This is a genomic window from Paractinoplanes polyasparticus (assembly GCF_019710575.1).
In the GTDB taxonomy this organism is placed as follows: domain Bacteria; phylum Actinomycetota; class Actinomycetes; order Mycobacteriales; family Micromonosporaceae; genus Actinoplanes; species Actinoplanes polyasparticus.
In genome coordinates, this window is record NZ_JAHWFK010000034.1 from 57,014 (window position 1) to 284,562 (window position 227,549).

The 227,549-nt window shown below is 70.4% G+C and carries 219 protein-coding genes, 2 tRNA genes, 1 pseudogene and 3 riboswitches (2 of these 225 running past the window's edge); of the genes and pseudogenes, 79 read left to right on the top strand and 143 right to left on the bottom strand.

Going from position 1 to position 227,549, the window contains the following annotated elements; all coding sequences use genetic code 11:
* Window positions 1-442 carry the 3' portion of a PseG/SpsG family protein gene (locus KXC43_RS30760; RefSeq protein WP_221379691.1) on the top strand. The gene continues 572 nt to the left of window position 1, outside the view, so the window shows 442 of its 1,014 coding nt (coding positions 573-1,014); the start codon falls outside the window, past its left edge; the stop codon is at window positions 440-442.
* On the opposite strand, the gene KXC43_RS30765 is transcribed toward KXC43_RS30760, so the two are convergent.
* Window positions 420-1,433 carry an NADPH:quinone reductase gene (locus KXC43_RS30765; RefSeq protein ID WP_221379922.1) on the bottom strand — a complete coding sequence of 338 codons (1,014 nt, stop codon included), beginning with the start codon at window positions 1,431-1,433 and terminating at the stop codon, window positions 420-422. The genes KXC43_RS30760 and KXC43_RS30765 overlap by 23 nt on opposite strands.
* A 163-nt stretch (window positions 1,434-1,596) precedes the next feature.
* On the opposite strand from KXC43_RS30765, the gene KXC43_RS30770 reads away from it, so the two are divergent.
* On the top strand, window positions 1,597-3,078 hold the full coding sequence (locus tag KXC43_RS30770; RefSeq protein ID WP_221379692.1) for a DHA2 family efflux MFS transporter permease subunit: 1,482 nt from the start codon (window positions 1,597-1,599) through the stop codon (window positions 3,076-3,078).
* Here KXC43_RS30770 and KXC43_RS30775 read toward each other — a convergent pair whose 3' ends face one another.
* Together KXC43_RS30775 and KXC43_RS30780 are read right to left on the bottom strand one after the other, a co-directional pair.
* The gene (locus KXC43_RS30775; RefSeq protein WP_221379693.1) at window positions 3,079-4,113 is read right to left on the bottom strand and encodes a S66 family peptidase; all 1,035 of its coding nucleotides are present in this window, start codon (window positions 4,111-4,113) and stop codon (window positions 3,079-3,081) included.
* A 15-nt stretch (window positions 4,114-4,128) separates the two neighbouring features.
* Window positions 4,129-4,752 (bottom strand): helix-turn-helix transcriptional regulator, encoded by a 624-nt coding sequence (locus tag KXC43_RS30780; RefSeq protein ID WP_221379694.1) that lies wholly within the window; start codon window positions 4,750-4,752, stop codon window positions 4,129-4,131.
* 221 nt (window positions 4,753-4,973) lie between these two features.
* On the opposite strand from KXC43_RS30780, the gene KXC43_RS30785 reads away from it, so the two are divergent.
* From KXC43_RS30785 to KXC43_RS30810, 6 genes are all read left to right on the top strand, one after another.
* A complete protein-coding gene (locus tag KXC43_RS30785; protein ID WP_308129331.1) occupies window positions 4,974-8,288 on the top strand; it encodes an ATP-binding protein in 3,315 nt (1,104 codons plus the stop codon).
* Between the two features lie 149 nt (window positions 8,289-8,437).
* On the top strand, window positions 8,438-9,517 hold the full coding sequence (locus tag KXC43_RS30790) for an ABC transporter substrate-binding protein (RefSeq protein WP_221379695.1): 1,080 nt from the start codon (window positions 8,438-8,440) through the stop codon (window positions 9,515-9,517).
* Window positions 9,518-9,667: 150 nt separating this feature from the next.
* The gene (locus tag KXC43_RS30795; RefSeq protein ID WP_221379696.1) at window positions 9,668-12,406 is read left to right on the top strand and encodes an AbfB domain-containing protein; all 2,739 of its coding nucleotides are present in this window, start codon (window positions 9,668-9,670) and stop codon (window positions 12,404-12,406) included.
* A 67-nt stretch (window positions 12,407-12,473) separates the two neighbouring features.
* Window positions 12,474-13,997: a sugar ABC transporter ATP-binding protein gene (locus KXC43_RS30800; RefSeq protein ID WP_221379697.1), complete on the top strand. Its 1,524-nt coding sequence runs from the start codon at window positions 12,474-12,476 to the stop codon at window positions 13,995-13,997.
* A complete protein-coding gene (locus tag KXC43_RS30805) occupies window positions 13,987-14,955 on the top strand; it encodes an ABC transporter permease (protein WP_221379698.1) in 969 nt (322 codons plus the stop codon). The genes KXC43_RS30800 and KXC43_RS30805 overlap by 11 nt, the downstream gene beginning before the upstream one ends.
* Window positions 14,952-15,965, top strand: a complete 1,014-nt coding sequence (locus tag KXC43_RS30810; RefSeq protein ID WP_255645116.1) for an ABC transporter permease — start codon at window positions 14,952-14,954, stop codon at window positions 15,963-15,965. Before KXC43_RS30805 ends, KXC43_RS30810 begins: the two co-directional genes overlap by 4 nt.
* On the opposite strand, the gene KXC43_RS30815 is transcribed toward KXC43_RS30810, so the two are convergent.
* The 3 genes from KXC43_RS30815 to KXC43_RS30825 form a co-directional block, all read right to left on the bottom strand.
* Complete coding sequence (locus KXC43_RS30815) at window positions 15,962-16,672, bottom strand: anti-sigma factor family protein (RefSeq protein ID WP_221379699.1); 711 nt, start codon at window positions 16,670-16,672, stop codon at window positions 15,962-15,964. The genes KXC43_RS30810 and KXC43_RS30815 overlap by 4 nt on opposite strands.
* Window positions 16,669-17,190 (bottom strand): sigma-70 family RNA polymerase sigma factor, encoded by a 522-nt coding sequence (locus KXC43_RS30820; RefSeq protein WP_221379700.1) that lies wholly within the window; start codon window positions 17,188-17,190, stop codon window positions 16,669-16,671. Before KXC43_RS30820 ends, KXC43_RS30815 begins: the two co-directional genes overlap by 4 nt.
* A 153-nt stretch (window positions 17,191-17,343) precedes the next feature.
* Window positions 17,344-18,453: a neprosin family prolyl endopeptidase gene (locus KXC43_RS30825; protein ID WP_308129332.1), complete on the bottom strand. Its 1,110-nt coding sequence runs from the start codon at window positions 18,451-18,453 to the stop codon at window positions 17,344-17,346.
* Window positions 18,454-19,360: 907 nt separating this feature from the next.
* On the opposite strand from KXC43_RS30825, the gene KXC43_RS30830 reads away from it, so the two are divergent.
* The 3 genes from KXC43_RS30830 to KXC43_RS30840 all read left to right on the top strand — a co-directional run bounded on the left by KXC43_RS30830 (window position 19,361) and on the right by KXC43_RS30840 (window position 21,883).
* A complete protein-coding gene (locus tag KXC43_RS30830) occupies window positions 19,361-19,834 on the top strand; it encodes a cysteine dioxygenase (RefSeq protein ID WP_308129333.1) in 474 nt (157 codons plus the stop codon).
* Complete coding sequence (locus KXC43_RS30835) at window positions 19,831-20,238, top strand: rhodanese-like domain-containing protein (RefSeq protein ID WP_438870923.1); 408 nt, start codon at window positions 19,831-19,833, stop codon at window positions 20,236-20,238. Before KXC43_RS30830 ends, KXC43_RS30835 begins: the two co-directional genes overlap by 4 nt.
* 88 nt (window positions 20,239-20,326) lie before the next feature.
* A complete protein-coding gene (locus tag KXC43_RS30840; protein WP_221379704.1) occupies window positions 20,327-21,883 on the top strand; it encodes a GGDEF domain-containing protein in 1,557 nt (518 codons plus the stop codon).
* Window position 21,884: 1 nt separating this feature from the next.
* On the opposite strand, the gene KXC43_RS30845 is transcribed toward KXC43_RS30840, so the two are convergent.
* A complete protein-coding gene (locus KXC43_RS30845; protein WP_221379705.1) occupies window positions 21,885-22,433 on the bottom strand; it encodes a hypothetical protein in 549 nt (182 codons plus the stop codon).
* A gap of 42 nt (window positions 22,434-22,475) precedes the next feature.
* A complete protein-coding gene (locus KXC43_RS30850) occupies window positions 22,476-23,597 on the bottom strand; it encodes a LacI family DNA-binding transcriptional regulator (RefSeq protein WP_221379706.1) in 1,122 nt (373 codons plus the stop codon).
* Window positions 23,598-23,748: 151 nt separating this feature from the next.
* Here KXC43_RS30850 and KXC43_RS30855 point away from each other — a divergent pair, with 151 nt between their 5' ends.
* The gene (locus KXC43_RS30855) at window positions 23,749-24,987 is read left to right on the top strand and encodes an MFS transporter (RefSeq protein ID WP_221379707.1); all 1,239 of its coding nucleotides are present in this window, start codon (window positions 23,749-23,751) and stop codon (window positions 24,985-24,987) included.
* Between the two features lie 65 nt (window positions 24,988-25,052).
* Here KXC43_RS30855 and KXC43_RS30860 read toward each other — a convergent pair whose 3' ends face one another.
* Window positions 25,053-25,427, bottom strand: coding sequence for an Atu4866 domain-containing protein (locus tag KXC43_RS30860; RefSeq protein WP_255645117.1), 375 nt, complete (start codon window positions 25,425-25,427; stop codon window positions 25,053-25,055).
* Between the two features lie 96 nt (window positions 25,428-25,523).
* Window positions 25,524-26,126, bottom strand: a complete 603-nt coding sequence (locus KXC43_RS30865) for a TetR/AcrR family transcriptional regulator (RefSeq protein ID WP_308129334.1) — start codon at window positions 26,124-26,126, stop codon at window positions 25,524-25,526.
* 178 nt (window positions 26,127-26,304) lie between these two features.
* On the opposite strand from KXC43_RS30865, the gene KXC43_RS30870 reads away from it, so the two are divergent.
* Window positions 26,305-27,201, top strand: coding sequence for an ABC transporter permease (locus KXC43_RS30870; protein WP_221379708.1), 897 nt, complete (start codon window positions 26,305-26,307; stop codon window positions 27,199-27,201).
* Window positions 27,194-27,967, top strand: a complete 774-nt coding sequence (locus KXC43_RS30875; RefSeq protein ID WP_221379709.1) for an ABC transporter ATP-binding protein — start codon at window positions 27,194-27,196, stop codon at window positions 27,965-27,967. Before KXC43_RS30870 ends, KXC43_RS30875 begins: the two co-directional genes overlap by 8 nt.
* 150 nt (window positions 27,968-28,117) lie before the next feature.
* Here KXC43_RS30875 and KXC43_RS30880 read toward each other — a convergent pair whose 3' ends face one another.
* Window positions 28,118-29,158: a VldE C-terminal domain-containing protein gene (locus KXC43_RS30880; RefSeq protein ID WP_221379710.1), complete on the bottom strand. Its 1,041-nt coding sequence runs from the start codon at window positions 29,156-29,158 to the stop codon at window positions 28,118-28,120.
* A gap of 3 nt (window positions 29,159-29,161) precedes the next feature.
* Window positions 29,162-29,295, bottom strand: a riboswitch (cyclic di-AMP (ydaO/yuaA leader).
* Between the two features lie 210 nt (window positions 29,296-29,505).
* Window positions 29,506-29,638, top strand: a riboswitch (cyclic di-AMP (ydaO/yuaA leader).
* Between the two features lie 3 nt (window positions 29,639-29,641).
* Between KXC43_RS30880 and KXC43_RS30885 the strand changes: the two genes are divergently transcribed.
* Window positions 29,642-30,670 carry a coiled-coil domain-containing protein gene (locus KXC43_RS30885; RefSeq protein ID WP_221379711.1) on the top strand — a complete coding sequence of 343 codons (1,029 nt, stop codon included), beginning with the start codon at window positions 29,642-29,644 and terminating at the stop codon, window positions 30,668-30,670.
* 75 nt (window positions 30,671-30,745) lie between these two features.
* Here the strand turns inward: KXC43_RS30885 and KXC43_RS30890 are convergent, their stop codons facing one another.
* The 7 genes from KXC43_RS30890 to KXC43_RS30920 form a co-directional block, all read right to left on the bottom strand.
* The gene (locus KXC43_RS30890; protein ID WP_221379712.1) at window positions 30,746-33,109 is read right to left on the bottom strand and encodes a glycoside hydrolase family 65 protein; all 2,364 of its coding nucleotides are present in this window, start codon (window positions 33,107-33,109) and stop codon (window positions 30,746-30,748) included.
* A gap of 58 nt (window positions 33,110-33,167) precedes the next feature.
* Complete coding sequence (locus KXC43_RS30895; RefSeq protein ID WP_221379713.1) at window positions 33,168-33,908, bottom strand: HAD family hydrolase; 741 nt, start codon at window positions 33,906-33,908, stop codon at window positions 33,168-33,170.
* Between the two features lie 87 nt (window positions 33,909-33,995).
* On the bottom strand, window positions 33,996-34,484 hold the full coding sequence (locus KXC43_RS30900; protein ID WP_221379714.1) for an ATP-binding protein: 489 nt from the start codon (window positions 34,482-34,484) through the stop codon (window positions 33,996-33,998).
* 95 nt (window positions 34,485-34,579) lie between these two features.
* Window positions 34,580-35,473, bottom strand: a complete 894-nt coding sequence (locus tag KXC43_RS30905) for a hypothetical protein (RefSeq protein WP_221379715.1) — start codon at window positions 35,471-35,473, stop codon at window positions 34,580-34,582.
* Between the two features lie 99 nt (window positions 35,474-35,572).
* Window positions 35,573-36,877, bottom strand: coding sequence for an ABC transporter ATP-binding protein (locus KXC43_RS30910; protein WP_221379716.1), 1,305 nt, complete (start codon window positions 36,875-36,877; stop codon window positions 35,573-35,575).
* Window positions 36,878-37,010: 133 nt separating this feature from the next.
* Window positions 37,011-39,164, bottom strand: coding sequence for a bifunctional glycosyltransferase/CDP-glycerol:glycerophosphate glycerophosphotransferase (locus tag KXC43_RS30915; RefSeq protein WP_221379717.1), 2,154 nt, complete (start codon window positions 39,162-39,164; stop codon window positions 37,011-37,013).
* Window positions 39,161-41,011 (bottom strand): DUF5941 domain-containing protein, encoded by a 1,851-nt coding sequence (locus tag KXC43_RS30920; RefSeq protein ID WP_221379718.1) that lies wholly within the window; start codon window positions 41,009-41,011, stop codon window positions 39,161-39,163. Before KXC43_RS30920 ends, KXC43_RS30915 begins: the two co-directional genes overlap by 4 nt.
* A gap of 232 nt (window positions 41,012-41,243) precedes the next feature.
* Here KXC43_RS30920 and KXC43_RS30925 point away from each other — a divergent pair, with 232 nt between their 5' ends.
* Complete coding sequence (locus KXC43_RS30925; protein WP_438870924.1) at window positions 41,244-41,426, top strand: PspC domain-containing protein; 183 nt, start codon at window positions 41,244-41,246, stop codon at window positions 41,424-41,426.
* Between the two features lie 166 nt (window positions 41,427-41,592).
* On the opposite strand, the gene KXC43_RS30930 is transcribed toward KXC43_RS30925, so the two are convergent.
* The 7 genes from KXC43_RS30930 to pdxH form a co-directional block, all read right to left on the bottom strand.
* Window positions 41,593-42,393, bottom strand: coding sequence for a DUF4230 domain-containing protein (locus KXC43_RS30930; protein ID WP_221379720.1), 801 nt, complete (start codon window positions 42,391-42,393; stop codon window positions 41,593-41,595).
* A 77-nt stretch (window positions 42,394-42,470) separates the two neighbouring features.
* Complete coding sequence (locus KXC43_RS30935) at window positions 42,471-43,637, bottom strand: acyl-CoA dehydrogenase family protein (protein ID WP_221379721.1); 1,167 nt, start codon at window positions 43,635-43,637, stop codon at window positions 42,471-42,473.
* Complete coding sequence (locus KXC43_RS30940) at window positions 43,637-43,930, bottom strand: type II toxin-antitoxin system VapB family antitoxin (protein ID WP_221379722.1); 294 nt, start codon at window positions 43,928-43,930, stop codon at window positions 43,637-43,639. Before KXC43_RS30940 ends, KXC43_RS30935 begins: the two co-directional genes overlap by 1 nt.
* A gap of 58 nt (window positions 43,931-43,988) precedes the next feature.
* Entirely contained in the window at window positions 43,989-44,636 is a 648-nt protein-coding gene (locus tag KXC43_RS30945; RefSeq protein ID WP_221379723.1) for a nitroreductase family protein, read from the bottom strand.
* Window positions 44,636-45,556: an aldose 1-epimerase family protein gene (locus KXC43_RS30950; RefSeq protein ID WP_221379724.1), complete on the bottom strand. Its 921-nt coding sequence runs from the start codon at window positions 45,554-45,556 to the stop codon at window positions 44,636-44,638. The genes KXC43_RS30945 and KXC43_RS30950 overlap by 1 nt, the downstream gene beginning before the upstream one ends.
* Window positions 45,557-45,566: 10 nt before the next feature.
* Entirely contained in the window at window positions 45,567-46,898 is a 1,332-nt protein-coding gene (locus KXC43_RS30955) for an MFS transporter (RefSeq protein ID WP_221379725.1), read from the bottom strand.
* The gene (gene pdxH / locus KXC43_RS30960) at window positions 46,895-47,521 is read right to left on the bottom strand and encodes a pyridoxamine 5'-phosphate oxidase (protein ID WP_221379927.1); all 627 of its coding nucleotides are present in this window, start codon (window positions 47,519-47,521) and stop codon (window positions 46,895-46,897) included. Before pdxH ends, KXC43_RS30955 begins: the two co-directional genes overlap by 4 nt.
* 210 nt (window positions 47,522-47,731) lie before the next feature.
* Here pdxH and KXC43_RS30965 point away from each other — a divergent pair, with 210 nt between their 5' ends.
* From KXC43_RS30965 to thpR, 4 genes are all read left to right on the top strand, one after another.
* Window positions 47,732-48,832, top strand: a complete 1,101-nt coding sequence (locus KXC43_RS30965; RefSeq protein WP_221379726.1) for a citrate synthase 2 — start codon at window positions 47,732-47,734, stop codon at window positions 48,830-48,832.
* Window positions 48,833-48,841: 9 nt separating this feature from the next.
* A complete protein-coding gene (gene serC, locus KXC43_RS30970; RefSeq protein ID WP_221379727.1) occupies window positions 48,842-49,957 on the top strand; it encodes a phosphoserine transaminase in 1,116 nt (371 codons plus the stop codon).
* A gap of 234 nt (window positions 49,958-50,191) precedes the next feature.
* Window positions 50,192-51,274: a septation protein SepH gene (gene sepH / locus KXC43_RS30975; protein WP_221379728.1), complete on the top strand. Its 1,083-nt coding sequence runs from the start codon at window positions 50,192-50,194 to the stop codon at window positions 51,272-51,274.
* Window positions 51,271-51,750: an RNA 2',3'-cyclic phosphodiesterase gene (gene thpR, locus KXC43_RS30980; RefSeq protein ID WP_255645165.1), complete on the top strand. Its 480-nt coding sequence runs from the start codon at window positions 51,271-51,273 to the stop codon at window positions 51,748-51,750. Before sepH ends, thpR begins: the two co-directional genes overlap by 4 nt.
* A 29-nt stretch (window positions 51,751-51,779) precedes the next feature.
* Here the strand turns inward: thpR and KXC43_RS30985 are convergent, their stop codons facing one another.
* Complete coding sequence (locus KXC43_RS30985; protein WP_221379729.1) at window positions 51,780-52,373, bottom strand: TetR/AcrR family transcriptional regulator; 594 nt, start codon at window positions 52,371-52,373, stop codon at window positions 51,780-51,782.
* A 60-nt stretch (window positions 52,374-52,433) separates the two neighbouring features.
* Here KXC43_RS30985 and KXC43_RS30990 point away from each other — a divergent pair, with 60 nt between their 5' ends.
* Window positions 52,434-52,805 carry a hypothetical protein gene (locus KXC43_RS30990; RefSeq protein WP_221379730.1) on the top strand — a complete coding sequence of 124 codons (372 nt, stop codon included), beginning with the start codon at window positions 52,434-52,436 and terminating at the stop codon, window positions 52,803-52,805.
* 17 nt (window positions 52,806-52,822) lie between these two features.
* Here KXC43_RS30990 and KXC43_RS30995 read toward each other — a convergent pair whose 3' ends face one another.
* The 4 genes from KXC43_RS30995 to KXC43_RS31010 all read right to left on the bottom strand — a co-directional run bounded on the left by KXC43_RS30995 (window position 52,823) and on the right by KXC43_RS31010 (window position 56,663).
* On the bottom strand, window positions 52,823-53,272 hold the full coding sequence (locus KXC43_RS30995; protein WP_221379731.1) for a hypothetical protein: 450 nt from the start codon (window positions 53,270-53,272) through the stop codon (window positions 52,823-52,825).
* Window positions 53,273-53,331: 59 nt separating this feature from the next.
* On the bottom strand, window positions 53,332-54,663 hold the full coding sequence (locus tag KXC43_RS31000; protein WP_221379732.1) for an MFS transporter: 1,332 nt from the start codon (window positions 54,661-54,663) through the stop codon (window positions 53,332-53,334).
* Window positions 54,664-54,730: 67 nt separating this feature from the next.
* Window positions 54,731-55,177 (bottom strand): MarR family winged helix-turn-helix transcriptional regulator, encoded by a 447-nt coding sequence (locus KXC43_RS31005; RefSeq protein WP_221379929.1) that lies wholly within the window; start codon window positions 55,175-55,177, stop codon window positions 54,731-54,733.
* A gap of 61 nt (window positions 55,178-55,238) precedes the next feature.
* On the bottom strand, window positions 55,239-56,663 hold the full coding sequence (locus KXC43_RS31010) for an NCS2 family permease (RefSeq protein ID WP_221379733.1): 1,425 nt from the start codon (window positions 56,661-56,663) through the stop codon (window positions 55,239-55,241).
* A 173-nt stretch (window positions 56,664-56,836) separates the two neighbouring features.
* Between KXC43_RS31010 and KXC43_RS31015 the strand changes: the two genes are divergently transcribed.
* The gene (locus KXC43_RS31015; protein ID WP_221379930.1) at window positions 56,837-57,049 is read left to right on the top strand and encodes a DUF2530 domain-containing protein; all 213 of its coding nucleotides are present in this window, start codon (window positions 56,837-56,839) and stop codon (window positions 57,047-57,049) included.
* Here KXC43_RS31015 and KXC43_RS31020 read toward each other — a convergent pair.
* The gene (locus KXC43_RS31020) at window positions 57,040-57,879 is read right to left on the bottom strand and encodes a DUF3027 domain-containing protein (RefSeq protein ID WP_438870925.1); all 840 of its coding nucleotides are present in this window, start codon (window positions 57,877-57,879) and stop codon (window positions 57,040-57,042) included. The genes KXC43_RS31015 and KXC43_RS31020 overlap by 10 nt on opposite strands.
* 87 nt (window positions 57,880-57,966) lie before the next feature.
* Between KXC43_RS31020 and KXC43_RS31025 the strand changes: the two genes are divergently transcribed.
* The 3 genes from KXC43_RS31025 (at window position 57,967) to KXC43_RS31035 (ending at window position 61,777) form a co-directional block, all read left to right on the top strand.
* Window positions 57,967-59,979, top strand: coding sequence for an MFS transporter (locus tag KXC43_RS31025; protein ID WP_221379735.1), 2,013 nt, complete (start codon window positions 57,967-57,969; stop codon window positions 59,977-59,979).
* Between the two features lie 287 nt (window positions 59,980-60,266).
* Complete coding sequence (locus KXC43_RS31030; RefSeq protein WP_221379736.1) at window positions 60,267-60,893, top strand: futalosine hydrolase; 627 nt, start codon at window positions 60,267-60,269, stop codon at window positions 60,891-60,893.
* A 71-nt stretch (window positions 60,894-60,964) separates the two neighbouring features.
* Entirely contained in the window at window positions 60,965-61,777 is an 813-nt protein-coding gene (locus tag KXC43_RS31035; protein WP_221379737.1) for a 1,4-dihydroxy-6-naphtoate synthase, read from the top strand.
* Here the strand turns inward: KXC43_RS31035 and KXC43_RS31040 are convergent.
* From KXC43_RS31040 to KXC43_RS31050, 3 genes are all read right to left on the bottom strand, one after another.
* Window positions 61,774-62,160 (bottom strand): cold-shock protein, encoded by a 387-nt coding sequence (locus KXC43_RS31040; protein ID WP_221379738.1) that lies wholly within the window; start codon window positions 62,158-62,160, stop codon window positions 61,774-61,776. The genes KXC43_RS31035 and KXC43_RS31040 overlap by 4 nt on opposite strands.
* Window positions 62,161-62,291: 131 nt before the next feature.
* A complete protein-coding gene (locus tag KXC43_RS31045; RefSeq protein ID WP_221379739.1) occupies window positions 62,292-62,915 on the bottom strand; it encodes an HAD family hydrolase in 624 nt (207 codons plus the stop codon).
* A gap of 87 nt (window positions 62,916-63,002) precedes the next feature.
* On the bottom strand, window positions 63,003-63,206 hold the full coding sequence (locus KXC43_RS31050; RefSeq protein WP_221379944.1) for a hypothetical protein: 204 nt from the start codon (window positions 63,204-63,206) through the stop codon (window positions 63,003-63,005).
* Between the two features lie 92 nt (window positions 63,207-63,298).
* Between KXC43_RS31050 and KXC43_RS31055 the strand changes: the two genes are divergently transcribed.
* Both KXC43_RS31055 and KXC43_RS31060 read left to right on the top strand, forming a co-directional pair.
* Window positions 63,299-65,728, top strand: a complete 2,430-nt coding sequence (locus KXC43_RS31055; RefSeq protein ID WP_221379740.1) for a helicase-associated domain-containing protein — start codon at window positions 63,299-63,301, stop codon at window positions 65,726-65,728.
* A 137-nt stretch (window positions 65,729-65,865) separates the two neighbouring features.
* Window positions 65,866-67,527: a DNA repair helicase XPB gene (locus tag KXC43_RS31060; protein ID WP_221379741.1), complete on the top strand. Its 1,662-nt coding sequence runs from the start codon at window positions 65,866-65,868 to the stop codon at window positions 67,525-67,527.
* 7 nt (window positions 67,528-67,534) lie between these two features.
* On the opposite strand, the gene KXC43_RS31065 is transcribed toward KXC43_RS31060, so the two are convergent.
* The 5 genes from KXC43_RS31065 to ligD (KXC43_RS31085) form a co-directional block, all read right to left on the bottom strand.
* Window positions 67,535-67,945, bottom strand: coding sequence for an HAAS signaling domain-containing protein (locus KXC43_RS31065; protein WP_221379742.1), 411 nt, complete (start codon window positions 67,943-67,945; stop codon window positions 67,535-67,537).
* Complete coding sequence (locus KXC43_RS31070; protein ID WP_221379743.1) at window positions 67,942-68,286, bottom strand: PadR family transcriptional regulator; 345 nt, start codon at window positions 68,284-68,286, stop codon at window positions 67,942-67,944. Before KXC43_RS31070 ends, KXC43_RS31065 begins: the two co-directional genes overlap by 4 nt.
* Before the next feature lie 77 nt (window positions 68,287-68,363).
* A complete protein-coding gene (locus tag KXC43_RS31075; RefSeq protein ID WP_221379744.1) occupies window positions 68,364-69,497 on the bottom strand; it encodes an Ig-like domain-containing protein in 1,134 nt (377 codons plus the stop codon).
* A gap of 41 nt (window positions 69,498-69,538) precedes the next feature.
* Entirely contained in the window at window positions 69,539-70,447 is a 909-nt protein-coding gene (ligD, locus tag KXC43_RS31080; RefSeq protein WP_221379745.1) for a non-homologous end-joining DNA ligase, read from the bottom strand.
* Window positions 70,437-71,387 (bottom strand): non-homologous end-joining DNA ligase, encoded by a 951-nt coding sequence (ligD, locus tag KXC43_RS31085; RefSeq protein ID WP_221379746.1) that lies wholly within the window; start codon window positions 71,385-71,387, stop codon window positions 70,437-70,439. The genes ligD (KXC43_RS31080) and ligD (KXC43_RS31085) overlap by 11 nt, the downstream gene beginning before the upstream one ends.
* A 92-nt stretch (window positions 71,388-71,479) precedes the next feature.
* Here ligD (KXC43_RS31085) and ku point away from each other — a divergent pair, with 92 nt between their 5' ends.
* From ku to KXC43_RS31100, 3 genes are read left to right on the top strand one after another with little or no spacing between them, the layout of a single operon-like run.
* Window positions 71,480-72,379, top strand: coding sequence for a non-homologous end joining protein Ku (gene ku, locus KXC43_RS31090; protein ID WP_221379747.1), 900 nt, complete (start codon window positions 71,480-71,482; stop codon window positions 72,377-72,379).
* A 13-nt stretch (window positions 72,380-72,392) separates the two neighbouring features.
* Window positions 72,393-72,881 carry an NUDIX domain-containing protein gene (locus tag KXC43_RS31095; protein WP_221379748.1) on the top strand — a complete coding sequence of 163 codons (489 nt, stop codon included), beginning with the start codon at window positions 72,393-72,395 and terminating at the stop codon, window positions 72,879-72,881.
* Between the two features lie 40 nt (window positions 72,882-72,921).
* The gene (locus KXC43_RS31100; RefSeq protein ID WP_221379749.1) at window positions 72,922-74,202 is read left to right on the top strand and encodes an MFS transporter; all 1,281 of its coding nucleotides are present in this window, start codon (window positions 72,922-72,924) and stop codon (window positions 74,200-74,202) included.
* Here KXC43_RS31100 and KXC43_RS31105 read toward each other — a convergent pair.
* The 6 genes from KXC43_RS31105 to KXC43_RS31130 are packed head-to-tail and all read right to left on the bottom strand — an operon-like array spanning window position 74,168 to window position 77,930.
* The gene (locus tag KXC43_RS31105; protein WP_221379750.1) at window positions 74,168-74,692 is read right to left on the bottom strand and encodes a GNAT family N-acetyltransferase; all 525 of its coding nucleotides are present in this window, start codon (window positions 74,690-74,692) and stop codon (window positions 74,168-74,170) included. The two genes, KXC43_RS31100 and KXC43_RS31105, sit on opposite strands and share 35 nt — an antisense overlap.
* A 6-nt stretch (window positions 74,693-74,698) precedes the next feature.
* Window positions 74,699-74,962 (bottom strand): hypothetical protein, encoded by a 264-nt coding sequence (locus KXC43_RS31110; protein WP_221379751.1) that lies wholly within the window; start codon window positions 74,960-74,962, stop codon window positions 74,699-74,701.
* 19 nt (window positions 74,963-74,981) lie between these two features.
* A complete protein-coding gene (locus KXC43_RS31115; RefSeq protein WP_221379752.1) occupies window positions 74,982-75,548 on the bottom strand; it encodes a hypothetical protein in 567 nt (188 codons plus the stop codon).
* 17 nt (window positions 75,549-75,565) lie between these two features.
* Window positions 75,566-76,777 (bottom strand): MFS transporter, encoded by a 1,212-nt coding sequence (locus tag KXC43_RS31120; RefSeq protein ID WP_221379753.1) that lies wholly within the window; start codon window positions 76,775-76,777, stop codon window positions 75,566-75,568.
* A gap of 26 nt (window positions 76,778-76,803) precedes the next feature.
* Entirely contained in the window at window positions 76,804-77,373 is a 570-nt protein-coding gene (locus tag KXC43_RS52865) for a TetR/AcrR family transcriptional regulator (RefSeq protein ID WP_221379754.1), read from the bottom strand.
* Entirely contained in the window at window positions 77,370-77,930 is a 561-nt protein-coding gene (locus KXC43_RS31130) for a sugar O-acetyltransferase (RefSeq protein WP_221379755.1), read from the bottom strand. The genes KXC43_RS52865 and KXC43_RS31130 overlap by 4 nt, the downstream gene beginning before the upstream one ends.
* Window positions 77,931-77,973: 43 nt before the next feature.
* On the opposite strand from KXC43_RS31130, the gene KXC43_RS31135 reads away from it, so the two are divergent.
* On the top strand, window positions 77,974-79,083 hold the full coding sequence (locus tag KXC43_RS31135) for a geranylgeranyl reductase family protein (RefSeq protein ID WP_308129336.1): 1,110 nt from the start codon (window positions 77,974-77,976) through the stop codon (window positions 79,081-79,083).
* Here KXC43_RS31135 and KXC43_RS31140 read toward each other — a convergent pair.
* The 5 genes from KXC43_RS31140 to KXC43_RS31160 form a co-directional block, all read right to left on the bottom strand.
* Entirely contained in the window at window positions 79,063-79,605 is a 543-nt protein-coding gene (locus KXC43_RS31140; RefSeq protein ID WP_221379757.1) for a DUF6226 family protein, read from the bottom strand. The two genes, KXC43_RS31135 and KXC43_RS31140, sit on opposite strands and share 21 nt — an antisense overlap.
* A 60-nt stretch (window positions 79,606-79,665) precedes the next feature.
* Complete coding sequence (locus KXC43_RS31145; protein WP_221379758.1) at window positions 79,666-79,860, bottom strand: DUF397 domain-containing protein; 195 nt, start codon at window positions 79,858-79,860, stop codon at window positions 79,666-79,668.
* 313 nt (window positions 79,861-80,173) lie between these two features.
* The gene (locus KXC43_RS31150; protein WP_221379759.1) at window positions 80,174-80,368 is read right to left on the bottom strand and encodes a DUF397 domain-containing protein; all 195 of its coding nucleotides are present in this window, start codon (window positions 80,366-80,368) and stop codon (window positions 80,174-80,176) included.
* Between the two features lie 43 nt (window positions 80,369-80,411).
* Window positions 80,412-81,335, bottom strand: a complete 924-nt coding sequence (locus KXC43_RS31155; RefSeq protein ID WP_221379760.1) for a helix-turn-helix domain-containing protein — start codon at window positions 81,333-81,335, stop codon at window positions 80,412-80,414.
* 149 nt (window positions 81,336-81,484) lie between these two features.
* Complete coding sequence (locus KXC43_RS31160) at window positions 81,485-81,934, bottom strand: DUF6232 family protein (protein WP_221379761.1); 450 nt, start codon at window positions 81,932-81,934, stop codon at window positions 81,485-81,487.
* A 387-nt stretch (window positions 81,935-82,321) separates the two neighbouring features.
* Between KXC43_RS31160 and KXC43_RS31165 the strand changes: the two genes are divergently transcribed.
* Window positions 82,322-82,780 carry a DUF2231 domain-containing protein gene (locus tag KXC43_RS31165; protein WP_221379762.1) on the top strand — a complete coding sequence of 153 codons (459 nt, stop codon included), beginning with the start codon at window positions 82,322-82,324 and terminating at the stop codon, window positions 82,778-82,780.
* 77 nt (window positions 82,781-82,857) lie between these two features.
* Here KXC43_RS31165 and KXC43_RS31170 read toward each other — a convergent pair.
* A tRNA-Thr gene (locus KXC43_RS31170) sits at window positions 82,858-82,934 on the bottom strand.
* A gap of 173 nt (window positions 82,935-83,107) precedes the next feature.
* On the opposite strand from KXC43_RS31170, the gene KXC43_RS31175 reads away from it, so the two are divergent.
* Window positions 83,108-84,769 (top strand): metallophosphoesterase, encoded by a 1,662-nt coding sequence (locus tag KXC43_RS31175; RefSeq protein ID WP_255645177.1) that lies wholly within the window; start codon window positions 83,108-83,110, stop codon window positions 84,767-84,769.
* A 42-nt stretch (window positions 84,770-84,811) separates the two neighbouring features.
* Here KXC43_RS31175 and KXC43_RS31180 read toward each other — a convergent pair whose 3' ends face one another.
* On the bottom strand, window positions 84,812-85,648 hold the full coding sequence (locus KXC43_RS31180) for a PSP1 domain-containing protein (protein WP_221379764.1): 837 nt from the start codon (window positions 85,646-85,648) through the stop codon (window positions 84,812-84,814).
* Between the two features lie 158 nt (window positions 85,649-85,806).
* Here KXC43_RS31180 and KXC43_RS31185 point away from each other — a divergent pair, with 158 nt between their 5' ends.
* Window positions 85,807-87,606, top strand: coding sequence for a hypothetical protein (locus tag KXC43_RS31185; protein WP_221379765.1), 1,800 nt, complete (start codon window positions 85,807-85,809; stop codon window positions 87,604-87,606).
* A gap of 495 nt (window positions 87,607-88,101) precedes the next feature.
* Here the strand turns inward: KXC43_RS31185 and KXC43_RS31190 are convergent, their stop codons facing one another.
* From KXC43_RS31190 to KXC43_RS31200, 3 genes are read right to left on the bottom strand one after another with little or no spacing between them, the layout of a single operon-like run.
* A complete protein-coding gene (locus KXC43_RS31190; protein WP_221379766.1) occupies window positions 88,102-88,713 on the bottom strand; it encodes a hypothetical protein in 612 nt (203 codons plus the stop codon).
* Complete coding sequence (locus KXC43_RS31195) at window positions 88,713-89,051, bottom strand: hypothetical protein (RefSeq protein ID WP_221379767.1); 339 nt, start codon at window positions 89,049-89,051, stop codon at window positions 88,713-88,715. The genes KXC43_RS31190 and KXC43_RS31195 overlap by 1 nt, the downstream gene beginning before the upstream one ends.
* 1 nt (window position 89,052) lies before the next feature.
* Entirely contained in the window at window positions 89,053-89,379 is a 327-nt protein-coding gene (locus KXC43_RS31200) for a YbaB/EbfC family nucleoid-associated protein (RefSeq protein WP_221379768.1), read from the bottom strand.
* Window positions 89,380-89,543: 164 nt separating this feature from the next.
* Between KXC43_RS31200 and KXC43_RS31205 the strand changes: the two genes are divergently transcribed.
* Window positions 89,544-90,737 (top strand): DNA polymerase III subunit delta', encoded by a 1,194-nt coding sequence (locus tag KXC43_RS31205; RefSeq protein ID WP_221379769.1) that lies wholly within the window; start codon window positions 89,544-89,546, stop codon window positions 90,735-90,737.
* 51 nt (window positions 90,738-90,788) lie between these two features.
* Here the strand turns inward: KXC43_RS31205 and tmk are convergent, their stop codons facing one another.
* The gene (gene tmk, locus KXC43_RS31210; RefSeq protein ID WP_308129337.1) at window positions 90,789-93,527 is read right to left on the bottom strand and encodes a dTMP kinase; all 2,739 of its coding nucleotides are present in this window, start codon (window positions 93,525-93,527) and stop codon (window positions 90,789-90,791) included.
* A 190-nt stretch (window positions 93,528-93,717) separates the two neighbouring features.
* Between tmk and KXC43_RS31215 the strand changes: the two genes are divergently transcribed.
* Entirely contained in the window at window positions 93,718-94,923 is a 1,206-nt protein-coding gene (locus KXC43_RS31215) for an amino acid deaminase/aldolase (protein ID WP_221379770.1), read from the top strand.
* A 1-nt stretch (window position 94,924) separates the two neighbouring features.
* Here KXC43_RS31215 and KXC43_RS31220 read toward each other — a convergent pair whose 3' ends face one another.
* On the bottom strand, window positions 94,925-95,554 hold the full coding sequence (locus KXC43_RS31220) for a TetR/AcrR family transcriptional regulator (RefSeq protein WP_221379771.1): 630 nt from the start codon (window positions 95,552-95,554) through the stop codon (window positions 94,925-94,927).
* 115 nt (window positions 95,555-95,669) lie between these two features.
* Here KXC43_RS31220 and KXC43_RS31225 point away from each other — a divergent pair, with 115 nt between their 5' ends.
* On the top strand, window positions 95,670-96,971 hold the full coding sequence (locus KXC43_RS31225) for a D-arabinono-1,4-lactone oxidase (RefSeq protein WP_221379772.1): 1,302 nt from the start codon (window positions 95,670-95,672) through the stop codon (window positions 96,969-96,971).
* Window position 96,972: 1 nt separating this feature from the next.
* Here KXC43_RS31225 and topA read toward each other — a convergent pair whose 3' ends face one another.
* The 6 genes from topA to KXC43_RS31255 all read right to left on the bottom strand — a co-directional run bounded on the left by topA (window position 96,973) and on the right by KXC43_RS31255 (window position 104,942).
* Window positions 96,973-99,804 (bottom strand): type I DNA topoisomerase, encoded by a 2,832-nt coding sequence (topA, locus tag KXC43_RS31230; RefSeq protein WP_221379773.1) that lies wholly within the window; start codon window positions 99,802-99,804, stop codon window positions 96,973-96,975.
* A gap of 216 nt (window positions 99,805-100,020) precedes the next feature.
* Window positions 100,021-100,896 (bottom strand): hypothetical protein, encoded by an 876-nt coding sequence (locus KXC43_RS31235; protein WP_221379774.1) that lies wholly within the window; start codon window positions 100,894-100,896, stop codon window positions 100,021-100,023.
* A gap of 1 nt (window position 100,897) precedes the next feature.
* Window positions 100,898-101,428: a hypothetical protein gene (locus tag KXC43_RS31240; protein WP_221379775.1), complete on the bottom strand. Its 531-nt coding sequence runs from the start codon at window positions 101,426-101,428 to the stop codon at window positions 100,898-100,900.
* 114 nt (window positions 101,429-101,542) lie between these two features.
* Entirely contained in the window at window positions 101,543-103,876 is a 2,334-nt protein-coding gene (locus KXC43_RS31245) for a sodium-translocating pyrophosphatase (RefSeq protein ID WP_221379776.1), read from the bottom strand.
* 272 nt (window positions 103,877-104,148) lie between these two features.
* Complete coding sequence (locus KXC43_RS31250) at window positions 104,149-104,589, bottom strand: ATP-binding protein (protein ID WP_221379777.1); 441 nt, start codon at window positions 104,587-104,589, stop codon at window positions 104,149-104,151.
* Window positions 104,586-104,942, bottom strand: coding sequence for an STAS domain-containing protein (locus KXC43_RS31255; protein ID WP_221379778.1), 357 nt, complete (start codon window positions 104,940-104,942; stop codon window positions 104,586-104,588). The genes KXC43_RS31250 and KXC43_RS31255 overlap by 4 nt, the downstream gene beginning before the upstream one ends.
* A 133-nt stretch (window positions 104,943-105,075) precedes the next feature.
* Here KXC43_RS31255 and KXC43_RS31260 point away from each other — a divergent pair, with 133 nt between their 5' ends.
* Window positions 105,076-107,403 carry a DEAD/DEAH box helicase gene (locus KXC43_RS31260; protein ID WP_221379779.1) on the top strand — a complete coding sequence of 776 codons (2,328 nt, stop codon included), beginning with the start codon at window positions 105,076-105,078 and terminating at the stop codon, window positions 107,401-107,403.
* Between the two features lie 62 nt (window positions 107,404-107,465).
* On the opposite strand, the pseudogene KXC43_RS31265 reads toward KXC43_RS31260, so the two are convergent.
* The 7 genes and pseudogenes from KXC43_RS31265 to ssd form a co-directional block, all read right to left on the bottom strand.
* Window positions 107,466-107,819 (bottom strand): annotated as a pseudogene (locus KXC43_RS31265) (Rv3654c family TadE-like protein); the annotation flags it as partial.
* Window positions 107,816-108,175 carry a TadE family type IV pilus minor pilin gene (locus KXC43_RS31270; protein WP_221379780.1) on the bottom strand — a complete coding sequence of 120 codons (360 nt, stop codon included), beginning with the start codon at window positions 108,173-108,175 and terminating at the stop codon, window positions 107,816-107,818. The pseudogene KXC43_RS31265 and the gene KXC43_RS31270, both read right to left, overlap by 4 nt.
* Window positions 108,172-108,300 (bottom strand): DUF4244 domain-containing protein, encoded by a 129-nt coding sequence (locus tag KXC43_RS31275; protein WP_250002493.1) that lies wholly within the window; start codon window positions 108,298-108,300, stop codon window positions 108,172-108,174. The genes KXC43_RS31270 and KXC43_RS31275 overlap by 4 nt, the downstream gene beginning before the upstream one ends.
* Before the next feature lie 117 nt (window positions 108,301-108,417).
* On the bottom strand, window positions 108,418-109,143 hold the full coding sequence (locus KXC43_RS31280) for a type II secretion system F family protein (RefSeq protein WP_221379782.1): 726 nt from the start codon (window positions 109,141-109,143) through the stop codon (window positions 108,418-108,420).
* A 172-nt stretch (window positions 109,144-109,315) separates the two neighbouring features.
* A complete protein-coding gene (locus tag KXC43_RS31285; RefSeq protein ID WP_308129338.1) occupies window positions 109,316-110,023 on the bottom strand; it encodes a hypothetical protein in 708 nt (235 codons plus the stop codon).
* Window positions 110,020-111,243, bottom strand: a complete 1,224-nt coding sequence (locus KXC43_RS31290; RefSeq protein ID WP_221379783.1) for a TadA family conjugal transfer-associated ATPase — start codon at window positions 111,241-111,243, stop codon at window positions 110,020-110,022. Before KXC43_RS31290 ends, KXC43_RS31285 begins: the two co-directional genes overlap by 4 nt.
* A complete protein-coding gene (ssd, locus tag KXC43_RS31295) occupies window positions 111,240-112,313 on the bottom strand; it encodes a septum site-determining protein Ssd (RefSeq protein ID WP_221379784.1) in 1,074 nt (357 codons plus the stop codon). Before ssd ends, KXC43_RS31290 begins: the two co-directional genes overlap by 4 nt.
* A gap of 218 nt (window positions 112,314-112,531) precedes the next feature.
* On the opposite strand from ssd, the gene KXC43_RS31300 reads away from it, so the two are divergent.
* Both KXC43_RS31300 and KXC43_RS31305 read left to right on the top strand, forming a co-directional pair.
* The gene (locus KXC43_RS31300; protein ID WP_221379785.1) at window positions 112,532-112,885 is read left to right on the top strand and encodes an STAS domain-containing protein; all 354 of its coding nucleotides are present in this window, start codon (window positions 112,532-112,534) and stop codon (window positions 112,883-112,885) included.
* 340 nt (window positions 112,886-113,225) lie between these two features.
* Window positions 113,226-114,026, top strand: a complete 801-nt coding sequence (locus KXC43_RS31305; protein WP_221379786.1) for an HAD family hydrolase — start codon at window positions 113,226-113,228, stop codon at window positions 114,024-114,026.
* Between the two features lie 356 nt (window positions 114,027-114,382).
* On the opposite strand, the gene KXC43_RS31310 is transcribed toward KXC43_RS31305, so the two are convergent.
* Window positions 114,383-114,871 carry a PH domain-containing protein gene (locus tag KXC43_RS31310; RefSeq protein WP_221379787.1) on the bottom strand — a complete coding sequence of 163 codons (489 nt, stop codon included), beginning with the start codon at window positions 114,869-114,871 and terminating at the stop codon, window positions 114,383-114,385.
* 68 nt (window positions 114,872-114,939) lie between these two features.
* Window positions 114,940-115,671 (bottom strand): Fic family protein, encoded by a 732-nt coding sequence (locus tag KXC43_RS31315; RefSeq protein ID WP_308129339.1) that lies wholly within the window; start codon window positions 115,669-115,671, stop codon window positions 114,940-114,942.
* 214 nt (window positions 115,672-115,885) lie between these two features.
* Here KXC43_RS31315 and acs point away from each other — a divergent pair, with 214 nt between their 5' ends.
* On the top strand, window positions 115,886-117,871 hold the full coding sequence (gene acs, locus KXC43_RS31320) for an acetate--CoA ligase (protein ID WP_221379789.1): 1,986 nt from the start codon (window positions 115,886-115,888) through the stop codon (window positions 117,869-117,871).
* A gap of 138 nt (window positions 117,872-118,009) precedes the next feature.
* A complete protein-coding gene (locus tag KXC43_RS31325; protein WP_221379790.1) occupies window positions 118,010-118,933 on the top strand; it encodes an alpha/beta fold hydrolase in 924 nt (307 codons plus the stop codon).
* 35 nt (window positions 118,934-118,968) lie between these two features.
* Here KXC43_RS31325 and KXC43_RS31330 read toward each other — a convergent pair whose 3' ends face one another.
* The 4 genes from KXC43_RS31330 to KXC43_RS31350 all read right to left on the bottom strand — a co-directional run bounded on the left by KXC43_RS31330 (window position 118,969) and on the right by KXC43_RS31350 (window position 123,685).
* Window positions 118,969-119,334 (bottom strand): UCP033725 family protein, encoded by a 366-nt coding sequence (locus tag KXC43_RS31330; protein ID WP_221379791.1) that lies wholly within the window; start codon window positions 119,332-119,334, stop codon window positions 118,969-118,971.
* Window positions 119,331-122,705, bottom strand: coding sequence for an SseB family protein (locus tag KXC43_RS51460; RefSeq protein ID WP_308129340.1), 3,375 nt, complete (start codon window positions 122,703-122,705; stop codon window positions 119,331-119,333). Before KXC43_RS51460 ends, KXC43_RS31330 begins: the two co-directional genes overlap by 4 nt.
* 338 nt (window positions 122,706-123,043) lie before the next feature.
* Window positions 123,044-123,340 carry a WXG100 family type VII secretion target gene (locus KXC43_RS31345; protein ID WP_221379792.1) on the bottom strand — a complete coding sequence of 99 codons (297 nt, stop codon included), beginning with the start codon at window positions 123,338-123,340 and terminating at the stop codon, window positions 123,044-123,046.
* A gap of 15 nt (window positions 123,341-123,355) precedes the next feature.
* Window positions 123,356-123,685, bottom strand: coding sequence for a WXG100 family type VII secretion target (locus KXC43_RS31350; protein ID WP_308129341.1), 330 nt, complete (start codon window positions 123,683-123,685; stop codon window positions 123,356-123,358).
* 306 nt (window positions 123,686-123,991) lie between these two features.
* Between KXC43_RS31350 and eccE the strand changes: the two genes are divergently transcribed.
* The 4 genes from eccE to rarD all read left to right on the top strand — a co-directional run bounded on the left by eccE (window position 123,992) and on the right by rarD (window position 128,047).
* Window positions 123,992-125,845: a type VII secretion protein EccE gene (eccE, locus tag KXC43_RS31355; RefSeq protein WP_221379793.1), complete on the top strand. Its 1,854-nt coding sequence runs from the start codon at window positions 123,992-123,994 to the stop codon at window positions 125,843-125,845.
* Between the two features lie 70 nt (window positions 125,846-125,915).
* Entirely contained in the window at window positions 125,916-126,296 is a 381-nt protein-coding gene (locus KXC43_RS31360) for a phage holin family protein (protein ID WP_221379794.1), read from the top strand.
* 206 nt (window positions 126,297-126,502) lie between these two features.
* The gene (locus tag KXC43_RS31365) at window positions 126,503-127,054 is read left to right on the top strand and encodes a GNAT family N-acetyltransferase (protein WP_221379795.1); all 552 of its coding nucleotides are present in this window, start codon (window positions 126,503-126,505) and stop codon (window positions 127,052-127,054) included.
* A 51-nt stretch (window positions 127,055-127,105) separates the two neighbouring features.
* A complete protein-coding gene (rarD, locus tag KXC43_RS31370; RefSeq protein ID WP_221379796.1) occupies window positions 127,106-128,047 on the top strand; it encodes an EamA family transporter RarD in 942 nt (313 codons plus the stop codon).
* A gap of 15 nt (window positions 128,048-128,062) precedes the next feature.
* On the opposite strand, the gene KXC43_RS31375 is transcribed toward rarD, so the two are convergent.
* Both KXC43_RS31375 and KXC43_RS31380 read right to left on the bottom strand, forming a co-directional pair.
* Window positions 128,063-128,749: an anti-sigma factor family protein gene (locus KXC43_RS31375; RefSeq protein ID WP_308129342.1), complete on the bottom strand. Its 687-nt coding sequence runs from the start codon at window positions 128,747-128,749 to the stop codon at window positions 128,063-128,065.
* Window positions 128,750-128,895: 146 nt separating this feature from the next.
* The gene (locus KXC43_RS31380; protein ID WP_221379798.1) at window positions 128,896-129,690 is read right to left on the bottom strand and encodes an IclR family transcriptional regulator; all 795 of its coding nucleotides are present in this window, start codon (window positions 129,688-129,690) and stop codon (window positions 128,896-128,898) included.
* Window positions 129,691-129,842: 152 nt separating this feature from the next.
* On the opposite strand from KXC43_RS31380, the gene KXC43_RS31385 reads away from it, so the two are divergent.
* Both KXC43_RS31385 and KXC43_RS31390 read left to right on the top strand, forming a co-directional pair.
* Complete coding sequence (locus KXC43_RS31385; protein WP_221379799.1) at window positions 129,843-131,018, top strand: MFS transporter; 1,176 nt, start codon at window positions 129,843-129,845, stop codon at window positions 131,016-131,018.
* Between the two features lie 106 nt (window positions 131,019-131,124).
* The gene (locus KXC43_RS31390) at window positions 131,125-132,159 is read left to right on the top strand and encodes a polyprenyl synthetase family protein (protein WP_221379800.1); all 1,035 of its coding nucleotides are present in this window, start codon (window positions 131,125-131,127) and stop codon (window positions 132,157-132,159) included.
* Window positions 132,160-132,470: 311 nt separating this feature from the next.
* Here KXC43_RS31390 and nuoN read toward each other — a convergent pair whose 3' ends face one another.
* The 18 genes from nuoN to mqnC all read right to left on the bottom strand — a co-directional run bounded on the left by nuoN (window position 132,471) and on the right by mqnC (window position 152,761).
* Complete coding sequence (gene nuoN, locus KXC43_RS31395; RefSeq protein ID WP_221379801.1) at window positions 132,471-134,003, bottom strand: NADH-quinone oxidoreductase subunit NuoN; 1,533 nt, start codon at window positions 134,001-134,003, stop codon at window positions 132,471-132,473.
* 2 nt (window positions 134,004-134,005) lie between these two features.
* Window positions 134,006-135,547, bottom strand: a complete 1,542-nt coding sequence (locus tag KXC43_RS31400) for an NADH-quinone oxidoreductase subunit M (RefSeq protein WP_221379802.1) — start codon at window positions 135,545-135,547, stop codon at window positions 134,006-134,008.
* A complete protein-coding gene (gene nuoL / locus KXC43_RS31405) occupies window positions 135,544-137,469 on the bottom strand; it encodes an NADH-quinone oxidoreductase subunit L (RefSeq protein ID WP_221379803.1) in 1,926 nt (641 codons plus the stop codon). Before nuoL ends, KXC43_RS31400 begins: the two co-directional genes overlap by 4 nt.
* Before the next feature lie 12 nt (window positions 137,470-137,481).
* Window positions 137,482-137,781, bottom strand: a complete 300-nt coding sequence (gene nuoK / locus KXC43_RS31410) for an NADH-quinone oxidoreductase subunit NuoK (RefSeq protein WP_023357573.1) — start codon at window positions 137,779-137,781, stop codon at window positions 137,482-137,484.
* Window positions 137,778-138,521 carry an NADH-quinone oxidoreductase subunit J gene (locus KXC43_RS31415; protein WP_221379804.1) on the bottom strand — a complete coding sequence of 248 codons (744 nt, stop codon included), beginning with the start codon at window positions 138,519-138,521 and terminating at the stop codon, window positions 137,778-137,780. Before KXC43_RS31415 ends, nuoK begins: the two co-directional genes overlap by 4 nt.
* Entirely contained in the window at window positions 138,521-139,168 is a 648-nt protein-coding gene (gene nuoI, locus KXC43_RS31420; protein ID WP_221379805.1) for an NADH-quinone oxidoreductase subunit NuoI, read from the bottom strand. Before nuoI ends, KXC43_RS31415 begins: the two co-directional genes overlap by 1 nt.
* 1 nt (window position 139,169) lies before the next feature.
* Complete coding sequence (nuoH, locus tag KXC43_RS31425) at window positions 139,170-140,552, bottom strand: NADH-quinone oxidoreductase subunit NuoH (protein ID WP_221379806.1); 1,383 nt, start codon at window positions 140,550-140,552, stop codon at window positions 139,170-139,172.
* Window positions 140,549-143,071, bottom strand: coding sequence for an NADH-quinone oxidoreductase subunit G (locus KXC43_RS31430; protein ID WP_221379807.1), 2,523 nt, complete (start codon window positions 143,069-143,071; stop codon window positions 140,549-140,551). Before KXC43_RS31430 ends, nuoH begins: the two co-directional genes overlap by 4 nt.
* Before the next feature lies 1 nt (window position 143,072).
* On the bottom strand, window positions 143,073-144,389 hold the full coding sequence (nuoF, locus tag KXC43_RS31435) for an NADH-quinone oxidoreductase subunit NuoF (protein ID WP_221379808.1): 1,317 nt from the start codon (window positions 144,387-144,389) through the stop codon (window positions 143,073-143,075).
* Window positions 144,386-145,498, bottom strand: a complete 1,113-nt coding sequence (gene nuoE / locus KXC43_RS31440; RefSeq protein WP_221379809.1) for an NADH-quinone oxidoreductase subunit NuoE — start codon at window positions 145,496-145,498, stop codon at window positions 144,386-144,388. Before nuoE ends, nuoF begins: the two co-directional genes overlap by 4 nt.
* Complete coding sequence (locus KXC43_RS31445; RefSeq protein ID WP_221379810.1) at window positions 145,499-146,824, bottom strand: NADH-quinone oxidoreductase subunit D; 1,326 nt, start codon at window positions 146,822-146,824, stop codon at window positions 145,499-145,501.
* Window positions 146,821-147,549, bottom strand: a complete 729-nt coding sequence (locus KXC43_RS31450) for an NADH-quinone oxidoreductase subunit C (RefSeq protein WP_438870926.1) — start codon at window positions 147,547-147,549, stop codon at window positions 146,821-146,823. The genes KXC43_RS31445 and KXC43_RS31450 overlap by 4 nt, the downstream gene beginning before the upstream one ends.
* Entirely contained in the window at window positions 147,546-148,214 is a 669-nt protein-coding gene (locus KXC43_RS31455; protein ID WP_221379812.1) for a NuoB/complex I 20 kDa subunit family protein, read from the bottom strand. The genes KXC43_RS31450 and KXC43_RS31455 overlap by 4 nt, the downstream gene beginning before the upstream one ends.
* 6 nt (window positions 148,215-148,220) lie before the next feature.
* Window positions 148,221-148,586 carry an NADH-quinone oxidoreductase subunit A gene (locus KXC43_RS31460; RefSeq protein ID WP_221379813.1) on the bottom strand — a complete coding sequence of 122 codons (366 nt, stop codon included), beginning with the start codon at window positions 148,584-148,586 and terminating at the stop codon, window positions 148,221-148,223.
* Window positions 148,587-148,695: 109 nt separating this feature from the next.
* The gene (locus KXC43_RS31465; protein WP_221379814.1) at window positions 148,696-149,991 is read right to left on the bottom strand and encodes a geranylgeranyl reductase family protein; all 1,296 of its coding nucleotides are present in this window, start codon (window positions 149,989-149,991) and stop codon (window positions 148,696-148,698) included.
* 97 nt (window positions 149,992-150,088) lie between these two features.
* Window positions 150,089-150,358, bottom strand: a complete 270-nt coding sequence (locus KXC43_RS31470; protein WP_221379815.1) for a death domain-containing protein — start codon at window positions 150,356-150,358, stop codon at window positions 150,089-150,091.
* Window positions 150,359-150,505: 147 nt separating this feature from the next.
* Window positions 150,506-151,201, bottom strand: a complete 696-nt coding sequence (locus KXC43_RS31475; RefSeq protein WP_308129343.1) for a demethylmenaquinone methyltransferase — start codon at window positions 151,199-151,201, stop codon at window positions 150,506-150,508.
* Window positions 151,202-151,519: 318 nt separating this feature from the next.
* Window positions 151,520-152,761 (bottom strand): cyclic dehypoxanthinyl futalosine synthase, encoded by a 1,242-nt coding sequence (mqnC, locus tag KXC43_RS31480; protein ID WP_221379817.1) that lies wholly within the window; start codon window positions 152,759-152,761, stop codon window positions 151,520-151,522.
* An 88-nt stretch (window positions 152,762-152,849) separates the two neighbouring features.
* Between mqnC and KXC43_RS31485 the strand changes: the two genes are divergently transcribed.
* Window positions 152,850-155,948 carry a DEAD/DEAH box helicase gene (locus KXC43_RS31485; protein ID WP_255645123.1) on the top strand — a complete coding sequence of 1,033 codons (3,099 nt, stop codon included), beginning with the start codon at window positions 152,850-152,852 and terminating at the stop codon, window positions 155,946-155,948.
* 1 nt (window position 155,949) lies between these two features.
* A complete protein-coding gene (locus KXC43_RS31490; protein ID WP_221379818.1) occupies window positions 155,950-156,780 on the top strand; it encodes an SWIM zinc finger family protein in 831 nt (276 codons plus the stop codon).
* A gap of 3 nt (window positions 156,781-156,783) precedes the next feature.
* On the opposite strand, the gene KXC43_RS31495 is transcribed toward KXC43_RS31490, so the two are convergent.
* Both KXC43_RS31495 and KXC43_RS31500 read right to left on the bottom strand, forming a co-directional pair.
* Window positions 156,784-157,413 carry a Type 1 glutamine amidotransferase-like domain-containing protein gene (locus tag KXC43_RS31495; protein ID WP_221379819.1) on the bottom strand — a complete coding sequence of 210 codons (630 nt, stop codon included), beginning with the start codon at window positions 157,411-157,413 and terminating at the stop codon, window positions 156,784-156,786.
* A 61-nt stretch (window positions 157,414-157,474) separates the two neighbouring features.
* Window positions 157,475-159,028, bottom strand: coding sequence for a beta-1,3-glucanase family protein (locus tag KXC43_RS31500; protein ID WP_221379935.1), 1,554 nt, complete (start codon window positions 159,026-159,028; stop codon window positions 157,475-157,477).
* Window positions 159,029-159,207: 179 nt separating this feature from the next.
* On the opposite strand from KXC43_RS31500, the gene KXC43_RS31505 reads away from it, so the two are divergent.
* The gene (locus KXC43_RS31505; protein WP_221379820.1) at window positions 159,208-160,164 is read left to right on the top strand and encodes an aldo/keto reductase; all 957 of its coding nucleotides are present in this window, start codon (window positions 159,208-159,210) and stop codon (window positions 160,162-160,164) included.
* Here KXC43_RS31505 and KXC43_RS31510 read toward each other — a convergent pair.
* The gene (locus KXC43_RS31510; RefSeq protein WP_221379821.1) at window positions 160,161-160,934 is read right to left on the bottom strand and encodes an SDR family NAD(P)-dependent oxidoreductase; all 774 of its coding nucleotides are present in this window, start codon (window positions 160,932-160,934) and stop codon (window positions 160,161-160,163) included. The genes KXC43_RS31505 and KXC43_RS31510 overlap by 4 nt on opposite strands.
* 111 nt (window positions 160,935-161,045) lie before the next feature.
* Between KXC43_RS31510 and KXC43_RS31515 the strand changes: the two genes are divergently transcribed.
* A complete protein-coding gene (locus KXC43_RS31515) occupies window positions 161,046-161,936 on the top strand; it encodes an AraC family transcriptional regulator (RefSeq protein WP_221379822.1) in 891 nt (296 codons plus the stop codon).
* Here the strand turns inward: KXC43_RS31515 and KXC43_RS31520 are convergent.
* From KXC43_RS31520 to KXC43_RS31550, 7 genes are all read right to left on the bottom strand, one after another.
* Window positions 161,925-162,740, bottom strand: coding sequence for a class I SAM-dependent methyltransferase (locus KXC43_RS31520; protein WP_221379823.1), 816 nt, complete (start codon window positions 162,738-162,740; stop codon window positions 161,925-161,927). The genes KXC43_RS31515 and KXC43_RS31520 overlap by 12 nt on opposite strands.
* Window positions 162,741-162,838: 98 nt before the next feature.
* A complete protein-coding gene (locus tag KXC43_RS31525) occupies window positions 162,839-164,317 on the bottom strand; it encodes a COG1361 family protein (RefSeq protein WP_221379824.1) in 1,479 nt (492 codons plus the stop codon).
* A gap of 64 nt (window positions 164,318-164,381) precedes the next feature.
* Window positions 164,382-165,233, bottom strand: coding sequence for a menaquinone biosynthetic enzyme MqnA/MqnD family protein (locus tag KXC43_RS31530; protein ID WP_221379825.1), 852 nt, complete (start codon window positions 165,231-165,233; stop codon window positions 164,382-164,384).
* Window positions 165,230-166,462 carry an MFS transporter gene (locus KXC43_RS31535; protein ID WP_221379826.1) on the bottom strand — a complete coding sequence of 411 codons (1,233 nt, stop codon included), beginning with the start codon at window positions 166,460-166,462 and terminating at the stop codon, window positions 165,230-165,232. The genes KXC43_RS31530 and KXC43_RS31535 overlap by 4 nt, the downstream gene beginning before the upstream one ends.
* A gap of 44 nt (window positions 166,463-166,506) precedes the next feature.
* The gene (locus KXC43_RS31540) at window positions 166,507-167,109 is read right to left on the bottom strand and encodes an ArsR/SmtB family transcription factor (protein WP_255645124.1); all 603 of its coding nucleotides are present in this window, start codon (window positions 167,107-167,109) and stop codon (window positions 166,507-166,509) included.
* A 7-nt stretch (window positions 167,110-167,116) separates the two neighbouring features.
* Window positions 167,117-167,437 carry a helix-turn-helix domain-containing protein gene (locus KXC43_RS31545; RefSeq protein WP_221379937.1) on the bottom strand — a complete coding sequence of 107 codons (321 nt, stop codon included), beginning with the start codon at window positions 167,435-167,437 and terminating at the stop codon, window positions 167,117-167,119.
* Entirely contained in the window at window positions 167,424-167,807 is a 384-nt protein-coding gene (locus KXC43_RS31550) for a type II toxin-antitoxin system RelE/ParE family toxin (RefSeq protein WP_221379827.1), read from the bottom strand. Before KXC43_RS31550 ends, KXC43_RS31545 begins: the two co-directional genes overlap by 14 nt.
* Window positions 167,808-168,023: 216 nt before the next feature.
* Between KXC43_RS31550 and KXC43_RS31555 the strand changes: the two genes are divergently transcribed.
* The 6 genes from KXC43_RS31555 (at window position 168,024) to KXC43_RS31580 (ending at window position 173,513) form a co-directional block, all read left to right on the top strand.
* A complete protein-coding gene (locus tag KXC43_RS31555; RefSeq protein ID WP_221379828.1) occupies window positions 168,024-170,018 on the top strand; it encodes a HelD family protein in 1,995 nt (664 codons plus the stop codon).
* Window positions 170,019-170,090: 72 nt separating this feature from the next.
* On the top strand, window positions 170,091-170,723 hold the full coding sequence (locus KXC43_RS31560; protein WP_221379829.1) for a transporter: 633 nt from the start codon (window positions 170,091-170,093) through the stop codon (window positions 170,721-170,723).
* The gene (locus KXC43_RS31565; protein WP_221379830.1) at window positions 170,720-171,040 is read left to right on the top strand and encodes a winged helix-turn-helix domain-containing protein; all 321 of its coding nucleotides are present in this window, start codon (window positions 170,720-170,722) and stop codon (window positions 171,038-171,040) included. Before KXC43_RS31560 ends, KXC43_RS31565 begins: the two co-directional genes overlap by 4 nt.
* A gap of 10 nt (window positions 171,041-171,050) precedes the next feature.
* The gene (locus tag KXC43_RS31570; protein ID WP_221379831.1) at window positions 171,051-171,929 is read left to right on the top strand and encodes an ABC transporter ATP-binding protein; all 879 of its coding nucleotides are present in this window, start codon (window positions 171,051-171,053) and stop codon (window positions 171,927-171,929) included.
* A 43-nt stretch (window positions 171,930-171,972) separates the two neighbouring features.
* Window positions 171,973-172,713 (top strand): ABC transporter permease, encoded by a 741-nt coding sequence (locus KXC43_RS31575; RefSeq protein WP_221379832.1) that lies wholly within the window; start codon window positions 171,973-171,975, stop codon window positions 172,711-172,713.
* A 50-nt stretch (window positions 172,714-172,763) separates the two neighbouring features.
* Window positions 172,764-173,513, top strand: a complete 750-nt coding sequence (locus KXC43_RS31580; RefSeq protein WP_221379833.1) for a VOC family protein — start codon at window positions 172,764-172,766, stop codon at window positions 173,511-173,513.
* On the opposite strand, the gene KXC43_RS31585 is transcribed toward KXC43_RS31580, so the two are convergent.
* The 8 genes from KXC43_RS31585 to KXC43_RS31620 form a co-directional block, all read right to left on the bottom strand.
* Entirely contained in the window at window positions 173,510-173,926 is a 417-nt protein-coding gene (locus tag KXC43_RS31585) for a zinc-binding dehydrogenase (protein ID WP_308129344.1), read from the bottom strand. The two genes, KXC43_RS31580 and KXC43_RS31585, sit on opposite strands and share 4 nt — an antisense overlap.
* A gap of 216 nt (window positions 173,927-174,142) precedes the next feature.
* Complete coding sequence (locus KXC43_RS31590) at window positions 174,143-174,415, bottom strand: alcohol dehydrogenase catalytic domain-containing protein (protein ID WP_221379835.1); 273 nt, start codon at window positions 174,413-174,415, stop codon at window positions 174,143-174,145.
* 130 nt (window positions 174,416-174,545) lie between these two features.
* Window positions 174,546-175,322 (bottom strand): ABC transporter ATP-binding protein, encoded by a 777-nt coding sequence (locus tag KXC43_RS31595; protein ID WP_221379836.1) that lies wholly within the window; start codon window positions 175,320-175,322, stop codon window positions 174,546-174,548.
* Entirely contained in the window at window positions 175,319-176,398 is a 1,080-nt protein-coding gene (locus tag KXC43_RS31600) for a FecCD family ABC transporter permease (RefSeq protein ID WP_221379837.1), read from the bottom strand. Before KXC43_RS31600 ends, KXC43_RS31595 begins: the two co-directional genes overlap by 4 nt.
* A 16-nt stretch (window positions 176,399-176,414) precedes the next feature.
* On the bottom strand, window positions 176,415-177,350 hold the full coding sequence (locus KXC43_RS31605; RefSeq protein ID WP_221379838.1) for an ABC transporter substrate-binding protein: 936 nt from the start codon (window positions 177,348-177,350) through the stop codon (window positions 176,415-176,417).
* A 109-nt stretch (window positions 177,351-177,459) separates the two neighbouring features.
* Window positions 177,460-177,600, bottom strand: a riboswitch (cobalamin riboswitch).
* Entirely contained in the window at window positions 177,585-177,896 is a 312-nt protein-coding gene (locus KXC43_RS31610; protein WP_221379839.1) for a DUF4229 domain-containing protein, read from the bottom strand. It overlaps the preceding riboswitch by 16 nt.
* A gap of 12 nt (window positions 177,897-177,908) precedes the next feature.
* The gene (locus tag KXC43_RS31615; RefSeq protein ID WP_221379840.1) at window positions 177,909-178,337 is read right to left on the bottom strand and encodes a hypothetical protein; all 429 of its coding nucleotides are present in this window, start codon (window positions 178,335-178,337) and stop codon (window positions 177,909-177,911) included.
* Between the two features lie 26 nt (window positions 178,338-178,363).
* Window positions 178,364-178,993: a hypothetical protein gene (locus KXC43_RS31620; RefSeq protein WP_221379841.1), complete on the bottom strand. Its 630-nt coding sequence runs from the start codon at window positions 178,991-178,993 to the stop codon at window positions 178,364-178,366.
* Window positions 178,994-179,280: 287 nt separating this feature from the next.
* On the opposite strand from KXC43_RS31620, the gene KXC43_RS31625 reads away from it, so the two are divergent.
* From KXC43_RS31625 to KXC43_RS31640, 4 genes are all read left to right on the top strand, one after another.
* The gene (locus tag KXC43_RS31625; protein ID WP_308129345.1) at window positions 179,281-180,942 is read left to right on the top strand and encodes a C40 family peptidase; all 1,662 of its coding nucleotides are present in this window, start codon (window positions 179,281-179,283) and stop codon (window positions 180,940-180,942) included.
* A 200-nt stretch (window positions 180,943-181,142) separates the two neighbouring features.
* Complete coding sequence (locus tag KXC43_RS31630) at window positions 181,143-183,461, top strand: hypothetical protein (RefSeq protein WP_221379843.1); 2,319 nt, start codon at window positions 181,143-181,145, stop codon at window positions 183,459-183,461.
* 304 nt (window positions 183,462-183,765) lie between these two features.
* Complete coding sequence (locus KXC43_RS31635) at window positions 183,766-185,751, top strand: DEAD/DEAH box helicase (protein WP_255645125.1); 1,986 nt, start codon at window positions 183,766-183,768, stop codon at window positions 185,749-185,751.
* A gap of 92 nt (window positions 185,752-185,843) precedes the next feature.
* Entirely contained in the window at window positions 185,844-186,500 is a 657-nt protein-coding gene (locus KXC43_RS31640; protein ID WP_221379844.1) for a putative glycolipid-binding domain-containing protein, read from the top strand.
* 38 nt (window positions 186,501-186,538) lie between these two features.
* On the opposite strand, the gene KXC43_RS31645 is transcribed toward KXC43_RS31640, so the two are convergent.
* The gene (locus KXC43_RS31645; RefSeq protein WP_221379845.1) at window positions 186,539-186,988 is read right to left on the bottom strand and encodes an Lrp/AsnC family transcriptional regulator; all 450 of its coding nucleotides are present in this window, start codon (window positions 186,986-186,988) and stop codon (window positions 186,539-186,541) included.
* A 213-nt stretch (window positions 186,989-187,201) separates the two neighbouring features.
* On the opposite strand from KXC43_RS31645, the gene KXC43_RS31650 reads away from it, so the two are divergent.
* Window positions 187,202-187,477: a BldC family transcriptional regulator gene (locus KXC43_RS31650; RefSeq protein WP_221379846.1), complete on the top strand. Its 276-nt coding sequence runs from the start codon at window positions 187,202-187,204 to the stop codon at window positions 187,475-187,477.
* Here KXC43_RS31650 and KXC43_RS31655 read toward each other — a convergent pair.
* The 5 genes from KXC43_RS31655 to KXC43_RS31675 all read right to left on the bottom strand — a co-directional run bounded on the left by KXC43_RS31655 (window position 187,450) and on the right by KXC43_RS31675 (window position 192,190).
* Window positions 187,450-188,088 (bottom strand): UbiX family flavin prenyltransferase, encoded by a 639-nt coding sequence (locus KXC43_RS31655; protein ID WP_221379847.1) that lies wholly within the window; start codon window positions 188,086-188,088, stop codon window positions 187,450-187,452. The two genes, KXC43_RS31650 and KXC43_RS31655, sit on opposite strands and share 28 nt — an antisense overlap.
* Before the next feature lie 75 nt (window positions 188,089-188,163).
* Complete coding sequence (locus KXC43_RS31660; RefSeq protein ID WP_221379848.1) at window positions 188,164-189,294, bottom strand: hypothetical protein; 1,131 nt, start codon at window positions 189,292-189,294, stop codon at window positions 188,164-188,166.
* On the bottom strand, window positions 189,281-189,805 hold the full coding sequence (locus KXC43_RS31665) for a SigE family RNA polymerase sigma factor (RefSeq protein ID WP_221379849.1): 525 nt from the start codon (window positions 189,803-189,805) through the stop codon (window positions 189,281-189,283). Before KXC43_RS31665 ends, KXC43_RS31660 begins: the two co-directional genes overlap by 14 nt.
* A 31-nt stretch (window positions 189,806-189,836) precedes the next feature.
* Window positions 189,837-190,733 (bottom strand): menaquinone biosynthesis prenyltransferase MqnP, encoded by an 897-nt coding sequence (gene mqnP, locus KXC43_RS31670; protein ID WP_221379850.1) that lies wholly within the window; start codon window positions 190,731-190,733, stop codon window positions 189,837-189,839.
* On the bottom strand, window positions 190,730-192,190 hold the full coding sequence (locus KXC43_RS31675; RefSeq protein WP_221379851.1) for a menaquinone biosynthesis decarboxylase: 1,461 nt from the start codon (window positions 192,188-192,190) through the stop codon (window positions 190,730-190,732). Before KXC43_RS31675 ends, mqnP begins: the two co-directional genes overlap by 4 nt.
* Before the next feature lie 115 nt (window positions 192,191-192,305).
* Here KXC43_RS31675 and KXC43_RS31680 point away from each other — a divergent pair, with 115 nt between their 5' ends.
* Window positions 192,306-193,211, top strand: coding sequence for a hypothetical protein (locus tag KXC43_RS31680; RefSeq protein WP_308129346.1), 906 nt, complete (start codon window positions 192,306-192,308; stop codon window positions 193,209-193,211).
* Between the two features lie 3 nt (window positions 193,212-193,214).
* On the opposite strand, the gene ccsB is transcribed toward KXC43_RS31680, so the two are convergent.
* From ccsB to hemL, 6 genes are read right to left on the bottom strand one after another with little or no spacing between them, the layout of a single operon-like run.
* The gene (ccsB, locus tag KXC43_RS31685) at window positions 193,215-194,198 is read right to left on the bottom strand and encodes a c-type cytochrome biogenesis protein CcsB (RefSeq protein WP_221379852.1); all 984 of its coding nucleotides are present in this window, start codon (window positions 194,196-194,198) and stop codon (window positions 193,215-193,217) included.
* Complete coding sequence (resB, locus tag KXC43_RS31690) at window positions 194,198-195,820, bottom strand: cytochrome c biogenesis protein ResB (RefSeq protein ID WP_221379853.1); 1,623 nt, start codon at window positions 195,818-195,820, stop codon at window positions 194,198-194,200. Before resB ends, ccsB begins: the two co-directional genes overlap by 1 nt.
* Window positions 195,817-196,632 (bottom strand): cytochrome c biogenesis CcdA family protein, encoded by an 816-nt coding sequence (locus KXC43_RS31695; RefSeq protein WP_221379854.1) that lies wholly within the window; start codon window positions 196,630-196,632, stop codon window positions 195,817-195,819. Before KXC43_RS31695 ends, resB begins: the two co-directional genes overlap by 4 nt.
* Window positions 196,632-197,192 (bottom strand): TlpA disulfide reductase family protein, encoded by a 561-nt coding sequence (locus KXC43_RS31700; RefSeq protein ID WP_221379855.1) that lies wholly within the window; start codon window positions 197,190-197,192, stop codon window positions 196,632-196,634. The genes KXC43_RS31695 and KXC43_RS31700 overlap by 1 nt, the downstream gene beginning before the upstream one ends.
* Window positions 197,193-197,194: 2 nt before the next feature.
* A complete protein-coding gene (locus KXC43_RS31705; protein WP_221379856.1) occupies window positions 197,195-197,818 on the bottom strand; it encodes a histidine phosphatase family protein in 624 nt (207 codons plus the stop codon).
* Window positions 197,819-197,847: 29 nt separating this feature from the next.
* Entirely contained in the window at window positions 197,848-199,194 is a 1,347-nt protein-coding gene (gene hemL, locus KXC43_RS31710) for a glutamate-1-semialdehyde 2,1-aminomutase (protein ID WP_221379857.1), read from the bottom strand.
* 146 nt (window positions 199,195-199,340) lie between these two features.
* Here hemL and KXC43_RS31715 point away from each other — a divergent pair, with 146 nt between their 5' ends.
* From KXC43_RS31715 to KXC43_RS31725, 3 genes are read left to right on the top strand one after another with little or no spacing between them, the layout of a single operon-like run.
* Window positions 199,341-199,667 (top strand): STAS domain-containing protein, encoded by a 327-nt coding sequence (locus KXC43_RS31715; RefSeq protein ID WP_221379858.1) that lies wholly within the window; start codon window positions 199,341-199,343, stop codon window positions 199,665-199,667.
* A 60-nt stretch (window positions 199,668-199,727) separates the two neighbouring features.
* A complete protein-coding gene (locus KXC43_RS31720) occupies window positions 199,728-200,117 on the top strand; it encodes a MerR family transcriptional regulator (RefSeq protein ID WP_221379859.1) in 390 nt (129 codons plus the stop codon).
* Entirely contained in the window at window positions 200,090-200,437 is a 348-nt protein-coding gene (locus KXC43_RS31725) for a thioredoxin family protein (RefSeq protein ID WP_221379860.1), read from the top strand. The genes KXC43_RS31720 and KXC43_RS31725 overlap by 28 nt, the downstream gene beginning before the upstream one ends.
* Here the strand turns inward: KXC43_RS31725 and KXC43_RS31730 are convergent.
* Both KXC43_RS31730 and KXC43_RS31735 read right to left on the bottom strand, forming a co-directional pair.
* Window positions 200,434-200,982, bottom strand: coding sequence for a response regulator (locus tag KXC43_RS31730; RefSeq protein WP_221379861.1), 549 nt, complete (start codon window positions 200,980-200,982; stop codon window positions 200,434-200,436). The two genes, KXC43_RS31725 and KXC43_RS31730, sit on opposite strands and share 4 nt — an antisense overlap.
* A 25-nt stretch (window positions 200,983-201,007) precedes the next feature.
* Window positions 201,008-205,414 carry a HAMP domain-containing protein gene (locus KXC43_RS31735; RefSeq protein ID WP_221379862.1) on the bottom strand — a complete coding sequence of 1,469 codons (4,407 nt, stop codon included), beginning with the start codon at window positions 205,412-205,414 and terminating at the stop codon, window positions 201,008-201,010.
* A 62-nt stretch (window positions 205,415-205,476) separates the two neighbouring features.
* On the opposite strand from KXC43_RS31735, the gene KXC43_RS31740 reads away from it, so the two are divergent.
* Entirely contained in the window at window positions 205,477-207,561 is a 2,085-nt protein-coding gene (locus KXC43_RS31740; protein WP_221379863.1) for a SpoIIE family protein phosphatase, read from the top strand.
* Window positions 207,562-207,625: 64 nt separating this feature from the next.
* Complete coding sequence (locus KXC43_RS31745; RefSeq protein WP_221379864.1) at window positions 207,626-208,231, top strand: dihydrofolate reductase family protein; 606 nt, start codon at window positions 207,626-207,628, stop codon at window positions 208,229-208,231.
* Between the two features lie 111 nt (window positions 208,232-208,342).
* On the opposite strand, the gene KXC43_RS31750 is transcribed toward KXC43_RS31745, so the two are convergent.
* A complete protein-coding gene (locus tag KXC43_RS31750; RefSeq protein ID WP_308129348.1) occupies window positions 208,343-209,485 on the bottom strand; it encodes an FAD-binding oxidoreductase in 1,143 nt (380 codons plus the stop codon).
* A 144-nt stretch (window positions 209,486-209,629) separates the two neighbouring features.
* On the opposite strand from KXC43_RS31750, the gene KXC43_RS31755 reads away from it, so the two are divergent.
* A complete protein-coding gene (locus KXC43_RS31755; RefSeq protein WP_221379865.1) occupies window positions 209,630-211,714 on the top strand; it encodes a S9 family peptidase in 2,085 nt (694 codons plus the stop codon).
* Window positions 211,715-211,721: 7 nt separating this feature from the next.
* On the opposite strand, the gene KXC43_RS31760 is transcribed toward KXC43_RS31755, so the two are convergent.
* The 6 genes from KXC43_RS31760 to KXC43_RS31785 are packed head-to-tail and all read right to left on the bottom strand — an operon-like array spanning window position 211,722 to window position 217,292.
* Window positions 211,722-213,251, bottom strand: a complete 1,530-nt coding sequence (locus KXC43_RS31760; RefSeq protein ID WP_221379866.1) for a SpoIIE family protein phosphatase — start codon at window positions 213,249-213,251, stop codon at window positions 211,722-211,724.
* Window positions 213,248-214,597 carry a sensor histidine kinase gene (locus KXC43_RS31765; protein ID WP_221379867.1) on the bottom strand — a complete coding sequence of 450 codons (1,350 nt, stop codon included), beginning with the start codon at window positions 214,595-214,597 and terminating at the stop codon, window positions 213,248-213,250. Before KXC43_RS31765 ends, KXC43_RS31760 begins: the two co-directional genes overlap by 4 nt.
* Window positions 214,594-215,625, bottom strand: coding sequence for a SpoIIE family protein phosphatase (locus KXC43_RS31770; protein ID WP_221379868.1), 1,032 nt, complete (start codon window positions 215,623-215,625; stop codon window positions 214,594-214,596). Before KXC43_RS31770 ends, KXC43_RS31765 begins: the two co-directional genes overlap by 4 nt.
* Window positions 215,622-216,026, bottom strand: a complete 405-nt coding sequence (locus KXC43_RS31775; protein ID WP_221379869.1) for an anti-sigma regulatory factor — start codon at window positions 216,024-216,026, stop codon at window positions 215,622-215,624. The genes KXC43_RS31770 and KXC43_RS31775 overlap by 4 nt, the downstream gene beginning before the upstream one ends.
* Window positions 216,023-216,448, bottom strand: a complete 426-nt coding sequence (locus KXC43_RS31780) for an STAS domain-containing protein (RefSeq protein ID WP_221379870.1) — start codon at window positions 216,446-216,448, stop codon at window positions 216,023-216,025. The genes KXC43_RS31775 and KXC43_RS31780 overlap by 4 nt, the downstream gene beginning before the upstream one ends.
* 1 nt (window position 216,449) lies before the next feature.
* Entirely contained in the window at window positions 216,450-217,292 is an 843-nt protein-coding gene (locus tag KXC43_RS31785; RefSeq protein WP_221379871.1) for an STAS domain-containing protein, read from the bottom strand.
* A 143-nt stretch (window positions 217,293-217,435) separates the two neighbouring features.
* On the opposite strand from KXC43_RS31785, the gene KXC43_RS31790 reads away from it, so the two are divergent.
* From KXC43_RS31790 to KXC43_RS31800, 3 genes are all read left to right on the top strand, one after another.
* Entirely contained in the window at window positions 217,436-217,789 is a 354-nt protein-coding gene (locus tag KXC43_RS31790) for an STAS domain-containing protein (protein ID WP_127500198.1), read from the top strand.
* A gap of 111 nt (window positions 217,790-217,900) precedes the next feature.
* Window positions 217,901-218,341 (top strand): large conductance mechanosensitive channel protein MscL, encoded by a 441-nt coding sequence (gene mscL / locus KXC43_RS31795; RefSeq protein ID WP_221379941.1) that lies wholly within the window; start codon window positions 217,901-217,903, stop codon window positions 218,339-218,341.
* A gap of 63 nt (window positions 218,342-218,404) precedes the next feature.
* On the top strand, window positions 218,405-218,638 hold the full coding sequence (locus KXC43_RS31800) for a hypothetical protein (RefSeq protein ID WP_221379872.1): 234 nt from the start codon (window positions 218,405-218,407) through the stop codon (window positions 218,636-218,638).
* A 79-nt stretch (window positions 218,639-218,717) separates the two neighbouring features.
* Here the strand turns inward: KXC43_RS31800 and KXC43_RS31805 are convergent, their stop codons facing one another.
* Window positions 218,718-219,545, bottom strand: coding sequence for a zf-HC2 domain-containing protein (locus KXC43_RS31805; RefSeq protein WP_438870927.1), 828 nt, complete (start codon window positions 219,543-219,545; stop codon window positions 218,718-218,720).
* 99 nt (window positions 219,546-219,644) lie between these two features.
* Window positions 219,645-219,770 (bottom strand): hypothetical protein, encoded by a 126-nt coding sequence (locus tag KXC43_RS51465; protein WP_255645126.1) that lies wholly within the window; start codon window positions 219,768-219,770, stop codon window positions 219,645-219,647.
* Window positions 219,771-220,445: 675 nt separating this feature from the next.
* Here KXC43_RS51465 and KXC43_RS51470 point away from each other — a divergent pair.
* Window positions 220,446-220,625, top strand: coding sequence for a helix-turn-helix domain-containing protein (locus KXC43_RS51470; protein ID WP_255645127.1), 180 nt, complete (start codon window positions 220,446-220,448; stop codon window positions 220,623-220,625).
* A 31-nt stretch (window positions 220,626-220,656) separates the two neighbouring features.
* Here KXC43_RS51470 and KXC43_RS31815 read toward each other — a convergent pair whose 3' ends face one another.
* From KXC43_RS31815 to KXC43_RS31825, 3 genes are all read right to left on the bottom strand, one after another.
* The gene (locus KXC43_RS31815; protein ID WP_255645128.1) at window positions 220,657-221,295 is read right to left on the bottom strand and encodes a CGNR zinc finger domain-containing protein; all 639 of its coding nucleotides are present in this window, start codon (window positions 221,293-221,295) and stop codon (window positions 220,657-220,659) included.
* Window positions 221,296-221,460: 165 nt separating this feature from the next.
* Window positions 221,461-222,864, bottom strand: coding sequence for a Si-specific NAD(P)(+) transhydrogenase (sthA, locus tag KXC43_RS31820; protein WP_221379874.1), 1,404 nt, complete (start codon window positions 222,862-222,864; stop codon window positions 221,461-221,463).
* Window positions 222,865-222,925: 61 nt separating this feature from the next.
* Complete coding sequence (locus KXC43_RS31825) at window positions 222,926-223,384, bottom strand: hypothetical protein (protein WP_221379875.1); 459 nt, start codon at window positions 223,382-223,384, stop codon at window positions 222,926-222,928.
* 343 nt (window positions 223,385-223,727) lie between these two features.
* Here KXC43_RS31825 and KXC43_RS31830 point away from each other — a divergent pair, with 343 nt between their 5' ends.
* The 5 genes from KXC43_RS31830 to KXC43_RS31850 all read left to right on the top strand — a co-directional run bounded on the left by KXC43_RS31830 (window position 223,728) and on the right by KXC43_RS31850 (window position 226,120).
* On the top strand, window positions 223,728-223,982 hold the full coding sequence (locus tag KXC43_RS31830) for a hypothetical protein (RefSeq protein WP_221379876.1): 255 nt from the start codon (window positions 223,728-223,730) through the stop codon (window positions 223,980-223,982).
* The gene (locus KXC43_RS31835; RefSeq protein ID WP_221379877.1) at window positions 223,982-225,127 is read left to right on the top strand and encodes a sensor histidine kinase; all 1,146 of its coding nucleotides are present in this window, start codon (window positions 223,982-223,984) and stop codon (window positions 225,125-225,127) included. The genes KXC43_RS31830 and KXC43_RS31835 overlap by 1 nt, the downstream gene beginning before the upstream one ends.
* Window positions 225,124-225,789: a response regulator transcription factor gene (locus KXC43_RS31840; protein ID WP_221379878.1), complete on the top strand. Its 666-nt coding sequence runs from the start codon at window positions 225,124-225,126 to the stop codon at window positions 225,787-225,789. Before KXC43_RS31835 ends, KXC43_RS31840 begins: the two co-directional genes overlap by 4 nt.
* Before the next feature lie 5 nt (window positions 225,790-225,794).
* Entirely contained in the window at window positions 225,795-225,932 is a 138-nt protein-coding gene (locus KXC43_RS31845; RefSeq protein ID WP_221379879.1) for a hypothetical protein, read from the top strand.
* Between the two features lie 83 nt (window positions 225,933-226,015).
* Window positions 226,016-226,120: transfer RNA gene (locus KXC43_RS31850), tRNA-Lys, on the top strand.
* Between the two features lie 67 nt (window positions 226,121-226,187).
* Here the strand turns inward: KXC43_RS31850 and KXC43_RS31855 are convergent.
* From KXC43_RS31855 to KXC43_RS31865, 3 genes are all read right to left on the bottom strand, one after another.
* Window positions 226,188-226,337, bottom strand: a complete 150-nt coding sequence (locus KXC43_RS31855) for a hypothetical protein (protein WP_221379880.1) — start codon at window positions 226,335-226,337, stop codon at window positions 226,188-226,190.
* A gap of 577 nt (window positions 226,338-226,914) precedes the next feature.
* The gene (locus KXC43_RS31860; protein WP_308129349.1) at window positions 226,915-227,247 is read right to left on the bottom strand and encodes an alcohol dehydrogenase catalytic domain-containing protein; all 333 of its coding nucleotides are present in this window, start codon (window positions 227,245-227,247) and stop codon (window positions 226,915-226,917) included.
* A 181-nt stretch (window positions 227,248-227,428) separates the two neighbouring features.
* Window positions 227,429-227,549 carry the 3' end of an alpha/beta hydrolase gene (locus KXC43_RS31865; RefSeq protein WP_221379881.1) on the bottom strand. Its footprint extends 1,352 nt past the window's final position, so 121 of the gene's 1,473 nt are visible here — the last part of the coding sequence; the start codon falls outside the window, past its right edge; the stop codon is at window positions 227,429-227,431.

Consider the following 227,549-nt stretch of genomic DNA (forward strand, 5'->3'; position numbering starts at 1 on the left):
GGCGCCGTTCGAGGCGACGATCATCGGCGCCAACCCGAGCCTGCGCGACGAGCTGCACGCGGTCGTGCCCACCGAGGGGCAGCGGTTCGACATCATCGCGCCCACCGACGACCTGCCCAAGCTGCTGTCCGAGGCCGACCTCGCGGTGAGCGCCAGCGGCACGTCGACCTGGGAGCTGCTCTGCCTCGGCCTGCCGGCGGCCCTGGTCTGGGTCGTCGACAATCAGATCCTGGGGTACGACCGGACGATCGCCCGCGGGTACGGCGCGGGGCTCGGCCGGCTCGGCCACCTGGGCGCCGACGCCGTCGACACGCTCCGCCACCTGCTGACCGACGCCGCCGCCCGCACCGACCTGGCCCAGCGGGCCTGGTCGGCGGTGGACGGCCGCGGCGTGGAAAGAGTCGCCGAGGCGCTGCTGGTCAGGGCTGAGTCACCTCGATGACGACCTTGCCCACGGCGTTGTTCTCGACGGCCTCGTGGGCCTGGACGACCTGCTCGAAGGGGTAGCGGAGGATCGGCAGACCGGCCTGCTCCCCCACCCGGAAGGCGCCGCTGTTGACGGCCTCGCCCACCGCGGCGACCGCGTTGTCCTTCTCCTGCTCCGAGGTCGTGTAGGTCAGCACGAAGTCGAGGCTGACATTCTTGAGCATCGCCTTGAAGCTCGGCACCGTGACCTTGCCGCCGACGTAGATCGCGATGTTGCCGCCGGGCGCGATCACGTCGAGGTCGGACGCCAGGTTGTCGGTGTTGACCTCGACGATCACGTTGGGGCCGGTCTCGCTCAGCTCGCGGACCCGGGCGGTCACGTCCTCCTCGCGATAGTTGATCACCGCGTCGGCCCCGGCGGCCGCGGCCAGATCGGCCTTCTCCTTCGACGAGACGGTGGTCAGCACGGTCGCGCCCGCCCACTTCGCGAGCTGGACGGCGGCGTTGCCGACCGCACCGGCCCCGCCGGCCACCAGCACCGTCCGGCCCTCGAGCGCGCCCGGCGCGAGCCGGTCGGGACCGTCACTGGCCAGGGTGAGGCAGCGGTGGGCGGTGAGCGCGGGAATGCCCAGCGCCGCACCGACCTCGAACGGGACATCCTCGTTCATCCGCACGACCTGGCGGCGCGGCAGTACGACGTACTCCTGCGCGGTGCCGTTCTCGCGGGCGTACGAGGCGTCCCACACCCAGACGTGATCGCCCGGCTCGAGCCCGCTCACCCCGTCACCGATCGCATCCACCACGCCGGCCCCGTCCTGGTTCGGCACACGCGGCGGCGACACCCCGTCGGGCACACCCCGCCCGGCCCGGGTGCCGGTGTCGGTCGGGTTGACCGCGGACAACACAATCCGCACCCGCACCTCACCCGGCCCCGGCGGCAACAGATCCCGCTCGACGATCTGAAGAACGGACGCGGGACCTGGCTCAGTGAACACGGCTGCACGCATCATGCATCCCACCCTATGTTCACCCCGCGTCCGGCGACGGAGGGCGCTCAGCTTCGACCGGGCTCCGCCGCTGGCTGTGACGGATCGGAAAGGTAGCGAGACACACACCCTGGGCAGTCATTTGACCCATCCCTCTCGGCCTGCTCAGGGTTACTGTCGCCCCATGGATCTCACCACCGGTCAACCCGTCCGGTACAGCTCGGCGGCCGGCCGGTGGGTGCTGCTCGCGACCGTTCTCGGTTCGAGCCTCGCGTTCATCGACTCGACAGTCGTCAACATCGCGCTGCCCGAGATCGGCCGCGACCTCGGCGCCGACGCCGCCGGGCTGCAGTGGACAGTCAACGGCTACTCGCTCAGTCTGGCCGCGCTGGTGCTCCTGGGTGGCTCGCTCGGGGACCGTTACGGCCGTCGGCGCGTCTTCCTGATCGGCGTCGCCTGGTTCGCCATCGCGTCGCTGCTGTGCGGCCTGTCGCCGAACATCGAGACGCTGATCTTCGCCCGGGTGCTTCAAGGCATCGGCGGCGCGCTGCTCACGCCGGGCGCGCTGGCCATCCTCGAAGCGTCGTTCACCAGCGAGGACAGGGGCAAGGCGATCGGCGCCTGGTCCGGGCTGGGCGGCATCGGCGGCGCGCTCGGGCCGTTCCTCGGCGGCTGGCTGGTCGACATCGGCGACTGGCGCTACATCTTCCTGATCAACGTGCCGCTGGCCGCACTCGTGCTCTGGGTCGGCATCAAGCACGTGCCGGAATCGCGCAACCCGGCGGCGGCCCGCAAGCTCGACTACGTCGGCGTGGTCACCGGGGCGGTGGGGCTGGCCGGTCTCACGTACGGCTTCACGGCCTGGCCCATGGACGGGCCGGGCGACCCGGTCGTGCTCGCGTCGCTCGCCGTCGGCATCGGGGCCCTGGCCGCCTTCGTGCTGTGGGAGCGGCGCTCGGCGCATCCGATGCTCCCGGTCCGGATCTTCCGGAACAAAACCTTCAGCGGCGCGAACCTGGTCACCTTCGTCGTCTACGCGGCGAACGGCGGGGTCTTCTTCCTGTTCGTGATCAATTTGCAGGTCGTGTCCGGCTATTCGCCGCTGGCGAGCGGCATCGCGCTGCTGCCGACGACCGCTCTGATGCTGGTGCTCTCCGCCCGCGCGGGCGGGCTGTCGCAACGCATCGGCCCACGCATCCCGATGACTGTGGGCCCGCTGATCTGCGCCGTCGCCCTGGTGCTGATGTCGCGGATCGGGCCGGGCGCGAACTACTGGACGGACGTCCTGCCGGCCGTGGTGATCTTCGGGCTGGGATTGTCGGCGCTGGTGGCGCCACTGACCGCGACGGCCCTGGGCGCACTGGAGGATTCGTACGCCGGGATCGCCTCGGGGGTGAACAACGCGGTCGCCCGGGCCGCCGGTCTGCTCTCGGTGGCCGTGTTGCCGCTGGCGGCCGGCCTGGGCGGCGGCAGCCTGACCGACGCCGCCCAGCTTCAGCCGGTCTACCGGAACACGATGATGATCTGCGCCGGCCTGATGGTGGTCGGCGCCGCGCTGGCCTTCCTGCTGGTGCCGAACAGGCTGGCCGCGCACCCGCCGGCCCGTACGTTCTGCGACCCCGGCTCCACGCCCGCGCAGTCCCCGGTGGCCGAGCGGGTCGCCTGATCAGAAGTGCGCGACGATGCGGCGTCCGGGGCCGTCAACGGTCATCCGGCCGCCGTAGGGCAGCACCCACTGCGGTGACGTGTGTCCGAAATCGATCCCGAACACGGCCATCGCGGCGGGGTTGTAGGCGGCCAGCGCCTTGAGCGTCGCCTCCCGCTGCTCGTCGCGGAAGCGGGCGCGTTCGTCGTGCGGCGGGCGGTGGTCGAGGTTGCTCGCCTTGGCCGTGGCGACGAGCACCGCCGGAAACTGTTCGAGCAGCCCGCGTTCGCCGGCGTTGCGCAGCATGCGGAAGACCTCCTCGGCCTGCGGCAGCTCTTCGGAGGTCTCGAGGAGCAGGATCGAGCCCGCGTAGCGCTCCGGCGGCAGGATCCAGCGCGAGGCGGCCAGGTTCCAGTGCAGGATCTCGAGGTTGCCGCCCCACGTCGGCGCGGTGACGACCGTCCCGGGCTGGTGCCAGTGCCACCCCGGACTGGGCACCTTCGGCCCCGAGGTGGTCAGCGAGGCCGGGTCCTCCCAGCTCACCTCCTCGTCGCCGAACTCGGCCACGGGCAGGATCGGCAGGTCGACCGTCTCGAAGAGGGCGGCCCGCAGTGACAAGGCGTGTTCGGCCTCGATACCGCCGCCGCGGGCGAGATGCACCATTGTGGAGCCGCCGTGATAGCCGGCCACACCGTGGCTCCACAGCCAGTTGAGCAGGTTGGTGTTGTCGGAGTAGCCGAAGAACGGCTTCGGGTCGGCCACGAACGGCGCCGGGTCGAGATGCGGCAGCACGGTGATCTGGTCGTCGCCGCCGATGCTGGCGAACACGGCCCGGATCGACGGGTCGGCGTAGGCGGCCATCAGGTCGGCGGCCCGGTCGGCGGCCGGTGAGCCCAGCCGGCGGGTGGTGGGGAACTCCACCGGCTCGAGGCCGAGTTCGTCGCGGATGCGCCGCAGGGCCTGCTCGTGCTGGGCCGGGAAGACGCCGGGGCCGGCCCATGAGGGCGAGACGATGGCAACGCGGTCGCCGGGCTTGAGTTTGGGCGGGGCTTCCATCCCCCCAGCAAACGCCTAGATCATGCCCGCGCGAAGCGCATATGCCACAGCGTGGGATCGGTTGCGGAGTTTCAGGCGATGGGTGACGCCGTAGATGACGTTCTTCACGGTCCGCTCCGAGTAGCAGAGCTTGCCGGCGATCTCGTTGGTGTCGAAGCCGTCGGCCATCAGCCGCAGCACATCGATCTCGCGCGGGGTCAGCCCCGAGGCGTTCAGCCCGTTCGGGGTGAGCACGTCACGCTGCATGCGCTCGACGTGTTTGAGCAGCTCACCGACCAGGTTCGGGGGCAGCACACCGCCGCCCGAGGCGGCCGCCTTGACGCTGTGAGCCAACCGGTCGGCCGACACGGCGCCGCGCGGCAGGATGGCGACCACGCGGCATTCGACCGCGGTCAGCAGGTCGCCCTCGTCGATCTCGGCGACCACCAGCACAACCGGAGCGCCGGTCTCCGCGCCCGCCCGCCGCAGCGTCGCCACGACCTCTGTGCTGAGCCTCTCCGCGGCCACGACCAGCACGTCCGCTTCCGCTCGCTGGGCGTTGCGCACTACGGTGAGGTCGCCACGGAACTGGAGCAACGCGGCGAGGCCGGCGTGGCTGAGCGGGTCGGTCGCCTGCACGGCGACGCGGATCTGTTCCATGGCTGCCTCCCCATAAGGTCAGGGAGGTCAGTCTGCGAAAAGCGCCTTCAGGGAACCTTCACGGATCCTTCATCGCGAACGGAAGGCCGATGAACCAGTTGAGCAGAGGGCGACGGCGGCGCGGAAGGGCGACCGCCGAGGAGTGCCCCTCCGTGCGCTTTCTGTTATCCGTTGGCACCCCGCACCGTCTCCCTTGACCATCATCGACGCGGGAGGACCACGTGACGAACGTCTTGCGCGTCAGCCTGCTCGGGCCGGTGCGGGCCTGGCTGGGCGACAGAGAGCTCGATCTGGGCCCGGCCCGGCAACGCGCGGTGTTCGCCGTGCTCGCCGCGCACGCCGACCGGGTGGTCGGGCGCGACGAGCTGATCACGGCCATCTGGGGCGATTCGCCGCCGGTCACGGCGGTGGGCAGCATCTACACGTACATCTCGGGGCTGCGGCGCGTCCTTGAGCCGGAGAACCTGAGCACGGGTTCGGGCGGCTACCAGCTGCGCGTCGACCCGGGCGACCTGGACTCGGCCCGTTTCCAGCGGCTGCGGACGGCCGCGGCCGAATTGCTCGCCGCGGGCGACGCCACGGCCGCCGTCGCCCGGCTGGACGAGGCTCTGGGCCTTTGGCACGGGGACGCGTACGCCACCCTGGCCGGCCCGTTCCTCGAGCTCGACCGGCAGCGACTGGCGGAGCTGCAACTGGCCGCAGCCGAGCAGCGGGCCCGGCTGATGCTCGAGGCGGGCGGCGACGACGGGCTGATCGCCGAGCTGACCGCCCTGGTCCGCGACCACCCGCTGCACGAGCCGCTGCACGAGTTGCTGATGCGCGCTCTGCACCGGGTCGGCCGGCACGGCGAGGCGCTCGAGGTCTTCCGTACGGCCCGCCGCACGCTCGTCGCCGAGCTGGGCATCGAGCCCGGCCCGGCGTTGCGTTCGCTGCACCGGCAGCTGCTCGCGGGATCGGCCGAACGCGGCGCCCCGCGGCCCGGCCCCGACTCCCTCCGCACGGTGGTGCCGACGCCGATCGCCAAGGCCCTGCGAGACGGGCTTGGCGGCCGCTCCTGGGTCGGTCGGGTGGCCGAGATTGATCATCTGCGAGGGCTGGTGCGCGCGGTCGCGGCGGGCACCGGGGGCGCGGTCTGGATCTCCGGCGAACCCGGCATCGGCAAGACCGAGTTGCTCACCCACGCCTTCGCCGACGCTGCCCGCTTCGGTTGCCGGGTGGCCTGGGGCGCGGCCGACCAGCTGGGTTCCCGCGTACCCCTGCAGGTGTTGTCGCGGGCGCTGGGGCTGGAAACCGCGTCCCGGCGTCCACAAGAGACCGAGGGCCCGGCCGAGGACCAGATCGTCGCCGCGGTGCGATCGGCTTGCGCCGCGTCGCCGCTGGTGCTCGTCGTCGACGACATGCAGTGGGCCGACAGCGCGACCGTGCGGGTGTGGGAGAGGCTGCTCAGCCTGGTCGGCCAGCTTCCGCTGCTGCTGGTCGCGGCGGCCCGGCCCGACGCGCACCAGGCTCGCCTGCGCCGCCGGATCCGGGCCGGTCAGCAGATGCCGCTCGACCTCGGCCCGCTGGTTCCGGCCGACCTCGACCGGCTGGTGACGGCGTTGGTCGGCGCCCCGCCCGGGCCCAACCTGCGCGAGGTGGCGGCCCGCTCCGGCGGCAACCCGTTGTTCGCCCGCGAGCTCGTCGCGGCGCTGCGGCAGCGGGACGCCGTCGAGATCAGCGGCGGCCGCGCCGACATCGGCCCCGAGGTGACCGTCGATCCGCCCCAGACCCTGCTCGATGCCGTGCACGCCGCTCTCGACGTGCTCTCCGCCGAGACCCGCGAGGTGCTGCGGCTGGCGGCCCTGCTCGGATCGGAGTTCTCGGTCAGCGAGGTCGTGGCGGTCACCGGACGGTCGGCGCTCGACCTGGTCGGCGCGCTGGAGGAGGCGCTGGCGGCCGCGGTGCTGGTCGATAGCGGCACCGACCTGGCGTTCCGGCACCCGTTCCTGCGCCAGGCGCTGATCGCGAGCGTGCCGCCGGCGCTGCGCGCAGGGCTGCACCGGCACGCGGCCGAGGTGCTGGCGGCCGGCGGCAGCCCGCTCACCCGGGTCGCCGAGCAGCTCAACGCCTCGGCCCCGCTGGCCGACTCGTGGGTGCTCAACTGGCTGGTCACCCATCACGCGGCGGTGGTGCGCCGGGCCCCGCAGATCGCCGGCGACCTGATCCGGCGCACGCTCGCCACCGACCTGCCCTCGGCTGAGGAGAGGGCCGTCCTGCTGGTCGCGCTGGTGCGGCTCGAATACCGGCGCGGACGCGTCCCGCTGGACCAGGCGGAAGAGGCGATGAGCCTGGCCACCGATCCCGGTGACCGGGCCGAGATGCGCCAGCTGCTCGCCACCATGCGCCACCACCGGGGTGAGACGGCCGAGGCCGAGGCGATGCTGCACGAGGCGGTCGACGACGACCGGGTGCCGGGCATCTGGCGTTCCCGGCACCGGGTGCTGCTGGCCAACTTCCGCCGCGGCGACCTCGAGGATCTCGACGCGGCCGAACGCCGGGCGACGGCCGTCTACAACGAGGCGGTGGCGGCTGGTCAGCCCTACGAGACCGCGTTCGCCCTGCAGACGATCTGGCTGACCAGCTCGATCCGCCGCGACCACGAGCGCGCCCTGGAGCATGTGGACCGCGCGCTGAGCGTGGTGCGCGGCCGCCCGGGGCTGGCCGGCACCTACTTCGACCTGCTCGACAACCGCCTTTTCTCGCTGCAGAACCTCGACCGGCTCGACGAGGCGCAACTGACCCTGCAGACCGCGGCCGCCTTCGCCGCCGAGGAACGCCTGCCCGCCGGGCTGCAGGTCGCGACCGCGGTGCAGGACTACTGGCTCGGCCGGTGGGACGAGGCGCTGGCCGAGGTCGGCGCGGTCACCGAGGACGGCCCGGGCATCACGTTCCACGGCCAGCGCGAGCCGGGAGCGGTGACCATGCTGCTGCACGGGGTGGCCGCGCTGATCGCCCTGCACCGCGGCGCGCGTGACCTCGCGGCGGCTCACCTGGGCGCGGCCGACGCGGTGCCGGCCAGCGAGGCCGAGCGCGAGAACTGCGACTTCCTGCTGGTGGCGCGGGCGCTGGCGGCCGAGCAGCGGAACCGGCCGGACGAGGCGCTCGACCTGCTCGGGCCGCTGCTGCAACCGGCGTACGCGCCGATGATGCTGCGCCACCAGTGGCTGCCCGACGTGCTGCGGCTCGCCCGCCGGCACAACCGGCCGGAGGTCGCCGATCAGGCGGCCGCGATCTGTGCGACCGAGGCCGCCCGCGAGGTGCGACCGGCCCGGGCGTACGCGGCGAACTTGCGTTGCCAGGCTCTGCTGCTCGGCGATCCGGCCCCGGCGCTGGCCGCGGCGGCCCACTACCGCAAGGTCGGCCGCGCCCTGGAACTGGCCGCGGCGCTCGAGGACGCGGCGGTGCTCAGCGGCGAGCGACCCGAGGAGGCCCGCCGTCTGTACGCCTCGATGTCAGCGCGCTGGGACGTCGCGCGGACATCGACTCTCATGGTTTGATCAAGCCGAAGCTGCAAAGACGATCTTGGATCGCGTGCATTCATGCGCGCCTATGGTGCGGAGTCTTGACAGAAAAAGTTCGATAGTGCGTGAATGTGTTTCGAGGTGGTTACTCCCCGATGTCACATCCACCGCTAAGGAGTTCTGTCATGAGCGTTTCCCCCGGCCGCTGGCGGCCGGCGGCCGCGATCCTAGGTGCGGCCCTTCTCTTCACCAGCGCCTGCGCCAAGTCCGAGGACGACGGCACGACCGCGGGCAACACGCCCGCGTCGGCCGGTGCCCAGGTCGCGCAATCGGCTGATCCCGGCGCCGCGACCTGCACACTCGAACAGTTCGGCGGCACCAAGTTCGACCTCAAGACCGCGAAGGTCGGCTTCTCGCAGTCGGAGAAGGAGGCGAACCCGTTCCGCATCGCCGAGACCGACTCCATCGAGGACGAGGCGGCCAAGCAGGGCATCACGAACCTCACCACAACGAACGCGAACTCCCAGTTCAACAAGCAGATCAGCGACGTCGAGCAGATGATCGACTCCGGCGTTCAGCTGCTGGTGATCGCGCCGCTCAACTCCGACGGCTGGGACTCCGTCTTCGCCAAGGCCTCGGCCAAGAAGGTCCCGATCATCACGATCGACCGCAAGATCAACGCAACTCCCTGCAAGGACTACCTGACCTTCATCGGGTCGGACTTCGCCGAGCAGGGCAAACGTGCGGCCGACGAGATGGCCAAGGCGATGGGCAACAAGGGCAAGGTCGCGATCCTGCTGGGGGCGCCCGGAAACAACGTGACAACGCTGCGGACCAGTGGCTTCAAGGACCAGATCGCCAAGGTCGCGCCGGACATCCAGGTCGTCTTCGAACAGACGGGCAACTTCGCGCGCGAGGAAGGGCAGAAAGTCACCGAGCAGCTACTCCAGTCCAATCCGGACATCAACGGGATCTACGGCGAGAACGACGAGATGGCCCTCGGCGCCATCACCGCCCTGAAGGGCGCGGGCAAGAAGGCCGGCGACGTCAAGGTGGTGTCGATCGACGGCACCAAGGGCGCTGTGCAGGCCATCGTGGACGGCTGGGCCTCCGCGGTGATCGAGTCGAACCCGCGGTTCGGCCCGCTCGCGTTCGAGACGGCGACGAAGTTCCTGAACGGCGAGCCGGTCGGTCAGGACATCATCATCGAGGACCGGCAATACGGCACGGATAACGCCAAGACGGACATCAGTAGCGCGTACTGAGCGGGCACCCCGGGCGGCGCGCCTAGGAACGCGCCGCCCGGGCCTGTTTCCCAAAAGGCTTTACATCGAAGTTCATCTATTGCTGACTGTGTGCGTTCACGTCAGTATGTGTGCATCCCCGCACGGCTCACTCTTAGAAGGAGAGAGAACGTGAACGCACATCCCCGAAGACTGCTGGCCATCGCCGCGGCGGCGTTGACGGCCACCGCCGGCACGCTGGTCGCCACCACCGGACCCGCCGCCGCGTTCGTTCCCAAGACGCCGCCGATGACCACCCCGTGGACCGGCCAGGTCAGCACGACCAATCCCCTCCCCGAATACCCCCGTCCCCAGCTCACCCGCGCCGACTGGCAGAGCCTGAACGGCATCTGGCAGTTCACGGGCGCCTCGAACATCAACACCCCGCCGACCGGGCAGACCCTGGGCGAGGAGATCCTCGTGCCGTACCCGATCGAGAGCGCGCTCTCGGGGATCATGCGGCGGCAGGACTTCTCGTACTACCGGCGCACGTTCACAATTCCGGCCGGTTGGTCGGGCCGCAATGTGCAGCTCAACTTCGGCGCCGTCGACTGGCAGTCGAAGGTCTGGGTGAACGGCACGCTGCTCGGCACGCACGAGGGCGGCTACGACAAGTTCTCGTACGACATCACCAGCGCGCTGCGCGCCGGCAGCAACGAGATCATCGTCGGCGTCTGGGACCCGACCGACAGCCAGGACATCCCCGTCGGCAAGCAGCGGATCAACCGGGGCGGCATCTTCTACACGCCGTCCTCGGGCATCTGGCAGACGGTCTGGCTGGAACCGACCAACCCGGCTCGGATCACCCGGCTCGACACCACCCCCAACGTGTCGGCGGGCGGCCTCGATCTCATCGTGCAGGCGGCCAACGCAGGCGGCCAGGCGGTCACCGCGCAGGTTCTCTCCGGCGGAACGGTCGTCGGCTCGGCCACCGGCACGGTCGGCTCGTCCTTCCGCATCCCGGTCCCGAACGCCCGCCTCTGGACCCCCGACGACCCCTTCCTGTACGACCTGCGAGTCACGCTGGGCAGCGGTGATGCCGTCGGCGGCTACTTCGGCATGCGCTCGCTCGGCAAGGCGATGCTCGGTGGGGTGCTGCGGCCGACGCTGAACGGCAAGTTCGTCTTCCAGCTCGGCACACTCGATCAGGGCTACTGGCCGGACGGCATCTCGACCGCGCCCACCGACGCGGCCCTGCGCTTCGATCTGGAACAGCAGAAGTCGCTCGGCTTCAACATGGTGCGCAAGCACATCAAGGTCGAGAACGACCGCTGGTTCTACCACGCCGACCGGCTCGGCCTGATGGTCTGGCAGGACATGCCCGCGCTGGCCAGCGGCCGTGAGCCGTCGACGGCAGGTCGCACCCGCTTCGAGAAGGAACTGAAGGAGATGGTCGACGAGCACAAGGGCATCACGTCGATCATGCAATGGGTGCCGTTCAACGAGGGCTGGGGTGAATATGACGCCGGCCGGATCGCGGACCTGGTCAAGAGCTGGGACCCGACCCGGATGGTCAACCACAACTCCGGCTCCAACTGCTGCGACTCCGACCCCGACCCGGGCAACGGCGATGTCATCGACGATCACCTGTACGTCGGCCCGGGCATCTCCCGGCCACCGACCGCGACCCGATTCGTGGTCAACGGCGAGTACGGCGGCCTGGGCCTGCGGACCAGCCGTGAGTGGCCGACGGCCGGCAAGTTCGCCTACGAGTGGCTGCCCGACTCAAACGCGCTGACCAGCCGTTACGTGCAGATCACGAGCCGGATGACCGACCTGATCAACGCCAACGGACTGTCCGGCTCCGTCTACACCGAACCGACCGACGTGGAGGAGGAGCTCAACGGCTTCTTCACCTACGACCGGCAGCAACAGAAGATGGACTTCGCCCGGGTCCGCGCGGTGCACCAGCAGGTGCTCGGTGCGGCCAACGGCAGCACCATCTCGACCGGCAAGCTGGTGTCGCTGCGGGTCACCACGCCCGGCTACACCAACCGCTACCTGCGGCACGCCGCCGGCGCCGCCCGCACCGACGTGGTCAGCACGAGCAGCTCCACCACCGACCGGCAGGACGCGACGTTCTGGGTGCGGCCCGGCCTGTCCAACGCGGCCTGCTACTCGTTCGAGTCGCGCAACTTCCCCGGCCAGTACCTGCGGCACCGCAACAACCGGGTCTACCGCGAGGCCAACAACGGCGGCACGTTCGCGGCGGACGCCACGTTCTGCGGCCGGGCCGGCCTCTCGGGTGGCGGCACCTCGCTCGAGTCGGCCAACCTACCGGGTTCCTACCTCCGGCACCGCGCCGAGGAGGTCTGGGTCGAGCAGAACAACGGCGGCTCCTTCGCCGACGACGCGACCTGGACGGTCGCCGCGCCGCTGTGGCGCAGCGGCGCCGACCTGACCGTGGGGCAGAACCGCTCGTTCCGGGTCACCACGGCCGGCTACGACACCCGCTACCTGCGACACCGGGACAGCCTGGCCCGGACCGACGTGATCACCACCGGTAGCCCGGCCGCCGACCGGCAGGACGCCACCTTCACGGTCCGCGCCGGCCTGGCCGACAACAGTTGCTACACGTTCGAATCGGTCAACTATCCCGGCCGGTACCTGCGGCACGCCGGCTACCGCCTGCAGACGGCGGCCAACGACGGAACGGCGACGTTCCAGCAGGACGCCACGTTCTGCGGCCGGCCCGGCCTGAACGGCGGGGCGGGCACCGTCTCGCTCGAATCGATCAACTACCCCGGCTACTACTGGCGGCACTACGCCGAGGCCGTCTACATCGCCACCAACGGCGGCGGCAACACGTGGGACGGCACCGGCAGCTACAACGCCGATGCCACCTGGAACAACGCTTCCCCACTGGGGTAGCGCGAGAGCAGCCGGGCCGGGTGGTGCCCTGATCACCCGGCCCGGCACCCGTACGGAGGAGAACTGAATGGCGTTGCTGGAAGTCAACGACGTCTCGAAGATATTTCCGGGCGTGCGCGCCCTCGACCAGGTCTCCTTCACGCTGCAACCGGGCGAGGTGCACGCGCTCGTCGGTGAGAACGGCGCCGGCAAGTCCACGCTGATCAAGGTGCTGACCGGGGTCTATCAGCCCGACGGGGGCGAGCTGAGCTATCGGGACGCGCCCGCGCAGTTCGGCACCCCGATGGACGCTCAGCAGGCCGGCATCTCGACCATCTATCAAGAGGTCAACCTCGTCCCGCTGATGAGCGTGGCGCAGAACCTCTTCCTCGGCCGCGAACCGCGCACCGGCCTCGGCCTCATCGACCGCAAGCGGATGGACCGCGAGGCCCGCGAGATCCTCACCGGCTACGGCGTCACCACGGACGTCCGGCGGCAGCTGGGCACCCTGGCCCTCGGCGCGCAGCAGATGGTCGCCCTGGCCCGGGCCGTGATGGTCGACGCCAAGGTCGTCATCATGGACGAGCCCACCTCGTCGCTCGAGCCGCGCGAGGTGCAGACCCTGTTCGGCGTCATCCGCGATCTGCACGCCCGCGGCATCGGCATCGTCTACGTCAGCCACCGCCTCGACGAGCTCTACCAGATCTGTGACACGGTGACGATCCTGCGCGACGGCAAGCTGGTGCACACCGGCAAGCTGGCCGACCTCGAGCGGATCAAGCTGGTCTCGCTCATGCTCGGGCGGGACATGGCCGAGGTACGCCGGGAGGGCGCGACCGCGTTCTCCGGTGCGGCCACCGGCGACACCGACGCCCCGCCCGTGCTGCGGGTGCGCAAGCTGAACAGCCGGCACAAGCTGCACGACGTGAGCTTCGACGTGCGGCCGGGCGAGGTCGTCGGCCTGGGCGGGCTGCTCGGCGCCGGGCGCAGCGAGACGATCAAGGCGATCGGCGGCGCGTACCACCTGGACAGCGGCGACATCCAGGTCGACGGCAAAGACCTGAAGAAGCCCACTCCCGTACGCGCGGTGGAATTCGGCATCGCGGTGCAGCCCGAGGACCGCAAGGCCGAGGGAATCGTCCCCGGTCTGTCGGTGCGCGAGAACATCGCCCTCGCCGTGCTCCCCCGCGTCTCCCGGTTCGGGTTCGTCTCGGACAGCAAGGTGAACGAGATCGTCGACCGGTACATCAAGCGCCTGCGCATCAAGGCGTCCAGCCCCGACCAGGCGGTCGGCGACCTGTCCGGCGGCAATCAGCAGAAGGTGCTGCTGGCCCGGCTGCTCGCCACCGATCCCAAGGTGCTGCTGCTCGACGAGCCGACCCGCGGCATCGACGTCGGCGCCAAGGCCGAGGTCCAGTCGCTGATCGACGAGCTGGCGGCCGAGGGGCTCGGCGTCGTGCTGGTCTCGTCGGACGCCGAGGAGCTGGTCGAGGGCTCGGGCCGGGTGGTGGTGCTGCGCGACGGCGTCGTGGTCGGCACCCTGACCGGCGACCAGGTGACCACCGAGGACCTGATGGCAACGATCGCGACGGAGGCCACCCGTGAGCACTGAGACGGTGGCCGCCCGGCCCCTCGTCGACGCAGCGAAGATCAAAGCCTGGCTGCCGAAGTACGGCGTCTACGCCGCCATCGTGCTGCTGGTCGTCTACAACATCTTCTTCACCCCGTACTTCGCGACCTGGAGCAACCTGCGCATCCAGCTGATCCAGGTGGCGCCGATCGTGATCGTGGCGCTCGGCATGGCGCTGGTGATCGGCACCGAGGGCATCGACCTCTCGGTCGGCTCGGTCATGGCCTTGGCGGCCGCCTTCATCCCGCTCTATCTCGGGTACGGCGTGGTGGCCGCGATCCTGGTCGCGCTGCTCGCCGGGGTCGCGGTCGGCCTGATCAACGGGATCCTGGTGGCCAGGGTCGGCCTGCAACCGATCGTCGCCACGCTGGCCTTGTTCGTCGGCGGCCGCGGTCTCGCCGTGGTCATCAGCGAGGGCAAGCTCGTCGACATCCGCAACCAGGACTTCCTCTACCTGGGCGCGGGCGACCTGCTCGGCATCCCGGTGCTGGTCTGGATCGCGGCGCTGCTGGTGCTGGTCGTGGGGTTCGTCGTCCGCCGCACGGTCTTCGGCCGGCGGCTGCTCGCGATCGGCGGCAACCGGCCCGCCGCCGAGCTGGCCGGCCTGCCGGTCAAGCGGGTGCTGATCACCGTGTACGTGGTGTGCGCTGTGCTCGCCTCGATCGCCGGCCTGCTCTCGGTGGCCCGCATCCAGTCCAGCGACGCGTCCTCGGTGGGGCTGCTCATCGAGTTGTCGGCGATCACCGCCGTGGTGGTCGGCGGCACGCCGCTCACCGGCGGCAAGGTGCGGGTCCTGGGCACGGTGGCCGGCGCCCTGCTCATGCAGCTGGTCATCGCCACGATGATCAAGCACAACCTGCAGCCCTCGACGACCGAGATGGTGCAGGCCGTGATCATCCTGATCGCGGTCTACGTGGCCCGAGAGAGGAAGACCCGATGACCATGGGACTCGCATCGGAGCCTTCGGCAATTGTGGTGGAGGACGTCCGCAAGGCGGAGCGCACCGACCGGGTCGTCGGCACGATCCAGCGGCAGGGCGCGCTCGCCGTCCTGATCGTCGTGGTGCTGATCGCGCTGGCCACCTTCCCCAACTTCCGCAGCCTCGACAACGCGGCCACCATCCTGGTCGCGGCCGCGCCGCCGATGCTCATCGCCCTCGGCATGACCTTTGTGATCATCACGGGCGGCATCGACCTGTCAGTCGGGTCGCTCTACGTGCTCGGGGGCGTGCTCGCCGCCTGGGCGTCGCAGTACGGCATTCTGGCCGCATTCCTGCTGCCCCTGGCCGTGTGCGGGGCGATCGGCGTGGCGAACGGGCTCCTCATCGCGTACACCCGGATGGCGCCCTTCATCGTGACCCTGGCCGCGCTTCTGGGCGCCCGGGGCCTCATGCGGGCGATCAGCTCGGAGGGCTCCGACACCTATCTGGTGCAGAACGACGCCTTCCGCAAGCTCGGCAACGGCTCGTTCCTCGACATCGGCTACCAGGTGTGGCTGGTCGCGGCGCTGGTCGTGATCGGCATGGTGGTGCTGGCCCGCAGCCGGTTCGGCTCGTCGGTCTATGCGGTGGGCGGCAGCGAGGACGCGGCCAGCCTGATGGGTGTGCCGGTACGCCGCACCAAGGTCTGGGTCTACGTGCTCTCGGGTCTGCTGGCCGGCCTGGCCGGTGCGATCAACGCGGCCAAGCTCGGCTCGGGCGTGACGGTGCTGGGCACAGGCATGGAGCTGGACGCGATCGCCGCCGTGGTCATCGGCGGGACGCTGCTGACCGGCGGGGCCGGCACGATCGCCGGGACGATCGCCGGTGTGCTGCTGCTGGGCGTGATCCAGAACCTGATCAACCAGGTCGGCAACGTCAACAGCAACTGGCAGCAGGTGATCAGCGGCACGTTCCTCGCCCTGGTCGTGGTGGCGCAGACCTATCTCGTACGGCTGAGACGCGTCACTTAATCAACCTCGGCGGTGCCCAGGACGTGGCCGTCGTGGTCCTGCACCTCGATCCGGCTGACGTTGCGCAGCTGGATCGAGCTGGCCCCGATCACCTTGGCGTTGCCGCTCGGCGTCGGCCCCCACACCATCGCCTGCTCCACCTGGCCCGACGACCCGCGCACCTGGCAGTGGAACGGACCGTCGCCGCTGAGCTTGCTGACGTCGAGCGACACCGAGACCCCCCACGTCTTCGGCGTCAGCACCGCCTGACCGGCGAGGCCACTGCCCTGGGCCGGCTGGAACTGCGCCGTCACCAGTTGAGGGCTCGGCAGCACCTGGGGCTGCCGGCTCTCGCGGCTGCCCCGCAGCACCCCGATGCCGATCGCCACCGCGACCAGCACCACGGCTGCGGCGGCCAGCCAGCGGACACCAGCCATGCGGCTCTGCCGGGAACGCTCGGCCCGCAGGCGGCGCAGCAGGCCCTCGATGTTCTCCGGGCTGGGCCGGGCCGACATGCTGACCGGCGCGGTCGCGACATCGTCGTCGGCCCGCTCAGCCTCGGGCAGGCGGCGCAGCAGCTCGGGCACGGCAGCGAGACGGTCGAGCTCGTCCCGGCAGCGGTCGCAGTCGCGCAGATGGGCGTCGAGCCGCTCGGTGTCCGCCTCGTCGAGGCCGCCGAGCAGGTAACCGCCGAGCAGGCGGTGCAGCTCATCGTGGTCGGTGCTCACCGCAGCACCCCCATCTCTTCGAACACTGTGCGTAAGGCCCGCACCGCGTAATAGGCGCGGGACTTGACCGTGCCCTCCGGAACCGAGAGCTGGCGGGCGGCGTCAGCCACGCTCTGGCCCTCGTAGTACATGGCCCGGACCACTGCCTGGTGGTCGGCCGACAGCCGCTCGATCGCCTCGGCCACCAGCCAGCCCTCGACCATCCGGTCGACGTTGTCGGCCGACGGCATCGCGTTGACCGCGGCCTCGTCGGCGACCAGGTGCGGGCGGCGCTGCTCGGCCCGCCACGCGTTGGTGACCACGTTGCGGGCGATGGTCAGCAGGTAGGAGCGGGTGCGGCCGGGATCGGGGTCGAGGTGGTCGATGTGCTTCCAGGCGCGTAGCAGGGTCTCCTGCACGAGGTCTTCCGCCCGGTGCCGGTCGTGCACGTAGCGCAGAATGAAGCTGAGCAGCACCGCGTAGTGCTCGGTGTAGAGCGCGGTCATCAGCTCCTCGTCGGGGCTCACCCGTCGCCTCATCCGCGCCCGCCTTCTCGACCTTCGCTCCGCCACCACGTTGTACACCGTGACGGTGAACTCGGTTCGACCGGGCTTTTGCCGACGTGGCGTACACCGAAAGAACGATGCCCGGTCCCCCTCGCCGGGACCGGGCATCGCGTCACATGTCGGACGTCACGGTTTGTCTTTGCAGAAGGTTCCGGGCTTGGCCGGCCCGCCGTAGCGGAACGACCGCTTCGAGGGCACGGCCGGTTCGACCGATTCATCGAGGATGGGCTTCACCTTGTAGAACGGGATCACGTCCTCGCCGACCCGCAGCCCGGTCGGGAAGCTGCGCATGTAGAGATCGACGGCCGGGCCGTCGACGAAGCCGACGCTCGAGAACCGGGCCGAAGTGTCTTTCTCGGGACCCGTGCCGTTGCCCATCGCGGTGCCACAGGGCTGCTCGCGGCTGGCGGCCACCTCGCCGAAGACCTGCAGGTAACCGGAGCGGTTGAACTCCACGCCCCTCTCGGTCCAGTTCGTCTCGGGGAAGTAGCCGATCCACTCGGTGTCGTAGGCGACCCACCAGGCGTCCTTGAAGTACTGGATGCCGAACTTCTTGGTGATGCCGTAGGTAAGGGTCGCGCCCGGCTTCACGGTCGGGCTCACCTGCACGAAGCCGCATTTGTTGTAACAGGTCGGCTCGCCGTTGACCCAGTGGAAGACGAACAGGTGCGGGTCGTCGTCGCCGTTGACCAGGCGGTCGACCGTCCAGCCGATCTCGACGATCTGCTTGCCATCGGCCGACTGGAGCGCGACCTCGGCCAGCGAGTGGTAGTCGGTCTTGTCGAGGTCGGGCTTGCCGATGGTGACGTTGGCGAAGAGACCCGAGGTGTCGGCGGCCTGCGAGCCGACGTTGTACAGGTAGCTGACGTCGTTTGCGGCGGCCTTCACACCGAGGGGCTTCGGCGGCACGGCGTCGGTCCGCTCGGTGCGGATCACGCCGGCTCGGCCGCCGCTGCGGCCCTTCGGCCCGTACCGGGCCCGCGGCACCAGCGAGCCGGTCGCGTCGGGTGCGGCGGCGGAGAGACCCTCGGCCCGCAGCGTCTTACTGGTGACGCCGTCGCGGCCCTTCTTGATCCGCTTGGGACGATCGCCCCACGGCAGGACGGGCGGCGGCGGCAGCACCTGATCCGCGCCCGCCACTACGGCGTCGGCGTCGGCGTCGGGCGAGTCGTCGGCAACCCCCGCAGCCGCGCTCGCCTCGGGTGGGGTAGCGATCTGGTCGGCCCCTGCGCTCACGGTGGATACCACACCGATGGCGCCGACCACGGCAACCGCTAGGCCGGCGGCTAGGAGACCGCGGCGTGACTTCAACACGTGTCCGTCCTCGTTGATCGGGGGGTCGGAGGAGGGTGCGAGGCTGCCTCCGGCACCGGTTCTCGGCGGCGACGTCACCATATAGCTTTCTCGATTGCCGAGGCCCTGCTCAGCTTGATTTCCGCCTTAACGGTTGAGGCGGTGAGCCGATCCGGTGATACATCGGCGCATTTCCCTGACAGAGCGTGTCGGCATGACTCCGGAGAGCCTGATTCGTGCTTTGTTGAGAAAGAGGCTAACTCCGGTGAGCTTCTTTCAGCTCCCGCGAGTCGCGCCGCCCGCACGGTCCGCCCCGAAGGCACAGAACCCCTTGTCCCGGCAGGGTTCCGTGCCGTCCGGCCGGCTTCCAGGGAGCCGAACTGCCAACTCTCGGCAGCCGTCACTGTGCGCAATGGAATGTCTCGCAATCTGTCCGGATATATCCGGATCGTTAATTGCCGATCTTGATTCGTCCGGCTCGGAACGTTTCGGGCATGCCTGCTATCGGCGACTCGATCAAATGATCGGTAATGAGTAAGACCGGCATTCGGCCCGGCCGGCCCGCCGCACCGGTCGCTCTCAGACTGTGGACGGCGTTTGACGGAGGCGTCCCAGCCGCGCCAGCATGTTGACCATGCAGCGGAAGGGCATCCCTCTCATCGCCGACCTGGCGATCGATCTGGCGCGGTGCGCCAGCGCCTGCTGTCCCAGCTGACCAGCGCTTTCCGCGTCGTGGCCGACACCACGCGATCCTGATCGGCTGACTTCCCGCCATCCTGGCCGCCCGGGCGGTAGTGTGGCCCTAAACCTATAGGACTGATAGGCAATGTATAAAAAGCGAGGAGCTCCCGTGACTGTCGTCGACGCCCGTCCCGACCATCTCGCCGTCGCCGCCCGTTTCGCCATCGCCCCCGAGCAGTGGCCGGTCGCCCCGCGGTTCAATCCGGTCGACCGGTGGTACCACCGGCTGCACGTCGCCGACGACCACGAGGTCTGGCTGCTGACCTGGCTGCCCGGTCAGGGCACCGAATGGCACGACCACGGCGGCTCGGCGGGCGCGTTCCACGTCTTCGGCGGCACCCTCACCGAGGACACGGTGGCGGTGGCCGACGGCCACCCGCCCCGCGTCACCTCCCGTGAACTGGGCGAGGGGGCAGGCCGCCGGTTCGGCCGCCACCACGTCCACCGCATGACCAACCGCTCGCGCCGGCCCGCGGTCAGCGTCCATGTCTACGGCCCCGCCCTGACCACGATGACCAAGTACCGCCTCGGCGCCGGGAGCCTCGAAGTGCTCGCGGTGGAACGGGCCGGCGCCCAGTGGTGACCGCAGCTCCGGCCGGCTCCCTGAGCATCGACCAGATCCTCGCCAACGCGCGGACCCGCCTGACCCGGGTCGGCCCGCTGCAGACGGCGGCCGCGCTGGGCCGCGGCGCGGTCCTGGTCGACATCCGCCCGGCCGCCCAGCGGGCCCAGTTCGGCGAGATCCCGGGCGCCGTGGTGATCGAGCGCAACGTGCTCGAGTGGCGGCTCGACCCGCGCAGCGACGCCCGGCTGCCCTTCGCCGACAGCTACGACCTCGAGGTCATCGTCACCTGCCAGGAGGGCTACACCAGCAGCCTGGCCGCGGCTGCCCTGCAGGATCTGGGGCTGCACCGGGCCACCGACCTGGACGGTGGTTTCGCCGCCTGGCGCGACGCCGGCCTGGCGACGATCCCGGGTGGCTCCTAGGGTCCCCGTCTGTTCTCCCAGAGATCACCGCGAGATAAGTCGATGTACCCGGTAGTTGATCGCACCGTCCAGTGTTGATACTGGGACCATGGACGGCGAGATCGATCCGGGTAGACGGCTGCCGGTGCCGGTCACCGTGCTCGGTCCGCTGCACCTGCTGGCGCAGCGCGTGCACCGCCTGGCCAACACCGGTCACGGCCACGAGGCGCTGGCGGCGGCCGATGCCTATCTGGCCATCGCGCACGCCGTCGGCGACGACCGCACCGTCCTGTTCCTCGTGCAGGGGCAGATGTACGCCAACCTCTATATGGGACGCCTGATCGAGGCGGCCGACCTGGGCGAGCGGCTGCTGCGGTTGCACCAGGCGGCCGGCTCGACGCTCGGCGAGGCCAAGTGCCTCTGCGACCTGGCCCAGGTCGACGTCCTTCGTGGACGCTACTTCGTCGCCATGCGGAATCTGGCCCGGGCGGCCGTGCTGCTCGACCTGCCCTACACCGACTTCGGCCGGCGCATCTCGGCCCTGTGCTCGTTCGCCGAGGCGGCGACGGCGGCCGAGATGTACGAGATCGCCGCCGCCACCTACGAGAAACTCAGCATCACCCACGCGAACTTCAGCCTCGTGCACGCGGCGACCCTGCTCCACTGGGGTCTGCGGCTCAGCCACGTCGGCCGGCACGACGAGGGTGCGACCCGGCTGCGGCGCAGCGCCGAGATCACCCGCCGTCAGGTCGAGCAGCGCCCCGACGACATGGTGGCGGCCGCCATGCTCGCCCTCGCGCTGGCCAAGCTGGGCGACGTGGTTCCGGCCGAGAAACTGGCCCGGGAGGCGGTGATGCCGCTGCGCCAGTCGGAGAATTTCCGGTACGCCCGGATGGCGCACCTGGCCCTCGGCATCAGCCTGCGCGCGCAGGGAGCGCTGGCCGAGGCACGCACCGAGTTCGTGGCCGCCCGCGAGTTGTGCGCGTTCGGCCCCCGCCCCGACGAGAAGCCGGTGATCCGCTTCGAGATGGCGCTGACCGCGCTGGCCATCGAGGACGGCCAGGCCGGGCGGGACCTGTTCGAGGCGGTCGAGGGCCAGACCCGCGAGTTGTGGCGACTGCGCATGCAGCGACTCGCCATGCTGCGCCAGGCCCGCCAACGTGAGGAGTCCGAGGCGGCCCTCGAGCGGGCGGAACGCGAGGTGCTGCGCGACCCGCTCACCGGCCTGGACAACCGCCGCCGCTTCGACCTGCTGATGGACCGCATCGACCGGGGGCTGGCGGCGACCCCGATGGTGCTGCTGATCGTCGACGTCGACCATTTCAAGGCGATCAACGACGCGTACTCGCACGCCACCGGCGACCGCGCGCTGCGCGAGGTGGCCCGGATCCTGCGCGCGCACTGCCGCACCGAGGACGTGCCGGTCCGGTACGCCGGCGACGAGTTCACCGTCTTCCTCCAGGGTGACCTGGCCGTCGGGCGCGAGGTGGCCGAGCGCATCCGCGCCGCCGTCGCCCGCACCGACATCGTTCCCGGCGTCCGCCTCACCGTGAGCGTCGGCCTGGCCGTCCTGGGCGAGGGCATGTCCGGCGAGACCCTGTTCCGCGAGGCCGACGACCGCCTCTACGCGGCCAAGTGGAGTGGCCGCAACACCATCTCGTCCTGACTCAGTTCGGCTTCACGACCCCCGAGCGGCCGCTGTAGAGGCTGCGCGAGTTGTCGAGGCCGCGCGGGGTGCCCGGGGCGTCGAGCCAGACGATGTACGGCGCCCCCGGCTTCAGCCCGCTGATGGTGGCGCTGCCGGTGCACCCATCGCCGGTGGTCACCGTCTGCCACTTCGGCTCCGGCTGGGCCCCGCTGACGATCTCCTGCGGTACGGCGGCCACCCGGTAGACCTTGCCGTAGCGGGCGGGCCACTGCACCTTCAGCGAGCCCGCGCCCGGCGTCACGGTCATCGGGATGAGAACCTGTTCGACGTCCTCGTTCCAGGCGATCGCGCAGGCCGAGCTGGTGGGCAGGAACGAGACCGGCGGCAGTGCGGGCGGGAACGTGCCGCTGCGCCGGGTCACCGCACTGGGTGTCGCCCGGCCCGGCACGACGTTCACCCAGGCCTCACCCGGCGGGACCGTCGGGCTCGCGCTCGCCGACGGGCTCGAGCCGCTGCCACAGGCCCCCAGCAGGAACGGCAGCACCGCGAGCACGGAAACTCGGCGCATCTCTCCCCCTCCCCCTTCCGTTCGGCGCGGAGGGGCCGGGGCTTAGGGCCGGCCCCGCCCCGGGTCGTCCCCTGTATGTCCGGAGGGCGGGCCGGTCGTTCCCTTTATGTCCGGGGGCGGGACGGTCGTTCCCTTTGTGTCCGGGGGCGGGACGGTCGTTCCCTTTGTGTCCGAGGGCGGGACGGTCGTCCCCCGCACGACGAGGCGCGGCGGGATCACCACCTCGCGGTGGGCGATCTGTGCGCCGTCGATCCGTTCGACCGCGCGGGCCACGGCCAGCGTCGCCATGGTCCCGATGTCCTGGGCGACCGTGGTCAGGTCGATATGCGCGAGCCGGCTGAAGCTGCTGTCGTCGTAGCCCACGACGCTGATGTCGCCGGGAACCGAGAGCCCGTGGCGCCGCAGCACGTCGAGCAGGCCGGTGGCGCTGAGGTCGTTGAAGACGGTCACCGCGGTCGGCGGCTCGTCGAGCAGTTCCCGGGCCGCCCGCGCGCCGTCCTCCTCGCCGAAACCGCCGTTCACCACCCTTTCGTACGCCTGAAGTCCGTGCCGTCGCATGGCGTCGCGGTAGCCCTGGCGACGTTCCGCCGACGACAACCACCGTCCGCCGTCGACGTGAGCGATGTTCCGGTGCCCGAGCGCGACGAGGTGGTCGACGGCGAGGTGCAGCCCACGCCCGTCGTCGGTGCGCACCACGTCGACCTGGCGCTGCCGCACGGCACGCATCATGGCTACGACCGGCAGCCGTCCGGCGAGGGTGGCCAGTTCGGCCGTGGGGATCTGGGGCCCCAGCAGCACGAGGGCGGCACACCTGTCCTGCAGAAGGCTCGCGATCGCCGTACGCTCGTCGCGTCTGGGGGTGACGGCGCTGAGCGTCAGCTCGTACCCGATCTTCTCGGCCGCGTCGTAGAGGCCGGTCAGCAGGTCGTCGTGGAAGGGGTGCATCACCCCGAAGACCACTCCGAGCAACCGGCTCTGCCCGCTGCGCAGCAGCCGGGCCCGGCTGTCGGGCTGGTAGTCGAGCCGCCGCGCCACCTCGAGCACCCGCTCCCGGGTGGCCGCGCTGGCCCCCGGCGCGTCCCGCATCACGATCGACACCAGCGCCACCGAGACGCCGGCCGCCGCCGCCACGTCGGCGAGGGTCACCCGCCGCTCACCGCTCACCGCTCACCGCCTGGTCGCCGCGCACGCGCTCGCCGCCCTGGCCGCCACTCATGCGCCTGCCGCCCGGTTGCCGCTCATGACCGGAGAATTTACCTGTGATCACTAGAACGTTCTAACCCCGACACGACTAGAACGTTCTAGAGTCGGATCCGTGGAGAATCTCACCGCCGGCCGCCGCTGGGCGGCACTGCTCGCCCTCGCTCTGGGCGGTTTCGGCCTCGGCCTCACCGAGTTCGTGGCCATGGGCCTGCTGCCCGACCTGGCACGGGATCTGCTGCCCGAGGCATACGCCCGCTCGGCGCCCGACGCCGTCGCCACGGCCGGCTGGATGATCACGATCTACGCGCTGGGCGTGGTCGTCGGCGCCCCCACCATCGCGGCCCTGACCGCCCGCCTGCCCCGCCGGCGCCTGGTGCTGGTGCTGCTCTCGCTCTTCGTTATCGGCACCGTCGCCTCGGCCCTCGCCCCGACGTTCGCGCTGGTGCTGGCCGGCCGCTTCGTGGCCGCGCTGGCCCACGGCGCCTACTTCGGCGCGGCCGGCCTGCTGGCCGCGACGATGCTCGGCTCCGGCAGTCAGGGCAAGGGCTTCGCGATCGTGCTGGGCGGCCTGACCGCCGCCAACGTCTTCGGCGTCCCTCTGATCACGGCCCTGGGCCAGGCCGCGGGCTGGCGCATCGCCTACCTCGCGGTCGCCGCCGTCTTCGCCTTCACGCTGCTGTTCGTGTTGTTCACAGTGCCCGAGGTGGCCGCTGCCCCGGGCGGCTCGCCCCGTTCCGAGCTGGCCGCCTTCAAGTCCCCGCACGTCTGGCTGGCCGCGGCGGTGGCCGCGATCGGCTTCGGCGGCTTCTTCGCCGTCAACAGCTACATCGCCCCCGTCACGACGCACGTCACCGGGCTGTCCGAGTCGTACGTGCCGTGGGTCCTGGCCGTCATGGGCATCGGCATGACCGCCGGCAATGCGCTGGGCGGGTTCGCGGCCGACCACAACCTGCGGCGCAGCGTCCTGCTCGGCTTCGTCGCCATGATCGCCACCATCATGCTGTTCGGCCTGGTGGCGTACCACCCGGTCGGCCTCTTCGCCGGTGCCTTCCTGGTCGGCGTGGCCGCCCTCTTCATCGGCCCCGCCCTGCAGGCACGCCTGATCGCCGTAGCACCCACCGCCCAGCTCATGGGCGCCGCCGTCAACCAGTCCGCGTCGAACGTCGCCAACAGCGCCGGAGCAGCCCTGGGCGGTGTCGTCATCGCGGCCGGCTGGGGTTATCTCTCCTCGGTCTGGATCGGTGTCGCCCTGGCCGCCGCCGGCCTGGCCCTGGCCGTCCTGAGCTTCCGCCTCGATCCCGGCCCCAGCCCGGCCGAGGTCACGCGTCACCCGGAGCCCGCGGCAGCCTGACCACCGCACAGATCAGCCGGGGCCACGCGTCACCCGGAGCCCGCGGCGGCTTGACCACCCGCAGGTCAGACGGCTCGGCCGAGGCGGTAGCCGGCCATCTCGAGCACCTCGTGACCCACGGCCACGGGCGTCCGCAGGCCGGAATCATCGCTGAGGGTCAAAATGCGACCGGCGAGGTCGTACGTGCCCTGAGGGCGACGCTTGCGCCCCGCCACCTTCCCCGCGTACGTTCCGTCCGTCCTGATGTCGAGACGAACCGTGCCGTCCGCGCTGAGCCAGATACCGACCGGCGCCGAGACCGCGACCCTGGCGGTCTTCCGCCCCGAGGCGCCGGGTTGCTCGGCCGCCTGCCCACCCATGGCAATCGCGGACAGGGCGGCAGCGTCCAGAACGGCGGTGTCCACGTGCTGGTGCATGATGGCTCCGAGGGCAGGGGGCATGGAGCCCTCACCTTCGGCAGCCCCAGGGCCGTCTCGCAGCAACCGGCCGGTGCAACCGGGTTGCGTCCGTCGGGCAGCTCGGCACGTGGCCGGGCGTCAGTTCGCCGTGCTGCGCAGGGCGGCCGTCACCGCCGCCATGAGCTTCTCGAGGTAGGCGCCGTCGGGCTTGGTGCGCGAGACGGCCAGACGCCAGTACAGTGGCCCGAGGATCAGGTCGACCGCCAGGTCCGGATCGGTGCCTTCGGGCAGCTCTCCGCGGGTCACGGCCGAGCCGACCAGCTTTTCGCCGACGGCCTGTTGGTGGGTGCGCAGCGCCTTCTGCAGGGTCTCGGCGATCTGCGGGTTGCGGGCCGCCTCGGCCATCAGGTCGGGAATGATCTGGGACGCGATCCGGTGTTGCAGGGCACGGCTCACGATCATCATGATCAGTTGGAGGTCGCCGGCAAAGCTACCGGTGTCGGGGAGCGGCACGCTGCGGCCGGCCACGTCCGACACGATCTCGAGCACCATCTCGAGCTTGTTGCTCCAACGCCGGTAGATCGCCGTTTTGCCGACGCCGGCCCGGCGGGCCACGGCCTCGATGGAGAGCCGGCCGTAACCCACTTCGGCCAGCTCGTGCATCACGGCGTCGCGGATGGCGACAGTGATGTCGCTCCGCAGCACGGCCGCCCCGGCAGGTGCTCGCTTTCCAGTCGCCACGCGGTCACTATACGCCAGGACGTAACGGTTGCGTTCCGCCGTTTGGTCGGATAGCCTCTCCGGACGTCGATACGAAGCCGTTCCGTCGGCGACGACTTGACATGCTGCTTAAGTGTTCTCGCCTAAGGAACCAGGGCCCGGTACCCCTCACGGGCCGACGAGATCGGAGCACCACCCCATGGCTCAGACGGCGGTTGCCGATTCCGACACCGGGCCATCGCTCACCGAGCTGGCCCGCAGTCACGGCCTGACGAAGGCGGGGCGCCTGCCTCGCCTGCCGGAATACACCCGGCAGCTGTGGTCGTACCGTCACTTCATAGCCGCCTTCGCCAACGCGAAGGTGAGCGCTTCGCTGGGCAGCACCAAGCTGGGCGTGGTCTGGCAGCTCCTCACGCCGCTGATCAACGCCGGTGTCTACTACCTGATCTTCGGCGTCCTGATCAACACCAAGCAGAACGTCGACAACTTCATCGCGTACCTCTGCGCCGGTGTTTTCATCTTCGGCTTCACCCAGTCGGTGGTTCAGGCCGGCTCGCAGTCGATCACCGCCAACATCGCGATGATCCGGGCGCTGCACTTCCCGCGGGCCAGCCTGCCCATCGCGGTCAGCCTGGTCGAGGTGCGCAACATGATCGCCTCGATGATCGTGCTGGTCGCGATCGTGCTGCTCACCGGCGAGCCGGTCACGTTCCAGTGGCTGCTGCTGATCCCCGCCCTGGCGCTCCAGACGATCTTCAACACCGGCCTGGCGCTGTTCGTGTCCCGCCTGATCTCCAAGGTCACCGACATCCGCCAGCTCATCCCCTACATCCTGCGCATCTGGATGTACGGCTCGGCCGTGCTCTACCCGGTCACGTTCTTCGCCGAGCGGATCGACGGCTGGCAGCTCGCGCTGGTCGAGTCCAACCCGATGCTGATCTACATCGAGCTCGTCCGGCACGCGCTGATGGAAAACGTCGAGCTCGCCACGTCGGCGCCGCTGCTGTGGCTGCAGGCCGCGATCTGGACAGTGCTTGTCGGATTCGGCGGTTACGTCTACTTCTGGCGCGGAGAGAAGGGTTACGGCCGTGGCTGACCAGCGGCAACCAACCGTCATCGCGGACAACGCGAACATCGTCTACCGCATCTACGGCTCGGTGGCGCCGGGCGCGAACAGCCCGCTGGCCAGCCTCAAGCGGATCATGACGGGCAAGAAGAGCGCGGCCGTGCGCGAGGTGCACGCGGTCAAGGGCGTCAGCTTCGTGGCCTACAAGGGCGAGGCGATCGGCCTGATCGGCACCAACGGCTCCGGCAAGTCGACGCTGCTGCGGGCGATCGCCGGGCTGCTGCCGGTGGAGCGCGGCGGCGGCATCTACGCGGCCGGCCAGCCGTCCCTCCTGGGGGTGAACGCGGCACTGATGAACGACCTGTCCGGCGAGCGCAACGTCGAGCTGGGCTGTCTGGCCATGGGCATGTCGCCGGCCGAGGTCAAGGAGCAGGCGCCCGGCATCATCGAGTTCTCCGGCATCAACGACCGGGGCGACTTCAGCTCGCTGCCGATGAAGACGTACTCGTCCGGCATGGCGGCCCGGCTGCGGTTCTCGATCGCGGCGGCCAAGAAGCACGACGTGCTGCTGATCGACGAGGCCCTGGCCACCGGTGACGCCAAGTTTCGCAAGCGCAGCGAGCAACGGGTCCGCGACCTGCGCAAGGAGGCCGGCACGGTCTTCCTGGTGAGCCACAGCGAGCAGTCGATCCGCGACACGTGCGAGCGCTCCATCTGGCTGGAATCCGGCGTCATCCGGGCCGACGGCCCGACCGACGCCGTGCTGAAGGAGTACGAGACCTACGTCAACAAGTAAGTAGGTCGCTGAGCCTGCTGGCTCCGCTGCGCTCCGCGGGCGATCGCCTCTTCAGCTGGTGAGATGGGGCGCGGTTTTCCGCCATCCGCAAACCCGGCGGCTGTGGAAAACCGAGCCCCATCTCACCAGCGGCGCTCGCACTCCCAGCAGTTACCGCACCGAGAGGTGCACGTGGTTCGTGTGGTCGCTGGAAGGGTCTCCGTTTCCTCGGGAGTACGACTTCCAGCCACTGCTCGGCAGCCAGATGCGTTTGAACCAGATGACGTAGAGCACGCCCAGCCGGCTCGAGTTGCTGATGAAGTAGTTGGCCAGCCGGGTGCCGTACGTCTTGTCACCGCCCGACGCGACCCCGCCGAAGCCGTTCTTCTCGGCCGCGAAGTCGCACGCCTGGCCCTTGGGGTGCTCGCCGCTGTTCTGCTCACGGAAGCACGCCACGTAGCGGGTGAATCCGTCGGCCTGAGCCTGCTTGAGCGCGTGCAGCGTGCGCGGCGTCAGGCAGCCGCTGGTGGTGGGGTCTTTCTGGGTGCAGCCCTCTTCGGACAGCGAACCGTCCCGGTTGCGCGGGGCCGGGCTGGCCTTGTTGCTCGAACTGGCCTGGCTGTCCGACGGCTCGTCGGCGTCCTCACCGGCATTGGCGGCCTTCAGCGCGTTCTCCGCCTGCACCTTGCGCTTGGCCATGAGGTTGACCTGCTTCTGCTGGTTGCGCACCTCGGCGTCGATGGCCAGCTTGGCCCGCTGCTGCGCGTCCCGGTTGGCCTTGAGATCGGCCACGACGGCGTTCTCCTTGACCGCCACGGTCTCGAGCGTCTCGGCCCGATCGAGGAAGCTGCCGGACGAGTTCGCCGTGAGCAGCGCGGTCATCGGCCCGAGGCGGCCGGTGCGGTACGACTGCTGGACGATCTCGTCGATCGCGGCCTGGCGCGGGCCGAGTTCGGCGTCGAGCTGCTTGACCTTCGCGGCCAGCTGGGTCTGCCGCTTGCGGGAGTTGGCCAGCGCCTCCTGGGCCTCGAGGAAGCCCTTGGAGGCGGCCTGGAGCTGCTGGATCAGGGACTTGGGAGCGCCCTCGCCGTCGTCGCCGTTGTCGCCGGGGGCCGCGCCGGCCGGACCGGCCACCGCGACCGCGAGGCCGGAGATCGCGATGAGCAACGCCAATGACGATGCCAATCTTCGCCGGACAGTCTTGTGCCGCACACCTGTTCCTTCCGTCGGCCGCCGACCGAGTTAGCTGACGGGCTCGGGACGGAAGTGATCCCTACCGCTTGCGCGGATTCACCCCGGAAAGATTGGTTCCCCGGCTCGCCGTGAAGGCGATTAGGCGGCGGCCCTCTGGGGGTGAGAGCCGCCACCGACCATACCCAACTCATCGAACGATCGACAGTTATCGCACGCAGGGCAATTCGACCACGACCAACAGTCACGGGAATTACGGAATGTGTTTGAACGACTACGAAATAGCCATTCCGCAGCGCTGAAGCGAAGCGAACTCTCGGGTAAACTAGCCGCCGGTTCTGCCACCGAGGCACCGCCCCCGAGGTGCCGGCAGGCCACCGCCCAATCGCCGCGAGGCGAGCCGGGGAACCAGGTCAGTGGGGTGTATCCGCGCAAGCGGTAGGGATCGCTTCCGTCCCGAACCCGTCAGCTAACCCGGTCGGCGGTTTACCGGAAGGAACTGCATTGACCGTACGACCCCGCCGGTGGCTGATGCTTGCCCTGGCGCCGATCGTGGCCCTGTCTTTCCTGGCCGCACCCGCCTCCCCGGCGAGCGCCGAGCCTGATGGCTCCTCGGCCGCGCCCGACGAGGCGGGCGGCTCAGTCGGCAAGAACGTCACTCTGGACGACGTCATCGAGTCCTCGAACCGCAAGTTCGTCGCCGCCAAGGCCGCGGTGGCGAGGTCGACGACGGCGCAGAAGCGGCTGGCCGCCGAGATCAAGGTGGCCCAGGGCCGGCGCCTCGCCCTGTTGCCCGAGGTCAACGCAATCGCCGCGCAGCAGTACCGCACCGGCCACCTCGGCACGGCCGGCTTCCTGCTGGGCAGCCAGGGCTCGAGCGACTTCCTGCAGAAGGCCGTCTCGCTCGAAGAGATCAACACGATTCAGGACCGCAAGCTGGCCGAGCTCAACAAGGCGATCGACCAGGTCAACTCGAAGAAGGCCGCGCTCGACGCCGAGGTCAAGAAGCAGCAGAACAGCCTGGTTGTGATGCGCAAGCAGAAGGAGGCCGCGGACAAGGCCCTCGCCCTGGTCGGCGGTGAAAGCCTGACCCAGGGCGTCGTGCTCGCCGAGTCACCGACCGCGGCGCCGGCGCCGCGCGACTCGAACGGCGGCTTCCCGAGCCTGCCCTGCAACGTCGACGACCCGACGACCGGCGGCTGCATCACCGCGCGCACGCTGCACATGTTGAAGGAAACGCAGAAGGCCGGCTTCGACCGATTCGTGGGCTGCCATCGCAACGGCGGGCCGTTCGAACACCCGAAGGGCCGGGCCTGCGACTGGTCGTTGCAGGATCGGGGCTTCGCGGTCGCGCACAACGCGGACATGAAGACCTACGGCAACAACCTGATGGCATTCCTCGTGCGTAATGCCGACCGCCTCGGCATCTATTACGTCATCTGGTACAAGCAGATCTGGTTCCCGACCAGGGGCTGGAGCTCCTACAGCGGACCGAGCGCGCACACCGACCACGTGCACGTGTCGATGCTCTGATAACGAGTAGGCGAGAAGCCTCGAGTACGCGAAAAAGGGGCCCCGGAGAAATCCGGGGCCCCTTTTGCTGTCCGTTTACGAGGTGGCGCGCCGAACCGGAGCACGCCCCGCCGGCTGGACCGGCGCCGGGCCGACCGGGTGCGCCGGCGGAATGGGCACCGTCACCGGCTTGACCTGGGTGACCTCGACGTCCTTGCCGTGGTGCTGGAGCACCAGGCGAGCCGACCCGCCGCCGTTGCGCAGCGAGTACGTGGCGTCCTCCGCGGTGACGTTCACCCGCAGCCGCAGCCCACGCCAGAGCAGCGAGAACTCCAGGTTGTTGATCCGGCTGGGCAGGCGCGGCGCGAACGACAGCTGACCGTTGAAGTCGCGCATGCCGCCCAGACCGGCCACCAGCGAGATCCAGGTGCCGGCCAGCGACGCGATGTGCAGGCCGTCCCGCGAGTTCTGGTGCAGGTCGTGCAGGTCCATCAGGGCGGCCTCGCCCAGATAGTCGTGGGCCAGCTCGAGGTGGCCCACCTCGGCTGCCATCACGGCCTGGACGCAGGCCGACAGCGACGAGTCGCGCACCGTACGGGCGTCGTAGTAGGCGAAGTTGCGGGCCTTCTCCTCCGGGGTGAAGGCATCACCGCGGATGTACATCGCCATGACCAGGTCGGCCTGCTTGACCACCTGCTTGCGGTACAGGTCGAAGTACGGGTAGTTGAGCAGCAGCGGGTACGCCTCGGGCGGGGTGTTCTCGAAGTCCCACTCCTGCAGCCGCGTGAAGCCCTCGGACTGCTGGTGGACGCCCAGCTCCTTGTCGAACGGGATGTGCACCGAGGCCGCCGCGTCCCGCCAGCTCGCCGTCTCCTCGTCGTCCACGCCCAGCTTGCGGGCGAGGTCGGGGTGCCGCTTGGCCGCGTCGGCCGCAGCCAGCATGTTCTGCTGCGCCAGCAGGTTGGTGTAGATGTTGTCGTCGACCACGGCCGTGTACTCGTCCGGGCCGGTGACGCCGTCGATGTGGAAGCGGCCGTGCCGGTCGTGGTGCCCCAGTGAGCGCCACAGCCGGGCGGTTTCGATCAGCAGCTCGAGGCCGACCTCACGCTCGAAGTCGTAGTCGCCGGTGGCCTGCACGTAGCGGCGGACCGCGTCGGCGATGTCGGCGCCGATGTGGAAGCCCGCCGTGCCGGCCGGCCAGTAGGCCGAGCACTCCTGCCCGCGGATCGTGCGCCACGGGAAGGCCGCGCCCTGCAGTCCGAGCGTCTGAGCCCGCTCCCGGGCCAGGTCGAGCGTCGAGTGGCGCCAGCGCAGCACGTCGGCCGCCGCGGACGGCTGGGTGTACGTGAGGGCGGGCAGCACGAAGGTCTCGGCGTCCCAGAACGTGTGCCCGTCGTAGCCGGGCCCGGAGAGGCCCTTGGAGCCGATCGGCCGCTGCTCGGCCCGGGCGCCGGCCTGGAGCGTGTGGAACAGACCGAAGCGGACCGCCTGCTGCACCTCGGGGTCGCCCTCGACCTTGACGTCGGAGTGGTCCCAGAAGGCGTCCAGGTAGTCGCGCTGAGCCTCGACCAGGCCCTCCCAGCCGTCCAGCCGGGCGCTGGCGAGTGCCGCGCCGACCTGGTCACGCACGGCCGGCAGCGAGCGGTGGCTGGACCAGCCGTACGCGGCCAGCTTGACCACCCGCAGCTTCTGCCCCGGCTCGAGCTTGCAGGCGACGGTCGTGCGCAGCCAGTCGGGGTGGCCCTCGGTGGTCACCGCGTGCTTGCCGGGCGTCTCGACCAGGTGCTCCATGGCGGCCGCCATGCGCAGGTCGCTCGCCTTGGTGCGGTGCACCAGCAGACCGCCGGTGCGCTGCTCCAGCATCTCCTCGGCCTGCAGCGGGTGGTCGAGCACGGCGGCGACCCGCGGGTCCTTGCTCATCGGCGGGAGCTGCTCGTTGGCCACCAGCTCGGACTGCAGGATGAGCCGGGACGGGCCGTCGAGCGGCTCCACCTCGTACAGGAAGGCCACCACGGCACGCTGGGTGAAGGAGACCATCCGTACGGTGCGGACCCGGATCGCCTGTCCGGAAGGAGACACCCATTCCACGGTGCGCTCGAGGGTTCCGGCCCGCAGGTCGAGCACGCGCTCGTGCGACCGCAGCTCGCCGTAGCGCACGTCGAACGGCTCGTCGTCGACCAGCAGCCGCATGAGCTTGGCGTTGGTGACGTTGACCATCGTCTGGCCGGACTCGGGGAAGCCGTAGCCGGCCTCCGCGTACGGCAGCGGGCGGAGCTCGTAGAACGAGTTCAGGTACGTGCCGGGCAAGCCGTGCGGCTCACCCTCGTCCAGGTTCCCGCGTATCCCGATGTGACCGTTGGCCAGTGCGAACACCGACTCGGACTGGGCCAGCAGGTCCAGGTCGAGTCTCGTCTCCCGGATGTGCCAGGGATCGACGGGATAAGCCCGTTCACGGATCACGGTGGTGCCTCTCGAAAATGAAAGAGAAAGTCTTGAAGATATAAACGCTGATACGCGTTCAGCGCGTCAGGAGTTCGGACAGGTCCGTGACGACGATGTCGGCACCGTTGTCCAGAAGGGCCTGAGTCTGGCCCACGCGGTCAACCCCGATCGTGATCCCGAACTTGCCCGCGCGACCCGCGGCGACTCCGGCCAGAGCGTCCTCGTACACAGCGCAGTTCTCGGGCGGAATGCCGAGCTGCCTGGCGGCGTAGAGGAACGAGTCGGGCGCGGGCTTGCCGGGCAAGCTTTGCTCACGGGCGGTGACGCCGTCCACGCGTACCTCTATGAGGTCCGCGATACCGGCTGCCTCCAGGACGTCCTTGCAGTTGGCGCTCGCGGACACGACGGCCCGCCGCAGGCCGGCGTCGCGCGCGGCCTTCAGGTAGGCGACCGATCCGTCGTAGACCTGGACGGCGCCCTCCTTGATCTTCTGCAGGACGAGGAGGTTCTTGCGGTTGCCGATGCCGTTCACGGTCTGCAGGTCGGGACCGTCGTCCGGGCTGCCCTCGGGAAGGGTGATCTGCCGAGAGGCCAGGAAGGTGCGAACACCGTCGGCACGCTGCCGGCCGTCGACATATTTGTGATAGTCGGGGCCGGGGTCGAAGGGCACGAACTCTTGCCCGTGCTGCGCCGACCACTTCTCGAGGAACTCGTCGAAGGTCAGCTTCCAGGCAGCATTGTGCACAAGGGCGGTCTGGGTGAGCACGCCGTCAAGATCGAAGAGGCAGGCGGTCACGTGAGGAGGTAGTCCGAGCACGCGCCCAATGTAGTCGCACCTGGGCACCCATGAGTCCGGAAGGGCTGCTTCACGTTTTGCCGGCGGCTTTACGCCCAGTTCAAAGTGCTATTGCGAGCTGGTGTCAACCGGCGTGGCGATCGAGATCCGCAACCCGATCGTGGTACCGATCGGGCCGGTCGCGACGGTGACCTCGTCGCACAGCTGATAGGCGAGCCAGATGCCCCGGCCGCCGACCTCGAACGCCTCGGGAACCTCGGGAGACGCCAGGAACCGCGTCGGGATGCCGGGGCCGGAGTCGGTGACCGAGCACCACGCCGAGCCGCCGGAGACCCAGAGCAGCAATCGCCCGGCGCCCCCGGCGTGCAGCACGACGTTGGTGACGACCTCGTTGACGGCGAGGATGAAGCCGTGCAGGCGGTCACCGGCGAGACCGGCCTCACGCAGACGGGCGGAAACCTCGTGACGCACCAGGGCGATGTCCTCGCGGCCGAAGCGGCAGTCGGCCAGCCGGCCGGAGTCCCGCGACAACGGCTCGGCAAGGACCGCCTCCGTCACCGGAGCCGGCCGCACACCCTGCTTCACTGTGTCCTCCACCGTGGTGCAGCCTACGCGGTGTGCCACCTTGGTGGCACCACGCGTCCACGTTTCAGTTTTCAGTCCGTTCCGGGTGGGATGGGCTCGGAAGTGAATCAGAACAGGTCGGCGATCGTCCGGAAGATCTCCGCGTAGAAGTTGCCGTCGATGTCCCGGTACAGGCTGAAGTCCTTGTCCGGGCTGCCGAAGAACGGCCGCAACGTCCACGCCAGCTGGGTGCCGACGAAGCCGAAGAGCAGGATCCAGATGTAGAGCAGGGTCATGCTCGGCGGCGTCTGCGCGCCGACCGGCTGGCGCGGGTGCTGCTGCGCGAAGCCGGGCGGCGGGATCTGCACCACCGGGGGCTGAACCGGCATGGGGACCGGAGCCGCCGGGCCGGCGGCCGGTGCCGCCCCGTTGGCGGCGCCCTCGGCGGCCGGAGCGCCGGCCGGAACCAGTTCCCTGACCGGCTCCGGAGCCGGCGCCACGGCCGGTGCGGCAACCTTCGGGGTGAGCAGCCCGTGTTCGTTGAGCACCCGCATGCCACCGGTCAGGAACCGCAGGCCGACCAGCGCCGACAGCCCCAGGATGGCCACGTTGAGCAGCTTGAAGAACGCGTAGTCGGGCGCCGTGATCAGAAAGAACAGGCTGATCGGAGCGAACGCCAGCGCCAGCATGGCGGTCACCGTGAGGGCCACCGTCACCAGCGAGAGCGACTGCCGGATCGACAGCTGGGCGCCGAACACCAGGTTGAACAGGTACAGGGTCGGCAGACAGATCGCGAGCGTGACCAGGAACAGCAGCGGCAGCTTGACCGCCGAGGTCAGGGCCATCAGCACGCCGTGGAAGGAGCCGAGCACCGCCCCGTAGACGGCCAGGGCGACCACCGAGCTGACCAGCATCTGGCCGGTCAGCCGGGGCAGGTCGCGGTCCTCCACGATCTGCTGCCAGATGCCCTGCTTGTCGCGCAGGATGCGCTCGATAACCAAGAGTCCGGACGCGTTCGCCACGTGCCTACCCCCAAGGTCGGGTCCGTATCGTCGATACGCCATCGCACCGACGTGTGGGCGGAACGGTACGCCACGGGTGCAACCGAGGGGAAGAGGAAGTCAGCGCCAGCCGACGTCGATGCGGTCTCCGCGCTCGTCGAAGAAGTGCAGGGCGTCCATCCGTACGGCGACCGAGAGCGGATGCCCGGCCGTGACCGGCGGATAGGGCGCCAGCCGCACGCCCAGCTCGGCCGGGCGCCGGTGGTGCCGCCCGGGGTCGTTGAGCACGCTCTCCGGCCCGGACTCGCGGGCCGGGGCCCCGGACGAGCCGTTGGAGCGCCCGGCCAGCCGCTGAAGGGCGCCGCCGATCCGCTTGAGCGGGCCGCCGGGCGGAAGCTCGTCGTCGCGCGCCCGAGTGCCCGGGTCGTCGAGGACGATCGCGGTCGCGCCGATGTCGAGGAAGGCCAGCGACTCGTGCCCGTGGTGCTCCAGGTAACGGATCCGGCCGCGCAGCACGTCACCCGGCACGTCGGGCGCGACCGGGGTCAGCGCCTCGGCCCGCATCCCGACCACGATCCGTTCACCGTGGTAGTGCGCCACCGCACGCGCCCGGATGTCGTTCCAGGGCAGGTAGAGCGCCTGCTCGCCGAAGTTGAGCTCGATGTAGCGCTCGAGGTGCACGTAGACGGCCGCCTCGAGCAGGTTCATCCGCGGAGCGCCGAGGAAGGCCGCCACATAGAGGGTCGCCGGCCGCCCGTAGACCTCAGTGGGCGTGCCGATGTCCTGCAGGACGCCCTTGCGCATGATCGCCACCCGGTCGGCCATGGTCAGCGCCTCGGCCTGGTCGTGGGTCACATACATGGTGGTGACGCCCAGCTCCCGGGTCAGCCCGGTGATCTCGGCCCGCAGCTCCGCGCGCAGCCCGCTGTCGAGGTTGGAGAGCGGCTCGTCCATCAGGAACAGGCCGGGGCGGCGCACGATCGCGCGGCCCATCGCGACCCGCTGCCGCTGCCCGCCGGAGAGCTGGCTCGGCTTGCGCCGCAGCACGTCCCCGATGCCCAGCGCGGAGGCCACGTCGCCCACCCGCTCGACCCGCGGGGCGGGGTCGATGCCGGAGAGCTTGAGCGGGAAGCCGATGTTGTCGCCCACCGTCATGTGCGGATAGAGCGCGAAGTCCTGGAAGACCATGGCGATGCTGCGGTCGCGGGGCGCCAGCTCGAGCACCGGGTCGCCGTTGAGCAGGATGTCGCCCTCGGTCGGGTCCTCGAGCCCGGCGATCATCCGCAGGATCGTGGACTTTCCGCAGCCCGACGGCCCGAGGAGAACCAGGAACTCACCGTCGTCGACGTCCAGGCTGACGTGGTTGACGGCTACCGTGCCGTCCGGCCAGACCTTCGTGACGTCCTTGAGCGAGACGGTCGACACCGCCTACCTCCCCTGCCGGGCAACATCAATGTGATCCCGGTCCCACGACGGCCGGCGATCGGCCTAATTTGACGAGGAGTATCGATGTCACACCATCGGGTAAAGGTGCCATTTGCGCTGAGTGACCGCCTAGTTACTGGTTCGTGGGGAAGAAAACACGGCGCACGACACGCTCCGCGGCATGCCCGTCGTCGAGCGAACAGAAGCGCCTCCGGAAGCTCGCCCGCACCGCTGCGGCCGATTCGTCAGCGTACGACCCGTTCTGGAAGAGGCCGACCAGCGCCGCGTACTCGGTGGCGACTGCACCCGGCGGCTCGGCGAGTAGATCGAAGTACACGCCACGCACGTCGCGGTACACCGGCCAGTCGGGCGCGAAAATCACGATCGGCCGGTCCAGCACGGCGAAATCGAACATCGCCGACGAGTAGTCGGTGAGCAAAACGTCCGCCGCTAAGTAGAGATCCTCGACCACCGGGTGGTCCGAGACATCGACGACCGCCGCCCCCGAGGCGGGCTCGGCCGGGGTCGTGAAGTAGTGCTCGCGGACCAGCAGCGTCGAATCCGGCCCGAGCTCCTCGGCGAACCGTTCGGTGTCGAGCACCCGGCGCCCGCCCGGCAGCCACTCGCGGTGGGTGGGCATGTAGAGGACGACCCGCCGGCCGGCCGGGATGCCCAGCCGCTCCCGCGCCGCGGCGCTGTCCGCGGCCGTCGCGGTGGCCAGCCGGTCGTTGCGCGGATAGCCGACCTCGAGGGTCTCGTGGGAGCACGGATAGGCCGACTCCCACGCGACCGTGGTGAACGGGTTGGCGGTGACGCTGTAATCCCAGCGGTCCGCCCGCCGCATCTGCGCCTGGAAGTCCGGGTCCTTCACTCCGGCCGGATGGTCGGCCTGGTCGGCGCCCATCCTCTTGAGCGGGGTGCCGTGATGGGTCATGACGTGCGTGGTGCCGCGCCGCTTGACCATCCGGTTCGGCCAGTTCACGTTGTTGACCAGGTAGCGGGCCCGGGCGATGGCGCGGTAGTAGGGCAGCGTGCCTGCCACCACGTGGTCGACGCCGGCCGGCATCGCCTTCGCGTACGGCTCGGCCACCACCCACACCGGTCGCAGGTGCGGCGCGAGCTCGGCCGCCTTGGCTGCGATCGCGGCCGGATTGCAGCTGACCCCGCGGAACCAGTACGCCCCGTACAGCGCGAGCGACTGGTCGACCGGCAGCCGCAACTGCACCCGGTAGTAGACCTGCCCGGCGGCCTGCCGGGTACGCCGTTTGACCCAACCGGCGGCCCGGCGCGCCAGCCGCTTGGCCCGGCGGGCCTGGCCGACCGCGAAGTCGAACACGCGCAGCGACCGGTAGGAACCGCCGGCCACCATGCGGTAGCGCACGCCCTCGGTCCGCGCGGGCAGGGGATAACCGCCCGGCGGAAGGTGCGTCTTGTACATCTCGGACATCCGCCCGAAGAATCGGACCCGCGACTCCCGGGGCACCCGGGCGTCGTGCCGCAGCACCCGCAGGAAGTGCCAGATCATCCGCCGGAAGAGCAGGCCGCGCACCTCGTCGGTGGGCGAGGCGTACTTGGTGGCCAGGGCGAGCGCGTGCTCCCAGTGGTCGAACACCTCGAAATGCCGGTCACCGACGGTCCGGGTGATCGCACCGGTGCGCCGCTGCCGGTAGTGCACGCACGTACGGGGCAGGGTGCTGATCCGGGGCGCGGCCAGCATGACCGGGAACGAGAACGAGACGTCCTCGTACCAACCGGCCTCGAAGACGAAGCCGAGGCGCAGCAGGAACTCGCGCCGGACGACCTTGTTCCACGCGACGTGCAGGATGTTGAGCACCTTGGGCCACTGCTCGACCGAGAAGACGTCGGGCGCCGCGGCAAGCGACTTGCGGGCCGTACCGGCCTGCACCCGGCCATCCCAGTGCACCCTGTCCCAGCCGACGATCAGCAGGTCGGCATCGGTCTCGCGCAGACGTTCGGCGGCCGCGTTCAGCGCGCCGTCGGAGAGCCAGTCGTCGGAGTCGACGAACCAGACGTACTCGCCGGTGGCGTGCTCCAGGCCCAGGTTGCGAGCGCGGCCCAGGCCGAGGTTCTCGGGGGCGGTCACCACGCGGACGCGGGGGTCGCGCGCGGCGTACTCGGCCAGGATCGCTCCGCTGTAGTCGGGCGAGCGGTCGTCGACGGCGACGATCTCGAAGTCGGTGAACGACTGGCTGAGCAGCGAGTCGAGGCACTGCCGCAGATATCCCTGCACCTTGTAGACCGGCAGGACGATGCTGAGGAAAGTCACGGGCGGGTGCCACCTGTCCGCCAGTCGGCGATCGTGTTGACGAGGAACATGCCGCCGACCACCACGGTCAGCACCACCATGCCGTCGACCGCGATCCCGGCCAGCGCGCCCACGGTGAGCAGCACGACCCGGCCGTCCCAGCCGAGCGGATCGCCCGTGGCGCGTCCGGTGGGCGCGCCCTTCTCCATCCGGGCGACCAGGTCGTAGTGGTGCAGGGTCAGCATGAAGATCAGCAGGTAGACCACCGGCGTCGGCACCGAACCGGACAGTCCGACGGCCACCACGAAAAGGTATTCGGCGGCGCGCAGGGCGGCCGGGATCAGCCAGTCGAGCGGGCCGCCGTGCCGTGCCCGCGCCGGCAGCCCGGCGCCCAGCACGACCAGCGCCACCACGACCAGGGCCACCTTGGCCGGCGGCTCGATCCACCCGGCGAGCAGCGCCACGACCAGCACCAGGGCCGCAACGGCAGCCGTCGCCGCCACAGCGAGCGGGGCCGGCAGTTTGGCGCGCCCGATCAGCTCGCGCACCAGGAACCCGTCGTCGCGGAAACGGGCGGTGTCCACCTTGTCCAGCACACCGACCCGCATGCTCAGCGCCCGCAGGGACCGCAACCCCAGGGTGTACGCCAGGGCGAAGAGCCCGCAGACGAGCGCGCCGGCCAGCGCGATCCGCCCGTTGCTGAAGATCGCCAGCACCGAGAGCAGCGCCCAGCGTTCGCCGATCGGGAAGACCACGATCCGCTTCAACCAGTACGCGACCGAGCCGGTGTCCCCCTGCACCCGGGTCGACGCCGCGCTCAGCCGGGCGCCGACACCACCGGCGGCCTGCGGGCGCGGGTGCGCGGTGGCCTCGTCGTGCAGCGCGCCGTACCAGGCGTCGGTCATGTGCCGCACGGTCTGCAGCACGATGGCGGCGATGGCGAGCGGCCAGGCGTACGGCAGTCCGATGCGCTCGGCCCCGGCGGCGAGCCCGGCATAGGCCGCGTACTCCTTCGCGCGGTCGGCCATCGTGTCGAGCCAGCCGCCGAACGCGCCGAACCGCCGCGTGTAGCGGGCCAGCTGCCCGTCCACGCAGTCGAGCACAAAGCCCAGGTAGAGCAGGATGCCGCCGGCGATCATGGCGGGCCGGGAGGCCTGCCAGAAGGCGAGCGCGGCCGCGACCGCGAACAGCACCGAGATCGCCGTGACGCCGCTCGGGGTCAGCCGCAGCCGAGCCGAGGCCTTGGTGACCCAGGGCGACCAGGTGCTCACGGCGTACGTGGTGAAGAAGTCGTCCTTCTCCTTCACGGCCATGCGCAGCCTTGCCTTGTCCTCGTCGACCGCGGCGACCTCGGCCCGGACCCGGGCGAGTTCGGCGGCGTCGTGCACCAGGCCGGCCCGCAGCAGGCGCAACGGCGTGGCGACGGGCACCAGACCCGTTTCGAGCAGCGCGGGCAGCAGGTCGGGGCGGTCGGCCACCTCGGCCAGCACCGGCAGGTCGGCCGGCGCGACCCACATCGCGCCGCCGTAGCGCACGGTTCCCGGGCCGTCGGTTGCCGGCAGCACCTTGCCGCGGTCGTCGCGCAGATCGCCGTCCGGGTCGGGCACGACCAGGGCGGTGGTGCGGCCGGCGGGCTCCGTGGCCAGCATCCACAGCAGACTGGGGTGCGCGACCAGATTGCCGGCGCAGATGAGGACACCCTCGTGCGACTGCCGCGCCCGCTCGACCACCACCGGCAAAGCCGACGGGCCGGTCTCGACCGCGCTCGCGCCGGCCGCCCGCAGGGCGCCGGAGAGCTCCCCGACGAGCTGGGCCGAATCGGCGGGATCGAGAGTGGTGCCGGCGCTGATCAGTACGGCCAGCGTCACCGGGAAGTCACCGTGTGCCTCCTTGGCGGCCTGTGGCGCGCGGGGTAGCGCCCGAAGAGCCGGAAATCGGCACCCAGGTTAACAGCGGAGAGTACGGGGGTACGGGTCACCCTTACGGGAGCCAGCACGCCCTTCTCCACCTGGGGACCGAGGGCGGACGGTCACCGCGCCCTTACCGTCGAAGTAGAGCCGGCAAGCAGCCGGAACTCATGTGTGAAGGAGTGAAGTGACAGTGACTCGCCGTCTCGCTCGCCCCCGGGACAATCGCTGGATCGCCGGTGTCTGCTCCGGGCTGGCCCGCCGCTTCGGCGTGTCGCCCGGCATCATGCGGCTGATCTTCGTGGTCTCCTGCCTGCTTCCCGGTCCGCAGATCCTGATCTACATCATCCTCTGGGCTCTGCTGCCCAACGAGTGACCGCACGCGGCGCCCGGCCGGCCACCCCCGGCCGCGGCCGCCGCGCACGACCCACCGGGCGCCGCTGCCCCCGCCCCCGGAACGGCGGCGCCCGGTGCAACCTCACACACACAAAGCCGCCCGGCGCCTTTCCTGGCACCGGGCGGCTCCTGCGATCAACGACCGCTCACGGACTGCCGAAGGTCACGGTCACGGTCGAGTAGCCCAGCCGCGTGAAGAGGCTCTCGAGCATGCTCTCCGTGTTCTGTTTGGCGCGCTCGTCGAGGCCGCTGGCCCGGGCGGCCTCGGTAATGCGCTGCTGGGCCAGCGCGTACACCTGCTGCTGCTTGCCGGGGTCGCTCTTGAACGCGTCGCCGAAGCGGTTCAACAGGCCCCGCTCCTCGGCCACGACGTAGCTCTTCTGCAGGTCGAGGTTGGCCGTGCCCTGCTGCGGGGGCGGCAGCGTGATGGTCACCGTGTTCTTGTCGTTGTCGATCTGGAGCGCCTTGTCGGAGAGGGAGCCGAACTCGACGTACTGCTCGACGGTGCCCGAGCCGACGAACAGCGTGCGGCGGTTGACCAGGAAGTCGGGGATGTTCTCCTTGTTCTCCTGCAGGTCGACGATGACCTGGAAGGTGCCGTCGGCCGCCACGTAGCGGCTGAGGTCGCGCATCGACTGCAGCAGCACGGGCTGGCTGCGGTCGGTCGTCTGGTCGGAGAACGGGTTGTCGAAGCCGGGCAGCACGTTGACCGCGCGCAGACCGAGGCAGGCCGCGACCATGAGCGCGAAGACGAAGAACGTGAAGATCAGCAGGCGGGCGAAGCCGCTGATCCTGGACGCGGGCTGCTCAGGCCCGGCCGGTGGCGGCGCGGGCTCGGCTGACGGCGGCTCGGCCGACGGCGGCAGGGCCGGATATTCGCGTGTCGGCTCGCCCACGCCGTCGCGCGCGGAGACATCGGAGGAGACATCTTCCGGAGACTTGGCCATGAGCTCACGGTACGAGGGGGGTGCGACATTCGCAGCCTCACCGGTTTCCGCTGCCGGCCACCGCCGGCCGGCTCAGCTCACGCGAAAGCGTTCAATCCGGTCAGCTTCTGGCCGATGACCAGCTGATGGATCTCGGAAGTTCCCTCGTAGGTGAGAACGCTCTCGAGATTGTTCGCATGGCGCATGACGGGATATTCCCCACTGATCCCGTTGCCGCCCAAAATCGTCCGGCAGGTGCGGGCGATGGCGATCGCCTCCCGCACGTTGTTGAGCTTGCCCACGCTGACCTGCTCGGGTCGCAGCGCCCCGGCCGAGTCGCGCAGCCGGCCCAGGTGCAGTGCGAGCAGGTAGCCCTTCTGCAGCTCGAGCGACATGTCGGCCAGCTTGGCCTGGGTGAGCTGGAAGCCGCCGATCGGCCGGCCGAACTGCTCGCGCGTGGTCGCGTAGTCGATCGCGACCCGCAGGCAGTCGCGCGCCGCCCCCATCGAGCCCCAGATGATGCCGAAGCGGGCCTCGGTCAGGCACGACAGCGGCGCCTTGAGGCCGCGCGCCTCGGGCAGCCGCGCGCTCTCGGGCAGCCGCACGCCGTCCAGCGTGATCTCGCCCGTGCTCGAGGCCCGGAGGGACATCTTGTTCTTGATCTCGCGGGCCGAGAAGCCGGGGGTGTCGGTCGGCACGGCGAAGCCGAACACGCCCTCCTCACCCCGGGCCCAGATCACCGCGACGTCGGCCAGCGGCGCATTCGTGATCCACATCTTGCCGCCGTCGAGCACCCAGTCGGCGCCGTCGCGCCGGGCCCGGGTGGACATGTTGGCCGGGTCGGAGCCGTGGTCGGGCTCGGTCAGGCCGAAGCAGCCGATCAGCTCGCCGGCCGCCATACCGGGCAGCCAGCGCTGCTTCTGCTCCTCCGAGCCGTACTTCCAGATCGCGTACATGGCCAGCGAGCCCTGCACGCTGACCAGCGACCGGACCCCGGAGTCGGCTGCCTCGAGCTCCAGGCAGGCCAGTCCGTAGGAGACGGCGGACGCACCGGCGCAGCCGTAGCCGGTCAGGTGCATGCCGAGGAGGCCGAGCTTGCCGAATTCGAGGGCCAGCTCGCGTACGGGAACCTTGCCGTCCTCGTACCAGCCGGCGACGTGCGGGCGGACCTTGTCGTCGGCGACCCGGCGCACGACGGCCCGGATGTCGCGCTCCTCGTCGTTCAGCAGCGTGTCGAGATCGAGCAGATCGAGGGGCGCGACCATCACTCGACGACCAGCACCCGCGCGTGGATCTGGTTGCGCTGCTGCAGCGCCGCCCGCAGCGCGCGGTGCAGGCCGTCCTCGAGGTAGAGGTGACCGTGGTATTCGACGACGTGCGGGAAGAGGTCGCCGTAGAACGTCGAATCCTCGGCCAGCAGCTTGTCGAGGGCGAGCTCGCGCTTCGTCGTGATCAGGTCGGCCAGCCGGATCGGCCTCGGCGGGATCTCGGCCCACGCCTTGAGGGTCGTGTGATGGTCGGGATAGGGAGCGCCGTCCCGGACCGCCTTGAAGATCACGGCCGATCCCCCTCTCCGAACTGTTCGCGAATTCGCTGCCAGCCTAGCCCGGCTCCGGTCACTCGGAAGCCTTCGGCGTCGCGGCCCATCGGCCATGATGCACCACGTCGTCCACCGGCCGGTGTCCGCGTTTGAGTGACGGAGACCTCTTGTCCGGTGCCCGATAGCCGACGGTCAGGGTGCCGATCGGCGTGTATTCGGCCGGCACCCCGAAAGCGTCCTTGAAGGTCTGCACGGTCGGCACCGGGATGCCGAAGAAGCACGACGCCAGCTCCTCGTTGACCGCGCTGAGGTGCATGAGCAGCGCGGCGAATCCGGTGTCGATGTCCCAGTACGGCACCGGCCAGTGCGACTCGCTGCGGTCGGTCCAGCCCTTGTCGGGCTGGGCGTAACGCTCGAGATAGGCCGACTTGTTGGACAGGCACACGATGATCGCCGGGGCGGTCCGCATCCGGGTGAGCCAGTCGCCCTTCCACGCCTCGTCGGTCTTGGCGTCGCCCAGGTCGCCCTCGGTCGTCGACTCCCAGTAGAGGTCGCGGTCCTTCTGCTCGGTGAGCACCAGGAAGCCCCAGCCCTGCGAGAAACCGGCGCTGGGCGCCCGTAGTCCGTGCTGGACCACCTTGTCGAGGAGCTCGGCCGGCACCGGGCGGTCGGGGTCGTAGCTGCGGATCATCCGCCGCCGGCGGACCACCTCGTCGAACTCCATCAGCCCTTGATCCCCCACGAGGCCGTCCAGCGCTCGCCCGGCGCCAGCACGATCAGGTCGCGGCCGGTGCGGAAGGCGTCGGGCGGGCAGGTCATCGGCTCGATCGCCACCGAGCGGCGGAACCGCTCGCCGTGCAGGGTGTCGCCCGTGAAGACCTGCCAGTACTTGAACTTGTCGTCGGCCCAGACCACGACCTTGCGGTCGGCGGACGGGTCGGCGATGGTCACCTCGGTGATGCCGTCGGCGTCGTGGATGATGTCGCCGAACGTGGTGTCGAGCACCAGGTCACCGATCTTGCGGGGCTCGGTGAAGTCGTACTCCGTGCCGGCCACCGCGTTGGCGCCGATCGGCAGCAGGCGGGCGTCGGCGACGATGCGCTTGCGGCCCGGCACGTGCAGCAGCGTGTCGTTCACGCTGACCCCGGCCAGCTGAACGTACGGGTGCACCGAGTAGCCCCACGGGGCGTCGTCCGACGAGTTGTTCACGACCGCCTGGTCGCAGCGCAGGCCCGCGGCCGAGACCGACCAGGTCGTCCGCAGGGTCAGCCACCACGGGTAACCGATCTGGGCCGGCAGCTCGTACTCGAGGGTCACGGCCGACGCGCTCTGCTCGACCAGCGTCCAGCGGCTCCAGTTGACCAGGCCGTGGATGGCGTTGTTGCGGGCCGGCTCGGTCAGCGAGAGCTGGTACTTCTGCTCCTCGAAGGTGTACTGCCCGTCGCGGATGCGGTTGGGCCACGGGGCCAGGATCTGGCCGGCCGAGGCCGGGGAGAGCTCGTCCACCTCGAAGCCGTCGAGCACCGCCACGTCGCCGGCGGAATAGCCGCGGAGCGTGCCGCCGACCTCCACGACGACGGCGCTCTGCCCGTCCGCCTCGATGGACCACTGGGTGCCGGACTTCGCGGCAACGACACTCGTCATGGCTTGGACATTATCGGTTCGCCTCGTCGCCGGTGTCGGCTGCCGGGGCCTGGGGTGGCCGATACCTCAGCAGGGCCGGGAACGCCGCGGCCAGAACGACGGCCAGACCAGCCGCCGCGAAACCGCCGCCGGCCCACGAGGCGGTGGTCGAGGTGAGGTCGGCGGTGGCGCCCGCCCGGAGGTCGCCCAGCCGCGGGCCGCCGGCCACCACCACCGTGAAGACGCCCTGAAGCCGCCCGCGCAGCCGGTCGGGCGCGTAGACCTGCAGGATCGACTGCCGATAGACCGCGCTCACCAGGTCGGCCGCCCCGCCCACAGCCAGCAGCAGCACCATCAGCCACAGGCTGTGGGCCAGGCCGGAGAGCCCGATGGCCACGCCCCAGGCCACGACGGCGATCACCAGCGCCACGCCCTGCCGCTTGACCCGGCCGATCCAGCCCGAGGTCAGGCCGCCGAGGACCGAGCCGATGGCGATCGCGGCGAACAGCCAGCCGACCGCCCAGTCGCCGCCGAACCGGTCGGCTGCGACCTCGGGGAACAGCGCCCGGGGCATGGCGAAGACCATGGCCACGATGTCGACCGCGAACGACAGCAGCAGCACCGGCTGGGTGACCAGGAACCGCAGGCCGACCAGGATGCCCCGCACGCCCGCCGTGGGCTTGTCCGCACCCGGCTCGTGCTCGACCGGCGGGATCGGCGGCAGCTTCCAGGTGGCCCAGAACGAGATGGTGAACAGCAGGGCGTCGACGGCGTAGGCGACCGTCACCCCGTGGCCCGTGCCCGAGATCGCGAAGATCAGACCGGCCGCCAGCGGACCGAGCACCCCGCCCGCGGTGGTGGTCGTGTAGGCCAGGGTGTTAGCGGCGGGCACCAGGCCGGCCGGCACGATGCGCGGGATGATCGCCTGACGGGTGGGCGAGCTGATCGCGAAGCCGGCCGACTGCACAGCTGTGAGCCCGAGCAGCAGCCAGGCGCTGTTCAGGCTGAACAGCGCCTGGACCAGCAGGCCGGCGGTCGCCACCCAGGCCAGCAGCGAGCTGGCCAGCAGCAGCTTGCGCCGGTCGACCACGTCGGCCGCGGCGCCGCCCCAGAGCCCGAAGATCAGCAGCGGGACCAGGCCGGCGATGCCGAGCAGGCCGACCCAGGCCGAGGAGTGCGTGATCGCGTACATCTCGACCGGCACGGCCACGGCAGTGAACTGGAAGCCGAAGAACGAGAGTCCGTTGCCGATCCACATCCGGCGGTAGGCGATGACTTTCAGCGGCCGGATGTCGATCACCCAGGACTTGCGTTCCTTGAGCTCGGCGATCTTCTCGCCCTCTTCGACGGCGTCCTGGCTCAAGGCGCGAGCCTTTCCACGATCCAGACCCCGTTTCCCGTACGGCGGAAGCGCAGCCGATCGTGCAGGCGGCTGCTCCGGCCCTGCCAGAACTCGACCGTCCCGGGCACGACGCGGAACCCGCCCCAGTGCTCGGGGGCCGGCACCGGCACGTCCGCGAAGCGCTGCGCGGCGGCCGCGTAGGCCTCGTCGACCGCCGCCCGGTCCGGCACCACCGACGACTGCGGGCTGGCCCACGCGCCCAGCTGCGAGCCGCGCGGCCGACCGGCGAAGTAGGCCTCGGTCTCGTCGCGGCTGACCCGTTCGACGGCCCCGCCCACCAGCACCTGGCGCTGCATCGGGAACCAGGGGAAGACCAGGCTCGCGTACGGGTTGGCGGCCAGCTCACCACCCTTGCGCGAGCCGTAGTTGGTGAAGAACACGAAGCCGCGCTCGTCGTACTCCTTGAGCAGCACCGTGCGCGCCGAGGGCCGGCCGTCCGGGGTCGCGGTCGACACGATCATCGCGTTCGGCTCGGGCAGCCCGAAGGCGGCGGCGTCGGTGAACCAGGCCTCGAACTGGGTGCGCCAGTCGGCCGCCAGATCCGTCTCGAGGAGCGCCCCGCGCGCGGTGTAGTCGCGCCGCATGCTCGCGGGCGAGGGTGGTTCGAGGGTCACGAAAGCTCCTGCGTCAGGTGTCCGGCCGATCGTTAGCACTGCAAACGACCCTAAGTCGCTCCGGCCCGCGCGTCAGGTCGGTGAGGATGGGTGTCGCGGAGAGCACATCCCGGCGGGTCGACCCGCCGTTACCCGGCGAGCAAGATGAAGCACCTACAGCATTCTGTCCCAGGGAGGGTCGTGACCGACTTCAAGCCCGGGCTCGAGGACGTCGTCGCCTTCGAGACCGAGATCGCCGAGCCCGACGAGGCCGGTGGCGCGCTGCGATACCGCGGCGTCGACATCGAGGACCTCATCGGTCAGGTCTCCTTCGGCGACGTCTGGGGGCTGCTCGTCGACGGACGGTTCGGGCCGGGGCTGCCGCCGGCCGAGCCGTTCCCGGTGCCGGTGCATTCGGGCGACATCCGGGTCGACGTGCAGTCGGCGGTCGCGATGCTGGCGCCGTACTGGGGCCTGGCCCAGCTCCTCGACATCTCCGACGAGCAGGCCCGGCGCGACCTGGCGCGGGTGTCGGTCACCGCGCTCTCCTTCGTGGCTCAGGCCGCCCGCGGGCTGGGCCTGCCCGCCGTGCCGCAGAAAGACATCGACAAGGCCGGCACGATCGTCGAGCGGTTCATGCGGCGCTGGCGGGGCGAGCCCGACCCGCGGCACGTGAAGGCGGTCGACGCCTACTTCATCTCCGCCGCCGAACACGGCATGAGCGCCTCCACCCTGACCACCCGGGTGGTCGCCTCGACCGGCGCCGACGTGGCCGCCTGCATCTCATCGGGCATCGGCGCCCTGTCCGGCCCGCTCGACGGCGGTGCGCCCGCCCGCGTGCTGACGATGCTGGAAGATGTCGAACGCGGCGGCGACGCCCGGGCGTACGTGCGGGGAATCCTCGACCGGGGTGAGCGCCTGATGGGTTTCGGGCACCGCCTCTACCGCGCCGAAGACCCGCGGGCCCGGGTGCTCAAGCGCACGGCCCGCGACCTCGGCGCCGCGCGCTACGACGTGGCCGTGGCGCTCGAGCAGGCCGCGGTCGCCGAGCTGCGGGAACGCAAGCCCGACCGCCCGCTGCCGACGAATGTCGAGTTCTGGTCGGCCGTCGTGCTCGATTTCGCCGAGGTGCCGGGCCACATGTTCAGCTCCATGTTCACCTGCGCGCGGGTGGCCGGCTGGAGCGCCCACGTGCTCGAACAGAAGCGTCTGGGCCGCAACGTCTACCCCCGTGTCCGCTACGTGGGACCAGCGCCCCGCAAGCCGCAGCAGGTCGAGGGCTGGGGCGAGTTGCGCGCATAATGTTTCCCCGTGACTGACATCCGGATCCCCGACACGATCAGGCCCGTCGACGGACGCTTCGGCTCCGGCCCGAGCAAGGTGCGCCCCGAGGGCGTCGAGTCGCTGGCCGCGGTGTCCCGCACGTTCCTCGGCACGTCGCACCGCCAGCCGACGGTGAAGAACCAGGTCGCCCGGCTCCGGCGCGGCCTGGCCGAGTTCTTCTCGATGCCCGAGGGCTACGAGGTGATCCTGGCCAACGGCGGCACCAGCGCATTCTGGGAGGTCGCGACGTTCGGCCTGATCCGCAGGCAGGCCCAGTTCGCCGAATTCGGCGAGTTCGGGGCCAAGTTCGCCAAGGCCGTGAAGGACGCGCCCTTCCTGGCCGAGCCGACGGTCCACCGGGCGCCGGGCGGGCAGGCGGCGTTCCTCGAGGCCGAGGCCGGCATCGACGTGTACGCCTCGGTTCAGAACGAGACGTCGACCGGCGTGGCCGTCCCCGTACGCCGCGTTGCCGGCGCCGACCAGGGCGCGCTGCTGCTCACCGACGCCACGTCCGGCGGCGGCAGCCTCGACGTCGACCTGCGCGAGACGGACGTCTACTACCTCGCCCCGCAGAAGGCGCTCGGCTCCGACGGCGGCCTCTGGATGGCCCTGATGTCCCCGGCCGCGATCGAGCGAGCCTTCGAGATCAAGGCAAGCGGCCGCTACATCCCGCAGTTCCTCGACCTGGTGACCGCCATCGAGCAGTCCCGCCTGGAGCAGACGTACAACACCCCCGCGGTGTCCACGGTATTCCTGGCGGCCGAACAGCTCGACTGGATGAACACCCAGGGCGGCCTGGCCTGGGCAGTCAGGCGCAGCGCCGAAAGCGCTGCCGTCATCTACGGCTGGGCCGAGAAGTCCGAGTACGCGACTCCGTTCGTCACCGACCCGCTGCTGCGCTCGGCCGCGGTGGCCACGATCGACTTCGAGGGCGTCGACGCCGCGACGATCGCCAAGGTGCTGCGGGCCAACGACATCGTCGACACCGAGCCGTACCGCAAGCTCGGCCGCAACCAGCTGCGGGTGGCTCTCTACCCCACCGTCGAGCCCTCCGACGTGGCCGCCCTGACCGCATGCATCGACTACGTCGCCGAGCGGCTCTGAGCGGTTCCGGGTTGCCGCCGGACGCGTTGTCGGGCATCGTGCTCTTGGTCACCTGGGCTGCGGGCATCTGCCGTTGAAGTCGCTGAATTTCAAGATCATCGCAGCTCAGTCAACTTGACGGCGTGGCTTACCACCATTAGGTGACCAAGGCGCGTACCGTGTTTCGAAACGCGCCCGGGGGGCTGACTCTCGCCGAGCGCAGGACAACGCGACGGGACGGGACGGAGGCAACGCATGCGGCCGGTACGCTTCGTCGCCCTTTCCGAGGACGGTCAGGCCATGGTGCTCGCCGACGAGGTCGGCCGGCTCCTGGCCCTCCCCATCGACGACCGGGTCTCCGGCGCGATCGCCCACGACGGTCAACCGGTCTCGCCCGGGTCCATGGTCGCCGTGATGTCGCCCGACGCCCCGCCTTCGCTGTCTCCGCGCGACATCCAGTCCCGCATCCGTTCCGGTGAGTCCGCCGAAGATGTCGCACGCATCGCCGGCGTGCCGGTCGACCGCGTCCTGCGCTACGCGGGCCCGGTGCTGCAGGAACGGGCCATGCTGGCCCAGCACGCGCGCCGCACCCGCCTCAAGACCTCCGACTCCGGCGCCCCGCTGGCCGAGGTGGTCGACAGCCGCCTGTCCCAGCACGGCATCGACACCGAAAAGATCTCGTGGGACGCGTTCCGCCGCGAGGACGGCACCTGGCGCATCGTCGCCACGTGGCCGTCCGGCAAGGCGACCGCCCAGGCGATCTGGGATCTCGACAAGGGACGTCAGGTCGTGTCGCCGCACGACGACATGGCCCAATACCTGTGCGCCGAGCGTCCCACCCAGATCCTCGGCCAGGAACCGGCGCCCGAGCGGGCCGCCTTCACCGAGCGCGGCGGCCACGGCCTGCCCGGCCCGTCCCGCTCGGCCGAGCCCACGCGCGCCGGCCACGGCCTTCCCGCCGCCGAGCAGTCGCCGCGCCCCCAGCGCGACCCGATCCGGGCCGGGCGCGACGCGCTGCTCGCCTCGCTCGACCGTCCGCTCAGCCCGTCCGGCGGCCGCAACCTCGACGCGGGCCCGTCCGAAACTCCGCGCCGCCCGGTCGCCGGGGGCGCTGCTGCCCTGCTCGGCGGCGGTTCCGGCTCGGCCTTCGACGAAGACTCCGACCTTCCCAAAGAGGTCCCGGCCGTGCCGTCGCTGGCCGTCCTGCGTCCCCGGCGCACGGTTGGCCAGGGTGGTCAGCAGCCCGCCGAGACCGACGAGGCGAAGCCCCGCAAGCGCCTCCCCAGCTGGGACGACGTGCTCTTCGGCGGTGGCCCCGCGGCCCGCGAGTCGTCCTGACCCGTCTCTTCGTCGGCGTCTTCCCGCCGGCGCCTCCGCGAGAGGCGCTGCACGGCATTCTGCCCACGGCCTCCCGCCTGACCCCGATCGAGAAGTGGCACCTCACCCTGGTCTTCCTGGGTGACGCGCCGGCCTCGACGGTGATCCCGGTGCTGACCGATGTGCCCTCACCCGGCCCGTTCGAGCTGCGGCTGAGCGGCGGCGGCCATTTCGGCTCGGTCGCCTGGGTGGGCGTCGAGGGTGATCTGGCCCAACTGACCGAGCTCCGCGAGGACGTCCGGGACGCGCTGGCCCTGGGCGGCTTCCCCAGCGACGACCGCCCGTTCCGCCCGCACCTGACGGTCTCGTACCACTCGGACGGCGCGCTGCGCCGGGCCTTGGCCGCCCACCGGGGCGACTCGTGGCCGGTGACGTCGTTCGAGCTGGTGAGCAGCGCCGAGGGCCGCTACGAGCGCCTGGCCGCCTGGCCTCTCTGACAGCGCCCGCTCGTCTGTGGACAACCCGCTCAGCCCGCGGCGCGTTCACCCTCGAGCCTGATGCCGCTCAGCAGCAGGCGCAGGCCATAGTCGAACTGCTCAGCCGATCCGACCACGGGCAACGCCTCCCCCGGCAGGCCTTCCATCGCGGCGCTCACCTGTTGCCAGCGCCGGTCCTGCACCCCGGCGTCCACCGCCATCCGCAGGCCGGCCGCGGCGTAAGCAATCAAAGCCTGGAAGGCACGCACCACATCACCCGGCGCCAGACCGGCCTCAGCCAGCGCCACGAACAATTCCCTCGCGACCCGGCGCCCGCGCGGCCCGAGCGGCGGCCGGGACGCGATGTGTCCCGCGATCCCGGGATGCCGCAGCGCCACTGCCCGCATGCCGGTGAGAACGACCCGGATGCGTTCGTCCCAGGGCCCGCCCTCACCGGGGACGGGCACCTCGTCCACCACCGAGTCGGCCACGGCGTCGAGCAAAGCCGCGCGGTTGGGGAAGTGCCGGTAGATGGCCATCGGGTCGCAGCCCAGCTCGGCGGCGATCCGGCGCATGGACATCGCCTTCTCGCCCTCCCGGTCGCCGAGTGCGAGCGTGGCCTGGGTGATGAAGTCGGCAGTCATCGGCACAGCTCGGGAGTCTACGCCGTAGACATCCGAGCCATGCATGTCTACGGTGTAGACATGCGACTCCTCATGTGGGCCCGAATCGCGGCGGCCATCCTCAGCCTGACCACGTTCGTCTTCCTCTTCCTGCACGATTCCTGGCGCTCGGACAACCTGTTCCTGGTGCCCGACCTGATTTTGATCGGCGCGCTGGCCATCGCCTCGGCCCTGCCCGGCCGCCTGGCCCGGGTGGCCCTGCCGGTCGCCTTCGCCTACACCGGCGGCGTGCTCGCGACCTCAGCGTCGTCCTATGCCGTACAGGGCGAGTTTGGCCTGCCGAGCACTGTGGGCGCACTGACCGCGATCACTCTCGCCGTGTTGCTGACCAGCGGGGGTGGCATGTCCGCGCCGGCAGATAACCGGCCCCGGGTCGATTCGCTGGCGGGATGACCACCGGTCGGCAGCGGTCAGCGCAGTTGGAGGCCGGCCTCTTCGAGGGCGCCCTCCACCCGTACGCGCTCGATCTCGCGGTCGAGGCCGTTGAGGGGACGCAGGTTCTCGGTGACGCCCAGGCACTGGCAGGCCAGGCAGAGCCGCTCGTCGTAGGCGCGTGTCACGGCGGCCTTCCAGCGAACCGACTCGAGGGTCACCCCGCCCCGGCGCTGGCGGTCGAGGCGGCGCAGGTCGCGGGCCAGCCACTCGATCGGGGGCGGGCCGAGGTGGGCCAGCGCGTGCGCCGGGTCGGTGTCGCGGATCGACTCGTCGAGGCGGATCAGGTCGCGCACCTGTGCCGGACCGTCGGCGCAGGCCCGTCTGCGGCGGAACTCGTCTCGCCTCAGGGCGACCGTCACCGCGTACGGCACGGTCAGAGGGAGCACGAGCGCCGCCGTGAGCACAACCATGTGCGCGAGGGCCACGCACTGAAGCTAATTCGAAACAGGCCTGTACCGGAATACTCTTTTCTGCCAAATACCCGTCAGGCGGCCGAAGCCTCCCGCTCCGGGACCCTGGTGATCTCGGCGTGGGGCAGCGGCTCCTGGATGGGCGGCACCAGGCGCAGACGCGGCCGGGGCCGCAGCGTCAGGGACAGCCGCTCACCGCTGTTGCGCAGCTGCCACACCAGCGCGACCAGCGATGCGACAAAACAGACCGCCCCGGCGCCCGTGATGCTCGACGCCACCCCGAAATGCTCGCCCCACCAGCCGGCCAGCGACGCACCGATCGGTGTCGTGCCCAGGAAGACCAGCACGTACAGCGCCATCACGCGCCCCCGGAACTCCGGGTCGACGCCCATCTGCACGCGGTGGTTGGCCGCCTGGGCCAGATAGATCGAGAAGAACCCGGTCGGCACCAGCAGCAGCATCGCCACCACGAAGCTGGGCGCGAAACCGACCACGAACTCGAGCACGCTGAAGGCCAGTGCCGCGCCGATCACCACGTACGCGCTGGGCCGGGCCCGTCGTCCGCTGCCGGCCAGCGCCCCGCCGAGCGCGCCGACCGCCAGGGCCGTGGTCAGCAGGCCGAAGGTGGAGGGTCCGGCGTTGAAATCGATCTTCGCGAGCGCCGCCAGCGTGACCGGGAAGTTGAAGCCGATCATGCCGACCACGAACATCAGGCCGATGGGCAGCATCAGGTCGGAGCGCCGGCCGACGTACCGCAGGCCGTCCGAGATGCGGGCGTCCTTCTTGGCCTGTCGTTCCGCGGGCCGCAGGTCGGCCGCCCCCATGCGGGCGTAGCTGAAGATCGGCGCGACGGCCAGGACCGTGGCGATCAGGAAGACCGGCCCGGTGTCGAAGAGCGCGAGCGCCACCCCGGCCAGCGCCGGCCCGCCGATCCGCGCGGTGTTGAAGGTGGCCGCCGAGAGCGCGAGGGCGTTCGGCAGCAGCGGCAGTTCGACCAGCTCGGAGACGAAGGCCTGCCGCACCGGGGTCTCGACGGCGTTGGCGATGCCGAGCAGTCCGGCGAAGAGGAAGACGTGCCAGAGCTGCACGTGACCCGAGGCGACCAGCACGGCGAAGGCGATCGCGGTGACGGCGAACGCGGCGTTGGCGATCACCAGCAGGCGCCGCTTGTCGAAGCGGTCGGCGAGCTTGCCCGCGTACAGGGTGAGCAGCAGCACCGGCAGGAACTGGAGGGAGGTCACCGCCCCGAGCGCGACCGGAGAGTTGCCGGACAGGTCGAGCACCAGCCAGTCCTGCGCGGTGAACATCATCCACACGCCGACGAGCTTCACCAGCTGGCCGGTGGCGAAGAGCCGATAGTTGCGAACCTGCAGGGAACGGAAGGTGGTACTCAGCACGGACCGCACGCGGGTTGTGCCTCCTGTTCGTCGTACGCGTCATCGTCGCGTGACGAAGCGCCGCGTAGCCGAACCCTCAGGCGCGGGAGATCTTCTGAAGGATCTCCGACGCCCGAGCGAGCGTCTCCCGTTCCTCGGGCGCCAGAGCGGCCAGCTGGGTGGCCAGCCACTCGTTGCGCGCCTTCTCGAACTCGGCGTGCACGGCCCGTCCCTGCTCGGTGGCCGACAGGATGACCTGCCGGCCGTCGGTCGGGTGCGGCGTCCGTGCGACCAGTCCCCGTTCCTCCAGCTTCCCGACGATCTTGGTCATCGTCGGGGGCTGGACACGTTCGACATCGGCGAGTTCGCGCGGGGTCAGCGCGCCGGCCAGCTGGAGGCTGGTCAGCGCGGAGAGCTGGCTGAAGGTGAGATCACCGACCGGGCGGGCCTGACGGATCCGCCGGTTCAACCGCATTATCGACTCGCGCAGGGCCTTGGCCAGCTCGTCGGCTGTGCCTCGATCCGCCATCACGGGCCACTCCATCACGATTCTTAGCTTAGCTAATGAGCATGGCTAACGACATTCGAACAGGTCATGACAGCGGTCACAGGATCCAAGCCTCCAGCGGACCCCGCAGGAAGTACAGGACAAAGAGCACGGCCACGCCGTACAGAATGGGGTGGATCTCGCGCGCCTTGCCGGTGGCGACCTTCAGCACGACATACGAGATGACGCCGGCCCCGATGCCGTTCGAGATCGAGTAGGTGAACGGCATGAGCGTGACGGTCAGGAAGGCCGGCACGGCGATGGTGTAGTCGGTCCAGTCGATCTGCCGGATCGCGGTCAGCATCAGGAAGCCGACCACCACCAGCGCGGTCGACGCCGCCTCGAACGGCACCACCGAGACCAGCGGCGTCAGGAACATCGCGAGCAGGAAGAGACCGCCGGTGACCAGGTTCGCGACACCGGTGCGGGCGCCCTCGCCGACGCCGGCCGCGCTTTCGATGTACGCGGTGTTGCTCGACACGCTGGCGGCGCCACCCGCGGCGGCGGCCACGGAGTCGACGAGCAGAATCTCCCGCGTACGCGGCGGCATGCCTCGCTCGTCGAGCAGCCCGCCCTCCTGACCGACCGCGACCATCGTGCCCATCGTGTCGAAGAAGTCGGTGATCAGCAGGCTAAAGATGAACATGAGCACGACCAGCCAGCCCGCCCGCGACCACGAGTCGAGCACGTTGAAGTGGCCGATCAGCGACAGGTCGGGGGTGCTCACGATCTTGTCGGGCAGCGTGGGCACGTTCAGCGACCAGCCCTTGGGGTGCGCGATCGCCTCGACGATGATCGCCAGCACGGTCGTGCCGAGGATGCCGATCAGGATCGCGCCGCGCACCTTGCGGACGAACAGCACCAGCGTGAAGAGCAGGCCGATCACGAAGACCGCGGCCGGCCAGGTGGCCAGCTTGCCGCCGACGCCGAGCTCGACCGGCACGGTGGTGTTCGCGGCGTCCGGCACGCGGTTCACGAACCCGGCGTCGACCAGACCGATGATCATCAGGAACAGGCCGATGCCGACCCCGATGGCCGTCTTGAGCTGGGTCGGCACGGCCCGGAAGACCAGTTCCCGCAGGCCGGTGAGCACCAGGATGGCGATCAGCACACCCTCGATGACAACCAGGCCCATCGCGTCGGCCCAGGTCATCTCCGGCGCGATCTCGTACGCCACCAGGGCGTTGACCCCCAGCCCGGCGGCCAGAGCGAGCGGGAAGCGGGCCACGACACCCATCAGGATGGTCATCACGCCGGCCACCAGCGCGGTGCCCGCGGCCAGGGCGGCGATCGGCAGCTGGGCGCCGTCCGCGTCCACCCCGTTACCGATGATCAGCGGGTTGAGCACCACGATGTAGGCCATCGTGAAGAAGGTGGCCAGGCCACCGCGGACCTCCCGGCCGAGGGACGAGCCCCGCGCCGAGATCTCAAAGAAGCGGTCAAAACCATTCTTCGACGTACTTGTGTCGGCTGCGGTGGACATGCGTGCTCCCCGGCATCATGAGGTGGGCGTCGCGGGCATGTTCTCAGCCCTCGATGACCTGCGCAAAACCGGTAAGTGTCGGCCCGGTCACAGGGGCCTACCCGTGATCGTCGCGGACCTATTCTGTCCGTGTGAGTGAAGCGAAGCCCCGAGTCGAGCCGCTGGACCCGCCGATGGTCCCGTTCGCCGCCGGCGGGCTGGCCGCTTTCGCCGTCGCCGCCTTGATCGTCTGGCTGGCCGACGCTCCGGAGCGCTGGCTGCAGATCTGCATCGCCGGGTTCCTCGCGGGCATACCCGGCCTGATCACGATGATCGTGCACGACCGGCACCGCAGGCGCCGGCGTGCCCTGACTCACGGCGAGTTCAGGGTCACCAGTCAGCTGTGACCGTAGTCCTCGGCCGGCTCGCTCTCTTCGACCGAGCCGTGACCGCGGCTGACCGCCACCGACTCGACCTCGCTGTCGTCGAAAACCGTCGGCAGCTCCTCGACCGGCTGCTCGGCCGAGCCCTGCAGCGCCTCGGAGTGCGCGCCGCAGCCGTGGTCGGAGCTGACCGCCCGGCCGTCGTCGGGGGCGTAGAGGTTGCCGCAGACGCCGAACATGGAGCGCAGCGACCCGGCCAGCGGCAGATAGAAGCCGCAGGTGCCGCAGCGGGCGTTGCGCGGGGCGGCGACCGAGATCGGCGCCTCGGGGCCGGCCTCGCCGTCGTACCACCGCTGGGCGGCGTCGATGCGGCCCTCGCGCGACATCACCCGTGACCGGCCGAGGCCGAGTTCCCAGCTGACCTCTTCGACCGCGGGGTCGTCGCTGAGCACGTAGCCCTGGGCGAGCCGGTCGTCGTCGGGCGCGGTCGGCATGAGGTCGCCCACGCCGAGGTCGCCGGGCTGGAGGCGCTCGTTCCAGGGCACCCAGCCGGGGGCGAGCAGCGCGTCGGGGCCGGGCAGCAGCACCGTCTCGCACACGGTGACGTGCCGGCTGCGCGGGACGCGGGTGACCGTGACGGCCCACCGCCAGCCGCGGTAGCCGGCCAGGTGGCTCTCGAAGAGGTGGGTCACGAGGCGGTCGCCCTCGGCGATGGCCTCGAGGTGCTCGCCGATGTCGGCCGGGTCCACATCGGTGATCGCGCCGCGCGCGACCCCGATCGCGTCGGCACAAACCTGGTCGAGTCGGGCGGCGCGCGTGGAGGTCCGAGTCGTCACATATTCATTGTCCCCCACCGTGACTGAGGTTCCGCACCGACTCCCCCGGATTCTGCCGGTCACGGAACGGGACAGCGCTCGCCTGGATCAGTCAGGATGGGAGCCATGCCGCTGCTTCCCTCTCTCGGACGCACCGTCGGCACCGGCGTCAAGGCGGCCCGCCTGCTGGTGCGCGGATCCGTGCGCGGCGGAGCGTGGGCAACCCGCCGCGTCGGCACGGCGCGGGCCCGGGGCGCCGCCAACGAACAGGGCATGATCCGCCTCTTCGACCTGCACGCGCTCTCCTGCGCGGGCGACACCCTGATCGCGATCGGCCTGGCCGGCACCATCTTCTTCAACGTGCCGCTGGGTGAGGCGCGCAGCAAAGTGGCGCTCTACCTGCTGATCACGATGGTGCCGTTCGCGCTGCTGGCCCCGGTTGTGGGCCCGTTGCTCGACCATTTCCGGCACGGCCGGCGCTACGCCCTCGCGGTCACCATGCTCGGCCGCGCGTTCCTGGCCTACGTGATCTCCGATCACCTTTTCGGCTGGGGTCTCTATCCGGCGGCCTTCGGGGTGCTGGCGCTTTCCCGGGCGTACGGTGTGGCACGCTCGGCCGCCGTGCCGAGGCTCCTGCCCGAGGGTGTCGGCCTGTCCCAGGTCGGCGCCCGGGCCAGCGTCTACGGCACGTTCGCGGGCGCGGTGGTCGCCCCCGTAGGCCTGCTCGCGTTCAAATTCGGCCCGCAGTGGCCCCTGCGCGTAGCGATGATCATTTTCATCGTCGGCATGGTCGTGTCCCTCCGCCTGCCGCCGCGCGCCGACTCCGACCCGCCCGAGGCGGTGCCGCGCCCCTGGCGCACGATGCTGCGCCTGGGCCGGGGAGAAGACCGGCCGCTCTCCAGCCGGCTGGTGGTGGCCACCCTGATCGGCAGCGCCAGCCTGCGCCTGCTGTTCGGCTTCACGCTGCTCTTTCTCGCCTTCGTCATCATGGCCGACCAGCTCGACACGACGATCCTGGGCAACGACATCGGCCGCCAGGGCGCGGTCGGCCTGATCGGCGGCGCCCTGGCCGTGGGCACGTTCCTGTCCACCGCAGTGGGCACGAGACTGCGTATCCGCCGCCCGCTGGCCCTGCAATCCACCGGCCTGGCCGTCGTGGCCGCCATGGGCGTACTGGCCACGCTCTTCTACAGCCTGGCCACGGTCACCCTGCTGGCGCTGCTGGTGGCCGTCTTCAGCGGCATCGCCAAGCTGGCCGTCGACGCCAGCATCCAGGAAAGAGTGCCCGAACGCCTGCGCGCCAGCGCCTTCGCCCACTCCGAGACGGTCCTGATGATCGCCTGGGTCGTCGGCGGCGGCATCGGCATCATCCCGCTACCCGGCCGCCTCGGCGTGGCCCTGGCCGCCCTGCTGGCCGTCGTAGCCGCCGCCCGCGCCGGCTGGGTGGCCACCCGCCTGCACAACGAGCGCCTGAGCGGGCGGGTCGACGATCCCGCTCCCGACCGCGAGCCCGCCCACGCCACAGCCACCTCACCCGGCGCCACCTCACCCGGCGCCGCCTCGCCCGGCGCCACCTCACCCGGCGCCACCTCACCCGGCGCCGAAGAGCCCGCCCCCCGATGGACAGGCCCCGGATCGTCGAGCAGTCCCAACCCAGCCGACCCGTGGCCGGACGCGCCGACCGTGCCCACCCACACCCGCGCCAACAACACGCCGCCCCGCCGCACGCCACCCGCCCAGCCCCGCGGCGACCGAGCGGACAGCGAACACACAGCTCGAAACCGCACTTTCGAAGAAGGCGGGCGCTCGTCAGACCGCGCAGTCCATAGGGAAGACGATCGAGCCGCCGGCGGTAGCGGCCGCCCGGTGGGCGACGGTCCGCCCACTCGCGTCGACCCCAGCGAGCCCAAAAAGGGCTGGTTCGGCCGCCGCAAAGACAAGCGAGCAGCCTCCGACCCCTCGCCACGCCCCACCGAACCACCGAACCGCGCCCCCGAGCCGCCACCCCGCGCTTACGAGCCGCCGGCCTCGCCCACGCCGGATGCCGCGCTGGCCCCACCGGGCTTTCACGTTTACCGCCCGACCTCTGCCGACAGCCCCACCAACGGCAGCTCCAGTGCCGACGACCAGGACCGCTGACGCCGCACCCACCTCGGACTCCACCGACGTCCAGGCGCCCGAACGTGCCGGAGCGTTATCCACAATTCAGCGTTGTCCACAGGCGCTTCGGCGAAGATCCGCAAAACTCGCCACAATGACGCCGTGGCCGGGGGCCCCCGGGAGGGTGGGCTCTGCGTTGGCCGAGCTCGGCTGCGACTGACTGGAGCCTCGGGCCAGGCTAGGGCGCAGGCCACGGGCTCAGCACGGGGTGCGCTCGACGTTGAGCGCGGATATTGATCGCCGGTCGAGGAGCGAGGAACCAACTTATGACTTTGCCTCTGCTGGTGGTCACGGCTGTGGCAGCTGAGGCGGAAGCCGTGCGGCAAGGCGCCGACCTGGCTCACATCGTCGTCGAGCCGGTCGGTGTGGGCCCCGCCGCGGCCGCCGCCGGCACCGCGCGCCTGCTGGCCACCGGCCGCTACTGCGCCGTCGTCTCAGCCGGGATCGCCGGCGGTTTCCCGGGCCGCGCCCCCGTCGGCTCCATCGTGCTGGGCGCCCGCAGCATCGCCGCCGACCTGGGCGCCGAGACGCCCGACGGCTTCCTCCCGGTCGACGAGCTCGGCTTCGGCACCAGCGTGCTCCCCTGCGACCCCGCTTTCCTGAAGGCCCTGACCGCCGAGCTGCCCGAGGCGATCGTCGGCGATGTCGTGACCCTCAGCACGGTCACCGGCACAAAACGGACCGCCGACCGCCTGGCCGAGAGTTATCCACAGGCGGTGGCCGAGGCCATGGAGGGTTACGGGGTCGCGGTTGCCGCCGCCGGTCTGCCCTTCGCCGAGCTGCGCGCCATCTCCAACCCGGTCGGACCGCGGGATCGGGCCGCCTGGCGCCTCCGGGAGGCGTTCGCCGCGTTGTCCACAGCTTCGGGCCGGTTGTGGACAGCCTGTGGATAACCTCACCGTGTGGGATGAGCGACACCCGTCGTGACCGGTGAGGGCCGCGGGACACGTCTAGCGTGGACCCCGTGGCGCTCTCACTCGCGGTCTCCCCGTGTCCCAATGACACGTTCGTCTTCCACGCTCTGGTGCACGGGCTCATCCCGGGCACACCCGAGGTCAATCTGACCTTCGCCGACGTCGACGTGACGAACACGGCGGCCGAGCGGGGCGAGTTCGATCTGGTCAAGGTGAGTTACGCGGCTCTGCCCTGGCTGCTCGACGACTACGAGCTGCTGCCCACCGGCGGCGCCCTGGGCCGCGGCTGCGGTCCGCTGGTGCTGGCCCGCGAGCCCGGCGTCGACCTCGCCGGCAAGACGGTGGCCGTGCCGGGCGACCGTACGACGGCCTATCTGCTGTTCCGCCTCTGGTCGGCCGACCGCGCGCCGGGCCGCATCGAGGTCGTCCCGTTCCACCAGATCATGCCCGGGGTGGCCGAGGGCCGGTTCGACGCCGGCCTGGTCATCCACGAGGCCCGCTTCACCTATCAGCGCTACGGCCTCACCGCGCTGGCCGACCTGGGCGAGTGGTGGGAATCCGACACCGGCCTGCCCATCCCGCTCGGCGCCATCCTGGCCCGCAAGGGCGCTGTCGACCCGGCCCGGGCCACCGAGTGGATCCGCAACTCGGTGAGCATGGCGTGGGCCAACCCCGACGCGAGCCGCGAGTTCGTGCTGGCCAACGCGCAAGAGATGGAGCCCGAGGTCGTCCAGCAGCACATCGACCTCTACGTCAACGAGTTCACCCTGGAACTGGGCCGAGACGGACTCGCCGCCGCCGACGCCCTGTTACAGCGCGCAGCGGCGGCGAACTTGGCGCCGTCAGTGAAGCCCTTTATCTAGACTTCGAACTCTTTCGCGACCGCGTGGACGAGCTGCGCGATCTTCTGAGCGACCCGCTTGTCGGGGTAGCGGCCGCGGCTCAAGCCGGGCTGCACCTGCGACTCGAGCAACTTGATCATGTCTTCGACCATGCTGTGCAGCTCTTCGGCGGGCCGGCGTCGCAGCTCGGACAGCGACGGCGGGGCGTCGATGAGCTTCACGCCCATCGCCTGCGCGCCCTTGCGGCTGTCGACCACGCCGAACTCGATGCGCTGACCTGTCTTCAGCTCGGCCACCCCGGCCGGCAGCGCGCCCTTGGGCAGGAACACGTCGCCGCCCTCATCGCTGGTGACGAACCCGAATCCCTTCGCCGCGTCGTACCACTTCACTCGACCCGTGGGCACCGCTGACCTCAACTTCACTGGTGAGAATTATTCGGGCGGTGGAAACCGGGGCGCCAACCTACGGCAGTCCGCCGGTCAAGGCAGGCCCCGAACAACCCTCGAATGGAAACAACCGCTTACCGCAAGGCTACTTAAGCCGTGGGCCCGGACCCAACTGCAATCTCGCGGAGCAGACCCGGCAGACCGGTGAGATCTTTCAACACGTACGCGGCCCCGGCGGCCCGGAGTTCGTCCGGCGGGCACGGTCCGGTGGCGACGCCGATGCCCGGCACCCCGGCCGTGCGCGCGGCCACCATGTCGGCGACGTGATCCCCGACGTACCAGCCGACGCCGTGCTTGGTGATCGCCGTCGCCTTGCCCTCGGCGAAGAGGTCACCAGCCACCTCGTCGGCGACGATGCCCAGGTGGTCGAGGTGCAGCCGGGCGAGCCGGCCCAGCTTCGATGTGACGACCACAACACGGAGTCCAAGCTCACGCACGGCGGCGAGCGCCTCGGCAGCGCCGGGCATCGGCACGGTCGGGGCGATCGCGTACTCGGCGTAGAGCGCCCGGTAGGTGGTCACCGTCTGCTCGATCTGCTCGGCCGGGAACCAGTGGCGGAGCTCGGTGCGCAGCGGCGGCCCCAGGCGGCTGACCGCGAGGTCGGCGTCCACGAAGACGCCGGTCTCAGCGGTCAGCGCCTGGTAGGCGGCGCGAATACCCGGCCGGGAGTCGATCAGGGTCATGTCCAGGTCGAACCCGACCGCTTGCGTCATGACCGACTGCACCGAGCGGCACCCCAGCACACCGCAGCACGGCCTCGCAGGCGAGGGCCGGGAGGGCATGACATCTGCGGGCTCAGCTCACGCGGGGGTCGACGGGATGTAGTGCAGCTGCTCGACCGGGAGCGGGAAGGTCTGGTCGTCACCGAACGGCGACGGCGCCGCGGCCCGGTCGGAGACGATCTCGGACACGTTGAAGTGATCTTCGGGCCCGCGCGGGTGCGTCTGGCGGTCGGCGGCGCCGCCCTTGACGGCGGTACCCGGCAGAGTGTTCTTCGCGGCCACGGATGTCCCCTTCAGTGTCCCGGTTCAAGATCTTGGCGCCGGCCGGAGCCGGGCACTCCAATATCGTCCCACGGTCGCTAGCGTTGAACACGATGGCCACCACATTCGCCGATCACCTGCGGTCGCTCACTGACGAGGCGCTGAGCGCGCTCATACAGTTGCGCCCCGACCTGGTCGTCCCCGTACCCGCCGACATCTCCGCGCTCGCCGTGCGCGCGCAGTCCCGCGGCTCGGTCGCCCGCTGTCTGGACGGCCTCGACGAGTTCACCCTCGCCGTCCTCGACGCGGCCCGGCTCAGCCGCGCCCCCGAAACGGCTCTGACCTCGGTCGGCGCGATCCTCGAGCTCGCCTGCGACGTCGAGCCGGAGGACGTCCGCGTCGCCGTCGACCGCCTTCGCGTCCGGTTCCTCATGTTCGGTGGCGACGATGCCCTGCACCTCGTGGGCGCGATCGACGAGGTCACCTCGCCCTATCCGGCCGGTCTCGGCCGGCCCGCCGACTTCCTCGACCCCCAGGCGGCGGCGCTCTGCGCCGACAAGGCCAAATTGCGCCGTACGGTCCTGGCCGCCCCACCCGGCGCCCGCGCCGTGCTCGACCGGCTCACCGCCGGCCCCCCGATCGGCGCGCTCGGCCGTGACTCGGTCGCCGAGCCGGTGCGCTGGCTGGTCGACAACCACGTGCTGGTGCCGATCAGCGAGGCCTGCCGGGCCCCGCGCCCCGACGGTGAGCTGGTCGAACTGCCTCGTGAGGTGGGCCTGCTGCTGCGCCGCGACACCGGCCCGCTGGGCCCGCTGCGGCCGTTCCCGCCGATCCCCGAGGGCACGGTCCGCGACCCGAAGTCGGTCGACTCGGCCGGCGCGGGCCAGGTGATGGAGGCCGTCCGCAGCACGGAAGCCCTGCTCGAGGCTCTGGCCGCCGAGCCGGCCCCGGTGCTGCGGGCCGGTGGTCTGGGCGTACGCGACCTCAAGCGCCTGGCCAAGGCGGCCGGCCTCGACGAGCCCGGCGCGGCTCTGCTGCTCGAGGTGGCGCACGCGGCCGGGCTGCTCGGCGAGGCCGACGCGGCCGGCACGTCGCGGTCGGTGACCGTGAGCCGAGCCTCCGGGGTGGTCGACGAGATCTTCCTGCCCACCGCCGCCTACGACCTGTGGCGCGCGCTCAGCATCGCCCAGCGCTGGGTGTCGCTGGCCCGCGCGTGGCTCGCCATGACCCGGCAGCCCGGGCTCATCGGCCGGCGCGACGACCGCGACCGCCCGATCAACGCGCTCGCCCCCGACGCCGAGCGCGCCGGCGCCCCGCAGGCCCGGCGCGAGGGTGTGCTCGTGCTGGCCGACCTCAAGCCGGGCACCGCGCCACAGGTCGACGAGGTGCTCGGCCTGCTCGCGTGGCAGACGCCCCGCCGCTCGCGGGGCCGCGAGGCGGCGCACCGCGATGCCCTGACCAGCGCGGCGGCGCTCGGTGTGACCGCGCTCGGGGCCGTCACCTCGTACGGTCGGCTGCTCTTCGAAGATGTCGAGGACATTGACGGCGACCCGCTCGGCGTCCGCCCTGGCGCGACCGAGCCGCCGGGCGACGTCGTGCGCACGCTCGACGCACTGCTCCCGGCCCCGGTCGACCACGTGCTGGTGCAGGCCGACCTGTCCGTGGTGGTGCCCGGCCCGCCCGAACCGGAACTGGCGGCCGAGCTCGACGTGATCGCCGAGCCCGAGTCGGCCGGCGGCGCGAGCGTGTTCCGGGTCACCACGGCCAGCGTGCGGCGAGCCCTCGACGTCGGCTACACGGCGGCCGATCTGCATTCGGTGTTCCGCCGCCGGTCACGCACCCCGGTGCCGCAGACGCTGACGTACATGATCGACGACGCCGCCCGCAAGCACGGCGGCCTGCGCGCCGGCTCCGCCGGGTCCTACCTGCGCAGCGACGACGAGGCGCTGCTGGCCGAGGTGATGGCCGACAAGCGGCTGGGCTCGCTGGGCCTGCGCCAGATCGCGCCGACCGTGCTGGTCAGCCCGTTGCAGGTGGCGCGCCTGCTGGGCGGCCTCCGCGAGGCGGGCTTCGCTCCGGTCGCCGAGGACGCCGGCGGCGCCGCCGTGCTGGCCCGGCCCAGGGTGCGCCGCGCGCCGACCCGTACGTCGGTGGCCTCCCGACTGGCCGATCAGGCCGGCCCTCCGCTGCTGGCCGGGCCGAGGCTGGCCGGAGTGGTCGAACAGATCCGGCGGGGGGACATCGCCACCCGCGCGGCCCGCCGGGCCCCGGTGAGCGTGCGCGCTGCCAACGGACAGGGCGTGCCGGGGCTGACCCCGGTGCAGCAGCACGGCCAGGCGATGGCGGTGCTGCAGCAGGCCGTACGGGAGAAGGCGCGGGTCTGGGTGGGCTACGTCGACTCGCACGGGGCCACGTTGTCGCGCCTGGTGCGGCCGGTGTCGCTGAGCGCCGGTTACCTGCGGGCGGAGGACGAGCGTACGGAAACGCTGCACACCTTCGCATTGCACCGGATCACGGCCGCGGTTCCCGACGAGGAAAACTGACGCGCGGGTCGCACACCCCCGTCGGGTGCGACCCGCCTCCCCCGCGCATCTCTATCAACGCGGTCGCGTGCCGGAAGGTTGCACCGGATCCGTGTCACACTGGAGGGTCGGTTTGAGCTCTTCGAAGGGTGTAACACGTGAGCGGCGGACCACTTATCGTCCAGTCCGACAAGACCCTCCTGCTGGAAGTCGACCATCCGGACGCGAAGGCGTGCCGGATGGCCATCGCCCCGTTCGCCGAGCTCGAACGGTCACCGGAGCACGTGCACACGTACCGGCTGACCCCCCTCGGCCTGTGGAACGCGCGCGCCGCCGGGCATGACGCCGAGAGCGTGGTCGACTCGCTGATCAAGTACTCGCGCTATCCGGTGCCGCACGCGCTGCTGGTCGACGTGGCCGACACGATGGACCGCTACGGCCGGTTGCAGCTGGTCAACGACCCCTCGCACGGCCTGGTGCTGCGCGGCCTCGACAAGATCGTGCTGATCGAGGTGGCGAAGTCCAAGAAGCTGGCCGGCATGCTCGGCGCCAAGATCGACGACGAGACGATCGCGGTCCACCCGTCCGAGCGCGGCCGGCTCAAGCAGGCGCTGCTCAAGCTGGGCTGGCCGGCCGAAGACCTGGCGGGCTACGTCGACGGCGAGGCCCACGAGATCAACCTGGCCGAGGACGGCTGGACGCTGCGGTCGTACCAGCAGGAGGCGGTCGACGGCTTCTGGGCCGGCGGCTCGGGCGTGGTGGTGCTGCCCTGCGGCGCCGGCAAGACGCTGGTCGGCGCGGCCGCCATGGCCACGGCCAAGGCGACGACGCTGATCCTGGTCACCAACACGGTGGCCGGCCGCCAGTGGAAGCGGGAGCTGATCGCGCGCACCTCGCTGACCGAGGACGAGATCGGCGAGTACTCGGGCGAGCGCAAGGAGATCCGCGCCGTCACCATCGCGACCTACCAGGTGCTGACGTCGCGGCGCGGTGGCGCGTTCACCCACCTCGACCTGTTCGGCGCGCGCGACTGGGGTCTGGTCATCTACGACGAGGTGCACCTGCTGCCGGCGCCGATCTTCCGGTTCACGGCCGACCTGCAGGCCCGCCGCCGGCTCGGCCTGACCGCCACGCTGGTGCGCGAGGACGGCCGCGAGGGTGACGTGTTCTCGCTGATCGGCCCGAAGCGCTACGACGCCCCGTGGAAGGACATCGAGGCCCAGGGCTGGATCGCGCCCGCCGAGTGCGTCGAGGTGCGGGTCACGCTGACCGACGCCGAGCGGATGGCGTACGCGGTGACCGAGTCCGAGGAGCGCTACCGGGTGGCCGCCACCGCGCGCACCAAGCTGCCGGTCGTACGGGCCCTGGTCGACAAGCACGCCGACGAGCAGGTGCTGGTCATCGGCGCCTACATCGATCAGCTGCACCAGCTCGGCGAGTACCTCGACGCCCCGATCATCCAGGGCTCGACCACCAACAAGGAGCGCGAGCGTCTCTTCGACGCGTTCCGTTCCGGCGAGTTGCGGACGCTCGTCCTCTCGAAGGTCGGCAACTTCTCGATCGACCTGCCCGAGGCGGCGGTGGCGATCCAGGTGTCCGGCACGTTCGGCTCACGGCAGGAGGAGGCGCAGCGGCTCGGGCGGGTGCTGCGGCCCAAGGGTGACGGGCGGCAGGCGCACTTCTACACAGTCGTCTCCCGCGACACGATCGACACCGAGTACGCGGCCCACCGCCAGCGCTTCCTGGCCGAGCAGGGTTACGCCTACACGATCGTCGACGCCGACGACATCCTCGGCCCGGCCCTGCCCCAGGTCGACTGAGCCCCGGCTATGACGCCGACGGCGCCGGCGCGGTAACGGCCGGCGCCGCCGGGCCCTCGACGCTGCTGCCGCTGCTGGCGAAGAAGGCGAAGAAGGCGCAGAGGAACAGCACGAGCACGACGCCCCCGACGATCCCGAAGATCAGCCAGAACCTGCTGCGGTTGGGTCCGACCGGCGGGGTGAAGCGGGTGCCGGCCTCTTCGTGGGCGGCCGCGGCCACCACCTCGGGGCTGCCCAGCCGCTCGAGCACCTCGATCACCTCGCCCTCACTGCCCAGGTTGCGCTCGGACTGCTCGGCGGCGATGTGCGCGGCCAGGTCGTTGAGCAGCTCACGGCGCTGAAGGACGGGTAGGCCGGCCAGGCGCTGATCAACCTCGCGCAGATACTCGGCGACGACGTCGTTCTGTCGGGTCTTCATGCGGCCTCACCTGTGCCCACGAGTCGGTCGACGGTCTGTCGGAACTGCACCCATTCGGCGCGGAAGTGGTCGAGCGCGGAGCGCCCGCCCGGGGTCAGGCCGTAGTAGCGCCGCGGAGGGCCGCTCGGCGACTCGACCCATTTGCTCTCCAGCCAACCTGACCGGCGCAAGCGGGAGAGCAGTGGATAGATCGTGCCTTCGCCGGCGGCCAGCCCGGGCTCCCCGCCCAGTCGTCGCACGAGTTCGTTGCCGTACCTGTCCTCGGTCTCGACCATGGCCAGGACGCAGAACTCGAGCGTGCCGCGGCGCAGACTCGTCGCCAACTGCGAAGCATCTGCCATGTGCGACACAGTACCTTGCGCTGCAAGGTAGGTCCACACGGAAAAGCCCCCGGCACCGGACCGGGGGCTTCGCCTGCCTATCGACGCCAGGTGCGCGTGGCCGTGGCCGTGACATTGCCGGCCCGGTCGTACGCGCGCAGGGCCACCTTGATCGTCTTGCCGTACTTGGCGGTGTTGATCGAGAAGCTGTACGCGGCCTTGGTGTCGCGGGCGGCGATCTTCCCGTTGACCAGCAACTCGACCCGGGCGACACCGTTGCGGTCGCTCGCCGCGGCGGAGATCTTCACCGTGCCCTTGACCTTCGCCTTGTTGGCCGGCGCCTTGGTGACCCGCAGCGCGGGCCGGGTGTTGTCCACGATCACCGAACGCCTGGCGGTCGTCGACTGGCCGAAGTCGTCCACGAGATACCAGGTCAGCACCCGCAGACCGTCCTTGCCGGCGGGAACGGAGTCCCGGTAGGGCGCGAAGCGGTCCGAGCCCGTCCCGTTGTCGAGCGTCGCCCACTGCACGCCGATCGCGTCGGTCGCCGCCACCGTGCTGGTGATCCGGGTGCCACGCACGAGGGCGAGTTGCGCCGGAAGGAGGGACGTAACCTTGGGCCCGCTGGCGTCGACCTGGAAACTGACCGGGGTGACGCTCCGGTTCCCGATGCTGTCCCAAGCCCGGATCTCGCCGGTGACGGTCCGGCTGGTCGTGCCGAAGTCGTAGTCGATCCACTCACCCGTCGAGCGCACGACGCCGCCGACCAGGAACTCCGAGCGCGCGACGCCGGAGACGTCCGAGTACTGCCCCCAGATCAGGTTGCGTCCCTTGCCCACGACACCGTATTCGCTGTCCCCGTAGTCCAGCGAGACGCTGGGGCCGTAGTTGTCGACGCGGTACAAGGCCGGAATGAGGTTTTGGGACTTGTTGCTGTCGATGATGCGGAAGAGCACCCCCCTCGACGGAACCGCGACCGTGTCCCAGGTGAGCGTCCACGGCGCCTCGGTCGCCCGGGACAGGACCCTGCCGTTCGCGAGGAGCGCGATCTCGGTGACGTTCTCGGAGACATCAGACACCGTGAACTCGACGACGCCGTGCACGATGCTGCCGCCGGCGGGCAGGAACGTGGCTTGTGGCAGAACCCGGTCGGCGGCCACCGCGGGCGCCGAAGCGGTCATGATCAAGGAACCGGCCGCCGCCGCGACCACGGCGGCACGAAACTTGCCCATCGAACTCCCTGTCCATCCATTGAGGTCGACAGGTTAAACGATCAAGCGGGAAGCGCGGGGCCCGGCCGGAGCAGATCGCCCATCAGGTCGCCGTGCTTGTCGACGCGCTCCAGCACCTCGGCCGCGCGATAGTGCCGCGGCTCCGCGGCGCTGGTGGCCACCGCCTCCACCTCGTCCCAGGTGAGCGGGGTCGAGGCGGTCGGCTCGGACTGGGCCCGCAGCGAATAGGGCGTGACGGTCGTCTTGGCCGCGTTGTTCTGACTCCAGTCGATGAAGACCTTGCCCGGACGGATGGCCTTGGCCATCTTCGCCGTGATCGAGCCCGGAACCATCGCCGCCAGCTCTTCCGCGACGCTCTTGGCGTACGCCGACACGAGTTCCGCGTTCTGCGTGCCCGAGATCGGGCAGCACAGCTGCATCCCCTTCTTGCCCGAAGTTTTGGGGTACGCCGAGACCCCGTCCTCTTCCAGCCGGTCACGCATCAGCATGGCCACCGCGCTGCACTCCCGGAGTCCGGCCGGCGCGCCCGGGTCGAGGTCGACGACGAGCAGGTCGGGGTCGGCGCCGATCCGCCACTGCGGCGTGTGCAGCTCGAGCGCGGCCAGGTTGGCCAGCCAGACCAGGGTCGCCAGCTCGTCGACGACAACGAAGTCGATCGTCTCGCGGCTCTTGGTCGACCCGGGCACGGGCAGCGTCTCGAGTCGCACCCAGTCCGGCGTACCCCCGGGCTTGTTCTTCTCGAAGAAGTGCACCCCGTCGACGCCGTTCGGGTAGCGGATGCGCGTCACCGCCCGGTCGGCCAGGTGCGGGATCATGACCGGGGCGATGCGCGTGTAGTAGTCGATGACCTCGCCCTTGGTGAACCCGGCGGCCGGGTACATCAGCTTGTCGAGGTTGGACAGTTCGAGGTCACGGCCCTCGATCGACACTCCGAAACGGTCACCGGGCATCCTCGTCCTCCTCCGCGCACTCCTCGGGCGACTTGTCGGGGCGCAACCGCAGATAGCGAGGGAAGCGCAACCGCCCGTCCGGCGTCCGGTTGCCGTAGCGGACCTCGACCACCAGCTCCGGTCGTACCCAGTGGGCTCCCCGGGAATCCTCGCGGGGCACCGCACCGGCCCGGAACGGCGACTCCCGCCGGGCCAGCGGTTCGAGCGCGGCCAGCAGCTCCTTCTCGGCCACGGCGCCGATGCCCCCGCCGACCCGCCCCCGGAAGGCCAGCCCGTCCGCGGTCGGCACGCCGACGAGCAGACCCCCGAGCTTGCGTACGCCCGACCGCCACCCCCCGATCACGTAGTCGCCGGTCCGGTCGAACTTGACCTTGACCCAGTCCGGCGAGCGGCTGCCCGGAAGGTAGACCGAGTCTTCCCGTTTCGCCACCACGCCCTCGAGGCTGTTCTCGCGGGCCGCGTCCGCGGTGGCCGGCCCGTCGCCGAACGACGGCGGCACCATCCAGTTCGGCCCGGCCAGGCCCAGCTCCTCGAGCTTCTCGCGGCGGGACCGATAGGGCAGGCCGGTGCAGTCGTGGCCGTCCAGAAAGAGCAGGTCGAAGATCATGTACGTGACCGGCAGGGTCGCCGCCAGCCGGGCTGCTCGCAGCCGTTCCCGCACGTGCATGCGCTCGGCCAGCGCGGTGAACGAGGGCCGGCCGGCCGCGTCCAGCACCACCATCTCGCCGTCGACCAGCGTGCCCGCCGGCAGGCTCAGGTCGGCGATCTCCGGGTACGCCGCCGTCACGACCGCCCCGGAGCGCGCGAACAGGTCGGGTGATCCCTCGGTGAAGAGCGCGAGAACCCGTACCCCGTCCCACTTGAACTCGTAGCTCCACCCCGGCCCGACCGGCAGCGCACCGGCGGTCGCGAGCATCGGAGACAACGGCGCACCAGGCACCCGATCACCATAGGCAGGATCGAACACCTTACGCAGGGGTCTCAGTGATGCCATCCTGATCAGGACGTCTCACCCTGGGTACAGGAGTCATCATGCGAGCGATCTGGAAGGGCGCGGTCTCCTTCGGCCTGGTGTCCATCGCCGTCAAGCTCTACTCGGCGACCGAGGAGAAGGACATCCGGTTCCACCAGGTGCACCGCACCGACGGCGGCCGGATCAAATACCAGCGCACCTGCTCCGTCGACGGCGAGGTGGTCAGCTACGACGACATCGCCAAGGGCTACGACATCGGCGGCGGCGAGATGGTCATCCTCACCGACGAGGATTTCGCCGACCTGCCGCTGACCACGTCGCGCGCGATCGACGTGCTCGAGTTCGTGCCGGCCGAGCAGATCGACCCCATCCTGTTCGCCAAGTCCTACTACCTCGAACCCGAGGGCCAGGCGGCCAAGCCGTACGTGCTGCTCCGCGACGCCCTGCAGGACGCCGACCGGGTCGCCATCGTCAAGATCGCGATCCGCCAGCGGGAGCAGCTGGCCACGCTGCGCGTGCACGAGGGCGTGCTGGTGCTCAACACCATGCTGTGGCCCGACGAGGTTCGTACGCCCGACTTCGGCTTTCTCGACGAGGACATCGAGACCCGCCCGGCCGAGCTCGCCATGGCCAGCTCGCTGATCGACTCGATGGCCGGCAGCTTCAAGGCCGAGGAGTTCACCGACAACTACCGGGCGGCGCTGCAAGAGGTGATCGACGCCAAGGTCGAGGGCCGCGAGATCGTGCAGCCGGAAGAGGCCGAGGAGGCGCCGGCGGCCGCGGTCGACCTGATGGCGGCGTTGAAGGCCTCGGTGGAAAGGGCCAAGGCCGCTCGGGGCGAGTCGGCGCCCGCACCCACACCCGCCAAGAAGGCGCCGGCCAAGAAGGCCGCGGCCAAGAAGGCGCCCGCCGCCAAGAAGGCCGCTCCCGCCAAGAAGGCGGTGAAGAAGTCGGCGTGACTAGAGTTGGTCCGTGGCATTGACGTGGGCTGAGTCTTACCTGGGCAAGGTGCGGGCGAGTGTCGGGGATTCCGACACCATCCTCTTCGTCGGGGCGCGCGGGGTGATCCTCGACGACCAGAATCGGCTGCTGCTGATCCAGCGGTCCGACAACCACCGCTGGGCCATCCCGGCCGGGGCGATGGAACTCGGCGAGAGCATGGAGGACTGCGCTATCCGCGAGGTGTGGGAAGAGACGGGTCTGCGGGCCACGTCGCTCACGCCGTTCGCGTTCTACAGCGCGTACACCTACACGAACGACTACGGGCACACCTACCAGCAGATCCTCATGTCGTTCCGGATTCACACCTGGGAGGGCGAACTGCTGCGCCAGACCGAGGAGTCCGTCGACGCCGGCTTCTTCCCGCTGGACGCGCTCCCCGGCCCGAAGTCGTTCGTCCTCGACGAGACCCTGGCCGACCTGGCCCAGTTCGAGGCCACGGGCCGCCTGGTCATGAAATAACGCTCGCCCCGCCCCGGCGGTCTCAGGCACGATCCCCTGCGTGGACCTGACCCCGCTGCGCACCTCGCGCGACTACCGCCTCGTCTTCATCGGCGGCTCGGTCAGCGGTTTCGGGTCCTTCATCACGTACGTCACCATCCCGTTCCAGGTGGCGGCGATCACCGGCGACCCCCTGATGGTCGGCCTCCTGGGCGTCTGCGAGCTGGTGCCCCTGCTCGTCATGGCGTTCGTGGGCGGCGCGCTGGCCGACTATCTCGACCGCCGCCTGCTGGTGCGGGGCGGCGAGTTCGCCTTGGCCGCGCTCACCGGCGTACTGCTGGTCAATGCGCTTTCCCACGAGCCCCACCTGTGGCTGTTGTTCGTGGTGGCGGCATTGACCGCCACCGTCGACGGCTTGCAGAGGCCGGCGCTCGAGGCGATGGTGCCCCGGCTCGTACGGCCGGAGGAACTGCCCGCAACGATGTCGCTGCAGGCTTTCAGCTCGCAGATCGCCCAGGTGGGTGGGCCCGCGCTCGCCGGTCTGCTGATCTCGGCGGTCGACCTGGCCTGGGTGTACGCCTTCGACCTGCTCACCTTCACCGCGTCGCTGCTGTGCCTGACGCTGGTACGGGCCGTGCCGCCCCCGCCCGACGCGGACCGGCCGTCGATCCGAGCGGTGATCACCGGCCTGCGCTACGCCCGGTCGCGCCCGGAACTGCTCGGCACCTACCTGGTCGACATCAACGCCATGTTCTTCGGCATGCCGCAGGCGCTCTACCCGTTCCTGGCAACCCAACTGGGCGGTCCGCGTGTGCTCGGTCTGCTCTACGCAGCCCCGGCCGTCGGCTCGATGCTGGCCACCCTGACCAGCCGCTGGACCGGCCGTGTGCACCGGCACGGCCTGATGGTGGTGGTCGCGGCCGCGCTCTGGGGCGTCGGCATCGTAGGCGTCGGACTGTCCCAGTGGCTGTGGCTGACGTTGCTGTGCCTGGCCTTCGCGGGCGCCGCCGACATGGTCTCGGGCATCTTCCGCTCGATCATCTGGAGCCAGACCATCCCCGATCACCTACGCGGCCGCCTGGCCGGGATCGAGATGCTGTCGTACACGACCGGCCCGCTGCTGGGACAGCTGCGCTCGGGTCTGATGGCGCGCACCCGGCTGGGTGTGGGCGGCTCGACCTGGGTGGGCGGCGTCCTGTGCGTGGTCGGCACCGCGGCGCTGGCCGCAGCGCTGCCCCGCTTCCTGCGCTACGACGGAAAGGACGGCATGGCCCTGAAGAAGGCCGCCGACGACGCGTGGCTGGCCGCTACCGAAGCTCGTTCGCGAGCAGCCCCATCGTGAACTTGTCGATCCACTCGCCGTCGCGGCGGAAAACCTGCCGCAGACGGCCCTCCTCGACGAACCCGACCTTGCGGTAGATGTGCACGGCGGGTTCGTTCTCGACGACCGCGGTCAGGGTGATCTTGCGCAGGCGCATTTTCTCGAACCCGTACCGGCAGACGGTCCGCACCGCGTCGGTGCCGTAACCCTTGCCCCAGAAGTCTTTCTCGCCGAGGTAGACGTCCAGGTCGGCGACGCCCGTCTCGGGCTCGGCGCCGTGCAGCCGCACCAGCCCGATCAGCGTGCCGCCCGGCTCCTCCACCCCGAAGAGCACATCACCGTACGCGTTGGCCGCCCGCTCCTCGAGCCACTTGGCCACCTGGGCCGTCGTCTCGGCGTAGCCCTCGTCCATCCACCGCATCACATCGGCGTCGTGGTTCCATCGCCACAGCGCCTCGGCGTCCGCGACCCCCAGGGCCCGCAGCCGGACCTTGTCCCCGTAGGCGTCCATGGCGCGTCAGCGTAGCTCCACCCGGCGCGTGAAGTCGTGCCCGCACGGAAGCACGACGAAGACGACGGATTCGACGAGCAGCGACCCGTCCTCCTGCTCCTCGTAGTCGAGCGGCTCGGCGTTGACGTCGGTGACCACCTTGTCGCAGGTGGGGCACCGGCCACCGGCCGTCACCACCCCGAAGTCGCTGGCCGGCAGCGCGTCGGGCGTGGGGTCGGGGGCCGACTTCTGGGCCGGGGTCATGGGCGGACGGAGATGCGGCTTGGCCATACCCCACCGTACGGCGAAGTCAGACACCCCGGCCGGAAGCCACGGCCTCGTGGTACTTCATGGTCAGCGGCCGGGCGTCGTCGAAGTTGAGCGCATGCACGACGGCGTGGTGCTGCTCGGAGGCGTCGCGTTCCGGGCCGCGCAGCGCCGAGGCCAGCTCAGCCTCGTCGACCGGAGCCAGGCCCAGCGGCACGAAGGCAGCCGGGTCGGCGCCGAAGGCGCCCGCGGGCGGCGTCGCGCCGGGCGGATAGGGCCGTCCCAGCATGTCGTACCAAATTTCGTTGTCGTCGTCGTCCCAGGCCTCCATCAGTTGGGCCTGGTCCGACAGGTACTCGTGGTAGGCCGCGCCGTCGCGAAAAAGCAGGGCCACCAGCACGTCGGAGTCGAAGACGTTGAACGTCGCGGCCAGGCTCAGTCGCGTCGCCAGACCCTCGGTCTCGGCATAAACACCGTCTCCCTCCGGGACCACCGCCCACCGGCGCTCACCCATCGGCATGATCACAGCTCGCTGTCCCGACGCCACCACCGCGGCTCGGATGTCTTCGAGTTCGCCGACGGCCAGAACCGTCTGATAGCTGCTGCCCACGGGCCGAGACGGTACGCCTAGCGCACGTCCGGCTCGGGCAGGGGCTTCACCGCGCCGGCGATCGTGATCGAGATGATCAGCAGCACCGCCACCGCGACCAGCGCGTTCTTGACCATGATGTGGTCGCCCAGGAAGCCGATCAGCGGCGGCCCGCCCAGGAAGGCGCAGTAGCCGATCGAGGCGACGACGCTCACCCGGGACGCCGCGTGGGCCGGGTCGTCCGCGGCTGCGCTCATGCCCACCGGAAAGCCGAGCGACGCACCCAGTCCCCAGAACAGCGCACCCACGAAGGCCAGCGGCGTGGCCGGCCCGAGGATGTAGAGCGCGAGCCCACCCAGGCTGACGGCGGCCAGCACCCGCACGACGGCTACCCGGCCGTACCGGTCGAGCAGTGCCGGCCCGAACCACCGGCCGGCCGTCATCGCGGCCAGGAACAGCGCGAACGCCAGCGTGCCGACCGCAGCCGACGTGCCGTAGCTGTCGATCATCGAGACGCTGATCCAGTCGATCCCCGCACCCTCGGTGAACGCGAACGCCAGCACGAACACGCCGACGATGATCGTGCGCGGCTCACGCCACGTGGCCAGCGCGTCGTGCAGGCCATTGCGCTTGGTGACCGGCGCGGTCGAGCCGACCATCGTCGGGTCGGACGGGGTGACGGCGGGCACCGGGCCGGCGTCGTCGGGGACGAAGGCCCGCACCGCAACGATGACGACGGCGGCGATCAGCACCGCGGTGACGGCGAGGTGGATCGTGACCGAGATGCCGAGCGCGACCGCTCCGGCACCGGCCAGGGCGCCCGCGACCGTGCCGATGCTGAAGCCGGCGTGGAAACGCGGCATGATCGCCTTGCCCAGGCGCCGTTCGACGATTGCGCCCTGCACGTTCATGGCCACGTCCCACGAGCCGTTGGCGAAGCCGAACGCGAACAGGGCGAGCAGCACCGGCGGCACGCCGTACAGGTAGCCGATCGAAACGCCGACCATGGCCGCGCCGAGCAGGGCGCCCATGGCGGCAACCGTTCGGCTCGAGCCGAGCCGGGCGACGATCTGCCCCGCGAGCAGCAGCGAGATGATCGAACCAGCGGCCAGCGAGAGCAGGACGAGGCCGATTCCGGACGGGTTCAGGCCGAGTTCGTCCCGTACCTGGGGGATTCGCGAGGCCCAGCTGGCGGCGGCGACGCCGGCCAGGATGAAGGCGGCGTAGACAGCGCGGGTCGCCGCCCGCACCTCCGGTGTCGCCTCGACAGCGGCGGTTACTGTGGGACTCCGAGGAAACGGCCGACGATCGTACGGGTCTCCGCGCGGTCGTAGGTGGCGGTGGACAGGGTGAGGTGCATGACGAGGCCCTCGATGACCGCGTCGATGCCCCGCGCGGTGACCGGATCGATGAAACGCTCGAGCACCGTTCGTGACCGGCGCATCCAGGCGTCGGTCACGCTCCGGAGGGCGGGATTGCGCAGGGCGGCGAGGTAGAGCTCGTACGAAACAGCCCAGTCGCGCACGTCGCCCCCGGCATCGGTGTTGATCAGGTCGGTGACGGCGTCGGCGAACCCGGCCAGGTCGGTGACCCCCTCGAAATGCGCCTCGTAGCGCGGCGACATCAGCTCGGCGTGCCGCCGGAAGGCCAGCTCGAGCAGGTCCTCGAGGCTGTCGAAGTGGTAGGTGATCGAACCGAGCGGCACGTCGGCGGCGGCCGCGATGCGCCGGCTGGTGGTGCCGGCGACGCCGTGATCGGCGATCACCTCGATGGCCGCGTCGACGATCCGGCTCTTGCGGTCGGGGTCGTAGCGGCGGGGCGAACGGGCGGCGGGCACGGCGGTCACGGCTCCACCTCGCGGATCACGCGGGCCGGATTGCCGACCGCGACCACGTCCGGTGGCAGGTCTCTGGTCACGACCGATCCCGCCCCGACCACGGTGTTGTCACCGATCGTCACCCCCGGCAGCACGATGACGCCGCCGCCGAGCCAGACGTTGTCGCCGATGACGATGGGCGAGGCCGCCTCCCACTTGTCGCGCCGGGGCCCGGCAGCGACCGGATGCCAGGCGGTGAGCAGTTGCACGTTCGGCCCGATCTGCACGTCGTCGCCGATGGTGACAGTCGCCACATCCAGGCTGATCAACCCGAAGTTGGCGAAGGTGCGGGCGCCGACGAAGGTCTGGTAGCCGTAGTCGCACCGGAACGGCGGGCGGATCTCGCTCTCCGCGCCGAACCGCCCGAGCAGCTCGGTGAGCAGCTCGCGCCGCAGGGCGTGGTCGGTGGGGTCGGCCGTGTTGAGGCGGTGGGAAAGCGCCGCGGCCCGGTTCATGTCGCTGAAGAGGGCCGGATCGTCGGCCCGATAGAGCTCACCGGCGAGCATGCGCTCGCGCATCGCGGTCATGCGTACAAGCGTACATAAGGTTGCGCGATTAGACTTCCGCCCCGTGATCGCGGAGCCGGCTTGGGATGTGGCAGTTGTCGGCGGCGGGCCGTCGGGCCTGTCGGCAGCAAGGGCTGCGGCCGCCGCCGGGGCTCGCACGATCGTGCTGGAGCGGGCCGAGCACCCGCGCTACAAGACCTGCGGCGGCGGCCTCATCGGCACTTCTCTGGCGTACGCCTCGGAGCACATCGACGTGCCGGCGCGCGACAAGATCTCGGCGTTGACCTTCACGCGAGCCGGGCGCCACTCGTTCACCCGCCGGGCCGCCTCGTCGCCGTTCCTGACCCTGGTCCGGCGCGACGATTTCGACCACGCGTGGTATTCGGCCGCGGTGACCGCCGGTGCTGTCGTCCGGCAGAACGCTCAGGTACGCGCCGTCGACCAGGGCGTGGTCACGCTCACCGACGGTGAGCAGATCACCGCCGGCACGATCATCGGCGCCGACGGATCGGCCGGCATCACGTCCCGGTACGTCGGGGTGACGTTCGAGCAGCAGGATCTCGGCCTCGAGGTGGAGCTGGCCGCCACCGAGGCCGACCGCTCGACGTGGGAAGGCCGGGTCCTGCTGGACTGGGGCTCGTTCCCCGGCTCGTACGGCTGGGTCTTCCCGAAACAGGACGAGCTCACGGTCGGCGTGATCATGGCAAAGGGACACGGCGCCGAGACGAAGAAGTACCTGGCCGGATTCCTGCAGCACCTGGGCCTCAGCGATCGCCGGGTCGTCCGCGATTCCGGACATCTGACGCGATGCCGACGCCCCGACGCACCGCTCCGGCGGGGACGGGTCGCGGTCGTCGGTGACGCCGCCGGCCTGCTCGAGCCGTGGACCCGCGAGGGCATCAGCTACGCGCTGCGGAGCGGCGGGTGGGCCGGCAGCGCCTGGAAAGATCTTTCGCGGTACGAGCATCAGGTGGCGGCCGAACTGGCGCCCGAGATGGCGGCGGGCCGCCGCATGCTGAACGCGTTCTCCCGCTACCCGCGGGTCGTGCACGCGGCGATGGCCACGCCGCTGGGCTGGCGCGCCTTCGAAGCCTTCTGCCAGGGCAACCTGTCGATGGCCAGCGTCATCCAGCGACCCGGCATCCGTGCCCTGCTAACCCTCTTCCGGGCCTGAGGTCTCCTTCAGCGGCCGCGCCGGCCAGGGCGCCCACTGCACGGGAGCAGCGAAGCCGCTCCGTCGCGCCTCCCGGGAATCCTCCCTGGTCAACGGGCCCTCCCGGCGAGCGTTGATACCCACGCCGATCAGCCGGCTCTCGTACCAGGAGCCACCGACCCCGCGCCGCACGCGCTCCCACAGCCCGCCCTCGACGAGCGCAGCGGCCTGGAGGCGAAGCAGCTCGACCAGCTGCACCGGATCCTCGTCGCAAACAGCACACGAGCAGCCGGGCAGAGTCTCGACCCACCATCGACCGAGACGCAGGGCGATGCCCGGCGTCTCGGTGAACGCGATGGCCAGCGGTGCGGCCGCCGGCGTACGCGGCATGAGCCTTTCCAACCGCACCAGAGCGTCAGCCGCCCCGAGGGACTCCTTGCTCTCGCGGCGGTCGACCATGTAACGCTCCGCCAGCTCGTCCAGCAACGCCTCGGCCGCGTCCTGCAGAACGGCAAAGCGGGCAACATGCGGGTCGGCCCTCACCAGCGCAGTATGCCGTCCCCGGCCGACGACTCACCAGCGCTTCGCCAGGACTTCCCCTCATCAGGAAGAGAAGTCCCCCTCCTTGACACCCGCGACGAACGCCTCCCACTCCTCGACGGTGAAGGAGAGGATCTCGTCAGGGCTGGTCGAGTTCCGCATCAGGACCGCACCATCGGTCCGTGCCACCTCGACGCAGTTGCCGCCTGTGCAGCGTCTGGCTTTGCGCCATTGTGGTTTTTCGGTCGGCTTGATCATCTGTGCACCTCCGTGCCGGTTCCCGAGGTCCACGTTAAGGGACCATTTCACGATCCGGCAGGAGTGAATGGCGTGAGCGATGGGCGAAGTGAGTGATTTGCCGAAAAAGGAGGGCCGGAAGCGAGCGCTTTATAGGCTCTTGTCCGTTTTACGGGACACATGCAGCCGGGCTCGAGCCGGATGACGGGAGCGCGGTGTCCAAGATCAGACAGTCCATTCGCGGACCGGCGTAACAAATGGAGAGGGCGACATGCGTTGCGCACGCCGCCCTGCACAGAAAAATGCCCGCACAGGGCGGGTGAACAAAGATCGATCAGAAGCTGAATTCGCCTGCTCTTACGCCCGCGACGAACGCGGTCCACTCATCCCCCGTGAATGCATGGGCCGGGACGTCGGGGTTCTTGCTGTCCCTGAGCAGGTACTGACCGTCGACCTTGGCCACTTCCACGCAGTTCCCACTTGCACAGAAGCTGCTCTTGCGCCACTGGGGCGACTCGACCTCTCGCATTTTGCTGATAACCCTTCGAGAATGAATGTTGATAGATCAGTATTTAGTTGGATTCAACTTCGACACCCGGAGAGGTCGCTCCAAGATCTTCTATGCGCTTCCTGACGAAGGCGATCGTGTCGCTCTCGTCCATGGCGGCTTGCCAAAGTTGGTTGAAACGCTTTCGATGCCGCCTGGTCTCGGCAAGATTTTCCACCGTCTCGTCGGCCACGCCGTTCTCGCGATACATGACTTCGCGGTCGGGATGGCTCGGGTCGACGGTCAGGAGTTCGAAACTGCCGTTGTTGGCAATGGTCTGCACAATGTCGAACGGCAGCATGCGCATCTGGAACAGCCCGGCCTCGGCCAGCTCGACGATCTGCTGCAGCTGCGGGATGAAGATGTCCAGCCCGCCGATCAGGCGCATGAAGACCGACTGGTCCGCGAGGAAGTAGTACTTGAGCGGATCGCTGCGGTGGAGCATCGCTTCCCGACGCTGGCCGCGGATCTCCACGAGCGCATCGACCTGCGCTTCAGTGAATTCGTCATCCAGCCAGGCGCCCGTCAAAGCACGCGCATACTCCGGCGTCTGCAGCGGTCCATGCACGTAGTACACGTTGAACGAGCGCAGCTCGGTCGCCTCGGCCTCGTACTCCAGGAACCGCCGGAAGGGTTCGGAGGTGTTCTCGCGGAAACGAGGCTCCTCCCACCAGGCATAGGCCGCCCGCTTGCGGGTCCGCGCGACTCGCGCGTCGGCAAGCAATGGCTCCACGATCGCCTTGTCGCGAATGCCGAGCAGATTCAACAGGCCGCGGAGGTCGTTGATCGAGATCGAGACGTCGCCGTTCTCGATGCGAATGACCTTGCTGAGGGACCACTCCATCTCCTCAGCGACCTGAGCCTGGGTAAGCGGAAGCGCCTCACGGGCCTCGCGGATCGCTATGCGAACACGCCGGCGCGCGATGGTAGGCGACTCGCCTTCGGCCATCAGTCCTTCAACGTTGAAGTAGGTCCGGTGTTACAGGTGCGTAAACTGCCACCTCGCTGACTGCGAAGTAGCACTCAGCGAGGTTGCTGGCAGATGCTATTACCGTCCCATATGACGAGTGACACCGGGGTGGGGTTTCGCCCACAAGCTCAGGCAGCGGCGAGATCAAGCCCCTTCCCGTGCGGCCGGCCGTTCTCGAGAGAGCGTCGCAAAGCGCGTTTGACCTGCCCGAACTGGCGTTCGTCGGCACAGGCGTAGAGCACCACGTCGGTCCCCCGATAGGTCGCGTGAAGTTCCCACCCACGAGCACGGCGGACCATCGACGGCACGGTGAAAGCCAAGGGAACCGTCACGGCGAGTAGTCCGAGCGCGTAAGCAGTAGGTGGTTGCAAAAGCGTCCAACCGGCGCCGACGGCCGCCACCGTACCGGCGGCCACAGTCAGGACGGTGGCCGGGGAGGCCGGCTCCGCGGCGACTCGCACTTCGCCGACGTTGTGGAGGTCCCGAACGAGAAAACTTCTTGCTGACGTCCCGCGCCAGATGAACAGTTCGTCGGTTACCACAGCGTCCGGACCGCGATAGTAGATACGTTTGCTCATGGCGCACCCCTCACCCGAACTCCTTGCGAGGAACAGGGAGACAGAGCCACGATGGCGCTGGAGAGAAATGAATCCCCGCCCGCTCGTTCGAAGTCAACAGAGAACGTTCGCAGAGGCGAGAACGGCACCCGGTTGCCGCCGGGTGCCGTTGTTTTGAAGCGTCTCCCTCAACTTCCGCCCTTGTTGCTCTGGATCCAGTAGAGCATGCCGTACGGCTGTCCGCCACCACTCAATCTGCCATGTCGCAGATTGCGTACAAGCCAAGTGGCCTGAGGGGCGCGTCACTCTGACCGCCTTGTGGCGTTTCATAGACCAACCGGCCGGGTAGGCCAGACGTCGAAGCCACCGTCGAGCCTGTGATTGCGCAGGTAGAAGGGCGATATCCGCATGGAGAGCCGACTCAAGATAGCGGGCCAGGCGGTGCAACCCATCCTGGTGATGTTCCCGCTGGGACTGTTCGCGATGGCCATCATCTTCGATCTTGCCAACCTGGCCGGCGCCCCGGCGATCCTCGGATCGCTGGCCTACTGGAACATCGTCGCCGGCCTGGTGGGTGGCGTGGCTGCCGCCGTCGCGGGTGCGATCGACCTTGCCTTCGTCCACCGCGCCGACACCAAGCGCATCGGCGTGCTGCGGATGCTGCTCAACATGGGCGTGCTCTTCCTGTTCGCCGTGATCGTCATGGTTCGTGTCGGGGACCCGAACCGTGAGGCCGGCGTCGGTCTCTTCCTGCTCGAACTGCTCGCGCTGGCCATCTCCGGCTTCGGCGCCTGGTTCGGCGGCGAACTCGCCAACGGCCGCACCCCCGCGTTTGCCCGGGCGGCCGTGGGGAACCGCGGCTACTAGCTCACTGTCGCGGCTGCGGCCTGCGACGCGTACCCCGAAATGCCAGAAGCCCAGGTCGCTTGACCTGGGCTTCTGCGTGGAGCCGCCTGACGGAATCGAACCGTCGACCTACGCATTACGAGTGCGTCGCTCTAGCCGACTGAGCTAAGGCGGCAACGAGAAACAAGTGTACGGTATGCGCCCCGGGCCAAGGCGGGGGCACCCCTGAAGCACGGCCCGGATCGGGCAGCGGTTCTGTCAGGGGCCGGGTCTAGTCTGCCTGGCGTGACCGTCGATCACCCGCAACCTCCCCCCACGGGCCAGGTCGTGCCACCCCGGCCCGCGAGCATGAATCCACAAGAGTTGGGCTTCACACCGCAGCGCCCGGTCGGCTGGCTCGCACCGCTGCTGCTGCTCAGCACCGGCCTGCGAACCGTGCTGGCGGTCCTCTTCGGGGCCTATCTCGACAAGCGCGAGCTGCAGAACGCGCTCGACGGCGACTGGTTCGACCATTCGCAGACCGCCGACGGCGAGCTCTGGCTCGACTACGTGGCCGATCTGGGCGACGGCTTCAACGCGACGTATTCGGTGGCCTACCTGCTGGCCCAGCCCAGCCTCGAGGTCGACGGCGCCTCGTTGCCCCGGGGTCGGCTGCTGCTCATGGGCGGCGACCAGGTGTATCCCCTGGCCAGCGGCGACGGCTACGAGAGCCGCATGAAGGGCCCCTACCGCGCCGCCCTGCCCGAGCCCCCCATGTCCTCGACGCAGCCGACCCTCTTCGCGCTGCCCGGCAACCACGACTGGTACGACGGTCTCACGGCCTTCATCCGGCTGTTCGCACGTCGCCGCGACGGTCACATCGGCGGCTGGCGCACCGAGCAGCGGCGCTCCTACTTCGCGGTCAAGCTGCCGGCGAACTGGTGGCTCTTCGCCATCGACGAGCAGTTCGGCGCGTACATCGACGATCCTCAGCTCGGCTATTTCGAAGAGGCCGCCCGGCACGTCGGCCCGGACGACCGTGTGATCCTGATGACCCCGTCGCCCAAGTGGGTCAAGTCCGTCGACAATCCGGAACAGTACGACGCGATCGATTACTTCATCCGCAAGACGCTCGACCCGACCGGGGCGTCCACGCGGGTGCTCGTCTCCGGCGACCTGCACCACTACGCCCGCTACAGCAGCGCCGACCGTGAGCTGATCACGTGCGGTGGCGGCGGCGCCTACCTGCTCGGCACCCAGCAACTTCCGCCGGAACTGATCGTGCCCCAGCCCGACACGCTCACTCGCAGCCGCAGCATCAGCAAGCCGTACGCGTTCCAGTCGTCCTATCCCGATGCGGCCGGCTCGAAGCGGATGGCTTGGGGCGTGTTCCGCCGGGTGCCGACGCGCAACCCCGGTTTCGTCACCATGCTCGGCCTCATCCACGTGCTGACCATGCTGGCGATGACCGGCGCGGCGGCCGGCAACGCGGGCATCGTGCAGCGACTGTTCAGCATCCCGCTGACCGCCATGCTGGTGCTCATCCTGGCCGGATCGGTGGCGTTCGCCCAGCCGCCCAAGGCCGACAAACCCAAGCACGCCCGCCACTGGATAGCCGGCCTGCTGCACGCCTTCGCCCACATCGCCCTGGCCGCGGGCGGCACGTGGTTGTGGCTCCAGCTGCCCTTCCACGAATGGATGTGGCCCGGCCCGCTGGTGGTGGCCGCGGTCGTGTACGGCCCGGTCATCGGCTTCGTGGCCACCCAGGTGACCGCGCTCTACCTGCTGATCGCGTCCACAGTCGACGTCAACATCAACGAGCTGTACGCGGGCCAGGGCATCGAGGACGCCAAGAGCTTCCTCCGCATGCACATCGCCGCCGACGGCACCCTGACCATCCACCCCATCGGCATCGACAAGATTTGTCGCAAGTGGACGCCCGACCCCGACGGCGCTCCCGACGCTTCCTGGCTGCAACCCCGCGACCCGCTGGTCCCCCACCGCATCGAGGCGCCCATCAAGGTCCGCTGACCGTCCGCTTCACCCGCGAGAGAAACCCGCCCGGCAACCCGGTCAGTTGTAGCGCTCCTCGTGCGCCTGGCGGGGGCCGCAGACCGAGGCTCGGCTGCACGAGCAGCGGGAGCCGTCGGCGTCCATGCGGACGACCACCGCATCCTTGGGGACGCTGTGGGCCACCACGCGGCCGTCGCCTTCGGGGGTGGTGACGCGGCTGCCGACGGCGGGAGCGGAGGCCTGGAAGGCGGAATACAGCGGGTGCTCGTATTTCAGGCAGCACATCAGCCGGCCGCAGGCGCCCGAGATGCGCAGGGGGTTGAGCGGGAGGTCCTGGTCTTTCGCCATGCGGATGGTGACCGGCTCGAAGTCGGTCAGGAACGTGGCGCAGCACAGGTCGCGGCCGCAGGAGCCGATGCCGCCCTGGACGCGGGCCGAGTCGCGGGCCGAGAGCTGGCGCAGTTCGACTCGGCAGTGCAGGGTGGCGCCCAGGTCTCGTACGAGAGAACGGAAATCGACCCGGTGCGGGGCGGTGAAGTAGATCGTGGTGCGGGCGCTGCCGGCGCCGGTCTGGTCGAGCACGTGGTCGACGGCCACGACCTTCATGGGCAGCTCATGGGCCTTGATCAGCTTTTTGGCGGCGACCTTGGCCTCGGCCTTGCGTTTGCGCAGCAGCTCGTCGCGGCGCATGTCGTCGTCGCCCGCCAGCCCCGCGACCTTGGGAAAGGCCGACGTGTCGTCGCTGACCCATTGCGCCGCCCAGACGCACTCCGCCACCTCGGGGCCGTCGTCCGTGGGTACGAGCACACGGTCGCCGACCTGGGGCGAGAACTCGCCCGGGTCGAGGTAGTAGAGACGGCCGTACCGGTTGAAGCTGACCGCGCACAGCATGCCCATGGTCCCCACCATACGACGCCGGAAAGGCCGCACCAAATGCCTGATTTGGGGTACCCGGCGGGGTTGTCGCATAGATGTTTCGCAACCACCCAGATCGACCTTCGTTGGGCAGACCCGTAGACGCCGCATCAGTGCGGCCCAATCGGGAGGAACCTGCCATGACGCCCGCCAGGTCGCTGGCCGCCAGTGTCGTCGCGTTCGGTTTCGCGAGCGCACTCACCGCACCGCAACCGGCCCTCGCGGCGCCCGCACCCTGCGAAAGGGCCGAGAACTTCGCCGCCCAGTCCGGTGCCGAGATGCTCCGGATCAACAAACTCGAAGTACACGCGGCCGCCCCGGAACGGCCACGGTTCAAGAACGCCCCCAAGGCCGAGAACGGCACCGTCGGGGACGCCGCCAACCGGGTGCTGAGCACGGACGACGACCCGATCCTTCCCAATCCCGAGGACAGCGACACGATCAGCGAGGGCATCGGCCTGACCGGCATGGGGGTGCTGGGCTATCTCGGCGCGCTACCGAAGTCGGCGGCGAAGACCACGGGTGACGCCGATGTGGTTCCCACGCCCAAGAAGGGCCCGACCGGCGAGATTGCCGAGCGGGGCGGAGCGGTGGCCGACGGCCTGAGCGAACCCAGCGACTCGGGCGGAACCGGTGGCGGCGAACCCGTGGCCGAGGAGCCGACCGACAGCGACGACGCGTTGGACCGGCGCTCGCAAACCCGAGGCGGCAGTGACGCGGCGTCGGACCGGCGCTCACAGAACCCGGGTGGCAGTGACGCGGCTTCGGACCGGCGCTCGCAGAACCCGGGTGGCGGCGATGGGCGGATGAAGTCGGCCTCGCTGGCCGAGGTCGGGCTGGGCGAAGCCCGTACGGCGATGATCGCGGAGGCCAAGATCGCCTCGGCCGCCTATGCCCGGATGCTCAACGGCGCCCCCGCCGGCAAGAAGTACGCCGCGATGGTGAAGCCGCAGCTCCAGCAGGCGCCGCCGACCAACGCCAAGGCGTCGCGGCGCTCGACGGCCGCCGGGAAGGCCGGCCCGCTGCGTCTGGGCCGGGGCGGGCTGGGCACGCACGCCCAGTGGGACGCCGCCATGGCGTGCGGACGGGCCGCCGGCGAGACAGGCCGCGCCGACGCCTCGCTGACCAGTCTCAGCGTGCTGAACGATCTGGTGCGAGTGCCCGGCGCGATGACCAGCCGGGGCACGACAGCGCTGGAACGCCGGGGCGACGAGGCGCGTACGGTCGCGCGGTCGACGGTGACGGCCGGGCGCATCGAACTGGCCGGCGGTCAGGTCCAGCTGCGCGTTCTGCAGGCGCCCGTGCTCGAGGCCGCCATGTCGGCCGGCTCCGGCGGCAAGGTCAGCTACCGCCCGGCGGTCGTCGAGATCTCGGGTGACGGCGTCCAGACCCGGCGACTCAAGACCGCCGGGGAACACGTCGACATCGCACTGAACCCGCAGTACCACGAGATGGAGTCGGCCCGCGTGCCGAGCCTCACCGAGCTGGGCCGCCTGGGCAAGGCCGAGCCACTGCCCGTGCCGGCCGTGCCCGGTCTGCCTTCGGTACCCACGCCCACGACCGAGTCGGCGCCCGCCGCGACCGACGGGATCAGGCTGCGGGTGGCGCTGGGCGACGTCCGCCACGCCGTCAAGGGACAGGCCATCGCGGCCCGGGCCTCAGCCGTCAAGGTCTCGCTGACCCGGACGACCGGCTCGAAGGGACGCGGCCAGGACGGGTACGGCGCCAAGTCGGGCGTTTCGCTGAACATGTCGCTGGGCGTGCTCGAGGCCGCGGCCGTCTCTCCCGAGGCGCGGCAGATCACGTCGTCGGGTGCGGGTGGCGGCCTTCCGGTGACCGGTTCGGACGTCACCCGGGTCGCCCTGGCCGGCGGAGGCCTGCTGCTGGTCGGCGTGGTGGCGGTTCTGCTGACCGTACGTCGCCGCCGCACCCACTCCTGACCCGTCCCGCATCGTTCATCGTTCATCGTTCATCGTTCATCGTTCATCGGGCGGCTCCTTCCCGGGGCCGTCCGATGCCGTTACCGGAACCGGGTCAACCGGATGGAGACATGTCGATCTCCTGATGGACGAGTCAGCTCGAACGGTCGTCCCCTCCTGATCCTCCGAGCGGCCGGAAGCCGACCCGATCCCGAGACAACCATCGATTCGTAGCGTTGAGTGGTGCCTACACCTGCGGGGGGTGCAGGAGGTCGCGGCGCCGCATTCGGAGTTCTTTCCGGTTGTTCGAATGTGGCGCCGCGCCCATGCCACCAGCCACCGAGCGCCAAGCCGCAATGCAACGCAGCGCCGCCACCGAGCGAGGCCTCCACCACGCGTCCGGCCGCCGTACGCGTCGCTGCCCCGCGGAGCCCCCGGTCTGCGTAGAGGCGAAGAACTTGACGCGGGCACCTGAACGCCCGGCCAGAGTCGAAGGCGATCCGTCGTCGAGCGCGCCTAAAGCGGTACAGGGTTGGCCAGTTCCTGGGAGCCGCGCAAGAGGTCTTCGGCTTCGGCGTAGTCGGCGGCCACGACGCGGAGGACGTGCGAGGTCACGTCCGCGGCCGCCCGTGCCTCGGCCGTTGAAGGTGGGTGGTGAGCGGGCGTCCCCAGGGTGATCGACTCAGCCGAGCCCAGCACGTCGGCCAGTGCGGACGCCAGGTTGTCGCGGGTGCGCGTCATCCATTCCCGCAGGGCCGCGCCGAGGTCGGCGGTCGCTTCCAGGCGCTCGTCGAGACTCTCGCCCGTGCCGGAAAGATGGACGGCGTAGCGGCGGCGCCGGTCGTCATAGGCATCGGCGGCCTCGCCCTCCCACTCGCCGGGTGGGGGCAGTGAGGCTGCGACCTCGGCACACACCCGCGCACCGGCTCGCAGGTCGGCGTCGGCGTCGGCCAGGGCCGATGGGCGCAGACCGGCCACCGCCTGAGCCGCGTCAGCGGGCATCAGACGTACGCGCCGAAGGTCGTCCAGCACCGGGTGACCAGCCGGCGCCCCGGCCGCGTCGAGCACCTGCTCGGCGCGACGCAGCAGGGGCGTGGCCGCGTCGAGCACCTGGTCGAGCCGATCCATCACAACTCCCGCGTGAAGCGGCGCTCGACCGCTTCGTCGGTCTCGACGTACTCCCGCCGGGTGGCCCGCACCGAACGGGCCATCTCTGCCACCCGGGCAGCGGCGACGGAAGCCTCGCGCGATCGCGCGTCCAGCACCGCTTCCCAGTGATCGTGAAGGGCCTGCCCGATCCGCGCAGGCAGCCCCGGAACCACGAACGCACCCGGTCCAAGCCCCGCGGACGCCACCGCCGCCTGTGCGGCGAACGCGCCGGGGGCCACGGCGAGGGTAGAGACATCGCGCGACAGGGCGGTCATAGCGTCCGAAGCCTGGTCGAGACGGTCGGCTACGTCGTCCATCTCAGGCCTCGCCCAAGGCACGGAACTGGTCGAAGATCTCGTTGTGCAGTTTTTCGCGGGCCCAGCGGGCCGCGTCGGTGGCATTGCTGACGGCGGCCTGCAGCTCGCGGCTGAACTCGCCCGGGTGACGATGGCTCAGACCGCCGTGAATCTGGATGTCGGTGATGCGGCCGGATGCGGTCACGGTGACCTCGATGGAGTTGTCGGGTGAGTGGACCGAGACCTGGTGGGACTCGACGGCCCGGTCGTAGTCGCCGCGCAGTTGCTCAACGCGTCGATGCCTATCGATAGCCTCGCTGACCCACGCCTCGTCGATCTCACGTGCCATGCCGAGGCTCCTCACCATGTGTCAGCGCGCCATCGCGGACCGGGATCAGACCGTACCCGGAAGGGTGATGCCTTCGCTACGGGCTGTTTTCCACTGTGGATAACTGGGGCTCGCTATCCACAGGCGCAAGCATTCTGTCGGGGGCGCGCAATACCATCAGTGCCGTGAGTGACGTCTTCGCTGATCTGGTGGGCCAGGCCGAGACGGTCGCCACGCTGCGGCAGGCCGCGGCGGCGGCGGCCCGGGTCGTGGCCGGCGAGCAGGTGGCCGCCGGCGCGATGACCCATGCCTGGATCTTCACGGGCCCGCCGGGCAGCGGCCGGTCGGTGGCCGCCCGCGCCTTCGCGGCCGCGCTCGAGTGCGAGCGTGGCGGCGCTGGTTGCGGCGAGTGCCACGGCTGCCACACCACGCTGGGCAAAACCCACGCCGACGTCCGGTTTGTCGTGCCTGAGGGGTTGTCGATCGGCGTCAGCGAGATGCGTGCCCTGGTGCTCCGGGCGGCGAGCGCGCCGTCGGGCGGCCGGTGGCAGATCGTCGTGATCGAGGATGCCGACCGGCTCACCGAGCAGGCGGGCAACGCGCTGCTCAAGGCGATCGAAGAGCCGCCGCCCCGCACGGTTTTCCTGCTCTGCACGCCGTCGACCCACCCCGACGACATCTCGGTGACGATCCGGTCCCGCTGTCGGGTGATGGCGCTGCGGCAGCCGCCGGCCGAGGCGGTGGCCGAGGTCCTGGTGCGGCGCGACGGTGTCGCACCCGAGGTGGCGTCTTGGGCCGCTGCCGCGTCGCAGGGGCATGTCGGGCGGGCCAAGCGGCTGGCCAACGACTCCGAGGCCCGTGGGCGGCGCGACGCCGTGCTGTCGGTGCCGCGGCGGTTGACCGGTGTGGGTGCGTGCTTCGAGGCGGCGAGCGCGCTGATCAAGGCGGCCGAGGCCGAGGCGGCCGAGCAGCTGGTCGAGACGGACGCGTCCGAGCGCGCGTCACTCGAGCAGGCGCTGGGGGCCGGGGGCACAGGCCGGGGGGCGGCGGGCGCGATGCGCGGCGCGGCCGGCCAGTTGAAAGACCTCGAACGCCGCCAGAAGTCCCGGGCCACCCGCTCGAAGCGGGACGCTCTCGACCGCGCATTGGTCGACCTGGCCGGCTTCTACCGCGACGTCCTGATCACCAACATGCGTGCTCCCGTCGGCGTCGTGCACACCGACGTGGCGACGCAGTCCGAGGCCGCGGCCGGCAAGTGGTCGCCCGAGAGCGCGCTGCGCCGGCTTGAGGCGGTGCTCGCCTGCCGCCAAGCCATCGACGAGAACGTCAAACCCGAGATCGCCGTCGAGTCCATGATGCTGACCCTCTGGCGCGGCTGACCCCGCCAACGGCGGCCAGCACCGCCTCGCTGACGCGCAGCCCTCGATGGATCAGCGGCGGCTGTAGCGACCAGGGCCGTCCGGGGTTTCGTCGTCGTTGACGCCAAGCAGCTCCGCCATCTCGTCGAGCACGGGCTCCTCGTTGCGCCCGTTGACCCGGCTGACGGGCCGGTCCTCAGGGGTCGAACGGCTGGGGCGCTCATGGGTGGCGTCGGCACCATCAGGAACCGGTCGAGCCACAACCGGCTGCGTGACGTCGGCACCATCACCGACCGGCAAGGTGGCCCCGGCACCATCCGCAACCGGCCGAGCCGCAACCGGCTGCGTAGCGTCAGCACCGTCCGCAACCGGCAAGGTCGGCCCGGCGCCATCAGCAACCGGCCGAACCCGAACCGGCTGCGTGACGTCGGCACCATCACCATCCAGCAAGATCGTCCCGGCGCCATCCGCAACCGGCCGAACCGCAACCGGCTGCGTGACGTCAGCACCATCCGCAACCGGCCGAACTGCAACCGGCTGTGTGACGTCAGCGCCGCCGGGAGCCGGTTGAAGCGCGACCGGCTGCGTGGCTTCGGCGTCACCTGGACGCGGTTGAGTCGCGATCGGCTGTGTGGGGCCGCCGAGGTCGGCGGTCGCGTGGGCGGAGTCGGCTGTCGGCTGGTCGGGGACGCCGGCGTGGCTGGCTCGGCGGTCGTCGAGCCCTACGCGGCGGTCGGGGGTAGCGGTCAGGTCGGGGGCGTCGAAGTCGGGGCCGGGCGGCAGGTCGGTCGAGGCGGGGGCCGGGTGGGCCGGTTCGGCCGCGCCCAGCAGGCCCGTCAGGCGGTCGCTCACGGCGGTGGTGATCTCGTCGAGGGGACGGGCCGCGTCGAGCACGAGGTAGCGCTTCGGGTCGGCCGCGGCGAGGTCGAGGAAGGCGTAGCGCACACGCTCGTGGAAAGCGCGGGATTCGCTCTCGAGGCGGTCGGCGCCCTCACCCCGGGAGTCGACGCGGTTCAGGCCGACGCCGGGGTCGACGTCGAGCAGCACGACCAGGTCGGGCTTCAGGCCGCCGGTGGCCCAGGAGGACAGCCAGGAGATCTCGGTGACCGGCAGGGTGCGGCCCGCGCCCTGGTAGGCCAGGGACGAGTCGACGTACCTGTCGCTGATCACCACCGCGCCGCGGGCCAGGGCCGGGCGTACGACCGTGGCGACGTGGTGGGCCCGGTCGGCCGCGTACAGCAGCGCCTCGGCACGGGCGGAGGGCGTTTCGGTCTTGTCGAGCACCAGTTGGCGGATGCGGGCACCGACGTCCGTCGCGCCCGGCTCGCGGGTCACCACGACGTCGCGTCCGTCCGCCTGCAGGGCAGCGGCGAGCCGGGTGACCTGGGTCGACTTGCCGGCGCCCTCGCCGCCCTCGAAGACGATGAAGATGCCGCTGCGCACGAACTGCTCGGCCGGTGACAGCGGCCGCCCGCGGACCGAGCCCCACAGGTCGGCCAGCACGGGCACGCCGCGCTTGTCGTCCATCTGGCGGAACGAGCTGATGCCGACGAAGACGCCGAGCGCGCCCGCGACCAGCAGCAGCACGCGGGTGAAGGAGAGGTCGAAGCTGACCGCGCCCAGGTCGATGCGGCGCGAGCTGCCCAGGCCGACCAGGAAGCCGGACAGAGTGATGGCGAGCAGCAGCACCATCCGGACGCCGATCTGCACGACGGCGAAGACGCGGCCGCGTACGGCGTCGTCGACCTCGCCGTACAGCAGCGTCGTGCCGGCCAGGAACGCCATGCCGGCGCCCGCACCGACCAGCAGCGCACCGACCAGGGCCATCGACAGGTGGAAGGCGAGACCCAGGAACATGACCGAGCCGCTGGCCAGCACGATGCTCATGCCGAACCAGCGCCGGCGGGAGAGCTCACGGATGATCATCGGGCCGAGGCCGATGCCGACCGCCAGGCCCATGAAGATGGTGCCGAAGAGCAGGTAGAACGCGGCCTCGCCGGCGCCCAGCGAGGTGGCGAAGGTCTTGGCGGCGCCGATCACCACACCGCCGGCCGCGAACGCGCCGAAGATGCCCAGCACCAGACCCCGCACCAGCGGGGTCGTGCCGATGTACTTCCAGCCGTCGAGGAACTGGCGGGTCATGCTCTGTTGCTGGGCCGCCTGCTGCCGCTGCTCGCTCTTGCCACCGATCTCTTTGATGCCGAAGAAGACGGTGATCGCGGTGGCGAGGCGGGAGATCGCGTTCAGGTAGAGCGCGATCTGCACCGGCTGGGCCCAGTCGGGCAGGGTGGCGCCGGACTGCTGGATGCCCGCGGTGAGGGCGGAGAGCGCCAGGGCGGCCAGGATCGGCGTGATGCCGTACGTGGTGACGAGCGTGAGCTGGTTGGAGACCTCGATCCGCGACTTGGGGATGAGGTTGGGCACCGCGGCTTCCTTGGCCGGGATCCAGATCAGCGTGATCGTCTCGCCGATGAACGTGGCGATGGTCGCCCAGGCCACGGTGACACCCGGCGAGCCGCCGAACAGCGGGACGAGCGGGATCGAGCCATAGAAGACGAACCGGAGGAGGTCGGTGATGACCATGGTGTAGCGCCGGTCGAAGCGGTCGGCGAAGACACCGGCGATCGGGCCGAGCAGCAGGGCGGGCAGCAGGCGGACGGCGATCGTGCCACCGAACGCGGCGCCCTGGCCGGCGCTGCTCTCGAACTGGGCCGCGGCGAAGATGCCGGTGGCCAGCAGGCCGATCCAGTCGCCGAAGGAGGCCAGGCCGAGCACGAGCCAGAGGCGCCGGAAGGGCCGGATGCGCAGCACCGATCGCAGCGCCGCCGCGCCCGACAGGTCAACCGGTCCGGAGTCCCGCTTCTCGCTGTCGATGGCCCTCTACCTCCCGTGTTTGCAGGTGCACTCTATCGGGCCACCACACATGGCCAGGTGACCCACGTTCGGGTATCGAAGAAGTGAAGAGGTTTCGCATTGCCGGTAACGGCGATACCGTGCTGACGTGATCGAAGACCGCACGGCTCTGAAGGAGCGGCTCGACCGGGCCACCGCCCATCTCGAGACGCCGGTCGCGGCCGTCGACCTGGCGGCCTTCGACGACAACGCCGACCAGTTGGTGGCGCGGTCGCAGGGCAAGCCGCTGCGGGTCGCCAGCAAGTCCGTGCGCTGCCGCACGCTGCTGGAACGTGTGCTGGCCAGGCCGGGCTGGCACGGCGTCATGGCGTACGCGCTGCCCGAGGCGATCTGGCTCGTGCGCACCGGCCTGACCGATGACGTGCTGGTGGCGTACCCGTCGGTCGATCGCACCGCGCTGCGCGAGCTGACCACCGACCCCAAGCTCGCGGCGGCCATCACGATCATGGTGGATCACCCGTCGCACCTCGATCTGGTCGACCAGGTGACCCCTCCGGGTGACCGTCCGGCCGTCCGGCTCTGTCTGGATCTCGACTCGTCCTGGCGCCCCGCCGGTCCCCTGCACCTCGGCGTACGCCGCTCCCCCGTGCACTCCGCCGGGCAGGCCTCGGCCCTGGCCCGGCGACTGGTCGCCCGGCCCGGCTTCGCACTGGTCGGCATGATGTCGTACGAGGCTCAGATCGCCGGACTGGGCGACCTGCCCCCCGGCCAGGCGTTGCGCGGCCGGGCGATCCGCCTCATGCAGTCCCGCTCGTTCCCCGAGATCCTCCGCCGTCGCGCCGAGGCCGTGACGGCGGTCCGCGAGCACGCCGACCTCGAGTTCGTCAACGCCGGCGGCACCGGCAGCGTGGCCGCCAGCGGATCGGACCCAGTGGTCACCGAGGTCACCGCCGGCTCCGGCCTGTACGGCCCGACCCTGTTCGACGCGTATTCGGCTTGGCGCCCGACACCGGCCGCCTTCTTCGCGCTCAGCGTCGTGCGCCGCCCGGCGCCGCGGATCGCCACCGTGCTCGGCGGCGGATGGATCGCCTCCGGACCGGCCGAGACCTCCCGGCAGCCGACCCCGTACCTGCCCGCCGGCCTCAAGTTCAAGCCGGACGAGGGCCCCGGCGAGGTGCAGACGCCGCTGGTCGGCGCCGTGGCCGACACGCTGCGCCCGGGCGACCGGGTCTGGTTCCGTCACGCCAAGGCCGGCGAGCTGTGCGAGCACGTCAACGAGCTACAGCTGATCGACGGGAGCTCAGCAGCACCGGCCCCGACGTACCGGGGGGAGGGACATGCCTTCCTGGGGTGACTCAGGCCGTGACGTGGCGGTGCAGGTATTCCCTGATCAAAGCCTTGGCCTCGGTGAGGACAGCCTCGTCGCCGTGCTGGTCGCGCCGGAACGCCAGCTTGATCAGCGCGTCCGCCGCCTCGACCGAGATCTCGAGCGAGAACCGCAGCCGCGCGCGGTCGATCAGCTGGAACTGGTCGACCAGCAGCTCGGCCAGGCGCTCGGCGATCACCGCGTTGTTGTCGCGTTCGACGTCGAGCAGGTGCACGTCGACCACGTCGCCGAAGTGCAGCGTGCGGAAGCCGGGCACCGTGCGGTGCATCTGGATGAAGATGTCGATCGCCGCGTCGACGCCGTCCCACCAGTGCGTGAAGGTCTCCCGGCCGAAGCGGTCGGACAGGCCCTGCAGGTAGGCATCCATGTTGCGCATCGCCAGCGCCTGGACGATCGCCCTCTTGTCGGGGAAGAACTGGTAGACCGAGCCGATGGCGACCTCGGCCCGCTCGGCGAGAAGCGTCGTGGTCAGCCCCTCATAGCCGACCTCGTCGACAAGCTCGGCGCAGGCGTCGAGCATGCGCTGGACCCGGGCAACGCTTCTGCCCTGCACCGGGACCCGCCGCAGCGGCCCGGTGGTGACGGTTGGTGTCGACACGCGTCGCCACTCCCTCTCAGCAGTGATAATCGGAACGTTACTCGGATCAACGAGCGAGACGCATCGACGGGACGCGCCGGGTACTCGTCCGCTCGTACGGAGGACAAGGGCCTAAATGACGATCCCTCGTAACGGCCGCCGCTGGGTCAATTGGGGCGGCAACCAGCAGTCACTCGCCGTAGACGTTTTGACCCCTGGCACTGTTGACGAGGTGGCCGTCCACGTCAAGGAGGCGTCGGAAACCGGACGCCGGGTGAAGGTCGTGGGCAGCGGCCACTCGTTCACCGCGATCGCCGTCGCCGACGACCAACGGCTGCTGCTCGACCGGATGACCGACCTCATTGCGGTCGACGGTCCGCTGGTCACGGTGCAGGCGGGTATGCCGTTGTGGAAGCTCAACGAGACGGTCGCCCGGCACGGCCTGGCGATGCCGAACCTCGGTGACATCGACGCGCAGACGGTCGCCGGGGCGATCTCGACCGGCACGCACGGCACCGGCATCGCCCACACGACGCTGGCCGCCTGCGTCGAGGGCGTCAAGATCGTGACCGGCCAGGGCGAGGTGCTCACCTTCAGTAAGGGTGACGACGTCTTCCCGGCCACCCAGCTCGGCATCGGCGCGCTCGGCATCCTCGTCGAGGTGACCCTGCGGTGTGTGCCCGCTTTCACATTGCTCGCCGACGAACGGCCGATGGCGCTGCCCGACGTGCTGGCAGGCCTCGACGACTGGATCCCGGCCAACGAGTTCGTCGAGTTCTACTGGTATCCGTACACGGACCGCGCCCAGCTCAAGCGCAACAACAAGGTGACCGGGAACGACCGCCAGTTGTCGCCTTTCCGGCACTGGCTCGACGACGAGTTCCTCGCCAACTCCCTCTGGGAGGGCGTCTGCCGCCTCGGTCGCCGGGTTCCGGCCGTCGTGCCGGCCGTCCAGTCGATCGCCGCCCGGGCTCTCACGGCCCGGACGTACACCGAGCGCTCCGACCGTGTCTTCTGCACGCCGCGCCGGGTGCACTTCACCGAGATGGAGTACGAGATTCCGCGCGCTGCCCTGCCCGAGGTGCTGGGCGCGCTGCCGAAGATCATCGACGGGCTGCCGTTCAAGGTGCAGTTCCCGGTCGAGGTGCGGTTCACCGGCCCCGACGACGTCTGGCTGAGCCACGGGTACGGGCGTGAGTCGGCCTATGTGGCGGTGCACCAGTTCACCGGGGCGCCCTACGAGCCGTACTTCCGCGCCTTCGAAGCCGTCTGCCGGCCCCTCGGCGGGCGGCCGCACTGGGGCAAACTTCATTACCGTACGGCGGAGGATCTGCGCCCGGTCTACCCGAGGTTCGACGACTTCGTGGCCGTGCGCGACCGCCTCGACCCGGCCCGGGTCTTCACCAACGACTACCTGGACCGGGTGCTCGGCGCCTGACCTATTCGGCGGAGGCGGAGGCGGAAGCCTTGGCCGGCACTGCCTTCTTGGCCGGCGCCGCCTTCTTCGCCGTGGCCTTCTTGGCCGGAGTCGCCTTCTTGGCCGGGGTGGCCTTCTTGGTCGCGGCCTTCTTGGCGGGCGTCTTCTTCGCCGCGGCGTCCGCTGTCTTGGCCGGAGCCTTCTTGGCAGCCCGCTTCTTCGGGGCCGGTCCCTTGGCCCGCTTCTCGGCCAGCATCTCCGAAGCCTGCTCGATCGTCAGGTTCTCGGGCGTCTGGTCGCCGCGCAGCGAGGCGTTGTATTCGCCGTCGGTCACGTAGGGGCCGAACCGGCCGTCCTTGATGACCAGCGGCTTCTCGGTCGCCGGGTCGGCGCCCATCTCGCGCAGCGGCGGCTTGGCAGCACCCCGCCCCCGGGTCTTCGGCGCGGCCAGCAGGGCCAGGGCCTCGTCGAGGGTGACGGTGAACAGCTGATCCTCACTGGCCAGCGAGCGCGAATCGGTGCCGCGCTGCACGTACGGGCCGTAACGACCGTTCTTGGCGGTGATCTCGTTGCCCTCGGGGTCCTTGCCGACGACCCGGGGCAGCGAGAGCAGCTGGATCGCCTGCTCGAGGGTGAGCGTGTTGGGCGACTGCGAACGGAAGAGCGAGCCGCGCCGTTCGCCGCTCTCGACGTACGGCCCGAACCGGCCGGACTTGAGCACGACGTCGACACCGGTCTGCGGGTCCTCGCCGAGGCTGCGCTCGCCGCTGCCGCCGAGGAAGAGCTCCTCGACCTTCTCCGGAGTCAGCTCGTCGGGCGCGACCCCCTCGGGGATCGAGACCCGGTTGCTGGGGTCGTTGGTCTGCTCCTCGGACGCGCCGGGAACCTGACGCTGCAGGTAGGGCCCGTAACGGCCGACCCGCACGACGATGTGCCGGCCCTCGTCGTCGTCGAAGAGGGGAATCGAGTTGATCAGGCGGGCGTCGATGTCACCCAGGTTCTCGGTGACCATCTTGCGCAGGCCGCCGGCCCGGGCGATCGCGTCGTCCTCGCCGGCCTTCTGGCTGCCGAAATAGAACGCGGTGAGGAAGTCGAGCGACGCGTGGACACCCCCGGCGATGCTGTCGAGGTCGTTCTCCATGGCGGCGGTGAAGCCGTAGTCGACCAGACGCGGGTAGTGCTTCTCCATCAGGTTGACCACCGCGAACGCGATGAACGTCGGGATCAGCGCCTGACCGCGCTTCTCGACGTAACCCCTGTCCTGGATCGTCTGCATGATCGACGAGTAGGTCGAGGGGCGCCCGATGCCGAGCTCTTCCATGGCCTTGACCAGCGAGGCCTCGGTGTAGCGGGCCGGCGGGCTGGTGTGGTGGCCCGCGGCGTTCAGCTCGTCGGCGTCGAGCCGCTGGTCCTTGACGAGGTTGGGCAGGCGACGCTCGGCGTCCTCGGCCTCGGCGTTCTCGTCGTCGGACGACTCGACGTAGGCCTTCAGGAAGCCGGGCTCGGTGATCGTCTTACCGGTGGCGCCGAAGTCCGCCTCTTCCTGAGCGGTGGAGACGGCCCGGATGCGCACGGAGATCGAGTTGCCGACCGCGTCGGTCATCTGCGACGCGACCGTGCGGCGCCAGATCAGCTCGTACAGCCGGAACGCGTCGCCGCTGAGTTCCCCGGCCAGCTCGGCGGGGGTGCGGAAGGTGTCACCGGCGGGCCGGATCGCCTCGTGCGCCTCCTGCGCGTTCTTGACCTTGCCGGTGTAGCGGCGCGGCTCCGGCGGCACGCTGCGCTCGCCGTAGAGCTCGGCGATCTGCCGGCGGGCGGCCGCGATGGCCGTCTCCGACAGGTTGACCGAGTCGGTACGCATATAAGTGATGTAGCCCTCTTCGTACAGGCGCTGGGCCGTACGCATCGCCTGAGCCGACGACATGCGCAGCTTACGAGCGGCTTCCTGCTGCAGCGTCGAGGTGATGAAGGGTGCGTACGGCCGGCGGCGGTACGGCTTCTCCTCGACCCGGGTGACCGTGAAGTTCTGCCCCTCGAGCCGGGCTGCGAGGCCCCGGGCGCCGCCCTCGTCGAGCTGCACCACGGCCGCGCCGGGCTTGAGACGACCGGTCGTCGGCTCGAAATCCTTGCCGGTGGCGATGCGGTCGCCGTTGAGCGCGATCAGCGTGGCGCCGAACTGGCGCGGGCCCTCGACCTGGCCCTGGACGGCCAGCAGGGCGTTGATGTCCCAGTACTCGGCCGTGCGGAACGCCATGCGCTGGCGCTCACGCTCGACGACGATGCGGGTTGCCACGGACTGGACCCGGCCCGCCGACAGCTTCGGCATGACCTTCTTCCACAGCACCGGGCTGACCTCGTAGCCGTAGAGGCGGTCGAGGATGCGGCGGGCCTCCTGCGCGTCGACCAGGTTCTGGTCGATCTGGCGCGGGTTGGCCACGGCGGCCTGGATGGCAGGCCGGGTGATCTCGTGGAAGACCATGCGGTGGACGGGGACCTTGGGCTTGATCGTCTCGAGCAGGTGCCAGGCGATGGCTTCGCCCTCGCGGTCCTCATCCGTCGCGAGGAAGATCTCGTCGACCTCTTTCGCCAGCTTCTTGAGCTTGGCGATCTGCTGCTTGCGGTCGGCCGAGATCACATAGAGCGGGTGGAAGCCGTTGTCGACGTCGACGCCCAGCCGGGCCCACGACTCGCCCTTGTACTGCTCGGGCACCTCGTCGGCATTCTTGGGCAGGTCACGGACATGGCCGATGGAGGCCTCGACCAGATAGTCGGGGCCCAGATAACCGGCGATCGTCTTGGCCTTCGACGGGGATTCGACGATGACCAGACGGGTCGTCCTGGCGTCACTCGGCACGGCACTCCCAAACTTCGACTTCGGCTTCCTTCTGTTCTCCGCCGGTGAACAACGCGGCGTCCGGCGGAGCGCAGACTTTCAACGTAACGCGCCGGACGAGCACACATTCCCCGGCTACCCCCGGAGCCGGATGGTAACGGTCCGGCCACCGTATGCCTCCGACGGCGACACCGTACACCGGGAACATGCTGTCGTGTCGCACACAATCCAGGAAGATCACGCACCCGCGCCGCCGGGCCACAGCTCCGCGGGCGCCGCTTCGGGCCGCTCCCCGACCAGCTCAGAGAGGCGGGCGACCCGACGCTTACCCATAATCAAATATTGTCGCCGGTCATCTGACAGCCGTCCGGCCAGACCGGCCCGCACCAGCGCCGCGTCGATCTCCGCGGTGTCCTTGGCCGGGTCCAGGCCGAGCGCGTAGCCATTGGGCACCGGCTCGCCGGCAGCGGCCACCCAGAGGCGCAGGCGAGGGCCGCTGAGAAAGAGTTGCGCGGCGGCCCGGGGCCAGGCCTGGGCCAAACCGTTCAACCTCCGGGAGTACGCGGTGAGCACCTCGAACCGAGGGGCAACCGGCACTGGTTCGGGCCTTTCCGCCGCAGAATCGGTCAATTTCGCCGTTTCGGGCCGATCACTCGCCATCTCATCGGCGACCGCGTCCGCCTCGACCACCGGCTCCGCGTCGGCAGACGGCTCGTCCTCGGTTGCCGGGTCGTCGTTGATCAGCTGGTTCTCGGCCGGATCGTCCTCGACCACCAGCTCGTTCTCAGCGGCCGGGTCGTCGGCGGTGACCGGGCGCCAATTGACGACCAGGCCGCGGACGACCAGCTCGGCGACCAGGACGTGGACCCGCCAGGCTCCCTCGACGACGACGGAGACCCGGGCGGTGCCGCCCATCCGCCCGAGCAGCCCCGGACCGGCCAGCAGACCGGCCAGGTCGGCCGGCGTGGGTTCGGTGGTGCCGGCCCCGAAGATGGGCAGCTGGCGGCCGGCGTCGTGCGACGGGGACGGCCGCGGGTGAGCGGGGCGCTTGGCAGCCGGAACCGGCGCGGGCAGCACCTCGCGCGGGATCAGGGGCCACCCCGTCTCGGTCATCTCACCGGCACTCGGGCACTTCGTCGAAGGCGTCCTTGAGCTCGACCGAGTTGAGGTTGCTGGTGTCCAGACTGCTCGCCTGATAATCGGTCTGCATCTGCTCGACCACCTTGCTGACCTGCTGATAGAAGGTCTCGGCGGGAGCGGTCGCCAGCCCCTTGATGCCACTCTGGGCGCGGGCGTAGGCGTCGCGCGTGGCCGCCAGCGATCCGGTGAAGCCTTCGGCGATGCGGGCGCCGTCGTCGACGTCGGGCACGCCGGCCTTGGCCACCCCGGCCCGGGCGCGCTCGCTCGCGTCGGCCGCGCCACCGAAGAGCCGCATCAGGTTTTCCTTGGCCTGGCCGGGGGTGGTCGCGGTGTCCATCTGCTGCTGGGTGCGCGAGGTGAGGGAGCCGATCTCGGTGCGCCACGGCTCGAGGGTGGTGCAGACCGAGGCGGCCCAGGCTCGGGCGCCGGGACTGCCGCCACAACCGGCGAGCGATGCCGCGAGCGCTAGAAGGGCCAGTAGTGCGAGGGGTCGGGCCGGGCGCATGGGAAGCAGCGTACGGGCAAGGTCCGACAACCTCATCTATGGTGCGGGCACCCGCTCCTCAATGGCGCGGGGCACCCGGCGATCGCCGGGTGCCCCGCGGGGAACTGCGTGTTGTCAGGCGGTGATCTTCGTGGTCGGCGTCGAGTTGCTCGACGTGGTGTCGTCGCCCATGGAGATCGGCTTGCGCTTGCTCCACACGACGGCGCCGGCGATGATCGCCGCCGCCACGACCGCGATCGCGATCCGCAGCGGGTCGTTCTGGTCGTTGCCGATGCTCCAGGCCACCACGGCCGGGGCGATCAGCAGCGAGACCAGGTTCATCACCTTGAGCAGCGGGTTGATGGCCGGGCCGGCGGTGTCCTTGAACGGGTCACCGACGGTGTCACCGATGATCGTGGCCTCGTGCGCGTCGGAGCCCTTGCCGCCGTAGTTGCCGTCCTCGACCAGCTTCTTGGCGTTGTCCCAGGCTCCACCGGAGTTGGACAGGAAGACCGCCATCAGCGTGCCGGTGCCGATCGCACCGGCCAGGTAGGACGCCAGCGCGCCGGCGCCGAGGCCGAAGCCGACCGCGATCGGGGCCAGGATCGCCAGCAGACCGGGGGTGAGCAGCTCGCGCTGCGCGTCCCGGGTGCAGATGTCGACCACCCGGCCGTACTCGGGCCGCTGGGTGCGGTCCATGATGCCGGGGAACTCGCGGAACTGGCGGCGGACCTCCATGACGACCGCGCCCGCCGAGCGGGACACGGCGTTGATGGCCAGGCCGGAGAAGAGGAACACCACGGCCGAGCCGATCAGCAGACCGACCAGGTTGCGCGGGTTCGAGATGTTCAGCAGACCGAGGATCTCGGCGCCGACCGCGTCCGGCGTGATGCCGGCGTCGGCCAGCGAGGTGGCCAGGCTGTTGGTGTACGAGCCGAACAGCGCGGTCGCGGCCAGCACGGCCGTCGCGATCGCGATGCCCTTGGTGATCGCCTTGGTGGTGTTGCCGACCGCGTCGAGCTCGGTGAGGATCTGCGCGCCCTTCTCGTCGACGTCACCGGACATCTCGGCGATGCCCTGCGCGTTGTCCGAGATCGGGCCGAAGGTGTCCATGGCCACGATGACGCCGACCGTGGTCAGCAGGCCGGTGCCGGCGAGCGCGACCGCGAACAGCGACAGGGTCAGCGACGAGCCACCCAGCAGGAACGCGCCGAACACGCCCGCGCCGAGCAACAGCGCCGAGTAGACCGCGGACTCGAGGCCGACGCTGATGCCGGCCAGCACGACGGTGGCCGCGCCGGTCTGCGACGACTTGCCGATGTCCTGCACCGGACGACGGTTCGTCTCGGTGAAGTAGCCGGTCAGTGCCTGGATGGCAGCGGCCAGCACGATGCCGATGACGACCGCGCCGATCGCGATCCAGCGTGGGTCACGCCCGCTGGCCAGGACGTCCGGGGCGATGCCTTCGTCGTTGAACCCGGCGAACGTGGACGGCAGGTAGACGAAGCTGACCACGGCGACGATGACTGCGGAGATTACTGCGGAGATGTAGAACGCCCGGTTGATCGCGGTCAGACCGTTGCGGTCGCTCGGCCGCAGCCGGGTGATGAACACACCGAGAATGGCGATCACGACGCCGACCGTCGACACGATCAGCGGGAAGACCAGGCCGTCCTGGCCGAACGCGACCTGACCCAGGATCAGGGCCGCCACCAGGGTCACCGCGTACGACTCGAACAGGTCGGCCGCCATGCCGGCGCAGTCACCGACGTTGTCGCCCACGTTGTCGGCGATGGTGGCGGCGTTGCGCGGGTCATCCTCGGGGATGCCCTGCTCGACCTTGCCGACCAGGTCGGCGCCGACGTCCGCGGCCTTGGTGAAGATGCCGCCGCCGACCCGCATGAACATGGCGAGCAGCGCAGCGCCGAAGCCGAAGCCCTCGAGCACGGTCGGGGCGTCGCTCCGGAAGATCAGCACGACGAGCGCGCCGCCGAACAGACCCAGACCGACCGTGAGGAAACCGACCACACCACCGGTGCGGAAGGCGATGCCCATCGCGGTCTCACGACCGCCGTTCTCACTCGCCGCCGCGGCCACCCTGAGATTGGCCCGGGTGGCGAGCGCCATGCCCGCACCGCCGATGAACGAACTGAACACCGCGCCCACGACGAAGAACAGCGAGCGTCCGATCTTGACCCAGACCTCGTTGTCGGTGTCGTGCACCGGCAGAAGGAAGAGCAGGACGACCGCGATCACCACGAAGATGGAGAGGGTCTTGAACTGGCGGAACAGGTATGCCGACGCGCCTTCTTGGACGGCTCCGGCGATCTCCTGCATGTTTTTGGTGCCCCGGCCGGCTTTGAGAACCGACTGGACGAACATCGCCGCGAAGCCCAGCGCGATGAGCGCGAAGACCATGGCGACGATGACAAACGTGACGTTAGAACCACTTAATGAGGTCCCGGACATCAATGTCCTCCTGTACACCGACCGCGCCCGCTTCCGGCGGACGGCACCGGCGGGCGCATCCCCGTCCAAGGGGAGACGACAACTGGGTCCCGCGGCCGCGGGACCAGGAGCAGTAGCTGATAACTCGCGTACTGTATCGGCCGATGGTGGTGATGGTCACACCTGAGTTCAGCCGTGTCGTGGTGATGTTTGCCGCTGTGTTAGCAGGCGGTGGAGTGGGTATGGACGCAGGTTGATATCGTCGCGGATTTGTCCAATTTGTTGGAGCCGACTCAGCGACGCTGAACGGGCCACACCATCCGGACCTCGGTGCCCGGACCGTCCTCGACCGGGCGTACCTGCAGGTCATCGACGAAACCGGCGAGCAGCGCGAAGCCGACGCCGGTGGTGAGCGCCTCGTCGGTCAGCGACTCGTCGGCCAATTCGTCCGGCGGCAACTTGGTCAGGCCGACGCTCGCCTCGATCGGGGCGTGGTCGATGACCCGAACCGAGTAAGCCTCCGAATCAGACATTTCGACGGTCACCAGGTCGGCCAGGCCGTACTGGTTGTGCAGGGCGACCGCCCGGGTGCAGGCCTCACCGATCGCCAGCCGGACCTCGTCCAGCAATTCCTCGGCGACGCCGGCCCGCCGGGCCACGGCCACGCCGACCAGCCGCGCCGTACGCACGTGCACGGGGGCGGGTGAGAAGGACAGCCGAACCGTCGCCATCACGAAATCGCGCTGTCGTCGCTGCCTCGGGTCGCCGCCTCGATCGTGGGAAAGATCGGGAACACCTGGTCGAGCGCCGTGATCCGGAAAATCTTGAGGAGGGCTTCCTTGGAGCAGACGAGGCTGAAACTCCCGTTCGCCACCCGCAGCCGCTTCATCGCGCCAACCAGCACACCCAGGCCCGTGGAGTCGAGAAACTCGACACCACCGAGGTCGACGACGACGTCGCGCACCCCGGAATCGACCAGCTCGACGAGGCGCTCACGCAACCTCGGAGCCGTGTAGACGTCGACTTCGCCACCGACCTCGAGCACTGTGTGCTCCTCGACCGTCCGGGTCGCAAGGGACAGCTCCATCGCTCCTCCTCCCTGCGGGGCCTGTTGATCCGACGGTCGATCTCCCCAGCGAATCTAACCATCGCCCGCTATCGGGCTGCCGTCCGGCTCCACCGTCGTACCCGTTTGAGGTTCGCGTCATTCCGGTGTCACAGTGCTGGACGTGACGTCGACCGCCTACAGCCCCGCCGAGTTGCTCCACCGGTTCCAGGCGCGGACGTCGGAATCCCCGATCACCCATGTCGAGCACGTTCCGGCTCGCGAGGGCCGGCCGGCGCCCTGGCCGTCGTGGGCGTCACCCGAGGTGGTGGCCGCTCTGAACGCGCACGGAATCGCCCGCCCGTGGGAACACCAGGCCACCGCGGCGTCGCTGGCGGCTGAGGGAATCCACGTCGTGGTGGCGACCGGCACGGCGTCCGGCAAGTCGCTCGCCTATCAGCTGCCGGTGCTTTCGCGGCTGCTCGGCGACGAACGGGCGACGGCGCTCTACCTCTCGCCGACCAAGGCGCTCGCGGCCGACCAGTTGCGCGCGGTGGCGAAACTGGGTCTCGACGGGGTGCGCCCGGCCACATACGACGGTGACACCTCGCGCGAGGAACGGGAGTGGATCCGGCAGCATTCGCGGCTGGTGCTCACCAACCCCGACATGCTCCACCACGCCCTGCTGCCCGGTCACGCCCGCTGGGGCAGCTTCCTGCGCCGCCTCTCGTACGTGGTGATCGACGAGTGTCACGCCTACCGCGGGGTCTTCGGCTCACACGTCGCCCACGTGCTGCGCCGGCTGCGGCGGCTGGCCACCCGTTACGGGGGTTCCCCCACGTTCGTGCTGGCCTCGGCCACCTCGGGTGACCCGGCCGACGCAGCCTCTCGTCTCACCGGTTTGCCGGTGACCGCCGTAACGGCCGACGCGTCCCCGCGCGGGGCGACGACGTTCGCTCTCTGGGAGCCGCCCCTGCTCCCAGCCGATCCTCCCGATGAAAACCTTCCCGAGGTACGCCGTTCCGCGCTCAGTGAGACGGCCGACCTCCTGGCCGACGCGGTGGTGGCCGGCACCCGCACGCTGGCCTTCATCCGCTCGCGGCGCGGGGCCGAGGTGGTCGCCACGATGACCAGGCGCTCGCTCGACGAGGCAGTGCCCGGCCTCGGCGACCGGGTCGCCGCCTACCGCGCCGGCTACCTCAAGGAAGACCGCCGTCAGATCGAACGCGCGCTGCTCTCGGGCGATCTACTCGGGCTCGCCTCGACCAACGCGCTCGAACTCGGCGTCGACCTGGTCGGGCTGGACGCGGTGCTGATCTGCGGCTACCCCGGCACGCGGGCGTCGCTGTGGCAGCAGGCCGGGCGCGCGGGCCGGGCCGGCGGAGAGGCGCTGGCGGTGCTGATCGCCCGCGACGACCCGCTCGACACCTACCTGGTGCACCACCCGTCGGCCCTGTTCGGGCGGCCGGTCGAGGTGACGGTGCTCGACCCGGCCAACCCGTACGTGCTCGGTCCGCAACTGTGCTGCGCGGCCTCCGAGGCGCCACTGCGAGCCGACGACCTGGAGCTCTTCGGCGGGGAGGCGGCCCGGGCCGCGGTCGACGGACTGACGGCCTCGGGCGCGCTACGGAAGAGGCCGTCGGGCTGGTACTGGACGCATCCCGGCCGCCCCGACGTCGACCTGCGCGGGGCCGGGGGCGCGCCGGTCTCGGTGGTCGAGTCGGCCACCGGCCGGCTGCTCGGCACGGTCGACCAGTCATCGTCGCACTTCATGCTGCACACCGGCGCGGTCTACCTGCACCAGGGAGTGACCCACCTGGTGGACGAGCTCGACCTGGAGGACGCGGTCGCGCTGGTGCGCCGCGCCGATCCGGACTGGTCGACGCACGCCCGCGACGTCACCGACGTGTCGGTGCTGGGCGTCCGGTCCCACGTGGACGCCGGTCCGGTCGGTCTCTACCTGGGCGACGTCGAGGTGACCGGTCAGGTTGTCTCGTACCAGCGCCGCCGCCTGGGCTCCGGCGAGGTGATCGACACCAAGCCGCTCGACCTGCCCGTGCGTGAGCTGCGCACGGTCGCCGTCTGGTTCACGGTCTCGCCGCGCGCCCTGGAAGCGGCCGGCGTGGAACCGCCCGACGTTCCCGGGGCCCTGCACGCCGCCGAGCACGCCGCGATCGGCCTGCTCCCGCTGATGGCGACGTGCGACCGCTGGGACATCGGCGGCCTCTCCACGGCGAACCACGTCGACACCGAGGCGCCCACTGTCTTCGTCTACGACGGCCACCCCGGCGGCGCGGGCTTCGCCGAACGCGCCTACGCCACCGCTGCCGCCTGGCTGGCCGCCACCCGGGAAGCGATAGCCGCCTGCGGCTGCGAGTCCGGCTGCCCGTCGTGCGTCCAGTCCCCGAAGTGCGGCAACGGAAACAACCCGCTGCACAAGCCGGGCGCCGTCCGGGTCCTCGACACCGTGCTGGCCGCCCTCGGCGCCGCCACCGCCGGCTGAGCCGAGAATCCGGTCGGCCCGCTCGTAGAACTGCCCCGCGCCGCGGCCGGTGGGAGCGCCGAGACCGGGCCGGCGCGGGCCGTGGCCACAGCGTGGCGGCCGAGGCCGGGCACGGCGACCTCGGCCCGCACCACGATCTCAAGGCCGTCGACGACGCACGACGCCATGCGGCCGTGGTTGGCTGCGACGAACTGCCCGGCCCGCGCGCAGGCAACTTCCGGTCCGTAGACGGCCTTCGCCGCGCCCGCCAACGCTCCCAGGTCGGCGGCCGCGCGAGCCTGGTGCCGGCCGACGCGCGCCGTCCCGACGCCGGCCGCCGCCACCCCGGCCACGGCGAGGAACAGCCCGAAGGCCAGCACGAGGATCGTCGCCGCACCCCGATCCCGCGCTGCCGGGCCAACAGCCGACGGCCTCACGGAATCGCCTCGGGTTCCCGCGCTGCCGTTGCCGTGCCCTCGACGGTTATCGCCGGCAGGTTGGCGCCCAGCACCCGCAGCCGGGCCCGCACCCGGGCCGTCACGATGTCGGCGTCGCCCCCGATGCCGACCTCGGCGCCAGGTGGAGCGACCCGCGCGCCCTCCGCGGCGCCCGAACCGCCGCGGGCCTCGGCCAAGGCGGCCTCACGGGCGGCGTCCAGGCATTGGCCCTTGGCGGCCACCGCGGAGACCGCCGTCAGGCCGGCCATCAGCAGCAGCATCAGCGCCGGCAGCCCGGCCGCGAGCTCGGCCGTGAACGCTCCCCGGTCGCGGCCGGGCCACCGGCGCCCGGTCACTTCAGCGCCCGGTCGATGACCGCGTCGAGCGCACCCGCGACACCGGTGCTGGTGACGACCTTGTAGAGCACTCCGGCGAACGCGACAGCGGCCAGGGTGCCGACGGCGTACTCGGCCGTGTTCATGCCGGCGTCGGCCGCCTCGGCCCGCAGCCGGGCGAGGTTCGCGATCAGTTTGCGCACGTGGTTCTCCTTCGGTTGGGGATGTCGACCGGCCCGCGGCCGGTCCTGGTGGCCCACGGGTCAGAGGACGTCCCCGAGGACCGCGATCAGCACCGGGACGAGCCCGGCCAGCAGGAAGGCGGGCAGGAAGCACAGCCCGAGCGGCAGCACGATGAGCACGCCGGCCCGCTGCGCCGCCGCCTCGACCGCGACCGTCCGGTCGGCACGCAGGTCGTCCGCGAGCCGACCGAGGGCGCCGGCCAGCGCGCCGCCGCTCGCGCTGGTGCGCACGGCCGCCGCGATCAGCCGGTCGGCGCCGGGTATCTCGGCCAGATGCGCCCAGGCCTCGGCCGGTGCGGCCCCGAGAGTGAGCGACCGCGCGGTTCGGCTGAGCCTGGTCGCCAGCGGCCCGTCGAGCGCGTCGGCCACTGCCGCAGCCGCCCCGTCGACCGGAGCGCCGGCCCGCAGCGCCGCTGCCAGCAGGTCGGCGCCGAGTGGCAGGTCGGCCGCGGCGGCCCGGCGTTCCTGCCGTACGCGGGCAGGCTCACGCCGCCGCAGGAAGCGTTCCGCCCCGACCCCGGCGATCACCCCGGCCAGACAGCCCCACCAGGTGCCGAAGAACCCGGCCACCGCCAGCCCGCCCACCACGGCCAGCAGGATGCGGGTCCGGCGAGCATCCGGTTCAGCCGTGCCCGGCGCGGACAGGACGGCCCGGACCCGAACCAGCCGCCGGCGCACCGCCCGCCCGCCGGCCACCGGCGCCACCACCAGAGCCAGCCCCGCCACCGCAAGCAGCAGGGCCGTCATGACGCGCCCGCCTGCTCGGCGACGGGCACGCGCTCGTCGTCTGCCGGCAGCGGCGGACAGCCGCAACCCCCACCACGCCCGCCAGCCAGAAGCGCAGCCACACAGCAGGCCCGCAACGGCACCTGACCCGGCCGGCCGGCCCGCAGAAACTCCGCCAGCGCACAGGCCGCGCTCATCGGGTCACCCCACCGACCAGACGCTCGGACCAGAGCAGCCCAGCCGTCTGGAGCACGACCGCGGCCACCCCACATGTCGCGCCCGGCGGCGTGCGCAGCAGCACGTGGAAGGGATCGGCGCCCATCGCCACGCCCAGACCGAGACCCGCGAGCGGCAACGCCGCCAACAGCATCGAGGTCGCCTGAGCACCGGCGGCCTGGGCCGCGGCCGACGCGGCGGCCCGGTCGGCCGCCCGAGCGTCGGCCTCGATCCGCTCGACCAGATCGGCGGCCGGCGCCCCGGTCCGCTCGGCGAGGCGCCACACCGACTTCGTGAGCCGCCGCAGCCGGTCGCCCGAGTCGCTCCGGGCCTCGGTCGGCGGCAGACCCGCCCGCAGATCCGCAGCCAGGGCGGCCAGCGCATCCAGAGCGGCCGACCGCGCGATCGCCGCCCGCCGGCGGTTGGCCCGCCGCACCAGGGCCCGCCCACCGAGCCCCGCGTACGCACCGGCGATCACCGCGGCCACCGGCCCGCCCAGCAACAGACCCAGCACCGCGGCCACGGCGACGCCACCGGCCAGCGCCTGCCTCGGAGCCCCTGCGGCGAACGCGACGACCCGCCGCCCGAACGCCGCCACCGACACCCGCGGCACCGCCCGGAACCGGCTCAGCGGCAGCACGACCACCAGTGCGCCCGCGACGAGCAACAACGGCCCCCAGATCACGGCGTCACCACCGGCGGCCGCAGGACGGCCGGGGCGGTCACCCCGCGAACCGCCAGCATCCGGGCCAGCGCCGTCGCGCCCGGACCAGCCCCGTGCCCGCGCCGCCAGGCCGGCACCACAGTCGCCAGCCGATCCTCGCCGGCCGGCAGCAGCACGCTGACGGATTCCAGGACGCGCCCCCGGTCGGTGCGCCGGACCTGAAGCACCACCTGCAACGCCGCCACCACCTGGGCGTGCAGCGCAGCCCGGGGCAGCCCGCCGAGCAACCCGAGCGCCTCGAGCCGGGCCGGGACGTCGGCCGGAGCGTTCGCGTGCAGCGTGCCCGCACCCCCGTCGTGGCCGGTGTTGAGCGCGCCGAGCAGGTCGACGATCTCGGCGCCCCGGCACTCCCCCACGATCAGCCGGTCGGGCCGCATCCGCAGCGCCTGCCGCACCAGGTCGGTCAGCCCGATCGCGCCCGCCCCCTCGACGTTCGCGGTGCGGGCCTGCAGGGCGACGACGTGCGGGTGCAGCGGCCGCAGCTCGGCCGCGTCCTCGACCAGCACGATCCGCTCGGTCGGCGGCACCATGCCCAGCAGCGTGGCCAGCAGCGTCGTCTTGCCGCTGCCGGTGCCGCCGGTGACCAGGTAGGCCAGCCGGGCGGCGACGATCGCGGCCAGCACCGGAGCGATCGTGGGCGGGACCGTGCCGTGTTCGACCAGGTCTTCGAGGCGGAACGGCCGGTGGCGGAAGGTGCGCAGCGACAGGTACGGTCCCTCGGCCGCCACCGGGGGCAGAACGGCGTGCAGGCGGGTGCCGTCGGGCAGCCGGGCATCCGCGTACGGCTGACCGTCGTCGAGCCGGCGCCCGCACGCAGCCGCGAGCCGCTGGGCCAGGCGCCGCACCTCTTCGTGGTCGCCGAGCACGATCGGCGCCCGTTGCAGTCCCGCGCCCCGGTCGACCCAGACCGCCCGGCCGTTGACGAGCACGTCGGTCACGTCCGGGTCGGCGAGCAGCGGCGCCAGCGGCCCGGCCCCGACGAGCTGGTCGCGCACCCGGTCGGCCAGCCGCAGCACTGCCGTGTCACCGAGCACCGCAGCGCCGGGCTCACTGCGGACAGCCTGCACCACCGCCGCCGGGGTGGCCTCCACGCCGTCGACCGCGAAACGGTGGCGCACCCGGTCCGCGACCGACGGCGCGGTGGCGGACTGGCGGCTGCCGAGCCCCGCGTACGCCGTCATGCCGCCGCCACCAAGGCCGCGTCACGCATCAGATCGCTCAGCACTCGCCGGCACAGCCGCGCCAGTGGGCCCTTGCCGTCGACCGTGGGCGGCAAGCCGTGTTCGATCCGCTGGGCGATCGCCGGTTCGGGCCGCAGCGTGCCGATCAGCGGCAACCCGAGCGCGGAAGCAATGTCGCGCGCCCGCAATCGGCCCGGCGCCGGGCCGCGGACCACCAGGGAGAGCTCATCGCGGTGGGCCTGCACCATTCCGGCGACTCTGGCTGCGGCGGCTGAGGCGCGGACCTCAGCCGGGACGATCAGCACCGCATGGTCGGCGCACTCGAGCGCGAGCACCCCGGCGTCGTCGAGCCGGCGGGGCAGGTCGACGACGATCACCTCACGGGCCCGGCGGCCGGCGTCGATGGTGGCGGCCATCGCCTCGGCGGGCAGATCCGGCGAGGCGTCCCGGTCGAACGAGAGCAACACCAGATCACCGTCGCGGGGCAGCGCCCCGAGCAGGCTGGGCGGGTCGACCCGGCCGCCCGCCTCGGCCAGCGCCGACCAGCGCAGACCGTCCCGGCGCTCCCAGCCGAACATCATGTCGAGACCGCCGCCGATCGGGTCGGCGTCGATCAACAGGGTGCGGCGGTGGCCTCGGGCCGCGGTCACGGCGAGGCCTGCGGCCAGGGTGCTGGCGCCGGCGCCGCCCCGGCCGCCGATGACCGCCAGCACTCGGCCCACCGGCTGATCCAGTTGTTCGGCGAAGCGTTCCACCACCCAGGATTCGGCGGTGGGCAGCTCGGCGATGTGCTCGACGCCGTACGCGTTGGCGGCCCGCCACAGCGGTTCGGCGACCTCGCCGTGACCCACCACCGCCACCCGGGAGCGGCGTGGCAACCGAGCCCGCAGGCAGGCTTCCAGCTGGTCGGCGCCGATCAGGACGAGGGAGGCGGCGCCGTAGCGCGGACGCGCGGCGGCCGGATCAGGCGCAACGTCGACCTTGGTGCCGCCTGCTGCGGCCAGCCGCAGTAGGTCGTCGAGCAGGTCGGGGTCGGCGGTGACGACGAGGGGAAGGCGGGCAGCGGGCATCAATGGTCTCCAGCGCTCGGGTGGCAGCGGGTGAGGCGCCCACCTTCACGGCCGGGGCATCCGGGGGCCAGGCCTGATGACGCCGACTGTGGACAAGCCGCCCACCTGTGGATATCGCCTGCTCGTGGAGTGGATCTGCTATCGGGACGGCCATCGAGAAGAGTGGAAGCAGCGGCCGTTGGGTATGTTGATGGGCGACACGAACCGATGGGGTTGGCATGGACAGTTCGATCACCCGCTCGCTCGACGCCGACGGCGTTGCCGTGGTGGCCGTCGAGGGCGAGATCGATTTCTCGAATGCGGATGAACTGGCCGACTGTGTCCGTGCTGCCGTGACCGAGTGGTCCCCGCCGATGGTGCGGGTCGACCTGCGCGGCGCGCGCTTCATCGACTCCACCGGTCTGGGCGCGCTGATCGAGGGCTATCGCGCGGCGATCGGGATCGAGGCTCGGTTCCTCGTCGTCAACCCGACTCCGGCGTTCCGCCGTGTACTCGACGTGACCGGCCTCTGCGACTTCTTCGGGCTGGGCGACGTGGTCGAGGCCGAGCCGACGCGGGCCACCGGCACCTGATCACCGGGACCGGAAAGGGAACGACCCCCGTCGGGGGAGACGGGGGCCGTCCGAGGATTCGGCTCCGGGGGGGTCGAGCCGAATCGACTCGGTGATCGCGGGGGGCGCAATCACCGAGGGTTCCACTGAGTGCTTCAAGTAGTGGTTGGCGACGGGTCACAACATGAATCCCGGTCGCAACAGCACAAGCATGCCTCACGGAAGCAGCACAGTCGAGTACTGATTGTCGCTCGCTGCGATACTGCTGCCCGTCTGACCGATTTCACTGCGAGTCACGGCCGGTCCCGATCGACGCGCCGGGGACGACCGTGATGAACCACTTGCGACTACACTGCGGCGCGTGGGCCCGAGCGCCGCGTTTTTCGACCTCGACAAGACCGTCATCGCCAAGTCCAGCGCGTTGGCTTTCGGACGGCCGTTCTACCGTGACGGCCTGATCAGCCGTCGTGACATGGTCAAATCCGCTTACGCACAGCTGATGTTCCGGCTCGGCGGCGGATCCGACGAGCAGGCCATGGCGCGCACTCGCGACTACCTGGCGGCCCTCTGCAAGGGCTGGCGGGTCGAGCAGGTGCAGCAGATCGTGGCCGAGACTCTCGAGGAACTGATCAACCCCTACGTGTACGCCGAGGCGGCCACCCTGATCGCCGAGCACCAGGCGGCGGGACGCGACGTCGTGCTGGTCTCGGCCTCGGGCGACGAGATGGTCCGCCCGATCGGGGCGCTGCTCGGCATCACCGACATCATCGCCACGCGCATGAGCATCGTCGACGGCCGCTACAGCGGCGAGGTCGAGTTCTACGCGGCCGGCCCCAGCAAGGTGATCGGCGTGCGCGAGCTGGCCGCCGAGCGCGGCTACGAGCTGGCCGACTGCTACGCCTACTCCGACTCCAGCAGCGACCTCCCGCTGCTCGAGGCGGTGGGCCATCCCAGCGCGGTCAACCCCGACCGGGCGCTGCGCCGCGCCGCGATCGAGAACAAGTGGCCGGTTCTCGAGTTCCGGCACCCGATCCCGCTGAGCCGCCGTCTGCGCGACCGGCCGGCCGTACCGGTGGCCGCGGCCGCCCTGAGCGTGGGCGTCGGCGCGGTGATTGGTTTCGCCATCTACGCCCGTCATCGCCGCACCCGCACACCTGCCTGAGCAGGTCCTGCCCAGGGGCAATGAGCAGCGCGAATGGCTTTGGTCTGACTAATGCGGAAAGTGAGATTTGCCGGGCCGAAGCTCTGGCGATCATGCCGAGACGGGCGTAGAAAGAACTGGCGAGGATCGAAGCGGAAAGGGCGGGATTGCCTGCCGATTCGGCATCGATTTTCGTGCACGGCCACCGGGAACCCACGCGCGATCAGCCACGGCAGGCACGTTGCGGCGGGACCGCGGCCCCCCAGGCTCCATTTGAGGAGCCGTGAGGCTGTGGACTGTCGACAACGACCCAGGTGCACGCTTGATAACCCGGTTCGGACGCGCAGCAGCCGGCGCCCCATCGCGGGACGCCGGCTCTAAATTTGACCCTGGGCCGTGCGGCCCGCGGCCAGGTGGCGGGTGCGCAGCTCGTGGTACACGGCCCGGAACAGATTCGGCCGCGAGTGGAAGTCGACCCCCTGCGCCCACAGTTCCGTGTTCACGGTCGAGCCGTCGCGCCGTTCGATGAGCACGGTCAGGCCGCTCGGGATCCGGAACGGACCGATCCGATGGCTCGCCTCGTGCAGGTGCACATGGGCGATCTCGGCCCAGGCCATGGTGCGCGAGCGCAGCAGGCCGTGGATGCGCACGCCGCCGGCGCCGACGTAGGCGCCCATCTGCAGGATGCGATGGGTGCCGATCACCCACACCGCGGCCAGCGTGCACGCCAGCAGGCGCAGGCCGTGGCTGTTCAGCTCGAACGTCTCGATCGACGTCCAGCCCAGCAGGGCCAGCGCGAAGGCTTCCCAGCCGATGATCAGCCAGCGTCCGGTGCCGGGCGTGTACGGGCGCGTCCAGGACTCCACGTGTGGAAGTGTAGAAACCCCTGATCACGGATTGTGCTGTTCGCACATACACACAGTCCGACGACCCGTCATACCGTCGCCAGCACGTCGTCCCCGATCTTGGTGATCTCATCGGCGGCGACGGTCACCGCGGCAGCGTAGTGACGCAGCCAGGAGCGGACCCCGTCGGGCGTGCCGGTGGCATAGGCGCCGGCCGAGCCCACGTACTCCGGCTCGCGCACCTGATGCCCGACCTCGACCGCGACCAGGCCCCGCGGGTCGAGCCCGCGGCTGATCATGGTGAGCCGGGCCGCCGCCCGGGCGACGACGCCGGCCGGGCCGGCGAACGGCCGCAGCGTCAGAAGCTCGGCGTGCACGATCGCGGCGAGCAGCAGCGGGGGCGTACGGTCGTTGCCCGCGACCAGACCGGCCAGCATGTCGATGCGGTCGGCGTCCCCGGTGAGCCGCCCCAGGTCCGACGACGGCACGGCGCCCCGCGCGGCGAGCACGTGCAGCTTGGCGAGCACCTGACGGGGCGCGCGGGGCCAGAGGTCGACCAGGCCGCCGGCGCCCTCGGCGACCCGCAACGCGCCCTGCACTACCGGATCGGTGACCGTTCCGGCCCGTACGTCGTCGAGCTCGTGGACGTTGCCCTCGAGCGCGGCACTGGCCACGGCCGCTCGCAGACTCGCCTCGGCCGCGACCTGGCCACCGTGCCGGCGTAGAGCGCGGTGGCGCATGGCGGCGTCGACGCGGTCGCGGGCGCCGGTGAGCGCGGGCGCGACGTCAGCAAGATCGAGAAGGGGCGCTAGCGGATCCACGGGAACACGGTAGCCGGTAAACCGGGCGAAACATGGGGTGCGCAAACAGGCTCACAAATGGCAAGATTCGCGCAGTAACAAGCACCTGCTGGTCATCCGGCGCGACCACGACGCCATCTGGCGCGCAGTTATCCACAGGTGTCGCCGGTACCCACCGGCGCAACTAGTGTGCAACGAAGAAGCCCGGGTCAGCAGTGAAAGAGGAGCCGCCCTCATGAGCGAGACATTGGCGAACTTGTCATCGGAGAGCCGACAGTTCCCGCCGCCCGAAGCGCTGGCCGCGGCCGCCAATGTGAAGGCGGACGCGTACGAGGAAGCAGCCGGCGACCGCCTGGCGTTCTGGGCGACGCAGGCCGACCGGCTCACCTGGGCCAAGAAGTGGGACCAGGTGCTCGACTGGTCGAATCCGCCGTTCGCGAAGTGGTTCGTCGGCGGCGAGCTCAACATCGCCTACAACTGCGTCGACCGGCACGTCGAGGCCGGCCGGGGCGACAGGGTCGCCATCCACTGGGAGGGCGAGCCGGGCGACACCCGCACCATCACGTACGCCGAACTCCTCAAGCTGGTCAGCCAGGCCGCCAACACGCTGACCGACCTCGGGGTCGGCGCCGGCGACCGGGTCGCGATCTACATGCCGATGATTCCCGAGGCGGCGGTCGCGATGCTGGCCTGCGCCCGGGTCGGCGCGACCCACAGCGTCGTCTTCGGCGGATTCTCGGTCTCCGCGCTCTCGACCCGCATCCAGGATGCGGACGCCAAGCTCGTCATCACCGCCGACGGCGGGTATCGGCGCGGCAAGCCGTCGGCGCTCAAGCCCACCGTCGACGAGGCGGTCGCGGAATGCCCGAGCATCGAGAACGTGCTCGTCGTGCGCCGCACCGGGCAGGACGTGGCGTGGACCGACAAGGACAAGTGGTGGCACGAGACCGTCGAGCAGGCCAGTCCCGAGCACAAGGCGCAGGCGTTCGACGCCGAGCACCCGCTGTTCATCCTCTACACCTCGGGCACGACCGGTAAGCCGAAGGGCATCCTGCACACCACCGGCGGCTACCTCACCCAGGTGTCGTACACGCACAACGCGGTCTTCGACCTCAAGCCCGACACCGACGTCTACTGGTGCACGGCCGACATCGGCTGGGTCACCGGCCACTCCTACATCGTCTACGGCCCGCTCTCCAACGGCGCTACCCAGGTGATGTACGAGGGCACGCCCGACACCCCGGGCCGCGACCGGTTCTGGCAGATCGTCGACAAGTACAAGGTGTCGATCCTCTACACCGCACCGACGCTGATCCGCACGATGATGAAGTGGGGCGACGACATCCCCGCCGGCTTCGACCTGTCGTCGCTGCGGGTGCTCGGCAGCGTCGGCGAGCCGATCAACCCCGAGGCCTGGATGTGGTACCGGGAGAACATCGGCCGCAACCGGACCCCCATTGTGGACACCTGGTGGCAGACCGAGACCGGTGGCGTCATGATCTCGCCGCTGCCCGGTGTGACCGCGACCAAGCCCGGCTCGGCCATGACCCCGCTGCCCGGCATCACCGCCGACGTGGTCGACGACCAGGCGCAGTCGGTGCCGAACGGCGGCGGCGGCTTCCTGGTGCTGCGCGACCCGTGGCCGTCGATGCTGCGCACCATCTGGGGCGACGACAAGCGGTTCCTCGACACGTACTGGTCGCGCTTCGGCGCCGGCGCGGGCACGGGCGACGAATGGATCTACTTCGCCGGTGACGGCGCCAAGAAGGACGATGACGGCGCGCTCTGGCTGCTCGGCCGAGTCGACGACGTGATGCTCGTGTCGGGCCACAACATCTCGACCACCGAGGTCGAGTCGGCGCTGGTCTCGCACCCGTCGGTGGCCGAGGCGGCCGTGGTCGGCGCGACCGACCCGACCACCGGCCAGGCGATCGTGGCGTTCGTGATCCCGCGTGGAAACGTGGACACCGAGGGCGACGTGGGTGACCAGCTCACCGTCGACCTGCGCAACCACGTGGCCAAGACGCTCGGGCCGATCGCCAAGCCCCGTCAGATCATGCTCGTGCCCGAGCTGCCGAAGACCCGCTCCGGAAAGATCATGCGGCGGCTGCTCAAGGACGTCGCCGAGCGCCGCTCGCTGGGCGACGTCACGACGCTGCAGGACTCCGCGGTGATGGACCTGATCTCCGCCGGCATGAAGACGGGCAAATCCGAGGACTGACCCTGGCCGTCGCGGCGTCTCTTCTTAGGTGAGGAGACGCCGCGCAGCGGCAAGCCCGCCACCCTCGTCCGCGTTCCATCGACCCGAAGTAACCAGGCACACTCGGACCGGCTCGCGTCCAGCGCCTACGCTGAGGGTATGGGCGGTCGGGTTGACGAGTCGTGCGTGCTGGTGGACGGGCCGTGGACCCATCGCTTCGTCGGCGCGAACGGCAGCCGGTTCCATGTCGTCGAGGCCGGCACCGGGCCGCTCGTGTTGTTCCTGCACGGCTTTCCCGAGTTCTGGTGGGCCTGGCACGACATCCTGCCCCGCATCGCCGACGCGGGATTCCGGGCGGTCGCCATCGACCTGCGCGGCTACGGCGCGAGCGACAAACCGCCGCGGGGCTACGACGGCTACACCATGGCGGCCGACGTCACCGGGCTGATCCGGGCGCTCGGCGAGCGGAACGCGACCATCGTCGGCGCCGGTGCGGGCGGCATGATCGGCTGGGCCGCGGCCGCGTTCCACCCGAAGCTGGTCAACCGGCTCGTCGTGCTGGGTGCGGCCCATCCGTTGCGGCTACGGGCAGCGCTCTTCGCCGACCCCCGCGGCCAGTTCGCGGCCTCGTCCAGCGCGCTGCGGTTCCAGGTGCCGCGCTACGAACACGTTCTGACCCGCGACGACGCGGCGCTGGTGGGCGAGCTGATGACCCGCTGGACCAGTCCTCAGTGGAGGGAAACGCCGGAGTTCGCCGACTACGTGGCCCGCTGCCGCGAAGCCATGCAGATACCGCAGGCGGCGTTCTGCGCCCTCGAGGCCTACCGCTGGGTGTTCCGCAGTGCGCTCCGCCTGCAGGGCTACCGCTTCGTGAAACTCATGCAACGCCCGTTGATCACGCCCACCCTGCAACTGCACGGTGAACTCGACACCGCCACGCTCCCCCGCACGGCTCAGGGCTCAGGGCGTTACGTTCTCGCACCGTACGAATGGCGGCTGATCCCCGAGGCCGGCCACTTCCTGCACCAGGAGGCCACCGACGTGGTCACCGGCGAGGTGCTCCGCTGGCTCAAGACCAACTGATGACCGTACGAGAGACCAGCTGAGGGCCGTACGAGCTAGATGCGCTGCTCGCTGAGGTCGGAGACCTCGTGCAGGGGCGCCCAGCCCTGATAGACGCCGAAGTCGAACTCTTCGAGGCCGAGCTGGCGGGCGATCGGGGCGCGGCCGCCCGCGTACTCCACCCGCAGCCAGGAATTGGCCTCGGCGAGCACGATGAACGGCGCCCCGCGCCAGGTGCACGTGGTGCGTACGTAGATCAGCTCGTCGTACTCCTCGGGCGTCAGCACCCGCACGTAGCGGCCGGGGCGCACCTCGTCGAAGCCGTCGGCCGGATCGGTGTGATAGATCCGGACGTTGTCGCCGTCGGGCGAGGCGTCGTATTCCCGCCCCTGCCAGGCTACCACGTAGCCGTCCCGCATCACTGCTCACCCACCCGGCGCCACGTCGGGCCGTCGTTGTCGAAGATGGCGACCATGCGCTCCGCGCCGTCGGCGTCCATCCGCCACAGCTGAGCGCCGTGCGGCAGGCGCACACTGTCCACCTTGAACTCGGCGATGACGTCGCGGCCCTCGCCGGGCGCGAAACCGTTGCCGCGGAACGGCGAACGCTCGATCACCCAGCCGTCCATCGCCTTCAACGCCTGTTCGTTCTGGCCGCCGTAGGGAATCCGGTAGAGGCTCGGACGGTATGCGGGCCAGCGCAGGACGTACGCCTCCTTGGCGTCCGCCTGGTGCGGCGAGCCGTCGTAGCTCAAGCCCAGAGCGCCGAGAAGTTCCGCGGGCGTACGGAGATGTTCCACCTCGGTCGCCCGGTGGACGAATCCGGCCACGCGGTCGTAACCGCGCTCCAGGTAGTAGTCGACCTGCTCCGGCGGGAGCGTCTTCTGCATGACCGTGGCGTGCTGCGCGTCGTCGCTGGCCGGCTCGGGCGCGGGCACCGGGACGGCGTCGTCGGCCGGGTTCTCCGGGTCGAGGCCCAAACCGGATTCCGCGGCCCAGCTGGCCAGGGCGATGACCTGCGGGCCGGGGTACTTGGCACCGATCGGGCCGTCCGGGTTGACCGCGAACGACCAGGCCGGGTCGGGCCAGTTGCGGATCAGCTCGTAGAACCGGACCCCGACCGTGCGGGTCGGCTCCGAGTAGTGCTCGGCCAGCCTGTCCTTGCTCGTGAAGACGACCAGGAACGTCTCGCCGTCAACCTGCTCGGTGCGGAACGCGAAGCCCGACTCGCCGGGCGAGCTGCCGGGGCGCGAGTGGTTGGCCACCGGCACGAGGACGGTCGCGAGCAGCAGCGTGGACAGGTAGGCGTCGGTGCTGTGGCCGCCGGCAGCGTCGAACAGATCCCGCTCGACGTCGTTGGCCGGGACGAAGTCGTCGACCGGCGGGGGCGGCGCAGGAGCGGCCCGGGTCTCGAGCGGCGGGAGCGCCTCGAACCCACCCTGACCGCCGGGCCGGGCCGGGCGGTCGTTGCCGGGCGAACCGGGGATCACCGGCGGGGCCATCGACTGCGAAGAGGCCTCGGAGCGGGTCTGGAACGCCGGGAACGACGTCAGGCCCGGACGCTCGGCCGCCGAGGTCGCCTGGCGGCGTGGCAGCGGGGTGCCGAAGCCCGGGCTCGGCTGAGCCTGCATGGGCGGCGAAGCGGGCGCCGGAGCTGAGGCGGCCGGAGCCGGGGGCGCCGAGATAGGTGGCATCGCGGGCGGCGGCGTGTGCTGGGCGGCGGCCGCCTGCGGAGAGGCCGGGCCCTGCGGGAAGCCCGTGGGCTGGCGGCCCTCGGCCGGCTGGCGGCGCGGCAGGTCGCCGAGTGCGCCGGAGGGAGCGCCGGTCGCGCTCGACCAACTCGGGTTGAACGGCGTCTCATCGGGGTTGTGCGGCGTGATGTGCTCGGGCACCGGAGGCGTCTGCGCCATCGGAGTGCGAACCGGCAGCGGGCCGCTCGGCGCCTGGAGAGCGCCACGCGGGTCCTCGCCGGGGGTGGCAGACGGGCGCGTGCTCATCGGCGGCGCCGACGACACGGGCGGCACCGACGGCGTCTGGTAGGCCGGCGGGACCGCGACCGGAGACGGCGGCTGGTAGGCGGCGGGCACGGCCGGGCCGGAGGCCGGAGTTGCGCCCGGGCTGCGAACCGGTAGGCCGTTCGGCGTGCCGTTGGGCATGGCGGTTCCGGGCGTACGGAGCGGGAGGCCGCCGGGGCCGGTCGGCTCCGGGACGGGCTGAGGCTGCCCGAATCCGTCCGGGCGGCCGGGCGAGGCCGGACTGGTGGGCTGACCGTACGCCGGGGGCGCGCTCGCGGGCTGACCGTACGCGGGCGGCGCACTCGCGGGCTGACCGTACGCGGGCGGCGCACTCGCGGGCTGACCGTACGCGGGCGGCGCACTCGCGGGGCGGCCGTACGGCGCGGGCGGGGCGCTCGCGGGGCGGTTGCTGGCCGGCGGAGCGCTGGCCGGAGTGTTCGCCGTGGGCTGGCCGTAGACGGGCGACGGCGACCGAGCGGGCAGACCGTCGGTGGACGACGGCATGCGTGCCGGCAAGGCGTCCGCAGCCGACGGCGTCCGGGTCGGCAGGCCACCGGCGGCCGAGGGCGACCGGGTCGGCAGTGCATCGGCGATCGACGGCGTACGGGCGGGAAGAGCATCCGTCGCCGAGGGCGTCGTCCGGGAGGGTAGGGCGTCCGCGGCCGAGGGGGTGCGGATCGGCAGGCCGCCGGGGCCGGACGGTGTACGGGCGGCGAGCCCTTCAGCGGCCGGCGGTGTGCGCGCGGGCAGGCTGTCGGGTGCCGCCGGAGTACGGGCTGGCAGCGTGTCAGCGGGCGGCTGACCCGCGGGCTGGACGTACGCGCCACCGTAGGTATTCGCGGCGGCCTGGCCGTAGGCCGCGGGCGCGGCCGGAGCCTGCTGGCCGTAAACCGCCGGCGCGGATGAATCCGGGGCCTGCTGGCCATAAGGCGCTGGCGAAGCCGGAGACTGCTGACCGTACGGCGCGGGTGAAGCCGGAGCCTGCTGGCCATAAGGCGCTGGCGAAGCCGGAGACTGCTGACCGTACGGCGCGGGTGAAGCCGGAGCCTGCTGACCGTAAGACGCGGCCGCCGGAGACTGCTGACCGTACGGCGCGGGGACTGGAGTCTGCTGGCCGTAAGGCGCCGCGGCCGGGCCCTGCTGGCCGTAAGGCGCCGCGGCCGCAGGCTGCTGGCCGTAAGGGGAGGCCTGCTGGCCGTACGTTCCGGACGGGTATTGCGGGTACGAGCCGGTGGCTGCCGTGAGGGGGGTGCCCTCGTGGGTCGGGCCGCCGGGGCGGCCGGACTCGTCCTGACGGGCGGCCACGGCGTTGGCGGCCAAAGCGGCCGACTGGAGATCCTGAATCTTGCTGGAGGCGGCCACCGAGTCGGCGCGGCCCGGACCGCGGGTGGGCAGACGCAGATCGCCGCGGGACAGTTGGGCCACGAACCAGGCCGGCAGGTAGCCCTCGATCGGCAGGCCGGGGTTGACCGCCAGCCACCATTCGAGGTTGGGCCAGGTGTTGGCGAGTTCCGCATAGGGAACCCGCCGGGCCGAGCCGGTGTAGTCGGCCAGGCAGGACTGCAACGAAGCGGTCGACGTGAAGGCCAGCACGTGGGTGCGGCCGCCCGTGCTCCAGGTGCCCCAGCCGAGTGGCGCCAGACCGGCCAGCGCATCGGCCGAGACCGGTAGCAGCAGGTCAACGCCAGACAAAATGCGGAAGTAAGACTCCTGGTCGTCGGTGCGCAAAGCATCGCGCATAGCGACCTCGGCGTCCGTAGCCGGCTCCCACTCGGACACGTCCACCTCTCCCCACCGCGCGACGGGCCCATCTCAACGCGTACAACCTACAAGGTCAGCCCGCGATCACAATGGGCGGCGGTATGCAGACGTGCAAGTTGTCGGCGAGAGGCCCTTCGTAAGCGCCCAGAAGCCCTGAGGAGCGCCCTTTTCGGTCGCGTGAAGCGATCAAACAACAACCGATCGTAGCGATGTCGGCCACTAGGACCAGTACGCGTTCGAGGGACAACAAGCTTCGCAAGAACGGACCAACGGGATATACGGGACTCTCGGCCCATCGGGGCAGGCAAAACGGCCGGCACAATCCCTGCGGACTGGTCCGGCCGTTCGGTCAGGACTTACTGGAAGCGGGCGGTCGCCTGCTTCTCGGTGCTGACGTAGTCGTCGACGGACTGGGCGACAGCGCCCTTGATGTTCTGCAGGATGCTCGTCAGGTCTTGTGAGGCCGCGCGCCAGGTCGCCTGGCGCTGCTGGTAGGCCTGCTGCGCCTCGCCGTCCCAGGTCGCGACCAGTGGAGCGGCATCGCGCTCGAGCTGGTCGATCTGCGACTGAAGCGTGCTGATCGCCTTCTGGATGTCGGAGCCCGCCTGCTGCAGGGCGCCGAAATTGACGAGGAGCACTCCGTCGTTAGGCATGTCTTCTCCCCCCGGTCAGAGCGGCAGCTGGAAGTTGCCGCCGGTGTTGGCCACCCGGCTGGCAGCCTCGGTGTCGGTCGCGTCGTAGCCGGTGCCCGATTGCTTGATCGATTCGGCAGTCTGGGCGAGAGCCGAGTTGAGGCTCTTCAGATCCTGCGCGTACTGGACCTTGACCTGCTCGAATGCCGCCGCGCCAAGACCCTTCCACGTGCTGCTGAGCGTCGACAGCTCGTTCATGAGCGTGCTCAGCATCGTCTGGAGCTGCTCGTTGACCTGGTCGAATTTGACGGCGGTATCCGCCATCACCTGGGATTCAGCTTGCGTTCCGGCCACCCCGGATGTCACCCCGCTTCCTCGTTCGGGTCGCCGACCATGCCATGATCCGTTGTGGACGGACGGTGAGCACCGCCCTCGACATATCGACGCTGGCCACCAGGCTAACCCCTGTCCACAAGCCGCGGGGGGCGGGCCGTGAGCGGCCGATCACTCTTGCATGACGTTGCCGACCGTAGCGAAAGTCGTCAACCCCCGGAAGCGTGAATCCGGGGTTGTGGATAACTTCGGGTTGTCCACAGGGCATCCCCGCAGAGTGACCGCAGCCCATACGATGGGCCCCGCACGAGGACGGATGCGGGCGAGGGGCGGTGTGTCGTGACGGTTGGCGTGGCAGGCGACCGGGATTACCGCGAGCTCTCCGGTCCGGCGAAGCCGTCACTCAAGGTCAACAGCAGACCGCTCCGACGTGGACGGTTGTTCGGCCTGCGGGTCGGTCAGCTGGTCGCCACCCAGGTCGCCGCGGTCGCGATCGCCATCGGCGCCGTCAACGGCCCGATCGGGCTGGTGGCGGGTGGAGTGCTCGCGCTGGCCGTGCTCGCCCTCACGTGGTTCCGGTTGCGTGGCCGCTGGGCGTTCGAGTGGCTGGGGGTCGGTCTGCGCTTCGGCGGCCGGCGCCGTTCCGCCCCGCTCGACACCGGGCCGACGGCGCTGCTCCAGTTCCTCGCGCCCGGCGCGCGGGTCGAGCAGACCGATCTGGCCGGCGACCCGGCGGCCGTCCTCATCGACGCGCACGGCCTCACCGCGGTTCTCGAGCTGGGCGACCCGGCCGGGTTGCTCGCCGAGGCGGCGCCCGACCTCCCTTCGCCGGCCAGCCTGTTGCCGTCGGCCGAGGCCGAGGTGCCACCCGTGCTGATCCAGCTGCTGCTGACCGGCGCGCCGGCGCCCGCGCTGCGGGCCGGGGCGGGCACGCCGGCCAACTCCTACCGTCAGCTCACCGAGGGTCGCCTGCTCGGTCACAGCCGCGCGCTGCTGGCCGTGCGGGTGCTGCGCTCCGAGGGCTGGTCCGAGGACGAGTCGCGGCGCGCGCTCTCCGGCCTGGTGCGAAAGCTGGTGCGCCGGCTCGCCGCGGTGCCCGCCCGGCCGCTGGGCGAGGCGGCCGCGCTGCGGGTCATCGCGGAACTGGCGCATGACGACGGCGCCGGCTCGGCACAAGAGTCGTGGCCCGGCCTGCAGGTCGGCGGGCTGGCCCAGGCCACGTTCCGGCTTCGGCGCTGGCCCGACATGCGGGTCGAGACGTCCCGGCGGCTGGTGTCGCGCATGCTGACCCTGCCGTCGGCCGCCACGACGGTGTCGCTGACCGCCGGTCCGCAGGCGGCTCACGGCCCCATCCCGATCGACGTCACCGTCCGGCTGGCCGCTCCCGATCCAAGCTCTCTCGGCTCGGCGGCCCAGGCGCTCCGCAAGCTGCTGTCGGCCGAGCACGCCGGCGCTCAGCGGCTCGACGGCGAACACGCCCACGGCCTATTCGCGACGCTCCCGCTCGGTGGCCGGCCCAGCGGCATCCCCGGCGTGGCCCTCGACGATGTGCAGCCGGCCGAGCAGTTGGAGGGCCTCCAGCTGCAGGCCGGGCTGTCCGGCCTGATGCTCGGGCGCAACCGGCACGGCAATCCGGTGGTGACCCGGCTCTTCCGGCCCGAGCAGACCCGGGCGCTGGTGGTGGGCGGCGTCCGCTGCGCCCAGTTGATCGCCCTGCGCGCCATGGCCCTGGGCGCCCGAGTGGTCGTGCAGACCGCGCGGCCACAGGCCTGGGAACCGTTTGTACGCGGCGCGGCCGTCCCGGGCGAGTCGATCGCCGTGGTGCCGCCGGGCCGCCCGATCGAGATCGCGCCCGGCTCGGCCCTGCACCCGTTGCTCATAGTGGTCGACATCGGGCCGGTGGGCGCCGACAACCGGGCCGGCGACGGCTGGCAGGCCACCCTGGTCGTCCGCGACGAGTTCTCGGCCGCCGACGTCGACGTGGCGTCCCGGGCCGACCTGTTGATCCTCCAGCCCCTACGGCCCGAGGAGGCCACCCTCGTCGGCGGGGCGCTCGGGCTGGGCGAGGTCGCTCAGTGGATGACCAGGATCCGTCCCGACATGGTCGGCGTGGTCAACCGGCGCGCTGTCCGGTGGGCGGCCCTGGCCCACACTCCAATCGAGGTGCAACTGATCGGGCCGCCGGGCCGCTGACCGGGAAACATTGACGGGATCAGGGAGTGTCGCGGCCGGTCCTTGCATGATCGTGGCACCATTCGGGGCCATGGGCCTCATCATCCGGCTTCTGATCACGGCGTTCTCGTTGTGGCTGGCCACCGTTCTGATCGACGGCATCGAGCTGACGACCGACTCCGTGTCGGAAAAGATCATCACGCTGCTGATCGTCGCGGTCATCTTCGGCGTGATCAACGCGATTCTGCGCCCGATCATCAAGGTCGTGGGGTGCGGGTTCTACGTGCTCACGCTCGGCCTCATCGCGCTCGTCGTCAACGGCGCGCTGTTCCTGCTGACCAGCTGGATCGCCGGCCAGTTCGACCTGCCCTTCCACGTCGACGACTTCTGGCCCAGCGCGGTGCTGGGCGCCCTGCTGGTCGGCGTCGTGAGCTGGCTGCTCAACATGCTCGTCCCCGACGGCGACGACTGACCGTCGGGCCCCGTCGGCGCGAGCGCGGTGACGATCCGGCCGCGCCGGATCCCGGCGCCGGTCAGCGGGCTGGCGCATTGGACTTCGAGCGCGGCCGCTGCGAGCGACCGAGAACCTCGAGGTCGGCACGCGGGATGAACGGAGCTGCCGCCTGCGCGATGGGAAAGGGCTGGCGGCGTGGCTTGGGCAGCGTTTGAATCTGGCGCGTGCTGCACGAACTTCGCGATGACGGATACGAACTGAGCTCCGACCGGGAGCGGATCAACCTTCCCCGGGTGCACCGGTGGATCTCGACCGACGCGTACTGGGCCCTGGGCCGCCCGCTCGAGCAGATGCGGGCGGCTCTGGCTGGATCACAGCCGTACGGGATCTATGAGCGCGGCGGCGGGCAGGTGGCGATCGCGCGGGTTGTCACCGACGGGGCGGTCTTCGCCTATCTGTGCGACGTCTATGTCGACCCGGCGCACCGCGGGCGCGGGCTGGGCGGCTGGCTCGTGAAGCACCTCCGCGACCACTACGCGAGCCTCGGGCTGACGCGCTTCGTGCTGGTCACCAAGGACGCGCATGCCGTGTACGCCCGGCACGGCTTCACCGATGTCGAGCCCGGCATGTGGATGCAATGCGACCTCCGCACCCTAATCAGCGAGCAGGCCGATCCGCCGGCCACCGCCGGCGAGCAGCCCGACCGGCATGGATCGGCCGGCGAGCAGCCTGACCTGCGCGGCGCGGTCGGGGAACGGCGTGGGGCGCGGTCGTGAGGTCAGCCATACGCAAGGACCGGTAGGCCGGGGAGGCCTTACGGTGAGGGCATGAGCGACGAACGACGCGGATATCTCTACGGCCTCGCGGCGTACGTGTTGTGGGGATTCTTCCCGATCTACTTCAAGCATCTTCAGCCCGCGTCGCCGTTCGAGATCCTGGCCCACCGGGTCATCTGGTCGGTCGTGTTCGTCAGTTTGCTGCTCGCGGTCGTCCGTAACTGGCGGTTTCTCCAGCGCCTCGCCCGCAGTCCCAAGCTGCTGGGCGGCCTCGGCCTGGCGGCGGTGCTGATCGCCGTCAACTGGGGCACCTACATCTACGGCGTCAACTCGTCGCGGGTTGTCGAGACGGCGCTCGGCTACTTCATCACCCCGCTGGTCATCGTGCTGCTCGGCGTGACCGTGCAGCGTGAGCGTCTTCGCGTCCTGCAGTGGGTCGCCGTCGGGGTCGGCGCCGTCGCCGTGGTCGTGCTGACCATCGACTACGGGCACCTGCCGTACATCGCCCTGGTGCTGGCGGCCAGCTTCGGCAGCTACAGTCTGGTGAAGAAGCGCATGTCGCTACCGCCGGCCGAGGGCCTCTTCGTCGAGTCGTCCGTGCTGGCGTTGCCCGCGCTCGTCTTCGTCGGCTGGCTCACCGTGTCGGGCGACGCGAAGTTCGGGAACGTGTCGGTCACCCACACCCTGCTCATGATCTTTTCAGGGCTGGCCACCGCGCTGCCGCTGCTGCTGTTCGCGGCCGCGGCCAACCGGGTGCCCATGGTGGGCATCGGCATCCTGCAGTACGTGGCGCCGATCCTCCAGCTCGCCGTCGGGCTGCTCATCTACCACGAGCCGATGCCACCGGCCCGCCTCGCCGGCTTCGCCCTCGTGTGGGTGGCGCTGATCATCTTCACGTTCGACGCCCTGCGCCGCCGCGCCCGTGCCGAGCAGACGGTGGCCGGCCCGACGGCCGCCACCGTCGAACCGGCCACCACCCTGCCACCCCGCTGACCCGGAATCAGAGGATCAGGGGACGTCGTAGGCGAGCAGCGCCTTTCCGTCGAACTGCACCAACTCGAGCCGGGACAGGCTGCCCGGGCCGAAATGGGTGACGGCGGGCATCGTGAACTCCGCGCCGGGCGCCGCTTGCCAGGAGCCGAGCTGTTCCGACTGCTCGTCGGGCCCGTACGCAACCAGGCGGAAGGTGTAGGGACGGGATGCCGCGCTGCTGTAGGAACAGACCAGATCGACCTTGGTGCCACCGGCGGTGCTGGTCAGCCGCACGGAAGCGGTGACCGGCGACGATTTCTGGATCGATGTCATCGCGATGGCAGGGCCGGCCGGCGGTGCGGCCGGGGCGGCGTTGTCGCTGGTCCATGCGAAGAGCCCGACGCCGATCAGCGCCACGAGCACGGCCGCGGCGGCGGTGCTCATCACCCGTACGCTGAAAGCCTTGCGCTTCTTCTTCCGCCGCTTGGCATCGGGGGCCAGCGTGGCCCACTCGCTCGTCGCCCAGTCGCGCAGCGAGGCCCCGGGGTGGCCCTCCCCGCTGGTCAGCGTGGGGTCGAGCAGCTTGGCGAACTCCTTGGCGTCGAGCCGGGACAGCACGTCGGGAAGCGCCGAGATGTCGGCCACCGCCTCTCGGCAGAACGAGCACGTGGCCAGGTGGCTCTCGTACGCCGCACGCTCCGCCGGCGACAAGGCGCCGAGCACATAGGCTCCGTCGTCATGCTCGTGCTCGCAGTGCACCCCGTCACCACCCTCCGCTGATCGCCCGCCTGCAAGGTGTTCTACGGGCGAGGCGAACGAGAGGTTCAACGGAGTCTTAGCCGCCCTCGTCAGACCGGCGGAATCGAGCCTCAGGCCGTGGCCGACTCCCCCGCCGAGAGGGCTTCGGCGACATTGCGGGCGGCGGCGGTCAACTTGGCCCGCACGACCCGGGCCGAGGTGAGCATCTCGGCGGCGGGCAGCGCGCACGCCAGCACGAGCCGCCGCTCGATGTCGCGGTCGGCAGTCACCAGCACCGAAGCGCAGGCCAGACCCTGCCGGAACTGACCCATCTCGAGCTGCATGCCGCGCCTCTCCCCCGCGGCGAGATCGGCCTCGAGCGCCTCGGGGGTGGTGAGCGTGGCCGGCGTGAACTGCCGCATGCCGTAGTCGCGCAGGTAGCGCGCCCGCTGATCGGGGGTGAGCGTCGCCAGCAGGGCCTTGCCGAGCGCCGTGGCGTGGCCGCCCTCGTCGAAGCCGGGCGACATGTCGTCGACGAACGGCGACCGGGCGCCCTCGGCCGACGCGGTGATCGCTATGCGGCCGCCGACGAACCGGCCCAGATAGTGGGTGTAGCCACTGTCGAGCGCGGCGCGCCGCAACGCCTCGCCGACGGCGGGCGGGCCGCGGAAGGCAGAGACCAGCTCGCGGTATCGGTCGGCGATCTCCAGGCCCACGATGTACGTGCCGTCCTCGCGGCGGATCACGTAGCCCTCGTAGGCGAGGGTGCGCACAAGGTGATACGTCGTCGCGACGGTCAATTCGCACCGTCGCGCTATCTGCTTCACGGTGAGTCCGCGGGGCGCCCGGCCAACCGACTCGAGCACGCGCAGGGCACGTGACACGCTCCGAATCAGGTCGGACGGCTCCGCCAGGGGGTCGCGCACTGCTACCTCCGACGCCAGGGACTTACACCATATGAATAATCTTCCTCCGAGGGAATGCCAAAAGCGTGTGGATCACGGTCGATTTACACGACCCGTGTGGTCATTAGCACTCAGCGCGCTCGGATGCATTCTGTCGGCCTAGTCTGCGAGAGATGATCGACTCGCCCCCGGACGCGCCCACCAGCGCCTTACGAGCATCGATCGGCGCACTGACGACGACGATCGCTGTCAGCGTCCCGGTCTTCCTCGTCGGTGGCCTCGCCGTGCAGATCGGCGACGAGCTCCGGTTCTCGCCGGCCGGGCTCGGCCTGGCGGTCTCGGCCTACTTCGGCGCCAGCGCGCTCGCCTCGGTGCCGGCCGGTTACCTGGTCGAGCGGTTCGGCGCGACGCGCGTGTCGCGGGCCGGCATCGCCCTCGCCGTCGCCTCGTTGCTGGGCGTAGCAGCCTTCGCGAATACACTGTGGAGTCTCATCCTGATCCTCGCGCTGGGCGCCGCGGCCAACGCAATGGGGCAGCTGGCGAGCAATACGGCGCTGTCCCGGCACGTGCCGCCGCGGCGGCAGGGTCTCTCCTTCGGCATCAAGCAGGCCGCCATCCCGGTAGCGACGCTGCTGTCCGGCGCGGCCGTTCCCGTGGTCGCGCTGACCTTGGGCTGGCGGTGGGCGTTCGTCTTCGTCGCCGGACTGGCCGCGGCCACGCTCCCACTGGTTCCGAACGAGCCCGCGGCGACCTCGGCGAAGTCGACGAAAACGGCGAAGCGGGCAACCGGGGCGCTCATCGTGATCGGCGTCGGCGCCACCCTGGCCGCAGCGGCGGCGAACGCGCTCGGCACGTTCCTGGTCGACTCGGCCGTCGCTCGCGGTATTTCTCCGGGGCCGGCCGGCTTGGCCCTGACGCTGGGTAGCGCCGTCTGCGTCACGTCCCGCATTCTCGGCGGGTGGCTGGCCGACCGCCGGCCGGACCGGGCCATCACCATGATCTCCGGCCTGCTGCTGACCGGAGCGATCGGGCTGAGCCTGCTCGCCGTGCCCGGCAGCCCGGCGCTCGTGGCCGGCGTGGTGCTGGGCTTCGGTTTCGGCTGGGCCTGGCCGGGCCTGATGAACTTCGCAGTCGTCCGGCTGCACCCGCAGGCCCCCGCCGCCGCCACGTCGATCACCCAGACCGGGGTCTACGCGGGCGGCTGCATCGGGCCGCTCGGCCTGGGCACGCTGGCCACGGCCGCCGGCTATCCGACGATGTGGGTGGTCGCGGCCGTGGCGATGCTGGGCGCGGCCGCGGCAATGCTGCTCGGCAGCCACCTCTTGCGCCGGCACGCGGCCACAGCCTGAGCCGGTCGGCGCCGGTAAAGAGATATCCACAGGTGAGGGCGTACGCGTGCCAGAAGTTGAAGTTGATCTTGCTGGCGCGACCCCTGGGGCCGTGCTGCCCAGACCCATGTGGCATCGTGAAAGCGTGGTGAGCACCGGTGATATGACGCTGTCGTCGCTCGGCCTCGACATCGATCCCGCGGTCGATGCGTCGGTGTCGGCGATGCTGGTCGCTGTGGAGGAGTCGTTGCGGGCCAACGTGGCCAGCGCCGACCCCCTGGTGGCCGAGGCCGCGCGCCATCTCGCCGACGCCGGCGGCAAGCGTTTCCGCCCGATGCTGGTGGCGCTCGGCGCCCAGTTCGGCGACCCGGCCGCGCCCGACATCATCGCCGCCGCCAACGTGGTCGAGCTGACCCACCTGGCCACGCTCTACCACGACGACGTCATGGACGAGGCGCCCAAGCGGCGCGGCGCCCCCAGCGCCAACGCCCGCTGGGGCAACTCGGTGGCGATCCTGGTCGGTGATTACCTGTTCGCCCAGGCGGCCGACCTGGCGGCCTCGCTCGGCCCCGAGGCGGTCCACCTGCAGGCGCGGACGTTCGCGCGGCTGGTGCACGGCCAGATCGCCGAGACGGTGGGTCCGCGCGGCACCGATCCGATCGAGCACTACCTGCACGTCATCACCGAGAAGACGGCCTCGCTGATCGCCACCTCGGCGCGCTTCGGCGGCATGTTCTCGGGTGCTCCGGCCGAGTTCGTCGAGGCCCTGGCGGCGTACGGCGAGACGATCGGCATCGCGTTCCAGCTCTCCGACGACCTGCTCGATATCGCCTCCGAGTCGGTGCAGTCGGGCAAGACTCCCGGCACCGACCTTCGCGAGGGCGTCCCGACGCTGCCGGTGCTCTATGCACTGGCCGGCGACGACACCGACGCGTCGGCCGTGCGGCTGCGTGAGCTGCTGGCCGGCGGCCCGATCACCGACGACGGCCTGCACGCCGAGGCGCTGACGCTGCTGCGCGAATCGGCCGCGATGAAGAAGGCCCGCGAGACCGTCCGCTCCTACGCGGAGGAGGCGCGGTCCGCGCTCGCCCCGCTGCCCCAGGGTGACGCCAGGAGCGCGCTCGAGGGCCTCTGCGACTTCATCGCCGACCGTACGAGCTGAGCCGACCCCGCACGCCGAGCCAGCCCCGCACAAGCTGAGCCAGCCGCGCACAAAGCTGAGCCAGCCCCGCACGCCGAGCCAGCCCCGCACAAGCTGAACCAGCACCGTACGCCGAGCCGGCCTCGCACAAGCTGAACCAGCCCCGTATGCCGAGCGGGCGTCATAAGAAACGCTGCCGCAGCACAAAGAGCCGGTGCGCACGCCGGACCGGGACGGCGCGCGAGCCGATGCCGGAGCGAGGCTTGGCCGATCGCGCCGGCCCACAGAAAGGGCCCCGGCACCATCGCCGAGGCCCTTACGCACAGCTGAAATCAGCGGACGAACTGCGCCGCGTCTCTCGTCAGGTCGATCAGCGGGGCCGGCACGACGCCCAGGGCGATCGTGGCGACCACCCCGATGACCAGTGCGGCCGAAGTCAGGAAGCCCGGGATCGACACCGTCGGCGTCGACTCGTTGGGCTCCGACAGCCACAGCAGCACGACCACCCGCAGGTACGGGAAGGCCAGCAGCATGCTGGTGATCACGCCGAACACGACGAGCCAGGTCTGGCCCCCCTCGATGGCCGCTCCGAAGACCGCGAACTTGGCCGTGAAACCGCTGGTCAGCGGGATACCGGCGAACGCCAGCAGGATGAACGTGAAGGCGGCCGCGACCAGCGGGCTCTTGCGCCCCAGACCGGCCCACCGGGCGAGGTGGGTGGCCTCACCGTCGGCGTCCCGCACCAGGGTCACGATGCCGAAGGCGGCGAGGACCGAGAAGCCGTACGCCACCAGGTAGAACATCGTGCTGCTGAGGCCGTTCTCGTTGAGCGCGAGCACACCGACCAGCAGATAGCCGGCGTTGGCGACCGACGAGTAGGCCAGCAGGCGCTTCATGTCGGTCTGCGTGATCGCGAGGATCGCGCCGACCAGCATGGTGAGCACCGCGATCGTGCCCAGGACAGGCTGGAAGTCCCAGCGCACCCCGTCGAAGGCCACGTAGAGCACCCGCAGCAGCGCACCGAACGCGGCGACCTTGGTGCAGGCCGCCATCAGCGCGGTGACCGGCGTCGGCGCGCCCTGGTAGACGTCCGGCGTCCACACGTGGAACGGGGCCAGCGCCGCCTTGAACAGCAGACCGATCGCGATCAGGGCCAGGCCGCCGTAGAGCAGCACCTGGCTGCGCTGCGGGTCGGCCACCGCCGCGTGCACCTGGGCCAGCGCGACGCCGCCCGAGAAGCCGTACATGAGGGCCACGCCGAACAGGAAGAACGCCGACGCGTACGAGCCGAGCAGGAAGTACTTGAGCGCGGCCTCCTGGCTGAGCAGGCGACGCCGGCGGGCGAGCGCGCACAGCAGGTACAGCGGCAGCGAGAAGACCTCGAGCGCGATGAACATGGTGAGCAGGTCGTTCGCGGCGACGAAGAGCAGCATGCCGCCGAGCGCGAAGATGGTGAGCGGGTAGACCTCGGTGGCACCGGACTGGTCGCCCGCCTGCTTGAGGTCCTTCTGCGAGCCCACGGTGATCGCGGCCTGCGAGACGAACGGGCCGCCCCGCTCGATCGAGCGCTCGCCGATCAACATCAGCGACACCAGACCGAGGGCCAGGATCGCGCCCTGCAAAAACAGCGTGGGCCCGTCGACCGCGACCGCGCCGCCGATCGTGATCTTGCGGGTGTCGTGCTGAGCGATCACCGCGATGAACGACGCCGTGACCGCCAGGAACGCCAGCGTCAGCTGGATCACGTGCCGCAACCGGCGGGGCGTGAACACCTCGAGCAGGATGCCGACGCACGCCGCCCCGAAGAGGATCAGCATCGGCAGCAGCGCGCCGTAGTCGATGCCGGGTAGTTTCAGGTCCTCCATGGCTAGCGCGCCACCCTTTCGTTAGCGACGACCGCCGTCGGTCCCGGATCCTGCACCCCGACGTCCTGCATGGTCGCCTCGACCGCGGGGTTGATCACATCGGTGACCGGCTTGGGATAGAAGCCGAGCAGGATGATGAGCAGGATCAACGGGGCTACCACGAACTTCTCGCGGAGCGTGATGTCCTTGCGCATCTCCGGCACCTCGGCGAGGGCCGGATTGAGCTCGCCCTGCGTGGTGCGCTGCACCATCCAGAGCACGTAGGCGGCGGCCAGGATGATGCCGGTCGTGGCCACCACCGCATACGCCGGGTGCACCGTGAACGTGCCGATCAGCACCAGGAACTCGCTGATGAACGGGGCCGTGCCGGGCAGCGCCAGCGAGGCCAGACCGGCGAAGAAGAACACCCCGGCCAGCACCGGGACGAGCTTGCCGGCGCCGCCGAAGTCGCTGATCAGGTTGGAGCCGCGGCGGGCGACGAACATGCCGACCACGATGAACAGCAGACCGGTCGCCAGGCCGTGGTTGACCATGTAGAGCACCGAGCCCGTGCCGGCCTGGGTGGTGAAGGCGAAGATGCCGATGCCGATGAAGCCGAAGTGGGCGATCGACGTGTACGACACCAGGCGCTTCAGATCGTTCTGGCCGACCGCCAGCAGCGCGGCGTAGATGATGCCGATCACGCCGAGCACCAGCGCCGCCGGCGCGAACCAGCGGGACGCCTCCGGGAAGAGCGAGAGGCAGTAGCGCAGGATTCCGAACGTGCCCACCTTGTCCATCACGCCGACGAGCAGCGCGGCGGCGCCGGCCGGGGCCGCACCACCGGCATCCGGCAACCAGGTGTGGAACGGGAAGAACGGGGCCTTGATCGCGAACGCCACGAAGAAGCCGAGGAACAGCCAGCGGGCCGTGTTCTGGTCGATCGACGTGGCCGCCTCGGCGAGCTTGCCGAAGTCGAACGTGTTACCGCCGACCACCCACAGCCCGATGACCGCGGCCAGCATGAACAGACCGCCGACCAGGCTGTAGAGGAAGAACTTGACCGCCGCGTACTGGCGTCGCTGCCCGCCGAACGACCCGATGATGAAGTACATCGGGATCAGCATGACCTCGAAGAATACGTAGAACAGGAAGATGTCGGCGGCCGCGAAGACGCCGATCATCGTGAACTCGAAGGCCAGCAGCAGCGAGAAGTAGATCGGGGCCGAGCGGTTGCTCTTCTCGACGTCGTGCCACGAGGCCAGGATCACGACCGGGAACAGGATCGCGATCAGCATCAGCATGACGAGCGCGATGCCGTCGGCCGCGAAGGTGAACCGGGCGTCCCAGGACGGGATCCAGGCGTACGACTCGCGGAACTGGAAGCGGTCGCCGCCCACGTTGAAGGCGATCCACATGAAGATGCTCAGCACGAGCACGACCAGCGACCATCCGAACGCGATGGTCTTGGCCAGCTCGGCCTTCTGCCGCGGAACGAGCGCCACGACGACTGCGCCGACGAGCGGCAGCAACGTCAGAATGGACAAAAACGGAAAGTCGTTCACGCCAACCACCCAAGCTGGATCGCGAGGAAGGCGCCGACGACAAGAACGGCACCGGTGAGCATCGAGAGGGCATACGACCGTACGAAGCCGGTCTGCAGCCTGCGGAGCCGGCCGGACGTGCCGCCGATGCCGGCCGCGATGCCGTTGACCAGCCCGTCGACACCCCTGTTGTCGAGGAAGACCAGCGCCCGGGTGAGGTAGATGCCGGGTCGCTCGAACACCGCCTCGTTGATCGCGTCGGTGTAGAGGTTGCGGCGGGCCGCGGTCACCACGACACCGGCCGGCTGCTCCTGCAGGGCCGTCCCGTTGCGGAACAGCGCCCAGGCCAGACCCGCGCCGAGCACGGTCACCACCAGGCTGAGGATGGTGATCAGCGAGTGCGACAGGACCGCCTCGTGGTGAGCCTCCTCCGCGCCGAAGACCGGCTCGAGCCAGCCGGGCACCGAGGTGGACATCAGCCAGCCGGCGCCGATCGAGCCGAGGGCCAGCAACACCAGGGGCACGGTCATGATGTACGGCGACTCGTGCGGATGCTTGTTGTCCTCGGTGTACCGCTCGGGCCCGTGGAAGGTCAGCACGAACAGCCGCGTCATGTAGAAGGCGGTGAGGCCCGCGCCGAGCAGCGCCGCCATGCCGTACAACCAGGAGGTCCAGTCGCCGCGCTCGAACGCCGCCGCGATGATCGGCTCCTTCGAGAAGTAGCCGGACAGCGGCGGGATGCCGATGATCGCGAGCCAGCCCATCATGAAGGTGAGCCAGGTCCACTTCATGTATTTGCGCAGGCCGCCGAAGCGCCGGATGTCGACCTGGTCGTGCATGCCGTGCATGACCGAGCCGGCGCCGAGGAACATGTTGGCCTTGAAGAAGCCGTGCGCCAGCAGGTGGATGATCGCCAGCGCGTACGCCCCGCCGCCGAGCCCGACGCCGAGGAACATGTAGCCGATCTGGCTCACGGTGGACCAGGCCAGCACCCGCTTGATGTCGTCCTTGGCCGCGCCGATGATGCAGCCCATCAGCAGCGTGAGCGCGCCCACGCTGACCACGACCGTCTGCAGCACCGTGTTGGCGGTGAAGATGGCGTTGGAACGGGCGATCAGATAGACGCCCGCGGTGACCATCGTCGCCGCGTGGATGAGGGCCGAGACCGGGGTCGGGCCCTCCATGGCGTCGGGCAACCAGGCGTGCAGCGGGAACTGACCGGACTTGCCGGCCGCGCCGAGCAGCAGCAGCAGGCCCAGGACCAGCACCGTGGTCGACGACAGGGCGCTGACGTTGCCGAAGACCTCGTCGTACTGGGTGGTGCCGAGCGTCGCGAACATGACGAAGATGCCGATGGCCAGGCCGGCGTCGCCGACCCGGTTCATCAGGAACGCCTTCTTGCCCGCGGTCGCCGCCGAGGGCCGCGTGTACCAGAACGAGATCAGCAGGTAGGACGCGAGACCGACGCCCTCCCAGCCGAAGTAGAGCATCACGTAGTTGTTGCCGAGGACGAGCAACAACATGGCCGCGACGAAGAGGTTGAAGTAGCCGAAGAACTTACGCCGGCCCGGGTCGTGCTCCATGTAGCCGACCGCGTACAGGTGGATCAGCGAGCCGACGCCCGTGATCAGCAGGACGAAGACGCCGGCCAGCGGGTCGAACAGCAGCCCGAAGTCGACGTGCAGGTTCCCGACGGCGATGAAGTCCCACATGCTCAGCTGGGCCGACCGCGCTTCCGCGTCGAGCCCGCGCAGGTTGAGGAAGAAGACCAACCCGAGTACGAAGGAGGCCGCCACCGCAAGGACGCCCAGCCAGTGCCCCCACTTGTCGGCCCGCTTGCCGAGCAGCAGCAGGATAGCGGCGCTGGCCAGCGGAATGGCTACGAGCAGCCAGATCCCGCTGAGCACCCCCGACGCGGGGGCGTACTCCACTGTCTGTTCCACGTGAAGGCCCCTTTAGTACTTCAGAAGGTTCGCGTCGTCGACGCTCGCCGAGCGCCGCGTACGGAAGATCGACATGATGATCGCGAGACCCACCACGACCTCGGCGGCCGCGACGACCATCACGAAGAACGAGATGATCTGGCCGTCCAGGGTGCCGTTGATGCGGCTGAAGGTCACCAGCGCGAGGTTCGCGGCGTTGAGCATGAGCTCGATGCACATGAAGAGCACGATGGCGTTGCGGCGAACGAGCACCCCGGCGGCGCCGATGGTGAACAGGATCGCCGCAAGCACCAGGTAGTAGTCGGGGGTCATTTGTCGGTTCCCTTCGGAGCCGCCTCATCCGCCGTGAGCTCACGGATGGGCAGGATCGGGGAGATGCTGCGCTCGGAGCCGTTCCCGTCGGGCAGCCGCGCGGGCGCGGCGACCGACATGGTGTTGGCGTAGACGCCCGGGCCGGGCTTGGCGCCCGGGTAGTTGCCCGGCCGGAACCGCTGCTTCATCCGGGTCGCCTGGCCGACGATGTCGGCCTTGTCGCGCTCGACGTGAGCCATGATCATCGCGCCCACGGCCGCCGTGATCAGCAGCGCCGACGTGATCTCGAAGGCGAACACGTACCGGGTGAACAGCAGCGAGGCGAGCCCCTCCACGTTGCCGTTGGCGTTCGCGTCGGTCAGCCCGACCGCGGTGGTGTCGCCGAGCGAACGGGCCAGGCCCGTGCCGACCAGGGCCGCGAAGCCGACGCCGAGCAGCACAGCGGCCACCCGCTGGCCGCGCAGCGTCTCGATCAGGGAGTCCGAGGCGTCCCGGCCGACCAGCATGAGCACGAAGAGGAACAACATCATGATCGCGCCGGTGTAGACGATGATCTGCACCGCGCCCAGGAACGGCGCCGCGTTGACCACGTAGAGGAAGCCCAGGCAGAGCATCGTCACCACGAGCCAGAGCGCGGAGTGGACCGCGTTACGGGCCAGCACCATGCCGAGCGCGCCGATGACGGCGATGGAGCCGAGGATCCAGAAGGCGACCGCTTCGCCGGTGGACACATGGTCCATCACACGGCCTCCTTCGCGGACTGGCCGGGGCGGCGCAACGTGCCCGCGGTCTCGGGCCGGGCGTCGGCGTCGACGGCGGTGGCCGCGTCCTCGGTGCCCGACTCCGACCACGGCGCCCGCTCGGCGCCGACCGACGTGCCCGGGTTGTCGAGCGCGCCGAGGTAGTAGTCCTTGTCGGTGCCGCCCAGGCGCATCGGGTGCGGCGGCTGCTCCATGCCGGGCAGCAGCGGGGCCAGCAGTTCCTTCTTCGTGAAGATCAGGTCTTGCCGGCTGTCGCGGGCCAGCTCGTACTCATTGCTCATGGTGAGCGAGCGGGTCGGGCAGGCCTCGATGCAGAGCCCGCAGAAGATGCAGCGGGCGTAGTTGATCTGGTAGATGCCGGCGTAGCGCTCACCGGGCGAGTAACGCTCCTCGTCGGTGTTGTTGGCGCCCTCGACATAGATCGCGTCGGCCGGGCAGGCCCAGGCGCACAGCTCGCAGCCGATGCACTTCTCCAGGCCGTCCGGGTGCCGGTTGAGGATGTGCCGGCCGTGATAGCGCGGGGCCGGCGTCGGCGGTGTGAACGGGTAGTCGGTCGTGACGACCTTGCGGAACATGTGCGCGAAGGTCACCCCGAAGCCCTTGAACGAGCCGGTGAACGTACCCACGTCACACCTCCTTGTTTTCTTCGGGGGGCAGGGCGGAGTCGCCGCCGACCGTGGCGGGAGTCCGTTCGGCCACCGCGCGGCGGGCACGTGGGCTGGGTGGAACCTGGAGATCCATCGGCGGCACGGGGAAGCTTCCCGGTGGTCGGGCGGCCAGCTCTTCCTCGATCGACAGCTGTCGTGGCTTGCGCGCGGCCGGCCAGAGCATGGCGACCAGCAGGATCACGACCACGATGCCGACGATCGAGAACCACTTGGCCTGCTGCGAGAGCTCGTTGTTGGCGATCTTGACGTAGCTCAGGAAGAGGATCCACACCAGGTTGACCGGGATGAGGACCTTCCAGCCGAAGCGCATGAACTGGTCGTAGCGCATGCGAGGCAGCGTGGCCCGCAGCCAGATGAAACCGAACAGCAGCAGGAGCACCTTGCCGAAGAACCAGATCAGCGGGAAGTAGCTCGAGTTCGCGCCCTCCCACCACCCGGTGATCGGCCACGGCGCCCGCCAGCCGCCGAGGAACAGCGTGGTCGCGAAGGCCGAGACGGTGATCATGTTGATGTACTCGGCCAGGAAGAACAGCGCGAACTTGAACGACGAGTACTCGGTGTGGAAGCCGCCGACCAGCTCGGACTCCGCCTCGGGCAGGTCGAACGGGGCGCGGTTGGTCTCACCGACGGCCGCGATGCAGTAGATGATGAAGCTGGGCAGCAGCAGCACCGCGTACCAGCTCGGCGTGGTCACTTCCCAGCCGAAGAGGCTGACCGGGTTGCCGTGGGCCTGGGCGGCCACGATCTGCGAGGTGCTCATCGAGCCGGCCGTCATGAAGACCGCCACGATCGACAGACCCATCGCGACCTCGTACGAGATCATCTGCGCACTCGACCGCAGACCACCCAGCAGGGGGTAGGTCGAACCGGACGCCCAGCCCGCGAGCACCACGCCGTAGACGGCCATCGACGAGCACGCCAGCAGCACGAGCACCGAGACCGGCACGTCGGTGAGCTGCAGGGCGGTCTGCTGGCCGAACATGTTGACCACGCCGCCGAACGGGATCACCGAGAACGCCGTGAAGGCGACCGTCGCCGAGATCACCGGGGCGATGAAGTAGACGACCTTGTCGGCCGTCTTCGGGATGATCTCTTCCTTGAACGGCAGCTTCACGCCGTCGGTGAGGCTCTGCAGGATGCCCCAGGGCCCGACCTGGTTGGGCCCGGGCCGCACCGCCATCCGGGCCACGACCTTGCGCTCGTAGACGATCGTGAAGAGCGTCAGCAGGAGCAGCAGTACGAAGACGCCGAGCAACTTGATGAGCGAGATCCACCAGATGTCGTTCTCGAACGTCTGCAGCGTCGGGTCCACGGCGTGGGCCGCGAGAATCGACGTGTTCATGCGGTGACCTCCGACGAGGCGAGGACCGGGCCAGGCCGGCCGGCAGTGAGCCGGACGACCGCACCCGCGGTGACGCCGAGGCTGCGACCGATGGTCGAGCCGGGCGAGTTGGTGGGCAGCCACACCACGTGCGGCGGCAGCTCGCGGGTGACCTCGGCCGGCAGAGTGATCGCGCCGCGGTCGGTGGCGACGGTGACCGCGTCACCGTCGATCACGCCGAGCCCCGCGGCCAGGGCCCTGCTGATCCGGACCACCGGCGGCCGAGCGGTGCCGGCCAGCACGTCGTCGCCCTCGAGCAGCGAACCCTGGTCGATCGCCTGACGCCAGGTGGCCAGCACTGCCTCGTGCTCGCCGGTGCCGGGCAGCGCCGTCGCGGCGACCGCGGGGGCCACCGAGCGCGCCGAGCGGGTCGGCGGCATCGTGCCGAGCTCGCGGCGGATAGCCATCACATCGCCGGTGCCCAAAGAGATGCCTTTAGTCGTTTCTTGGGCAGCGGCGGGGTGGTTGGAAGGGATGAGGGCGGCGATCGCCTCGAGCACCCGGCCGTCGGTCATCGCCGTGGTCGGCAGCACCGTCTCGAAGGACCGCAGCCGGCCCTCCCAGTTGAGGTAGGTGCCGGACTTCTCAGCCGCCGGGGCGACCGGGAGGACGACGTCGGCGCGCCGGGTGACCGCGCTGTGCCGCAGCTCGAGGCTGACCACGAATCCGGCCGCGTCGAGCGCCTGCTCGGCCAGCCGCGGGTCGGCCAGGTCGGACGGGTCGACACCGGCGACCAGCAGGCCGCCGAGCTGACCGGCCGCCGCAGCCGCGACGATGGCGTCCGTGTCCCGGCCCGGAGCGGTGGGCAGCTTGCCCGCCTCGGTGTCCCAGGCCAGCGAGATCTCGGCCCGGGCGGCGGGGTCGCTGACCGGACGTCCGCCCGGCAGGAGGTTGGGCAGGCAGCCGGCGTCGATCGCGCCGCGGTCGCCGGCCCGGCGGGGCACCCACGCGAGGCGGGCGCCGGTGCGGGCCCCGAGCGCGGCCGCCGCCGAGAGAGCACCGGGCACCGTGGCCAGGCGCTCGCCGACGATCAGCAGGGCGCCGGGCGCGGCGAGTGCGGCGGCGACCGCCGGGTCGCCGGCCAGCAGCCGGGCCTCGTCGCCGGGCGTTGCCGGCACCAGAGCCGCGCCGAGCTTCTCGAAACCGCGCGACAGGAACGGCGCTACGGCCGTGACCTGCAGCTTCTTGCGGGTGTGACCCTTGCGCAGGCGCAGGAAGAGGATCGGGCACTCGTCCTCGGGCTCGAGCCCGACGATGACTGCCGAGGGCGCGTTCTCGACGTCCTCGTACGTGACGTCGGAGACCCCGGCGACCGAGGCAGCCAGGAAGTCGGCCTCCTCGGCGCTGAGCGGGCGGGCCCGGAAGTCGATGTCGTTCGTGCCGAGGGCGAGCCGGGCGAACTTCGCGTACGCGTACGCGTCCTCCACCGTGAGCCGCCCGCCGGCCAGCACCCCGACGCCGCCGTTGCCCCGCGCCGCCGTGAGACCCTCGGCCGCGGCCAGCAGGGCCTCGCTCCAGGACGCCTCGCGCAGCTCACCGGTGCGGGCGTCGCGCAGCAGCGGCGTCATGATCCGGTCGTCGGCGGTCTGGTACTGGAAGCCCCAGCGGCCCTTGTCGCAGTTCCACTCCTCGTTCACCGCCGGGTCGTCGCCGGCGAGCCGGCGCAACACCTTGCCCCGGCGGTGGTCGGCCCGCATCGAGCACCCCGCGGCGCAGTGCTCGCAGGCGGTCGGCGTCGAGACGAGGTCGAACGGGCGGGCCCGGAACCGGTACTGCTCGCCGGTGAGCGCGCCCACCGGGCAGATCTGGATCGTGTTGCCCGAGAAGTACGAGTTGAAGGGGACGTCGCCCTCGCCGTCGCCGGCCTGGCCGTCGCCCGTGCCTTCCCCGCCGAAGAAGTCGTCGCGGTAGACGTTGATCTGCTCGCCGGACGAGCGGTCCATCAGGTCGATGAACTTGTCGCCCGCGATCTCCTCGGAGAACCGGGTACAGCGCTGGCACAGGATGCACCGCTCACGGTCGAGCAGCACCTGGCTGGAGATGTGGATCGGCTTCTCGTACTCGCGCTTGTGCTCCTTGAAGCGCGAGTCGGCCCGCCCGTTGGTCATCGCCTGGTTCTGCAATGGGCACTCGCCGCCCTTGTCGCAGGTCGGGCAGTCCAGCGGGTGGTTGGCGAGCAGCAACTCCATCACGCCGCCCTGCGCCTTGGCCGCCACCTCGGAGGTGAGCTGGGTCTTGACCACCATGCCCTCGGCCACCGTCTGGGTGCACGAGGCGACCGGCTTGCGCTGGCCCTCGATGTCGACCAGGCACTGACGGCAAGCGCCGGCCGGGGCGAGCAGCGGGTGGTCGCAGAACCGGGGGATCGCGATGCCCATCCGCTCGGCGACGCGGATGACCAGCTCGCCCTTTTCGGCGGTGACCTCGATCCCGTCGATGGTGAGCGTGACGGTATCGGTCTTCTTGGCCACGTCGGTCATGTCAGTGCGCTCCAACCAGGGCCTTGGCGGACAAGCGCGGCGCTGTCCGGCCCTCGATGTAGTCCAGGTAGTCCTGGCGGAAGAACTTCAGGGTCGACATGACCGGCGTCGCGGCGCCGTCGCCCAGGCCGCAGAACGAGCGGCCGAAGATGTTGTCGGCCGTGTCCTGCAGGGTGTCCAGGTCGGCGTACGTGCCCTCGCCGGACAGGATCCGGCGGTAGGTCCGCACCATCCAGTAGTTGCCCTCGCGGCACGGGGTGCACTTGCCGCACGACTCGTGGTGGTAGAACTCGAGCCACCGCCAGGTCGCGTAGACCGGGCAGTCCTGGTCGCTGAAGATCTGCATCGCCGTGGTGCCCAGGATCGAGCCCGCCGCGGCGACGCCCTCGAAGTCCATCGCGGTGTCGATGTGCTCGGCCGTGAGCAGCGGCGTCGACGAGCCGCCCGGGGTCCAGAACTTCAGGTTGTGGCCGGGCTTCATGCCGCCGGCCAGCTCGATGAGCTCCCGCAGCGTGATGCCGAGGCCACATTCGTACTGGCCCGGGTTGGCGATGCGGCCGGAGAGCGAATAGATCATCGGGCCGGACGACTTCTCCGTGCCCATGCTCTTCCACCAGTCGGCCCCGCCGAGCACGATGTACGGCACCGAGGCGATCGTGCCGACGTTGTTGACCACCGTGGGGCTGGCGTAGAGGCCCGCGATGGCCGGGAACGGCGGCCGCAGCCGGGGCTGGCCGCGGAAGCCCTCGAGCGAGTCGAGCAGCGCCGTCTCCTCGCCGCAGATGTAGGCGCCGGCGCCGCTGTGCACCACGAGTTCGAGGTCGAACCCCGAGCCCAGGATGTTCTTGCCCAGGTAGCCCTTGGCCTTGGCCTCGGCGACCGCGTTGCGCAGCCGGCGGGCCGCGTGGACGGCCTCGCCGCGGATGTAGATGAACGCCCGGTTCGCGCGGATCGCGTACGAGGCGATGATCGCCCCTTCGATCAGCGAGTGCGGGTCGTACGTCATCAGGGGCAGGTCCTTGCAGGTGCCCGGCTCACCCTCGTCCGCGTTGATCACGAGGTAGTGCGGCTTGCCGTCGCCCTGCGGGATGAAGCCCCACTTGAGACCGGTCGGGAAGCCGGCGCCGCCGCGGCCGCGCAGCCCCGAGTCCTTGATCAGCTGGATGAGGTCGTCGGGGTGGACGTCCAAGGCCTTGCGGAGAGCCGCGTAGCCGTCGAGCCGCTCGTAGACGTCCATCTTCCAGGCGTCCGGCGACAGCCAGCGCTTGGTGAGAACGGGGGTCAGCTTCTGGAGAACCTCACGCCGGGGCTGAGTCATTTCTCCTCCTTCTCGCCGCGGGGCACGTTCTGCCATCCCGGGTTGGGGTCCGTGCCGGCGGGCTTCCGCTTGGCCGCCTCCTGGCTGACGATGCTTTCGCCGCGCTCCGTGTCGCCGGCCGGCTTGCCGTCGCCCGCCGGGGCGTTACTGGCGGCACCGGCCGCCTCGGCCGCGTTCGTCGGCACGGGCTTCTTCTCGTCGGCCGTCCCGGTCTTGTCGGGCGTGCTCGCGTCGGGGTTGCGCTGCTCCGCCGTACGGGTCTGGGGATCCTTGACGTCGCCGGCCCGGGTCGTCTTCCCGGCGTGCCCGGAAGCGACGCTGCTGACGGCGCCCTTGACCTTGTCGACGACCGTGGCGACCTTGCCGCGGTTCTCTTCCCGCGGCGAGGGCTTGGTCTTCGTGATCGGGGTGTCCGGGTTGAAGTCGGCCACCGCGACGCCGTGCTCCTGGGCCAGCGTCACGCCGCGCAGCGTGGGCGCCCCGGCCGGGCCGTCGGCCACCGCACCGTCGCGGATGTCGGCGAAACCGGCCAGCTGGAGCTGCATGTCCTTGAGCGAGCAGATGCGCGCGCCGCGGGTCGGCGTGGGCCGCTCGCCGTTGCGCAGCTGGTCGACCAGGCCGATCGCCGTCTCGGGGGTGGCCTGGTCGACGGCGAAGTCGTAGTTGACCGTCACCACCGGCGCGTAGTCGCAGGCGGCCAGGCACTCGGCGTGCTCCAGCGTGATGCGGCCGTCGGCCGTGGTCTCGTCGTGCCCGACACCGAGGTGCTCGGACAGCTCGTCGTAGACCTCCTGGCCGCCCAGCACGTTGCACAGCGTGTTGGTGCACACGCTGACCAGGTATTCGCCGGTCGGCCGCCGCTTGTACATCGTGTAGAACGTCGCGACGGCGCCGACCTGGGCCTTGTTGATCCCCAGCACCTCGGCGCAGAAGGCCACGCCGTTCGGGCTGACGTGCCCCTCCTCGGTCTGCACGAGGTGCAGCAGCGGCAGCAGCGCCGAACGGCTGCGGCCCTCCGGGTAGCGGGCGATGATCTCGAGGGCTGCGGGCAGCAGCTCCTCGGCCAGGGCAGCGGCGGCCGGGGAGAATTCGATAGTGGAGTCGGACATTTAGCGGTCACACCCACCCATCACGGGGTCCAGGGACGCTCCGCCGGCGATCACGTCGGCCAGCAGCGCGCCTTCGGCCATCGCGGGGATGGCCTGGAGGTTCACAAAGCTCGGGTCCCGCATGTGGACCCGGTAGGGATGGGTGCCACCGTCGGAGACGGCGTGCACGCCCAGCTCACCCCGCGGGTGCTCGATCGAGACGTAGACCTGTCCCGGCGGCACTCGGAAGCCCTCGGTGACGAGCTTGAAGTGGTGGATGAGCGACTCCATCGACTGGCCCATGATCTTGGCCACGTGCTCGAGCGAGTTGCCCATGCCGTCCAGGCCGACGGCCAGCTGCGCGGGCCAGGCGATCTTCTTGTCGCTGATGAAGATCGGGCCCGGCCGGAGCCGGTCGAGCGCCTGCTCAACGATCTTGAGCGACTCCCGGATCTCGGCCAGGCGCACCTGGTAGCGGCCCCAGACGTCGGCCGTGGTGGCGGTCGGCACGTCGAACTCGTAGTTCTCGTACCCGCAGTACGGCATCGTCTTGCGCAGGTCCCAGGCGAGGCCCGCGGAGCGCAGCACCGGGCCGGTGACACCCATCGCCAGGCAGCCCGTGACGTCGAGGATCGCCACGCCCTGGGTGCGCTCCTGCCAGATGACCTGGCCGGAGAGCATGTCCTCGTATTCCTTGAGCTTCTTGGGCAGGTAGACGAGGAAGTCCCTGATCTTCTTGATCGCCGAGTCGGGGATGTCCTGCGCGACGCCGCCCGGGCGGAAGTACGCGTGGTTCATCCGCAGGCCGGTGGTCTCCTCGAAGATGTCGAGGATGTACTCACGCTCACGGAAGCCGTAGAGCATCATCGAGATCGCGCCGAGCTCCATGCCCGTGGTGGCCAGCCACACCAGGTGTGACGAGATCCGGTTGAGCTCCATGAAGAGCACCCGGATCGTGTTGGCCCGCTCGGTGATGTCGTCGGTGATGCCGAGCAGCTTCTCGACCGCGAGGCAGTAACCGGCCTCGTTGAACAGCGGCGCGAGGTAGTCGGCGCGCGTCACGAAGGTGGTGCCCTGCGTCCAGTTGCGGTATTCGAGGTTCTTCTCGATGCCGGTGTGGAGGTAGCCGACAACGGGACGGACCTCCTGGACCGTCTCGCCCTCGAGCTCGAGCACCAGCCGCAGCACGCCGTGCGTGGACGGGTGCTGCGGACCCATGTTGACGACGATCTTCTCGTTGCTCAGCGGGTCGACACTGCCCGTGACCGTGTCCCAGTCGCCGCCGGTGACCGTGAAGACGCGGCCCTCGGTGGTCTCTCGTTCGCTTGCGTATCCGGACTGTGTCATTGGTAGACCCTCCGCTGGTCAGGAGGCGGAATCTCGGCGCCCTTGTACTCGACGGGCACGCCGCCGAGCGGGTAATCCTTGCGCTGCGGGAAGCCTTCCCAGTCGTCCGGCATCAGCACCCGGGTCAGGTTCGGGTGGCCGGTGAAGACCACCCCGAACATGTCGTACGTCTCCCGCTCCTGCCAGTCGGCGGTCGGGTAGACGCTGGTGACACTGGGGAGGCTGCCGCCGGCCGGGATGGCCGCCTCGAGGCGTACCCGGCGGCGGTAGGTCATCGAGGTCAGGTGGTAGATCACGTGCAGCCGGCGGGCGTCGCTGTTCAGGTAGTCCACGCCGGACACCGAGGAGCACAGCTCGAAGCGCAGCGCCTCGTCGTCCCGCATGATCTGGGCGACCTCGAGGACCCGCTCGGGCTTGATGTGGAGGGTCAGCTCGCCGCGGTCGACGACGACCTTCTCGATGGCGTCGGCGAAACCGGGGTACGCCTCCTCGAGCGCATCGGTGACCTCGTCGAAGTACCCGCCGTAGGGCTTGGCGGTGCCGACGATCTCGGGGTGCCGGCGGACCAGGCCGCCGAAGCCGGAGACGTCGCCGGTGCCGGTGATGCCGAACATGCCCTTACGCGGGCTCGACGGCACCTGGGCCGGCGCGTTGACGTCGGCGCCGACCGGGTCGGCGCTGACCGGCACACCACCGGTGCTGGACTCGTTCGGTTCGATGGTCACTTGCCCTCCCGGAGGTGGGGCTGGAGTTTCATCCAGTTCTCGATGCGCAGCTGTTCCTCGCGGCCTTCCTTGACCGCCTGGGTCCATTCCGCGCGCCGGGTCTTGTCGACCCGGTACGACGACGGCATCGCGCCCGGCGCCACGATCGGCAGCTTGCCCTCGGCCCGGCGTGCCTCGAGCATCTTCTTGCCGTTCGGGCCGAGCGGCGCCGCCATGACCTTCTCGCGCATCTTGAGGATGGCGTCGATCAGCATCTCGGGCCGCGGCGGGCAGCCGGGCAGGTAGATGTCGACCGGGACGATGTGGTCGACGCCCTGCACGATGGCGTAGTTGTTGAACATGCCGCCGGACGAGGCGCACACGCCCATCGAGATCACCGAGCGCGGCTCGGGCATCTGGTCGTAGATCTGGCGGACGACGGGGGCCATCTTCTGGCTCACCCGGCCCGCGACGATCATCAGGTCGGCCTGACGGGGCGAGGCCCGGAAGACCTCCATGCCCCACCGGCCGAGGTCGTAGTGCGGGCCGCCGGCGGCCATCATTTCGATGGCACAGCAGGCCAGGCCGAAGGTCGCGCCCCAGAACGAGGACTTACGGGCCCAGTTCGAGACCTTCTCGACGGAGGTGAGCAGGATTCCGGCAGGGAGTTTCTCTTCGATACCCATGACGCATCAGTCCCAGTTCAGTCCGCCACGCCGCCACACGTACGTGTAGGCGATGAAGACGGTGACGATGAAGAGAACCATCTCGACGAATCCGAAGAGGCCGAGCGCTCCGAAGGAGACGGCCCACGGGTACAGGAAGATGGTCTCGATGTCGAAGATGATGAAGAGCATCGCGGTCAGATAGAACTTGACCGGAAAGCGCCCGCCGCCCACGGGCTGCGGCGCCGGTTCGATCCCGCACTCGTACGCGTCGAGTTTGGCGCGGTTGTAGCGGTGCGGGCCGACGATCGGGGCGATCGACACCGAGAACAACGCGAAGAGCGCGCCGAGGATCAGTAACCCGACGATCGGGACGTAGGGGTTGACCGTCATGATCTCTCCTGCTCGACTTTCCGAACGGTTTTCCTTCTGTGTTCCGCTGCGGTCGTACTCAGCTGTTGCACACTATTAGTCCGTTTTGACCGAGATTCGTGCGGGGTGCTCATACTGCCGGGGCGACCTTCGTCAGCCCGTTGATCACGCGGTCCATCGCGTCGCCGCCGCGCGGGTCGGTCAGATTGGCCAGCAGTTTCAGAACGAACCGCATCAGTGTCGGATGCGGCATGCCATGTTTGGTGGCGATCCGCATGATTTGAGGGTTCCCGATCAACTTCACGAACACGCCACCGAGCCGGTAATAACCGCCGAACCGCAGGCTGAGTTCCGTGGGATAGGCCCGCAGCGCACGCTCGCGGTCGGCGCCGGCCGGGCGGGCGAGCGCCTGAACCGCGACCTCGGCCGCCAGCTCGCCGCTCTCCATCGCGTACGCGATGCCCTCGCCGTTCATCGGGTTGACCATGCCGCCGGAGTCGCCGACCAGCATCATGCCGCGGGTGTAGTGCGGAACCCGGTTGAAGCCCATCGGCAGGGCGGCGCCCAGGATCGGGCCGTCCGCGTTGGCCTCGTCGCGCAGTCCCCAGTCGGCCGGGGTTCCGGCCAGCCAGTCGGTGAGCATCGCGCGGTAGTTGGTCTTGCCGAACGCGCTCGAGCTGTTGAGGATGCCCAGGCCCACGTTGACCCGGCCGTCGCCCAAGCCGAAGATCCAGCCGTAGCCGGGGAGCAGGCGGTCGCGGTCGGTCGAGCTGCGCAGCTCGAGCCAGGACTCGAGGTAGTCGTCGTCGGCCCGGACCGGCGACTGGTAGTAGCGCCGGACGGCCACGCCGAGCGGGCGGTCGTCGCGCTTGGCCAGGCCCATCGCGATCGGGAGCTTGCCCGAGACGCCGTCGGCCGCGATGACCAGCGGAGCCCGGAACTGCACGAGCTCCTTGCCCGGGCCGCTCTTGGCCTCGACACCGATCGCCCGGCCGTCCTCGTCGAGCACCGGACCGGTCACGTTCACGCCGGTACGCAGGATGGCACCGGCCTCGACGGCCCGGTTCGCGAGCATGTCGTCAAAATCCAGGCGGGTGCGCACCAGGCCGTAGCTGGGGAAGCTGGCCAGGTCGGGCCAGTCGAGTTCGAGGCGTACGCCGCCACCGATCACCCGCAGGCCCTTGTTCTGCAGCCAGCCGGCCTTCTCGGAGGTGTCGATGCCCATGCGCACGAGCTGGCGGACGGCGCGCGGGGTCAACCCGTCGCCGCAGACCTTTTCGCGCGGGAACTCGGTCTTTTCCAGCAGCAGGACTCTGAGTCCGTGCCGCGCCAGGTGATAGGCCGCCGCTGAGCCGCCCGGACCGGCTCCGACGACGATGACATCAGCCTCGTCGGCGATGAGTCCGGATGGTACTTGGTTGCGCACGCCACACCTCCGTCTCGCAGCGGCTCGTGAAACAGTTCACAAGCGGCCCAAGTCGGAGTCTAGGACGGCCATCGACGGTCGTTCCGGTAAGGGAACCCTAACTGTTTCGGCCGGGTGAATTGCCCTGTGTGAGAACTCTGTCGGCTGCGGTACGGGCATCGCCGTCCAGAAAGTCCCGGAAGTTGCCCTCCATGGCCTTGTCGAGGGCCACGATCAGGTTGTCGACCAGCTCCTGGGCCAGGTCAGGGTCCTGCGCGGCGACCAGGCGGAGGCGGGTGGCGAGCTCCATGCCGCGGCGCTCGCCGGCTTCGCTCTCGTCGATCGCGATGTCGATGTCGGTGTCTTCGAGGTGCCCGAACGTCGTCATGAAACCGAGCCAAACAGCGTTCGGCGCGTTTCGGGGCCAAAGCCCGTTTTTACCCTCTTTAGGCGGTCGCGGCCCGTGCATCGCGCTTCAGGCCTTGGCGGCCTGGTACAGCGTGCCTCAGGCCTTGGTGGCCCGGTGCGGAGCGCCTCAGGCTTTGGTGGCCCGGTGCAGCGCGACGATGCCGCCGGTGAGGTTCCGCCAGCCCACCCGGCTCCACGGCCCGGCCGCGGCGATTCGCCCGGCCAGGGCCGGCTGGTCGGGCCAGGCGCGGATCGACTCGGCCAGATACACGTACGCGTCGGGGTTGCTCGACACGGAGCGGGCGACAGCCGGCAGCGAGCGCATGACGTACCCCATGTAGACGGTGCGGAAGGGCGCGTTGACGGGGTGGCTGAACTCGCACACCACCAGCCGCCCGCCCGGCCGCGTGACCCGGCCCAGTTCCCGCAGCGCGCCCTCGACATCCACCACGTTGCGCAGCGCGAACGAGATCGTGACCGCGTCGAACGTCTCGTCGGCGAACGGCAGCCGCAGCGCGTCCCCGGCGACCAGCGGCACCCTCGGCCGCGCGCGGCGGCCGGCCAGCAGCATGCCGGTGGAGAGGTCGGCACCCACCGCGAACGCTCCCGACCGGCCCAGTTCCTCGGTCGAGATGCCGGTGCCGGCGCCCACGTCGAGCACCCGCTCGCCCGGCCGCAGAGCCAGCGCCGCACGCGTCGCCCGCCGCCAACCACGATCCTGCCCGAAGGAGAGCACCGTGTTGGTCAGGTCGTACCGCTCGGCCACGCCGTCGAACATCTCGGCGACCTCATGCGGCTGCTTGTCCAGGTCTGCGCGCGTCACGCATCCAACTCTCTCACCCGTGCGGCCGCCCCCGCCCGCCACCCTGAACTGGACTGAACGCCGGCATACAGAACGGGCGGGATGGTTACCCATCCCGCCCGTTCCTTGTGCGTTATATATACGACCGCCATCGGTCGGGTCCGCGGCCATCACCGGGCTGATCAAGTCCCGGGGATGAAGTTCTCGGTGTTACGCAGGCACCGTAACCAGGCCCGTAACACCGGCAACAGAGGTTCACGCTCCTCGTTACCGAGGAGCAACCCGCCCTCCCCGGTTCGGGGAGCGACACCTGACCGAACGGTCAACCGCGACTGGCTGTCAGGACGCTTCGACCAGCGGTAGCTGGGTGCGGCCGGCGCCGCCGCCGGGCATCGCGATCGATGAGAAGTGCGAGACCACGCGGTCGTCGGTCGGGTCGTCGGCCGGCGTACGGTGCACCGCCAGGTGGCGGTAGAGGGTGTCGCGCTGGGCCGGGATGCGGTCGCCGGTGCGGATCATCCAGATCAGCTCGTGCAGGTTGGACCGGTGCCGGGCGCCGGCCGAGGAGATCACGTTCTCCTCCAGCATGATCGAGCCGAGGTCGTCGACGCCGATGTGCAGCGAGAGCTGGCCGACGTCCTTGCCGGTGGTCAGCCAGGACGCCTGCAGGTGGGACACGTTGTCGAAAAACAGCCGGGACATCGCCAGGAACCGCAGGTATTCCATCGTCGTGGCCTGGGTGCGACCCTTGAGGTGGTTGTTCTCGGGCTGATAGGTCCACGGAATAAAAGCCCGGAAACCTCCGACGTCGTGGCTGGTCTCCACCGCGTCGTCGCGGTAGCCGTTGGCCACCGCCAGGTCCTGTACGTCGCGGATCATCCGGATGTGCTCGATGCGCTCGGTGTGCGTCTCGCCCGTGCCCATCATCATCGTGGCCGTCGACGAGAGGCCGTTGCGGTGCGCGACCGCCATCACCTCGAGCCAGCGGGCGCCGCTCTCCTTGAGCGGGGCGATGGCCTTGCGCGGCCGGTCGGGCAGCATCTCGGCCCCGGCCCCGGCGATCGAGTCGAGCCCGGCCGCCTTGATCCGGACGACGGCGTCCTCGATCGAGACGCCCGAGACCTTGGCCATGTGCAGGATCTCGCTGGGGCCGATCGAGTGGATGGCGAGCTGCGGATAGGCCTGCTTGACCGAGGAGAAGAGGTTCTCGTAGTACTCCACGCCGAACTCGGGGTGGTGGCCGCCCTGCAGCATCACCTGGGTGGCGCCGAGATCGAGCGCCTCGCCGCAGCGGTGCAGAATCTCTTCCATCGGGTGGGCCCAGCCCTCATTGTGCTTGGGCGCGCGGAAGAAGGCGCAGAACTTGCAGGCCGTCACGCAGACGTTCGTGTAGTTGATGTTGCGGTCGATCAGATAGGTGACGATGCCCTCGGGGTGGCGCCGGCGGCGGACAGCGTCAGCAGCCTCACCCAGCGCGTGGAAGGGCGCTTCCGTGTAGATGAGCAGCGCCTCCTCGGGCGTGATCCGCCCGCCGTCGGCGGCTCGCTGCAGGATGCTGTCGATCTCCGGGTTCGCCGTCACGTTGTCGAGGTTACGTCCCCGCCTCCCCTGTCGTCAGTCTGCTGGTCGCGTGGCAATGAGCACTTCGGGCGCCGCCTCGTTACTCTCGATGAGTTTCTTCCAGGGGGTGGATGTGCTCGTCGTGCATGGTGGCTGGGTGCCGGGCGCGGGCCGCCAGGGTCAGCTCGCTCTCTGGGCCGAGGATCCGGCCCTGCCCCTGACCACCGGTTCCCGAGCGCAGCAGCGGGCCCATCCCTTCGCTGTCGCCGCCGAGACGCTGCTGACGGCGCTGACCGAATCGTCGGATGATGTCGGCGAAGCGCTCGCCCCGGCCACGACCGGCACGCAGACACTTCAGCTGCCCGGCACGGCACGCGGACCGCTGCCCTCCCCCGACACCGGCGCCGAGCCCGCCACCCGCGGTGTCCGGCTCGGCGCGTGGAACGTGCCTGTCCTGCTGGTGCCCGGTGACTCCGCGCTGACCGCACTGGGCGCTCTCTCCGATCCCGATCCCGCCGCGTCCTGGCTGGCCGGGTCCTCCCTGCGGTATCTCAGCGTCCTGGCCGGCCACGCCTGCGATCTCGCCCGCCGGGGTCGCCTGCTGCCCCAGCTGGTGACCGAGGCCGGCGTGGCCACCGCTCGCTGGCGCCCGGTGCTGACCGGCGCCGACGCCGCCACGCACCGTGATTTCGCCACCGCCATGCCCGCCGTCGTCCGCGCCACCGGCGGCGGGGTGGGCCCGACTCTGCGGGACGCCGTCGAGGCGCTGGTCGACGGGGCCGCGCGCACGGTCATGCCCGAGCGGATTCTGCTCGGCCATCGCGCGGGACCGAAGGCGCCCCTGCCCGACCGCTGGATAGCCGCACTCACCGCTGACGATCCGGCCCTGCCCGGCGCCCGGCCCGGGGAGGAGCGTGACCTGCGGGCGGCGCTCGACGAATGGCTGCGGGCCGCGCACGAGGCGAACGGCCCGATCCGGGTCAGCTTCCGGCTGCGCGAACCGGCGCCCGAGACCGACATGTGGGGCCTCGAGTTCGCTCTGCAGTCGGCCGAGGACCCGAGTCTCTACCTTCCGGCCGCCGAGGTGTGGGCCGGTGGCCGCTTCCCCGGGCTGCCGCCGCGACCCGACGAGACGCTGCTGGCCGGGCTCGGCCGGGCGGTGCGGTTGTTCCGGCTGCTGCACGTGGCCCTGCGCGATCAGGAACCCGCCGCCATGGAGCTCGACACCGCCGAGGCGCACGAGTTCCTGCAGCAGGCGGCGCCGCTGCTGCAGGCGGCCGGGTTCGGTGTGCAACTGCCCGCCTGGGCCGGCCGCAAGGCGGTCGGGCTCAAGCTGACAACCCGGTCCAAGTCTCGCAGCAGCGGGTCGAAGGCGATGGCCGATTCCGGCTTCGGTCTCGACGAGCTGGTCGACTTCCGGCTCGACCTGGTCATCGGCGAGGCTGCGGTCACCGCTGAGGAGCTGGCCGAGCTGGCCCGGCTCAAGGTTCCCCTCGTCCGGGTGCGGGGCCAGTGGGTCGAGCTCGACGACCGCCAGCTGCGCGCGGCACTCAAGGCGGTCGGCAAGCGCCGCGAGGGCGAGCTGACCGCGGGCGAGGTGCTCCAGCAGGTGGTCGACGGCGGTGAGGAAGACCTGCCGCTGGTCGAGGTCGACGCCGACGGCATGCTCGGCGACCTGCTCTCCGGGCAGGCGGCCGAGCGGCTGACCCCGGTTCCGACGCCGCCCACCTTCCAGGGCAGCCTGCGCCCGTACCAGGAACGCGGCCTTTCCTGGCTGCACTTCCTGTCCCGCCTGGGTTTGGGCGGCATCCTCGCCGACGACATGGGCCTGGGCAAGACGGCTCAGACGCTGTCCCTGCTTCTGGCCGAGCGGGCCGATGCGAGCTCCACTTCGGAGTCTGCAGTGCCCGAGTTCCTCCAGCCACCCGAGGTCGCGCCGACTCTGCTCATCTGTCCTATGTCTCTGGTCAGCAACTGGCACAAGGAGGCGGCCAAGTTCGCGCCCAGCCTGCGGGTCTACGTGCACCATGGCGGAACCCGCCAGCGTGGGGCCGACTTCGACGCTGCCGTGCGGAGTGCGGATCTCGTGGTCACGACGTACGGCACCGCGGTGCGTGACCTGGAGGCGTTGCGCAGCGTCCACTGGGGACGCGTGGTGTGCGACGAGGCGCAGGCCATCAAGAACAGCGGCACCCGTCAGGCGCAGGCCGTCCGCGCTGTCCCGGCCCGTTCCCGTCTCGCATTGACCGGCACGCCCGTCGAGAACCACCTGGCCGAACTGTGGTCCATCATGGACTTTTGCAACCCGGGGCTGCTCGGACCGGCCAAGCGGTTCCGGCGCCGCTTCCAGGAGCCGATCGAGGTGCGGCAGGACGAGGACGCCGCCGCCGCCCTGAAGCGGGCCACCGGGCCGTTCGTCCTGCGGCGCCTCAAGACCGACAAGACGATCATCTCGGATCTGCCCGAGAAGAACGAGATGAAGGTCTGGTGCACCCTCACGCCCGAGCAGGCGACGCTCTATCAGGCCGTCGTCGAGGACATGATGGAAGCCATCTCGGGCAGCGAGGGCATTCAGCGCCGGGGCAACGTGCTGGCCGCGATGACCAAACTCAAGCAGGTCTGCAATCACCCCGCCCACCTGCTCAAGGACGGTTCGCGTCTGCCCGCGCGCTCGGGCAAGCTGGCCCGCCTGGAGGAACTGGCCGAAGAGATCATCGAGGACGGCGACAAGGCCCTGGTCTTCACGCAGTACTCGGAATGGGGCTCCCTGCTCCAGCCCTATCTGGCGGCGCATCTCGACCGGCCGGTGCTCTGGCTCCACGGTGGACTCTCGAAGGCGAAGCGGGACGACCTGGTCGAGCGGTTCCAGAACGACGACGAGCCGATGCTGTTCCTGCTCTCGCTCAAGGCGGCCGGCACCGGCCTCAACCTGACGGCGGCCAACCATGTCGTCCACTTCGACCGGTGGTGGAATCCGGCGGTCGAGAATCAGGCCACCGACCGCGCCTTCCGCATTGGACAGTCGCGCAATGTGCAGGTTCGTAAGTTCATCTGCACGGGCACGCTGGAGGAGAAGATCGACGCGATGATCGAGCGCAAGAAGGCGCTCGCCTCCTCGGTGGTGGGCACGGGCGAGGACTGGATCACCGACCTGAACACCGACCAGCTGCGCGAACTGTTCGCGCTCGACCCGGCGGCGGTGCGCTGACATGCCGATCGACCAGAATGGACGATTTTTCGAGGGTGGCCGGGCCATCGAGGTCGAGGGCGGCATCGCCGTCCGGGCCAAGCGCGGCAAGATCGGCGAGCAGTGGTGGTCGCGCCGCTTCGTCGACGTGCTCGAGCAGATCTGCGACGGTGGCCGGCTCGCCCGCGGCCGGGCCTATGCGCGCAAGGGCCAGGTGATGGACTTCGCGCTGGCTCCCGGCCGGGTCACCGGCCGCGTGCAGGGTTCCCGGCCCCAGCCGTACGAAGTCACGATCGACATCACCGCGTTCGACGACACACAGTGGATGGAGCTGACGGAGGCGCTCGGTTCACAAGCGCTCTATCGCGCGGCGCTGCTCGCGGGCGAGATGCCGCACGAGATCGTCGACCTGTTCGCTGCGCACGAGGCGCCGCTCTTCCCCGAACGCCTCGACATCCGCTGCAGCTGTCCTGATTGGAGCGTCCCCTGCAAGCACGGCTCGGCGGTGCTCTACGTGCTGGCCGAGGCCTTCGACGACGACCCGTTCCTGGTGCTGGCCTGGCGCGGGCGCCCTCGCGAGGCACTGCTCGACGCTCTGCGCGGCACCCCCGAGCCTGCCCCGCCGGTGGATCCGCTGGCCGTCGAGGAGTCCTCTCTGGAGGATCACCTCACCGACTACTTCACTCCGGCGATCAGCCTGAGCCGCCTGCGGGAACGTCCGTCCCGCGTGACCGCTCCGCCCGAACTGCTGCTGCGGGCCCTCGATGCCCCACCGGTCCGCGTACGCCACATCCCCCTGACCGACCTGCTGCGCCCCGCCTATCGGGACTTGGGCGCCCCGCCCGACGCCTGAGGGTCAGCTCGCGCCGAGCTTGACGGCCTCGCCGGCGGCACAGGGGGTGACGGAGCCGGGCGTGAAGACCTCGACGGCGGACGGCCCGACGTTGCGCGCCCGCTCGCCGTCGACAATCAGGCCGGCCGTTTCGGGGATCGCCAGGACGGTCACGTCGTGGTCGCGCGACCAGGCCCGGGCGATGGACGCCTGGTCGGCGGTGTAGTGCGGGAAGACCACGCAACCGGAGAGCAGGTCGGCGCCGGTGGTGTCGGTCAGCCCGACGTCGTTGGGGTCGAGGATGCCGGCGATCGCGATGTCGGCGCCCAGCAGGATGGCGCCCGCGCTTCCGCCGTACACATGGCCGCCGCGTGCCAGGAAGGTGGTCAGGCCGGCCAGCCGATCGCGTACGGCGAAGAGCAGGTCGAAGGTGTTCCCACCGGGAATGACCAGCACGTCCGCGTCGGCGACGGCTTCGACGAAGGCGAATTCTCCGCGCGGGGCCAACGCCTGACGGAACCAGTTCCGGGTCGCAGGCCACTGTGGACGCGGCATGGCGTCGGGCCAGACGGCGAGGCGGGCGCCAGGCCGGAAAACTTCGTCCCACAGTTGGGACTCGTCGTGCTCGCTGCCGCCACCCCCGAGAAAGATCACTGAGACAACGTAGTTCTCCGCCGCGGACCGGCCCCAACCGGTCCGCGGCGGAGACGTCGTGTCAGCCCTTGCGCCACTTCTGGTTCGAGGCGCCGACGCAGTCCCACAGGTGCAGACGGGCGCCGTCGTTCGGGTTCACCTCTTTGATGTCGACACACCGGTTGGCCTGGGGGTTGACCAGGTCACCGGCGCCGCTCAGCACGAACTGCTGGGCCGCGGTGCCGTTGCAGGTGTAGAGCTGGATCGCCGAGCCGTTGGCGGTGCCCGCCGCCTGCACGTCCATGCACTTGCCGCCGGCCTGCAGCGTGCCGCCGGTGAAGGTCCACTTCTGGGCGCCGCTGTTGTTGCAGGTCCACATCTGCAGCGGGGCGCTGTCGACGAAGTTGCCGCTCGGCACGTCGATGCACTTGTTGTTGAGCGAGCTGATCACCGGTACGCCGGTCGGCTGCGGGTTCGAGCCGCCACCGCCGGTGAAGGCGGTCAGGTGGATGCCGGCCGACCGCGGGTCCCCGTCGTGCACCAGCGACTCGAAGGCGCCGACGTCGTCGAAGGCGAACGCGTAGGCCTTGCCGTCCTGCATGTTCGCGTGGATCGCCTTGCCGTACACGTTGGTCGGGTTGCTCTTGTAGAAGTCGGCCGCGTTCAGGCTGGGCTGGGTGTCGATCGTGCCGAGCGTCCCGCGGTTGAGCGCGGCGCACAGCGTACGGGAAATCGGCCCCACAACCTGGTCGTTCGGCGCCGGCAGGTCGCCGTCGCAGCCCCACACCGACGCCGACGACGGCCGGTTGAACTGCGCCACCTGCGCGCCCGCCGAGTTGGTGAAGCGCATGACGTTGCCCGAGGTGCGGCCGAAGTAGCGCGTGTTGGGCTGGTCGCCGAACGGCACGACGGTCAGCGTCTTGGTCGTGTACGCGTTCCAGGCCGACGCGATGTACGGGTCCAGGTAGGTGGTGTTGAAGAGCCCGGCGCCCGCGGCCTTGCCCGGTGCGAGCACCCGCAGCACGGTTCCGTCGGAACGCGTACGGACCGTGTCGGCCCACCCCGGTGTTCCGCGCAGCGTGTTGATGATGTTGTCCCGGCCGTTCGCGACCAGGTCACCCGTGCGCTTCGACGCGCCCGAGGCTCCGGTCACCGACACCGCGTGCGGCACGGCGAACATGTCGACCTGTGAGCTGTTGAGCCACAGCCCGGCGTCGTTGTACGTGAACTCGCTCCAGTCGAACAGGATGTTCGCGTTCGCGTCCCCGCCCGCCCACGGCGCCGGCTGCACCAGGCCGTCCGGGGTGAGGAAGAACTTGAGCTTCTCGCCGAGAGAGAAGTAGACCCGGCCCGAGAAGCCCCGCGGGAACCCGATCGTGGTGTTTCCGCCGTTGCCGGCGGCGGGGATGGAGACGTCGGGCGCGGGCGCCGGGGGCAGCGCCCCGCCGGTCCACGGCGAGAAGGTGCCGGCCTGGTTGACGTACCCGAGACGGCCGGACGACAGCTGGATGCCGATGACGTACAGGTAGACCGCGTCGCCGCGGCCGGTGTTGTTGGAGACGGTGACGGGCAGCACGTTCGGGCCGATGGCTTGAGCCGCTGGTGGGGATATCGCGGCCACGACCGGGACGGTCATGACCAGCGCGGCCAAGGCTCGCAAAAGGGTACGCACGGGGACACCTTCCGCAGAGGCGGGATGGGGGAGAGCGCTCTCAGAAAAGGTTCCTTTTTGTTTCGGAACTGTGTCAATAGATGCAAGCCGATGTCGTGGCGTCCCGGGCAAACGTCGGCACCTTCGGGCATAGGGTTCTGCTCATGAGTGAGATGAGCTACCGCCGGCTGGGCGCCTCGGGCCTGGTCGTCTCCGTCGTGGGCATCGGCTGCAACAACTTCGGCCGCAAGCTCGACGCCGACGGCACCCGCGAGGTCGTCGACGCCGCCCTCGACGCCGGGATCACGCTGTTCGACACGGCCGACGTCTACGGCACCCCGCACGGCGCCTCCGAGGAATGCCTGGGCGCCGCGCTCAAGGGCCGCCGGGACGAGGTCGTGGTCGCGACCAAGTTCGGGCTCGACATGGAGGGCCAGAACGGCAACGACTTCGGCGCCCGCGGCTCGCGGCGCTACATCGTGCGCGCGGTCGAGGCCTCGCTGCGCCGGCTCGAGACCGACTACATCGACCTCTACCAGCTGCACACCCCCGACCCGAAGACCCCGATCGACGAGACGCTGTCCGCCCTCGACGACCTGGTGCGTTCGGGCAAGGTGCGCTACCTGGGCAACTCGAACTTCGCGGGCTGGCAGATCGCCGACGCCGACTGGACGGCCCGGGCCGGCAACCTGACCCCGTTCATCAGCGCCCAGAACCAGTACAGCCTGCTCCACCGCGAGGTCGAGACCGAGGTCGTGCCGGCCTGCGAGCAGTTCGGGCTGGGCCTGCTGCCGTTCTTCCCGCTCGACTCGGGTCTGCTCAGCGGCAAGTACAGCCGCGACCAGAAGCCGGCCGCGGGCACCCGGCTGTCGCTCCCCCGCTACCAGCGCTGGATCGACGGCGCCGACTGGGACACCATCGAGGCGCTCAAGAACTTCGGCGCCGACCGCGGCCACAGCCTGCTCGAGGTGGCCATCGCCGGCCTCGCCGCACGACCCGCCGTGACCAGCGTGATCGCCGGCGCCACGACCGCCGAGCAGGTGCACGCCAACGCCGCCGCGGCTGCCTGGCAGCTGACCGCCGAGGACGTCGCCGCCCTCGACGAGGTGCTGTCCAGCTAGAGGCCGAACCCGCCCGACACCTCGACGTTCTGCGCGGTGATCCACCGGCTCTCGTCCGAGAGCAGGCCGGCGATCGCCGCGCCGACGTCGTCGGGCTCACCGAGACGGCCCAGCGCGGTCTGCTCGATCAGCATCGGGATCACCTCGGGGTAGGCCTCGAAACCGACCACGCCCGACGCGTCGGCCAGCCGGGTGCGCGTGGGGCCGGGCGAGACCGCGTTGACCCGGATGCGCCGGGGCGCCAGCTCGGCGGCCAGCATCCTGGTCAGCGTGTTGAGCCCGCCCTTCATCGTGGCGTAGGCCGAGTAACCGACGTCGACCCGGCCGGTGGGCAGCGCCGACCCGCTGCTGACGTTGACGATCGCGCCGCCGTCGGCGAGCAGCGGCAACATCGTCTGGGTCAGGAAATACGGACCCTTGAGCAGCACCCGCATGAACCGGTCGAACAGCTCCTCGGTGGTGTCGGCGAACGGCGCGCCGCCACCGAAGCCGGCGTTGTTGACCAGGTAGTCGAAGGTGTCCCGCTGCCAGGTGTCCCGCAACGCGACGACGACCTGGTCACGGAACGCGGGGAAACCCTCGGTACGGCCGATGTCGAGAGGCAGCGCGACGGCTGTGCCACCCTCCTTCTCGACCAGAGCCACTGTCTGCTGGGCGCCGGCCGGATTCCCGTTGTAGGTCACGATGACCCCGGTCCCCCGCCGCGCCAGCTCGACCGCCGTCGCCTGCCCGATACCGGAACTGCCCCCGAGCACGATCGCGACTCGCATGATTCAACCCCTTGTTTCGTACGTGGAAACTTGCTCCTCTCCATGGCACCAGCTCACCAGGCCGGTCAGTAGAACGAGCCTCGCCGATCCTTGCCTATTACTCTCCAAGGGGTGTCGCTCGACGAATTGCGTACGCTCCTGGACCGCCACGCCCGCTCCGGCGTCGCCACGGCCATCGACGGAGTCCTGATCGGCCGGGCCACCCGCGCCCACGAGTCGTCGTTCTCGATGTCGGGCACCGTGCTGGCCCTCATCGCCCAGGGCGCGAAGACGCTCGTGCTCGGCGACCGCGTCTACGAGTACCGCGCCGGCCAGTACCTGGTCGCCTCGGTCGATCTGCCGGTCAGCGGCCACTACACCGAGGCGCCGGCGCTCGGCTTCGGTCTCGTGCTGGAGCCGGCCGAGATCGCCGACCTGCTGGTGGGGGCGCCGCACGGTTCGCTGCCGCCGGCCACCGGCCCGACGTCGGCGATCGCGGTCAGTGACGCCCCCGGCGAGCTGGTCGACGCGGCCGTGCGCATGCTGCGGTTGCTCGAGACCCCGCGCGACATCCCGGTCGTCGCGCCGCTGATCCGCCGCGAGATCCTGTGGCGCCTGGTCACCGGGGAGCAGGGAGCCGCCGTACGCCAGTTGGGTCTGGCCGGCAGCAGCGTCACCCAGGTCGCCCAGGCCGTGCGCTGGATCCGCGACCACTACCGGGAGTCGTTCCGCATCGACGACCTGGCGCGACGATCCGGACTGAGCGTCTCGGCGTTCCACCGCCACTTCCAGGCGGTCACCGCGATGAGCCCGATCCAGTTCCAGAAGCGCATCCGCCTGCAGGAAGCGCGGCTGATGCTGGCCGCCCAGCCCAACGATGTCACCGGCGTCAGCCACCGGGTCGGCTACGACAGCCCGTCGCAATTCAGCCGCGAATACCGCCGGCAGTTCGGCGAGCCCCCGAGCCGCGACGCCGCCCGCCTGCGGGACGGTTCCCCGGCGTCGGCGATGTCAGTGCTTTAGTCCCGCTGCCAGCAGGGCCGTCGCGGGCAGGGCGAGCAGGCCGTCGTCGCCGCGGAACGGGGCGGTGACCTGGTCGAAGGCCGCGCGCACCTCGTCCACCACGGACGGCGGCTGGTGTTCGAGGATCAAGCCGGCGGTCGAGAGGCCGGCCGCGGGACCGGCCCACCAGTCGTCCGGATCGACGTGAAGGATCCACGACAGGGTGATGCACGACACGCCGGTCAGGCCGGCTCCCTCGAGCAGGGCGGCAACTCCTTCCTCCGTACGCGGGAAGTCGTTGCCCGGGTCGAGGCGGGGCATACCCGCCGGACGTTCCGCGCCGGCGGCATCGAACACGTCACCCCACAGGTGCTGGGCCGTCGGCGGCGGGGACGGCCACGCGGTCACCGCGATCCGGCCGCCGGGGCGGGTCACCCGCGCCAGCTCAGCCACGGCCGAGGCGGGATTGCCGACATGGTTGATCACGAAGTTGGCCACCGACGCGTCGAAGGCGCGGGCCGGGAAGGGCAGCACCGGCAGGGTGGCCAGCACGGTGGCGCCCGCGGGCAGGCGGGTCGCGGCGATGTCGAGCATGGACGGTTCGGCGTCCACCGCCAGCACCGAGGCCCCCTGCGAGGACGCGAGGGCGGCGACCGTGCCGGTGCCGGTGCCCGCGTCGAGCAGACGGTGCCCCTTCTCGACCCCGGCCGCCTCCAACAGGGCGGCCGCCGGGTGGGCGCAGAGACGGGCGAAGCTGCGGTCGTAGGCGGCAGCACGGCCGGCCCAGCGAGCGCGCTCGTGCCGGTCGAACTCGGGACTCTTCATGATCCGTCGGATCCTAGTAAGGACCAGCAACCCCGTGGGCCCTTGGGAAACGCGTCAGGACCGCCCCGATCCGGCCGGGACGGTCCTGACGTCGGGAATCAGAGAGTGGTGACGATCCGGCGGCGACGGAAGGCGTACGCCGCGACGCCGCCCGCGAGCAGCAGCAGCGCGCCACCCAGGGCGACCAAGCCGACCGGCGTTCCGGTGACCGGCAGGCCGCCACCGCCCTCGCCGCCGGCGGCGGTCAGCGCCACCGTGATCGCGGCCTTGTCGTTCTTGGCGTTGCCGTCCTGCACGCCGCCGTCCACCACGACCGAGCCCGTGTCCGACTTGTCGCCGGTCAGCGTGCCGGTGAAGGCGAACGTGGAGGTCTCGCCGACACCGAGGCCGAGCTCGGGGACGCAGACGTAGTCCTGACCGTCCACAGTTCCGGGCTTCGGGAATTCGTCCTCGCCACCGGCGGGCATGCAGTTCTCGTCGACCTCGGTCAGCTCGATCGCGGCCGGGATCGAGACCCGCGCGGTCGCGAACCACTCGAAGTCCTCGCTGACCGGGATGACCGTGGTCGGGCCGAGGTTGCGCACCCCCACCTCGAAGGTCTTCCGGTCGCCGCCGGCCCCGGTGATGGTGGTGCCGATCGCGGCGCTGTCCGCGGCCGACTTACCGACAGCGACACCGAACTCGGCGACGTTGTCCTCGGCGTTGATGTCGTCCGGGGCGTCCCCGTCGGTGATGCCGGACGCCTTGCTGACCGCGTCGAGCTCGAGCACCTTGCCGGTCTTCTTCTTGGCCAGCAGCTCGGCGTCCGCGTCGTTCACGCCGACGGCCATCACCGCTCCGAGGTACGTGTACGGACCGCCGGCGTCCTTGTCGAGGCCGATCTTGACGGGACTCGCCGCCGGCACCTGGAAGGTCGAGCCCGGCGTGAACTCCTCCTCGAACTTGCAGACGACGCCCGGCTGATCGATCTCCTCATCGAGCTCGTCGAGGGAGAGGCAGTTGCGATAGTCGCCGTAGGCCGTCAGCCCCTCCTCGCCCAGCACCAGCAGGCCGACCGAGTCGACCGGCTCGCTGCCGGTGTTCCGCACGGTGATCGGCAGGGCGGTGGACTGGCCGCGCTTGAGCTTCAGGTCGCCGATCGGCTCGAGCTCGAGGTCGACGCCGCCCGTGGAGCGCACCACGCTCACCTCGGAGGTGTAAGGGCCGACCGAGACGTCGAACCCGGAGACGAGCTGGTCACCGGTGACCGCAACCGTGATGGAGAGCGTCTTGCTGCCGTTGCCCTGGAGCTCGCCGACCTGGCACGAGGTGGCGTCGCAGCCGGCGGGCAGGGTGAGCTTGACCGCCGGGTCGACGTTCGTGAAGCTCACGACGACGTCCTTGACGGTCTCCTTGCCGATGTTCAGGACCTGGGCCCGCACGGTCTTGGTCTTGCCGGCGATCACGGAGATCTGCTCGGGCATCAGGACGCCGACGAACGGGCCCTCGTCCTCCGGCGCGGCCTGGGCCGGGGCGGCGAGGCCGCCGAGGGCCAGGGCGGCGATTGCCGCAGGCAGTGCGATCGGGCGCAGGCGCATCAGATCCCCGTTCCTATGAACCGGCTGAGAGGTTCGCGGAACGTAGCGCCTGCGCGCGTGAAGATCAAACTTCGGCGAAAAGCGGCCCTTGAGCGGGCAACGAGGGCACCTCACCGCGAGCCGCCGCACGACGGGCGAACTCGCGGATTCCGGCGATCTGGCGCTCCCCGAGGGAGAAATCGAGCGCCCGGAAGTAGTTGGCCAGCGTCGCGGCGTCGAACGGCTCCCAGCGGGCGGCGGCCGTGGCGACCTCGTCCAGCTCGGTGAGGCTGAGGTCGCGCGAGCGCTGGAACGCCTCGTGCACGTCCTTGACCACGCCGGGGTGGGCGGCCGCGAAGTCTCTGCGGACGGCCCAGACGGCGAAGACCATCGGCAGGCCGGTCCACTCCTTCCACGCCTCGCCCAGGTCGGTGACGTGCAGGCCGTTGCGCGGGGCCTCGTACAGGGCGCGCAGGGCCGGGTCGCCGATCAGCACGCCGGCGTCCGCCTCGATCAGCATCTGGGTGAGCTCGGGCGGGCAGCGGAAGTATTCGGGCTCGGCGCCGTAGCGCTCGGCCAGCAGCATCTGGGCCAGCAGCACGCCCGTACGCGAGGTGGAGCCGAGCGCGACCGGCCGGCCGTCCAGCTCGGCCAGCGGCCGGGTCGAGATCAGGTTGACGCTGAGCACCGGGCCGTCGCTGCCCACCGCGAGGTTGGGCAGGAGCAGCAGTTCGTCGGCGTGGCGCAGGTATTCGACCAGCGTGATCGGGCCGATGTCGAGGTGGCCGGCCACGAGGTCGGCGCTGAGCCGGTCGGGCGTGTCCTTCCGCAGGTCGACATCGAGCAGGGCGCCGGACCGCATGAGACCCCAGTAGATCGGGAGGCAGTTGAGGAACTGGATGTGCCCGACCCGGGGCCGACCGGCGCTGTCGCTCATGTTGCGACGCTATCCCGCGGCGGCCGGGAAGTGCTCATGACCGGATCCGATGGTGGCTCACGTCGCACCACGACCAGCCCCGACAATGCTGTGACCAGGGCGAACGTCCCCACCACGGCAACCAGCAGGCGAGGGTCGAACCGGTCGACCAGGGGCCCCGCGGCCAGCAGGCCGATCATCCCGGCGCCCTGGACCGAGGCGTTGAGCGAGGCGAACGCGCGGCCGCGGGCGGCGGACGGCGTCCGGCCCGCGACGATCACCATGATGAAGACGTTGATCCCGCCGTTGCAGACGCCGCCGGCGACCCAGAGCGGGATGATCCAGAACGGTCCGGGGACGGCCGCCGCCACCACGACGGGCACGCACGAGCCCACGACCACCAGTAGCAACGCGGGCACGGTGATGCGGCGCGGCGGCACCTGACTGAAGATCCCGTTGCCGAGCAGCATGCCGGCCGTCCAGGACGCCGCGACGAGGCCGAAGACGGTGGTGGACGCGCCGAGCGTGTCCCGGATGAAGAACACCTCGACCACGCTGATCGCGCTGACCCCGGCGATCGTCGCAGCCAGGACTGCCACCATGACGGTGAGAGTGCGGTCGTCGCGCAGGCGCCACGGCACGAGGGCACCCTTGGCTGTGGTCCGGCCGGTCCGACGCGTACGCAGGGCAAGCGCCGCCCCGACCAGGGCGAGATAACTCGCGGCGTCGAGCAGCAGCGGCAGCCGGGCCCCGGTCTGCCCGACCAGGACGCCGGCCAGTGCGGGCGCGACCAGCATGCCGATGTTGCCGGCGGTCTGGCTCAGCCCGCTCGCCTTGGGCAGATCGGCCGGCCGCACCATCTCGGGCAGCAGTGCGCCCAGCACCGGCTGGGTGAACGCGAGCCCGCAGGCGAGCAGCGCGACCAGCCCGATGATCGCCACCGGATGACTGGTGAACGCCAGGACCAGGCAGATCACGGCCTGGACGAGGGGCGCCACGGTCAGGACGATCCGGCTGTCGACCCGGTCGGCGACGCGCCCGGTGATCGGCGCGAGCACGGCCAGCGGCAGGCTCGCCGCGAGCATCAGCCCCGAGACCGCCAGCCCGCCGTGGCCGCCCTCGGCCAGCACGAGAGCCAGGGTGGTCGCCGCGAGAAAGTCGCCGCAGACCGAGACGGCCCGCGACCCCGCCACGAGATAGACGTCGCCCCAGCGCGACTCGCGCGCACTCTCGCCAGATGTGAAGGACATACTTCGAAAGTAATCCTTCACATCTGGTTCGCGCCAGCCCTTCGTCAGGTATTGGCGTCGTCCGGAAAGGCCATGAAGTTCACGTGCACCGCCCGGGCACCGGCCGGCGGGTCCGCCTGCCGCTCCCGGAAGCGGTAGGGTGCCATCAGCTCGCTGACCTGGTCACTGAGCGCGCGCAACTCGTCGGCCGTCAGCAGCAACTTGTGGCTGCTCAACGTGCCGATGTCCCGCCATTCCCGCGACTCGGCGGGCTGCCGGCGGATCCACCGCCGTGCCCGTTCCATGTCCCGCTCGAGGAACACGTCGACCAGCGCCTCGGTGGCCGCGGCAGCACCCGGTTCGTCCCGGTGGGCGTCAATACGCAGCCCCGTGCCGGTGCTCTGCCACACGCGTTCCCGCCCGTCACCCCGGCTGGGCGCCTGCTCCACCAGCCCGTAGCGGGCCAGCTCACGCAGGTGGTAGCTGGTCGCACTGGGCGACAAACCCACGAGCTCAGCCGTCTCGGTCGCCGTGACCACGGCCCCCGTGTTGTTCAGATACTCGACGATCGCAATCCGGGCCGGATGAGCCAACGCCCGCATGACCTGCGGATCCGAGATCCGCGCCCCGCCCCGACCACCCTCGTCCGCCATGACCCCATTCTTCATGGTGCGGCTACGCCACCTTGAGCTGCTCATCCCCGAAGTCCGCGATGAGCTTCAGCGTGCCCCCGAGCGCCGCGATGTAGCGGGCGAGTACCTCCTGAGTGGACACGTCGCCGGCCTCGATCTGCGAGACCCGGGCAACCGAGATCCCCATGCGCGAAGCAACCTGCTCCTGCGTCATGTCACGCCGCTTCCGAAGCTCTGCCAAGCGCCAACCGCGAGCCTCATCGAGCATTTCTCCCAGACCAGCCTCGAACGCCTCGAGGCCACCCGCAGTCTCGATCGCCCGATCAAGATGGCTGGTATCGCGCCAACGCCTAGTCGCGCCCATCATTCGCCTCCCTTTGCCTCTCCTTGAGGTAGAGCGCGAACCGCTCCTCCGCCTCCTGGATGGCACTCCGATACCACCGGCTCCAGTTGCCCGACTTGTCACCCGCCACAAGAAGAACCGCCGACCGCCACGGGTCGAAGACGAACAGGATGCGGATCTCCGTTCGTCCTCGCGAAGGTGGCCGAAGTTCCTTCAGGTTCGTGAGACGTGAGGCGGTGATGGTGTCGACCAGAGAACGCCCTTCCCCCGGCCCGTTCCGTTCCAGCACAAGTATTGCCTGGTTGACCAGCCGATGGGAGTCTCGATCCGACTCGTAGAGCAGATCGAGGAACTGCTCGACCTGTTCGGTCATCAAGATTTCCGACTCCATCAGCCCCCTCCGAACTTAACCATATTCTTAAGTCAGAAGGTGGTCGAGAGGTCGGCCGTGTAAATCGGTGGAGTGGGGAGCGTACGGGGCGTAACGTTGTCCGCCGCTTGACGGCCGTGGTGAGAATGCACCGCAGCGGACGTCCCGCGCGCCGAGGCGACCCGATGCGCCCTCGGATACGCGAGCAGCCAGGAACACCCTGCCTGAGGATGAACCGTGCCCGCCTTCGACCTGGACACCGAACTCACCGCCGAACGCCGCCACCTCAGCGAGTCGCGCGCCGCGCTGGCTCGCATGCGAGGCCGGGCCGAGGCCCTCTTCTCGACCGGCGACCGCGTGGCCGGCGACGCCTACACCGCCGAGCAGCTCGGCCGGCACATGGCCCGCCGCGTCAAGGAGCTGGCCGACGACCCGACCACCCCGCTCTTCTTCGGCCGCCTCGACATCGAGGAAGCGGCCTACCACGTGGGGCGGCGGCACGTCACTGACGACGCCGGCGAGCCGATGGTGCTCGACTGGCGCGCCCCGCTCTCCCGTTCCTTCTACCGCGCCAGCGTCCGTGACCCGCAGGGCGTCGCGACCCGTCGCCGGTTCGGTTTCGTCAAGGGCGAGCTGACCAGCTTCGAGGACGAGCACCTCGACCGCGGCGAGGAACTCGGCACCAGCAGCCGCATCCTGACCGCCGAGATCGAGCGACCGCGTGTCGGCCCGATGCGCGACATCGTGGCGACCATCCAGCCCGAGCAGGACGAACTGGTGCGGGCCGAGATCGCCGACTCGATCTGCGTGCAGGGCGCTCCGGGCACCGGCAAGACCGCCGTCGGCCTGCACCGGGCCGCCTACCTGCTCTATCTGCACCGGGAACGGCTGCGGCGCTCGGGCGTGCTCATCGTCGGGCCGAACACGGCCTTCCTGTCGTACATCTCAGCCGTGCTGCCCGCGCTCGGCGAGGTCGAGGTGCAGCAGGCCACGGTCGAGGAACTCGTCGGGCGGGCGCCGGTACGCGCGGTCGACAGCCCGGCGGCGGCCCTGGTCAAGCACGATGTGCGGATGGCCGAGGTGTTGCGCCGGGCGTTGTGGCGCAAGCTGGCCAAGCCCACCGAGCCGATCATGGTGTCGGACGGCTCGTACCGCTGGCGCATCGATGCCGAGCCGCTGCGCCGGATCGTCGACGAGGCGCGGCGCGACGGACTGCCGTACGCGGTGGGCCGCGAGCGCGTGCGGGCGCGGGTGGTCGGCCTGCTGCAACGCCAGTCGGAGTACCGCACCGGCAACTCGCCGACCGACGCCTGGCTGCGCAAGATGAGCAAGGTGGCGCCGGTGACCGGGTTCCTCGACGCGGCCTGGCCCGCCGTGACGCCCGAAGCCCTGGTGGCCGAGGTGCTGACCGATCCGCCCGAGGGCGTGCTCGACGACGAGGAACGGGCCGCCATCCGCTGGGCCAAGCCGCCGCGCACGGTGAAGGCGGCCAAGTTCAGCCCGGCCGACCTGCTGCTGGTCGACGAGGCGGCCGGACTCCTGGAACGCGAGACGAGCTTCGGCCACGTGGTGATCGACGAGGCCCAGGACCTCTCCCCCATGCAGGCCCGCGCGATCGCCCGGCGCAGCGAGCACGGCTCGATCACCGTGCTCGGCGACCTGGCCCAGGGCACCGCGCCGTGGGCCGCTGCCGAGTGGCGCGAGACTCTGGGCCACCTGGGCAAGCCGGACGCCGCGGTAGTGCCGCTGACCATCGGGTTCCGCGTGCCCGCCTCGGTGCTGACCCTGGCCAACCGCCTGCTGCCGGCGCTCGGCGTCGATGTGCCGGAGGCGGTGTCACTGCGCAGCGACGGCGAACTGGCCGTGGTCCCGGTGGCCGACCCGTCCGATCTGGACGCCGAGACCCTGGTCGAAGTGACCGCGGCCCTGGCCCACGAGGGCTCGGTCGCGCTGATCGCGGCCGACGCGGCGGTCGAGCAGCTGCGGGAGCATCTCGCGGCGGCGGGCATCGAGAACGCGACCCCCGACGACGTCGACTCCGAGGCGCGGGTGACGGTGGTGCCGGCCACGGTGGTCAAGGGCCTCGAGTACGACCATGTGGTCGTCCACGAGCCGGCGGACATCGTCGCCGCCGAACCCAAGGGCCTCAACCGGCTGTACGTGGTGCTCACCCGCGCGGTCTCCCGGCTCTCCGTGGTGCACGCCAAGCCGCTGCCCAGCCCGCTGGGCTGATCACCGAACCAAGACGGCGGGGCCAACTTTATGGCACAAACCTCTTTGACTTTGTGCGGTAAAGTTCTTTGCATGACCCCGATCGACGACGACGCCTCTCCGCTCGACCCGGCCGAGTCGCTCGCCCTCATCGAGCGCGAGCGGGCCAACGTGGGCCGCGACCTCTCGCCCGACCCGCGCCTGATGTTCTGGCCGTGGGGCATCGCCTGGCTCGTCGGCTTCACGCTGTTCTTCCTGCGCTTCGGCCCCGACGGCCGGGTCTTCGTCGACCTGCCGGCCTGGCTTCCGCTGGCTGCCCTCGCGCTCCTCATGATCGCCGCGGGCATCACCACCGGCATCGTCGGCAGCCGGGTCAGCCGCCGAGTCATGGGCCCCAGCAACCGTCAGGGCGCGATGTACGGCATCAGCTGGTCCGTCGCGTTCACCGGCTTCTCCGTCCTCTTCTCGCAGTTCAGCAACGTGCTGCCGGAGGAGGAGGCCGGCCTGTTGTGGGCCGGCGGCATGGTCGCGCTGACCGGCGCGCTGTACATGGCCGGCGCCGCCATCTGGAACGACCGCCAGATGTTCATCCTCGGCGCCTGGACCAGCCTGATCAACATCGCCGGCATCCTGATCGGCCCCGGCTGGCACTCGCTGATCGTCGGGGTCGCCGGGGGCGGCGGCATGATCGCGGCCGGCCTGATCGGCTGGCTGCGGCTGCGATGACCGAACAATCCGACCCGCTGGTCACCGAGCTCGATCCGGTGATCCACGCCCAGGCCCGGCTCCGCGTCGTCTCCGCCCTCTCGGTGCTGCGCGAGGACGACCGGATCACCTTCCCCCAGCTGCAGGAATCGCTGCGGATGACGGCCGGCAACCTCTCCGTCCACCTGCGCAAGCTCGAGGAAGCGGGCTACGTCGAAGTCACCAAGACCCATCACGGCCGGACCCCGGCCACCCTGGTGCGGCTCACCCGCCGCGGGCGGCTGGCCTTCGACGACTACACCGCGGCGCTGCGTGCGCTGCTGAACCCTGAGACCTGAGGAGAAAGCCGTGACTCTGGCCCGTGCCCTCGACGTGTCCCGCCGCTACGGCGACAAGCTCGCGCTCGACCGGGTCTCGTTCGAGGTCCGGGCCGGCGAGCTGGTGGGCCTGCTCGGTCCGAACGGCGCCGGCAAGAGCACCCTCGTCAACCTGCTCACCGGCATCCGCCGCCCGTCGGACGGCCGCGTCGAGCTCTTCGGCGGCGACCCGCGCCGGCCCGGCAGCCGCCGGCAGCTGGGCGTCACCCCGCAGGAGACCGGGCTGCCCGCCTCGCTGCGCATCGGCGAGGTCGTCGACTTCGTCTCCGCCCACTACGACAATCCCCTGCCCAGGGCCGAGCTGCTCGACCGGTTCGGGCTCACCGCTCTCGTACGACGGCAGACCGGCGGATTGTCCGGCGGCGAGAAGCGCCGTGTCGCCGTCGCGCTCGCGTTCGTCGGCCGGCCCCGCATGGTGTTCCTCGACGAGCCCACCACCGGTCTCGACGTACACGCCCGGCGCCTGCTGTGGGACGGCATCCGCTCGTTCTCGGCCGAGGGCGGCACGGTCGTGCTGACCAGCCACTACCTGGAAGAGATCGAGGCCCTGGCCCGGCGGGTGGTGGTGATCGGGGGTGGCCGGGTGCTCGCCGACGACACGGTCGACGCCGTACGCGGCCTGGTCGCCGTCCGCCGGGTCAGCCTGACCGTCCGCGGGCCGCTGCCCGAGCTGACCGGCGTCACCGGCGTCGAACGGGAGGGCGACCGCCTGCACCTGCTGACCGGTGACGCCGACCGGCTGGTGCGCGACCTGGTCACGTACGACGTCGGCTTCGAAGATCTGGAGGTGCGCCCGACCTCGCTGGAGGAGGCGTTCCTCGCCCTGACCCGCGAACCTGCAGCCGCCTGACTCGTCCGAGGACCGTCCCTTTCAGACTGAAGGCTGAGCATCCATGTCATCTCTAGCGCTCACCCATGCCCGTTTCCAGCTGCTCGAGACCATCCGCATCCCGATCGCCGTGTTCGGCAGCGCGTTCTTCCCCTCGGCGGCGATGCTCGCCTTCGTGGTGCCGTTCGTCGGCGACAACGCGGAGTACGCGACCCTGGCCACCGTCTCGATGATCACGTTCTCGGTGATGACGACCAACCTCTTCCAGCACGGCGCGGGGGTCGCGGAGGACCGGGCCCAACCCTGGGATCCGTACGTCCGGGCCCTGCCCGCCGGGGCCATGCCCCGTTTCGCCGGTCGCATCCTCTCCGGCCTCTGCCTCATGGCGGTCTCGTTGGTGCCGGTCGTGCTGATCGCCGCATTTTTCACCGAGGCCACGGTCACCCCGCTCGCCTTCCTGATCACCGCCGCGACCACCTTCGTCATCGCCGTCCCGTTCATCCTCATGGGACTCACGATCGGTTACTCGATGCCGCAGAAGGCCGCGATCGTCGTCGCCCAGGTGCTGTTCTTCCCGCTCGCGTTCCTGGGCGGGCTGATGACCGGCCCCGGCCTGGCGCCCGGCATCGTCGAAAACATCGCGCCCTATCTGCCCACCGGCGGGGCGGCCGGCCTGATGTGGGCGGCCGTGAGCGATATTCCGTACGATTTCCGATCTATCGCCGCACTGGTGGGCTGGACCGCGGTGCTCGGTGGGGGAGCCCTATGGGCCTATCGACGCGATGAGGGTCGGCGATTCAGCTAGAACATCGACACTTAAGCCCGTCCAAAGGTGCACGGTGCGACGATGCGGCCATGACCCCATCGACTCCCGGAGCACCCAGCTGGGTCGATCTCGGCACCGCCGACCTCGCCGACGCGGAAAGGTTCTACACCTCGCTGTTCGGCTGGTCAGCCGAGGTTTCCGGCGACTACGTCACCTTCACCCTGAACGGCCTTCCGGTGGCCGGCGCCGGCCCGCTCTACGGCGCCGGTCAGCCGACGGCCTGGAGCACCTACATCGGCACGAACGACGCCGACGGTGTCACCGCCCGGGTGGCCGCCAACGGCGGCAAGGTTCTGGTGCCGCCGTTCGACGTGCAGGAGCAGGGACGGATGGCGGCCTTCCTCGACCCGGGCGGCGCGCCGTTCAGCGTATGGGAGCCCGGCACGATGCGCGGCGCCGAGCTGTTCGACGTGCCCGGGGCGCTCACCTGGAACGAGCTCAACACCCGCGACCTGGACGGGTCGATGGCCTTCTACCAGTCGGTGTTCGGCTGGCAGTTCCGCAACAGCTCGATGTCCGGGGTTCCGTACGTGGTCGCCAAGGTGCACGAGACACCGGTCTGCGGCATCCAGCCGATGCTGCACGAGCTCTGGCCGGACGACGTCAGTCCGCATTGGATGGTCTACTTCTCGGTGCACGACGTCGACGTCGCGGCCGACCACACCCTCGCCCTGGGCGGCGCTGTGGTCCAGCCCCCGACGACCCTGCCGATCGGCCGTTACGCGGTGCTCTCCGACGCCCAGGGCGGCCTGTTCTCCGTGCTCGCCGGCGCCCGCTAGGGCAGGAGCACGATCTTTCCCGTGACCTGACGGCTCTCGAGCAGGCGGTGGGCTTCCGCCGCCTGCGCGAGTGGCAACGTCGTGACCTCGGGTGTGATCGCACCGCTGGACAGCTGTCCGACGAGGGCCTCGACATCAGTGCGGAATCGGGCGGGATCCTTCCCGACGGCGCTTTCTACGGTGTGCAGGACGAGCCGGGGGCCCGGGGTGAGTTCGGCGCGGGCAATAGCCGCGAACATGCGACCCAGAGCTCGCGTTCGCGATCGCCCGGAGCCGGCAGCGAAGCTGAATCCGTAGGAGACCACCACACCATCGCGGGCAGTGGCCCGGCGGGACCGTGCCCGCGACGGACCGCCGACCGGATCGAAGGTTGCCGCCACCGGGGCCGCACCGATGCCGCATCGGCAACCCACGTCGCGCCAAGCTCCTCCACGCGACCGCGGCGCGGCGGACTGGAAGTTCCGTACACCGTGACGCCGGCCGATCGGGCGATCTGGATGAGCGCCGACCCAACGCCCCCCGCCGCGCCGAGCACGAGAACCGCACTGCCGGGACGCGGCCGAGCTATGTGGTGAAACATTTGGTCGGCGGTTAGGTAATTGAGGAGCAGAGCATCGAGCTTCGCCGGATCAACACCTTGGGGCAGCGGCGCGACATGGGTCGCCTGGCGCGAGCAGATGAGTCGCATAACCACCCGTGCCGACCAGCGCGCCAACGCGCTGCCCGGCGGCGAACTCCGTGACCCCCGGCTCGGTGGCCAGCACCAGCCCGACGGCGTCGAAGCCCAGTACTTCCGGCAGCTTGCCCGGGTTGAGCCCCAGCCTGGTGGTGACGTCGTTGAACGCCACCCCGACCGCCTCGGCGCGAAGAAGAACCTGGCCGGTGCCCAGCACCGGAACCACGCCGGTCTCGACCGCCAGCGCTGTCGGGAGAAGTTACGGGCCGTGGGCTGAATGCGGAAGACCAACAGCACCTGCAGACGTTGTTCGCCAAAGCGCTCAACACGCTGTAGGCGCGTCCGTGGGACATGACTCAGCGGCGAACCGGCACGACGAGCGGTCCGTGCTCGCCCTCGACCACCCGGACCCGTACCCGGTAGTGCCGGGCGAGATTCTCCTCGGTGAGCACCTCGCGCGCGGTGCCCGCCGCGACAACCGTGCCCTCGGCCAGCAGCACCATGCGGTCGGCGTACTCACCCGCGGTGGTCAGGTCGTGCATCGTCATCAGCACGGTCAGGGCGCGCTCGGCCCGCAGGCGGTCGATGAGTTCCAGCACCTCCTGCTGATGTCCGATGTCGAGCGCACTCGTCGGCTCGTCCAGCAGCAGGATCCGCGCGCCTTGAGCCAGTGCCCGGGCCAGGAAGACACGCTGCCGTTCGCCGCCCGACAACGTCTCGAGCCGCCGGCCGGCGAAGCGGGCCACATCCAGCGACTCCAGCACTTCTTCGACGGCAGCGATGTCGGCGGCGGACTCCCGGCCGAGCGGCGGGATATAAGGCGTACGACCCAGGAGCGCGTAATCCAGCACCCGCATGCCCGGCGGAACCGTGGGCGACTGGCTCACCGTGGCGATCGTCCGGGCCCGCTCGCGGCGGTGCAGCCGGTCGACCGGGATGCCGTCGAGCTCGACCGTGCCGGTGCAGGGCAACAGGCCGCCGATCGCGCGCAACGCCGTCGACTTGCCCGCGCCGTTGGGCCCGATCACCGTGACCCACTCGCCCCGGGAAACGTCGAGGGCGATGCCGTCCACAATCAAGTTCCCGTCCAGCCGTACGCGAAGATCCTGAACCCGGATCGCCCGAGCGCTCACGACGTCCCCCGGCTGCGGCGCAGCACCACGATGAAGAACGGCGCCCCGAAGAACGCCGTGATCACGCCGATCGGGATCTCGGCCTGCCCGCCGGCCGTGCGCGCCAGCAGGTCGGCGAGCGCCAGGAAGGCGCCGCCGAACAGCACCGACAGCGGCAGGATCGACCGGTAGCTCGGGCCGGCCAGCAGCCGCATGGTGTGCGGGACGATGATGCCGACGAAGCCGATCAACCCCGAGACCGACACCGCCGCCGCGGTACCCAGCGACGCGGCCACGATCAACAGGTAGCGGCTGCGCTGCGGGTGCAGGCCGAGGCCGGTTGCCTCCTCGTCGCCGACGGTCAGCACATCGAGCTCGCGCCGCTGGGCCAGCACGATGACGGCGGTGACTACGGCGTACGGCAGCACGATGAGCACGTCGTGCCAGCCCGCGGTGGCCAGCCGCCCGAGCAGCCACGAGTACACCTCGCGCAACGTCTCGACGTGGCGCTGCATCAGATAGGTCTGCCCGGCGGCGAGGAACGACGAGACCGCCACCCCGGCCAGGATCAGCGTCGCCGGCGAGCGGTCGCGACCCCCGGCCGCGCCCAGCAGCCAGGTCAGCGCGACCGCCAGCAGCGCGCCGGCGAACGCCGCCACCGGCACCCCGATCGGCAGGTTGGCAGTGGCGTCGCCGGAAGCCCCGGCCCGCAGCGAGATCACCGCGGTCACGCCGAGACCCGCGCCGGCGGCCACCCCGAGCAGGTGCGGGTCGGCCAGCGGATTGCGGAACACGCCCTGGTACGCGGCGCCGGCCAGCGCGAGCAGCCCGCCGACCAGCAGTCCGAGCACCACCCGGGGCAGCCGCAGCTCGGTGAGGATGGCGACCTCACGGGCCGTGAGGCCGCTGTGCAGCTGGACGCCGGGAATCAGATTGAGAAGCTCGATGGCGACGCCGCCCGGCGGCAGCGCGACCGACCCGAAGGCCAGCCCCGCCACCAGCGCGATCAGAACGGCCGCGACACCACCGGCCAGCCAGCCCCCTCGCAGACCAGCCGGCCGGACCCCGCCCCGGTTCTCACGGAGCGTGGTGGTCACCGCCCGGCCGTTCCGGTCACGCCGGTACCTTGGCCACGGCGTCCGCCACCGCGCGCACGAGATCGACGGTCCGCGGACCCCAGCGGGACGCGACGTCGTCGTCGAGCGGGAAGATCTGCTTGGTCTTCACAGCCGTGATCGTGTTCCAGCCCTTGCGGGCGGCTACGGTCTGCGCCGACTGCTGGCAGCATTTGGTGTCGGCCAGGAAGATCGTGTCCGGGTCGGACTTGACCAGCGCCTCCGCCGAGAGCTGCGGGTAGCCGCCCTTGGCGCCGTCCGGGTCGGCGGCGTCGGCCACGTTGGTCAGGCCGAAGAGCGAGAAGATCGAGCCCACGAACGTCTTCGAGGTGACCGTGTAGAGCGTCGGGTCGAGCTCGTAGTAGTAGCTGAGCGGCGCGCTGCGGGCAGGCACGTCCTTGACGATCTTGTCGATGTCAGCCTTCATCCGCGCGGTCAGCACGTCGGCCTCCGCCCGATGCCCGGTCAGCGTGCCCAGATCACCGATCTCCCGGTACGTGTCGTCGAGGTCGGCCGCGGCCGCGACGAGCAGCACCGGGATCTTCAGCCGGTCCAGCTGCGCGACGATCTTGTCGATGTCGTTGGAGAGCACCACCAGGTCGGGGTCCTTCGCCGCGATCGCCTCGGCGTTGGGCTTGAAGCCGGAGAGGTCGGTCTTCGGCGCATCGGCCGGATGGTTCGACTGATCGTCGACCGCCGTCACCTGCTGTCCGGCCCCGATCGCGAACAGCATCTCGGTGGCCGTCGCGCTGAGCGAGACGATCTTCTCGGGTCGCTGGTCGAGCGTGAGGTCGCCCACCGTCACCGGGTACGACGCGGCAGCCGCACCCGACGGCTGATCGCCCGTGGGCCCGGCCGTGTCGTCGTTGCCGCCGCAGGCGCCGGCCAGCAGCAGCGTGGTCGCCGCGAGCGCGGTTATCAGTGCACGTTTCATGAGGTCCTCCGGTCGGCCGGGTGCTGTGCCGACGGGCGTCGGCCGGGTGCTTCGCCGACAGGGCCCCAGGGGTGGTCTGTCCGCGAGGCGCCCCTCCCCGGGAGCGCTTGTTCGCGACCGGCGTCCAGGCGACCTGGCTCGACCCCTCGGAGGAAGGTCACACAGTTGCGGGACAGCGCCGGGTTCACACCGGCTTCGCTGAACGCGGTCCCTCCGACGCTATCCCACCCCTGATCAACGGGGCGGTTCGGCGCTCTTCTGCTGCTGCGGAGCGGCGGCCCGGTCGCCCTCGGCGGCCGCTTCCTCGTCGCCGGCCAGCGCGGCGCGCAGCCGCTCCTTCTCGGCCGAGCGACGGCCCGCGACGCCGACGAGCTGCTCGTTCATCTGGTTGCGCCACTTGGCGAGCAGGAAGAACGACGCGACGGCCGACACCAGGATCGCGATCATGCCGGTCACCAGAATGTTGAGCGGGAGGGGCGAGAGCAGCGCGAGAACCACCACGAACAGGCCGATCCGGCCGAGCGTGTATTTGATGGCGGGGCTCATGTCTCCCTCTCGTCAGCCCACGCGGTGACTGAGCCACCGCAGACCGTAGAACCAGATCAGGCAATAGACCACAGTAAAGGCGGCCGCGCCGAACAGACCGCTGACCAGCGTCGGGAACTGGGTGGCGGCCAAGCCGGCGATCGTCATGCCGGCGGTCACCGCGAAGCCGGCGCCGAGCAGAGCGACCACAACGCGCGAGGCGCCGTAGCCCTCGGCCCGGAACTCTTCGACGAACAGCCACACCGGCAGGATGATCGCGAGCCAGCCGCTGGTGTTTCCGAACTCGGAGACCCGGGTCAGCGACAGGATCGCCTCGAGGATCAACAGCAGGACGGCTCCGGTCACCAGCCCGGCCAGCGCGGTGCCGACGAGGTCGCCGATGGTCGCCAGGCGTCCGCTGGCGTCCCGGCGTGGGCGGCGGGTGCTTTTCGTGTCGGTCATGACACCTTGCAGGGTACGCGCCCGGCTCAGGCCCAGACCTGCTGCGGTTCGCTGCGCCGCAGGGCCAGGGAGGGCGCCGGCTCGTGCTCGGTCACGACCTCGTGGCGGGCGTCGCGCTCGACCGGCCGGAAGCCCGCGTCCCAGATGAGAGTGAGCAACTCGTCGCGGTCGGCGGACCCCTCGGGGCCGTCGAGGTCGTCGGCGCCGAAGTTGAGTGTGAGCTGGGCGATCGGCAGGTCGTGGGTGGCCCAGGAACACGTCACGTGGCGCACGTTGTCGAGCAGCAGGCGGGACACGGCGAACGTCTTCAGCGTCTCGGTCGGCGCCGCCGCCCTGGCCTCGCCCTCGGGCTGGTGCCGCACCGGGGCGAAGGCCGGCACGTCGCCCGTCGCGTCCTGCTGGTCGCGCAGCCGCAGCACGTGATCGACGCGGTCGCCCGCACTCTCGAGACGGCCGTAGATCATGGCGGCAACCTCGGACGGCGGGCCGGCGTTGAAGGTCACCCGGTCGCCGTTGAGCTGGGTGCGCCGGTGGTGGGCCAGGCGGCCGAGCCAGGCCAGGTCGTCGCAGGCGTAGAGGGCCTCGCCGTCGGCCCGGTTCAGCCGCTCGCCGGCATAGACCTTGGCCTCCAGCTCACGCTTCAACCCGGCATCCATCTGGTGCGCCCCTCTCGACAACTGCCGTCGAGAGTACTTCTCCCCTCCCTCGAACCGCCGGGCGCCGGTGTCCGGCGGGTGCCCGCGTGGTGCCGTTCGCCGGATTCCCAGCCTTCTTTCACCTGGGATCAATCGACAGGCATGCGAGCTTTGATGTAAGTCTTTAGGGGGACGGCACGCGGCGCGAAGCGTCGCGACGGGACGGGGAGCACATGGCGACAGCAAGAGTCGGTGTCCGGCGATCACGCAACGTACGCCCATGGTGGCGCCCCGTTGCGTTCTCCGCCGTGGCTGCCACCATTGCCGCCCTGTTCCAGCCCGTTCCCGCCCTGGCCGACCCGGCCACCGCCCCGCAGGACACATTCAATCTGGCCGTGCCCGATGTCGGCTCCCGCCCGGCAGCGCTCGGCACCCTGACCCTCCCCGGCCAGAAGGCGCCCACCACGAGCACGATCACGTCGCTGCCCGGCGCCGCCACCAACCCGGCCCTCCAGCGGATCGAGAAGGGTCGCAACGAGATCGCGGGCATGGGCGACAAGCTGATCCAGGCCGAGCAGGATCGTGACCTGGCCAAGGCCCAGGCTGAGGCTGCCCGCCTTAAGTACGAACAGGCTTCGGTCAACCTTCAGCAGGCGCAGGCGGCCGCGGCTGACGCCGCAGCCCAGGCCGTGATCGACGCCGCCGGCCTGCCACCCGGTGGCGCCGGCGGGGTCAACAGCCTCGACGAGCTGGCCCGTCTGCAGCGTGGCCAGGGCACCGCCCAGGCCATCGCCCGCCAGATCGAACTGGCCCAGGTCACCGCGCAGCTCGCGCTCGACGAACAGGCGCTGAGCACCGAGCGCCAGACCGAGTTCGCCGCGGCCTACAAGACCCTTCAGACCCAGCTGACCCGCAAGCAGACCGCACAGCAGGCCCTCGAGCTGGCCAACGCCGACGCGCTGGCCGCCGCCGAGGCGAGCCAGGCCGGCGTCGACAGCGCACTCGGCTCGGGCTACCTGGCCGGTCCCGAGGCTGGTCGCGGCGCCGACGCCAAGGCCATCGGGGCGCTCAACTTCGCGCTGGCCCAGCGCGGCGACCCGTACGTCTGGTCCGAGGAAGGCCCCGACGAGTACGACTGCTCCGGTCTCATGTGGGCGGCCTACCGGTCGGTGGGCTTCCAGCTCAACCGCGTCTCGCGCGACCAGTACTGGCAGACCCGCCAAAGGGTCGTGTCGCGTTACTCGCTGCTCCCGGGCGACCTGCTCTTCTTCAGCCACACCAACAGCTGGCGGGGCATCCACCACGTCGCGATGTACGCCGGCAACGGCATGATGGTCGAGGCCCCGCGCACCGGCCTCAACGTGCGGCTGACCCCGGTCCGCTGGTCCCGGCTGTTCCAGGCCACCCGCGTCTTCGGCTCGATCGAGGGCATCGTGCCCGGCCCCGAGCTCGGCGATCCCGATCCCGATCCGCCGACGACGCCGGACAACCCGACGCCGACGACCCCGCCGACCAGCACCACGCCGCCGACCGGCCCGTCGACACCGCCCAAGACGCCGTCGACACCGCCCAAGACGCCGTCGACGCCGCCCAAGACTCCGTCCACGCCGCCGACCACCCCGTCGACGCCACCCACGACCCCGTCCACGCCGCCGACCACCCCGTCGACGCCACCCACGACCCCGTCGACCCCGCCGACCACCCCGTCGACGCCGCCGACGACCACGAAGGCGCCCGACCCCGACCCGACGACCAACCCGCCGAACACGAACCCGCCGGCGACCACGGCGCCGCCCGCGGGTGGCGGCGACTCGGAAAGCCCGTCGGGCGGCTCGAGCTCCGGCGGTCAGTCCAGCTCGGCCTCGACCCCGACCCGCAGCTCGGCCTCGACCCCGACCCGCACGACCAGCTCGGCCAACGCCACCGAGTCGTCCCAGGGTTCGGCCCCGGCGTCCTCTTCGGGGTCCTGAGGCGCGGGGTGTCCGCTTCGGGCTCCGTGTACGGGCCGGCGTCCGCCACGAGGTGCTCGAAATTTGCCTTTCCGGTGCTCAACGCCCGGCCGGGGGCATGGTCCGGTTGATGCCGGGTGTGCTGACGCGCGCGGATATGGCACGGTTATGGGCAGCGCCCGGCGACCGAATCCGTCGGCATGCGGCGGTCGGGAGGTTCCATGGACGAGCGGCAGGCGAACTCGGACGGCGACGGCAAGAAGCCGCCCGCTGCGGGGACGCCGGTGGTCGGCGATCAGGACGGGTATGCCCCTCCCCCGCCGCCCGCGCCGGGTGCCCTGTGGGCCGCCAAGAAGCCGGGCCAGAGCGCAGGCAGCGGCAGCAGCTCCACCGGTTCCAGCAGCCCCGCCGGCACTAATGGCTCCGGCGGTACCAGCAGCTCCACCCGGACGAGCGGCTCCGCCGGCATGAGCAACCCCGCCGGCACCAGCGGCTCCGCCAGTCCCGCCGGCACGAGCGTCTCCGGCAGTGGCGCCGAGTCCGACGTCGCCGGCTCCTCCCGCGGCAACGGCAAGTCCGGCAGCGACGGCGCGTTCGGCACCGCTGGCTCGTCCCGCGGTAGCGGCACGTCCGACACCGACAGCGCGTCCGGCACCGAGAGCCCGTCCCGCGGCAACGGCACGCCCAGCACCGACAGCGCGTCCGGCACCGAGAGCCCGTCCCGCGGCAACGGCAAGTCCGAGACCAACGGCCCGTCCGGCAGCGGCAGCGGCAGCGGCAGCGGCAGCGGCAGCGGCAGCGGCAGCGGCAAGTTTGAGACCGACGGCCCGTCTCGCGGCAGCGGCAAGTCCGGCAGCGACGGCAGAGCTGTCGGGTCGGCCCGGCCGACCAGCCCGGCCGCTTCCGAGTTCTTTCCCGAGCGGGTCGACGGCGCCAGCCGGCGCCTGCCGACGACCCTCGGCACTGGCGCCGCCCGCGCCAGCGTGCCCGGGTCGATCAACCCCGAGTCGGCCGACGCTGTTCGCGCGACCGGCTGGGGCACCGGCGAGGCCAAGGTCTACGGCAGCAGCAGCGCGTCCGGCGCCAAGGTCGTGACCTCGACGGTCTCCGCCTCGGCCCCCGTCTCCGCAGCTCCGTCCGCGCCCATCGTGGCCTCCACGCCGCCCGCCCCCACCTCGGCCCCGCCGACTCCGGCCTCCGCACCTCCCGCCCCCACCTCGGCCTCGGCCTCCGGGCCTCCCGCCCCCACTTCTGCCCCGGCCTCCGCGCCACCCGCGCCGGGTCAAGAGAGCCGGTCAGTGGTGGCGCGGGCCCGGGTCGCAGCTCCGAAGACAACCGAGCCCAGCGACCCGGCCGATCCCGAGCCCGGCCGCCCGGAGCCCGAGCGTCCCGCTCCCGTGCCCTCGCCGCCGCCGTCGCGCCCTCAGCCGCCCAAGCCGACGCCGCCGCCGTCGCGCCCCCAGCCACCCAAGCCGACGCCGCCGCCCGGCCGCCCCGAGCCGGATCCGGTCCCGGCCCCGCCGACACCCGGTCCTTTCCCGGCGCCCACCCCGGGCCCGTTCCCGACTCCGACTCCCGACCCGACGCCTGCGCCGACGCCCGGCCCCGCGCCGGTCCCGTCGCCCAGCCCCACGCCGCCCGGCCCGATCCCGCCCGGCCCCGGCCCCTCGCCCACACCTCCCGGTCCGGGTCCCTCGCCGGTGCCGCCGAGCCCAGGCCCGTCCCCGGTGCCGCCCGGCCCCGGCCCGAGCCCCACTCCGCCGCCGCCCGGTCCGAGCCCCGTGCCCGGCCCACCGCAGCCGGTCGTCCCGCCGCCGCCGATGATCGCGACGGGCGGCACCGGCCTGCCCTCGTACACCGTGCCGCCGTCCACCTCGAGCCGCCCCACGCCCGCCACCACCCCGTTCGGGGTCGGCGAGCCGCACGAAAACCAGGCGCCGTTCGGATCGAGATCACCTCAGCCGTTCGGTTCCCCGGATCCGCCGGCCGAGCCGACACAGGCCATGCCGAAGACGTTCGGCTCGCCGGCCGAGCCGGCACAGGCCACGCCGAAGACGTTCGGCTCGCCCGCTGAGCCGACACAGGCCGCGCCGAAGACGTTCGGTGCGCCGGCTCAGCCGACGCAGGCCGCGCCGAAGACGTTCGGGCCGCCGGCCGAGCCGACACAGGTCGTACCCACGGAGTCGGCCACTCGGGTCAGCGACGACGTCCCGGCTTACCCGCCAGGTTTCGACCCCGAGCCGACGATGGCAGTCCCGCAGCAACGGATGCAGCCGGGCACGGTGTACGGCACCGGCGGCTACGAGACGATCGACGCCACGATGCCGGTCTCGACCAACGCGGTGGAGAATTCCGGGTCGTTAACCGGACACATCCTGGCCCAGGGCTGGCGGGACGAGGTCATCGACCGGCGCCGCGGCAACCTCAAGGTCGCGGTGGCCATGCTGGTGGTGTTGGGCCTGCTGGTGACGGTCAGCATCGTGTTCCTGCTGACCGCCGGCAGCTCGTTCAGCGACTGGATCGGCGGCGTATTCTCTTGACCTGGGGCGATCGGCCCGGCCGGTTCCCGGATTTGGCGTAGAGCCGATCACGACCTACGCTGGCATGGTTTGTGCGCCGGGCTCGTTTCCGTGCGGTCCGCGTGCGCCAGGTCAGGGGTGAGCCTGCCCACTACCAGCGCGGAATGCGGTCGGCGAACCAAACGTTGAGCCGTACACTTATGACAGTTATTGAGCGGCGTGCCCCCCTGGCACGCCACGGGCGTTCTTGCGGGCATTTCAGCGGTCGGCTCTCAGCAGCCACGGCGGGCCATTCGCGAGCATGCGCCCCCGTAGAGAGGTTCTCTTGACCACTTTCGCTGATCCCAGCACGTTCCCGTCCGTCTTCGAAACCCGTTCCACCGACGAGCAGCCCGCCGTCGAGACCACCGAGACCGTGGTCATCGAGGCCCCGGCCGACGAGACCTCCGCCACGGCCGAGCCGGCCGCCGAGGCCACGCAGGTTGTCGAGGCCACGCAGGTTGTCGAGGCCGCACAGGTCGTCGAGCCGACCACCGAGGCCGCGCAGGTTGCCGAGGCGACCGCCGAGGCTGTCGAGACCGTCGAGACCCCCGTTGTTCTTCCGAGCTTCGCCGAGCTGGGCGTTCCGGCCGAGTTGGTGCGCGTCCTCAGCCGTGAGGGCATCACCACCCCGTTCGAGATCCAGGCAGCGACGATGCCCGACGCCCTGGCCGGCCGCGACGTGCTCGGCCGGGGCCAGACCGGCTCCGGCAAGACCCTGGCGTTCGGCCTGCCGCTGCTGGCCCGCGTCGCCCAGGGCGGCCGCGCCCGCCCCCACCACCCCAAGGCCCTGATCCTGGTGCCGACGCGTGAGCTGGCGATGCAGGTCGCCGACGCGCTGATGCCGCTGGGCCGGTCGGTCGGTGTCTTCCTCAAGACAGCCGTCGGCGGGGTTCCGTACGACCGCCAGATGGACGCTCTGCGCCGCGGCGTCGAGGTCATGGTGGCCACGCCGGGCCGCCTCGGCGACCTGATCGAGCGGGGCGCCTGCAAGCTCGACGACATCGAGATCACCGTTCTCGACGAGGCCGACCAGATGGCCGACATGGGCTTCCTGCCCGAGGTCACCGACCTGCTGTCCAAGACCCCTGAGAACGCGCAGCGGCTGCTGTTCTCGGCCACACTCGACGGTGACGTCGACGCGCTGGTCAAGCGGTTCATGCACGACCCGGTCACGCACTCCACGGACCCGTCCGAGGCGAGCGTGTCCACCATGGATCACCACCTGCTGCTGATCCCGCCGCACGACAAGTTCCCGATCGCCGCGTCGATCGCCAACCGGACCGGCAAGACGATCGTCTTCGCCCGCACCCAGATGGGCGTCGACCGGCTCCAGGAGCAGCTGCGGCAGGTCGGCGTCCGGGCCGGCGCGCTGCACGGCGGCAAGACCCAGCGGGTCCGCACCCGCACGCTCGCCGAGTTCAAGGAGGGCCGCACCAACGTCCTCGTGGCGACGGACGTGGCCGCCCGCGGCATCCACGTCGACGGCATCTCGCTCGTCATGCACGTGGACCCGCCCAAGGACCCGAAGGACTACCTGCACCGTGCGGGCCGCACCGCCCGGGCCGGCGAGTCCGGCGCGGTCGTCACGCTGGTCCTGCCCAAGCAGCGCCGCACCACCCAGGCCATGATGTCGAAGGCCGGTGTCGCGCCGACCGAGACGCGGGTGCGCCTGGGCGACGAGAAGCTGGCCGAGATCACGGGCGCCTCCGCACCGAGCGGCGTCCCCGTAATCGAGGAGCCGGAGCCTCGTCGCGAGCGCGGCGACCGCCCGCGCGGCCGCTTCGGCGACCGTCCGCAGCGGTCGTACGGCGACCGTCCCCGCGGCTCGTACGGCGACCGTCCGCGTGGTGACCGTCCGGAGCGGTCGTACGGTGACCGTCCGCAGCGGTCCCACGACGACCGTCCCAGCAGTGACCGTCCGCAACGTTCCTACGGCGACCGCCCCGCCGGCGAGCGCGGCTCGTTCGGTGACCGTCCGCGTGGTGACCGTCCGCAGCGGTCGTACGGCGACCGTCCCGAGCGGGGCGGCTTCGGCGAGCGTTCCGGCGGCGACCGTGGCGGCTACAGCGGCGGCGGCGACCGTGGCGGCTACAGCGGCGGCGGCGACCGCGGTGGCTTCAGCGGCGGCGACCGCCCGCGCGGCGAGGCCGGCTACGGCCGTAACGGCGAGCGGGCCGGCAACTTCCGGCGCGACAGCAACCAGCGCAACGACCGCCGTGAGGGCCCCGCGGGCCGCTTCGGCACGCCGCGCCCGGCTCGCAGCTACTGAACGACCCCATAAGCACCATCCGTGACGCCCGGCACTTCGATGTGCCGGGCGTCCGGCTTTTCCCGGGCCGCCCGGCCGGGTACACAGAAGACATGTCGCTGCTGCCCGCTTCCCTGTACTGGCAACGCAAGGACACTCCCGGCTCCGAGCACACCCTGCTCGACGCCACGAACGGCCTCTACGCCCGCGGCACCGCGCTCGCGGTCGACCCCGTTCCCTACAGCTGTCGCTACGAGCTGCGGACGGATCCCGGCTGGGTCACCGCGCACTTCGACGTGGCCACCGAGGGCGCCGGCTGGGCCCGCTCCCTCCGCCTCGAACTGGCCGCCGGCACGTGGCGGGCCACCACCGCCGAGCAGGGCGACCTCGATGCTGTCCTGTCGGCCGCGGGGCACGCCGGGGCCGGGCTGCCCGGCCTGGAGGACCCGGATCTGCTCTACGGCGCGTTCGACGTCGACCTGACCGGCTCGCCCCTGACCAACACGCTCCCGGTCCGGCGCCTCCGGCTGCACCGGCCCGCGGCCGACGACGTCGGTGTCGCGCACCGGCTCAGCGTGGCCTGGGTGCTGCTGCCCAGTCTCGAGGTGGTCCAGGCCGACCAGATCTACACCGCGCTGGGCGAGGGCCGGGTCCGCTTCGCGAACGAGACGTTCAGCGCCGACCTGACCATCGACGAGGACGGCTTCGTGATCGACTATCCGGGCCTGGCCGAGCGGGCTGGTGACCCGCACCCCAAACGCGGGTCGTGAACGGCGCAGGCGCCCCCTGAGGGGCTGCGCGGGGCTGATCAGCCGAGGTGGGGCTGGGGCCGGTTCTCCCACTTGGTCGAGAGCGCGATGGCCGTACGCGTGGAAGCCACCCCGGGCGTGCGGTTGATCCGCACGATGAGCTGCTCGAGCTCGGCTATCGTGCCGACCCGCACGGTCAGCTGGTACGACTCCACTCCGGCCATGAAATAGCAGCTCTCGACCTCGGGCATCGCGCGCAGGGCGGCCAGCACGTCGTCGGTGTCGGCGCCGGAGTCCTCGATGATGCCGATCAGCGCGGTGACGCCCAGGCCCAGCGCCTCGTGGTCGACCTCGGCCCGGTAGCCCTGGATCGTGCCGGCCGCCTCGAGCTTGCCGACCCGCTCGTGCACGGCCGGCGCGGACAGCCCCACCTTGCGCGCGAGCTCGGCGTACGACGAGCGGGCGTTCTCCCGTAGCAGCTCGATCAGGCGGAGGTCGATGGAGTCCATGGTGAAGACCCTAATCGGGTGGCAGTTCGTCACTCACGCCCGGTAGCAGCGTAAACGGCGGCAGGATAACGATCACTGTCGCAATTAGGGCTTTTTCCGCATTCCAGGGACTCGGTTCCGGGGCAATGCTCTAATGGCTTTACGTCCCGATCGAGCACGCCGACACTCACCGTGATCACGGCCGCTCCAAAAGACCGACGCGAGGAGGGGGCTGTGGACACTGGAGATCGCTTGCTCACACCAGGCGAGGTGGCCGCGCTGTTCCGCGTCGACCCGAAAACGGTGACCCGCTGGGCCGCCGCCGGGCGCATCGGCAGCATTCGTACTCCCGGCGGTCACCGCCGATTCCGTGAATCCGAGGTCCGCGCGTTGCTGGAAGGCGACGGCGTGGTCGAGGAAATGCGCGAGGACGACGCTGCCAATCGACCTCGTAATGCCGGCCCGAGCAATCCGGGCCTGGGTTACGGACCGCCCAACGGGTTGCGCTGAGCATTCAATTCACCCTTCCACCGGGTCAGGAGCGTGTGGGGTACGCCCAGAGCGTCCAGCGCTTTGCCCGCTACGAAGTCGACCAACTGTTGTGCGGTGGCCTGCGCCCCGGCGCCATAGAAGCCCGGGCTCGCAGGCAGAACCACCGCCCCGGCGTCGTGCAGCGCGATCAGGTGCTCGAGGTGACTGCGCGTTACGGGTGTCTCGCGTGGAACGATCACTGTGCGTCGACGTTCCTTGAGGTTCACCTCGGCCGCCCGCTGCAACAGGTCCTTCGAGAGACCGATCGCGATGCCCGCGCACGCGGCCGTGCTGGCCGGCACCACGATCATGCCCTTGGCCGGGTACGAGCCACTGCTGGGCCCGGCGGCCAGGTCGCCGGCGGCCCAGTAGGACAGGTCACCCAGATCGCGCCCGAGCCATCGGCCGACGTCGTCCTTCCAATGCGCGTCCCGCACAGTGGACCCGGTCTCGTCGAGAATCGTCAGCCGGGCCGCCTTGGAAACAACGAGGTCGACCGCCTCCCCCGCGTCGAGCAGGGCTGACAACACCGCCCGGGCGTAGGGCGTCCCCGAAGCCCCGGAGACCCCCACGACCCATGGTTCACGCATGCCTCAAGTGTGCCCGCTGGTCCCGCTGCACCCACGCCGAAGTGGGAAACGACTCCGTCACCGGGCCAGTCGCGTTCAGCGCTCCACCCAGGCCGACGCGGGAAAGGACTCCCGCGCGGTCGGCCAAGCTTCGGGATCGCCGGGGGTGCCCACTATCCGGCCCGCCGCGGCCACTCGCTCGAGGTCGGCCTGCGGCACGTCGTGACCGGCCCGGGCCACGAGGTTGCTCGACGCGTCCGGCGCCGCCACGCATTGCCGCACGTTGTGCTGCCCGGACCAGGGCGCACATTTCGGCGTGGGCCCGGTTCCGGACACGAAGCTGCGCTGGACGCCGATCACGATGCCGCCGCTCGGGGCCGAGGCGTTGCCCGGAGTGCTCCGCGGAAACGACAAGCCGATCGGTTGCGGCGCCGAGTTCAGGCCCGGTTCGGACCAGGCGCTGACGAACTGCGCCTGCTCGTAGAGCGGTTCGAGCTCGAATCCGATGTCGGGCCGATCGGGCGTCACCAACGCCGTGGCGGCTTCGGGCCGGCTGACGTCGACCGCGACCAGTCGCATGGTGGACGGCACCCAGGAGATGGCGAAGGGCAGCCGGGCCGGCCGCGGTGAGGTCGTGCGGAAGGCAGTGGCCAGCCGCACCATCTCCTCCCGGCTGAGACGATTCTCGAACGATGCCATGAGAACCATCGAACCGTCGGCGTTGCGCCAAGTGAGCAAGGTGTCGGCCTTGATCAGCGCACTGCGGCCCAGCGGCATGAAGCTGGCTTCGTGACCATTGATGGCTCCGGCGGGCTCCTTCGGATGTGACATCCAGAAAGTCTGCGGAACGGATCCGGCGGGATAGAGAACGAGCCGGCCGACGGACCGGTAAACGCCCGGCGACACCTCCCGGCCGATCGACGCCAGCTGGTTGGTGAGGCTCACCCACTCCGGGTCGCCGACGCGCAGGTCTCCGCTCCGGTAGCTCGAGAAGAGCAGGTCGAAGGGGCCGGCCTTGGGCGGGGGCGGAGTGGCCGGCGGAGCCGCGGGCCGGGCGATCAACTGCGGCAGGCCGATAACGGCGAACACCGCCAGCAGGGCCGCTATGGCCCATCCGGTGTTCCGCCGCCGCTTGCGCCGGCGGCCGGCCGCCACGACGTCGTCAACGGTGTAGCGCGCGGCCGGCGCGTCCTCGCGGGCCGTCTCCAGCAGGTCAGACAGCTTCATGACGGGCCTCCAGACGCTCGTCGATGCTGAGGTCAGCGCCGAGGATCCGCCGCAGGGTGTCGAGACCACGGGACGTGTACGCCTTGACCGTGCCCTCGGGGCAGCGCAGCGCCGCCGCCGTCTGCGGAACGCTGAGTCCTTCCAGGAAGCGCAGCACGAGCACCGCCCGATGCTTGACCGGCACTCGCAGCAACGCCTGCCGTAGGTGCACCCGGTCGTCGATGTTCAGGATCTCGTCGCGCGCGACGATGTCGGGCATCGCGTCGCCGTGCGACTGCTCACGCCGCCACCACGGTCTTCGCGTCTCGTCGATGGCCGCACGCACGACGGCGCTGCGGGCGTACGCCTGCGGATTCTCGACCCGCCCCCACTTCCCGTAGAGGCGGGCCAGAGCGCCCAGCACAGCGTCCTCGGCCAGTTGCCAGTCGCCGCACGTCAGGTAGGCGAGCCCCCGCAGCGCCTCCATCTGCCCGCCGACGAACTCGCGGAACTCGGCCTCTTTGTCGCTCACGGGGGTTAGACGGACGTCGACGGCCGAACGGTTACAGCAGGAGGAGGTCGAGAAGCGCGAAGACGAACAGCGCGATGCCGACGAAGCCGTTGGCCGTGAAGAAGGCCCGGTTGACCTTCGACAGGTCGGTCGGGGTGACCACGATGTGCTGGTAGATGAAGGCGGCCGCGGTGAGGGCCAGGCCGATCCACCAGAGCCAGCCCAGCCCGACGACCTGGCCGAACCAGACGAACAGCGCGAACGTCACTACGTGGGTCACGGTCGAGATGTGCAGCGCGGTGCGCACGCCGAACCGGGCCGGGGTGGAGTGCACGCCGATCCGGCGGTCGACCTCGACGTCCTGGCAGGCGTAGATGATGTCGAAGCCGCCGATCCACAGACCCACCGCGAGGCCGAGCAGCCAGGCCGGGCCCGAGCCGTCGAACGTGCCGGTGATGCCGAGCCACGCGCCGACCGGGGCGACCGCCTGGGCCAGCGCCAGCACGTAGTGCGGGAAGTTGGTGAACCTCTTCGCGTACGGATAGACGACCAGCGGGACCACGGCCAGCGGGAACAGCACCAGGCACAGCCAGTTGAGCAGGCCGGCCGCGAGCGCCATGACGACCAGCGAGACGACGGCGCCCGTCCAGGCCGTTCGCAGCGAGACCGCGCCGGTGACGAGCTCACGATTCCGCGTACGCGGGTTGAGGGCGTCGATCTTGCGGTCGAGGATGCGGTTGGCGGCCATGGCGAAGGTGCGGCCGGACACCATGGCGATGGTGATCAGCAGCAGGTCGACCCAGTGGACGCCCGAGTCGAGCCGGTCGAGCGCGACGGCGGCGGAGAGATACGCGAACGGCAGCGCGAAGACCGAGTGCTCGATGGCGACCAGGCGCAGGAACGCCTTGACCTTGCCCGGTTTCTCGGGAACCGCCGCGACCGCCGTCATATGCCGTACTCCTTCCAGCGCTTCTCCACCAGGCTGATCACCTCGGGGGACATCGCCATCTCTTCGGGCCAGCCTCGTGAGTAGCCCTCGGAAGGCAGCTTACGGGTGGCGTCGATGCCCGCCTTCCCACCCCAGAACTGCTGGTAGGAGGCGTGGTCGAGGTGGTCGACGGGGCCTTCCGTGAGCAGCAGGTCGCGGCTGTAGTCGACGTTGCCGAGCGCGCGGAAGGCGACCTCGTTGTAGTCGTGGACGTTGCAGTCCTCGTCGACGATCACGATCAGCTTGGTGAACGCCATCGAGTGGGCGCCCCAGATCGCGTTCATGACCTTCTGCGCGTGCTTGGGGTACCGCTTGCGGATCGAGACGATCGCGCAGTTGTGGAAGACACCGGCCGACGGCAGGTCGTAGTCGACGATGTCGGGGATCATCATCTTGAGCAGCGGCCGGAAGATGCGTTCGGTGGCCTTGCCGAGGCCGTGGTCTTCCTGCGGCGGCTTCGACGTGATGATCGAGTGGTAGATCGGCTTCTTCCGCATGGTCATGCATTCGATGTGCAGCACCGGGAACGGCTCGACCGGGGTGTAGAAGCCGGTGTGATCGCCGAACGGACCCTCGGGCAGGCGCTCGCCGGGCTCGAGATAACCCTCGAGGATGATCTGGGCCTCGGCCGGCACCTGCAACGGGACCGTCACGCAGTCGACCATCTCGACCCGCTCGCCGCGCAGGAAGCCGGCGAACAGGTATTCGTCGATGTCGGAGGGCAGCGGGGCGCTCGCGGAATAGCTGACCACCGGGTCGCACCCGATCGCGATCGCCACCGGCAGGCGCTGACCGAGCCGCTCGGCCACCGCGTGGTGGGCCGTCGAATCCTTGTGGATCTGCCAGTGCATGCCGAGCGTGTTCTTCGAGTGCTGCTGCAGGCGATAGAGGCCTAGGTTGCGCTTGCCGGTCTCGGGGTGCTTGGTGTGGGTGAGCCCGAAGTTGTGGAAGATGCCGCCGTCGCCGGGCCAGATCTGCAGGCCGGGCAGCAGGCCGAGATCGACCTCGTCGCCCTTGAGCACAACCTCTTGGCAGGGGGCGGACTTCACCTTGCGCGGCGGCAGCGACTTGAGCTGGAGCACCTTGCCGATGCCCTCGCGGATGCCGGACCAGCCGACCGGGAGTTCCGGCTTGATCATCCCCCCGATGCGGTCGCCCACCTCGTCGAGATTTTCGACCCCCAGGGCCATGGCCATCCGCTTCTCGGTGCCGAAGAGGTTGATCGCCAGGGGCATCGAGCCCCGGGTGGGCCGCTCGAACAGCAGAGCCGGGCCGCCGGCACGCACAGTGCGGGTCACCACCTCGCTGACCTCCAGCGTCGGGTCGACCGGGACGGTCACCCGCCGCAGCTCGCCGGCCGCCTCGAGGGCGGTGAGGAAGCTCTGGAGATCTTGATAGGGAAATCCACGAGGCGCCATGACAACCAGTCTCGCGCACTCCTCCGACAGTTCCGCGCCCGGGCGATCACCGTCACTCACGCTGTCCGATTCGCGTTGAGTGGACGATTGTTCGCGACGTTCCGGCGAGGTGCAGGTGAAGGTCCGCAAAGTGGCGCTGTGGTGCGCGATGGCCGGCCTGGCCGCCGCCCCGGTGGGTCCGAACCCCGCCGTTTCCGCAGTTCAAGACCGTTCTCCGAAGGTGGTCGAAGCCAAACGGCTGCCGGTCTGCCCCACCGCCCGGGCCTCGAAACGCGCGCCTGCCGGCCCGGCCGGCCCGGCCGCCCCGGGCGCGTGTCGTGCCGCAGGTCACATTCTCGAGTCGGGCGTGCGCCTGGCCCGCCGCGGCCAGGCCGGTTTCACACCGAGCGGCTACCACCACCTGGGCGCCAACACGGGCGGCGAGTGGGCCGGGGTGTCCGGCCGCATGTCGGTGGTGGACGGCTCCGTACGCCCCCGCTCGTACGACTTCGTGGCCGGCCGTTTCATGGTCAAGCGGAACCTGGGCCGCGGCAATATCGCGTGGCTGGAGGCCGGCTGGGCCGAGACGGGCTGGGCCGGGCCCGGCCGTCAGCAGATCTACACGTTCAACACCAACACCAAGACGTGGCAGTTCTACAGTCAGTACACGCTGCGCCCGGGCGACAAGCTCTGGCTCGACCTGCACTCCGACGCCAGCGGCACGTGGAGCGCCTGGCTGTGGTGGGGCGACCGGTGGAACCTGCTCACCGCCCAGTTGCTGCCCGTCGGCCGCACCGCGACCATCGAGCAGTACGTCGAGGTGCACGTCGACTCGGGCAAGCCGGGCCTGATCGACGTGCCACCCGTCATGGTGGACAACGTGCGGCTGCGCCCGGCCGACGGCACGGAGCCCCGCCTGTGGCGCGAGGACGTGCCCACGCTGACCGGCACGGACCCCGCCCAGCGCCGGCTCAACGGCGGCTTCTGCCTGGACTGGCTCACCCGCTACGACACGTGGACGGCCGGCGATTGCGGCCGGTAGCGCTCAGCCCGCGTTGGCGTACGAGTGCAGGCCCTCGAAGAACAGGTTGACGCCGAACAGGTTCATCAGCATGGTCACGAAGCCGAGCAGCGCGATCCAGGTGGCCACCGTGCGCTTGACGCTGGGCGTGGCCCGGGCGTGCAGGTAACCGGCGTAGACGACCCACGAGATGAATGCCCAGACCTCTTTCGGGTCCCAGCCCCAGTAGCGGCCCCAGGACGCCTCGGCCCAGATCGGGCCCGCGATCAGGGCGCCGAAGGTGAACAGCGGGAAGGCGAAGGCGTGCAGGCGGAAGGTCAGCCGCTCGAGCGTCACGGCGGCCGGGACGTGCTTGCCCAGCGTGTACGGGAACGTGCGCCTGCCCTCTTCGTACCCGTTGCGGATCAGATACATCACGGCCGGCACGGCGCCGATCAGGAAGATGCCGGAGCCGATGATGATCGTCGACACGTGGATGATGAACCAGTACGAGTTGAGCGCCGGGACCAGCGGGCCGACCGGGGTGTACGCGATCATCGTGGCCGCGCCGAGCATGACGACCAGCGCGAGCGAGGCGAACAGCCCCAGGTGCCGCACGGCCGGGCGGGCGAGCACGACGCCGATCCACACCGCCGACGCGATGAACGTGGTCGACAGGATGTACTCGTACATGTTGCCCCACGGCATGCGGTCGGCCGCGACGCCGCGGGTTACCAGACCACCGAGGTGCAGCAGCACGGCGACGACGTTGATGCCGACGGCGATGCGCCCGATCAGCTCGCCACGGTCGCGCCGGGCCGGCTGAACCGGGTTGTCGTCGGCGACCGCGGGGGGATCGGCAGCCACCGGACCGCCCGCGCCGACGAGCTGCTTCGCCTCGACCGGCCGGACGGCAGCACGGCCGACGCGGCTGCGCTTGCCGAACGCGTACTCCCCGGCATAGCAGACCATCGCGAACAGATATGCGAGGACGGCTGCCGCCATCAACTGATTCGACAACTCCGCCATCAGGGCGTCCCTTCCTCGGCGGCCTTCACCAGAGCCTTGAATTCCTCCGGGAAACCCGGATAGTCGGTGCGCGGCAGGCCACCGGCCGTCACCACGCTACCGCCGCCGGCCGCGGCCGGACCCGGCAGGTCGGCATCGGGCCGCACCCGGAACCACACCCGGCGCCGGTGGCCGGCCAGCGAGAGCATCAGACCGAGCAGCCCGACCACCGCGCCGACGAGCAGCAGCCCCTGGGCCGGGTCGTGCCGGATGGACAACGTCGCGAACTCCCGCGTGCCGACGAACTCGAGCTTGGTGCCGTCGTCCAGCGTCCAGGTGTCGCCGAGCTTGAGCGCGTGCGGGCGAGTGCCGCTGACGTTCTTGAGCTCGCCGGTGGCGAGTTGACCCTGGTCGAGTGAGTACACCGAGCCCGGCGTGCCGACGTCGAGGCCGAGGTCGCCGCGGTAGGCGGTCAGGTAGAGCATCGGGTTGTTCTCGGCCGGGAAGGCCGAGGTCGCGCTGCCGTCGGTGGGCGAGGTCGGCAGGTAACGCCCCTCGAAGCCCATCTGGAGCGTCGGGTCCCGCTTGTCGGTCTTGGGGTCGATGTTGACGTCGGGGAACTGGGCGACGCCCTCGCTCGTCTGCATGCCGTCGATCGGCAGGAACGGCACGACCTTGGTCTGGGCTACGCCGTAGCGGTCGGTGAACTTCAGGACCGGGGCGTAGCCGTGACCGAGCAGGTAGACGTTGGCGTCGCCGAGCCGCAACGGGTCGTTGACCGTGAACCTGCGGGTCTCGGCGGGGCCGTTGTCCTGCGTGAGCTGCACGGTGGCGAGGAACGTCTTGGGCTGGCCGGTGCTCTGGAAGGTGGCGTCGAAGTCGGTCAGCCGCAGGCAGAAGTTCGGCAGGTCGGCCGGGTGCACCCGCGGGCCGAGCGTCGAGTCGTCGTACTGCGTGAGCGTGTTGCAGAAGCCTTGATCGGGGCCGCCGACGAGCAGCCGGTTGGCGTGCCAGCCGTACCAGTGCCCGAACCCGACCCCGATCAGCACCGCGAGCAGCGAGAAGTGGAACAGCAGGTTGCCGGTCTCCTTGAGGAAGCCCTTCTCGGCCGAGACCGTCCAGACGCCGTCCTCGTGCTCCCGCACCTTCGTGCGGAACCGGCGGCGGCGCAGACCGGCGGCGAGGCTCCGAGCGACCTCGGCCGGCGCATCCGCCCTGGTCAGATCCGCGGCGTGCTGGGGCAGGCGTTCCAGGCGCTTCGGGGCGTCCGGTGGGGCCATCCGCAACGCGCGCACGTGGTCGATCAGCCGGGGCACGACGCAGCCGATCAGCGACGTGAAGAGCAACAGGTAGATCGAGGCGAACCAGGGCGAGGCGTACACCTCGAAGCCGCCCAGCCGCTCGAGCACGGGCGCCAGATCGGGATGCTGCTGGTAGTACTGCGTGACCCGTTCGGCGTTGACCCCCCGCTGCGGGAACACCGAGCCCGGGATGGCCGCGATCGCCAGCAGGAAGAGCAGGACCAGGGCCGTACGCATGGAGGTCAGCTGCCGCCACGAGTTGCGCAGCAGGGCCCACAGCCCGTTGGTGCGGCGCGGCGGAGGCGCGGCCGACGGCGCCGGGCGTTCCTCGATGACGGTCACAGCAGGGTCCCGGCGCCGAAGTCGAAGGTCACCTTGAGCCACACCAGGAAGTGGTTCCACCCGCCGGTGACCAGTGTGATGCCGACCAGGATCAGCAGCACGCCGCCGATCCGGGTGACCCAGCGGCTGTTGCGGCGAATAACCCGGAAGACCCCGAGCAGCTTGCGGAAGAAGAGGCCGAAGGCGATGAACGGAAGACCCAGGCCCAGGCTGTACGCGAGAGCGAGCACGACCGCCCGGTCGGTCTCACCGCTGGTGGTGGCCAGGGCCAGCACCGCCGCCAGGGTGGGACCGGTGCACGGCAACCACGAGAAGGCGAAGATCGCGCCGAAGATGGGCGCGCCCAGCAGGCCGGCCGCGGGCAGCTTGGTGACCCGGGCCTCGCGCTGCAGGCCGGGGATCCAGCCCAGGTAGCCCAGGCCCAGCACGATGATCAGCACGCCCAGCCCGATGTTGAGCGCGTCCTGGTGGCGCAGCAGGAAGCCCAGGTTGGCGACCAGGGTGGCCAGCAGGGTGAAGACGACGGCGAAGCCGAGCACGAAGAGGCTAGTGCCGGCCAGCACCCGCCCCCGGTGGCTGGTGCGCGGCCGGGTCAGGGTGGTGACCCCACCGCCGTCCGGCTCGGCGGCGGACGAGGCGGCCCGGGAGTCGTCCAGGTCGGAGCCGGCCAGGCCGGTGACGTACGAGAGGTAGCCGGGCAGCAGCGGCAGGACGCACGGCGACAGGATGCTGACCAGCCCGGCCAGAGCGGCCACGGCGATCGCCAGCAGCAGCGGGCCGCCGCTGGCGATGTCGGCGAAGGTCTCGGCCATCAGCCCTGCCCCTCGGCCGCGACCTTCTCGACCAGCGGCTTGAGCTGGGCCTCGGTCGTCGCCTGACGCAGCGCGACCGCGATCCGGCCCTGCCGGTCGATGATCAACGTGGCCGGCATGCTGACATTGGTCACGTCGAACTGGATGCCGACCTGGCCCGGGAAGTCATAGAGGCTCGGGTAGGTGACCCGGCCGCGCTCGAACTCGCGGGCCGCGTCCCGGTCGTCGCGCGAGTTGACGCCGATGAAGCTGACGCCCTTGTCCTTCGTGGCCTGATAGGTGTTCTCGAGGTCGTCGGCCTCGGCCCGGCAGGGCGCACACCACGAACCCCAGAAGTTGACGACGACGACCTTGCCCTTCTGCTGGGCCATGTCGTACGCCGTGCCGTCGAGCAGTTCCCCGGTGATCGGTTCGACCGCGGGTCGCTTGTCGGGCGCGCATTCGACCACACCGTCGGTGGTGGTGCACTTCTTGGCCCAGTTGCCGTCGTCCCCTCCGCATCCGGCGAGGACACCAGCCGTGACGGCGGCGGTGGCCAGGACTGCGGCGAGGCGGCGCATGGTCAAGCTCCCTTGGCGGTCTTGGCTGTCGCGGAGAGGGCCACCAGGTGGGCGGCGGGCTCGGCGTAGTCGATGCCGACGACCTTCGAGTCTTCGAAGCGGAACGAGGTGATGCTGGCCAGCCCGCACTGACGACGGCGCGGGTCGTGCCACAGACGCTTCTTCTCTATATAGCGCCGCAGCGTCCAGATCGGAAGCTGGTGCGAGACGCAGACCGCCTCGTGCCCCTCGGCGGCCACCCGCGCGGCCTGCACCGCCGCGAACATGCGCTGGGCGATGACCAGGTAGGCCTCGCCCCACGAGGGGGTGATCGGGTCGCGCAGCACCCACCAGTGGCGCGGGTTGGTCAGCGCGCCGTCGCCGACCGAGACCTTCTTGCCCTCGAAGTAGTTGGAGCTCTCGATCAGCCGGCTGTCAGTGGCGATCTCGAGGTCGAACTCGGCCGCGATCGGCACGGCGGTCTCTTGCGCTCGGTCGAGCGGGCTGGCCACCACGTGCGTGACGTCGCGCTTGGCCAGGGACTCGGCCGCGGCCACCGCCATCTGCTTGCCCAACTCGGACAGGTGGAAGTCGGGCAGCCGCCCGTACAGCACCTTGTTGGGGTTGAAGACCTCGCCGTGCCGCATCACATGGACGGTGGTCCTCGTCGGTTCGCTCACTGTGCTCCCCCCGCCGCGGCAGCGCGTGCCGCATGGGGCAACGCCGACGCGATCTGTTCCAGCGCTTCCTCGTCGATCGCGGTCGAGACGAACCAGGACTCGAAGGCGCTCGGCGGCAGATAGACGCCACGCGCCAGCATCTCGTGAAAGAAGGCTTTGAACGCGCCCGCGTCCTGGGTCTTGGCCGACTCGTAGTCGACCACCTCGGTCGCCGTGAAGAAGATCGAGAACATATTTCCCGCGTACGCGAGCCGGTGCGGCACCCCAGCCGTGGTCAGGGCGTCGGCAGCGAGGGCGCCCACGGTCGCGGACAGCTCGTCGAGCCGCTTGTATACCGCGTCGTCGGCCAGCCTGAGCGAGGCGAGCCCGGCTGCGCAGGCCAGCGGATTGCCGGACAGCGTGCCGGCCTGATAGACCGGGCCGGCCGGGGCGAGCCGCGACATGATCGCGCGACGGCCGCCGAACGCCGCCGCGGGCAGGCCGCCACCCATCACCTTGCCGAAGGTGAACAGGTCGGCGTCGACCGGGTCGAGCCCGGCCCAGCCGCCGGCCGAGACGCGGAAGCCGGTCATCACCTCGTCGACGATCAGCAGGGCGCCGGCCGCGTGCGCGATCTCGGCCAGCCGCTGGTTGAAACCGTCGCGCGGGGCGATCACGCCCATGTTGCCGGCCGCGGCCTCGGTGATGACGGCGGCGATCTCGGCGCCGTCCTGACGGAACGCCTCTTCGACGGCGGCCACGTCGTTGTAGGGCAGAACGATCGTCTCGCTCGCCGCGGCGCCGGTGACACCGGGCGAATCGGGCAGGCCGAGCGTGGCGACGCCGGAGCCGGCCGCGGCCAGCAGCGCGTCGACGTGGCCGTGGTAGCAGCCGGCGAACTTCACGATCTTGGTGCGGCCGGTGAACCCGCGGGCGAGACGGATCGCCGACATGGTGGCCTCGGTGCCCGAGTTGACCAGGCGGACCTCGTCGACCGGCGTGCGCCGGACGATCTCTTCGGCCAGGTCGACCTCGCCCACCGTGGGGGTGCCGAAGCTGGTGCCCCGGGCCGCGGCCGCCTGGATCGCCGCGATGACCTCGGGGTGGGCGTGGCCGTGGATGAGCGGGCCCCACGAGCAGACCAGGTCGACGTAGCGCCGGCCGTCGGCGTCGGTGAGCCACGGACCGGCGCCGTGGGCCATGAAGCGGGGCGTGCCACCGACCGCTCGGAACGCACGCACGGGTGAATTGACCCCGCCGGGCACAACTGCCTGGGCGCGGTCGAAAAGGGCCTGGGATGCCGGGGCGTCCTCCGGGTAGGGGAGGCCCTCGGGGCGGTATGAGGTGGTCACAGCGGCTCCCATTGTGTCAGCGCGGTCCGGCAAGAATCTCAAGAGGGTTCCTCACATCACCCGAGGATGACCGAAAGCGTCCGGCCCCGATGTCGGGAACGCCCCGATACGCTCGCGCCCAACAGGCCGAACAGGCGCACAGGCGATAGGCTGGCCCGGTGGAACGACCCGAGCTGTCGATCACGGTTGAGCGCGCACCCGACGAGGTCATCTTCCACCTCGCCGGGGAAATTGACGTGCTCACGGTCACGAACCTGTCGACCCTGGTCAACGAGACATTGGCCGATCCGCCGGCCCGCATCGTGCTCGACATGGCCGGCGTGACCTTCTGCGATTCCCAGGGGCTCGGCACGCTCGTGGTGCTCAGCCGCAAGGCCCAACATGCCCGTTCTGTCCTGGCGCTCGCGAACGTGGGCGACTTCCTGCTGCGAGTGCTCGATATCACCGGCCTCCGCAGCGCCCTCATGATCAGCAGCACCGCCTGAGGGTTGCCTTGACGCCGGTGTCAATGCCTAACGTCGGGTGACGACGAGGGGGACATCGCAATGTTGATCGGGGAGCTGGCGACGCGGGCCGGAACGAGCACGCGGACCCTGCGCTACTACGAGCAGCACGGACTCGTGCGGGCCGAGCGGGACGCCAACGGCTACCGCCAGTACGAGGACGCCGAGCTGCGCGTGGTGCACGAGATCCGGTCGCTGCTCGCGGCCGGCTTCGGCCTGGAAGACATCCGCCCCTTCGTCGCGTGTCTGCGAGCCGGGAACGAGTCGGGCCACGTCTGTCCCGACTCGGTGCTGGTGCTGCGCCGCAAGCTGGCCGAAGTGGACGGCTTCATCGGGCAGCTCACCGACCTCCGGCAGCAGTTGCGCGCCCAGTTGGACGAGGCCGTCGCACACCGGGAGTCGCCATGTCACACCCAGACCTGCCAGCCCTGACCGATGCCACCATCGGCTCTTTCCTCGCCGAAGCCGATGTTCCGGTCGCCGTCGACGTGTGGGCCGAGTGGTGCCCGCCCTGCGGACCCATGGCCCGCACGCTGGCCGAGCTTCAGCCGGAGTTCGCCGGCCGGCTGGTGATCACCGCGCTGAACGCCGACGAGAACCCGGAGACCGCCCGGGCGCACGGGATCATGTCGTTGCCGACGCTGCTGATCTTCCAGAACGGCGTGGTGACGCAACGACTGGTGGGCGCGCGCCCGAAATCGGTGCTCCGGCCGCTTCTTACGAGCGCGCTCACGCCGTACGCGAACGTCTAATTTCCCCAGCGGGCCTTTTCCAGCAGGGCCAGCGCCTCGGCGGCGGCCTCGTGGCCGCCGCCGCGCAGCACCCGGGCCGCCTCGTCGACCGTGTCAGTGAGCCGCTGCCACTGCGCCTCACGCTCGCGGCTCGCCTCGGCCTGGGACTTGAGCTGCTGGGTCTTGTTCCAGAGGTCGACGAAGATGGAGACCTTGGCCCGCAGCACCCACGGGTCGAACGGCTTGGTGAGGTAATCCACCGCGCCGACCGCGTAGCCCCGCAGAGCGAGCTGGGCGTCGCGGTCGGCGGCGGTGAGGAACAGGATCGGCACGTGCCGGGTGCGTTCCCGCCGCTTGATGTGGCCGGCCGTCTCGAAGCCGTCCATGTTGGGCATCTGCGCGTCGAGCAGGATCACCGCGAAGTCGTCGGTGAGCAACTGCTTCAGCGCGGCCTCGCCGCTCTCGACGGCGACCGCGGTCACCGGCAGGCCCTGCAGGATCGCCTCCAGGGCCAGCAGGTTGTCCTTGCGGTCGTCGACCAGCAGGGCCTTCGCGCGCTCGGCCACACCCCATCCTCTCCGTGGGCTCCGTTCAGCCCCGGTCCGGCTCCGTCGTCTTGTCGGCGTTCACCCAGCGGGCCATCAGCTCGATCAGCTCGTCGAGGTCGACGGGCTTGGTGATGTAGTCGCTGGCGCCGGCCGCGAGGGCCGACTCCCGGTCGCCGGGCATGGCCTTCGCCGTCAGAAACACTACCGGCAGATCCTGGAAGCGCTGGTTGCGCCGGATGCCGCGGGTGGTCTCGTAGCCGTCCTGGTCGGGCATCATCGCGTCCATCAGCACGATGTCGACCTCGGGGTGCTCGCCCAGCAGGCGGACACCGTCCACCCCGTTGTCGGAGTACAGGACATTGAGCCCGTGCATCTCGAGCGCGCTGGTCAGCGCGAAGACGTTGCGCACGTCGTCGTCGATGATCAACACGGTCGCGCCGTCGAGCTGGCGGCTGGCCGGGCTCACCACGTGGCCCTCCAGCTCGGCCCGCTGGTGCAGCACCGGCATCTCCATGAGCGGGATGTCGATCGGCGCCGGCGCCGGCTGCACGACCACCGTCGTCGACGGCAGCGTCGGCAGGCTCATCGGCGGGATCGCCTCGGCGCTGAGCGCGTCCGGCATGTAGAGCGTGAAAGTCGAGCCCTCGCCGGGCCGGGACGAGACCACGATCGTGCCGCCGAGCAGGGCGGCCAGGTCGCGGCTGATCGACAGGCCGAGGCCGGTGCCGCCGTACTTGCGGGTGGTCGTGCCGTCGGCCTGCTGGAACGGCTCGAAGATGATCGCCAGCTTCTCGTCGTTGATGCCGATGCCGGTGTCGGTCACCGCGAACGCGATCACCTGCCGGGCCGCGGCCAGGGCCGGGATCTCGAAGTCGGTCTCGGGCGGAGCGCCGAAGATGCTCAGCGTGACCGAGCCGGTGTCGGTGAACTTGACCGCGTTGGACAGCATGTTGCGCAGGATCTGGTGGAGCCGCTGGGCGTCGGTGAGGATCGACTCGGGCAGCCCCGGCTGCAGCCAGACCCGGAACTCCAGGCCCTTCTCGTTGGCCTGCGGGGCGAAGGCCTGCTCGACGTAGCTGCGTACGCCGTCGAAGTCGACCTGGTCGGGCTCGACGTCCATGCGGCCCGCTTCGATCTTCGCGAGGTCGAGGATGTCGTCGATCAGCGAGAGCAGGTCGGTGCCGGCGCTGAAGATGGTGCGGGCGAACTCGATCTGCTTGTCGGTCAGGTTGGTGTCGGGGTTGTCGGCCAGCAGGCGGGCCAGCAGGAGCAGCGAGTTGAGCGGGGTGCGCAGCTCGTGGCTCATGTTGGCCAGGAACTCGGACTTGTAGGCGCTGGCCCGGCTGAGCTGCTGCGCCTTCTCCTCCAGGCCGCGGCGGGCCTGCTCGATCTCGCGGTTCTTGGTCTCGATGTTGGCCTTCTGCTCGCTGAGCAGCTGGGCCTTGTCCTCCAGTTCGGCGTTGGTGCGCTGGAGCTCGGCCGACTGGTCCTGCATCTCGCGGGCCAGCCGCTGCGATTGGGAGAGCAGTTCCTCCGTACGCCGGTTGGCCTGAATGGTGTTGAGGGCGACGCCGATGGTGGAGACCAGCCGCTCGAGGAACGTCAGATGCAGGCCCGAGAAGGTGGCCACCGAGGCGAACTCGATCACTCCCAGCATCTCGCCCTCGAACAGCACCGGCAGCACCACCAGGTCGTTCGGTGGCATCGACATCAGCCCGGAACGCATGGTCAGGATGCCGTCGTGGGTGGCCCGGACCCGGATCGTCCGACGTGAGACGGCGGCCTGGCCGACCAGCCCCTCGCCCGGGCCGAAGGTCACCTCGTGGTTGCGGGCGACGTAGCCGTACGACGCCGCGAGCCGCAGCCGCATGACCGCCTGCTCGTTGTCGACCAGGAAGAACGCGCCGAGCTGGGCGTCGACCAGCGGCGTCACCTCGGTCATGATCATGCGGCACACCTCGCCGAGATCACGCTGGCCCTGGAGCAGGCCGCCGATGCGGGCCAGGTTGGAGTCGAGCCAGCCCTGCTCGGCGTTGGCCTTGGTCGTCTCGCGGAGCGTGACGATCATCTGGTTGATGTTGTCCTTGAGCTCGGCGACCTCGCCCTGGGCCTCGACCGCGATGCTCTGGGTCAGGTCGCCGCGGGTCACGGCGGTGGACACCTCGGCGATCGCGCGCAGCTGGATGGTCAGCGTCGAGGCGAGCTGGTTGACGTTGTCGGTGAGGTCCTGCCACGTACCCGAGACGCCCTTGACCTGCGCCTGACCGCCCAGCTTGCCCTCGACGCCGACCTCGCGGCCGACCCGGGTGACCTCGGTGGCGAAGCTGGAGAGCTGGTCGACCATCGTGTTGACGGTGTCCTTGAGCTCGAGGATCTCGCCGCGGGCGTCGACCGTGATCTTCTGCGACAGGTCGCCCTTGGCCACCGCCGTGGTCACCGAGGCGATGTTGCGCACCTGGGCCGTCAGGTTGGACGCCATGTAGTTCACGTTGTCGGTGAGGTCACGCCAGGTGCCGGCCACGCCGCGCACCTGCGCCTGACCGCCCAGCTTGCCCTCGGAACCCACCTCGCGGGCCACCCGGGTCACCTCGTCGGCGAACGAGGAGAGCTGGTCGACCATGGTGTTGACGGTGTTCTTGAGCTCGAGGATCTCGCCCTGGGCGTCGACCGTGATCTTCTGCGACAGGTCGCCCTTGGCCACCGCCGTCGAGACCTGAGCGATGTTGCGCACCTGGCCGGTGAGGTTCGAGGCCATCGAGTTCACGTTGTCGGTGAGGTCACGCCAGGTGCCGGCCACGCCGCGCACCTGGGCCTGGCCGCCCAGCTTGCCCTCGGTGCCCACCTCGCGGGCCACGCGGGTCACCTCGTCGGCGAACGACGAGAGCTGGTCGACCATGGTGTTGACCGTCGACTTGAGCTCGAGGATCTCGCCGCGGGCGTCGACCGTGATCTTCTGCGACAGGTCGCCCTTGGCCACCGCCGTGGTGACGCTGGCGATGTTGCGGACCTGGCTGGTCAGGTTGGACGCCATGTAGTTCACGTTGTCGGTGAGGTCGCGCCACGTGCCCGAGACGCCCTGCACCTGCGCCTGGCCGCCCAGCTTGCCCTCGGAACCCACCTCGCGGGCCACCCGGGTCACCTCGTCGGCGAACGACGAGAGCTGGTCGACCATCGTGTTCATCGTGCTCTTGAGCTCGAGGATCTCGCCGCGGGCGTCGACCGTGATCTTCTGCGACAGGTCGCCCTTGGCCACCGCCGTCGAGACCTGGGAGATGTTGCGCACCTGGTCGGTGAGGTTGGCGGCGAGCTGGTTCACGTTCTCGGTGAGGTCGCGCCACGTGCCCGAGACCCCGCGCACCTGGGCCTGACCGCCCAGCCGGCCCTCGGTGCCCACCTCGCGGGCCACCCGGGTCACCTCGTCGGCGAACGACGAGAGCTGGTCGACCATCGTGTTGACCGTGTCCTTGAGCTCGAGGATCTCGCCCTGAGCGGCCACCGTGATCTTCTGCGACAGGTCGCCCTTGGCCACCGCCGTCGAGACCTGGGCGATGTTGCGCACCTGGCTCGTCAGGTTGGACGCCATCGAGTTCACCGAGTCGGTGAGGTCCTTCCAGGTGCCGGCCACGTTGGGCACCTCGGCCTGGCCGCCCAGCTTGCCCTCGGTGCCCACCTCGCGGGCGACCCGGGTCACCTGCTCGGCGAAGAGCCGCAGGGTGTCGGTCACCCCGTTCATGGTGTCGGCGAGCTCGGCCACCTCACCACGCGCGGAAACCGTGATCTTCTGCGACAGATCGCCCCGGGCCATGGCCGTGGCCACCTGTGAGATCGATCTCACCTGGTGGGTCAGGTTGGACGCCATCGTGTTGACCGAGTCGGTCAGGTCCTTCCAGGTGCCGGCCACTCCGCGTACGTCGGCCTGGCCGCCCAGCTCGCCCTCGGTGCCCACCTCGCGGGCCACCCGGGTCACCTCGTCGGCGAACGACGAGAGCTGGTCGACCATCGTGTTGACCGTGCGGCCGATGCGCAGGAATTCACCCCGCAGGGGTCGCCCGTCCATCTCGAGCGCCATGTGCTGCGACAGGTCGCCCTCGGCGACGGCCACGATGACGCGGGAGATCTCCGTCGTCGGGCGGCCCAGATCGTCGATCAGGGCGTTCACCGAGCGGACGCTGTCGGCCCAGGCCCCGTCGAGACCCTCGTCGTCCAGGCGCTCGGTGAGGCGGCCGTCGCGGCCGACGATGCGGCTGATCCGTCTCAGGTCGAGATTCTGCCGCTCCTGAAGCGAGACCACCTCGTTGAACGCGTCGGCGACCTCGCCCGGAGAACCGCTGCGGCGGGGCAGCCGAACCTTGAGATCGCCACGGCGAACGCGCCGCAGGGCCTCGGCGAGTTCACCGAGCACTGCGGTGTCGTCGGGCATGCCGACGCTGGCTTCTTTGGCCGCGGTCATGCTGTCCTCACTCGCTGTCCATCCTTGGTGGGCCCCCTATCCTCTCTCGCCCGACCGGGTCAATGCGAGAGACGACTTTGTGCACAGGCCCACCGGCAGGAGAGGATGCATGCGTGTCAGTGGAGACCGATGCGATCTCGGACACCCCGGCGGGTGGGCTGCTCCGGCGTGTCCGGCTGCCCAACGACCGGCGCACACCAGCGGCGGCGCGTGCTCTCGTACGCTCCGTGCTCGAGGAGTCGGGGCTCGAAACGCTCCTCAACGAGGCGCTGCTGCTGACCACTGAGCTGTCCACCAACGCGGTGGTGCACGCCAACACCGAGCTCGACATCGAGGTGCGCTCCGACACCACGGGGCTGACCGTGACGGTCACCGACTTCGCGCCCGGCCCGGTCGAGCAGCTGGCGGTCGGCCCGCGCAACGAGACCGTCGACATCGGCGAGGTCGCCGAGCGCGGCCGCGGCCTGCTGCTGGTCGACCATTTCGCGAGCCGCTGGGGCACGGTGCACGAGGGTACGGGCAAGGGTGTCTGGTTCCGCCTCGAGCGTGAGCCGACCAGCGAGGTCTCGTCGGTCGTGCCCGCGACGTCGGCCGAGAGCGGCACTCCCAGCCTGGGCGCGCTGACCGCCCTGCTGCACGTGCACCCCGAGCGCCAGTCCGAGGAGGGGGTGGCCGAGTTCGCGGCCGACCTGCTCGCCCAGCTGGCCCGGCTGACCGGCGCCGCCGGCGGGCTGATCCGGCTCGACCGCGGCGACGGCGGCGGCCGCCAGCTGCTGGCCCGCTACGGCCGGGCCCCGCGCGACGACGCCGACACGATCCGGGTGCCGCTGGCCGTGCAACGGCCCTATTCGGGTGACCTCGAACTCGACGCGTCCCCCGTCGGCTATGCCCAGCCGCTGGCCACACTGGTCGCCGAGCGCTTCTCGCTGCACCTCGAGAACGACCGCCTGCGCCGGGCCGACCTGCGCCGGCAGACCTGGCTGACGTTCCTGGCCGAGGCCAGCGAGCTGCTCGCCCAGTCGCTCGACGTCAACCTCACGATGGCGCTGATCCCGCAGCTGGTGGTGCCGCGGCTGGGCCAGTGGTGCGCGGTGCACACCACCGACGCCTGGGGCCGGCTGCAGCTGGCCGCGGCCACCCACGCCGATGAGGGCGCCCTCGCCCAGCTGCACGAGATCCTGGCCGAGACCGGGCCCGACTCGATCCTGACCCGGCTCGAGGAGGCGTCCCGCCTCGGCACCCAGGTGATGCTGGGCGCGCCGACCGAGGGCTTCGCGGTGCCGCTGGTCGCCCGGGGCACCCGTCTGGGCACGCTGGCGGTGGGCCGTCACCATCGCCTGCGGCACGACGCCGACGAGGTGGCCGTGCTGGAAGATGTGGCCCGTCGCGCCGCCCTGGCCATCGACAACGCCCGCATCCACGACGAGAGGCACAAGGTCGCGCGTACGCTCCAGGCCTCGCTCCTGCCCCCGGCGCTGCCCCGGGTCGAGGGCATCGGCTTCGCCGCCGAGTACGTGCCGACCGGCTCCGAGGTCGGCGGCGACTTCTACGACGTGGTGCCCTCCGGCGACGACACCTGGCTGGTCGTGGTGGGCGACGTGTCCGGCAAGGGTGTGCAGGCGGCCACGGTGACCGGCCTGGTGCGTGACGTGATCCGCATCCTGGTCGACGACGGCAAGCCGATGACCGAGATCCTCTGCCGGGTCAACCGGACGCTGGTTCAGCGGGGCGGCGGACGCTACTGCACGCTGGCGATGGCCTCGGTGACCCGCTCGCCCGACAACGTGCTCTCGGTCGCCCTGCATCTGGCCGGGCACGACCGTGCGGTTCTGGTGCACGCGGACGGCAAGACGTCGTTCGTCGGCGAGGGCGGAACGGCGCTCGGCCTGCTCGAGTCGATCACCTCGCCCGATGTCGAGGTGCAGCTCCAGCCGGGCGACTCGCTGATCTTCTACACCGACGGTGTGACCGAGCGGCGGCGGGGGCGCGAGCTGTTCGGCACAGCCCGGCTGCGCGACGCCGCGGGCCCGTTGGCCGGCTATCCGGCCGAGGTGATGGCGGCCCGGCTGCGCTCCACCACGATCAACTTCTCGGTCGAGGAGCCGCGCGACGACATCGCGATCCTCGTCCTCCGCAACGACGCCTGAGAGCTCCCCCTTCAGCCGCCGATTCGCCCCTTTCGCCCGACTATTTCGTGGCATGGTGTTTGTCATGGCGAAAACGCAGTACTACACGGCGACGAGCATCGACGGCTATATCGCCGACGAGAACAACTCGCTGGAGTGGCTCTTCGACGTCGACGGGGGCAACGAGAATCCTTTCGGCGGCTTCTTCGCGGGCGTCGGCGCGTTCGCCATGGGCGCGACCACGTACGAGTGGGTGCTGGCGAACGACAACGTGCTGGCCGAGCCGCAGAACTGGCACGACCTGTACGGCGACGCCCCGTGCTGGGTCTTCGCCAACCGTGAGCTGCCGCTCGTGCCGGACGCCAACATCTTCATGGTCAGCGGCGACGTGAAGCGCGTGCACGAGGCGATGCTGGTGGCGGCCAAGGGCAAGAACGTCTGGCTGGTCGGCGGGGGCGACCTGGTCGGCCAGTTCGTCGACCAGGGCCTGCTCGACGAGATCATCCTCGGCATCGCGCCGGTCGTGCTCGGCGGCGGCGCCCCGCTGCTGCCCCGCCACCTGACCGCGCAGCACCTGGCCCTCACCGGCACCGCGCAGATCGGCCGCTTCGCCTACCTCACCTACGCCGTCGGCAGCGAGCCCCTGCCCGAGCGGCACGCGGCCGAGCACCGCTACGCCGTCCTGCACTGACCCGGCCGAACCTGATCTTGCCTGTGAGCCACCGCCTCCCCCGCCCACCCAAGGGCGTTGGGGGCGGACGCTACGCGAATGTCAAGGAGCCGAGCGGGGTTATCCACAACCTCAGAAGAAGTCGAGGCGGCCGGCCATGTCTACTTCGCGGGCCAGTTCGGGCGGCGCTGAAACGATGACGGCCCGGCCGCCTCGGGCCAGCAGGACGTGCCGGACGCTCTCGACGATGCCCGTGATCTGGGCCGGCGTGGCCCGCGCGGGCAGCACGGCGTGCACCCGGCCCAGCGCGGCCGACCCGCGCACCGGCACCGCGAACCCGGCCGCGTCGCCCAGCGCGTAGAGCGTCGCGGGCAGGTCGGCCGCCGACACCGAGAGCCGCAGCGCCACGTCGTCGCGCCGGAAGGGGTAGGCGCCCCACCACGGCGGCGCGATCGCCGTGACCACGGCACCGGCGCCCCACGCGGCGGCCAGCCGATCGGCCTGCTCGACCGCCGCGGCCTCAACACCCTCGAACAGCACGGCCAGCGTGCCGCCCTGGCCGCCGACCGGCAGGTCGACCTCGATCGCGCTGGGCTCGAGCTCTTCGGCGGCGCCGACCAGTTTGCCCAGCTGCAGCGGCGTGGACACCGCGATGCCCGCCCAGCGCCGGGCCGCGGGCAGCGGCTCGAGGCGCAGCGACGCCGCGGTGATCACGCCGCTGATCTCGGCCAGCCCGGGGCGGCCGTCCTCACCGTCGGAGTCGGCGGCCTCGCCTGCCGTGTCCACGTAGGCCACGCTGGTCACGTATTCGGCCGGGGTGCCGAAGCGGTAGCGCAGCGGGCCGGACTCGTTGACCGCGAGCATGCCGCCGACCGTGGCCGTGCGCGATGGCGGGTCGACCGGCAGCCGCTGGCCCTGCAACGCCAGGGCCGCCTGCAGAGCGCGGACCGGGGTGCCGGTGGCCACCTCGACGGTGGCGCCCTCGACCCGATGGCTCCACAGTCCGCTCAGCCGGCCGGTGTCGATCAGCACGTCGACGCCCTCGTGGGGTGTGCCCCAATTGATCTTGGAACCGCTGCCGCGGGGAAGCACACTGAGCCCGCGGTCGGCGACCAGGCGCAGCACATCGGCCACGGCCTGGACGGTGGCGGGCACCGCGACGAAGCCGGCCCGGCGGCCACCGACCGTGTCGATCGACCGGGCGACGCGGGCGTAATCGGGACCGCAGATGTCCACAAGCGCGCTCAGAATCTGATCTCCTGATGGCTCACTCACGTCCCGTTTCCCCACGCCCTCGAACCCCAAAGTCCTCGAAGATCGTCCACTCTGGCATATCGTACACATGTTCGAACGGGCGCGGTCTCGGCCGCAAGAAGTAAAAAAGTCGGGGAAACCGGACCGCCCGGTAACGTAGGGCGCGTGACGAACCCGACTGCCGACAGCCCGCCCACCGCTCAGCAGGCGACCCACGAGCGCACTCACCACGGCGACACCGTCACCGACGAGTACGCCTGGCTGATCGACAAGGAAAATCCGCAGACCGTCGCCTACCTGGAGGCTGAGAACGCCTTCACCGACCGGGCGACGGCACACCTCAGCGGGCTACGGGACACGATCTTCAACGAGATCAAGCGCCGCACCCAGGAAACCGACCTGTCGGTGCCCAGCCGCAAGGGCGGCTACTGGTACTACACGCGCACCGAAGAGGGCAAGCAGTACGGCATCCACTGCCGGGTGCCGGTCGAGCCCGGCCAGACCGACCCGCCGTCGGCCGCCGACCAGCCCGGCGAGCAGGTCCTGCTCGACGGCAACGCGCTCGCCGAGGGCAGCGACTTCTTCGCGCTGGGCACCTTCGACGTCAGTGTCGACGGCAACTGGCTCGCCTACTCGACCGACTTCTCCGGCGACGAGCGGTTCACGCTGCGCATCAAGGATCTGCGTACCGGCGAGGTGCTGGCCGACGAGGTGCCCGGCACGTCGTACGGCAGCGCCTGGTCGGCCGACGCCGGCGCGCTGTTCTACACCACAGTCGACGAGGCGTGGCGCCCCCACCGCGTGTGGCGCCACACGGTCGGCCGTCCCGCGACCGACGACGTGATCGTCTTCGAGGAGCCGGACGAGCGCTTCTGGGTCGGCGTCGGGCTCACCCGCAGCGAGAAGTTCCTGGTCATCGACGCGCAGAGCAAAATCACGTCCGAGGTACGGGTCATTCCGGCCGACACCCCCGAGGCCGAGCCCACGCTGATCGCCCCCCGCGAGCACGGCGTCGAGTACTCGATCGAGCACCACGGCCACCGCTTCCTCGTGCTGCACAACAAGGACGCCGAAGACTTCGCCCTGGCCTACACGTCGGCCGACAACCCCGGCGACTGGGTCGAGCTGATCCCGCACGAGCCCGGCACCCGCCTCGAGTCGGTCGACGCGTTCGTCCGGCACATCGTCATCTCCCAGCGGCGCGACGGGCTGACCGGTCTGCGCGTGATGGGCGACGGCAGCACCGACTTCTACGACATGGAATTCCCCGAGCCGCTCTACAGCGTCGGGCTCGCCGGCAATCCCGAGTACGACACCGCGTCCGTCCGGATCAGCTACGCCTCGATGGTCACGCCCGACTCGGTCTACGACGTCGACCTGGTGACCCGCTCGATGGTGCTGCGCAAGCGCAAGCCGGTGCTGGGCGGCTACGAGCCCGGCGACTACGAGCAGTTCCGCGAGTGGGCGACGGCGCCCGACGGCACCCGGGTGCCGATCTCGATCGTCGCGCGCAAGGACGCGCCGCGCAACGGTTCCGCGCCGGCCCTGCTCTACGGCTACGGCTCGTACGAGCACAGCATCGACCCGTACTTCTCGATCGCCCGTCTCTCGCTGCTCGACCGCGGCGTCGTCTATGCCATCGCGCACGTGCGCGGCGGCGGCGAGATGGGCCGCCGGTGGTACGAGGAGGGCAAGCTGCTGGCCAAGCGGAACACGTTCACCGACTTCGTGGCGTGTGCCCAGGCCCTCGTCCGCGAAGGCTGGACGTCGCCCGAGCGGCTGGTCGCCCGCGGCGGCTCGGCCGGCGGCCTGCTGATGGGCGCGATCGCCAACCTGGCGCCCGAGGCGTTCGCGGGCATCGTGGCCGAGGTGCCGTTCGTCGACCCGCTCAACACGATCCTCGACCCGTCGTTGCCGCTCACGGTCACCGAGTGGGAGGAGTGGGGCAACCCGATCGAGTCGGCCGACGTGTACGCGTACATGAAGTCGTACAGCCCGTACGAGAACGTCGCGAAGCTCCAGTACCCCCGGATCCTCGCGATGACCAGCCTCAACGACACCCGCGTGCTCTACCACGAGCCGGCCAAGTGGATCGCCCGCCTGCGTGCCGTCGCCCCCGACGGCGCCTACCTGCTCAAGACCGAGATGGGCGCCGGCCACGCGGGCCCGAGCGGCCGCTACGACGCCTGGAAGGAAGAGGCCTTCGTCCTCGCCTGGACCCTGGACGTTCTCGGCCTCGCGGGGCGATAACCGGCCGTCACCGGCGGCGCAGGGCGACGATCGCGATGTCGTCGGCCTGTTGCCCGGCGCCGCCGAGCTCGGTCATCAGCCGCCGCGAGAAGGCGTCCAGGTTGGACTCGACCGTCGCCGAGGCCTCGGCCAGCGCGGCCAGGCCGACGTCGATGTCGGCGTCGCGGCGCTCGACCAGGCCGTCGGTGTAGAGCACGAGCGTCCCGCCCGGCGGCAGCACGAACTCGAGGTCTTCGGGCCGGGGCGCGTTGATGCCGAGCAGCGGGCCGTGCGGCTCGAGGAAGCGCACGCCCTCGTCGGTGTGCAGCAACGGCGGCAGATGGCCGGCGCTGGCCAGCCGGATCCGGCCGGTCGCCGGTTCGAGCGTGAGCAGGCAGATGGTGGCCGAGTCGGCCGGCAACACCGTCCGCATGAACCGGTTGACCAGGGTGAGCACCGTGCCCGGCGGGTGGCCCTCGACCGCGTACGCCCGGACGGCGTGCCGCACCTCGGCCATCACCGTCGCGGCGTGCAGCGAGTGGCCGGCGACGTCGCCGATGGCCACCAGCAGCCGGCCGTCGAGCATGGTGAGCTCGTAGAAGTCGCCGCCCACCTCGGTCTGCGCGCCCGCCGGCTCGTACCGCATGGTCAGCTCGAGCCCGGGCACTTCGGGCAGCCGCGACTGCAACAGGCTGCGCTGCAGGGTGACGGCGATGCGGTGTTCCTCGTCGTACGAGCGCTGCGCCTCGACCGCGGCCGCGACCGTCTGCGACAGCTGACGCAGCACCGGGAAGCCGGGGTTCTGGCTGCTGGTGGGCACGGCTACGTAGACGGGCGGCCGGTCGGTGCGCAGGCGGGCCGCGGCCACGGTCACCGATTCGCCCTCGGGCCAGGTGACCACGTCCCAGGCGGCGGCATCGTCGGTGCGCACCAGCGACCCGACGCCGACGTACTCGTCGGGCAGGGACCACGGGCGTACGACCGGGGGTGAGCCCGTCACGGCCAGGCCCTCGCCGTCCACCCCCTCGGCGAGCACCACGGCCGGTCCGCCGAAGATCTCGTGCGCACCGGCCGCGGCCGCCTGGAGCAGGCCGGTCAGCGTGGTCGACGTGTTGATCGCCAACGTCGCCTCGGCCAGCCGCACCATGCGCTCGGCGAGCGACTCGGCGCGCCGCCGGGCCGAGTAGTAGCGCAGCACGGCATGGGCGGTGGCGATCAACTCGTCGGGCTCGATCGGCTCGACCAGATAGGCGTCGGCGCCCCGGTTGAGGCCCTGGGTGCGGTCGACGACGTCGACCGCGTGGGCCGACACGTGGATGACGGGCATGGCCCCGTACCCGGGATCGGTCTTGATCGTCTCGCAGACGTCGAACCCGCTCATGTCGGGCAGCTTGACGTCGAGGACCACCAGGTCGACGTCCGAACCCGGCAGCAGGCGCAACGCCTCGCCGCCGGTCTCGGCCTGGCGGACCGTGAAGCCGGCCCGGGTCAGCCAGCTGACCAGCAGATAGCGCTTGGTGGCGCTGTCGTCGACGACGAGGACGGTGCCCGGTTTCATGAGGCCGGCAGCCGTAGCGTGAAGGTGCTCCCCTCGCCGACTGTGGATTCGGCCCGCAGGGCGCCACCGAGAATGGCGGCCAGCCGTCGCGCGTAGGGCAGGCCCAGGCCGGTGCCCTTTCCGCTGAGCGCCTTGCTGCCCGGCACCTGATAGAACTCTTCGAAGATGCGATCGAGCAGCTCGGCCGGGATGCCCGTGCCGGTGTCGATGACTTTGAACTCGAGGTCGGCACCCACCGCACGCACGGTGAGGCACACCTCGCCCTCGGCGGTGAACTTGAGCGCGTTGGTCAGCAGGTTGCGCAGCACCCGCGCGAGCAGCACCTCGTCGGAACGTATCGACGCCACCGCCGGCTCGTCGATGCGGAAGTCGACCTCGGGCCGGGTGGCCAGCGGCCGCAGCGTGCCCCGCAGCTGGCCGAACATCGCCCGCAGGTCGACCTGCTCCCAGTTCGGCTCGATCCGGCCGGCCTCGGCCTTGGCCAGGTCGAGCAGGTCGTTGACCAGGGTCAGCAGGTCGCCGGCGGAGCTGCGGATCAGCCCGACCTGGCGTTCCTGCTCCTCGGTGAGCGGATCGGAGGCGCCGTCGGCCAGCAGCCGGCTGAGCCCGATGACCGCGGTCACCGGGGCGCGCAGCTCGTGGCTGACGTTGGCCAGGAACCGGCTCTTGGCCTCGTTGGCCGAGGCGAGCTGCTCGGACTTGTCGTCGAGCTCGGCGTAGAGGGCCACCACGCCGCGGTTGGTCTCCTCCAGCTCTTCGGAGAGCTGATGGTACAGCGCCATGACGCCGCGGTTGGTCTCTTCCAGCTCGGCGTTGAGGCGGGCCAGTTCGTCACGCTGCGAGCGCACCTCGTCGAGAGCGGCGATGAGCTGCTGATTCTGCACGTGCAACTCGTCGACGGGGCTGCTGGGGACGTGCCGGCTCAGCCCGGCACGGATCTCGTCCATGCGGTCCGGGGTCAGTCGCGGCACACTGGCCGGTAGACGTCGGGCCATCCACACGACCGTACCGGTTTCACCGTTCTCGACCTCCAACTTGTCCACCAGGCGGCCTACATGGGCGAGCTCGTCCCGCCACCTGGGCCCGTCCCCGGGGGACGGACATTCGACCGCCACCTGGATGGCGGTGCTTACCCCGTCCTGGCGCACAGCGAACGTCACCTCGGCACCCGATCCGCCCGCCATGACCACGCGCCCCACCTCGCTCAGCGCGGTCGCCAGCCGGGTCTGGTCCTGCTGCTCCAGGCCGACCTCGCGGGCCACCTCACGGCCGAGCTGACGGACCACGAAGAGGTCCTGCTCAACGCGCAGCCGCAGGCGCATCAGCGGCTCCGGGGCGCCGATCATGGCAACCGGGCCACGAGCACACCGGCGTCGTCCCGGCGCACACCCGCGTCGCGCAGCACCGTCGCCGCGATCACCAGCGGAGAACGGATGAGCAGCCCCGGGTAGTCGGCCGGGTTCCACCGGTCGACCACGCCGTCGGAGTGCATGAGCACGACCGCGTCGGGGGTGAGCGGGTAGTCGTACTCCCGGATCTGGCGGCGCTGGTGACCGGCGATGCCCGGCAGCGAGACCATGCCCCGGCGCGAGCCGTCGGACGAGATCACCGTGCCGGCGATGTTGCCCAGGCCGGCGTACCGGACCAGGCCGGCGTCGGCGTCGAGCTCGGCGACGGCCACGGCGGCGCCCCGGGTGTGGTTCATCCGGCGGTGCAGACGGTCGAGTACCGCCGCGGGCGGGGCGGCGGGGGCCTCCTGGAACGCGCGGACCGCTTCGTGCGAGGCCGCCGCGGCGAGGCCGCCGTGCCCGAGCCCGTCACACATCATCACCTGGCGGCGGCCCTCGGCGTCGCGGACGGCGAAGGCGTCGCCGCTGACCGGCTCCCCGGTGAGGGGCCGGGTCAGACCGGCCACCCAGACCGGACTGGGCGGGTCGGCCGGCCAGACCTGCGCGGCCAGGATGGTGCCCTTTCCCGGTACGGAGTGCAGGTCGTACCAGGAGGCTTGGCGCACGATCGCGCCGAGCCCGATGCCGAGCGTGCCCGCGGTGGAGTGCCCGTCACCGACCGAGGCGACCAGGTCGGCCATGCCCGGGCCCCGGTCGATCGCGACGAGCTCGACACCGGCCTGCTCGGCCGTGCGCACCGCACGCACGAGCAGAACGCCCTCGGTGGCGTGCTTGACCAGGTTGCCGGCCAGCTCGGCGGCCACGATGGAGAGGTGGGCGATCCGGGGCTCGGGCAGACCCAGCTCGACAGCGAGCCGCTCGGCCGTACGGCGCACGGCGGAGGCGGTCGGGGCGGCTTCGACCCGGAACCAGACTCCCCCGTCGAGAAGCCCCTCGGGTAGCGACGCCACCGCGCCTCCGCTCATCGGCACCACTTGGTAACGGTAATCGTCGTACCTTCGCCGACCGCCGTGACGATGTCGAATTCGTCGACGAGTCGCCGTGCCCCGCTCAGCCCGAGACCGAGCCCTCCGCCGGTGGTGTAGCCGTCGGTGAAGGCCAGATCGAGGTCGGCGATACCCGGTCCGTGATCACTGAAAACGATACGGATGCCCTTGCGACGGCCGTTGTCGGCCGGCGCCACCTCGACCCAGCCGCCCCCGCCGTAGACCAGGGTGTTGCGGGCCAGCTCGCTGGCCGCAGTGACGATCTTGGTCTGGTCGACGAGCGACAGCTTGACCGCGACGGCAAGCGTGCGCACCTGCTGGCGGACCCGGACCACATCCTGGTCGGAGGCGACCTCGATCCGCCGGCCCGGCTCGTTCACGGTGCCGGTACCGCGGGTGTCTCGGCGCCCTCCAGGCCGTTCGTCTCCTCGTCGTCGTCGCCGTTGTCCTCGCGCTCGCGGGCCAGCAGATCCATGCCGAGCTCGACGTTGAGCGCCGTCCGGATGCCGGGCAGGGACAGACCCAGCTCGACCAGCGTGATCGCGACCGCGGGACGCATGCCGACCACCACGGTCTCGGCGTCGAGCACCCTGGAGATCGCGGCGATCGTGGCCAGGGTGCGGCCGACGAACGAGTCGACGATGTCCAGCGCGCTGATGTCGATGATCACGCCGTGGCAGCCGGTGGCGACGATCCGCTCGGCCAGGTCCTCCTGGAGTTGAAGGGCGACCTGGTCCTCCATGTCGATCTGAATCGAGACGAGGAGGATGTCGCCGATCTTGAGAACCGGAACGCGCTCCATGTCAGCGTGCCTTCTTGCCGGTCTGCGTAAGCACGTACCGCAGGGCGTCGGCCAGCGACGACTTGGTGGCGATGTCGCCGAACTCGATGCCGAGCGCCACGATCGTCTGCGCGATCTGCGGGCGGATGCCGGAGATGATGCAGTCGGCGCCCATCAGCCGGGCCGCCACCACCGTCTTGAGGATGTGCTGCGCGACCTGGGTGTCGACGGCCGGCACACCGGTGATGTCGATGATCGCGTACGGCGATCCGGTGTCGACCAGAGTCTGGAGCAGTCGCTCCATGACCACCTGGGCCCGGGCCGAGTCGAGCGTGCCGACCAGCGGGACGGCGACCACGCCCTCCCACAGCTTCACCACCGGCGTGGAGAGCTCGAGCAGCTGCTCGGCCTGGTCGGCGATCAGCTCCTCGCGGACCCGCACGTAGCTGTCGAAGGTGAACAGCGCCGCCTCGTCCACGAATGAGGAGAAGGCGATGTAGTCACGCAGAGTGGCGGCATCCACCTGTCCCTGCGTATCGAGGGCGGCCAGAACCGCGTCCTTCAACGAGAAGATGCTGACGGCCGTCTCGGTGGTGCTGAAGCCCTGCCGGGCCCGCGTCGCGGAGAGCTCGGCGAGCTGCGCGCGCAACTCGGTCGCTGCCTCACCGCTCAGATCCTGGGCCGAACCGGCCAGTGCCTGCTGGAAGCCGCGCCGCAGCTCGGCGTTCTGCCGCTGAAGCTCGGCATGGCTCAGCCGGCCGCGCAGCGTGGCGGCCACCCGGTCGGTCCAGAACGTGACCAGAGCTTCCTGATGGTCTTCCAGCACAACGGCAAAGCGGGCCGCCTCATCCGCACTCAGCGTCACGCTGCCTCCCGACTCCAGTCTGCCCTGCAACGGGCGGGACTTTACCATCGCCGGGTCGGATGCTTGCTGCGAGCCAAATAAACCCCGTTCTGCGCGCGGCGCACCTCTTGGAGTACCGTTCAGCAGATAACTGGAGGTCCTGAATGTCTCTGACGGTACAAACGGAACAGCGCGCCGACATGGTCGTCGTGTCGGTCGCGGGCGAGCTGGACATGGCCACCGCGCCCCAGCTTCAGGACCAGATCAGCGACCTTCTTGAGAAGGGGCGCACCCGTCTGGTCTTCGACCTCGCCGAGGTGTCTTTCTGCGATTCCACCGGGCTGTCGGTCTTCGTCCGGGCCAAGAACAGCACCGATGACGCCGGCGGCACGGTCCGCCTGGCCGCCCCCCAGCGCGGGGTCCTGCGCATCCTCGAGGTCAGCGGCCTGGTCGAAGTGCTGCGCACCTACCCGACGGTCGACGAGGCGGTAACCGCTCAGGAACCAGCCCTCGACTGATCGAGCCTCTTCCCGGGTCGTCCCGGTCGGCGATAGTTTGTCGCCGACCGGTCGCGGGAACCTGCGGGCGGACTGATACCTCGGCGCGCGCGGGAGAGCTTCGTGAATAAGATGTTCCAAGGCTTCAAAGACTTCATCATGCGGGGCAACGTCGTCGACCTCGCGGTCGGCGTCGTGATCGGCGCCGCGTTCACCGGGGTCGTCACCGGCTTCACCAACGGCTTCATCAAGCCGCTGATCCAGCTCATGGGCGGCGGCAGCGGCCTCGACGCCGGCAAGTTCAAGGTCCGTGGCGTCGAATTCGACTACGCCACGTTCCTCAACTCGCTGATCACGTTCCTGATCACCGCGGCCGTGCTCTACTTCTTCGTCGTCCTGCCGCTCAACATCCTGGCCGAGCGTCGTCGCCGCGGCGAGGAGCCGCCGCCGAACGCCCCCGCCGAGGACATCGTCCTGCTCACCCAGATTCGCGACGCGCTGGTGTCGTCGTCGTCGCAGACGCGTGGTTACGGCGACACTCCGGGCCGTCACCAGCAGGAACCGCCTCGCTGACTTTCCCCGAAAAGATCATCCCCGCCCGGCGCGTCTCGAACAGATGTTCGATACGCTGCCGGGATGGAGCAGCGTAAACACTGGTGGAACGGTAAGTGGGGCCGCGCCGCCCGCAAAGATGTCTACCTGCGGGTGAGCGGCGACCAGTGGTATGTCGAGCAGCGCGCGGGCGGGGCCGACGGCGTCTCACACTTCTTCGAGTACGACTCCGAGGATGCTGCGCTCGACACGGTCCGCGCGCTCCTGGCTGCTCCTGGCGACTGGCGCGAACTCTCCGTCCGCCCGCCCACCCGCTGACCCCGCGTCCGCCCCGCCCGCCCGGCTCCCGCTCCCGGCCGTTCGCTCCGACGGCTCGGCGCTTACGGGGGCTCAGCGTTCAGGCGGCTTGGCGTTCGTCGTGCTGGGCGGTCATCGGCCCCGGGGGCACCAGGCGCAGACCGGGCCGGAACGGCTCGGCCAGCTGCTCGTCATCGTCTCCGTCGTCACCGAAGCGGGCGCTCCAGGCGCCCCCGCCGGCGACCCGCGAGCCGGGCGGCGTGGTGACGAACCCGCCCGGGATCCGCGAGAGGGCGACGATCAGCAGGTAGCCCAGGATCACGAAGCCGTGGCTGATCAGCCGGGCCAGATCCACCCGGGCCGCCGTCAGGTCGTTGACCGAGAGCAGCAGCAACATCCCGACGAAGGCCGTGAGCATCGGCACCAGCCCCGACGGCCGCGTACGCCGCAACGCAATGAACAGGTAACCCGCCCCGACAGCCACGTTCCAGGCCGCCGACTCGTGCCACAGGTGCCCCGGCGTCGCGTCGAGGCCCGTGTGCACGTGCGCCCCGGCCACCCCGCCGCCGATCTGGTTGAGCCCGAGGATGAGCTGCACCGCACCCACCACCGCGAGCGCCACGATCAGCACACCGGCGATCGGGAAACGCCCCAGGAGCGGTAGCCGCGCCGGCGACAACCCACGCCGGCGCCCAGCCGCAGTGGCCGCGATCGGCTCGACGGCGGCCAGATCACCCCGCCGCCCCGGCCGGGCGGCCAGGATCGCCGCGCTCAGGTCGGGCGGCGTGGCCATGCTGGTGCTGGTCAGCCGGTTGACCGCAGCGGCCCGATCGAGCCATTCCCGGCACCCGGCGCATCCGGCCAGGTGCGCGTCGACCGCAGGCCGGTCGGCTGGGTCGTCCTCGCCGTCCAGCTGCGCCGAAAGCATCTCGCGCCACCGCTCACAAGCCATACCCCATAGTCGCGCGGCCGGGGCTCAAAGTTCCCCGGCACGGCGCCCCAACTTCGCAGGCGATACGTGTCCGGGTCAGAGCCGGTCGAGGACGATGCGTCGGCTGCTGTCGGCCGGGAGCGACCACGCGCGCTCGACGTCGTGCATCGGGACGGGGTCGGGCTCCATCGAGTAGGCGCCGCCGGCAATCGCGGCAGCCACGGCCGGGATCGCGGCCGACGGCGGCCACCTGGCCGGCGGCCAGCCGGCGGGCCACCGCCACCGCCATGCTGCCGGTGCCGCCGGTAGCGCCGAGGACCAGGATGTTCTGTCCGGGCCGCAGGGTGATCCGCTGGGTGAGCGCCAGCCAGGAGGCGATCACGCAGTTCAGCGGGGCCGCCATGGTCACCGGGTCGGCGTGAGCGGGTAGGACGACGCTGCGCCGCGTGTCGATGACCGCGCGTTCGGCCATCGAGCCGTACCGGCCGTTCAGCGACATGAAGTGCCAGAGCCGGCCGTCGGCGCCCCGTCCGACGCCGATGCCGGGCACGAGCGACAGGCAGGTGCTGGCGCGCCGGTGCCGCTCCCGGACAGCGCCTGCTAGGTGCTGCCCACCGGCCGCACCGCCGTGATCGGCAGCGCGCCGGACGTCGAGCCGGCGCCCGCCTCCGCGGTCCTCGACCCGGACCGCAGCGGTGAGGTCATCTCCTACAACGGCGGCGACGACGCCTATCTGGTCGATCGAGCTGATGATGGAGGAGTTCCACGAGCCGCGTCCCGGCTCGGCCCTGATGGCGCAGCAGCTCGCGCACATGACGCTGGTCCAGGCCCTGCGCCTCTATCTGGCCGCGCCCGCCCGCCGGCGAAACCCCGATCGCCTACCTGACCCGCTGGCGGATGATGCTCGCCGCGGACCGGCTCCAGCACGGCGACGACACCATCGCCCGAATCGCCGGCTCCCTGGGTTACGAGTCCGAGCACGCGTTCAACACCGCGTTCAAACGCGTCATGGGCATGCCACCCCGCCGCTATGCCGGCCGCCTCCGGCAGAACGGCTCCGATGCGCCGGGAGCATGAGCACACACCATCGGCGCGGGAAAGAAGGGCGTCAGATCAGGCTGGGCGGGCCCTGGACCGTGGGGCGTGGCGGCAGGGCGCCGCTGCCGCCCATCAGCCGGCGGCGCTCGCGGAAGGCCCGTAGATTGGCCGTGTTGCCGCAGGTGCTGACGTCGTGCCAGACGCCGCTGTTGTTGCGGGAGGTGTCGAAGAACGCGGCCCGGCACTCGATGTTGTTGCACAGCTTCAGCCGCGGCCACAGCCCAGCCTGCTGGGCCAGCAACGCCTCGGACCACAGGGCCGACGCCAGCCACCGGGTGCCCCGGCCGGCGGGCACGATGCGCACCCAGCCGTCGGCGTCGGGCACCAGGCTCACCGGCACATCGGCCGGCGGGAGTGTCCCTTCGGGCCCACCCGTGCCACCGGCGAGGATCACGTTTTCGAAGGTGCTGCGCAGGCGGCGCAGCGAACGCAGGTCGGAGGACGACAGCAGCAGCGTCGGCGCCGGCAGGCCGGAGACCCGGGACCAGGTGGCGAGCGCCTCGGTCAGCCACCGCTGCGCGTCATCGACCTCCATCAGCAGGTCGGTGCCGTACGACATGGGCGGGCGTGTGTTCAGCAGCTCCTGCAGGAGCGCCAAACCGGCGGGAGCCTCCCGCACGCCGTGCCGCGCACTGGCCATCCATGACATAGACGTAGCGTACTTGACTCTTTTTCATCGCCGTCCCTGGCGAAGTTTTGGTTCCCCTTAAGAGATCGGGTTTCACCAGCAAGAGGTGGCCGCCTTATCCCCTTTTGCCGGGAAGGAGGCGGCCGATAACGGGAACCCGCCGGTAATGAGGGTCTCAGAAGCGCGTTATCCGTCGATCCGGGTGATGTTGCGGATCTTGTTCGACGCGTCGAGCGCAGCCACCTTGTAGGCCTCGGACAGGGTCGGATAGTTGAAAACCGCGTCCACGAGGTAGTCGACCGTGCCGCCGCAGCCCATCACCGCCTGGCCGATATGGACGATGTCGGTGGCGCCCGTGCCGAAGACGTGCACGCCGAGCAGCTTGCCGTCGTCCGGTGCGACCAGCAGCTTGAGCATGCCGTAGGAGTCGCCGACGATCTGGCCGCGAGCCAGCTCCCGGTAGCGGGCGATACCCACCTCGAACGGGGTGTTGGCGTCGGTCAGCTCGTCCTCGGTCTTCCCGACGAAGCTGATCTCGGGAATCGTGTAGATGCCGATCGGCTGCAGCTGGTGCATCTCGCGGGCCGGTTCGCCGCAGGCGTGGTGCGCGGCCAGCCGGCCCTGCTCCATCGAGGTCGAGGCGAGCGCCGGGAAGCCGATCACGTCGCCCACGGCGTAGATGTTGTCGACCGCCGTACGGTAGTTCAGGTCGACCTCGATCCGGCCGCGCCGGTCGGATTCGAGCCCGGCCGCTTCGAGCGCCAGGTCTTCGGTCTGGCCCTGACGGCCGGCCGAATACATGACCGTATCGGCGACGATCTTCTTGCCGCTCTTGAGAATGCAGAGCGCGGCGGTCTGGTGGCGCTCGACCGCGGCCACCTCTTCGCCGAAGCGGAACGTCACACTGAGGTCGCGCAGGTGGTATTTCAGCGACTCGATGATCTCGTCGTCGCAGAAGTCGAGCATCTTCTCGCGGCGCTCGACCACGGTGACCTTGGTGCCGAGCGCGGCGAACATCGACGCGTACTCCATGCCGATGACCCCGGCCCCGACCACGACCATGCTGCGCGGCACCGCCTGCAGGTTGATCACGCCGTCGGAGTCGACGATCGTCCGGTCGTCGAAGTCGACGCTGTCGGGCCGCGCGGGCCTCGTACCGGCCGCAATAATGATCTTGTCGGCGCTGACCTTGCTCTCGCGCCCGCTGCCGGCGTCGACCCAGATCGAGTGCGCGTCGGCGAACCGCCCGATGCCGGTGATCATCGTGATCTTGTTGCGCGCCAGCTGGTTGCGGATGACGTCGGTCTGGCGGGCGATGACGTGCTGGGTGCGGGCGGCGAGGTCACTCACGGTGATCTCGTCCTTGACCCGGTAGTTGCTGCCGTAGAGATCACGCTGACTGAGGCCGGTGAGATAGAGGACGGCCTCCCGCAGCGTCTTCGACGGCACGGTGCCTGTGTTGATGCAGACGCCGCCGATCATGTCCCGCCGGTCGACGATGCCGACCCGGCGTCCGAGCTTGGAAGCAGCGATGGCGGCTTTCTGACCGCTGGGCCCGGAGCCCAGTACCAACACGTCGTAGTCATACACAGTGCTTAGCGTCGCAGTGACCGGCTCCTCGGTCCACCGAGTCGGTCAGATTTTTCATGGCTTATTTACCGGGGGACACGCAAAAACCTTCCCACGTACGCCGGGGAGCAGGCACCGCCACGACCGGGGCGAACGCCGGCGGCCAGGCCGTCCCGTACAGCTCGGCGCAGAGCACCACGCTCATCCACGGCACCCACGGCCCGCTCAGTTCGAGCGGCTCGCCTCGCCCCCGGACCGTCAGCGCGACCGACCACGGCTCGCCCCCGGGCCGGATGGCGGTGATCGCCCAGAGCGGGATCTCCGCCTCCCCCGTGATCATGAGGCGCAGGTTGGTCACGACCGCGATCCGGCGCTTCCGCCCGTCGACGGTGACGGGCAGCCACCCGTACTGCTTCTCGGCCGCCCGCAGCGGAATGGTCGGCGCCACCGCGGCGGGCCGCCCGCCCCGCCCGACGAGCGCGGTCAGCATGGTCATGGAGCGAAAGCCCGCCGTCAGCTGCTCGGCGTCGTACTCGGTCACTCTGATCCCCACTCCCCGCGGGCCGCCCACTGCGACCCCCGGGAATCCTGCCCCCTCCCCCGGCTCGACAGCCAGCCCAAATGGGCAGTTTGACCGTTTATCCGCCACTCTTCTGCCGGACCCGGCTAATCCTTCCGGGTCTCACCACGAAGGGAGTTCGCCGGACCGCACCCCTAGCCTCAGTTCGCGGTCTCATCGAGAGATCGCGCAGCGCTTCCGAGTACGCCAACGGGAAACGCGCCGTCTTCTTCAGCCGTTGACCACCGCCACGCGACAACCTCCACCTTGATCTCCACCTGCGGGTGGTGCCGTTCCACCCGGGGCGATTCGTAGCGTTCGAGGCATGAACGAGCGGAACTCCCGGACCAGAGACGTCGTCCAGACCGCCAGTTATCTGCTGGCCGGCAACCGGCGCAGCCGCGTCGGTCGCGTCACCGGGGCGGTGCTGACCAGGGTGATCGATCATGAGGGTGGGAAAGTGACCGGGCGCGTGGTGGTAGCGATTCTTGTTGTCCTTGCGGTGGTGGGGCTGGCCTTCGTCGCCTACCGTCTGCTGGTGCTCGATCTGATCCTGACCGTGGTCCGGGAACAGGACTGATGCTGCGCCGGCTGGGTCGTCACGGGCTTCGGCTGATCCGGGCCGACGATCCCGAGACGGGCTGGCTGGTGCGGATCGCGCTGACCGTGCTGCTGATCTGGTCACTGGCCCTCTACCCGGGGGTCGAGAGCAGTTTCGTACGGCCGGCGCTGCTGGTCAGCTTTGCCTGCTGGGTCTTCTGGATGGTCGCCGACCAGCGTTTCCCGGTGCCGGCGCGGTCCTGTTTGGCGGCAGCCGCGCTAGCGCCGGCGGTGGTCTCCGCGCTGCCGCACAACGGGGCTGCGCATCTGTTCCTCTACGGGGCGCTGTTCACCTTCGTCCTGCTGCCACGCATGCCGTTGTGGGCGATCCTCGGGCTGACCGGCGGGCTCGTCGTGGTGCTGCTGGTGGGTCTGACCCTGGCCGGGCACGGACCGACCGCGCTGCTCACCCAGCCCGCCCTGATTCTGCTGGTGGTGCTGTTCAGCCTGCACCGGCGCGAGCACCGGCTGCGCGCCGAGCAGACCGCCATGCTGCTCGAACAGACTTCCCGTACGCAGGAGGCGCAGGCGCGGGCGGCCGCGCTGGACGAGCGGGCCCGCATCGCACGCGAACTGCACGACGTGCTCGCCCATTCGCTGGGCGCGCTGGGGGTGCAGCTCGAGGTGGCCGAGGCGCAGCTCACCGAGCGCGGCGACGTCGGGGCGGCGGCCGAACGCGTACGGCGGGCCCGGCGCCTCGCCGCGGACGGCCTGACCGAGGCCCGGTCGGCGGTGGCCGCGCTGCGGGTCGACGTGCCGCAACTGGCTCAGGCGCTCGACAACCTGGTCGCCGTACATCGGGAGAATTTCGCCGCCGAGGTCACGTTGCGCATCGACGGCACTCCCCGCTCCTCACCGCCCGGGGTGGAGGTGTCATTGCTGCGTACGGCGCGGGAGGCCCTGACCAACGCCGCCCGGCACGCGCCGGGAGCACCGGTGTCGATCCGGCTCCACTTCGGCCCGACGACGCGTCTCACGGTGGAAAATCCCGTGCCACCGTCCGGATGCCCCGACGAGGGCTACGGCCTGATCGGCGCCCGGGAGCGGCTGGCGCTGGTCGGTGGCACCCTGGACGCGCGCGTCGTCGACGGCGTGTGGCGAGTCATCGCGGAGGTGCCAGGATGAGCGACAACCCGCTGCGCGTGCTCGTCGTGGACGACCAGCAACTCGTACGCGAAGGCCTGACCGCCCTGCTCGAGCTGACCGACGGCATCGAGGTCGTCGGCTCGGCGGGCGACGGCGCCCGCGCCCTCGACATGATCGCCGGCGACCCGCCGGACGTCGTGCTGATGGACCTGCGGATGCCCGTCCTCGACGGGGTGACCGCGACCGCCCGGATCCGCGACCGCTTCCCCGGCGTAGCCGTGGTCGTGCTGACCACCTACGCCGACGACGACTCGATCGCCGGCGCACTGGCCGCCGGCGCACGCGGCTACCTCACCAAGGACGCCGGCCGGGCCGAGATCGGCATGGCGCTGCGCGCGGCCGCCGGCGGCCAATCCCTGTTCGACCCGGCCGTGGCCGCCCGCCTGGCCCGGGCCATGTCCCGCCCCACCGCGCCGCCCCGCCGCGATTCCCTGCCCGACGGCCTCACCCAGCGCGAGGCCGAGGTGCTCGGGCAGATCGCCCAGGGCCACACGAACGGCGAGATCGCGGCGACCCTGTTCGTGGCCGAGGCCACCGTCAAGACACACATCAACAACGCATTCGCCAAGATCGGCGCCCGCAACCGCACCGAGGCGGCAAGCTATGCCATCGAACACGGTCTGACCATCAACGAAAGGTGACGACGATGGACGCCCCCGACGAGGAGCCGGAAGCCGACCGAACCACATACGAGGTCGACGGTGACACCATCGTGCCGGACGCCTCCCTGCAACCCGACACGGACGAATCCCCCGCCGGCGAGTGGCACCGGGACGAGGACTGACGCGACGCCCCGCCCCGACGACGGCGGACAGCCGATACCCGCGAGGCAACCCGCACCGGCACAGGTACTCTATGATCGCGGGCCGCTAGCTCAATGGCAGAGCTGTGGACTTTTAATCCACAGGAAGCCTCTTTGCCCCCGCTACTGAACGTAAAGCATCCTCGTCCGGATTCTCGCCCGTGCATCCAGGAGAATGCCGCCGAGTATCGCCAGGTCAGAGCGGTCATTACCCATTGTGCTCGCCAAGCCCGTTCGTTACTCGGGACCGAGATCCAGATTCAAGGCATGGAATCCGTCCAGGGGTCGCTGGCATCCGATCACCCACGGAACACCCAGGGCTTCACCCGGCGGCGCCGGGATCGTCACCTGGCTGGCCGCGCCCGGTTTGGTCACCTGCTGCGTCACTCGGCTGGACCTCTTCTCGATGGGCGATGCCGAGTTCACTAAGCGCCCCGCGCATCGTTGCGTCGGACACGGTTTTGCCGGTGAGGGTGACGGTGACGTCCGGGCTGCCGTCCTGCCGTCGGGTGAGGGTCAGCTCTCGGCGCTGGTCTCGGCTCAGCCACAACTGGAACACACGGACAGCGGCCCCTGCGGCGCCGAGCGGACCAAGGTTGACCAGTAGGTCCTGCCAGACTCCCTTAGTCGATCCCACAGGGACGTCGCCGTGCTGGACCTGCTCCCGGGCGTAGGCAAGATCAGCGACTAACTCCTCGGCGGCCGGCTCGACCGCAGGGTGGCTCGAATCAACACCTGTTACACCCGGGCGTACTGCGTGTCCGGACAGGTCGCTGATCGGTCCCCTGGCCGGCGGGGTATTCGGCATCCGCAAGTAGGCGCAGTGTTGACGATGGTCTGACGCGCATGGTGCGGTCAAACGACGCGCTGGTGGGGTTCAGAGATGCCCCCGTCAACCCTTGCAGAGGGTTGACTATCGACGACAAGCGTTGATCATCGTGTGGCGGCGTTGGGCAGCCCAGCATCAAGATTCGCCTACCGATGACAGCCCGTCCGGGAGCAGCACCAACCAGTCCGCGTCGGCCGCCACGAACTCGGCATAGCCGCCCGGCGCACCCCGGGTCAGGTACCAGGGAATCATCCCGACGACCCGATCACCCACCGCGAACTCCGCCGTGTCGGGCCCGACCGAGGCCACCTCGCCGGCGATGTCCCACCCGGGCGAGAACGGCGGCACATCCGGCCCCAGCGGGATCTCACCGGTCGTGGCGGCGACGTCAGCCGGATGCACAAACACCACCCAGACGCGAACCACCACCTGTCCAGGCCCCGCCTCGGACTCGGGCAGTTCGGTCACCTACAACACCTTAGGGCCGCCAAGCGCGACCGCGACGACTCCCAGCACGTGTCCACTCTAGGCAGACATCCCTTGTTTGCCAGCTCCGCCACCCTCGCCGCCCCGCAGGTCCCGCCTCACCGTCTGCGCGAGGCCGTCGGCGGCCAGTCCCACCCCTATGTTCCGGGCCAAGCGCCGGCTACTACCTGCAATTGCTGTCGCGCGGGAGCTTGCCCTCGACCAGCCAAGCGGTGCCGACATTGAGGGCGCACGCGTTGCTGCCGAAGACGTATACGCCGTGCTGGTTGTCGCCGACCGTCACC

Coding starts and splice junctions, on each gene's coding strand:
- KXC43_RS31175 (WP_255645177.1), top strand. CDS start 83,108: ATGAATCCACAAGAGTTGGGCTTCACACCGCAGCGCCCGGTCGGCTGG.
- KXC43_RS30770 (WP_221379692.1), top strand. CDS start 1,597: ATGGATCTCACCACCGGTCAACCCGTCCGGTACAGCTCGGCGGCCGGC.
- KXC43_RS31180 (WP_221379764.1), bottom strand. CDS start 85,648: ATGGGCATGCTGTGCGCGGTCAGCTTCAACCGGTACGGCCGTCTCTAC.
- sepH (WP_221379728.1), top strand. CDS start 50,192: ATGCGGCCGGTACGCTTCGTCGCCCTTTCCGAGGACGGTCAGGCCATG.
- KXC43_RS31520 (WP_221379823.1), bottom strand. CDS start 162,740: ATGAAGAGTCCCGAGTTCGACCGGCACGAGCGCGCTCGCTGGGCCGGC.
- KXC43_RS31540 (WP_255645124.1), bottom strand. CDS start 167,109: ATGAAGAATGGGGTCATGGCGGACGAGGGTGGTCGGGGCGGGGCGCGG.
- KXC43_RS31490 (WP_221379818.1), top strand. CDS start 155,950: ATGCCGATCGACCAGAATGGACGATTTTTCGAGGGTGGCCGGGCCATC.
- KXC43_RS31720 (WP_221379859.1), top strand. CDS start 199,728: ATGTTGATCGGGGAGCTGGCGACGCGGGCCGGAACGAGCACGCGGACC.
- KXC43_RS31705 (WP_221379856.1), bottom strand. CDS start 197,818: ATGCGGCACGGCGAGGTCTTCAACCCCAACAAGGTGCTGTACGGGCGG.
- KXC43_RS31780 (WP_221379870.1), bottom strand. CDS start 216,448: ATGGAGCGCGTTCCGGTTCTCAAGATCGGCGACATCCTCCTCGTCTCG.
- KXC43_RS30930 (WP_221379720.1), bottom strand. CDS start 42,393: ATGGCCAAGTCTCCGGAAGATGTCTCCTCCGATGTCTCCGCGCGCGAC.
- KXC43_RS31455 (WP_221379812.1), bottom strand. CDS start 148,214: ATGGGTATCGAAGAGAAACTCCCTGCCGGAATCCTGCTCACCTCCGTC.
- KXC43_RS31280 (WP_221379782.1), bottom strand. CDS start 109,143: ATGACGGCCCTGCTGCTTGCGGTGGCGGGGCTGGCTCTGGTGGTGGCG.
- KXC43_RS31240 (WP_221379775.1), bottom strand. CDS start 101,428: ATGCGCCCGGCCCGACCCCTCGCACTACTGGCCCTTCTAGCGCTCGCG.
- KXC43_RS31005 (WP_221379929.1), bottom strand. CDS start 55,177: ATGGAGTGGCCCGTGATGGCGGATCGAGGCACAGCCGACGAGCTGGCC.
- nuoN (WP_221379801.1), bottom strand. CDS start 134,003: ATGGAGGACCTGAAACTACCCGGCATCGACTACGGCGCGCTGCTGCCG.
- nuoH (WP_221379806.1), bottom strand. CDS start 140,552: ATGAACACGTCGATTCTCGCGGCCCACGCCGTGGACCCGACGCTGCAG.
- KXC43_RS31790 (WP_127500198.1), top strand. CDS start 217,436: ATGTCTCTGACGGTACAAACGGAACAGCGCGCCGACATGGTCGTCGTG.
- KXC43_RS31560 (WP_221379829.1), top strand. CDS start 170,091: ATGACCCCGATCGACGACGACGCCTCTCCGCTCGACCCGGCCGAGTCG.
- KXC43_RS30765 (WP_221379922.1), bottom strand. CDS start 1,433: ATGCGTGCAGCCGTGTTCACTGAGCCAGGTCCCGCGTCCGTTCTTCAG.
- ccsB (WP_221379852.1), bottom strand. CDS start 194,198: ATGGCGGAGTTGTCGAATCAGTTGATGGCGGCAGCCGTCCTCGCATAT.
- KXC43_RS31535 (WP_221379826.1), bottom strand. CDS start 166,462: ATGTCCTTCACATCTGGCGAGAGTGCGCGCGAGTCGCGCTGGGGCGAC.
- KXC43_RS31245 (WP_221379776.1), bottom strand. CDS start 103,876: ATGTCCGGGACCTCATTAAGTGGTTCTAACGTCACGTTTGTCATCGTC.
- KXC43_RS30820 (WP_221379700.1), bottom strand. CDS start 17,190: ATGAGGCGACGGGTGAGCCCCGACGAGGAGCTGATGACCGCGCTCTAC.
- KXC43_RS30775 (WP_221379693.1), bottom strand. CDS start 4,113: ATGGAAGCCCCGCCCAAACTCAAGCCCGGCGACCGCGTTGCCATCGTC.
- KXC43_RS31460 (WP_221379813.1), bottom strand. CDS start 148,586: ATGACGGTCAACCCCTACGTCCCGATCGTCGGGTTACTGATCCTCGGC.
- KXC43_RS31545 (WP_221379937.1), bottom strand. CDS start 167,437: ATGGGCGCGACTAGGCGTTGGCGCGATACCAGCCATCTTGATCGGGCG.
- KXC43_RS31675 (WP_221379851.1), bottom strand. CDS start 192,190: ATGGCGCCTCGTGGATTTCCCTATCAAGATCTCCAGAGCTTCCTCACC.
- KXC43_RS31815 (WP_255645128.1), bottom strand. CDS start 221,295: ATGTCATGGATGGCCAGTGCGCGGCACGGCGTGCGGGAGGCTCCCGCC.
- KXC43_RS30985 (WP_221379729.1), bottom strand. CDS start 52,373: ATGACTGCCGACTTCATCACCCAGGCCACGCTCGCACTCGGCGACCGG.
- KXC43_RS31325 (WP_221379790.1), top strand. CDS start 118,010: ATGGGCGGTCGGGTTGACGAGTCGTGCGTGCTGGTGGACGGGCCGTGG.
- KXC43_RS31235 (WP_221379774.1), bottom strand. CDS start 100,896: ATGACCGAGACGGGGTGGCCCCTGATCCCGCGCGAGGTGCTGCCCGCG.
- KXC43_RS31550 (WP_221379827.1), bottom strand. CDS start 167,807: ATGGAGTCGGAAATCTTGATGACCGAACAGGTCGAGCAGTTCCTCGAT.
- KXC43_RS31225 (WP_221379772.1), top strand. CDS start 95,670: ATGACGATCCCTCGTAACGGCCGCCGCTGGGTCAATTGGGGCGGCAAC.
- nuoK (WP_023357573.1), bottom strand. CDS start 137,781: ATGACCCCCGACTACTACCTGGTGCTTGCGGCGATCCTGTTCACCATC.
- KXC43_RS31015 (WP_221379930.1), top strand. CDS start 56,837: ATGGTCCCGTTCGCCGCCGGCGGGCTGGCCGCTTTCGCCGTCGCCGCC.
- nuoE (WP_221379809.1), bottom strand. CDS start 145,498: ATGTCCGACTCCACTATCGAATTCTCCCCGGCCGCCGCTGCCCTGGCC.
- KXC43_RS31360 (WP_221379794.1), top strand. CDS start 125,916: ATGGGCCTCATCATCCGGCTTCTGATCACGGCGTTCTCGTTGTGGCTG.
- KXC43_RS31655 (WP_221379847.1), bottom strand. CDS start 188,088: ATGCGTGAACCATGGGTCGTGGGGGTCTCCGGGGCTTCGGGGACGCCC.
- KXC43_RS31415 (WP_221379804.1), bottom strand. CDS start 138,521: ATGGACCATGTGTCCACCGGCGAAGCGGTCGCCTTCTGGATCCTCGGC.
- KXC43_RS31835 (WP_221379877.1), top strand. CDS start 223,982: ATGCTGCGCCGGCTGGGTCGTCACGGGCTTCGGCTGATCCGGGCCGAC.
- KXC43_RS31385 (WP_221379799.1), top strand. CDS start 129,843: ATGATCGACTCGCCCCCGGACGCGCCCACCAGCGCCTTACGAGCATCG.
- KXC43_RS31195 (WP_221379767.1), bottom strand. CDS start 89,051: ATGGACGACGTAGCCGACCGTCTCGACCAGGCTTCGGACGCTATGACC.
- KXC43_RS31605 (WP_221379838.1), bottom strand. CDS start 177,350: ATGAAACGTGCACTGATAACCGCGCTCGCGGCGACCACGCTGCTGCTG.
- KXC43_RS31255 (WP_221379778.1), bottom strand. CDS start 104,942: ATGGAGCTGTCCCTTGCGACCCGGACGGTCGAGGAGCACACAGTGCTC.
- KXC43_RS31160 (WP_221379761.1), bottom strand. CDS start 81,934: ATGAGCAAACGTATCTACTATCGCGGTCCGGACGCTGTGGTAACCGAC.
- KXC43_RS31740 (WP_221379863.1), top strand. CDS start 205,477: ATGCGAGAGACGACTTTGTGCACAGGCCCACCGGCAGGAGAGGATGCA.
- KXC43_RS31770 (WP_221379868.1), bottom strand. CDS start 215,625: ATGAGCGGAGGCGCGGTGGCGTCGCTACCCGAGGGGCTTCTCGACGGG.
- KXC43_RS30990 (WP_221379730.1), top strand. CDS start 52,434: ATGCGACTCCTCATGTGGGCCCGAATCGCGGCGGCCATCCTCAGCCTG.
- KXC43_RS31030 (WP_221379736.1), top strand. CDS start 60,267: ATGACTTTGCCTCTGCTGGTGGTCACGGCTGTGGCAGCTGAGGCGGAA.
- KXC43_RS51470 (WP_255645127.1), top strand. CDS start 220,446: ATGATGCTCGCCGCGGACCGGCTCCAGCACGGCGACGACACCATCGCC.
- KXC43_RS31150 (WP_221379759.1), bottom strand. CDS start 80,368: ATGCGAGAGGTCGAGTCGCCCCAGTGGCGCAAGAGCAGCTTCTGTGCA.
- KXC43_RS30860 (WP_255645117.1), bottom strand. CDS start 25,427: ATGCCCCCTGCCCTCGGAGCCATCATGCACCAGCACGTGGACACCGCC.
- mqnP (WP_221379850.1), bottom strand. CDS start 190,733: ATGACGGCGGTCGCGGCGGTTCCCGAGAAACCGGGCAAGGTCAAGGCG.
- KXC43_RS31165 (WP_221379762.1), top strand. CDS start 82,322: ATGGAGAGCCGACTCAAGATAGCGGGCCAGGCGGTGCAACCCATCCTG.
- KXC43_RS31010 (WP_221379733.1), bottom strand. CDS start 56,663: ATGTCCACCGCAGCCGACACAAGTACGTCGAAGAATGGTTTTGACCGC.
- KXC43_RS31155 (WP_221379760.1), bottom strand. CDS start 81,335: ATGGCCGAAGGCGAGTCGCCTACCATCGCGCGCCGGCGTGTTCGCATA.
- KXC43_RS30840 (WP_221379704.1), top strand. CDS start 20,327: ATGGACGGCGAGATCGATCCGGGTAGACGGCTGCCGGTGCCGGTCACC.
- KXC43_RS31345 (WP_221379792.1), bottom strand. CDS start 123,340: ATGCCTAACGACGGAGTGCTCCTCGTCAATTTCGGCGCCCTGCAGCAG.
- KXC43_RS31805 (WP_438870927.1), bottom strand. CDS start 219,545: ATGCTTTCGGCGCAGCTGGACGGCGAGGACGACCCAGCCGACCGGCCT.
- KXC43_RS30950 (WP_221379724.1), bottom strand. CDS start 45,556: ATGACGAGTGTCGTTGCCGCGAAGTCCGGCACCCAGTGGTCCATCGAG.
- KXC43_RS31845 (WP_221379879.1), top strand. CDS start 225,795: ATGGACGCCCCCGACGAGGAGCCGGAAGCCGACCGAACCACATACGAG.
- KXC43_RS31765 (WP_221379867.1), bottom strand. CDS start 214,597: ATGATCGGCGCCCCGGAGCCGCTGATGCGCCTGCGGCTGCGCGTTGAG.
- KXC43_RS30845 (WP_221379705.1), bottom strand. CDS start 22,433: ATGCGCCGAGTTTCCGTGCTCGCGGTGCTGCCGTTCCTGCTGGGGGCC.
- KXC43_RS31105 (WP_221379750.1), bottom strand. CDS start 74,692: ATGGACGCCTACGGGGACAAGGTCCGGCTGCGGGCCCTGGGGGTCGCG.
- KXC43_RS31190 (WP_221379766.1), bottom strand. CDS start 88,713: ATGGATCGGCTCGACCAGGTGCTCGACGCGGCCACGCCCCTGCTGCGT.
- KXC43_RS31615 (WP_221379840.1), bottom strand. CDS start 178,337: ATGACCGACACGAAAAGCACCCGCCGCCCACGCCGGGACGCCAGCGGA.
- KXC43_RS31580 (WP_221379833.1), top strand. CDS start 172,764: ATGACCCCATCGACTCCCGGAGCACCCAGCTGGGTCGATCTCGGCACC.
- KXC43_RS31430 (WP_221379807.1), bottom strand. CDS start 143,071: ATGACCGACGTGGCCAAGAAGACCGATACCGTCACGCTCACCATCGAC.
- KXC43_RS30810 (WP_255645116.1), top strand. CDS start 14,952: ATGACCATGGGACTCGCATCGGAGCCTTCGGCAATTGTGGTGGAGGAC.
- nuoF (WP_221379808.1), bottom strand. CDS start 144,389: ATGACTCAGCCCCGGCGTGAGGTTCTCCAGAAGCTGACCCCCGTTCTC.
- KXC43_RS31610 (WP_221379839.1), bottom strand. CDS start 177,896: ATGAGCCCCGCCATCAAATACACGCTCGGCCGGATCGGCCTGTTCGTG.
- KXC43_RS31800 (WP_221379872.1), top strand. CDS start 218,405: ATGGAGCAGCGTAAACACTGGTGGAACGGTAAGTGGGGCCGCGCCGCC.
- pdxH (WP_221379927.1), bottom strand. CDS start 47,521: ATGCGGCGCGACTACACCGCGCGCGGGGCGCTCCTCGAGACGGATCTG.
- KXC43_RS31300 (WP_221379785.1), top strand. CDS start 112,532: ATGGACAGTTCGATCACCCGCTCGCTCGACGCCGACGGCGTTGCCGTG.
- KXC43_RS30945 (WP_221379723.1), bottom strand. CDS start 44,636: ATGGAGTTCGACGAGGTGGTCCGCCGGCGGCGGATGATCCGCAGCTAC.
- KXC43_RS30870 (WP_221379708.1), top strand. CDS start 26,305: ATGGCTCAGACGGCGGTTGCCGATTCCGACACCGGGCCATCGCTCACC.
- KXC43_RS31760 (WP_221379866.1), bottom strand. CDS start 213,251: ATGAAACCGGGCACCGTCCTCGTCGTCGACGACAGCGCCACCAAGCGC.
- KXC43_RS31645 (WP_221379845.1), bottom strand. CDS start 186,988: ATGGACTCCATCGACCTCCGCCTGATCGAGCTGCTACGGGAGAACGCC.
- KXC43_RS30935 (WP_221379721.1), bottom strand. CDS start 43,637: ATGGTCGCGCCCCTCGATCTGCTCGATCTCGACACGCTGCTGAACGAC.
- KXC43_RS30780 (WP_221379694.1), bottom strand. CDS start 4,752: ATGGAACAGATCCGCGTCGCCGTGCAGGCGACCGACCCGCTCAGCCAC.
- KXC43_RS31045 (WP_221379739.1), bottom strand. CDS start 62,915: ATGACGCAAGCGGTCGGGTTCGACCTGGACATGACCCTGATCGACTCC.
- mscL (WP_221379941.1), top strand. CDS start 217,901: ATGTTCCAAGGCTTCAAAGACTTCATCATGCGGGGCAACGTCGTCGAC.
- KXC43_RS31695 (WP_221379854.1), bottom strand. CDS start 196,632: ATGGCCGAGACCTTCGCCGACATCGCCAGCGGCGGCCCGCTGCTGCTG.
- KXC43_RS31660 (WP_221379848.1), bottom strand. CDS start 189,294: ATGAAGCTGTCTGACCTGCTGGAGACGGCCCGCGAGGACGCGCCGGCC.
- KXC43_RS31185 (WP_221379765.1), top strand. CDS start 85,807: ATGACGCCCGCCAGGTCGCTGGCCGCCAGTGTCGTCGCGTTCGGTTTC.
- KXC43_RS31130 (WP_221379755.1), bottom strand. CDS start 77,930: ATGACCGCGATGCGCGAGCGCATGCTCGCCGGTGAGCTCTATCGGGCC.
- acs (WP_221379789.1), top strand. CDS start 115,886: ATGAGCGAGACATTGGCGAACTTGTCATCGGAGAGCCGACAGTTCCCG.
- KXC43_RS31525 (WP_221379824.1), bottom strand. CDS start 164,317: ATGCGCCTGCGCCCGATCGCACTGCCTGCGGCAATCGCCGCCCTGGCC.
- ssd (WP_221379784.1), bottom strand. CDS start 112,313: ATGCCCGCTGCCCGCCTTCCCCTCGTCGTCACCGCCGACCCCGACCTG.
- KXC43_RS31500 (WP_221379935.1), bottom strand. CDS start 159,028: ATGACCGTCCCGGTCGTGGCCGCGATATCCCCACCAGCGGCTCAAGCC.
- KXC43_RS31065 (WP_221379742.1), bottom strand. CDS start 67,945: ATGAAGACCCGACAGAACGACGTCGTCGCCGAGTATCTGCGCGAGGTT.
- KXC43_RS31485 (WP_255645123.1), top strand. CDS start 152,850: ATGAGTTTCTTCCAGGGGGTGGATGTGCTCGTCGTGCATGGTGGCTGG.
- KXC43_RS31700 (WP_221379855.1), bottom strand. CDS start 197,192: ATGCGCCGCCTCGCCGCAGTCCTGGCCACCGCCGCCGTCACGGCTGGT.
- KXC43_RS31530 (WP_221379825.1), bottom strand. CDS start 165,233: ATGAGCGACAGCGCCGGTCGGCCCCGGGTCGGGCACATCCAGTTCCTC.
- KXC43_RS31055 (WP_221379740.1), top strand. CDS start 63,299: ATGGCCACCACATTCGCCGATCACCTGCGGTCGCTCACTGACGAGGCG.
- KXC43_RS31275 (WP_250002493.1), bottom strand. CDS start 108,300: ATGAACACGGCCGAGTACGCCGTCGGCACCCTGGCCGCTGTCGCGTTC.
- KXC43_RS31575 (WP_221379832.1), top strand. CDS start 171,973: ATGTCATCTCTAGCGCTCACCCATGCCCGTTTCCAGCTGCTCGAGACC.
- KXC43_RS31840 (WP_221379878.1), top strand. CDS start 225,124: ATGAGCGACAACCCGCTGCGCGTGCTCGTCGTGGACGACCAGCAACTC.
- KXC43_RS31620 (WP_221379841.1), bottom strand. CDS start 178,993: ATGGATGCCGGGTTGAAGCGTGAGCTGGAGGCCAAGGTCTATGCCGGC.
- rarD (WP_221379796.1), top strand. CDS start 127,106: ATGAGCGACGAACGACGCGGATATCTCTACGGCCTCGCGGCGTACGTG.
- KXC43_RS31110 (WP_221379751.1), bottom strand. CDS start 74,962: ATGGCCAAGCCGCATCTCCGTCCGCCCATGACCCCGGCCCAGAAGTCG.
- hemL (WP_221379857.1), bottom strand. CDS start 199,194: ATGGGAGCCGCTGTGACCACCTCATACCGCCCCGAGGGCCTCCCCTAC.
- KXC43_RS31640 (WP_221379844.1), top strand. CDS start 185,844: ATGTCGCTGCTGCCCGCTTCCCTGTACTGGCAACGCAAGGACACTCCC.
- KXC43_RS31200 (WP_221379768.1), bottom strand. CDS start 89,379: ATGGCACGTGAGATCGACGAGGCGTGGGTCAGCGAGGCTATCGATAGG.
- KXC43_RS31470 (WP_221379815.1), bottom strand. CDS start 150,358: ATGACGACGTTCGGGCACCTCGAAGACACCGACATCGACATCGCGATC.
- KXC43_RS31830 (WP_221379876.1), top strand. CDS start 223,728: ATGAACGAGCGGAACTCCCGGACCAGAGACGTCGTCCAGACCGCCAGT.
- KXC43_RS31075 (WP_221379744.1), bottom strand. CDS start 69,497: ATGGGCAAGTTTCGTGCCGCCGTGGTCGCGGCGGCGGCCGGTTCCTTG.
- KXC43_RS31390 (WP_221379800.1), top strand. CDS start 131,125: ATGTGGCATCGTGAAAGCGTGGTGAGCACCGGTGATATGACGCTGTCG.
- KXC43_RS31505 (WP_221379820.1), top strand. CDS start 159,208: ATGAGTGAGATGAGCTACCGCCGGCTGGGCGCCTCGGGCCTGGTCGTC.
- KXC43_RS31725 (WP_221379860.1), top strand. CDS start 200,090: ATGTCACACCCAGACCTGCCAGCCCTGACCGATGCCACCATCGGCTCT.
- ligD (WP_221379745.1), bottom strand. CDS start 70,447: ATGCCCGGTGACCGTTTCGGAGTGTCGATCGAGGGCCGTGACCTCGAA.
- KXC43_RS31565 (WP_221379830.1), top strand. CDS start 170,720: ATGACCGAACAATCCGACCCGCTGGTCACCGAGCTCGATCCGGTGATC.
- KXC43_RS31745 (WP_221379864.1), top strand. CDS start 207,626: ATGGCGAAAACGCAGTACTACACGGCGACGAGCATCGACGGCTATATC.
- KXC43_RS31630 (WP_221379843.1), top strand. CDS start 181,143: ATGGACGAGCGGCAGGCGAACTCGGACGGCGACGGCAAGAAGCCGCCC.
- KXC43_RS30800 (WP_221379697.1), top strand. CDS start 12,474: ATGGCGTTGCTGGAAGTCAACGACGTCTCGAAGATATTTCCGGGCGTG.
- KXC43_RS31735 (WP_221379862.1), bottom strand. CDS start 205,414: ATGACCGCGGCCAAAGAAGCCAGCGTCGGCATGCCCGACGACACCGCA.
- ku (WP_221379747.1), top strand. CDS start 71,480: ATGCGAGCGATCTGGAAGGGCGCGGTCTCCTTCGGCCTGGTGTCCATC.
- KXC43_RS31070 (WP_221379743.1), bottom strand. CDS start 68,286: ATGGCAGATGCTTCGCAGTTGGCGACGAGTCTGCGCCGCGGCACGCTC.
- KXC43_RS31145 (WP_221379758.1), bottom strand. CDS start 79,860: ATGATCAAGCCGACCGAAAAACCACAATGGCGCAAAGCCAGACGCTGC.
- KXC43_RS31025 (WP_221379735.1), top strand. CDS start 57,967: ATGCCGCTGCTTCCCTCTCTCGGACGCACCGTCGGCACCGGCGTCAAG.
- KXC43_RS30790 (WP_221379695.1), top strand. CDS start 8,438: ATGAGCGTTTCCCCCGGCCGCTGGCGGCCGGCGGCCGCGATCCTAGGT.
- KXC43_RS31290 (WP_221379783.1), bottom strand. CDS start 111,243: ATGACGGCGTACGCGGGGCTCGGCAGCCGCCAGTCCGCCACCGCGCCG.
- KXC43_RS31445 (WP_221379810.1), bottom strand. CDS start 146,824: ATGACACAGTCCGGATACGCAAGCGAACGAGAGACCACCGAGGGCCGC.
- KXC43_RS31510 (WP_221379821.1), bottom strand. CDS start 160,934: ATGCGAGTCGCGATCGTGCTCGGGGGCAGTTCCGGTATCGGGCAGGCG.